219 protein-coding genes, 4 tRNA genes and 1 pseudogene (1 of these 224 cut by a window edge) are annotated in these 228,070 nt (G+C 57.9%); 112 read left to right on the forward strand and 112 right to left on the reverse strand.

The features are described 5' to 3' along the window. The first annotated feature begins 237 nt into the window (after positions 1-237). From KHQ26_RS20015 to KHQ26_RS20050, 8 genes are all read left to right on the forward strand, one after another. Positions 238-918, forward strand: coding sequence for a carbonic anhydrase (locus KHQ26_RS20015; protein WP_004152196.1), 681 nt, complete (start codon positions 238-240; stop codon positions 916-918). After that, the gene (locus KHQ26_RS20020) at positions 915-2,384 is read left to right on the forward strand and encodes a SulP family inorganic anion transporter (protein ID WP_004152195.1); all 1,470 of its coding nucleotides are present in this window, start codon (positions 915-917) and stop codon (positions 2,382-2,384) included. The genes KHQ26_RS20015 and KHQ26_RS20020 overlap by 4 nt, the downstream gene beginning before the upstream one ends. Before the next feature lie 111 nt (positions 2,385-2,495). Continuing rightward, entirely contained in the window at positions 2,496-3,515 is a 1,020-nt protein-coding gene (gene ahr / locus KHQ26_RS20025; protein ID WP_004177639.1) for an NADPH-dependent aldehyde reductase Ahr, read from the forward strand. Positions 3,516-3,645: 130 nt separating this feature from the next. Further along, the gene (locus KHQ26_RS20030) at positions 3,646-4,530 is read left to right on the forward strand and encodes a carbohydrate ABC transporter permease (protein ID WP_004152194.1); all 885 of its coding nucleotides are present in this window, start codon (positions 3,646-3,648) and stop codon (positions 4,528-4,530) included. Then, positions 4,520-5,407 carry a carbohydrate ABC transporter permease gene (locus tag KHQ26_RS20035; RefSeq protein ID WP_002886980.1) on the forward strand — a complete coding sequence of 296 codons (888 nt, stop codon included), beginning with the start codon at positions 4,520-4,522 and terminating at the stop codon, positions 5,405-5,407. Before KHQ26_RS20030 ends, KHQ26_RS20035 begins: the two co-directional genes overlap by 11 nt. Positions 5,408-5,417: 10 nt before the next feature. Further along, entirely contained in the window at positions 5,418-6,242 is an 825-nt protein-coding gene (locus tag KHQ26_RS20040; RefSeq protein WP_002886979.1) for a phosphodiesterase, read from the forward strand. 5 nt (positions 6,243-6,247) lie between these two features. Next, on the forward strand, positions 6,248-7,321 hold the full coding sequence (locus tag KHQ26_RS20045; RefSeq protein ID WP_002886975.1) for an ABC transporter ATP-binding protein: 1,074 nt from the start codon (positions 6,248-6,250) through the stop codon (positions 7,319-7,321). Then, a complete protein-coding gene (locus KHQ26_RS20050) occupies positions 7,314-8,624 on the forward strand; it encodes an ABC transporter substrate-binding protein (protein ID WP_002886974.1) in 1,311 nt (436 codons plus the stop codon). The genes KHQ26_RS20045 and KHQ26_RS20050 overlap by 8 nt, the downstream gene beginning before the upstream one ends. A gap of 143 nt (positions 8,625-8,767) precedes the next feature. Here the strand turns inward: KHQ26_RS20050 and iolE are convergent, their stop codons facing one another. The 4 genes from iolE to iolD are packed head-to-tail and all read right to left on the reverse strand — an operon-like array spanning position 8,768 to position 13,617. Beyond that, entirely contained in the window at positions 8,768-9,667 is a 900-nt protein-coding gene (iolE, locus tag KHQ26_RS20055; protein WP_002886970.1) for a myo-inosose-2 dehydratase, read from the reverse strand. A 23-nt stretch (positions 9,668-9,690) separates the two neighbouring features. Next, positions 9,691-10,575: a sugar phosphate isomerase/epimerase family protein gene (locus KHQ26_RS20060; RefSeq protein WP_004152193.1), complete on the reverse strand. Its 885-nt coding sequence runs from the start codon at positions 10,573-10,575 to the stop codon at positions 9,691-9,693. Between the two features lie 41 nt (positions 10,576-10,616). After that, complete coding sequence (locus KHQ26_RS20065) at positions 10,617-11,630, reverse strand: Gfo/Idh/MocA family protein (RefSeq protein WP_004152192.1); 1,014 nt, start codon at positions 11,628-11,630, stop codon at positions 10,617-10,619. Positions 11,631-11,676: 46 nt separating this feature from the next. Next, the gene (iolD, locus tag KHQ26_RS20070; RefSeq protein WP_004152191.1) at positions 11,677-13,617 is read right to left on the reverse strand and encodes a 3D-(3,5/4)-trihydroxycyclohexane-1,2-dione acylhydrolase (decyclizing); all 1,941 of its coding nucleotides are present in this window, start codon (positions 13,615-13,617) and stop codon (positions 11,677-11,679) included. 505 nt (positions 13,618-14,122) lie between these two features. Between iolD and KHQ26_RS20075 the strand changes: the two genes are divergently transcribed. Together KHQ26_RS20075 and KHQ26_RS20080 are read left to right on the forward strand one after the other, a co-directional pair. Further along, positions 14,123-16,036, forward strand: coding sequence for a bifunctional 5-dehydro-2-deoxygluconokinase/5-dehydro-2-deoxyphosphogluconate aldolase (locus KHQ26_RS20075; protein WP_004146797.1), 1,914 nt, complete (start codon positions 14,123-14,125; stop codon positions 16,034-16,036). A gap of 151 nt (positions 16,037-16,187) precedes the next feature. Beyond that, on the forward strand, positions 16,188-17,045 hold the full coding sequence (locus tag KHQ26_RS20080) for a MurR/RpiR family transcriptional regulator (protein WP_004152190.1): 858 nt from the start codon (positions 16,188-16,190) through the stop codon (positions 17,043-17,045). Positions 17,046-18,029: 984 nt separating this feature from the next. Here the strand turns inward: KHQ26_RS20080 and iolB are convergent. Together iolB and KHQ26_RS20090 are read right to left on the reverse strand one after the other, a co-directional pair. Further along, the gene (gene iolB, locus KHQ26_RS20085) at positions 18,030-18,839 is read right to left on the reverse strand and encodes a 5-deoxy-glucuronate isomerase (RefSeq protein WP_002886959.1); all 810 of its coding nucleotides are present in this window, start codon (positions 18,837-18,839) and stop codon (positions 18,030-18,032) included. A gap of 18 nt (positions 18,840-18,857) precedes the next feature. Then, positions 18,858-20,363, reverse strand: a complete 1,506-nt coding sequence (locus KHQ26_RS20090) for a CoA-acylating methylmalonate-semialdehyde dehydrogenase (RefSeq protein ID WP_004146794.1) — start codon at positions 20,361-20,363, stop codon at positions 18,858-18,860. Positions 20,364-20,714: 351 nt separating this feature from the next. On the opposite strand from KHQ26_RS20090, the gene KHQ26_RS20095 reads away from it, so the two are divergent. Both KHQ26_RS20095 and KHQ26_RS20100 read left to right on the forward strand, forming a co-directional pair. Then, a complete protein-coding gene (locus tag KHQ26_RS20095) occupies positions 20,715-21,536 on the forward strand; it encodes a TIM barrel protein (protein ID WP_020803912.1) in 822 nt (273 codons plus the stop codon). A 98-nt stretch (positions 21,537-21,634) separates the two neighbouring features. Then, complete coding sequence (locus KHQ26_RS20100) at positions 21,635-23,137, forward strand: helicase HerA-like C-terminal domain-containing protein (protein WP_020803909.1); 1,503 nt, start codon at positions 21,635-21,637, stop codon at positions 23,135-23,137. 48 nt (positions 23,138-23,185) lie between these two features. On the opposite strand, the gene lptG is transcribed toward KHQ26_RS20100, so the two are convergent. Together lptG and lptF are read right to left on the reverse strand one after the other, a co-directional pair. Beyond that, positions 23,186-24,268: an LPS export ABC transporter permease LptG gene (gene lptG, locus KHQ26_RS20105; protein WP_002886956.1), complete on the reverse strand. Its 1,083-nt coding sequence runs from the start codon at positions 24,266-24,268 to the stop codon at positions 23,186-23,188. After that, positions 24,268-25,365 (reverse strand): LPS export ABC transporter permease LptF, encoded by a 1,098-nt coding sequence (gene lptF, locus KHQ26_RS20110; RefSeq protein WP_002886955.1) that lies wholly within the window; start codon positions 25,363-25,365, stop codon positions 24,268-24,270. The genes lptG and lptF overlap by 1 nt, the downstream gene beginning before the upstream one ends. A 389-nt stretch (positions 25,366-25,754) precedes the next feature. Here lptF and pepA point away from each other — a divergent pair, with 389 nt between their 5' ends. From pepA to KHQ26_RS20130, 4 genes are all read left to right on the forward strand, one after another. Further along, positions 25,755-27,266 (forward strand): leucyl aminopeptidase, encoded by a 1,512-nt coding sequence (gene pepA / locus KHQ26_RS20115; RefSeq protein WP_020803922.1) that lies wholly within the window; start codon positions 25,755-25,757, stop codon positions 27,264-27,266. Between the two features lie 119 nt (positions 27,267-27,385). Continuing rightward, complete coding sequence (gene holC, locus KHQ26_RS20120; RefSeq protein ID WP_002886953.1) at positions 27,386-27,829, forward strand: DNA polymerase III subunit chi; 444 nt, start codon at positions 27,386-27,388, stop codon at positions 27,827-27,829. Beyond that, positions 27,829-30,684, forward strand: coding sequence for a valine--tRNA ligase (locus KHQ26_RS20125; RefSeq protein WP_020803924.1), 2,856 nt, complete (start codon positions 27,829-27,831; stop codon positions 30,682-30,684). The genes holC and KHQ26_RS20125 overlap by 1 nt, the downstream gene beginning before the upstream one ends. 120 nt (positions 30,685-30,804) lie before the next feature. Further along, positions 30,805-31,308 carry a GNAT family N-acetyltransferase gene (locus KHQ26_RS20130; RefSeq protein WP_004152275.1) on the forward strand — a complete coding sequence of 168 codons (504 nt, stop codon included), beginning with the start codon at positions 30,805-30,807 and terminating at the stop codon, positions 31,306-31,308. Positions 31,309-31,570: 262 nt separating this feature from the next. Here KHQ26_RS20130 and miaE read toward each other — a convergent pair whose 3' ends face one another. Together miaE and rraB are read right to left on the reverse strand one after the other, a co-directional pair. Then, on the reverse strand, positions 31,571-32,335 hold the full coding sequence (miaE, locus tag KHQ26_RS20135) for a tRNA isopentenyl-2-thiomethyl-A-37 hydroxylase MiaE (protein ID WP_004186726.1): 765 nt from the start codon (positions 32,333-32,335) through the stop codon (positions 31,571-31,573). A gap of 58 nt (positions 32,336-32,393) precedes the next feature. Continuing rightward, positions 32,394-32,816 (reverse strand): ribonuclease E inhibitor RraB, encoded by a 423-nt coding sequence (gene rraB / locus KHQ26_RS20140; protein ID WP_002886947.1) that lies wholly within the window; start codon positions 32,814-32,816, stop codon positions 32,394-32,396. Between the two features lie 98 nt (positions 32,817-32,914). On the opposite strand from rraB, the gene argL reads away from it, so the two are divergent. Then, complete coding sequence (argL, locus tag KHQ26_RS26320) at positions 32,915-33,010, forward strand: putative translational regulatory protein ArgL (RefSeq protein WP_370736902.1); 96 nt, start codon at positions 32,915-32,917, stop codon at positions 33,008-33,010. Beyond that, the gene (argF, locus tag KHQ26_RS20145; protein ID WP_004178387.1) at positions 32,980-33,984 is read left to right on the forward strand and encodes an ornithine carbamoyltransferase; all 1,005 of its coding nucleotides are present in this window, start codon (positions 32,980-32,982) and stop codon (positions 33,982-33,984) included. The genes argL and argF overlap by 31 nt, the downstream gene beginning before the upstream one ends. Positions 33,985-34,045: 61 nt before the next feature. Here argF and KHQ26_RS20150 read toward each other — a convergent pair whose 3' ends face one another. After that, the gene (locus KHQ26_RS20150) at positions 34,046-34,498 is read right to left on the reverse strand and encodes a YhcH/YjgK/YiaL family protein (protein WP_009309302.1); all 453 of its coding nucleotides are present in this window, start codon (positions 34,496-34,498) and stop codon (positions 34,046-34,048) included. Positions 34,499-34,692: 194 nt separating this feature from the next. Between KHQ26_RS20150 and KHQ26_RS20155 the strand changes: the two genes are divergently transcribed. The 5 genes from KHQ26_RS20155 to ridA all read left to right on the forward strand — a co-directional run bounded on the left by KHQ26_RS20155 (position 34,693) and on the right by ridA (position 36,783). Continuing rightward, the gene (locus KHQ26_RS20155) at positions 34,693-34,797 is read left to right on the forward strand and encodes a pyrBI operon leader peptide (protein WP_002886930.1); all 105 of its coding nucleotides are present in this window, start codon (positions 34,693-34,695) and stop codon (positions 34,795-34,797) included. Beyond that, the gene (locus KHQ26_RS26195) at positions 34,772-34,831 is read left to right on the forward strand and encodes a pyrBI operon leader peptide (protein WP_227650304.1); all 60 of its coding nucleotides are present in this window, start codon (positions 34,772-34,774) and stop codon (positions 34,829-34,831) included. Before KHQ26_RS20155 ends, KHQ26_RS26195 begins: the two co-directional genes overlap by 26 nt. A 2-nt stretch (positions 34,832-34,833) precedes the next feature. After that, positions 34,834-35,769 carry an aspartate carbamoyltransferase gene (gene pyrB / locus KHQ26_RS20160; RefSeq protein WP_002886928.1) on the forward strand — a complete coding sequence of 312 codons (936 nt, stop codon included), beginning with the start codon at positions 34,834-34,836 and terminating at the stop codon, positions 35,767-35,769. Positions 35,770-35,782: 13 nt separating this feature from the next. Next, positions 35,783-36,244, forward strand: a complete 462-nt coding sequence (gene pyrI / locus KHQ26_RS20165; protein WP_002886927.1) for an aspartate carbamoyltransferase regulatory subunit — start codon at positions 35,783-35,785, stop codon at positions 36,242-36,244. A gap of 152 nt (positions 36,245-36,396) precedes the next feature. After that, a complete protein-coding gene (ridA, locus tag KHQ26_RS20170) occupies positions 36,397-36,783 on the forward strand; it encodes a 2-iminobutanoate/2-iminopropanoate deaminase (protein WP_002886926.1) in 387 nt (128 codons plus the stop codon). Between the two features lie 73 nt (positions 36,784-36,856). Here the strand turns inward: ridA and mgtA are convergent, their stop codons facing one another. Then, positions 36,857-39,565, reverse strand: coding sequence for a magnesium-translocating P-type ATPase (gene mgtA / locus KHQ26_RS20175; RefSeq protein ID WP_009309303.1), 2,709 nt, complete (start codon positions 39,563-39,565; stop codon positions 36,857-36,859). A 145-nt stretch (positions 39,566-39,710) separates the two neighbouring features. Next, entirely contained in the window at positions 39,711-39,926 is a 216-nt protein-coding gene (mgtL, locus tag KHQ26_RS26325; RefSeq protein WP_219620685.1) for a mgtA regulatory leader peptide MgtL, read from the reverse strand. A gap of 18 nt (positions 39,927-39,944) precedes the next feature. Here mgtL and treR point away from each other — a divergent pair, with 18 nt between their 5' ends. The 3 genes from treR to treC all read left to right on the forward strand — a co-directional run bounded on the left by treR (position 39,945) and on the right by treC (position 44,149). Next, on the forward strand, positions 39,945-40,892 hold the full coding sequence (gene treR, locus KHQ26_RS20180) for a trehalose operon repressor TreR (RefSeq protein ID WP_004177658.1): 948 nt from the start codon (positions 39,945-39,947) through the stop codon (positions 40,890-40,892). A gap of 131 nt (positions 40,893-41,023) precedes the next feature. Beyond that, the gene (gene treB / locus KHQ26_RS20185; RefSeq protein WP_004186710.1) at positions 41,024-42,442 is read left to right on the forward strand and encodes a PTS trehalose transporter subunit IIBC; all 1,419 of its coding nucleotides are present in this window, start codon (positions 41,024-41,026) and stop codon (positions 42,440-42,442) included. 51 nt (positions 42,443-42,493) lie between these two features. Beyond that, complete coding sequence (gene treC / locus KHQ26_RS20190) at positions 42,494-44,149, forward strand: alpha,alpha-phosphotrehalase (protein WP_211777937.1); 1,656 nt, start codon at positions 42,494-42,496, stop codon at positions 44,147-44,149. A gap of 55 nt (positions 44,150-44,204) precedes the next feature. Here treC and celB read toward each other — a convergent pair whose 3' ends face one another. The 3 genes from celB to KHQ26_RS20205 form a co-directional block, all read right to left on the reverse strand. Further along, positions 44,205-45,557, reverse strand: a complete 1,353-nt coding sequence (celB, locus tag KHQ26_RS20195; protein WP_004177661.1) for a PTS cellobiose transporter subunit IIC — start codon at positions 45,555-45,557, stop codon at positions 44,205-44,207. Between the two features lie 26 nt (positions 45,558-45,583). Next, entirely contained in the window at positions 45,584-46,891 is a 1,308-nt protein-coding gene (locus KHQ26_RS20200; RefSeq protein WP_020803911.1) for a 6-phospho-beta-glucosidase, read from the reverse strand. Positions 46,892-46,981: 90 nt separating this feature from the next. Beyond that, positions 46,982-47,290, reverse strand: a complete 309-nt coding sequence (locus KHQ26_RS20205; protein ID WP_002886907.1) for a PTS sugar transporter subunit IIB — start codon at positions 47,288-47,290, stop codon at positions 46,982-46,984. A gap of 84 nt (positions 47,291-47,374) precedes the next feature. On the opposite strand from KHQ26_RS20205, the gene KHQ26_RS20210 reads away from it, so the two are divergent. The 4 genes from KHQ26_RS20210 (at position 47,375) to nrdG (ending at position 51,582) form a co-directional block, all read left to right on the forward strand. Then, a complete protein-coding gene (locus KHQ26_RS20210) occupies positions 47,375-47,548 on the forward strand; it encodes a hypothetical protein (RefSeq protein ID WP_004222159.1) in 174 nt (57 codons plus the stop codon). Between the two features lie 2 nt (positions 47,549-47,550). After that, a complete protein-coding gene (locus tag KHQ26_RS20215; RefSeq protein WP_002886905.1) occupies positions 47,551-48,294 on the forward strand; it encodes a MurR/RpiR family transcriptional regulator in 744 nt (247 codons plus the stop codon). A 356-nt stretch (positions 48,295-48,650) separates the two neighbouring features. Next, complete coding sequence (gene nrdD / locus KHQ26_RS20220) at positions 48,651-50,789, forward strand: anaerobic ribonucleoside-triphosphate reductase (protein ID WP_004186701.1); 2,139 nt, start codon at positions 48,651-48,653, stop codon at positions 50,787-50,789. Between the two features lie 328 nt (positions 50,790-51,117). Next, positions 51,118-51,582 carry an anaerobic ribonucleoside-triphosphate reductase-activating protein gene (nrdG, locus tag KHQ26_RS20225; RefSeq protein WP_002886903.1) on the forward strand — a complete coding sequence of 155 codons (465 nt, stop codon included), beginning with the start codon at positions 51,118-51,120 and terminating at the stop codon, positions 51,580-51,582. A gap of 3 nt (positions 51,583-51,585) precedes the next feature. Here nrdG and KHQ26_RS20230 read toward each other — a convergent pair whose 3' ends face one another. The 14 genes from KHQ26_RS20230 to pmbA form a co-directional block, all read right to left on the reverse strand. Next, positions 51,586-51,870 (reverse strand): type II toxin-antitoxin system RelE family toxin, encoded by a 285-nt coding sequence (locus KHQ26_RS20230; RefSeq protein ID WP_009486548.1) that lies wholly within the window; start codon positions 51,868-51,870, stop codon positions 51,586-51,588. Continuing rightward, a complete protein-coding gene (locus KHQ26_RS20235) occupies positions 51,860-52,102 on the reverse strand; it encodes a type II toxin-antitoxin system RelB/DinJ family antitoxin (protein ID WP_002886901.1) in 243 nt (80 codons plus the stop codon). Before KHQ26_RS20235 ends, KHQ26_RS20230 begins: the two co-directional genes overlap by 11 nt. Before the next feature lie 77 nt (positions 52,103-52,179). Next, positions 52,180-54,090, reverse strand: a complete 1,911-nt coding sequence (locus tag KHQ26_RS20240) for a BglG family transcription antiterminator (protein WP_004152270.1) — start codon at positions 54,088-54,090, stop codon at positions 52,180-52,182. 22 nt (positions 54,091-54,112) lie between these two features. Then, positions 54,113-55,267 (reverse strand): lactonase family protein, encoded by a 1,155-nt coding sequence (locus KHQ26_RS20245; protein WP_004178372.1) that lies wholly within the window; start codon positions 55,265-55,267, stop codon positions 54,113-54,115. A 66-nt stretch (positions 55,268-55,333) separates the two neighbouring features. Then, on the reverse strand, positions 55,334-56,074 hold the full coding sequence (gene dagF, locus KHQ26_RS20250) for a 2-dehydro-3-deoxy-phosphogluconate aldolase (RefSeq protein WP_002886899.1): 741 nt from the start codon (positions 56,072-56,074) through the stop codon (positions 55,334-55,336). After that, the gene (locus tag KHQ26_RS20255; protein WP_020803916.1) at positions 56,071-57,189 is read right to left on the reverse strand and encodes a DgaE family pyridoxal phosphate-dependent ammonia lyase; all 1,119 of its coding nucleotides are present in this window, start codon (positions 57,187-57,189) and stop codon (positions 56,071-56,073) included. Before KHQ26_RS20255 ends, dagF begins: the two co-directional genes overlap by 4 nt. Next, positions 57,173-58,306 carry an amidohydrolase/deacetylase family metallohydrolase gene (locus tag KHQ26_RS20260; protein ID WP_004152268.1) on the reverse strand — a complete coding sequence of 378 codons (1,134 nt, stop codon included), beginning with the start codon at positions 58,304-58,306 and terminating at the stop codon, positions 57,173-57,175. The genes KHQ26_RS20255 and KHQ26_RS20260 overlap by 17 nt, the downstream gene beginning before the upstream one ends. Positions 58,307-58,411: 105 nt before the next feature. Beyond that, positions 58,412-59,056, reverse strand: a complete 645-nt coding sequence (locus KHQ26_RS20265) for a DUF4310 family protein (protein ID WP_004152267.1) — start codon at positions 59,054-59,056, stop codon at positions 58,412-58,414. A 13-nt stretch (positions 59,057-59,069) separates the two neighbouring features. After that, entirely contained in the window at positions 59,070-59,846 is a 777-nt protein-coding gene (locus tag KHQ26_RS20270; RefSeq protein ID WP_002886897.1) for a DUF4311 domain-containing protein, read from the reverse strand. Between the two features lie 21 nt (positions 59,847-59,867). After that, positions 59,868-60,167 (reverse strand): DUF4312 family protein, encoded by a 300-nt coding sequence (locus KHQ26_RS20275; RefSeq protein ID WP_002886896.1) that lies wholly within the window; start codon positions 60,165-60,167, stop codon positions 59,868-59,870. Between the two features lie 2 nt (positions 60,168-60,169). After that, the gene (locus tag KHQ26_RS20280) at positions 60,170-60,532 is read right to left on the reverse strand and encodes an SFCGS family glycine-rich protein (RefSeq protein ID WP_032410707.1); all 363 of its coding nucleotides are present in this window, start codon (positions 60,530-60,532) and stop codon (positions 60,170-60,172) included. 10 nt (positions 60,533-60,542) lie between these two features. Beyond that, on the reverse strand, positions 60,543-60,881 hold the full coding sequence (locus tag KHQ26_RS20285) for a PRD domain-containing protein (RefSeq protein WP_002886894.1): 339 nt from the start codon (positions 60,879-60,881) through the stop codon (positions 60,543-60,545). A gap of 289 nt (positions 60,882-61,170) precedes the next feature. After that, complete coding sequence (gene cybC / locus KHQ26_RS20290; RefSeq protein ID WP_002886893.1) at positions 61,171-61,557, reverse strand: cytochrome b562; 387 nt, start codon at positions 61,555-61,557, stop codon at positions 61,171-61,173. Positions 61,558-61,593: 36 nt separating this feature from the next. Then, positions 61,594-62,946 carry a metalloprotease PmbA gene (pmbA, locus tag KHQ26_RS20295; protein ID WP_004152265.1) on the reverse strand — a complete coding sequence of 451 codons (1,353 nt, stop codon included), beginning with the start codon at positions 62,944-62,946 and terminating at the stop codon, positions 61,594-61,596. Between the two features lie 95 nt (positions 62,947-63,041). Here pmbA and yjgA point away from each other — a divergent pair, with 95 nt between their 5' ends. Beyond that, entirely contained in the window at positions 63,042-63,593 is a 552-nt protein-coding gene (yjgA, locus tag KHQ26_RS20300; protein ID WP_004177664.1) for a ribosome biogenesis factor YjgA, read from the forward strand. Positions 63,594-63,922: 329 nt separating this feature from the next. Here the strand turns inward: yjgA and KHQ26_RS20305 are convergent, their stop codons facing one another. After that, entirely contained in the window at positions 63,923-64,039 is a 117-nt protein-coding gene (locus KHQ26_RS20305) for a hypothetical protein (protein WP_032410706.1), read from the reverse strand. A gap of 184 nt (positions 64,040-64,223) precedes the next feature. Between KHQ26_RS20305 and KHQ26_RS20310 the strand changes: the two genes are divergently transcribed. Further along, the gene (locus tag KHQ26_RS20310) at positions 64,224-65,432 is read left to right on the forward strand and encodes an aldose 1-epimerase family protein (RefSeq protein WP_009484752.1); all 1,209 of its coding nucleotides are present in this window, start codon (positions 64,224-64,226) and stop codon (positions 65,430-65,432) included. Positions 65,433-65,475: 43 nt separating this feature from the next. Here KHQ26_RS20310 and KHQ26_RS20315 read toward each other — a convergent pair whose 3' ends face one another. Then, complete coding sequence (locus KHQ26_RS20315) at positions 65,476-66,003, reverse strand: GNAT family N-acetyltransferase (RefSeq protein ID WP_020803913.1); 528 nt, start codon at positions 66,001-66,003, stop codon at positions 65,476-65,478. A gap of 68 nt (positions 66,004-66,071) precedes the next feature. Next, positions 66,072-67,445: a UDP-N-acetylmuramate:L-alanyl-gamma-D-glutamyl-meso-diaminopimelate ligase gene (mpl, locus tag KHQ26_RS20320; protein ID WP_002886886.1), complete on the reverse strand. Its 1,374-nt coding sequence runs from the start codon at positions 67,443-67,445 to the stop codon at positions 66,072-66,074. 175 nt (positions 67,446-67,620) lie between these two features. Here mpl and fbp point away from each other — a divergent pair, with 175 nt between their 5' ends. Next, positions 67,621-68,619, forward strand: a complete 999-nt coding sequence (fbp, locus tag KHQ26_RS20325; protein ID WP_002886827.1) for a class 1 fructose-bisphosphatase — start codon at positions 67,621-67,623, stop codon at positions 68,617-68,619. 42 nt (positions 68,620-68,661) lie between these two features. On the opposite strand, the gene yjfF is transcribed toward fbp, so the two are convergent. The 4 genes from yjfF to ytfQ form a co-directional block, all read right to left on the reverse strand. Then, positions 68,662-69,660, reverse strand: a complete 999-nt coding sequence (gene yjfF, locus KHQ26_RS20330) for a galactofuranose ABC transporter, permease protein YjfF (protein ID WP_002886825.1) — start codon at positions 69,658-69,660, stop codon at positions 68,662-68,664. Continuing rightward, on the reverse strand, positions 69,647-70,672 hold the full coding sequence (gene ytfT / locus KHQ26_RS20335) for a galactofuranose ABC transporter, ATP-binding protein YtfT (protein WP_004152011.1): 1,026 nt from the start codon (positions 70,670-70,672) through the stop codon (positions 69,647-69,649). The genes yjfF and ytfT overlap by 14 nt, the downstream gene beginning before the upstream one ends. 10 nt (positions 70,673-70,682) lie before the next feature. After that, positions 70,683-72,185: a galactofuranose ABC transporter, ATP-binding protein YtfR gene (gene ytfR / locus KHQ26_RS20340; RefSeq protein WP_004177669.1), complete on the reverse strand. Its 1,503-nt coding sequence runs from the start codon at positions 72,183-72,185 to the stop codon at positions 70,683-70,685. A gap of 123 nt (positions 72,186-72,308) precedes the next feature. Then, entirely contained in the window at positions 72,309-73,265 is a 957-nt protein-coding gene (gene ytfQ / locus KHQ26_RS20345) for a galactofuranose ABC transporter, galactofuranose-binding protein YtfQ (RefSeq protein ID WP_023288156.1), read from the reverse strand. 403 nt (positions 73,266-73,668) lie between these two features. Here ytfQ and ppa point away from each other — a divergent pair, with 403 nt between their 5' ends. From ppa to KHQ26_RS20360, 3 genes are all read left to right on the forward strand, one after another. Then, positions 73,669-74,199 (forward strand): inorganic diphosphatase, encoded by a 531-nt coding sequence (gene ppa / locus KHQ26_RS20350; RefSeq protein WP_002886766.1) that lies wholly within the window; start codon positions 73,669-73,671, stop codon positions 74,197-74,199. 74 nt (positions 74,200-74,273) lie between these two features. Then, entirely contained in the window at positions 74,274-75,461 is a 1,188-nt protein-coding gene (locus KHQ26_RS20355; protein WP_004186677.1) for a hypothetical protein, read from the forward strand. 155 nt (positions 75,462-75,616) lie between these two features. Further along, positions 75,617-76,783, forward strand: coding sequence for a hypothetical protein (locus tag KHQ26_RS20360; protein WP_004192422.1), 1,167 nt, complete (start codon positions 75,617-75,619; stop codon positions 76,781-76,783). A 37-nt stretch (positions 76,784-76,820) separates the two neighbouring features. Here the strand turns inward: KHQ26_RS20360 and KHQ26_RS20365 are convergent, their stop codons facing one another. Genes KHQ26_RS20365 through tamA form a run of 3 tightly spaced genes read right to left on the reverse strand, consistent with a single transcriptional unit; the run spans position 76,821 to position 82,674 of the window. After that, positions 76,821-77,165: a gamma-glutamylcyclotransferase family protein gene (locus KHQ26_RS20365; protein WP_002886724.1), complete on the reverse strand. Its 345-nt coding sequence runs from the start codon at positions 77,163-77,165 to the stop codon at positions 76,821-76,823. 2 nt (positions 77,166-77,167) lie between these two features. Next, positions 77,168-80,944 carry an autotransporter assembly complex protein TamB gene (gene tamB, locus KHQ26_RS20370; RefSeq protein WP_020805443.1) on the reverse strand — a complete coding sequence of 1,259 codons (3,777 nt, stop codon included), beginning with the start codon at positions 80,942-80,944 and terminating at the stop codon, positions 77,168-77,170. Then, on the reverse strand, positions 80,941-82,674 hold the full coding sequence (tamA, locus tag KHQ26_RS20375; protein ID WP_004178361.1) for an autotransporter assembly complex protein TamA: 1,734 nt from the start codon (positions 82,672-82,674) through the stop codon (positions 80,941-80,943). Before tamA ends, tamB begins: the two co-directional genes overlap by 4 nt. 208 nt (positions 82,675-82,882) lie before the next feature. On the opposite strand from tamA, the gene msrA reads away from it, so the two are divergent. From msrA to KHQ26_RS20390, 3 genes and pseudogenes are all read left to right on the forward strand, one after another. Then, entirely contained in the window at positions 82,883-83,521 is a 639-nt protein-coding gene (gene msrA, locus KHQ26_RS20380; protein WP_002886721.1) for a peptide-methionine (S)-S-oxide reductase MsrA, read from the forward strand. A gap of 180 nt (positions 83,522-83,701) precedes the next feature. Next, positions 83,702-85,039 carry a hemolysin family protein gene (locus KHQ26_RS20385; RefSeq protein WP_002886718.1) on the forward strand — a complete coding sequence of 446 codons (1,338 nt, stop codon included), beginning with the start codon at positions 83,702-83,704 and terminating at the stop codon, positions 85,037-85,039. A 69-nt stretch (positions 85,040-85,108) separates the two neighbouring features. After that, positions 85,109-85,240, forward strand: a pseudogene (locus KHQ26_RS20390) (helix-turn-helix domain-containing protein); the annotation flags it as partial. 61 nt (positions 85,241-85,301) lie between these two features. On the opposite strand, the gene KHQ26_RS20395 reads toward KHQ26_RS20390, so the two are convergent. Continuing rightward, positions 85,302-85,508: a DUF1107 domain-containing protein gene (locus KHQ26_RS20395; RefSeq protein WP_002886707.1), complete on the reverse strand. Its 207-nt coding sequence runs from the start codon at positions 85,506-85,508 to the stop codon at positions 85,302-85,304. Between the two features lie 323 nt (positions 85,509-85,831). Between KHQ26_RS20395 and KHQ26_RS20400 the strand changes: the two genes are divergently transcribed. Beyond that, on the forward strand, positions 85,832-86,389 hold the full coding sequence (locus KHQ26_RS20400; protein ID WP_002886706.1) for a YtfJ family protein: 558 nt from the start codon (positions 85,832-85,834) through the stop codon (positions 86,387-86,389). Here the strand turns inward: KHQ26_RS20400 and cysQ are convergent. Then, positions 86,379-87,122: a 3'(2'),5'-bisphosphate nucleotidase CysQ gene (cysQ, locus tag KHQ26_RS20405; protein WP_004192435.1), complete on the reverse strand. Its 744-nt coding sequence runs from the start codon at positions 87,120-87,122 to the stop codon at positions 86,379-86,381. The two genes, KHQ26_RS20400 and cysQ, sit on opposite strands and share 11 nt — an antisense overlap. 191 nt (positions 87,123-87,313) lie before the next feature. Between cysQ and cpdB the strand changes: the two genes are divergently transcribed. Then, on the forward strand, positions 87,314-89,257 hold the full coding sequence (cpdB, locus tag KHQ26_RS20410; RefSeq protein ID WP_029497139.1) for a 2',3'-cyclic-nucleotide 2'-phosphodiesterase: 1,944 nt from the start codon (positions 87,314-87,316) through the stop codon (positions 89,255-89,257). Positions 89,258-89,311: 54 nt separating this feature from the next. Here the strand turns inward: cpdB and KHQ26_RS20415 are convergent, their stop codons facing one another. After that, positions 89,312-89,683 (reverse strand): winged helix-turn-helix transcriptional regulator, encoded by a 372-nt coding sequence (locus KHQ26_RS20415; protein WP_004152015.1) that lies wholly within the window; start codon positions 89,681-89,683, stop codon positions 89,312-89,314. An 89-nt stretch (positions 89,684-89,772) separates the two neighbouring features. Between KHQ26_RS20415 and KHQ26_RS20420 the strand changes: the two genes are divergently transcribed. From KHQ26_RS20420 to ytfE, 4 genes are all read left to right on the forward strand, one after another. Next, a complete protein-coding gene (locus KHQ26_RS20420) occupies positions 89,773-90,621 on the forward strand; it encodes an SDR family oxidoreductase (protein WP_002886702.1) in 849 nt (282 codons plus the stop codon). Positions 90,622-90,698: 77 nt separating this feature from the next. Beyond that, positions 90,699-91,523 (forward strand): AraC family transcriptional regulator, encoded by an 825-nt coding sequence (locus KHQ26_RS20425; RefSeq protein WP_020803921.1) that lies wholly within the window; start codon positions 90,699-90,701, stop codon positions 91,521-91,523. A gap of 75 nt (positions 91,524-91,598) precedes the next feature. After that, complete coding sequence (locus KHQ26_RS20430) at positions 91,599-92,570, forward strand: DMT family transporter (protein ID WP_002886691.1); 972 nt, start codon at positions 91,599-91,601, stop codon at positions 92,568-92,570. 82 nt (positions 92,571-92,652) lie between these two features. After that, positions 92,653-93,315 (forward strand): iron-sulfur cluster repair protein YtfE, encoded by a 663-nt coding sequence (gene ytfE / locus KHQ26_RS20435; protein WP_004152016.1) that lies wholly within the window; start codon positions 92,653-92,655, stop codon positions 93,313-93,315. Between the two features lie 104 nt (positions 93,316-93,419). Here the strand turns inward: ytfE and cycA are convergent, their stop codons facing one another. Together cycA and fklB are read right to left on the reverse strand one after the other, a co-directional pair. Next, entirely contained in the window at positions 93,420-94,823 is a 1,404-nt protein-coding gene (gene cycA, locus KHQ26_RS20440; RefSeq protein WP_002886688.1) for a D-serine/D-alanine/glycine transporter, read from the reverse strand. 304 nt (positions 94,824-95,127) lie between these two features. Then, the gene (gene fklB, locus KHQ26_RS20445) at positions 95,128-95,748 is read right to left on the reverse strand and encodes an FKBP-type peptidyl-prolyl cis-trans isomerase (protein WP_020803908.1); all 621 of its coding nucleotides are present in this window, start codon (positions 95,746-95,748) and stop codon (positions 95,128-95,130) included. A gap of 218 nt (positions 95,749-95,966) precedes the next feature. Here fklB and KHQ26_RS20450 point away from each other — a divergent pair, with 218 nt between their 5' ends. Continuing rightward, on the forward strand, positions 95,967-96,641 hold the full coding sequence (locus KHQ26_RS20450) for a LysM-like peptidoglycan-binding domain-containing protein (protein WP_004177687.1): 675 nt from the start codon (positions 95,967-95,969) through the stop codon (positions 96,639-96,641). Between the two features lie 108 nt (positions 96,642-96,749). Here the strand turns inward: KHQ26_RS20450 and rplI are convergent, their stop codons facing one another. The 4 genes from rplI to rpsF are packed head-to-tail and all read right to left on the reverse strand — an operon-like array spanning position 96,750 to position 98,188. Further along, a complete protein-coding gene (rplI, locus tag KHQ26_RS20455; RefSeq protein ID WP_002886682.1) occupies positions 96,750-97,199 on the reverse strand; it encodes a 50S ribosomal protein L9 in 450 nt (149 codons plus the stop codon). A gap of 41 nt (positions 97,200-97,240) precedes the next feature. Next, positions 97,241-97,468 (reverse strand): 30S ribosomal protein S18, encoded by a 228-nt coding sequence (rpsR, locus tag KHQ26_RS20460; RefSeq protein WP_000135199.1) that lies wholly within the window; start codon positions 97,466-97,468, stop codon positions 97,241-97,243. 4 nt (positions 97,469-97,472) lie between these two features. Further along, positions 97,473-97,787 (reverse strand): primosomal replication protein N, encoded by a 315-nt coding sequence (gene priB / locus KHQ26_RS20465; protein WP_002885722.1) that lies wholly within the window; start codon positions 97,785-97,787, stop codon positions 97,473-97,475. Positions 97,788-97,792: 5 nt separating this feature from the next. Further along, complete coding sequence (rpsF, locus tag KHQ26_RS20470; protein WP_002885691.1) at positions 97,793-98,188, reverse strand: 30S ribosomal protein S6; 396 nt, start codon at positions 98,186-98,188, stop codon at positions 97,793-97,795. Positions 98,189-98,528: 340 nt separating this feature from the next. Here rpsF and KHQ26_RS20475 point away from each other — a divergent pair, with 340 nt between their 5' ends. Then, a complete protein-coding gene (locus KHQ26_RS20475) occupies positions 98,529-98,804 on the forward strand; it encodes a DUF1471 domain-containing protein (protein WP_002885689.1) in 276 nt (91 codons plus the stop codon). A 149-nt stretch (positions 98,805-98,953) separates the two neighbouring features. Then, positions 98,954-100,147, forward strand: a complete 1,194-nt coding sequence (locus KHQ26_RS20480; RefSeq protein ID WP_004177693.1) for an MFS transporter — start codon at positions 98,954-98,956, stop codon at positions 100,145-100,147. A 63-nt stretch (positions 100,148-100,210) separates the two neighbouring features. On the opposite strand, the gene KHQ26_RS20485 is transcribed toward KHQ26_RS20480, so the two are convergent. The 6 genes from KHQ26_RS20485 to ulaA are packed head-to-tail and all read right to left on the reverse strand — an operon-like array spanning position 100,211 to position 104,620. Then, the gene (locus KHQ26_RS20485; RefSeq protein WP_015959293.1) at positions 100,211-100,897 is read right to left on the reverse strand and encodes an L-ribulose-5-phosphate 4-epimerase; all 687 of its coding nucleotides are present in this window, start codon (positions 100,895-100,897) and stop codon (positions 100,211-100,213) included. Further along, entirely contained in the window at positions 100,897-101,751 is an 855-nt protein-coding gene (locus KHQ26_RS20490; protein ID WP_004210671.1) for an L-ribulose-5-phosphate 3-epimerase, read from the reverse strand. The genes KHQ26_RS20485 and KHQ26_RS20490 overlap by 1 nt, the downstream gene beginning before the upstream one ends. 9 nt (positions 101,752-101,760) lie before the next feature. After that, complete coding sequence (gene ulaD, locus KHQ26_RS20495) at positions 101,761-102,411, reverse strand: 3-keto-L-gulonate-6-phosphate decarboxylase UlaD (protein ID WP_002885684.1); 651 nt, start codon at positions 102,409-102,411, stop codon at positions 101,761-101,763. Between the two features lie 13 nt (positions 102,412-102,424). Next, positions 102,425-102,892, reverse strand: a complete 468-nt coding sequence (gene ulaC, locus KHQ26_RS20500) for a PTS ascorbate transporter subunit IIA (RefSeq protein ID WP_002885683.1) — start codon at positions 102,890-102,892, stop codon at positions 102,425-102,427. A gap of 9 nt (positions 102,893-102,901) precedes the next feature. Then, on the reverse strand, positions 102,902-103,207 hold the full coding sequence (ulaB, locus tag KHQ26_RS20505; protein WP_029497141.1) for a PTS ascorbate transporter subunit IIB: 306 nt from the start codon (positions 103,205-103,207) through the stop codon (positions 102,902-102,904). Positions 103,208-103,219: 12 nt separating this feature from the next. Continuing rightward, positions 103,220-104,620 carry a PTS ascorbate transporter subunit IIC gene (ulaA, locus tag KHQ26_RS20510; RefSeq protein WP_002885681.1) on the reverse strand — a complete coding sequence of 467 codons (1,401 nt, stop codon included), beginning with the start codon at positions 104,618-104,620 and terminating at the stop codon, positions 103,220-103,222. 362 nt (positions 104,621-104,982) lie between these two features. Here ulaA and ulaG point away from each other — a divergent pair, with 362 nt between their 5' ends. After that, entirely contained in the window at positions 104,983-106,047 is a 1,065-nt protein-coding gene (gene ulaG, locus KHQ26_RS20515) for an L-ascorbate 6-phosphate lactonase (protein WP_004194176.1), read from the forward strand. A gap of 107 nt (positions 106,048-106,154) precedes the next feature. Continuing rightward, positions 106,155-106,910, forward strand: a complete 756-nt coding sequence (ulaR, locus tag KHQ26_RS20520) for an HTH-type transcriptional regulator UlaR (RefSeq protein ID WP_004177697.1) — start codon at positions 106,155-106,157, stop codon at positions 106,908-106,910. On the opposite strand, the gene yjfP is transcribed toward ulaR, so the two are convergent. After that, complete coding sequence (gene yjfP, locus KHQ26_RS20525; protein ID WP_004192466.1) at positions 106,907-107,623, reverse strand: esterase; 717 nt, start codon at positions 107,621-107,623, stop codon at positions 106,907-106,909. The genes ulaR and yjfP overlap by 4 nt on opposite strands. A 209-nt stretch (positions 107,624-107,832) precedes the next feature. Here yjfP and bsmA point away from each other — a divergent pair, with 209 nt between their 5' ends. Both bsmA and yjfN read left to right on the forward strand, forming a co-directional pair. Next, on the forward strand, positions 107,833-108,141 hold the full coding sequence (gene bsmA / locus KHQ26_RS20530; protein WP_002885674.1) for a biofilm peroxide resistance protein BsmA: 309 nt from the start codon (positions 107,833-107,835) through the stop codon (positions 108,139-108,141). A gap of 137 nt (positions 108,142-108,278) precedes the next feature. Beyond that, positions 108,279-108,554 (forward strand): DUF1471 family protease activator YjfN, encoded by a 276-nt coding sequence (yjfN, locus tag KHQ26_RS20535; protein ID WP_002885673.1) that lies wholly within the window; start codon positions 108,279-108,281, stop codon positions 108,552-108,554. On the opposite strand, the gene KHQ26_RS20540 is transcribed toward yjfN, so the two are convergent. From KHQ26_RS20540 to KHQ26_RS20565, 6 genes are all read right to left on the reverse strand, one after another. Next, the gene (locus KHQ26_RS20540; RefSeq protein WP_004178342.1) at positions 108,545-110,182 is read right to left on the reverse strand and encodes an isovaleryl-CoA dehydrogenase; all 1,638 of its coding nucleotides are present in this window, start codon (positions 110,180-110,182) and stop codon (positions 108,545-108,547) included. The genes yjfN and KHQ26_RS20540 overlap by 10 nt on opposite strands. 125 nt (positions 110,183-110,307) lie before the next feature. Continuing rightward, complete coding sequence (gene rlmB / locus KHQ26_RS20545; protein ID WP_002885669.1) at positions 110,308-111,039, reverse strand: 23S rRNA (guanosine(2251)-2'-O)-methyltransferase RlmB; 732 nt, start codon at positions 111,037-111,039, stop codon at positions 110,308-110,310. A gap of 81 nt (positions 111,040-111,120) precedes the next feature. Further along, positions 111,121-113,553 (reverse strand): ribonuclease R, encoded by a 2,433-nt coding sequence (gene rnr, locus KHQ26_RS20550; RefSeq protein ID WP_002885668.1) that lies wholly within the window; start codon positions 113,551-113,553, stop codon positions 111,121-111,123. 36 nt (positions 113,554-113,589) lie between these two features. Next, positions 113,590-114,015, reverse strand: coding sequence for a nitric oxide-sensing transcriptional repressor NsrR (gene nsrR / locus KHQ26_RS20555; protein ID WP_002885667.1), 426 nt, complete (start codon positions 114,013-114,015; stop codon positions 113,590-113,592). A gap of 150 nt (positions 114,016-114,165) precedes the next feature. Beyond that, entirely contained in the window at positions 114,166-115,464 is a 1,299-nt protein-coding gene (locus tag KHQ26_RS20560; protein ID WP_002885665.1) for an adenylosuccinate synthase, read from the reverse strand. A 102-nt stretch (positions 115,465-115,566) separates the two neighbouring features. Next, a complete protein-coding gene (locus KHQ26_RS20565; RefSeq protein ID WP_002885664.1) occupies positions 115,567-115,764 on the reverse strand; it encodes a DUF2065 domain-containing protein in 198 nt (65 codons plus the stop codon). A gap of 222 nt (positions 115,765-115,986) precedes the next feature. Here KHQ26_RS20565 and KHQ26_RS20570 point away from each other — a divergent pair, with 222 nt between their 5' ends. Then, positions 115,987-116,277 carry a hypothetical protein gene (locus KHQ26_RS20570; RefSeq protein WP_002885663.1) on the forward strand — a complete coding sequence of 97 codons (291 nt, stop codon included), beginning with the start codon at positions 115,987-115,989 and terminating at the stop codon, positions 116,275-116,277. Between the two features lie 82 nt (positions 116,278-116,359). Here KHQ26_RS20570 and hflC read toward each other — a convergent pair whose 3' ends face one another. The 9 genes from hflC to nnr all read right to left on the reverse strand — a co-directional run bounded on the left by hflC (position 116,360) and on the right by nnr (position 126,602). Beyond that, positions 116,360-117,364 carry a protease modulator HflC gene (hflC, locus tag KHQ26_RS20575; protein WP_002885662.1) on the reverse strand — a complete coding sequence of 335 codons (1,005 nt, stop codon included), beginning with the start codon at positions 117,362-117,364 and terminating at the stop codon, positions 116,360-116,362. A 2-nt stretch (positions 117,365-117,366) separates the two neighbouring features. Continuing rightward, positions 117,367-118,629, reverse strand: a complete 1,263-nt coding sequence (hflK, locus tag KHQ26_RS20580) for an FtsH protease activity modulator HflK (protein WP_004146726.1) — start codon at positions 118,627-118,629, stop codon at positions 117,367-117,369. 65 nt (positions 118,630-118,694) lie between these two features. Continuing rightward, positions 118,695-119,975, reverse strand: a complete 1,281-nt coding sequence (hflX, locus tag KHQ26_RS20585; RefSeq protein ID WP_004146725.1) for a ribosome rescue GTPase HflX — start codon at positions 119,973-119,975, stop codon at positions 118,695-118,697. Positions 119,976-120,050: 75 nt separating this feature from the next. Further along, positions 120,051-120,359, reverse strand: coding sequence for an RNA chaperone Hfq (gene hfq, locus KHQ26_RS20590; RefSeq protein WP_002885659.1), 309 nt, complete (start codon positions 120,357-120,359; stop codon positions 120,051-120,053). 92 nt (positions 120,360-120,451) lie between these two features. Beyond that, the gene (gene miaA / locus KHQ26_RS20595; RefSeq protein WP_002885652.1) at positions 120,452-121,402 is read right to left on the reverse strand and encodes a tRNA (adenosine(37)-N6)-dimethylallyltransferase MiaA; all 951 of its coding nucleotides are present in this window, start codon (positions 121,400-121,402) and stop codon (positions 120,452-120,454) included. Beyond that, a complete protein-coding gene (gene mutL / locus KHQ26_RS20600; RefSeq protein ID WP_049126133.1) occupies positions 121,395-123,254 on the reverse strand; it encodes a DNA mismatch repair endonuclease MutL in 1,860 nt (619 codons plus the stop codon). The genes miaA and mutL overlap by 8 nt, the downstream gene beginning before the upstream one ends. Before the next feature lie 10 nt (positions 123,255-123,264). Then, complete coding sequence (amiB, locus tag KHQ26_RS20605) at positions 123,265-124,620, reverse strand: N-acetylmuramoyl-L-alanine amidase AmiB (RefSeq protein ID WP_004152021.1); 1,356 nt, start codon at positions 124,618-124,620, stop codon at positions 123,265-123,267. Positions 124,621-124,636: 16 nt separating this feature from the next. Further along, positions 124,637-125,098 carry a tRNA (adenosine(37)-N6)-threonylcarbamoyltransferase complex ATPase subunit type 1 TsaE gene (gene tsaE, locus KHQ26_RS20610; RefSeq protein ID WP_002885589.1) on the reverse strand — a complete coding sequence of 154 codons (462 nt, stop codon included), beginning with the start codon at positions 125,096-125,098 and terminating at the stop codon, positions 124,637-124,639. Next, positions 125,091-126,602 carry a bifunctional ADP-dependent NAD(P)H-hydrate dehydratase/NAD(P)H-hydrate epimerase gene (gene nnr, locus KHQ26_RS20615; protein ID WP_020803917.1) on the reverse strand — a complete coding sequence of 504 codons (1,512 nt, stop codon included), beginning with the start codon at positions 126,600-126,602 and terminating at the stop codon, positions 125,091-125,093. The genes tsaE and nnr overlap by 8 nt, the downstream gene beginning before the upstream one ends. Before the next feature lie 13 nt (positions 126,603-126,615). On the opposite strand from nnr, the gene queG reads away from it, so the two are divergent. After that, positions 126,616-127,755 (forward strand): tRNA epoxyqueuosine(34) reductase QueG, encoded by a 1,140-nt coding sequence (queG, locus tag KHQ26_RS20620; RefSeq protein ID WP_004178333.1) that lies wholly within the window; start codon positions 126,616-126,618, stop codon positions 127,753-127,755. A 270-nt stretch (positions 127,756-128,025) separates the two neighbouring features. Here queG and KHQ26_RS20625 read toward each other — a convergent pair. From KHQ26_RS20625 to KHQ26_RS20635, 3 genes are all read right to left on the reverse strand, one after another. Further along, a tRNA-Gly gene (locus KHQ26_RS20625) sits at positions 128,026-128,101 on the reverse strand. Positions 128,102-128,173: 72 nt separating this feature from the next. Continuing rightward, positions 128,174-128,249 (reverse strand) — tRNA-Gly (locus KHQ26_RS20630). A gap of 68 nt (positions 128,250-128,317) precedes the next feature. Then, positions 128,318-128,393, reverse strand: a tRNA-Gly gene (locus KHQ26_RS20635). A gap of 294 nt (positions 128,394-128,687) precedes the next feature. Between KHQ26_RS20635 and KHQ26_RS20640 the strand changes: the two genes are divergently transcribed. Next, entirely contained in the window at positions 128,688-129,419 is a 732-nt protein-coding gene (locus KHQ26_RS20640) for a transporter substrate-binding domain-containing protein (protein WP_004177719.1), read from the forward strand. Between the two features lie 43 nt (positions 129,420-129,462). On the opposite strand, the gene orn is transcribed toward KHQ26_RS20640, so the two are convergent. Continuing rightward, positions 129,463-130,008: an oligoribonuclease gene (gene orn / locus KHQ26_RS20645; protein ID WP_015959290.1), complete on the reverse strand. Its 546-nt coding sequence runs from the start codon at positions 130,006-130,008 to the stop codon at positions 129,463-129,465. 94 nt (positions 130,009-130,102) lie between these two features. Here orn and rsgA point away from each other — a divergent pair, with 94 nt between their 5' ends. The 3 genes from rsgA (at position 130,103) to mscM (ending at position 135,640) form a co-directional block, all read left to right on the forward strand. After that, entirely contained in the window at positions 130,103-131,164 is a 1,062-nt protein-coding gene (rsgA, locus tag KHQ26_RS20650) for a small ribosomal subunit biogenesis GTPase RsgA (RefSeq protein ID WP_002885537.1), read from the forward strand. A 160-nt stretch (positions 131,165-131,324) separates the two neighbouring features. Continuing rightward, positions 131,325-132,287 (forward strand): archaetidylserine decarboxylase, encoded by a 963-nt coding sequence (gene asd / locus KHQ26_RS20655; protein WP_020804226.1) that lies wholly within the window; start codon positions 131,325-131,327, stop codon positions 132,285-132,287. A gap of 23 nt (positions 132,288-132,310) precedes the next feature. Next, a complete protein-coding gene (gene mscM, locus KHQ26_RS20660) occupies positions 132,311-135,640 on the forward strand; it encodes a miniconductance mechanosensitive channel MscM (protein WP_004146716.1) in 3,330 nt (1,109 codons plus the stop codon). Positions 135,641-135,677: 37 nt separating this feature from the next. Here mscM and yjeM read toward each other — a convergent pair whose 3' ends face one another. Together yjeM and epmA are read right to left on the reverse strand one after the other, a co-directional pair. After that, positions 135,678-137,180: a glutamate/gamma-aminobutyrate family transporter YjeM gene (yjeM, locus tag KHQ26_RS20665; RefSeq protein WP_004178330.1), complete on the reverse strand. Its 1,503-nt coding sequence runs from the start codon at positions 137,178-137,180 to the stop codon at positions 135,678-135,680. A gap of 182 nt (positions 137,181-137,362) precedes the next feature. Then, positions 137,363-138,340, reverse strand: a complete 978-nt coding sequence (epmA, locus tag KHQ26_RS20670) for an elongation factor P--(R)-beta-lysine ligase (RefSeq protein ID WP_004146714.1) — start codon at positions 138,338-138,340, stop codon at positions 137,363-137,365. A 275-nt stretch (positions 138,341-138,615) separates the two neighbouring features. Here epmA and frdA point away from each other — a divergent pair, with 275 nt between their 5' ends. The 5 genes from frdA to KHQ26_RS20695 all read left to right on the forward strand — a co-directional run bounded on the left by frdA (position 138,616) and on the right by KHQ26_RS20695 (position 142,556). Next, the gene (gene frdA / locus KHQ26_RS20675) at positions 138,616-140,406 is read left to right on the forward strand and encodes a fumarate reductase (quinol) flavoprotein subunit (RefSeq protein WP_020804224.1); all 1,791 of its coding nucleotides are present in this window, start codon (positions 138,616-138,618) and stop codon (positions 140,404-140,406) included. Next, positions 140,399-141,133 carry a fumarate reductase iron-sulfur protein gene (frdB, locus tag KHQ26_RS20680; protein ID WP_004177729.1) on the forward strand — a complete coding sequence of 245 codons (735 nt, stop codon included), beginning with the start codon at positions 140,399-140,401 and terminating at the stop codon, positions 141,131-141,133. Before frdA ends, frdB begins: the two co-directional genes overlap by 8 nt. A gap of 10 nt (positions 141,134-141,143) precedes the next feature. After that, positions 141,144-141,539 carry a fumarate reductase subunit FrdC gene (frdC, locus tag KHQ26_RS20685; protein WP_020804225.1) on the forward strand — a complete coding sequence of 132 codons (396 nt, stop codon included), beginning with the start codon at positions 141,144-141,146 and terminating at the stop codon, positions 141,537-141,539. 10 nt (positions 141,540-141,549) lie between these two features. Further along, positions 141,550-141,909, forward strand: coding sequence for a fumarate reductase subunit FrdD (frdD, locus tag KHQ26_RS20690; protein ID WP_020804231.1), 360 nt, complete (start codon positions 141,550-141,552; stop codon positions 141,907-141,909). A gap of 113 nt (positions 141,910-142,022) precedes the next feature. Beyond that, on the forward strand, positions 142,023-142,556 hold the full coding sequence (locus KHQ26_RS20695) for a lipocalin family protein (RefSeq protein ID WP_002885523.1): 534 nt from the start codon (positions 142,023-142,025) through the stop codon (positions 142,554-142,556). Here the strand turns inward: KHQ26_RS20695 and sugE are convergent. The 4 genes from sugE to efp form a co-directional block, all read right to left on the reverse strand. Further along, positions 142,553-142,870 (reverse strand): quaternary ammonium compound efflux SMR transporter SugE, encoded by a 318-nt coding sequence (sugE, locus tag KHQ26_RS20700; protein ID WP_002885521.1) that lies wholly within the window; start codon positions 142,868-142,870, stop codon positions 142,553-142,555. The two genes, KHQ26_RS20695 and sugE, sit on opposite strands and share 4 nt — an antisense overlap. Before the next feature lie 143 nt (positions 142,871-143,013). Further along, positions 143,014-143,160, reverse strand: coding sequence for a lipoprotein toxin entericidin B (gene ecnB, locus KHQ26_RS20705; RefSeq protein WP_002885518.1), 147 nt, complete (start codon positions 143,158-143,160; stop codon positions 143,014-143,016). A 159-nt stretch (positions 143,161-143,319) separates the two neighbouring features. After that, on the reverse strand, positions 143,320-143,451 hold the full coding sequence (locus KHQ26_RS20710) for an entericidin A/B family lipoprotein (protein WP_002885511.1): 132 nt from the start codon (positions 143,449-143,451) through the stop codon (positions 143,320-143,322). Positions 143,452-143,524: 73 nt separating this feature from the next. Continuing rightward, on the reverse strand, positions 143,525-144,091 hold the full coding sequence (gene efp / locus KHQ26_RS20715) for an elongation factor P (RefSeq protein WP_002885506.1): 567 nt from the start codon (positions 144,089-144,091) through the stop codon (positions 143,525-143,527). A gap of 41 nt (positions 144,092-144,132) precedes the next feature. Between efp and epmB the strand changes: the two genes are divergently transcribed. After that, positions 144,133-145,161 carry an EF-P beta-lysylation protein EpmB gene (epmB, locus tag KHQ26_RS20720; RefSeq protein ID WP_002885500.1) on the forward strand — a complete coding sequence of 343 codons (1,029 nt, stop codon included), beginning with the start codon at positions 144,133-144,135 and terminating at the stop codon, positions 145,159-145,161. 121 nt (positions 145,162-145,282) lie between these two features. Here epmB and KHQ26_RS20725 read toward each other — a convergent pair whose 3' ends face one another. Further along, positions 145,283-145,927, reverse strand: coding sequence for a winged helix-turn-helix domain-containing protein (locus KHQ26_RS20725; protein WP_016831379.1), 645 nt, complete (start codon positions 145,925-145,927; stop codon positions 145,283-145,285). Between the two features lie 480 nt (positions 145,928-146,407). Here KHQ26_RS20725 and KHQ26_RS20730 point away from each other — a divergent pair, with 480 nt between their 5' ends. From KHQ26_RS20730 to yjeJ, 8 genes are all read left to right on the forward strand, one after another. After that, complete coding sequence (locus KHQ26_RS20730) at positions 146,408-146,971, forward strand: fimbrial protein (protein WP_004177738.1); 564 nt, start codon at positions 146,408-146,410, stop codon at positions 146,969-146,971. Positions 146,972-147,029: 58 nt separating this feature from the next. Further along, on the forward strand, positions 147,030-147,716 hold the full coding sequence (locus KHQ26_RS20735; RefSeq protein ID WP_004177740.1) for a molecular chaperone: 687 nt from the start codon (positions 147,030-147,032) through the stop codon (positions 147,714-147,716). A 35-nt stretch (positions 147,717-147,751) separates the two neighbouring features. Beyond that, positions 147,752-150,295 (forward strand): fimbria/pilus outer membrane usher protein, encoded by a 2,544-nt coding sequence (locus KHQ26_RS20740; protein WP_211777938.1) that lies wholly within the window; start codon positions 147,752-147,754, stop codon positions 150,293-150,295. Between the two features lie 23 nt (positions 150,296-150,318). Beyond that, on the forward strand, positions 150,319-151,335 hold the full coding sequence (locus KHQ26_RS20745) for a fimbrial protein (RefSeq protein WP_032410687.1): 1,017 nt from the start codon (positions 150,319-150,321) through the stop codon (positions 151,333-151,335). Between the two features lie 334 nt (positions 151,336-151,669). Then, positions 151,670-152,020, forward strand: a complete 351-nt coding sequence (locus KHQ26_RS20750; protein WP_004177746.1) for a hypothetical protein — start codon at positions 151,670-151,672, stop codon at positions 152,018-152,020. 103 nt (positions 152,021-152,123) lie between these two features. Continuing rightward, positions 152,124-153,410 carry an HlyD family secretion protein gene (locus tag KHQ26_RS20755; RefSeq protein ID WP_020804223.1) on the forward strand — a complete coding sequence of 429 codons (1,287 nt, stop codon included), beginning with the start codon at positions 152,124-152,126 and terminating at the stop codon, positions 153,408-153,410. Then, on the forward strand, positions 153,403-155,526 hold the full coding sequence (locus KHQ26_RS20760; protein ID WP_016831378.1) for a peptidase domain-containing ABC transporter: 2,124 nt from the start codon (positions 153,403-153,405) through the stop codon (positions 155,524-155,526). The genes KHQ26_RS20755 and KHQ26_RS20760 overlap by 8 nt, the downstream gene beginning before the upstream one ends. Before the next feature lie 14 nt (positions 155,527-155,540). Beyond that, positions 155,541-156,404: a YjeJ family protein gene (gene yjeJ / locus KHQ26_RS20765; protein ID WP_020804230.1), complete on the forward strand. Its 864-nt coding sequence runs from the start codon at positions 155,541-155,543 to the stop codon at positions 156,402-156,404. Positions 156,405-156,458: 54 nt separating this feature from the next. On the opposite strand, the gene KHQ26_RS20770 is transcribed toward yjeJ, so the two are convergent. The 3 genes from KHQ26_RS20770 to KHQ26_RS20780 all read right to left on the reverse strand — a co-directional run bounded on the left by KHQ26_RS20770 (position 156,459) and on the right by KHQ26_RS20780 (position 159,050). Further along, complete coding sequence (locus KHQ26_RS20770) at positions 156,459-156,812, reverse strand: DUF4156 domain-containing protein (RefSeq protein ID WP_004152419.1); 354 nt, start codon at positions 156,810-156,812, stop codon at positions 156,459-156,461. A 260-nt stretch (positions 156,813-157,072) separates the two neighbouring features. Next, positions 157,073-158,719 carry a chaperonin GroEL gene (groL, locus tag KHQ26_RS20775; protein ID WP_002885441.1) on the reverse strand — a complete coding sequence of 549 codons (1,647 nt, stop codon included), beginning with the start codon at positions 158,717-158,719 and terminating at the stop codon, positions 157,073-157,075. Between the two features lie 37 nt (positions 158,720-158,756). Beyond that, a complete protein-coding gene (locus KHQ26_RS20780; protein ID WP_004152420.1) occupies positions 158,757-159,050 on the reverse strand; it encodes a co-chaperone GroES in 294 nt (97 codons plus the stop codon). 232 nt (positions 159,051-159,282) lie between these two features. Here KHQ26_RS20780 and yjeH point away from each other — a divergent pair, with 232 nt between their 5' ends. After that, a complete protein-coding gene (yjeH, locus tag KHQ26_RS20785; protein ID WP_009485424.1) occupies positions 159,283-160,533 on the forward strand; it encodes an L-methionine/branched-chain amino acid transporter in 1,251 nt (416 codons plus the stop codon). Positions 160,534-160,584: 51 nt separating this feature from the next. Here the strand turns inward: yjeH and KHQ26_RS20790 are convergent, their stop codons facing one another. Beyond that, positions 160,585-161,061, reverse strand: a complete 477-nt coding sequence (locus tag KHQ26_RS20790) for an FxsA family protein (protein ID WP_002885425.1) — start codon at positions 161,059-161,061, stop codon at positions 160,585-160,587. Positions 161,062-161,398: 337 nt separating this feature from the next. Here KHQ26_RS20790 and aspA point away from each other — a divergent pair, with 337 nt between their 5' ends. The 7 genes from aspA to KHQ26_RS20825 all read left to right on the forward strand — a co-directional run bounded on the left by aspA (position 161,399) and on the right by KHQ26_RS20825 (position 169,429). Further along, positions 161,399-162,835, forward strand: coding sequence for an aspartate ammonia-lyase (aspA, locus tag KHQ26_RS20795; RefSeq protein ID WP_002885424.1), 1,437 nt, complete (start codon positions 161,399-161,401; stop codon positions 162,833-162,835). A gap of 115 nt (positions 162,836-162,950) precedes the next feature. Beyond that, positions 162,951-164,252: an anaerobic C4-dicarboxylate transporter gene (locus tag KHQ26_RS20800; protein ID WP_020804229.1), complete on the forward strand. Its 1,302-nt coding sequence runs from the start codon at positions 162,951-162,953 to the stop codon at positions 164,250-164,252. A 124-nt stretch (positions 164,253-164,376) separates the two neighbouring features. After that, a complete protein-coding gene (gene cutA / locus KHQ26_RS20805) occupies positions 164,377-164,700 on the forward strand; it encodes a divalent cation tolerance protein CutA (RefSeq protein WP_002885422.1) in 324 nt (107 codons plus the stop codon). Further along, complete coding sequence (locus KHQ26_RS20810) at positions 164,676-166,472, forward strand: protein-disulfide reductase DsbD (RefSeq protein WP_211777939.1); 1,797 nt, start codon at positions 164,676-164,678, stop codon at positions 166,470-166,472. The genes cutA and KHQ26_RS20810 overlap by 25 nt, the downstream gene beginning before the upstream one ends. A gap of 35 nt (positions 166,473-166,507) precedes the next feature. Beyond that, entirely contained in the window at positions 166,508-167,083 is a 576-nt protein-coding gene (locus KHQ26_RS20815) for a transcriptional regulator (protein WP_004218175.1), read from the forward strand. Between the two features lie 67 nt (positions 167,084-167,150). Next, positions 167,151-169,238: a DUF1176 domain-containing protein gene (locus KHQ26_RS20820; RefSeq protein ID WP_004177767.1), complete on the forward strand. Its 2,088-nt coding sequence runs from the start codon at positions 167,151-167,153 to the stop codon at positions 169,236-169,238. Between the two features lie 115 nt (positions 169,239-169,353). Further along, a tRNA-Phe gene (locus tag KHQ26_RS20825) sits at positions 169,354-169,429 on the forward strand. Between the two features lie 712 nt (positions 169,430-170,141). Here the strand turns inward: KHQ26_RS20825 and KHQ26_RS20830 are convergent. Continuing rightward, a complete protein-coding gene (locus KHQ26_RS20830) occupies positions 170,142-170,498 on the reverse strand; it encodes a PerC family transcriptional regulator (protein WP_306307224.1) in 357 nt (118 codons plus the stop codon). A 128-nt stretch (positions 170,499-170,626) separates the two neighbouring features. On the opposite strand from KHQ26_RS20830, the gene KHQ26_RS20835 reads away from it, so the two are divergent. Next, the gene (locus KHQ26_RS20835) at positions 170,627-170,749 is read left to right on the forward strand and encodes a hypothetical protein (protein ID WP_004146686.1); all 123 of its coding nucleotides are present in this window, start codon (positions 170,627-170,629) and stop codon (positions 170,747-170,749) included. On the opposite strand, the gene KHQ26_RS20840 is transcribed toward KHQ26_RS20835, so the two are convergent. Next, positions 170,744-171,310, reverse strand: a complete 567-nt coding sequence (locus KHQ26_RS20840; protein WP_019704333.1) for a helix-turn-helix transcriptional regulator — start codon at positions 171,308-171,310, stop codon at positions 170,744-170,746. The genes KHQ26_RS20835 and KHQ26_RS20840 overlap by 6 nt on opposite strands. A 633-nt stretch (positions 171,311-171,943) precedes the next feature. On the opposite strand from KHQ26_RS20840, the gene pgaA reads away from it, so the two are divergent. The 4 genes from pgaA to pgaD are packed head-to-tail and all read left to right on the forward strand — an operon-like array spanning position 171,944 to position 178,185. Then, positions 171,944-174,391 carry a poly-beta-1,6 N-acetyl-D-glucosamine export porin PgaA gene (pgaA, locus tag KHQ26_RS20845; RefSeq protein ID WP_074183025.1) on the forward strand — a complete coding sequence of 816 codons (2,448 nt, stop codon included), beginning with the start codon at positions 171,944-171,946 and terminating at the stop codon, positions 174,389-174,391. An 8-nt stretch (positions 174,392-174,399) separates the two neighbouring features. After that, positions 174,400-176,415 (forward strand): poly-beta-1,6-N-acetyl-D-glucosamine N-deacetylase PgaB, encoded by a 2,016-nt coding sequence (pgaB, locus tag KHQ26_RS20850; protein WP_004192549.1) that lies wholly within the window; start codon positions 174,400-174,402, stop codon positions 176,413-176,415. Beyond that, the gene (gene pgaC / locus KHQ26_RS20855) at positions 176,408-177,736 is read left to right on the forward strand and encodes a poly-beta-1,6-N-acetyl-D-glucosamine synthase (RefSeq protein ID WP_002885393.1); all 1,329 of its coding nucleotides are present in this window, start codon (positions 176,408-176,410) and stop codon (positions 177,734-177,736) included. Before pgaB ends, pgaC begins: the two co-directional genes overlap by 8 nt. Next, complete coding sequence (gene pgaD, locus KHQ26_RS20860; RefSeq protein ID WP_004177775.1) at positions 177,736-178,185, forward strand: poly-beta-1,6-N-acetyl-D-glucosamine biosynthesis protein PgaD; 450 nt, start codon at positions 177,736-177,738, stop codon at positions 178,183-178,185. The genes pgaC and pgaD overlap by 1 nt, the downstream gene beginning before the upstream one ends. Before the next feature lie 45 nt (positions 178,186-178,230). Here pgaD and KHQ26_RS20865 read toward each other — a convergent pair whose 3' ends face one another. Beyond that, positions 178,231-179,016 (reverse strand): DsbA family protein, encoded by a 786-nt coding sequence (locus KHQ26_RS20865; protein WP_002885391.1) that lies wholly within the window; start codon positions 179,014-179,016, stop codon positions 178,231-178,233. A 225-nt stretch (positions 179,017-179,241) separates the two neighbouring features. Here KHQ26_RS20865 and KHQ26_RS20870 point away from each other — a divergent pair, with 225 nt between their 5' ends. Beyond that, complete coding sequence (locus tag KHQ26_RS20870) at positions 179,242-179,925, forward strand: TerC family protein (RefSeq protein ID WP_020802083.1); 684 nt, start codon at positions 179,242-179,244, stop codon at positions 179,923-179,925. On the opposite strand, the gene KHQ26_RS20875 is transcribed toward KHQ26_RS20870, so the two are convergent. Further along, a complete protein-coding gene (locus KHQ26_RS20875) occupies positions 179,882-179,995 on the reverse strand; it encodes a hypothetical protein (RefSeq protein ID WP_020802082.1) in 114 nt (37 codons plus the stop codon). The two genes, KHQ26_RS20870 and KHQ26_RS20875, sit on opposite strands and share 44 nt — an antisense overlap. A gap of 75 nt (positions 179,996-180,070) precedes the next feature. Here KHQ26_RS20875 and cbpA point away from each other — a divergent pair, with 75 nt between their 5' ends. Together cbpA and cbpM are read left to right on the forward strand one after the other, a co-directional pair. Further along, positions 180,071-180,988 (forward strand): curved DNA-binding protein, encoded by a 918-nt coding sequence (gene cbpA, locus KHQ26_RS20880; protein ID WP_002885338.1) that lies wholly within the window; start codon positions 180,071-180,073, stop codon positions 180,986-180,988. Continuing rightward, positions 180,988-181,293: a chaperone modulator CbpM gene (cbpM, locus tag KHQ26_RS20885; RefSeq protein WP_002885324.1), complete on the forward strand. Its 306-nt coding sequence runs from the start codon at positions 180,988-180,990 to the stop codon at positions 181,291-181,293. The genes cbpA and cbpM overlap by 1 nt, the downstream gene beginning before the upstream one ends. Positions 181,294-181,666: 373 nt before the next feature. Here the strand turns inward: cbpM and KHQ26_RS20890 are convergent, their stop codons facing one another. The 5 genes from KHQ26_RS20890 to KHQ26_RS20910 form a co-directional block, all read right to left on the reverse strand. Beyond that, the gene (locus KHQ26_RS20890) at positions 181,667-182,038 is read right to left on the reverse strand and encodes a plasmid partitioning/stability family protein (RefSeq protein ID WP_004186571.1); all 372 of its coding nucleotides are present in this window, start codon (positions 182,036-182,038) and stop codon (positions 181,667-181,669) included. 9 nt (positions 182,039-182,047) lie between these two features. Next, complete coding sequence (gene parM, locus KHQ26_RS20895) at positions 182,048-183,004, reverse strand: plasmid segregation protein ParM domain-containing protein (protein WP_004177778.1); 957 nt, start codon at positions 183,002-183,004, stop codon at positions 182,048-182,050. A 147-nt stretch (positions 183,005-183,151) separates the two neighbouring features. Continuing rightward, entirely contained in the window at positions 183,152-183,274 is a 123-nt protein-coding gene (locus KHQ26_RS20900) for a hypothetical protein (RefSeq protein WP_004146677.1), read from the reverse strand. Between the two features lie 5 nt (positions 183,275-183,279). Then, positions 183,280-184,695, reverse strand: coding sequence for a melibiose:sodium transporter MelB (melB, locus tag KHQ26_RS20905; RefSeq protein ID WP_004218080.1), 1,416 nt, complete (start codon positions 184,693-184,695; stop codon positions 183,280-183,282). A 93-nt stretch (positions 184,696-184,788) separates the two neighbouring features. Continuing rightward, entirely contained in the window at positions 184,789-186,141 is a 1,353-nt protein-coding gene (locus KHQ26_RS20910) for an alpha-glucosidase/alpha-galactosidase (RefSeq protein ID WP_004186565.1), read from the reverse strand. A 239-nt stretch (positions 186,142-186,380) separates the two neighbouring features. On the opposite strand from KHQ26_RS20910, the gene melR reads away from it, so the two are divergent. Then, complete coding sequence (gene melR, locus KHQ26_RS20915) at positions 186,381-187,319, forward strand: transcriptional regulator MelR (RefSeq protein WP_020803542.1); 939 nt, start codon at positions 186,381-186,383, stop codon at positions 187,317-187,319. Positions 187,320-187,368: 49 nt separating this feature from the next. Here the strand turns inward: melR and proP are convergent, their stop codons facing one another. After that, the gene (gene proP / locus KHQ26_RS20920) at positions 187,369-188,871 is read right to left on the reverse strand and encodes a glycine betaine/L-proline transporter ProP (RefSeq protein ID WP_004177782.1); all 1,503 of its coding nucleotides are present in this window, start codon (positions 188,869-188,871) and stop codon (positions 187,369-187,371) included. Between the two features lie 187 nt (positions 188,872-189,058). Here proP and KHQ26_RS26240 point away from each other — a divergent pair, with 187 nt between their 5' ends. The 13 genes from KHQ26_RS26240 (at position 189,059) to phnP (ending at position 198,248) form a co-directional block, all read left to right on the forward strand. Then, positions 189,059-189,328 (forward strand): hypothetical protein, encoded by a 270-nt coding sequence (locus KHQ26_RS26240; protein ID WP_016831374.1) that lies wholly within the window; start codon positions 189,059-189,061, stop codon positions 189,326-189,328. An 87-nt stretch (positions 189,329-189,415) separates the two neighbouring features. Beyond that, positions 189,416-189,751: a zinc ribbon domain-containing protein YjdM gene (locus KHQ26_RS20925; RefSeq protein WP_004177783.1), complete on the forward strand. Its 336-nt coding sequence runs from the start codon at positions 189,416-189,418 to the stop codon at positions 189,749-189,751. Between the two features lie 228 nt (positions 189,752-189,979). Further along, the gene (gene yjdN, locus KHQ26_RS20930; RefSeq protein WP_004177784.1) at positions 189,980-190,414 is read left to right on the forward strand and encodes a VOC family metalloprotein YjdN; all 435 of its coding nucleotides are present in this window, start codon (positions 189,980-189,982) and stop codon (positions 190,412-190,414) included. A gap of 155 nt (positions 190,415-190,569) precedes the next feature. Then, complete coding sequence (phnF, locus tag KHQ26_RS20935; protein WP_004177785.1) at positions 190,570-191,295, forward strand: phosphonate metabolism transcriptional regulator PhnF; 726 nt, start codon at positions 190,570-190,572, stop codon at positions 191,293-191,295. Continuing rightward, positions 191,296-191,748, forward strand: a complete 453-nt coding sequence (phnG, locus tag KHQ26_RS20940) for a phosphonate C-P lyase system protein PhnG (protein ID WP_002885214.1) — start codon at positions 191,296-191,298, stop codon at positions 191,746-191,748. Then, on the forward strand, positions 191,745-192,329 hold the full coding sequence (phnH, locus tag KHQ26_RS20945; RefSeq protein ID WP_004210034.1) for a phosphonate C-P lyase system protein PhnH: 585 nt from the start codon (positions 191,745-191,747) through the stop codon (positions 192,327-192,329). The genes phnG and phnH overlap by 4 nt, the downstream gene beginning before the upstream one ends. Further along, positions 192,330-193,394: a carbon-phosphorus lyase complex subunit PhnI gene (locus tag KHQ26_RS20950; RefSeq protein WP_020803538.1), complete on the forward strand. Its 1,065-nt coding sequence runs from the start codon at positions 192,330-192,332 to the stop codon at positions 193,392-193,394. Then, complete coding sequence (locus tag KHQ26_RS20955) at positions 193,387-194,235, forward strand: alpha-D-ribose 1-methylphosphonate 5-phosphate C-P-lyase PhnJ (protein WP_020803539.1); 849 nt, start codon at positions 193,387-193,389, stop codon at positions 194,233-194,235. The genes KHQ26_RS20950 and KHQ26_RS20955 overlap by 8 nt, the downstream gene beginning before the upstream one ends. Further along, positions 194,232-194,990 (forward strand): phosphonate C-P lyase system protein PhnK, encoded by a 759-nt coding sequence (gene phnK / locus KHQ26_RS20960; RefSeq protein WP_020803540.1) that lies wholly within the window; start codon positions 194,232-194,234, stop codon positions 194,988-194,990. Before KHQ26_RS20955 ends, phnK begins: the two co-directional genes overlap by 4 nt. Before the next feature lie 107 nt (positions 194,991-195,097). After that, complete coding sequence (phnL, locus tag KHQ26_RS20965) at positions 195,098-195,778, forward strand: phosphonate C-P lyase system protein PhnL (protein ID WP_002885196.1); 681 nt, start codon at positions 195,098-195,100, stop codon at positions 195,776-195,778. Continuing rightward, complete coding sequence (gene phnM, locus KHQ26_RS20970; protein ID WP_009484481.1) at positions 195,775-196,911, forward strand: alpha-D-ribose 1-methylphosphonate 5-triphosphate diphosphatase; 1,137 nt, start codon at positions 195,775-195,777, stop codon at positions 196,909-196,911. The genes phnL and phnM overlap by 4 nt, the downstream gene beginning before the upstream one ends. Next, positions 196,911-197,474, forward strand: coding sequence for a ribose 1,5-bisphosphokinase (gene phnN / locus KHQ26_RS20975; protein WP_004151727.1), 564 nt, complete (start codon positions 196,911-196,913; stop codon positions 197,472-197,474). The genes phnM and phnN overlap by 1 nt, the downstream gene beginning before the upstream one ends. 15 nt (positions 197,475-197,489) lie before the next feature. Then, a complete protein-coding gene (gene phnP / locus KHQ26_RS20980) occupies positions 197,490-198,248 on the forward strand; it encodes a phosphonate metabolism protein PhnP (RefSeq protein ID WP_004151728.1) in 759 nt (252 codons plus the stop codon). Positions 198,249-198,269: 21 nt separating this feature from the next. On the opposite strand, the gene yjdP is transcribed toward phnP, so the two are convergent. Further along, the gene (gene yjdP, locus KHQ26_RS20985) at positions 198,270-198,623 is read right to left on the reverse strand and encodes a DDRRRQL repeat protein YjdP (RefSeq protein ID WP_004151729.1); all 354 of its coding nucleotides are present in this window, start codon (positions 198,621-198,623) and stop codon (positions 198,270-198,272) included. Positions 198,624-198,693: 70 nt separating this feature from the next. After that, positions 198,694-200,979, reverse strand: a complete 2,286-nt coding sequence (locus tag KHQ26_RS20990) for an ATP-binding protein (protein WP_020803543.1) — start codon at positions 200,977-200,979, stop codon at positions 198,694-198,696. A 179-nt stretch (positions 200,980-201,158) separates the two neighbouring features. Here KHQ26_RS20990 and KHQ26_RS20995 point away from each other — a divergent pair, with 179 nt between their 5' ends. The 4 genes from KHQ26_RS20995 (at position 201,159) to KHQ26_RS21010 (ending at position 205,728) form a co-directional block, all read left to right on the forward strand. Further along, positions 201,159-202,679, forward strand: coding sequence for a sugar ABC transporter ATP-binding protein (locus KHQ26_RS20995; RefSeq protein ID WP_004210021.1), 1,521 nt, complete (start codon positions 201,159-201,161; stop codon positions 202,677-202,679). After that, positions 202,676-203,674, forward strand: coding sequence for an ABC transporter permease subunit (locus tag KHQ26_RS21000; RefSeq protein ID WP_002885172.1), 999 nt, complete (start codon positions 202,676-202,678; stop codon positions 203,672-203,674). The genes KHQ26_RS20995 and KHQ26_RS21000 overlap by 4 nt, the downstream gene beginning before the upstream one ends. Positions 203,675-203,704: 30 nt before the next feature. Then, the gene (locus tag KHQ26_RS21005) at positions 203,705-204,646 is read left to right on the forward strand and encodes an ABC transporter substrate-binding protein (RefSeq protein WP_002885156.1); all 942 of its coding nucleotides are present in this window, start codon (positions 203,705-203,707) and stop codon (positions 204,644-204,646) included. Positions 204,647-204,720: 74 nt separating this feature from the next. Then, a complete protein-coding gene (locus KHQ26_RS21010; protein WP_004177805.1) occupies positions 204,721-205,728 on the forward strand; it encodes a carbohydrate kinase family protein in 1,008 nt (335 codons plus the stop codon). A 124-nt stretch (positions 205,729-205,852) separates the two neighbouring features. Here KHQ26_RS21010 and KHQ26_RS21015 read toward each other — a convergent pair whose 3' ends face one another. The 3 genes from KHQ26_RS21015 to KHQ26_RS21025 form a co-directional block, all read right to left on the reverse strand. Continuing rightward, on the reverse strand, positions 205,853-206,770 hold the full coding sequence (locus KHQ26_RS21015; protein WP_004146663.1) for a nucleotidyl transferase AbiEii/AbiGii toxin family protein: 918 nt from the start codon (positions 206,768-206,770) through the stop codon (positions 205,853-205,855). Between the two features lie 5 nt (positions 206,771-206,775). Continuing rightward, positions 206,776-207,534, reverse strand: coding sequence for a type IV toxin-antitoxin system AbiEi family antitoxin (locus KHQ26_RS21020; protein WP_004177809.1), 759 nt, complete (start codon positions 207,532-207,534; stop codon positions 206,776-206,778). 85 nt (positions 207,535-207,619) lie between these two features. Then, the gene (locus KHQ26_RS21025) at positions 207,620-208,348 is read right to left on the reverse strand and encodes a response regulator transcription factor (RefSeq protein WP_004177810.1); all 729 of its coding nucleotides are present in this window, start codon (positions 208,346-208,348) and stop codon (positions 207,620-207,622) included. 272 nt (positions 208,349-208,620) lie between these two features. Between KHQ26_RS21025 and fdhF the strand changes: the two genes are divergently transcribed. Both fdhF and KHQ26_RS21035 read left to right on the forward strand, forming a co-directional pair. Beyond that, positions 208,621-210,768 (forward strand): formate dehydrogenase subunit alpha, encoded by a 2,148-nt coding sequence (fdhF, locus tag KHQ26_RS21030; RefSeq protein WP_077599005.1) that lies wholly within the window; start codon positions 208,621-208,623, stop codon positions 210,766-210,768. Between the two features lie 345 nt (positions 210,769-211,113). Continuing rightward, positions 211,114-211,800 (forward strand): tetratricopeptide repeat protein, encoded by a 687-nt coding sequence (locus KHQ26_RS21035; RefSeq protein WP_004151733.1) that lies wholly within the window; start codon positions 211,114-211,116, stop codon positions 211,798-211,800. Between the two features lie 36 nt (positions 211,801-211,836). Here the strand turns inward: KHQ26_RS21035 and gltP are convergent, their stop codons facing one another. Further along, complete coding sequence (gene gltP / locus KHQ26_RS21040) at positions 211,837-213,150, reverse strand: glutamate/aspartate:proton symporter GltP (RefSeq protein WP_004146659.1); 1,314 nt, start codon at positions 213,148-213,150, stop codon at positions 211,837-211,839. Positions 213,151-213,261: 111 nt separating this feature from the next. Next, positions 213,262-213,462, reverse strand: a complete 201-nt coding sequence (locus tag KHQ26_RS21045) for a hypothetical protein (protein ID WP_064147533.1) — start codon at positions 213,460-213,462, stop codon at positions 213,262-213,264. Positions 213,463-213,562: 100 nt separating this feature from the next. On the opposite strand from KHQ26_RS21045, the gene acs reads away from it, so the two are divergent. The 3 genes from acs to actP all read left to right on the forward strand — a co-directional run bounded on the left by acs (position 213,563) and on the right by actP (position 217,668). Next, positions 213,563-215,521, forward strand: coding sequence for an acetate--CoA ligase (gene acs, locus KHQ26_RS21050; RefSeq protein WP_020803537.1), 1,959 nt, complete (start codon positions 213,563-213,565; stop codon positions 215,519-215,521). Between the two features lie 183 nt (positions 215,522-215,704). After that, on the forward strand, positions 215,705-216,016 hold the full coding sequence (locus KHQ26_RS21055) for a DUF485 domain-containing protein (RefSeq protein ID WP_004177812.1): 312 nt from the start codon (positions 215,705-215,707) through the stop codon (positions 216,014-216,016). Then, entirely contained in the window at positions 216,016-217,668 is a 1,653-nt protein-coding gene (actP, locus tag KHQ26_RS21060; RefSeq protein ID WP_024623073.1) for a cation/acetate symporter ActP, read from the forward strand. Before KHQ26_RS21055 ends, actP begins: the two co-directional genes overlap by 1 nt. A gap of 46 nt (positions 217,669-217,714) precedes the next feature. Here the strand turns inward: actP and KHQ26_RS21065 are convergent, their stop codons facing one another. The 7 genes from KHQ26_RS21065 to KHQ26_RS21095 form a co-directional block, all read right to left on the reverse strand. Further along, positions 217,715-218,812, reverse strand: a complete 1,098-nt coding sequence (locus KHQ26_RS21065) for a type 1 fimbrial protein (protein WP_211777940.1) — start codon at positions 218,810-218,812, stop codon at positions 217,715-217,717. 19 nt (positions 218,813-218,831) lie between these two features. Beyond that, entirely contained in the window at positions 218,832-219,380 is a 549-nt protein-coding gene (locus KHQ26_RS21070) for a fimbrial protein (RefSeq protein WP_004151734.1), read from the reverse strand. A gap of 35 nt (positions 219,381-219,415) precedes the next feature. Next, positions 219,416-221,995, reverse strand: a complete 2,580-nt coding sequence (locus KHQ26_RS21075) for a fimbria/pilus outer membrane usher protein (protein WP_020805742.1) — start codon at positions 221,993-221,995, stop codon at positions 219,416-219,418. Then, a complete protein-coding gene (locus KHQ26_RS21080) occupies positions 221,949-222,638 on the reverse strand; it encodes a fimbrial assembly chaperone (protein WP_004151735.1) in 690 nt (229 codons plus the stop codon). The genes KHQ26_RS21075 and KHQ26_RS21080 overlap by 47 nt, the downstream gene beginning before the upstream one ends. Positions 222,639-222,698: 60 nt before the next feature. Then, positions 222,699-223,256 (reverse strand): fimbrial protein, encoded by a 558-nt coding sequence (locus KHQ26_RS21085; RefSeq protein ID WP_004192602.1) that lies wholly within the window; start codon positions 223,254-223,256, stop codon positions 222,699-222,701. A 510-nt stretch (positions 223,257-223,766) separates the two neighbouring features. Continuing rightward, entirely contained in the window at positions 223,767-224,456 is a 690-nt protein-coding gene (locus KHQ26_RS21090; protein WP_002885088.1) for an LrgB family protein, read from the reverse strand. Beyond that, positions 224,453-224,860 carry a CidA/LrgA family protein gene (locus KHQ26_RS21095; RefSeq protein ID WP_002885086.1) on the reverse strand — a complete coding sequence of 136 codons (408 nt, stop codon included), beginning with the start codon at positions 224,858-224,860 and terminating at the stop codon, positions 224,453-224,455. Before KHQ26_RS21095 ends, KHQ26_RS21090 begins: the two co-directional genes overlap by 4 nt. Positions 224,861-224,965: 105 nt before the next feature. Here KHQ26_RS21095 and KHQ26_RS21100 point away from each other — a divergent pair, with 105 nt between their 5' ends. Beyond that, positions 224,966-225,847 carry a LysR family transcriptional regulator gene (locus KHQ26_RS21100; RefSeq protein ID WP_049123979.1) on the forward strand — a complete coding sequence of 294 codons (882 nt, stop codon included), beginning with the start codon at positions 224,966-224,968 and terminating at the stop codon, positions 225,845-225,847. 162 nt (positions 225,848-226,009) lie between these two features. On the opposite strand, the gene KHQ26_RS21105 is transcribed toward KHQ26_RS21100, so the two are convergent. Both KHQ26_RS21105 and KHQ26_RS21110 read right to left on the reverse strand, forming a co-directional pair. Continuing rightward, the gene (locus tag KHQ26_RS21105) at positions 226,010-227,656 is read right to left on the reverse strand and encodes a Na+/H+ antiporter (protein ID WP_002885082.1); all 1,647 of its coding nucleotides are present in this window, start codon (positions 227,654-227,656) and stop codon (positions 226,010-226,012) included. Positions 227,657-227,803: 147 nt separating this feature from the next. Then, a protein-coding gene (locus KHQ26_RS21110; RefSeq protein ID WP_002885079.1) for an NCS2 family permease crosses the window boundary here: on the reverse strand, positions 227,804-228,070 show its 3' portion. It continues 1,083 nt past the right edge of the window; 267 of the gene's 1,350 nt are visible here — the last part of the coding sequence; the start codon falls outside the window, past its right edge — the gene reads right to left on this strand; it ends in the stop codon at positions 227,804-227,806.

Below are 228,070 nucleotides of genomic sequence, written 5' to 3' on the forward strand. Positions count from 1 at the left end.
TTCCCATATATTCCAGAAAGTTTTAATCAATGCCTTTTTATTACTCACCCACTCCGCAGTCAAATATTAATTTCATCAATATTTTTATAACTTTACATTAATGAAAAGTTTTCTTTTTGCCGTTTAATCCAGGATTTTCCTCAGGCGTGAAGGGTTCCGGTAAACACTATTTTTACTAGTCGCTGTACGAGTCTTGATGGACATATTCACTCGATGAATTAACTCAGGAGAATACTTGTGACGACGTTAAAACCTTTGCTGGCCCGCAACCGCAGCTGGGCGCTGCAGAAGTGTCAGCATGATCCGGACTATTTCGAAAAATGGGTCGACGGGCAGCGGCCCCACTCGCTGTGGATCGGCTGCTCCGACAGCCGCGTGCCCGCCGAGGTGCTCACCGGCAGCCAGCCCGGCGAGCTCTTTGTCCACCGCAATATCGCCAACATGCTCGATCCCGCCGACGACAACGTCATGAGCGTCCTGCAGTATGCCCTCGACTACCTTGAGGTGGAGCGGGTGGTGCTCTGCGGCCACTACGGCTGCGGCGGGGTGCAGGCGGCGCTCTCCCTGCCCACTCTGCCGCTGGCGCAGGAATCCTCGGCGCTGGCTCGCCGCATCGGCCAGCTGCGCCACACCCTGCATCACGAAATTGCGCAGATCGCCGATGACTGTTGTGTTGCGGCCTCCCCCGGCGCCAGCACCAGCGCCAGCGCCAACGCGGAGCGCTCTCGCCATGCGCTGGACGCCCTGGTGGAAGCCAACGTTCGCGCCCAGTTCGCCCCTCTGCTGGAGAGTGAACCGGTGCAGACGGTGCTCGCCAGCGGGCGACCGCTCAGCCTGCACGGCTGCGTCTACGATCTGGCTTCCGGCCATTTAACCACCCTCGTCGAACACCTCTCACCGCAGGAGCACGCCCCATGAACACGCTTCGTCAGGACTCTCTCGCCGGCATCGTCGTCTTCCTTGTCGCCCTGCCGCTGTGCCTCGGCATCGCCCAGGCCAGCGGCTTACCGCCCTTCGTCGGCCTGCTGACCGGCATCATCGGCGGCCTGGTCGTCACCGCCCTCAGCCCCTCCCGCTTCGCCGTCAGCGGCCCCGCCGCCGGACTGGTCACCATCGTCGTCGCCGCTATTGAATCCCTGGGTTCCTTCTCCCTCTTCCTGATGGCGCTGGCGCTGGCCGGCGTGCTGCAGCTGCTGTTCGGCATCCTGCGGGCCGGGCGCTTTATCTCGCTGGTTCCCGCCAGCGTCATCAAAGGCATGCTGGCGGCGATCGGCATCCTGCTGATTATTCAGCAGATCCCCGTCGCGCTCGGCAGCGCAGAAGAGACCGGGCTCGTTGATATCGTGAAGGGTAACGCCACCTTCTCCCTCAGTGCTATCGCCGTCGCCGCGGGCGGTCTGCTGGTGCTCTGGCTGTGGGGCTCGCCGCTTATTCGCCGGGTGAAGAGCCTGCGCTGGATCCCCGGGCCGCTGATCGCCGTCCTGCTCGGCTGCGTGACCACCCTGCTGCTGACCCATTTTGCGCCGCAGCAGCTGGCCGCCCTACCGCGTATTACCCTGCCGGCGTTCGGCAGCCTCGGCGACCTGCTGGGCGAGCTGGAGTCTCCCGCATGGAGCGCGTGGCGCAATCCGTCGGTGTGGGTGGTGGCGGTGACCCTGGCGCTGGTCGCCAGCCTCGAAACCCTGCTCAGCCAGGAGGCGCTGAAAAAGCTGCGCCCGCAAAATCCGCCGCCTTCGCCGAACCGTGAAATGGTCGCCCAGGGCGTGGGCAATCTGCTCTCCGGCGTGCTGGGGGCGATGCCGATCACCGCGGTGATCGTCCGCAGCTCGGTGAACGTCAGCAATGGCGCGCAGAGCAAACTGTCGATCTTTATCCACGGCGTGCTGCTGCTGATCTGCGGCCTGTGGTTCAGCGGCCTGCTAACCTTAATCCCGCTCGCCAGCCTCGCCGCCGTGCTGCTCTATACCGGCTATAAGCTGGCGACCCCGCGGCTGTTCATCGAGCAGTTCCGCCAGGGGGCGGCGCAGTACGTCCCGTTCCTCGCCACCATCGGCGGGATTATCGCCTGCGGCATGCTGGCGGGGATCGGGATTGGTCTTGCCACCCAGATGGCATTCAGTCTCTGGCGCAGCCATCGCCACTCGCTGCAGCTGGCGCGCTACGATGACCACTACGTGCTGCGCATCCAGCAGAATCTGACCTTTATGCACAATCCGCATCTGCTGGCCCTGCTGGCGAAGATTCCGGAAAAGAGCGTGGTGATCGTCGAGCACGACAGCGTCGGCTATCTCGACCCGGACGTGCGGGCGGTGCTGGATGATTTTGCCGAGAACGCCCCGCAGCGCGGCATCCGCCTTAATCAGTGGCCGCTGGCCAGCCGCTGACCTTAACGGGCGGCTGGTCCGCCCGCTTCGCGACCCCTCCGATTGCCAAGCGCCTGGGAATACCATGCTCTACACTTTCTGGGTTATCACGCCAACCCCAAGGAAATGAACATGACCATCATTAAAAGCTACGCCGCCAAAGAAGCGGGCGCCGATCTGTCGCTGTGGGAATACGATGCCGGCGAGCTACAGCCGGAAGATGTCGAAGTTGAAGTGGAATACTGCGGGATCTGCCATTCAGACCTGTCGATGATCGACAACGAATGGGGGATGTCGAGCTACCCGCTGGTGGCCGGTCACGAGGTGATTGGCCGGGTGGCGGCGCTGGGCAGCGCGGCGCAAGATAAAGGGCTGAAGATTGGCCAGAAGGTCGGCATCGGCTGGACGGCGCGCAGCTGCGGCCATTGCGACGCCTGCATCAGCGGCAACCAGATCAACTGTCTGGAAGGCTCGGTGCCGACCATTCTCAACCGCGGCGGCTTCGCCAATAAGCTGCGCGCCGACTGGCAGTGGGTGATCCCCCTGCCGGAGAGCATCGATCTGGCGTCCGCCGGCCCGATGCTGTGCGGCGGCATCACCGTCTTTAAACCGCTGCTGACCCACCACGTCACCGCCACCAGCCGCGTCGGGGTGATCGGCATCGGCGGCCTCGGCCATATCGCCATTAAGCTGCTGCGGGCGATGGGCGCGGAAGTGACCGCCTTCAGCTCCAACCCGGCCAAAGAGCAGGAAGTGCTGGCGATGGGCGCCGATCGCGTGGTCAACAGCCGCGATCCGGAAGCCTTAAAAGCGCTGGCCGGTCAGTTCGACCTGATCATCAACACCGTGGCGGTGGACCTCGACTGGCAGCCGTACTTCGAAGCCCTGGCTTACGGCGGCAACTTCCATACCGTCGGCGCGGTGATGAAGCCGTTCCCGGTGCCGGCCTTTACCCTGATCGGCGGCGACCGCAGCATCTCCGGCTCGGCGACCGGTAATCCGTCCGAACTGCGCACGCTGATGAAGTTTGCCGGGCGCAGCAAAGTGGCTCCGACCACCGAGCTGTTCCCGATGTCGCAAATTAACGAAGCGCTGAAGCACGTTCGCGAAGGCAAAGCCCGCTACCGCGCGGTGCTGAAAGCCGACTTCTGATGATTCTCTCCCGCCGGGCGGCCCGCTCGCCCGGCGTTTTCCCCGTTGCTTCATCAAACCGTCATCTCCCCGCCATGCCTCTGTAGTCATTGCTTCCCACAATCCGGGCTTCGATAAATGGCTGAACGAGATGCGCGTCACCATGAGAAAGACCTGGCTTCCCTGGCTGATCCTGTCGCCTTCCCTGCTGTTTTTACTGCTGTTTACCTGGTTCCCGCTGGGGCGTTCGGTGTATGACAGCCTGTTTGATACCCGCATGGCCAGCGACGGCGCGCAGTACGTCGGGCTGGATAACTTCTCCCGCCTGTTTGCCGACGGCGTTTTCTGGCAGTCGCTGGTCAATAATCTGCTCTATATCCTGCTGACGGTAGTGCCCGGGGTGACCCTCGCCCTGCTGCTGGCGGTGGCGCTGAGCGAGAACCATCGCGTCAACCGCTGGCTGCGCACCGCCTTTTTCTTCCCGATGATTATCCCGATGGTCAGCGCCGCCGCGCTGTGGCTGTTTATCTTTATGCCCGGCCTCGGCCTGCTCGACCACTATCTGGCGAAGCTGTTCGGGCCGATGAACAACAACTGGCTGGGACGCAGCAACAGCGCGCTGCTGGCCCTGGCGCTGATCGGCGTGTGGAAGTTCGCCGGCTACTACATGCTGTTTTTCCTCGCCGGGCTGCAGAGCATTCCGGCCTCGACGCGGGAAGCGGCGCTGATGGAGGGGGCTACCCGCACGCAGGTCTTTTTTAAGGTCACGCTACCGCTGCTGCGCCCGACCCTGAGCTTTGTGATCACCACCGCGCTGATCTACTCCATCACCCAGATAGACCACGTGGCGGTGATGACCCGCGGCGGGCCGGACAACGCCACCACCGTGCTGCTCTATTACATCCAGAATCTCGCCTGGGATACCCACGACCTCGGTAAAGCCTCCGCCGCCACCTTCCTCACCCTGGCCGGGCTGTTCGCCTTCTCGCTGATTAACCTGAAACTGCTGGAGAAAGGAGCCCACTATGAGCGCTGAAATCTCGCCGCTGCTGGTCCGCACGCCCGCCGCCGCCCGTCCGCTGTGGCTGCGCCTGCGCCGCTCGTCGCCCTTTACGCTCACAGTATTAATGTGCTGCCTGGCGCTGCTGTGGGTCAGCCCGTTTATCTGGATGCTGGCGACCTCGTTCAGCGCCACCACCTTCGGCGACGATATGGCGTCGCTGCTGCCCCGCCTGCCGCTGACTCTCGATAACTTCCGCGACGCCTGGAACAGCGCCGACTGGCTGAGCCTGTACGCCAACACCCTTATCTTCACCTTCGGCACCTTCTTCGTGCAGCTGTTGACCATCACCACCGCCGGCTACGTCTTCGCCTGCCACGAGTTTCGCGGCAAGCAGACGCTGTTTCTCCTGTTCCTGGTGCAGCTGATGATCATGCCGGTGGTGATGATGGTGCCGAACATGCTGACCCTGAAAACCTTCGGCCTGCTCAACACCCTCACCGGGGTGATGATGCCCTACTTCACCTCGGCGTTCGGCGTGTTCCTGATGCGTCAGGCGTTCCTCGCCATTCCGAAAGAGCTGGAGGAGGCGGCGCTGATGGAGGGCTGCCGCTGGTGGCAGGTGCTGTTCCGCGTACTGCTGCCGATGTCCTGGCCGTCGGTGCTGGCCTTCGCCACCGTCAGCATTACCTACCACTGGAACGAGTACCTGTGGCCGCTGATGATGCTCAACGATCCCGATAAGCAGGTGCTGACCGTCGGGCTGGTCTCTTTCGCCATGGGCGCCGAATCCGGCGGCCAGTGGGGCACCATCGGCGCCGGGACGCTGATGGTCTGCCTGCCGCTGATGCTGGCGTTCATCCTTTTTCAGAAACAGTTCCTGCGGAGCTTCGGCTTCTCCGGGATCAAATAAGGAGTGATTCATGCTGTTAGCGCACATTTCCGATACCCATTTCCGCAGCCGCGGCGAGAAGCTGTACGGCTTTATCGACGTCAATGCCGCCAACGCCGACGTGGTCTCCCAGCTTAACGCGCTGCGCGAGCGCCCGGACGCGGTGGTGGTGAGCGGGGATATCGTCAACTGCGGCCGCCCGGAGGAGTATCAGGTGGCCCGCCAGATCCTCGGCAGCCTGAACTATCCGCTGTATCTGATCCCCGGCAACCACGACGACAAAGCCCATTTTCTCGAGCATCTTCATCCGCTGTGCCCGCAGCTGGGCAACGATCCGCAAAATATGCGCTATGCGGTGGATGACTTCGCCACCCGCCTGCTGTTTATCGACTCCAGTCATGCCGGCACGTCAAAAGGCTGGCTGACCGACGAGACCATCAGCTGGCTGGAGGCGCAACTGTTCGAGGGCGGCGACAAACCGGCAACGATCTTTATGCACCACCCGCCGCTGCCGCTGGGCAATGCGCAGATGGACCCGATCGCCTGCGAAAACGGCCACCGTCTGCTGGCGCTGGTGGAGCGTTTTCCGTCGCTGACGCGCATCTTCTGCGGCCACAACCACAGCCTGACCATGACCCAGTATCGCCAGGCGCTGATCTCCACCATTCCCGGCACCGTCCATCAGGTGCCGTACTGCCACGAAGACACCCGGCCCTATTACGACCTCTCCCCGGCCTCGTGCCTGATGCACCGTCAGGTCGGTGAGCAGTGGGTGAGCTACCAGCACTCGCTGGCCCACTACGCCGGGCCGTGGCTGTACGACGAAAACATCAGTTGCCCAACGGAAGAGCGCTAACCGCCATGCTCAGTCTGCAAAACATCAGTAAACGTTTCGACGGCAAACCGGCGCTCAGCGCCCTGTCGCTGGATATTCACGAAGGCGAATTCGTGGTGCTGGTCGGCCCGTCGGGCTGCGGGAAAAGCACCCTGCTGCGCCTGCTCGCCGGGCTGGAGCCGGTCAGCGAAGGACAAATCTGGCTGCATGATGAGAACATCACCGCCACCACGCCGCGCGAGCGCAACTTCGCGATGATCTTCCAGAACTATGCCCTGTTCCCCCATCTGTCGGTGCGCGACAACATCACCTTCGGCATGAAGGTGCGCAAGGAAGAGAAAAGCAGCTGGCAGCCGCGGGTGGACAAAGTGGCGCAGATGCTGCAGCTGGAGGCGCTGCTCGACCGCAAACCGGCGAAGCTCTCCGGCGGCCAGCGCCAGCGGGTGGCGATGGCCCGGGCGATTGTGCGCAATCCGCGGCTGTTCCTGATGGACGAGCCGCTCTCCAACCTCGACGCCCGCCTGCGCAGCGAAGTGCGCGACAGCATTATGGCGCTCCACCAGCAGCTGAAAACCAGCACCATCTATGTGACCCACGATCAGACCGAGGCGATGTCGATGGCCGACCGCATCGTGGTGATGAACGGCGGCCACGTGCAGCAGGTAGGACGGCCAGAATATCTGTATGCCAACCCGGCCAATCTGTTCGTGGCCGGATTTATCGGTTCACCGGCAATGAATCTGCTATCGCTCCCCTGCGTTGACGGCAACGTTCAGCTTGGCGAACAACGCCATCCGCTGCCGCCGCGCCACCGGGATCAGACCCGCGTCTGGCTGGGCGTTCGCCCGGAACATATTACCGACCGCGTGGAGGAGGGCCATCTGCGCCTGCCGGCCACCGTTCTGCAACGAGAACTGATGGGGGCCGATTACCTGCTCCACGTCAGCACCCCGATCGGCACCCTGCGCTTTAGCCGCCGCCACCGCGGCACGGTGCCGGAGAAAGGCGAGTCGCTACAGATCGGCTTCTCGCCTGCCGATGTGCATCTTTTTCATGCTGAGACCCAGCATAATTTATTGATGGAGTGTAATCATGTTTAAACCTTTTACGCTAGTCGCGGTTGGCCTCAGCCTTGCCCTGAGCGGCGCGGCGCTGGCAAAAGAGAAAATAGACTTCATGTTCCCGGCGCCGGTGGACGGCAAGCTGACCATGGAGATGACCCGCGTCATTAAGCAATTCAACGACTCGCAGCAGGATGTCGAAGTGCGCGGGATCTTCACCGGCAACTACGACACCACCAAGATCAAAGCCGAATCGGCGCAGAAGGCCGGCCAGCCGCCGGCGCTGGTGATCATGTCCGCCAACTTCACCACCGATCTGGCGCTGAAAGATGAGATCCTGCCGATGGACGAGCTGTTTAAATATGGCGATCAAAAGGCCGGCGATTTTCTGCAAAAGGAATTCTGGCCCGCGATGCATAAGAACGCCCAGGTGATGGGCACCACCTATGCGATCCCGTTCCATAACTCGACGCCGATCCTCTACTACAACAAGACGATGTTCGATCAAGCCGGGATCAAACAGCCGCCCCAGACCTGGGCCGAGCTGCTGGCTGATGCCAAAAAGCTGACCGACGAGAGCAAAGGCCAGTGGGGGATCATGCTGCCGTCGACCAACGACGACTACGGCGGCTGGATCTTCTCGGCACTGGTGCGCGCCAACGGCGGGAAATACTTTAACGAAGACTATCCGGGCGAGGTCTATTACAACTCGCCGACCGCCATCGGCGCCCTGCGCTTCTGGCAGGATCTGATCTACAAGGACAAGGTGATGCCGTCCGGGGTCTTGAACTCGAAGCAGATCAGCGCCGCGTTCTTCTCCGGCAAGCTCGGGATGGCGATGCTCAGCACCGGCGCGCTGGGCTTTATGCGCGAGAACAGCAAAGACTTTGAGCTTGGGGTAGCGATGCTGCCGGCCAAAGAGCAGCGTGCGGTGCCGATCGGCGGCGCCAGCCTGGTGAGCTTTAAAGGCATCAACGAGGCGCAGAAGAAAGCGGCGTATCAGTTCCTGACCTATCTGGTGAGCCCCGAGGTGAACGGCGCGTGGAGCCGCTTCACCGGCTACTTCTCGCCGCGCAAGGCGTCATACGATACGCCGGAGATGAAGGCCTATCTGCAGCAGGATCCGCGGGCGGCGATCGCCCTTGAGCAGCTGAAGTACGCCCATCCATGGTACTCCACCTGGGAGACCGTGGCGGTGCGTAAGGCGATGGAGAACCAGCTGGCGGCGGTGGTCAATGATGCCAAAGTGACGCCGGAAGCGGCGGTGCAGGCGGCGCAGAAGGAAGCCGACGCGCTGATGAAACCGTATGTGGACAAGACCGCGCTGGCGGAAGTGAAGTGACGCTTTACCCGTCATCGTCATCCTCACCCCGGCCCTCTCCCTGAGGGAGAGGGAACTGTCCGGCGCTGTGGTTAAGCCCTGGGTCCGGTTGAGAAAGGAAAAAAGCAGGCCATACCCGGTATGGCCTGAAAATGTCACAACGATTAGATCCCTGCCGTTTCGCGAATATATTTGCGCGCTTTGACGGCGTATTCGAAAGGATTGGCCAGAGCAGGATCCTGCTCGGCTTCCACTACCATCCAGCCTTTATAGCCAAAGTCGTCCAGCAGCTTGAACACCGGACGGAAATCGATCACCCCGTCGCCCGGGACGGTGAAGGTGCCTTTTTTCACGCCGTCGAGGAACGACAGGCCGTCGCGGCGCACCTGGTCGATCACCGGCGGGCGGACGTCTTTCAGGTGGACGTGGTTGATGCGCGGCAGATACTTTTTGAGGATCGCCAGCATCGGCGCTTCGCCGCCTTCGGAATACCAGGCGTGGCCGGTGTCGAACAGCAGGAAGACGCGCTCGTCCACCAGCGACATAAATTTGTCGATTTCCGCGGTGGTCTGAATGCCGGTGCCCATGTGGTGATGCAGACAGACCTGCATTCCCTTCTCCGCCGCCAGGCGGCCGAGGGTGTTGTAGCCTTCCGCCACCCGCTGCCACTCTTCGTCGCTGAAGCACGGCTTCGCATCGCCGAGGATCGGTTTATCCAGCCCCTGGATGCTGCCGCTCTGCTCGGAGCAGCCAATCACTTTCGCGCCCATCGCATGAAGGAAGTTCATGTGATTGACGAATTCATCAATGGTTTTTTCCCGCTGGCCGTTGGCGAAAAAGGTGCTGAACCAGGCGTTGCAGATCTGAATGCCGCGGATATCCAGCATCGGCTTGAGAACCGCCGGGTCGCGCGGATATTTGCTGCCGACTTCGCTGCCGGTAAAGCCGGCCAGCGCCATTTCGCTGACGATCTGCTGGAAGGTGTTTTCGCTGCCGAGCTCCGGCATATCATCGTTAGTCCAGCCGATTGGGGCGATAGCCAGTTTGACGTTATCTTTGTTCATAGTAGGGCTCCTGCCGCTGCGCCTTAGCGGCGCAGCAATTCACGTTCAATAAGTTCACGGGTTTCCACTGCCTGGTATTTCATTTTTTCCGGGTAGCCAAACAGCGAGGTGGCGACAATCGGCTCCCCGCCGACCTTGAAGGTCTGCTCGGCGAATTTCATTTCGCGCAGGGTGCGGAACAGCGCGTCGAAATCCACATCCCCTTCCCCGACGCCTACGTGCTGGTGCACCACGGCATCCACGCCCGGCGGGTTAACGATATAGCGGCAATGTTTCGTATGGTTGCGGGTATCCGCAATCAGGACATGGGAGAGATCGCTCCCGGCATAGCGCAGCATGCTCGCCACGTCGCCGACGCCTTTGTCGTAGAAAAAGGTGTGCGGCACGCTGTAGACGTACTTCACGTTATCGCTGCGGAACGACTTCACGATATCGACGGTTTCATTGTTCTCTTCGCAGAAATCCCAGGGATGCGCCTGGATCTCCACGCGGATGCCTTCCCGCTCAAAAATCGGCAACAGCTCTTCCATTGAGCGATAGAACATTTCATCGCAGATCTCAGGCTGATTCGGATCGCCGGAGAACTCGGTGTTGATCACCTGAACGCCCATCTCTACCGCAATTTCCACCAGCCGTTTCCAGTTTTTCACCGCCGCCTGACGGCGCAGTTCGTCCGGACCGGACCAGCGGTAGACGCAGATAAACGACGACAGCTCAAGGCCGGTATCGCGCAGCGCCTGCTTGTACTCCGCCATGATCTCCCGGCTGGCGCGCGGGTGCTTGTAGAACGGGTTAATCTGCGGGTGCGGCGACTGTTCAATGTACTTGTAGCCCCACTCCGCTACCTGATGGACCATGCGGGTGATCCCGAGGTCCTTAATGACATCCACATCAAAGGCAATTTTCATCGTCGTTACCTGTGCAAAGAAGTTCCGTCAGCAAAACGCGCTTAACGTTTGTAGAATGCCGGGCACTCAGGCAGCGTCACCTCAACCGGCTCGCTGGTTCCCTGCGCTTTAATGCAGGCGTCCGCCGCCACCGACGCCGCGTAGCCGTCCCAGGCCGACGGGCCGTGCAGCTGGCCGGCTTTGACGTCGTTGATAAAGGCCTGCAGCTCGACGTCGTAGGCTTTGATAAAGCGGTCTTTCCAGTCGGTGAGAATGGCGGTCGACAGGCTGGCGGACTTGCGCATCTGGACGGCAGACGGCTCCGGCAGACGGGCAATCCCGGTTTCGCCGACCACTTCGCACTGGATGTCATACCCGTACTGGCAGTTCACGAACACTTCGACGTCGATCAGAGTGCCTTTTTTGGTTTCAAAGGAGACGATCTGCGGATCTTTCAGGCGCGCATGGGTGTGCGAGGTGGAGCGCGGGAAGCGCACCTGCACGGAACGGTAGTCATCGTTCAGCAGCCAGCGCAGCACGTCCAGCTCGTGGATCAGGGTGTTGGTGATCGCCATATCGGTGGTGTAGTTCTCGCCGACCGACTGGTTGCGGTGGGCGCAGCGCAGCATCAGCGGTGCGCCGATATCGCCATCGTCGATCACTTTTTTCAGCGCCAGATAGCCTTCGTCGTACGGGCGCATAAAGCCAACCTGCACCAGACGACGGCCGGCCTTCATTTCGGCATCGACGATGCGGCGGCAGCCTTCCGCAGACATCGCCAGCGGTTTTTCGCAGAATACCGGCTTACCGGCGGCGATGGCGGCCAGGGTGTACTCTTCGTGGGTCGGGTCCCAGGAGGTGACCAGGATGGCATCGACATCGCTGGCGTTAATCACGTCGTGACCGTCGGCGTAGACTTCCGCCTGCACGCCCGGCAGCGCGACCGCCGCGCGGGCGTTGTCGGCATTGATATCAGACACCGCCACAACGGTGGCGCCCTGCAGAACCTGGGTGCAGCGACGGATGTGTTCTTTACCGATAGCGCCAGCGCCGATGACACCTAATTTGAGCGACATAATGGTTTTCTCCGTAAGTCTGTAGGATTCAGAGTGGATGTTCGTTTTAGTAATCACGCGCCTGGGCGCGCTTTTCATTAATCATTTGCGCCACCTTGCGGATCCGTTCAGAGAGCGCCGTCTGGGCGACCCCAACGTTCCACCAGCTGCCGTATTTGTGCACCATGGTCTTCGGCAGCACTTTAATATCAATCAGAGTGCTGACCGTTTCGCGACGGGCGGCGTCCAGCGCGTGGCGCAGTTCGTCCAGGGTTGTGACGCGCCAGGTTTTGCAGCCGTAGCCGGCGGCGATGGTGGCGAAGTCCACCGGCACCAGGCCGCCCTGCAGCTGGCCGGTTTCCGGCTGACGGTAGCGGAACTCGGTGCCGAAGCTGTCCATCCCGTGCTCCATCTGCAGGTTGTTGATGCAGCCGTTGGCCATGTTGTCGAACAGCACGACGTTGATCTTCGCCCGCTCCTGCAGGGAGGTGACCAGCTCAGAGTGCAGCATCATGAACGAGCCATCGCCGACCAGGGAGTAGACTTCGCTCTGCGGCTGCGCCAGCTTCACGCCCAGCGCGGCGTTGACTTCATATCCCATGCAGGAGTAGCCGTACTCCACGTGGTAGGTGTTTTCCGCGCGGTTGCGCCAGACGCGCTGCAGATCGCCTGGCAGGCTGCCCGCCGCCGCGACGATCACCGCCTCGGCCGGCAGCGTTTCATTCAGTACCCCAAGGACGCTGCTCTGGGTCAGGGTGGAGTCGGTGATCTGGCGGAACTCGCGATACACCGATTCACGATCGAGATGATCGTCGATCTCCGGCACAAAGGATTTCTCCTGCCACACCGCCTGGTAGACGCGCTGGGTCTCTTTTAACTGACGGCTCTGCACGCTCTCGATCTGCGCGCCCCAGCCGGCCTGCCAGCCGCTGTCCGCCAGCGCCGCGTCGAGAGCGGTCATCGCTTCCCGGGCGTCCGCCAGCATGGCAATGCCGTCCAGCTTCCAGGCGTCGAAGTTGCTGACGTTAATATTCAGGAAACGCACCTCCGGGTGCTGGAAAATCCATTTCGAGGCGGTGGTAAAATCGCTGAAGCGGGTGCCGACGCCGATCACCAGGTCGGCCTCTTTCGCCAGCAGGTTCGCCGCCAGGCAGCCCGTCTCGCCGACGCCGCCGACGTTCAGGGGGTGAGACGAGACCACCGTCCCCTTCCCGGCCTGGGTTTCGGCGAAGGGCACCCCGTAGCGCTCGGCGAAACGGGACAGCGCTTCGCCCGCGCCGGAGTATTTCACCCCGCCGCCGCAGACGATCAGCGGTTTACGGCTGGCTTTGATGGCCGCCACGGCGTCCGCCAGCTGCGCGGCGCTGGCCGGGCGCCGGTCGAGACGGTGCACGCGGCGCGCAAAGAAGGATTCCGGGTAATCCCAGGCTTCGCCCTGCACATCCTGCGGCAGGCACAGCGTCACCGCGCCGGTTTCCGCCGGGTCGGTCAGGACGCGCATGGCGTTGATGCAGGCGCTCATCAGCTGTTCCGGGCGGGTAATGCGGTCCCAGTATTTGCTGACTGCGCGGAAGGCGTCATTGGTGCTGATGCTGAGATCGTAGCTCTGTTCAATCTGCTGGAGCACCGGATCCGGCTGGCGGGTGGCGAAGACATCGCCCGGCAGCAGCAGCAGCGGAATGCGGTTGGCGCTGGCGGTGCCGGCGGCGGTGATCATGTTGGCCGCCCCTGGACCGATGGAGGAGGTGCAGGCGATAATCTGCCGGCGCAGGGCCTGGCGGGCAAAACCGGTGGCCGCGTGGGCCATCCCCTGCTCGTTGCGCCCCTGATAGACGCGCATATCGCCGCTGTCCTGCTCCAGCGCCTGCCCCAGCCCCAGGACGTTGCCATGGCCGAAAATCGCGAAAATGCCTTTCACGAACTTCAGCTCTACGCCATCCACTTCCAGGTACTGGTTATCGAGGAACTTCACCAGCGCCTGCGCCGTTGTCAGTCTCAGTTTGCCCATGATGCACAATCCTTATTGTTCAGTATTTGTGTGTGGCGTCGCGCCGATGCCGCCGGGGCCGTCGTTCACGTCACTGGAATACCTGTGGATTATAGGCAAACATTTTTTTCATTAAATACAAATACAGAAGAAATATTTCATTTTGCGAGAAGGATCAAACTCTCTACCCATTTCATACGTTTCACTTACATTCCAGACACGTTTTCGGGCCCTTTTTTGCCGCACCAGACGGCAATATCCCCTTAAAAATCATAGGTAAATGGATGCCATTTGGCGTTTCATTTTCCCCCGGGTCGACAGAGGGGGCGATCCGCGCTCGCGCGAGGCTCAGTGCGGCAGAGTGGTAGATCCCTCACACTTTTGGTTTTTTAATTTCGAACGAGTTTGCAAATGAAATATTTATTTCTCAAACTAAGGGTAACCAATAACCCTCAGGCTGTTCACGGAGTCGACGTCGGGATCCCGACCCTTCCAGGCAGCAGACACCAAAAAGGAAATCCTAGCTATGAATGCAGCAGTAAAGCGGCTCGACGTCATCTGTATAGGTCGGGTGGCCGTCGACCTCTATGCCCAGCAGATTGGTTCGCGGCTAGAAGACGTTGCCAGTTTCGCGAAATATCTGGGCGGCTCCTCCGGCAACGTGGCCTTTGGCACCGCGATTCAGGGGCTGAAATCGGCCATGCTGGCGCGCGTTGGCGATGAACACAACGGCCGTTTCCTGCGCGAAACGCTCAACCGCGCCGGGGTGGATACCGAGTATCTGATTACCGACAAATCTCGCCTGACCGCGCTGGTGATGCTGGGGATTAAGGATCAGGAGACCTTCCCCCTGATTTTCTACCGCGATAACTGCGCCGATATGGCCTTAACGCCTGACGACATTAGCGAGGAGTATATTGCCTCCTCCCGGGCGCTGGCGGTGACTGGCACCCACCTGTCGCACGCCAACACCCGCGCCGCGGTGCTGAAGGCGCTGGAGTACGCCCGCCGTCACGGCCTGCGTACCGCTCTGGATATCGATTACCGTCCGGTGCTGTGGGGGCTCACCTCGCTCGGCGATGGCGAAACCCGTTTCATTGAGTCCGGACCGGTCACCAGCCAGCTGCAGGAAGTGCTGCATCTGTTCGATTTGGTGGTGGGAACCGAAGAAGAGTTTCATATTGCCGGGGGCAGCACCGATACCCTGACCGCGCTGAAAAATGTGCGCAATGCCACCAAAGCCACTCTCGTCTGCAAGCGCGGGCCGATGGGCTGCGTGGTGCTGGAAGGCGACATCCCGGACAGCTGGGACCAGGTGCCGCTACAGCAGGGCGTGCGCGTGGAGGTTCTCAACGTGCTGGGCGCCGGGGATGCCTTTATGTCGGGTCTGCTGCGCGGCTGGCTCAACGACGAAGGCTGGGAGCAGGCTTGCCGTTACGCCAACGCCTGCGGGGCGCTGGTGGTCTCCCGCCACGGCTGCGCGCCGGCGATGCCGACCAAAGTCGAACTTGATGACTACCTGCAGCGCGCCGAATCGGTGCCGCGCCCGGACGTCGACGAGCGCCTCAACCACCTGCACCGGGTCACCAGCCGCCGTCAACAGTGGCCGGAGCTGTGCATTTTCGCCTTCGACCATCGCAAACAGCTGGCCGACCTGGCGCGGGAGACCGGGCGCGACGAAGCCTGCATTCCGCAGCTCAAACTGCTGTTGTTGGCCGCGGCCGAAGCGGCGGCGCAGGAGGCAGGTCTCGATCAGCGCAGCGGCATTCTGGCCGACGGCACCTACGGCCAGCGTGCGCTCAACGCCATTACCGGCAAGGGCTGGTGGATCGGGCGCCCTATCGAACTGCCCAGCTCGCGACCGCTGCGTCTGGAGCATGGCAACATCGGCTCGCAGCTGATCGACTGGCCGCTGGAGCATGTCGTCAAATGCCTGGTCTTCTATCACCCGGACGACCCGGCGGCGCTGCGTGCAGAGCAGGACGCCCTGCTGCTCGAGGTCTGGCAGGCCTGTAACAAGTCAGGCCATGAACTGCTGCTGGAGGTGATCCTGCCGGAAAATGGCCCGGACAAAGACGAGCGCCATTACCACACTATGCTGGAACACTTTTATCAGCTGGGGATCAAACCGGACTGGTGGAAGCTGCCGCCGCTCTCCAGCGCCAGCTGGCAGCAGATCACCGCCCTCATCGAGCGCGAAGATCCGTGGAGCCGCGGGATCCTGATCCTCGGGCTTGACGCGCCTTCCGACAAACTGCGCGCCGGTTTCGCCGAGGCGGCCGCACACCCGATGATCAAAGGTTTCGCCGTCGGGCGCACCATCTTTGGCCAGCCGTCGCGGCGCTGGATGCAGGGTGAGCTCAGCGATGAGGCCCTGATAGAGGAAGTGAAACGCAACTACCTGACGCTCATTGGCTACTGGCGCGAAGCCCGCCGCTGATCCCCCGACGCCCGTCTCCGTCACCTTGCGGAGCGGGCGTTTTTCTGTTTCTTCGTGAAATGAATCGCGTATTTCGTCGCAATAAATGAAAAATTCGCTTCATTTGGTACACTGGAAGCCATATTCCTTCCATTTTCTCAGAGCGCACTCTATGGCCAATAACCCAACACAGCTGACCATCCTGCAGGATGAAATCAGGCGTCGCTACGATACGTTAAGCAAACGCCTGAAACAGGTCGCCCGCTATATCCTTGATAACAGCAATAGCGTGGCTTTCGATACCGTGGCCTCCATTGCGCAACAGGCGGATGTTCCCCCTTCCACGTTGATTCGTTTTGCCAACGCCTTCGGCTTCAGCGGCTTTAACGAAATGAAACAGATGTTCAAGCAACATTTGATGGAAGAGACCGCCAACTATACCGAGCGCGCCCGTCTGTTCCGCCAGACCACCAGCGATGAGTCCAGCCCGCCGGAAACGCCGACGGAAATCCTCAATATGTTCACGATGGTGAACAACCAGGCGTTGCAGCAGCTGGCGATGCAGACCTCCAGCGATGATCTGGAGCGCGCGGTGGCCCTGCTGGGCGAGGCGGAAAATATTTACGTCATTGGTCTGCGCCGGTCGTTTAGCGTCGCCTCCTATCTGACCTATGCGCTGCGTCACCTCGATCGCAAAGCCTTTCTGATCGACGGCCTCGGCGGCATGTTCACCGAGCAGCTGAGCCTGGTCGGTCCGAAAGACGTGGTAGTGGCGGTGAGCTTCTCGCCGTACGCGCGGGAAGTGGTCGAGCTGGTGGAGCTGGGCGCGCAGCGCAAAGCGCGGCAGATCGCCATTACCGACAGCCAGGTCAGCCCGCTGGCGGCCTTCAGCGATGTCTGCTTTGTGGTGCGTGAAGCGCAGGTGGATGGCTTCCGTTCGCAGGTTGCTTCCCTGTGTCTGGCCCAGACGCTGGCGGTCTCGCTGGCGCTGAACAGCAGCCAGGAGTCCGAGGCCAAGCAGAAGGCGTGAGATAGGCTGCCTGGCGTTTGTTACTCGGCGGCGCAGTATAGGCTTACGGAAGGATGCCGTAGGCCGGATAAGGCGAAGCCGCCATCCGGCACAAAGGCAGGTATGGCGCCGGAGGTGTCCTGCCCGGCGGCGCTGCGCTTGCCGGGCCTGGGGTATATGGGCCTGCGGGGTGCCGGATATAATGTTATTGGTATGCAACTCTATTAATCCGGGTAAAGCGTTTGTCGCATGTGATTTCAGCGCACATTGCGCTCCCGGTTAATCGTCTGCGTTATGCCTGGCATGGCGCAGGGAGCGCACAGGGGGCGGCCAGTCGCCGCCGCCCCCTGTCCCCCCGGGCTCCGGCCAGCAAAATCGCCGCTACGCGGTCCCTTCGACTTATCCCTGCAGGCTTCGGGTCGGGCCGAGGCAGCGTCCGTGCAAAACACGGCCCTCAGCCCGCATCCATGCGGGCTGCCCCGGCCTTCCGGGAACGTCTCAGCGATTTTGAGGCCGTCAGCACCGGCAGTTTCAGCAACAATGGTGAATAAATTAACGGCAGGTCGCATGAACCGTATGCCGGGCAAGGCATGAGCCGCCGCCCGGCATAAAAGCAGCACCGTGCCTGCGGTCATCGCCCGGCGGCGCTGCGCTTGCCGGGCCTACGGTATAGGAGCTTACGGGAGGATGCCGTAGGCCGGATAAGCGTAGCGCCATCCGGCACAAAAACGGGTACGGTGTCTGCGGTGTCCTGCCCGGCGGCGCTGCGCTTGCCGGGCCTGGGGTATAGGAGCTTATGGGAGGCTCCCGTAGGCCGGATAAGCGTAGCGCCATCCGGCACAAAGGCGGGTATGGCGCCGGAGGTTCCTTCCCGGCGGCGCTGCGCTTGCCGGGTCGGGAGTGGGATTCCGCGGAGCGTTTCGCGAAAAAACATCTGCCGCCCTCAAACAGGAAGGCCGGTTAGCATCGCTAACCGGCCTTCTTTATCCGCTTCTGCACCGCACGTCAGTCGTGGCGCGGGTACTCCGGCGTGTTGATCCAGGCGTGGTCATCTTCCCAGGTGAACAGCCATTTCCGGTCCGGCCCGGCCATCACGTTCAGATAGTAGCTATCGTAACCGGCAATCGCTGCCACCGGATGGTAACCGCGCGGCACCATCACCACATCGTGGTTGTAGGGCGCCATACAGGCGTCCAGGCTGCGGTCGTCGGTGTAGACCCGCTGGAAGGCAAAGCCCTGCGGCGGATCGAAGCGGTGATAGTAGGTTTCTTCCAGCTGCGTCTCTTTGCCCGGCTGGGCGGTATCATGTTTATGCGACGGCCACGAACTGGTGGCCCCCTCGTCGGTGTAGACTTCCACCACCAGCAGGCAGTCCGCCTCGGCGCTGTCCGGCAGAATATTATGCACCCGACGCTGGTTGCGCCCTTTCCCACGGTGCTCTACCCCGACGTCTTCCGGCCGAATGAGGCGTGCCGGGAAGCTGCCTTTGCCCGGCGCGCTGCATACCGCCAGCTCCAGATCGGAATCGGCAGTCACCTCGACTTTATCCTGCGGCGGGATGTAGACCGACCACGGCGGGGTGCGTTCAAACGGCGACATCCGTTTACCGAGATTCGGGAAATCGGCATGTTGCGTTTTCACCGACGCCAGCCCGGCGACCAGCACCAGGCACAGCTCGCGATCGCCGCTCTCCAGCGTCACGGTCTGCCCTTTTTTCAACATCCAGACATCAAAGCCGATATAGCGCCAACCGGCGCTTTGCGGCGTAATATGCTGGATCTGTCCCTCTTTTCGCGATTTAGCCAGTAACGACATGGCGCTCTCCTTCGCCGATTAACCTAACGTCGGCATGCTGAATTCAGATACGGTCTGCTGCCCTGCCGGCCAGCGTACGGTGGCGGTCTTCATACGCGTGTAGAAGCGCACGCCGTCCGGCCCATGGACGTTCAACGCGCCAAACACCGAGCGCTTCCAGCCGCCGAAGCTGTGGAACGCCATCGGCACCGGGACCGGCACGTTCACCCCGACCATCCCCGCCTGCACGTCGTGGACGAATTCACGCGCGGTGTGGCCGTTGCTGGTGAAAACGGCGCTGCCGTTGCCAAACTCGTGGCTGTTGACCAGCTCAAGGGCGCTGTCATAGTCCGCCGCGCGCACAATCCCCAGCACCGGGCCAAAGATCTCTTCGCGCCAGATGGTCATCTCCGGGGTGACGTGATCGAAAAGGGTGCCGCCGACATAGTAGCCCGCGTCGTAACCCGGCACGCGCAGTTTGCGGCCATCGACCACCAGTTTTGCCCCTTCGCTTTCGCCTTTATCAATATAGCCGAGCACTTTTTTCTGGTGGGTATCAGACACCACCGGTCCCATCTCGTTCTCTTCCTGACCACGCATGCAGCCCGGGCCTACTTTCAGCGCTTCCACCAGCGGCTTCAGGCGGGCGATCAGTTTGTCGGCGGTTTCATCTCCCACCGCCACCACCACCGGCAGCGCCATGCAGCGCTCGCCTGCGGAGCCAAAAGCGCCGCCCATAATGGCGTTAACGGTGGCGTCGAGATCGGCATCCGGCATCACAATCGCGTGGTTCTTGGCGGCGCCGAAGGCCTGCACTCGCTTGCCGTGGGCGCTGGCGGTCTTATAGATATACTCCGCCACGCCGGAGGAGCCGACGAAGCTCACCGCCGCAATACGCGGGTCAGTGTACAGCTGCTCAGCATCTTCATTGCTGCAGTGCACGACGTTAAACACGCCGTCCGGCAGACCGGCCTCTTTCAGCAGCTCTGCCAGACGCACGGCGGCCGTCGGCGCCAGCGCGGGCGGCTTGAGGACGAAACTGTTGCCGCAGGCCAGCGCCAGCGGGAACATCCACATCGGCACCATCGCCGGGAAGTTAAACGGGGTGATCCCTGCCACCACGCCCAGGGGCTGCATCAGCGAGTAGCTGTCGACGCCGGTGCCGACGTCAGAGGAGTATTCGCCTTTAATCAGGTGCGGGATCCCGCAGGCGAATTCGACCACTTCCATACCGCGGGTCAGCTCGCCCAGCGCATCCGACCACACCTTACCGTGCTCGCTGACGATGATCCCCGCCAGCTCTTCCACGTGCTGCTCCAGCAACATTTTGAAGTTGAACAGCACGCGGGCGCGGCGCAGCGGCGTGGTACGGGACCAGCTGTCAAACGCATCGCGAGCAACCTGAATCGCCTCGGAGACTTCCTGCGCGGTTGACACCGTGACTTCGCGCACCGCTTTGCCCGTCGCCGGGTCGTACACCGGCATCGTTTCGTTGCTGCTGCTAATAACGGTTTTCCCGCCAATAAAGTTTCCTGTGATCGTCATGTTCTCGCCTCATAGTGAAGGGGGCCAGCGCACACCGGCCCGTCGCTGATTCTGCTGTGCTATAACCGTAGTAAAATGAAACTTATATTTCAACATTGTTGTGAAATGAAATTTCATTTTGGTGATAACAGTCGCATTTTGCGCTAACCGGTCGCCTGTGCGCTTCCCGCATCGCGCCTAGTTGCCCTCGACGCCAGGCTTCCCGCCGCTGTCGCGCCGGTAGTCGGTGCCGGTGATATTTTGCGAGACAGCTCAAACATTCATCATTTCCATTCTTGCTAATTTTGGAATAAACGTTTTGACTGTTAGCCAATTGAACGAACCTACCCCCTCTTCCGTCAGGAGTGTCCTATGGCCATCGCAATGCAACGTTTTTGTATTAACCGCAAAATCGCGCCAGCGCTCAGCATTGAAGCGTTTTTCCGTCTGGTGAACCGTCTGGGCCTGAATAAGGTCGAGCTGCGCAACGATTTACCCAGTGGAAAAGTGACCGACGATCTGAGCCATCAGCAGGTGCGCGAGCTGGCGGCGCGCTACCACATCGAGATCCTGACGATTAACGCGGTCTACCCCTTTAACCGTCGTAGCGAAGAGGTGCGGCAGTTGACCGAATCGCTGCTGAAAGAGGCCCAGGCCATCGGCGCCAAATCGCTGGTGCTCTGTCCGCTCAACGACGGCAGCGAGGTGCCGGCCAGCGAAACCCTGGGCGCCCTGCGCGACCTGGCGCCGCTGTTTGCCTTCTATGGCATCCACGGCCTGGTGGAGCCGCTGGGCTTCCCGCAAAGCTCGCTGCGTTCTGCACATCAGGCGCAGACGCTGATCCACGACGCCCGCGTGCCGTTTAAGCTGCTGATCGACACCTTCCATCACCATCTTTACCCACAGGCGGCGGACGAGTTCAGCCAGGTGGAGGTGGCGGATATCGGGCTGGTGCACCTTTCAGGAGTTGACGATAGCCGTCCGCGCGAGCAGCTCACCGATGCCGAGCGCATCATGCTAACCCCGAAGGATCGTCTCGGCACCTGCGAGCAGGTTAAAGCGCTGGAAGCCCGCGGCTATCAGGGGGTGTACGCTTTTGAGCCCTTCGCCCCCGAGCTGGCGCAATGGAGCGAAGCGGATATCGAGAGCGAGATTGAGCAGAGCATCGCGCTCATCCAGCGCCACTGCGCCTGAGACCCTCACGGTACAGCGTGCGCGGCGCGTGACGATTTTCCCAACGCCGGACGATGAGGTTGCCTATAATCGTCGCAGGATAAATGGAGGAATCGACCATGAGCTCACCCCTGTTGATTGCGCGCACGCTGGATAACGCGCTCTATTTACTGCCCGCGATGGCCAACCGCCATGGGCTTATCACCGGTGCGACCGGCACCGGTAAAACCGTCACCCTGCAGAAGCTGGCTGAGTCGTTCTCGGAGATTGGCGTGCCGGTATTTATGGCCGACGTCAAGGGCGACCTGACCGGCATTGCCGCCGCGGGGCAGAGCTCAGAGAAACTGCAGGCGCGGCTGGAGAAGATCGGCGTTAGCGACTGGGAGCCGCACGCCAACCCGGTGGTGCTCTGGGATATCTTTGGCGAGAAGGGCCACCCGGTGCGGGCGACGGTCTCCGATCTCGGCCCCCTGCTGCTGGCGCGCCTGCTCAATCTCAACGAAGTGCAGAGCGGCGTACTGAACATTATTTTCCGCATCGCGGACGACCGCGGCCTGCTGCTGCTCGACTTCAAAGACCTCCGCGCCATCACCCAGTTTATCGGCGATAACGCCAAGTCTTTCCAGAACCAGTACGGCAATATTAACAGCGCCTCGATCGGCGCCATCCAGCGCGGGCTGTTGACCCTGGAGCAACAGGGCGCCGAGCACTTCTTCGGCGAGCCGATGCTGGATATTGCCGACTGGATGCGCGTCGATGCCAGCGGTAAAGGGGTGATCAATATCCTTAGCGCCGAAAAGCTCTACCAGATGCCGAAGCTGTACGCCGCCAGCCTGCTGTGGATGCTCTCCGAGCTCTACGAGCGCCTGCCGGAAGCCGGCGACCTCGATAAACCGAAGCTGGTGTTCTTCTTCGATGAGGCGCATCTGCTGTTCAACGACGCGCCGCAGGTGCTGCTGGATAAAATTGAACAGGTGATCCGCCTTATCCGCTCCAAGGGCGTCGGCGTCTACTTTGTCTCGCAGAACCCGGCGGATATTCCCGACGCCGTGCTCGGCCAGCTGGGCAACCGCGTGCAGCATGCCCTGCGCGCCTTTACGCCGAAGGACCAGAAGGCGGTGAAAACCGCCGCCCAGACCATGCGCGCCAACCCGGCCTTCAGTACCGAGCAGGCGATCCAGGAGCTGGGCACCGGCGAGGCGCTGATCTCCTTCCTCGATGAGAAAGGCAGCCCGTCGGTGGTCGAGCGGGCGTTGGTTATCGCCCCCTGCTCGCGAATGGGGCCGGTCAGCGATGACGAGCGCAATGGTCTGCTGAACCACTCGCCGCTGTACGGTAAGTATGAGGAGGAGGTGGACCGCGAGTCGGCTTTCGAAATGCTGCAGCAAGGGGTGCAGGTCGCCACCGGGCAGCAGTCGGCTCCGCCGGCGAAGGGCCAGCAGAACGGCGATGACGACGGGCTGCTTGGCGGCCTGAAAGATATCCTGTTCGGCAGCACCGGCCCGCGAGGCGGTAAACGCGACGGTATCGTGCAGACCGCAGCGAAAAGCGCGGTTCGCCAGGTCACCAATCAGATCGTCCGCGGCATGCTGGGCAGCCTGCTGGGCGGACGCAAGCGCTAAAAAAAAGCCCCCTCATCGCTGAGGGGGCTTACGTTTCAGGCTTACCCGCTAGGCCTTGCGCATCATCAGCCAGAGGCTTATCAGGAAGAAGCTGGCGCTCGGCAACAGCGCGCCGATGATCGGCGGTATGCCGTAGACCAGGGTCAGCGGGCCGAAAATCTGGTCGAGGACATAGAAGATAAAGCCGAAGCTAATCCCCGTCACCACCCGGACGCCCATCGGCACGCTACGCAGCGGGCCAAAGATAAACGACAGCGCCATCAGCATCATCACCGCCACCGACAACGGCTGGAAGATTTTGCTCCACATATTGAGCTGGTAGCGTCCCGGATCCTGACCGCTGGACTTGAGGTATTTCACATAGTTGTGCAGCCCGCTGATCGACAGCGCATCCGGATCCAGGGCAACCACGCCCAGTTTGTCCGGCGTCAGGTTGGTTTTCCAGGTGCCGCTCACCATCTGCGACCCGGTCACCTGCTTTGGATCGGTCAGGTCGGATTCATCCACCTGCGACAGACGCCACACTTTATTTTCGCTATCGAATTTTGCCGAAGCGGCATAGCGCACCGACTGTAAACGACGCTCCGGGTTGAAGGCATAGATGCTGACGCCCCCCAGCTCATCGTTGCCTTTTACGCGTTCGATATAGACAAAGTTGTGGCCATCTTTCGCCCACAGCCCCTGCTGGGTTGAGAGCAGCGAGCCGCCGTACATCTGCTGGGCACGGTAGTTGCGCGCCATCTGTTCGCCCTGCGGCGCCACCCACTCGCCGATGGCCATGGTCAGCAGCACCAGCGGGATCGCGGTTTTCATTACCGCCAGCGCTACCTGCAGCCGGGTGAAACCGGATGCCTGCATCACCACCAGTTCGCTGCGCTGGGCCAGCATCCCCAGCCCCAGCAGCGCGCCAAGCAGCGCCGCCATTGGGAAGAAGATCTGGATGTCCTTCGGCACGCTGAGGATGGTGTAGAGACCAGCGCCCAGCGCATCGTAGCTGCCCTGCCCGGACTTTTTCAGCTGATCGACAAACTTGATAATGCCGGAGAGCGACACCAGCATGAACAGGGTCATCATGATGGTGTTGAAAATCGTCTTACCGATATAACGGTCAAGTACGCCAAACGCCTGCATCAGGCCGCTCCTTTATTAAAACGGGCGCGGAAGCGGCGCATCGGCACCGTGTCCCACAGGTTTAACAGCACCGCCAGCGCAAAATAGAGCAGGTTAATCGCCCACATCCAGATAGCCGGGTCCATTTTGCCTTTGCCGCCGTTCGACTTAATCGACGTTTGCAGCAGGAAGAACACCAGGTAAAGCAGCATCGCCGGCAGCATCGACAGCACGCGGCCCTGACGCGGGTTCACCACGCTGAGCGGCACCACCATCAGCGCCATAATGAAGACGGTCGCCACCAGCGTGAAGCGCCAGTGCAGTTCGGCGCGCGCGCGGTCGGTGTGGGTTTTCCACAAGGTGCGCATATCCATCTGTTCGGTGTCGTCCGGATCGGCGCTCACCGCCTGGTGGCCGATAATAGCCTGATAGTTATTGAAGTCGGTAATGCGGAAGTCGCGCAGCATCGCGGTGCCTTCAAAGCGGGTGCCCTTGTTGAGGGTCACCACCTGCGAGCCGTCTTTCTGCTGCGACAGCTCGCCGGAATCCGCCACCACCACCGAGGGGCGCGCATTGCCTTTCGGACGCAGCTGGGCAAGGAAGACGTCATGGAAGCGGTTGCCGTTGACGCTTTCGATAAACATCACCGCGTTACCATCGCTGGCCTGCTGGAACTGGCCCTGGGCCAGCGCCGCCATACCGGGGTTAGCTTTAGCTTCGGCCAGCACTTCGTCCTGATGGCGCGACGACCACGGCCCCGCCCACATAACGTTGACCGCCGCCACCGCGCCGGTGAACAGCGCGAGGATCATCGCCGCCTTGATTAGCACGGCTTTGCTCAGGCCGCAGGCGTGCATCACCGTAATTTCACTTTCGGTGTACAGCTTGCCGAGGGTCATCAGCAGGCCAAGGAACAGACTTAACGGCAGGATAAGTTGCGCCATCTCCGGGATGCCGAGCCCCAACAGCGAGAGCACCAGATTGGTTGGGATATCGCCATCTACCGCGGCGCCGAGGATCCTGACTAATTTCTGACAAAAGAAAATCAGTAACAGGATGAATAGGATCGCCAACTGGCTTTTCAGCGTCTCACGAACCAGATATCTTATGATTATCACTATAAATACGCCCGTAAAAACCCGTTTTAGTGCAGGAAAATTGCTTGTTTCATGGCTTAAACGTCATTTATTCTCTTTGGTCGTCGAAAACGTCGCTAAGATTAAATGACTCATCGGTTCTGCATGTCAGGATCTTTTCTGACGAACCCAGGCCTTAATAACGTTAAGATTAACACGAAGTCACCGCAACAGCGGATATGAGTTACGAAAGCTTGCAATTATATACTCAATGGATTTCGAGTTGTAAGAAGGCAGCAGGGCTGTGGCCCCTGGCGCGCACAATGTGCCACGTCAGGGTAAGCAGGCGCAGCCGGCGCATCTGCAACTTGAAAGGCGACGAGTATAGCCGTAGCCACCACTGTTGTCTTTAAGATTCAGGAGCATAGTGCATGGAGTTCAGTGTAAAAAGCGGTAGCCCGGAGAAGCAGCGGAGCGCCTGTATCGTGGTCGGCGTCTTTGAACCACGTCGCCTCTCCCCCATCGCCGAACAACTCGATAAAATCAGCGACGGCTACATCAGCGCCCTGCTGCGTCGCGGCGAGCTGGAAGGCAAACCTGGCCAGACGTTATTGCTGCACCATGTGCCAAACATTCTGTCTGAGCGCATTCTGCTGATTGGCTGCGGCAAAGAGCGCGAGCTGGATGAGCGTCAGTATAAGCAGGTCATCCAGAAAACCATCAATACCCTGAATGATACCGGCTCAATGGAAGCCGTCTGCTTCCTGACCGAGCTGCACGTCAAAGGCCGTAACAACTACTGGAAAGTTCGCCAGGCGGTTGAAACCGCCAAAGAGACGCTGTACAGCTTCGACCAGCTGAAGACCAACAAAAGCGAGCCGCGTCGCCCGCTGCGTAAAATGGTCTTTAACGTGCCGACCCGTCGCGAGCTAACCAGCGGCGAACGCGCCATTCAGCATGGCCTGGCGATTGCCGCCGGCATCAAAGCGGCGAAAGATCTTGGCAATATGCCGCCGAACATCTGTAACGCCGCCTATCTGGCTTCCCAGGCGCGTCAGCTGGCCGATACCTACAGCAAAAACGTCATCACCCGGGTGATCGGCGAACAGCAGATGCGCGAGCTGGGGATGAACGCCTACCTCGCCGTCGGCAATGGGTCGCAGAACGAGTCGCTGATGTCGATCATCGAATATAAAGGTAACCCGGCTGAGGACGCGCGCCCTATCGTGCTGGTCGGTAAAGGCCTGACCTTCGACTCCGGCGGTATCTCCATCAAGCCTGCCGAAGGCATGGACGAGATGAAGTACGACATGTGCGGCGCGGCGGCGGTGTACGGCGTGATGCGGATGGTTGCCGAACTGCAGCTGCCGCTGAACGTCATCGGCGTGCTGGCGGGCTGTGAAAACATGCCTGGCGGCCGCGCCTATCGTCCGGGTGACGTCCTGACCACTATGTCCGGCCAGACGGTGGAAGTGCTGAACACCGATGCCGAAGGCCGCCTGGTGCTGTGCGACGTTCTGACCTACGTTGAGCGCTTCGAGCCGGAAGCGGTTATCGACGTGGCGACGCTGACCGGGGCCTGCGTGATTGCCCTCGGCCATCACATCACCGGCCTGATGTCGAACCATAACCCGCTGGCCCATGAGCTGATCGGCGCCTCCGAACTGGCGGGCGACCGCGCATGGCGTTTGCCGCTGGCCGACGAGTTCCAGGATCAGCTGGAGTCCAATTTTGCCGATATGGCGAACATTGGCGGCCGTCCTGGCGGCGCGATCACCGCCGGCTGTTTCCTGTCGCGCTTCACCCGCAAGTACAACTGGGCGCACCTCGACATCGCCGGTACTGCCTGGCGTTCCGGTAAGGCCAAAGGCGCGACCGGTCGTCCGGTGGCGCTGCTGTCGCAGTTCCTGCTCAATCGTGCGGGTTTTAACGGCGAAGAGTGATGTGACATGCCGGGTGGCGGCGATGCCTTACCCGGCTTACAAACGGCAGCACACTGTAGGCCGGGTAAGCGTAGCGCCGCCCGGCTTTGCATTTAAATCCACAACAAGAAGCCCCATATATGAAAAACGCAACGTTCTATCTTCTGGACAATGACGCCACCGTCGACGGCCTGAGCGCCGTCGAGCAGCTGGTGTGTGACATTGCCGCAGAACGTTGGCGCAACGGCAAGCGCGTCCTGATCGCCTGCGAAGATGAACAGCAGGCGATTCGCCTCGACGAGGCGCTGTGGTCGCGGCCGCCGGAAAGCTTTGTGCCGCATAATCTGGCGGGCGAAGGCCCGAGAGGCGGCGCGCCGGTAGAGATTGCCTGGCCACAAAAGCGCAACAGCAGCCCGCGGGATATTCTTATCAGCCTGCGGCTAAACTTTGCAGATTTTGCCACCGCTTTCACAGAAGTGATAGACTTTGTCCCTTACGAAGACAATCTGAAACAACTGGCTCGCGAACGCTATAAGGCGTACCGCATGGCTGGTTTCAACCTGAACACGGCAACCTGGAAATAATGGAAAAGACATACAACCCACAAGATATCGAACAGCCGCTTTACGAGCACTGGGAAAAGCAGGGCTATTTCAAACCGAATGGTGATGAAAGCCAGGAGAGCTTCTGCATCATGATCCCGCCGCCGAACGTCACCGGCAGTTTGCATATGGGTCATGCCTTCCAGCAAACCATCATGGATACCATGATTCGCTACCAGCGCATGCAGGGCAAAAACACCCTGTGGCAGGCCGGTACCGACCACGCAGGTATCGCTACCCAGATGGTGGTTGAGCGTAAGATTGCCGCTGAAGAAGGGAAAACCCGCCACGACTACGGCCGCGACGCCTTTATCGACAAAATCTGGCAGTGGAAAGCGGAATCCGGCGGCACCATTACCCGTCAGATGCGCCGTCTCGGCAACTCCGTGGACTGGGAGCGCGAGCGCTTCACCATGGACGAGGGGCTTTCCAATGCCGTGAAAGAAGTCTTTGTTCGCCTCTACAAAGAAGACCTGATCTACCGCGGCAAACGCCTGGTTAACTGGGACCCGAAACTGCGCACCGCCATTTCCGACCTCGAAGTGGAAAACCGCGAATCGAAAGGTTCCATGTGGCACATCCGCTACCCGCTGGCCGATGGCGCGAAAACCGCTGACGGTAAAGATTACCTGGTGGTCGCCACCACCCGTCCGGAAACCCTGCTGGGCGATACCGGCGTGGCCGTTAACCCGGAAGATCCGCGTTACAAAGATCTGATTGGCAAATTCGTGGTGCTGCCGCTGGTTAACCGCCGCATCCCGATCGTGGGCGACGAGCACGCCGACATGGAAAAAGGCACCGGCTGCGTGAAGATCACCCCGGCGCACGACTTTAACGACTACGAAGTGGGTCGTCGTCACCAGCTGCCGATGATCAACATCCTCACCTTTGACGGCGACATCCGCGAAAGCGCGGAAGTCTACGACACCAAAGGCAATGAATCCGACGTCTACTCCAGCGAGATCCCGGCAGAGTTCCAGAAACTGGAACGCTTCGCGGCGCGTAAAGCCGTTGTTGCGGCAGTTGACGCCCTCGGCCTGCTGGAAGAGATCAAACCGCACGACCTGACCGTCCCTTACGGCGATCGCGGCGGCGTGGTGATCGAGCCGATGCTGACCGACCAGTGGTACGTGCGCGCGGACGTGTTGGCCAAGCCAGCAGTCGAAGCCGTTGAAAACGGCGACATTCAGTTCGTGCCGAAGCAGTACGAAAACATGTACTTCTCCTGGATGCGCGATATTCAGGACTGGTGTATCTCCCGTCAGCTGTGGTGGGGTCACCGCATCCCGGCATGGTATGACAACGACGGCAACGTCTACGTAGGCCGTAGCGAAGACGAAGTGCGTCAGGAAAACAACCTGAGCGCCGACGTTGCCCTGCGTCAGGACGAAGACGTTCTCGATACCTGGTTCTCTTCCGCACTGTGGACCTTCTCCACCCTCGGCTGGCCGGAAAACACCGACGCCCTGCGTCAGTTCCACCCGACCAGCGTGATGGTGTCCGGCTTCGACATCATCTTCTTCTGGATCGCCCGCATGATCATGATGACCATGCACTTCATCAAAGATGAAAACGGCAAGCCGCAGGTACCGTTTAAGACCGTCTACATGACCGGTCTGATCCGCGACGACGAAGGCCAGAAGATGTCCAAGTCCAAGGGTAACGTCATTGACCCGCTGGATATGGTTGACGGCATCACCCTGCCGGAGCTGCTGGAAAAACGTACCGGCAACATGATGCAGCCGCAGCTGGCGGATAAAATCCGCAAGCGCACCGAGAAACAGTTCCCGAACGGCATCGAGCCGCACGGCACCGACGCCCTGCGCTTCACCCTGGCGGCGCTGGCCTCTACCGGCCGCGACATCAACTGGGATATGAAGCGTCTGGAAGGTTACCGTAACTTCTGTAATAAGCTGTGGAACGCCAGCCGCTTCGTGCTGATGAACACCGAAGATCAGGATTGCGGCTTCAACGGCGGCGAAATGGTGCTCTCCCTGGCCGACCGCTGGATTATCGCGGAATTCAACCACACCGTGAAAGCATATCGCGAAGCGCTGGATAACTTCCGCTTCGATATCGCCGCCGGCATCCTGTACGAGTTCACCTGGAACCAGTTCTGCGACTGGTACCTGGAGCTGACCAAGCCGGTCATGAACGGTGGCAGCGAAGCGGAGCTGCGCGGGACTCGCCATACGCTGGTGACCGTGCTGGAAGGTCTGCTGCGCCTGGCGCATCCGATCATTCCGTTCATTACCGAGACCATCTGGCAGCGCGTGAAAGCGATCTACGGGATCACCGCCGACACCATCATGCTGCAGCCGTTCCCGCAGTACGATGCTTCTCAGGTGGATGACGCGGCGCTGGCCGACACCGAATGGCTGAAGCAGGCGATCGTCGCCGTGCGTAACATCCGTGCGGAAATGAACATCGCTCCGGGCAAACCGCTGGAACTGCTGCTGCGCGGCTGCAGCAAAGAGGCCGAGCGTCGCGTGAACGACAACCGCAGCTTCCTGCTGAATCTGGCGCGTCTGGAAAGCATTACCGTGCTGCCTGCCGATGATAAAGGTCCGGTCTCGGTGACCAAGATTGTCGACGGCGCCGAGCTGCTGATCCCGATGGCGGGCCTCATCAATAAAGAAGATGAGCTGGCGCGTCTGGCGAAAGAAGTGGCCAAAATCGAAGGTGAAATTGGCCGTATCGAGAGCAAGCTGGCCAACGAAGGCTTTGTCGCCCGCGCGCCGGAAGCAGTGATCGCTAAAGAGCGCGAGAAGCTGGAAGGCTACGCGGAAGCGAAAGCGAAGCTGATTGAACAGCAGGCGGTGATCGCCGCGCTGTGATCCTCCCGCCCCTTGCCACCCGGCAAGGGGCGTTTTTTATGAAACATCCTCGCTTGCGCTTTCCCCTGTCGCGATGTTATTAACATCATCATTCGTCTTTTTTGGGTAATGAGTCATTGTATGAATACGAGCGTCCCCGCGGCGACGTTGCTGCGTCGCATTACGGCGGCAGACAATGCCGCCATCGCCAGGGTCATCCGCCAGGTCTCGGCTGAATATGGCCTGACCGCCGATAAAGGCTATACGGTCGCCGACCCGAATCTCGATGAACTGTATGAGCTGTACAGCCAGCCGGGCTCCGCCTACTGGGTGGTGGAGCAAGAGGGGGAAGTGGTTGGCGGCGGCGGCGTCGCGCCGCTCGCCTGCAGCGAGCCGGATATCTGCGAGCTGCAGAAAATGTATTTTATGACCAGCGCCCGCGGCCAGGGGCTGGCGAAGAAGCTGGCGCTGCTGGCGCTGGACTACGCCCGCGAACAAGGGTTTAAGCGCTGCTATCTGGAAACCACCGCCTTCCTGACGGAGGCGATCGGCTTATATGAACATCTCGGCTTCGAGCACATTGACGGACCGCTGGGCTGCACCGGCCACGTGGACTGCGAAGTACGGATGCTGAAAACGCTGTAGCGCCTCGATATCGCAGGCGTCCCCGGTAGCGCTACGCTTACCGGGGCTACAGTTCGGTAGCCCGGTTAAGCGTAGCGCGAGCCGGGTATGTCCCGAATGGCACCTTACCCGTGCTCGCGGTGCCGTTTTTTTGTCGGGTGGCGGCTAACCTTACCCGACCTACGGCCCGTACCATTGCGAGCTGAAGCTCTCAACGCTATCTCTCTCCCCATGGCTACTGAAACTGCCGGTGTTAGTGACTACCGGGCCCGAATATCGTGGGTTACGCCGCTACCGGCACACCGCTGTGAAAGCGGAACTCGGCCTCCGGACGGAGGATCAGCGCCGCTTCCGCCTCGCCGAGCTGGCGCACCCGCTCGCTGATATCTTCTCCGGCAATCTTCTGCGCCAGATCCAGATAGTCCTGATAGTGACGCGCCTCGGAGCGCAGCAGCGACAGGTAGAACTTTTGCAGATCGTCGTCCAGCCACGGCGCCAGGGCGGCAAAGCGTTCGCAGGAGCGGGCCTCGATATAGGCGCCGCAGATCAGCTTATCGATCAGCATCACCGGCTCATGCGAGCGCACTTCGCGCCGCAGGCCGCGGGCATAGTTGCTGGCGGTGATTTTGACATAGGGGATATCGCGCGCCAGCATCATCTCCCGCACCTGCCAGAAGTGATGCAGTTCCTCTTTAATCAATAAAATCATGCTGTCCAGCAGCTGGCGGCCCCACGGGTCGTCGGTCTGCGGCATGGCGCTTTTGTTGATCCGTTTATGCAGAGCGACAAAATCCGGCTCCGGCCCCCGGCGGTAGGTGAAGTCTTCGTACGGCTTCAGGCAGGCCAACAGTTCGTCGGCGTCAGCTTTATCCGCGACGTAGCGACGCACCAGCAGCATGGCGTTCTGCGCCGCTTTCAGCTCGCACACCATATGGTCGGTCAGCAGCAGCGGCAGGTTTTCCGGCTTGCGGGCTTCGTCAATCCACGCCTGCGGCGTCGGGCAGTGCAGGAAGTTGATAATCGGGGAAAGAATCTGCGGGTAATCCATGAAAGTTCCTTGCTATACGGCGGCAGGCGCCGCCGTATCCATCTACAACATCTGCGACTTAGTGGCGAACACCATCGTCGTCTTCATCGACATACTCTTCGTCATCGTCGTCGCCGTCTTCACCGTTCGGGTCCTCATAATAGGTGCCCCAACCGTCATACTCGACGTCATATTTTTCTGCCAGCGTCATCAGCTGTTCCACCTGGGCATCGATCAGGTCTGCGTTCAGCGCGCATTCGCTCAGAATATCGCAGCAGATGACCATGTCACCCTCTTCCACTTCCAGCTCTTCGGGCTCGGTCACTTCGTAGCCCAGCTTGAACGCTTCAACCGCCACTTTCTCCAGGGTTTCGAAATCGTCTGCAGAGAGGTGATGCTCAATCGTGTACAGTGCGTCCGGATCGCTGCCATCTTCCAGCAGCTCTTCGATAATCAGACGCGTCTCTTCACGCTGTTCTTCCAGGTGTTCCGGGTTTGCCATGGCTCGTTCCTCATAATGTGCGGCAGTTATCCCTATTGTCACATACCGCCGTCATTGCCTCCACTTCTCAGTGAAAGATTTCGATCACAGACTTGCAAATGAATATTCATACATATAAATTGAATTTTAATTCAATTAGTGGCCTATGCCAGGTGAGGGAACCATGTCTGCGTTTTACCAGAAGCATTTTTTAAAGTTACTCGATTTTACGCCTGCAGAAATCACCGCCCTGCTCGAGCTGGCGGCAAAGCTGAAAGCCGATAAGAAAAACGGTATCGAAGTCCAGAAACTGGCAGGAAAAAACATCGCGCTCATCTTCGAAAAAGACTCAACCCGTACACGATGCTCTTTCGAAGTTGCCGCATACGATCAAGGCGCCCGCGTGACCTATCTGGGGCCCAGCGGCAGCCAGATTGGCCATAAAGAGTCGATCAAGGACACCGCCCGCGTGCTCGGACGGATGTACGACGGCATTCAGTACCGCGGCCACGGCCAGGAAGTGGTAGAGACCCTGGCGCAATACGCCGGCGTGCCGGTGTGGAACGGCCTCACCAACGAGTTCCACCCCACCCAGCTGCTGGCGGACCTGCTGACCATGAAAGAGCATCTGCCGGGCAAAGCCTTTAACCAGATGACGCTGGTCTACGCCGGCGACGCGCGCAACAACATGGGCAATTCGATGCTGGAAGCCGCCGCGTTGACCGGTCTGGATCTGCGCCTGGTGGCGCCATCGGCCTGCTGGCCGGAGGCCGCGCTGGTGGAGACCTGCACCGCGCTGGCCAAACAGCAGGGCGGCAACATCACCCTGACGGAAGATATCGCCGCAGGGGTGAAAGGCGCCGATTTTATCTATACCGACGTCTGGGTCTCAATGGGCGAGGCGAAGGAAAAATGGGCCGAACGTATCGCCCTGCTGCGCGACTATCAGGTTAACAGCGCGATGCTGGCGCTGACCGGCAACCCGCAGGTCAAGTTCCTCCACTGCCTGCCGGCGTTCCACGACGACCAGACCACGCTGGGCAAACAGATGGCTGCCGATTACGGCCTGCACGGCGGCATGGAGGTGACTGACGAGGTGTTTGAGTCGGCGGCGAGCGTGGTCTTCGACCAGGCGGAAAACCGGATGCACACCATCAAAGCGGTGATGGTGGCGACGCTGAGCAAATAGCCCCTCGCTCGCGGCTGTGTCCCGGATGGCACGGCGTTCATCCGGGATTCGGTTCGCCATTTTACGCCATCAGCATCTTCACCACCGCTTTGCGCACCTTCGCCGGGGCGCCAACGGCGCACAGCGGTTTATGCACTTCGCCGGGATAAAACACCACAAAGTCCCCTTCGTTAAGGATCACCGTTTTCTCCTGCTGGCCTTCGGCAAGAAAAGCGATGTCTTTCTCCGCCAGCCAGTCGGTCTGCGGCTCTCCTGGCGGCAAGGTGCTGAAGGTCATCCCCTCGCTGCCGCGGAGCACAATCTGGATATCGAGATAGCGAGCATGGTATTCCGCGCGGCGCGCGGCCTGCGGCTCGGTGGTGTCTTCAGAAATCAGATAAAACAGGTTGTCGCCGTCGATAGCGTGTTTACCCAGCGGCGTCGCCTCGCTGACCTGAGCGATAACCTGTTCGATAGCCTCGCGCAGCGCGGCAGGCAGCCATGGCTGCAGATGGTGGATGTTGCCAATAATCATTGCTTACCTCAAATATAAAACAGCATTTCATTTTATCGTGTTATACCCCCATCGCGGCTGCCATACCAGTACAGTTTCACGGTTCTTTGCGCTGGCGCACTTTTCGACAGGCAAACGATTACCTGTTTGTGAATGAATCGCTTGATCGTCATAACGGTCTGCGTATAATGCCAGTCGTTTTGCCGGGAGGAAGCATGGCCAATTGCGTACGACATTCTGTCTTAGCGCGTCTCAATGCAGACGCTGGCCTGCCGTTTTTCTTTCCGTTGCTCATTGGATTCCCGAAGCCCCTTATTTAAGGGGCTTTTTTTTTGCCCAGGCGTCAGGAGATAAGCATGGCTAACCCGCTATATCAAAAACATATCATTTCCATAAACGATCTCAGCCGCGAAGACCTCGAACTGGTGCTGGCGACGGCGGCAAAGCTGAAAGCCAATCCACAACCCGAGCTGCTGAAGCATAAGGTTATCGCCAGCTGTTTCTTTGAAGCCTCGACCCGCACCCGCCTCTCTTTTGAAACCTCGATGCACCGCCTGGGCGCCAGCGTGGTCGGCTTTTCCGACAGCGCCAACACCTCACTGGGCAAAAAAGGGGAAACGCTGGCGGATACCATCTCCGTCATCAGCACCTACGTCGACGCCATCGTGATGCGTCATCCGCAGGAGGGCGCCGCGCGCCTGGCGACCGAATTCTCCGGCGGCGTGCCGGTACTGAACGCCGGCGACGGCGCTAACCAGCACCCGACCCAAACCCTGCTCGACCTGTTCACCATTCAGGAGACCCAGGGCCGCCTCGAAAACCTCAACGTGGCGATGGTCGGCGATCTGAAGTATGGCCGTACCGTCCATTCCCTGACCCAGGCGCTGGCCAAATTCAACGGCAACCGCTTCTACTTCATCGCCCCGGATGCGCTGGCCATGCCGCAGTACATCCTCGATATGCTTGATGAAAAAGGCATCGCCTGGAGCCTGCATAGCGCCATCGACGACGTGATGGCGGAAGTGGATATTCTGTACATGACCCGCGTGCAGAAAGAACGTCTGGATCCGTCGGAATACGCCAACGTCAAAGCGCAATTCGTCCTGCGCGCCGCCGACCTCGAAGGGGCGCGCGCCAATATGAAGGTGCTACACCCGCTGCCGCGCATTGACGAAATCACCACCGATGTCGATAAAACACCGCACGCCTGGTACTTCCAGCAGGCCGGTAACGGCATCTTCGCCCGCCAGGCGTTACTGGCACTGGTACTGAATAGCGAGCTGGCACTGTAAGGGGGAATGAGAGATGACACACGACAATAAACTGCAGGTAGAAGCGATCAAACGCGGCACCGTGATTGACCATATCCCGGCGCAGGTCGGCTTTAAGCTGCTCACCCTGTTCAAACTGACCGAAACCGACCAGCGCATCACCATCGGCCTGAACCTGCCCTCCGGCGAGATGGGCCGCAAGGATTTGATTAAAATTGAGAACACCTTCCTGACCGACGAGCAGGTTAACCAGCTGTCGCTGTACGCCCCGCAGGCGACGGTAAACCGCATTGATGATTACGAAGTGGTGGGCAAATCCCGCCCGAGCCTGCCGGATCGTATCGACAGCGTGCTGGTCTGCCCGAACAGCAACTGTATCAGCCACGCCGAACCGGTTTCTTCCAGTTTTGCAGTGAAAAAACGCGCTGATGACATCGCACTCAAATGTAAATACTGCGAAAAAGAGTTTTCTCATTATGTGGTGCTGGCCAACTAAATGCGGTTGGTATTGGTGGTAGGCCTCCCTATAATGGCTACCACCCTACGCTTCGTCCTTCAGGCGGCGTCTGCGCCGGCGATACAGCGCTTACCGCCTGGCGGCAACCTGAATGATTTTGCGTAACATTACTCAGTTCATCTGGAGATAACATGAGCAAAACTATTGCGACGGAAAATGCACCAGCGGCGATTGGCCCCTACGTTCAGGGCGTTGACCTCGGCAGCATGATCATCACCTCTGGCCAGATCCCGGTCGACCCGAAAACCGGCAGCGTCCCGGAAGACGTGTCCGCGCAGGCGCGCCAGTCGCTGAACAACGTGAAAGCGATCGTTGAAGCCGCTGGCCTCACCGTCGGCGATATCGTCAAGACCACCGTATTCGTCAAAGATCTCAACGATTTCGCTACCGTTAACGCCACCTACGAAGCGTTCTTCACCGAGCATAACGCCACCTTCCCGGCGCGCTCCTGCGTTGAAGTCGCACGTCTGCCGAAAGACGTGAAGATCGAGATCGAAGCCATCGCCGTGCGTCGCTGATCGCTCTCGTCGGCATGAAAAAAGGCAGCCCGCAGGCTGCCTTTTTTACGTGGTTCATCCGAAAACGCGTCCCTCACTGCCAGCCGTAGCGGCGGCTGTAGAAGCCCTTCACGGCCTGGGTCAGCACCATATAGCCCGCCAGGATCGCCACCAGCCACGGGAAGTAGCTCAGCGGCAGGGCCTGCAGCTGCAGGTAGCTAGCCAGCGGCGAGAACGGCAGCGCGATACCCACCGCCATCACCACCAGGGTCATGGCGAACAGCGGCCAGGCGGCCCGGCTCTGAACGAACGGAATGCGCCGGGTGCGGATCATGTGCACAATCAGCGTTTGCGACAGCAGCCCTTCGATAAACCAGCCGGACTGGAACAGGGTCTGCATCTCCACGGTATTGGCGTGGAACACCCACCACATCAGGCCGAAGGTGAGGATATCGAAAATCGAGCTGATCGGCCCGAAGAAGACCATAAAGCGCCCGAGATCGGCCGGGTTCCAGCGCTGCGGCTTGCGGATCTGCTCATCATCGACGTTATCAAACGGGATCGCCACCTGGGAGACATCGTACAGCAGGTTCTGAATCAACAGGTGCAGCGGCAGCATCGGCAGAAACGGCAGGAAGGCGCTGGCCACCAGCACGCTGAAAACGTTGCCGAAGTTGGAGCTGGCGGTCATTTTGATGTACTTGAGCATGTTGGCGAAGGTGCGGCGGCCTTCGATTACCCCCTCCTCCAGCACCATCAGGCTCTTCTCCAGCAGAATGATATCCGCCGCCTCGCGGGCGATATCCACCGCGCCGTCGACCGAGATGCCGATATCCGCCGCGCGCAGCGCCGGGGCGTCGTTGATGCCGTCGCCCATAAAGCCCACCACGTGACCTTCACGCTTGAGCAGCGTCACGATACGCTCTTTATGCAGCGGCGCCAGGCGGGCGAACAGCGTGGTGCGTTTGGCCAGCGCCGCCAGTTCGTCGTCGCTCATGGCTTCGATCTGGCTGCCAATCACCACTTCGCCAGCATCCAGTCCCACTTCATGGCACACCTTAGCCGCCACCAGCTCGCTGTCGCCGGTGAGGATCTTCACCGTGATGCCGCTGGCCTTCAGCGCCTTCAGCGCCGGGGCGGTGGTCTCTTTCGGCGGATCGAGGAAGGCGATGTAACCTTCAAGGATCAGGTCCGACTCATCGGCGCGCTGGTAGTCGCCTTCGCGGGCCGGCAGGTATTTGGTCGCCACCGCCACCACCCGCAGTCCCTGCCGGTTGAGGGTATCGGTCACCCGACGGATGCGGCGCAGCATGGTGTCGTCCAGCGGTACGATATCGCCGTTGTAGCGCACCTGGGTCGAGACGTTGAGGATCTCCTGCAGCGCCCCTTTGCAGATCAGCTGATGCGCGGCGTCATCCTCCTTCACCACCACCGACATGCGGCGGCGTTCGAAGTCGAAGGGGATCTCATCCACCTTCTGCCAGCGTTCCGCCAGCCCGCGGGCGGCATCCAGCTCAACCCCGTCCAGCACCGCGGTGTCGAGCAGGTTTTTCAGGCCGGTCTGGTAGTGGCTGTTGAGCCAGGCGGCATGCAGTACCCGCTCGCAGACCTTGCCGGAGACGTCGGTATGGTTCTCCAGCACAATCTTATCCTGGGTCAGGGTGCCGGTTTTATCAGTGCAGAGGATATCCATCGCGCCGAAATTCTGAATGGCGTCGAGGTGCTTCACGATGACCTTTTGCTTCGACAGCTTCACCGCCCCGCGCGCCAGCGTCGAAGTGACGATCATCGGCAGCATCTCCGGCGTCAAACCGACCGCCACCGACAGCGCGAATAGCGCCGCCTCCCACCAGTCGCCTTTGGTGTAGCCATTGATCAGCAGCACCACCGGGGCCATCACCAGCATAAAGCGGATCAGCAGCATGCTGACCCGGCTGATGCCCTTCTGAAAGGCGTTCGGCTCGCTCTCCTGTTCACTGACGCGGCCGGCCAGCTGCCCAAACCAGGTGCGGCCGCCGGTGGCGAAGACGATGGCCTGCGCCGAGCCGCTCACCACGTTGGTGCCCATAAAGCACAGGGTGTCGCACTCCAGCGGGTTTTGCTGCAGCGGATCGCGGCTGCGGGCCACTTTCTCCACCGGCAGCGATTCGCCGGTCAGCGAGGCCTGGGCGACGAACAGATCCCGCGCCTGCAGGATACGCAGGTCCGCCGGGATCATATCCCCCGCCGACAACCGGATAATGTCGCCCGGCACCAGCTGGTCGATAGGCAGCTCCAGCCAGCGGCTCTCCCCCTGCTCGTTCACCACCCGCAGCACGGTGGCGGTGTTGCTCACCATCGCCTTCAGCGCATCCGCCGCTTTGGTCGAGCGCGCCTCCTGGATGAAATTGAGCAATGTCGAGATCCCCACCATCAGGGCGATAACCCCGGCGGCGAACAGATCCTCGGTGGAATAGGAGACGATGCCGAGCACGGTCAGCAGCAGGTTGAACGGGTTGCGATAGCAGGTCCACAGATGCACCCACCACGGGGAGGGCTTCTGCGCCGGGATCTGGTTGTCACCATGTTTGAGAATTTTCGCCGCCACTTCGCCTTCATTGAGCCCTTCAGGGTGGCTGTCAAAGGCGCGCCAGATCTCCTGGTCGTCCATCGCCGCCACGTTCAGGCAATGCTGACCAAGCGATTCAGGAATGGGGCCACTCGCCAGATGGCGGGCGTCCGGCAGCGGATCGCGCTGGACTAAACGACGTGGCAGATGGCGGCTAAGCTGCGCGAACAGCTGCCGGGTATAATTTTTCAGCATAAACAGTCCCTCCGCGCTCGCCAAAGCGAACGCAGCGTTGCCGACGGGCGTAGCAAAACCTACCTGTCAGGCATGTTATTTTTATGGCAGGGACATCAAGGACGTCACTGCTTTACGCTTTCCGGTAAAGCAGTGTTAAACAGGCTTACCGGAAAGAAAGGTTGCTCCATCGAGGATGAGGAGTGGGATCGGGGTCCATAACTATCTCCGGTAAGTGAATATAAACGGCGCGAATTATAGCGCCCTCGCTGAGGATTGTGTGGCAATAATGGCGATGATAAACCCGCGCAACTAAACCGAACGTAAACCAGACTTTGCTCATTGCGGTTTGGTTGAGTAGCATTAGGCTCACTTCTACCATCCCTGACGAGAATTCCGCATGCAGAACCGGCTGACCATCAAAGATATCGCGCGCTTAAGCGGCGTAGGGAAATCGACGGTATCCCGCGTCCTTAACAACGAGAGCGGGGTCAGCGAACGGACCCGCGAGCGCGTCGAAGCGGTGATGCAGCAGCACGGTTTCTCGCCCTCCCGTTCCGCCCGCGCCATGCGCGGCCAGAGCGATAAAGTGGTGGCGATTATCGTCACCCGTCTCGATTCGCTGTCGGAAAACCTTGCCGTGCAGACCATGCTGCCCGCCTTTTATGAGCAGGGTTACGATCCGATTATGATGGAGAGCCAGTTCTCCCCGGCGTTGGTGGAGGAGCATCTCGGCATGCTCGCCCGGCGCAATATTGACGGCGTGGTGCTGTTCGGTTTTACCGGCATCGACGAAGCGATGCTCGCCCCCTGGCGCGACACCCTGGTGCTGATGGCCCGCGACGCTCCCGGCTTCGCCTCGGTGTGCTATGACGACGAGGGAGCCATCACGCTGCTGATGCAGCGGCTCTACGATCGCGGACACCGCCACATCAGTTTTCTTGGCGTACCGCACAGCGACGTCACCACCGGCGAACGCCGCCATCTGGCCTACCTCGCCTTCTGTGAAAAGCATCGTCTGACGCCCACCGCCGCCCTGCCGGGGCTGGGCATGAAGCAGGGATATGACACCGTCGCCAGCGTGCTGACGGCTGAAACCAGCGCCCTGGTCTGCGCGACGGATACCCTCGCTCTCGGCGCCAGCAAGTACCTCCAGCAGCAGGGTCGCGATGCGCTGCAGCTCGCCAGCGTCGGCAGCACGCCGCTGATGAAGTTTCTCCACCCGGAAATCTTGACCGTCGATCCGGGCTATGCCGAGTCCGGACGCCGGGCCGCCCGGCAGTTGATCGAGCAGATCGCCGGCAGCGTCGATCCCCGCCAGATCGTGATTCCCGCCGCCCTCAATTAATCTCGCTCGGGCGATTTATGTGATCGTCGCCGGGTTTCGGGAACGTTCCCATTTTGCAAATTAAGCGGAACGGTTAGGATGCCCTCAAGGTAAAAACGGCATCTCTCCCCCTCTGTTTTTGAGGCTTCATCATGAGCAAAGTAAACCAGCAGGACATCGATAAACTGATCGAACTGGTGGGCGGGCGCGGTAACATCGCCACCGTCAGCCACTGTATTACCCGTTTGCGCTTTGTGCTGAACGACCCGGCCATCGCCAGACCAAAAGAGATTGAGCAGCTGCGCATGGTGAAGGGATGCTTCACTAACGCCGGCCAGTTCCAGGTGGTCATCGGCACCGAGGTGGGCGATTACTACAAGGCCCTGCTGGCGACCACCGGCCAGACCTCCGCCGACAAAGAGCAGGTCAAGCAGGCCGCGCGGCAAAATATGAAGTGGCATGAACAGTTAATCTCGCACTTCGCCGAGATCTTCTTTCCCCTGCTGCCGGCCCTGATCAGCGGCGGTCTGATCCTCGGTTTCCGCAACGTTATCGGCGACCTGCCCATGAGCAATGGCCAGACGCTGGCCCAGATGCACCCGTCGCTGAAAACCATCTATGACTTCCTGTGGCTGATTGGCGAGGCGATCTTCTTCTATCTGCCGGTGGGGATCTGCTGGTCAGCGGTGAAGAAGATGGGCGGCACGCCGATCCTCGGGATCGTCCTTGGCGTCACCCTCGTCTCCCCGCAGCTGATGAACGCCTATCTCCTCGGCCAGCAGGTGCCGGAGGTGTGGAACTTCGGCCTGTTTACCATTGCCAAAGTCGGCTACCAGGCGCAGGTGATCCCGGCCCTGCTGGCTGGCCTGGCCTTAGGCTTTATCGAGACGCGCCTCAAGCGCATCGTGCCTGACTACCTCTACCTGGTGATTGTCCCGGTCTGCTCGCTGATCCTCGCGGTGTTCCTCGCGCACGCCATTATCGGTCCGTTCGGCCGCCTGATCGGCGACGGCGTGGCCTTCGCGGTACGCCATCTGTTAACCGGCAGCTTCGCGCCGATCGGCGCCGCGCTGTTCGGCTTCCTCTACGCGCCGCTGGTGATTACCGGTGTCCACCAGACCACCCTCGCTATCGATATGCAGATGATCCAGAGCATGGGCGGTACCCCGGTGTGGCCGCTGATTGCGCTGTCGAATATTGCCCAGGCGTCGGCGGTGGTCGGCATCATCATCGCCAGCCGCAAGCAGAATGAACGTGAAATCTCGGTACCGGCGGCGATCTCCGCCTATCTCGGGGTCACCGAGCCAGCGATGTACGGTATCAACCTGAAATACCGCTTCCCGATGCTGTGCGCAATGATTGGCTCTGGCCTCGCCGGCCTGCTGTGCGGCCTGAACGGCGTGCTGGCGAACGGCATCGGCGTCGGCGGCCTGCCGGGGATCCTCTCCATCCAGCCTACCTACTGGCAGGTGTACGCCATGGCGATGGCTATCGCGGTGGTGGTGCCGATTATCCTCACCAGCGTGGTGTATCAGCGCAAGTACCGTCAGGGCACCTTGCAGATTGTCTAACTTCTTCTTTCGGGGCGCCTTTGGCGCCCCTCGTTGCAGCAGGAAAGTACTATGAATCATCTCCCCCACTGGTGGCAAAACGGCGTTATTTATCAAATCTATCCGAAGAGTTTTCAGGATACCACCGGCAGCGGTACCGGCGACCTGCGCGGCGTCACCTCCCGCCTCGACTATCTGCAAAAGCTTGGGGTCGACGCCATCTGGCTGACGCCGTTCTACGTCTCACCGCAGGTAGATAACGGCTACGACGTGGCGAACTACACCGCCATCGATCCCTCCTACGGCACGATGGCCGACTTTGACGCCCTGGTGGCGGAGGCGAAGGCCCGCGGCATCCGTATCGTGCTGGATATGGTGCAGAACCACACGTCGACCGAACATGAATGGTTCCGTCAGTCGCTGAATAAGGAGAGTCCCTACCGCCAGTTCTATATCTGGCGCGATGGCGAACCGGACGCCCTGCCGAACAACTGGCGCTCTAAATTTGGCGGTAACGCCTGGCAGTGGCACGCCGACAGCGGGCAGTATTATCTGCACCTGTTCGCCATTGAGCAGGCGGATCTCAACTGGGAGAATCCGGCGGTGCGCGCCGAGCTGAAAAAGGTCTGCGAATTCTGGGCTGACCGCGGCGTCGACGGTCTGCGCCTCGACGTGGTCAACCTGATCTCAAAAGACCAGACCTTTCCCTGCGATCTGGACGGGGATGGCCGCCGCTTCTATACCGACGGCCCGCGGGTGCATGAGTTCCTGCAGGAGATGAGCCGCGATGTCTTCACCCCGCGTAACCTGATGACCGTCGGCGAGATGTCCTCCACCTCGCTGGAGCACTGCCAGCAGTACGCCGCGCTGGACGGCCGCGAGCTGTCGATGACCTTTAACTTCCACCATTTAAAAGTCGATTATCCCGGCGGAGAGAAATGGACCCTCGCCCGCCCGGACTATGTGGCGCTGAAGGCGCTGTTCCGCCACTGGCAGCAGGGAATGCACAATCGGGCGTGGAACGCGCTGTTCTGGTGTAACCACGATCAGCCGCGCATCGTGTCGCGCTTTGGCGACGAAGGCGAGTACCGGGTGACGGCGGCGAAGATGCTGGCGATGGTGCTGCACGGCATGCAGGGCACGCCCTATATCTACCAGGGCGAAGAGATCGGCATGACCAATCCGCACTTCAGCAGCATCAGCGATTACCGTGACGTCGAAAGCCACAATATGTTTATCGAACGTGCGGCGCAGGGGCAAAGCCCGGACGAACTGCTGGCGATCCTCGCCAGCAAGTCGCGCGACAACAGCCGCACGCCGATGCCGTGGCACGCCGGCGAGAACGGTGGCTTCAGCGACGGTGAGCCGTGGATCGGCCTTGGCGATAATTACCAGGAGATCAACGTCGAGGCGGCGCTGGCGGACCCCGATTCGGTGTTTTATGCCTATCAGCAGCTGATTACGCTGCGTAAAACCCTGCCGCTACTGACCTGGGGCGATTACGAGGATCTGCTGCCGGAGCATCCGTCGCTGTGGTGCTATCGTCGTCAGTGGCAGGGGCAAACGCTGGTAGTCGCCGCTAACCTGAGCCGCGAGCTGCAGGCCTGGCAGCCCGCTGAGGCCCCGGGCGAGTGGAAGATGATCATCAGCAACTATGCCGAGACCACCCCGCGCCCGACCGGGCTGACGCTGCGGCCGTTCGAAGCGATATGGTGGCTGCAGGGATAACGCTTTTCCCCGGTGGCGCAACGCTCACCGGGGCTACGATTCGTCAGGCTGGAAGTTATGCGCGGTCGGCATCAGCAATCGCAGCGCTCGCTTGTGGTTGCGCCGAGGCGTGCTCTTCTTTTGCCTTTAGCCGATCCCAGGCGCGGAAGAACGGATAGTAGACCACCAGCGAAATCGCTAAATTCACCACCTGCAGCACCGTGCCGGAGATATGCCCTCCGGTCGCCAGATAGCCGCTGATGAAGATCGGCGTGGTGAACGGCAGCGCGATTCCGGCGGGCGGCGCCACCAGCCCGGTCGCCATCGCGGTATAGGACACGATCACCAGCAGCACCGGCGTTAAAATAAACGGCAGGAAAAAGTACGGGTTCATCACCAGCGGGATGCCAAACACCATCGGCTCGCTGATGTTAAACAATGCCCCGGGCGCGGCAATTTTCCCCAGCTGCTTCATCTGCTGGCTACGGCTACGCAGCAACATAAAAATCACCAGCCCCAGCAGCGCGCCGGTACCTCCGGGGGCAATCCACAGATCGTAAAACTGCTGAGTAATGATATGCGGGATCGGCTGACCGTTCTGGAAGGCCGTCAGGTTCTCTGACATATTCGACAGCCATACCGGCTGGATAAACACCAGTACGATCGCGTCGCCGTGCAGGCCCAGGGTCCACAAAATACCAATCAAAATGACTGAAATAATCATGCCCGGCAGCGTACCGCCGACGTGGTGCATCGGAATACCGATCAAAGTGGCGATCATGCTGTTGATGTCGCCGAACGGCGAGGCCTCGACCGCCAGGCGCAGCGCCAGCACCACCGCCAGCACGCAGAAGCCGGGGATCAGGGCGAGGAATGATTTCGCCACTGCCGGCGGCACGCCGTCCGGCATGCGGATAACGAGATTGCGGCTGGCGACCAAACGATAAATCTCCGTCGACAGCAGCGAAATGACAATGGCGACAAACAGCCCCTGGCTGCCGACCATGCTCACCGGGATCACCCCTTTAATCACCTCCGCCGCGCCGTGTACCGGCGTAAACAGCGTGTTCTGCGGGATCGTCATCATGAAGGCCACCAGCGACATCGCTCCAGCGCTCAGCGGATCGAGAGTGCGATACTTCTCCGCCAGCCGGTAGGCGATGCCGAAGCTGGAAATCAGCGCCATGATGTCGTAGGTCGCTTTCACCGGGTACAACATTTTATCGCGCCAGACCTCGCCAAACAGGCCGCTCATCATGTCGGCATAGCCGGGGATCGGCAGGTAGGCGAAAATCAGGAAGAATGAGCCAATCAACATAAACGGCATATTGAGAATGATGCCGTCGCGCACCGACAGGACGTGCTTTTGCCCGGCGATTCTCAGCGCCGCCGGCATGACGTAACGTTCAATCCAGCTTGTATTCGACATGGTGTGCTCCCGAGGGGAAATAGCGGTCAGTTAAATTGCGTCAGCCATTGACGGTTGATGGTTAATACTTCATCCAGCAGCGCCTGGGCATCGGTGACGTTACCGACCAGCGGGTTGGTCACCAGCGCCAGCAGTGCGCTTTCGCGACAGCCGTGTACCGCGGCTTCAATCGTCAACCGCTCGAAGGCTTTCACCTGCTGGGTCAGGCCGTTCATCGCCGGCGGCAGCGGGCCGAACGCCAGCGGCCGCGCCCCTTGCGCATCAATAATGCTGTTGGTTTCCACCACCGCATCATCATCCAGGCCATGAATCGCGCCGTTGTTGCGGGTATTCACCACCATCTCCGCGCCCAGGTTGTTGTAGATCGCGTTGATAAGCTCGACGGCCACCTCCGAGTAGTAGGCGCCGCCGCGAAAGCTCAGTTGCTCCGGTTTTTCTTCCAGCTGCGGGTCGGCGTACAGCGCAAACAGCTCCTGCTCGACTTTCATCACCTGTTCGGCGCGGGTGCCCTTGGTTTTCGCCGCGGCGATCTCTTCCGCCAGCATCGCCGGCGTCAGCCAAAAATAGCGATGATAGGGGCACGGAATCGCCTTCAGCGCGCGCAGGAATTCCGCCGGCCACGGCAGCTCTTTAATGTTGTTCATCGACAGCGCCTTACCGTCGCACAGCATGTCGATCACCTTGCCGGTGACATCCTCGCGCCCCTGTAGCACCTTATGCACCCAAACCATATGGTTGAGCCCGGCAAAGCGCAGTTTTACTTCGGACTCCTGGGAGCCCAGCATCCCGACGATCATGTGCTGCATGTTGATCGGCACGTTGCACAGGCCGATGATCTTCGCCGTGCTGTAGCGGCTGACCGCCTCGGTGACGATCCCCGCCGGATTAGTAAAGTTGAGAATGAACGCTTCCGGCGCCAGCTGTTCCACTTTGCGCGCCACCTCAAGGATCACCGGGATCGTCCGCAGCGCCTTGGCAAAACCGCCGACGCCGGTGGTCTCCTGGCCCAGCAGGTGGTACTTGAGACCCAGCCGCTCATCGGCGGCGCGCGCCGCCAGCTGTCCGACCCGCAGCTGGGTCAGCACAAAGCTGGCGCCGCGGATGGCCTCATCGAGCGTAAAGTGGACGCTGACCGCCACCTGCTCCAGCCCTTTATGTTTCAGCATCCGCCGGGTCAGCGCGGCGATGATCTCCACCTTTTCCCGGCCGGATTCGACATCTACCAGCGCCAGCTCTGTGACCGGAAGCTGCTCGTAACGAACGATAATCCCTTCAATAAGCTCCGGCGTGTAGCTGCTGCCGCCGCCGATAACGGCAATTTTCAGTGCTTGCATAGTGTCCTCTTTTCGGATTTTCGGCATACAGAGCGCCGCGCGCGATCGCCAGGACCGCACGTGATGATGATGAAAAACGGGATGAGAAAATTAGTGTTCGAGCAGGGCTAGCGCTTTATCCAACACCGCGGCGCCGCGCATCATGCCGTAGTCAGCCATATCGATCACCGCCACCGCCTTGCCCTGCGGCGCGGCCAGCGCGGTTAGCCGTCCGGCTTCATATTTAACCTGCGGCCCGAGCAGAATGACGTCGGCGTGTGGCAATTCGCGTTCAAATTCCGCCACCGCCACCGCATAGATTTCCAGCGCCAGCGCACGCTGCTGGGCTTCTGCTTTCATTTTGTTCACCAGCATGCTGGTCGACATGCCTGCGGCACAACAGAGTACGATTCGTGGCATTGCGCTTCCCCTTTACGTGTTATCGCTTCAGCCCTCAGGGCCTGGACGACTATATTGTTAATATTGTGTGATAGTGAAGGCTATATGAAAATAATTTTCACCGATGTGATCGAGGCTCAATTTTTGCGCATTTTTATCGCCAGGGCGTCACCCTTTACTGCTCTGACCATAGGAAATATGCGGCGTGAGTGCTATAAAGAGAGACAGTCGATAATTGAAAAATATTTTCAAATGCGGGTTTTGCCAAAGGGAACATGAGGATGGATATCGTAGGTCAGCTGCAGGAAGGAATGCGCCGCTTTAGTGCCCAGGAGTCGCGCGTCGCCACCTTTATTCTACAAAATCTAAGCTTTACCGCCAGCGCCTCTATTGACGAGCTGGCAGCCAGCGCGGGGGTCAGCCCTGCCACCATTACCCGCTTCGCCCGCTCGGTGGGCTGCGATGATATTCGTGATCTGCGTAAACAGCTGGCGCAGGCCAGCGAACGGCGCGCCAGCTGGCTTACGCCGGACAGCGCCGCCCTGCCCGTCGCCTGGCGCGACAAACTTAGCAGCCTTGGCGTTACCCTAACTCGTCAGCTCGGCCATACCGCGGAAGCGGCGGTGGAAAAGTGTAAATCGCGCCTGCTGAGCGCCCGTGCGGTACACTGCTTCGCCCTTGGCGCCCAGGACGTGACGCTGGCCGCGCTGCTCCAGCATCAGCTACTGCCCTCCGGCATCGCGATTAATCTCTGTCAGGATGCAGCGCTGATGCGGCTGACCGCCAGCACCCTCAATGACGATCATCTGCTGCTGGTGCTGGCCACTGCCGAGGCCAACCCTGTGTTGCAAAGCGCCACCTTGCAGGCGCGTACGCAGGGAGTGACCATTATTGCTCTGACGCCGGAACAGCACGCCCTTGGCGATATGGCCAGCGCCATCCTGCCGCTGCCCGCTGACCCGCAGCAGGCTCGCTATGCCCTGCTACTGCTGGTCGATCTGCTTAACGATACGTTGATTGCCTGAATATTTGCCCGTTTCATGCCTGAATGGGCTCGATTTTTGCTTATATTTTAAGCGCCTAAATTTACATTTATCGCCAGCGCCCATCATCCGTACTCTCACCTTTTTACCTTGTTCTGGGTCAATAAAATCGCAAACATCTTTGATGCAAATCACTACATATAGAACTTAAAATGCGCCTCGGCCCAACATGTTGTATTAATCGTCTATTATGTCACCATATCTTGTCGATGTCTGGCGGTGATGAGATGTGGATAAAACGGGCCGGATCCGAAGGTAAACAGCACGAGCCGTAGCGTGCAGCGCCTTCGGGATAACCTCCGCCTCTGTGGATAACCTGTTCTATATATGGAGTGATCATGACACCGCATGTGATGAAACGTGATGGCTGTAAAGTGCCGTTCAACTCAGAGCGCATTCAGGAAGCAATTCTGCGTGCAGCTAAAGCAGCGGGAGTCGATGACGCAGACTATTGCGCCACCGTCGCAGAAGTCGTTAGCCAACAAATGCAGGGCCGCGCCCAGGTCGACATCAACGAGATCCAGACCGCGGTGGAAAACCAGCTGATGTCCGGCCCCTATAAGCAGCTGGCGCGCGCCTACATTGAGTATCGCCATGACCGCGATAGCCAGCGTGAGAAGCGCGGCCGCCTCAATCAGGAGATCCGCGGCCTCGTCGAGCAGACCAACTCCGCGCTGCTCAACGAAAACGCCAACAAGGACAGTAAAGTCATCCCGACCCAGCGCGACCTGCTGGCCGGGATCGTCGCCAAGCACTACGCCCGGCAGCACCTGCTGCCCCACGATGTGGTGATGGCCCACGAGCGCGGCATGATCCACTATCATGACCTCGATTACTCGCCCTTCTTCCCGATGTTCAACTGCATGCTGATCGACCTGAAAGGCATGCTGACCCAGGGCTTTAAGATGGGCAACGCGGAGATCGAGCCGCCGAAGTCTATCTCTACCGCCACCGCGGTGACAGCGCAGATCATCGCCCAGGTCGCCAGCCATATTTACGGCGGCACCACCATCAACCGCATCGATGAAGTGCTGGCGCCGTTCGTCAGCGAAAGCTTCAAAAAGCATCGCAAAATCGCCGAAGAGTGGCAGATCCCGGATGCCGAAGGCTATGCCCGCGCCCGTACCGAAAAAGAGTGCTACGACGCCTTCCAGTCGCTGGAGTATGAGGTTAACACACTGCATACCGCCAACGGCCAGACGCCGTTCGTCACCTTCGGGTTCGGCCTTGGCACCAGCTGGGAATCGCGGCTGATCCAGCAGTCGATTCTGCGCAACCGCATTGCCGGCCTCGGTAAAAATCGCAAAACCGCGGTGTTCCCGAAACTGGTGTTCGCGATCCGCGACGGCCTGAACCATAAGTTCGGCGACCCGAACTACGACATCAAACAGCTGGCGCTGGAGTGCGCCAGCAAGCGCATGTACCCGGATATCCTCAACTACGATCAGGTGGTGAAAGTCACCGGGTCGTTTAAAACGCCGATGGGCTGCCGCAGCTTCCTCGGGGTATGGGAAAACGAGAACGGCGAGCAGGTGCATGATGGACGCAATAACCTCGGCGTGATCAGTCTCAACCTGCCGCGCATCGCCCTGGAAGCGAAAGGCGATGAAGCCGCCTTCTGGGCGCTGCTGGACGAGCGCCTGCAGCTGGCGCGTAAAGCGCTGATGACCCGTATCGCCCGCCTGGAAGGAGTGAAGGCTCGCGTGGCGCCGATCCTGTATATGGAAGGCGCCTGCGGCGTGCGGCTGAAAGCCGACGACGACGTCTCCGAGATCTTCAAAAACGGCCGAGCGTCCATTTCTCTGGGCTATATCGGTATCCATGAAACCATCAATGCGCTGTACGGCAACCAGCATATGTACGACAGCGAGGCGCTGCGTGAGAAAGGCGTGGCCATCGTCCAGCGCCTGCGCGACGCCGTCGATTTGTGGAAGGAAGAAACCGGCTACGGCTTTAGCCTGTACAGCACGCCGAGCGAAAACCTGTGCGATCGCTTCTGCCGTCTCGACACCGCCGAGTTTGGCGTGGTGGAAGGGGTAACCGACAAAGGTTACTACACCAACAGCTTCCACCTCGACGTGGAGAAGAAGGTCAACCCGTACGATAAGATCGATTTCGAAGCGCCGTACCCGCCGCTGGCCAATGGGGGGTTCATTTGCTACGGCGAGTACCCGAATATCCAGCATAACCTCAAGGCGCTGGAAGACGTGTGGGATTACAGCTATCAGCACGTGCCGTACTACGGGACCAATACGCCGATCGATGAGTGCTACGAGTGCGGTTTTACCGGCGAGTTCGAGTGCACCAGCAAGGGCTTTACCTGCCCGAAATGCGGTAACCACGACGCCGCCCGCGTTTCCGTTACCCGCCGGGTGTGCGGTTATCTCGGCAGCCCGGACGCGCGGCCGTTCAACGCCGGCAAGCAGGAAGAAGTGAAGCGCCGCGTGAAGCACCTGGGCAATGGGCAGATTGGTTAATTCCAGCTGGTTTAGCCCCTCACCCTCTCCCCAACGGGGAGAAGGGACCGGCCCCGTAGCCGTTTGGCCACTAAGGAGCCGTTCCCGGATCGCGGCGCAAAGCGCCTTATCCGGGCTACAACCGCGTATGCGGCTTTTCGTAGCCCGGGCGAGCGCAGCGACGCCGGGAGCCGTTCCCTTTACAAATGCACAGCACCTCCGTTTTCGCAAAGCAATTAGCGTCAGAGCAAGGCGGCAAACGAGGGAATCCCCGGGAGCGTACATTCAGTACGTGACTGGGGTGAGCGAGCGCAGCCAACGCGGCTATGGCGTTAATTGAGAAGCGAAAATGAATTATCACCAGTACTACCCCGTCGACATCGTCAACGGCCCCGGCACCCGCTGCACCCTGTTTGTCTCCGGCTGCGTCCACGAGTGCCCCGGCTGCTACAACAAAAGCACCTGGCGGGTGAACTCCGGTATGCCGTTTACCGCTGAGATGGCCGACCGTATCATCGCCGACCTCAACGACACCCGCATCAAACGCCAGGGGCTTTCGCTCTCCGGCGGCGATCCGCTGCATCCGCAGAACGTCGCGGATATTTTAAAGCTGGTTCAGCGCGTACGCGCCGAATGCCCCGGCAAAGATATCTGGGTCTGGACGGGCTATAAGATTGACGAACTGAACGCCGAGCAGATGGAAGTCGTGAACCTGATTAACGTGCTGGTTGACGGTAAGTTTGTGCAGGATTTGAAAGATCCGGCGCTTATCTGGCGCGGCAGCAGCAACCAGGTCGTACATCATTTGCGATAGCGTTTAGAGCCGTTTATTCGCCTGATGATAAACGGCCGCTTTCTCTCTTTTGCCAATGGCAATAACGTAAACCACCACCACACTATCTCGTACTTGATACACCAACCGATAACCTGACGCCTTAAGCTTGATTTTGTAGCAATCCGGTAAATCGCTCAGCCTGGTCGACTCAATTCGCGGATTCTGCACAATCTGCTGGAGCTTATTTTTGAACTGTTTTTTGACCGTCTCGCCAGGCTTCTGCCATTCGCGCCTGGCTCGTGGATCAAACTCCAGTTCATAGGTCATCCAGACTCACCTTAACCCCTGGCCGTGGGTTTTCCAGCCGTTCGCGAACGGTGCGTAATAACGCCGCTTCGCCATCACTGATGGTCATACTTTTCACCGGCATGCGGCCATTTTCCGCAATGTATTGAAACAGCAGGCGTACCGCCTCCGTTGGTGTCATATCGAGTTTCTCCAGCACGGCATAAGCCTCTTTTTTGAGTTTATCGTCCAGTCGAACATTGAGCGTGGCCATTATGCCTCCGGAAAGGGGAATTTTGTAATGCAGTATAGCATTACATTTGAATTACACTCGAATCTGGAAAACGCCTCTCAAAACCGGCTGACGCACTCCATCGCCACCGTTTTAAACTCATCAAAGCTGCGGGTCGCGGCGAGGCGACTCATGGCGCGCTCGCGCAGGAAAGTCACGAAAATATCGTAGATCGCCATCGCCTCTTCATACTCGCGCTTGCTGATAGCGAGCAGGAAGATGAGATGGGCGGTTTCGTCGCCCCAGGCGATGCCCTGCGGGGCGATAACGGTATAAACCACCGTCTTTTTCGCCAGCAGCCCCAGGGAGTGCGGCAGCGCAATGCCATCCCCCAACATGGTGCTGACGATCGCTTCACGTTCCACTACCGAAGCATGAAACTCCGCATCGACAAAGCCTTCCTCCAGCAGCTGCTGGCACAGCTCGGCGAACAGCGTTTGCTGATCCATCGGCTTATCCACCACCCGGAAGTGGGCGGCATCGAAGTATTTATTCAGCATCCACGGACGGGTACGGTCCACCAGCACCAGCTTGCCGATTTGATCCAGCTGATAGTCGGTGGGGAACGGCGCGATGGTCACTACCGGCTTGTCTTTTTCGCCGATCCGCACCGTTGAGATAACGAAATCCGCCTCGATCGCGTCCCGCTGTTCGTACTCGCGCTGGGAGATGGTAGCGGCGATCTCCAGCTGCGGATATTTACGCTGCAGGATCGCCTCGATCATCCGTACCATCGCATTGCTGGTATCGCACACCAGCAGCACCTGCGGCTGACGCTGGTAGCCGATGTTGTAGTGACGCTCCAGCCCGACGCCGATATGCAGCACCAGAAAGCCGATTTCGTTTTCGCTGATGGTGTACGGAGTATATTTCCCCCAGCTGGAGACCGCGGCCAGGGTCATATCCCAGGCCATCGGGTAGTGCTGTTTGATGTTATCCAGCAGCGGATTGGGGATCATGATCTGGTAGCGCACCCGGGTGATCATGGTTTTAATGTGGGTCAGCAGATCGGCATGCAGCTGGGCGTCGTCCAGCAGGTTGTAATTATACTGGCTGTTAATGTAGCGCAGGATGTAATTGACCAGCGCTTCATCATCGTCGGCGCTGATAGTTTCCGGATCGACATCCTGCACCTGACGGGCCGCGATATGCACGCATAGCCACTCTTCTTCGGCGGGCGATAAAGGTTTCCCGGCCAGCCGCTGCAGCTCGCCCGTCAGCTCGCGCGCGGCGTCGCGGACGTTCTGCGCCACATCTTCAGCGCTGAAATCGGCCAGCGGGTAGCCTTCGCTGACGCGGCGCACCACCACCGCGCCATACAGGCAGACAAAGCGCTCGCCGGCGTCGGTGAGGCGAATATGATGCCGCGTGAGCGTCTCCTGCAGCACCGGCTCCAGCAGCGCTGGCACCTCCGCCGCAAAGGCCTCGGCGCCGATCGGCGGCGCGATATCGCCTTGCTGGGTCAGCTCCCACAGCAGGTCGGTCAGGCAGGCGCGAATTGACACCTCGCTGCCGAACAGCTTCATGCCGTGGCGCGGGCGGGTTTCAAGAGTCAGCTGATAGCGCTGGAAGCGCTCGCGCACCTCAACCATGTCATTTTGCAACGTGGCGCGGCTGACGAACCACTCATCCGCCAGATCTTCCAGCTTGATAGAGAACGCCGAGGTCAGGAAACGCACCAGCAGAAACGTGATGCGATCCTGGGCGGTACGCGGCACGTGCTGCGCCTTCGGCGCGGTCTCCTCCAGCGCCTGGAAACTCGTCGGATTATCTATCTTCAGCTGATAACCGCTGCCGCGGTTAAGGATAAACTGCGCGCCATACTGCGCCAGCAGCGTATTCAGGGCGGTAATATCGGCGCGCACGGTACGGGTGGAAACCGACAGGCGTTGCGCCAGCTCATCCTGCGGCAGCGTTTCATTTCGCAGCAGGGTGAAGAGTTGCGCTAAGCGTTGGTTGGGAAATCGCATGTCAGTTCCTTGTAATTACGGCTCAGGGTTGGGCGGATATCACCATCTGCGATGGGCTACCGACCGGCGTATAGTCGGAGGCAAAGGTTAATTTGCCATCCTTCGGCGCCACGCTGAAGCGGGTAATATTATCGCTACGCTGGTTCATGACGTACAGCCACTGCCCCTGATTATCCAGCGTCAGGGTGCGGGGATAATCGCCACGCGTCCAGATATCTTCCTGGTGACTCAGGCTGCCGTCGGCCAGCACCGTGAAGTGGGCAATGCTGTTATGCAGGCGGTTGGCGACATATAGCTGTTTGCCATCGTTGCTCAACACAAGTCCGGCGGCAAAGCTGGTGCCTTTATACCCTTCCGGCAGCGCGGAGACAGTTTTGCCTTCACGCAGCAGGCCGCTTTGCTTATCCAGATGATAGAAGGTCAGCGTCGACGCTTCCTCATTAATCAGCCACAGGCCGTCGCCCTGTGGCGTAAAGACGAAGTGGCGCGGGCCGGCTCCCGGCGACGAGGCGGCGATAAACGGCGGATCGTTCGGCGTTAGCTTGCCGCTGGCGCTATCCAGCCGATACTGATAGATCCGATCCAGCCCCAGATCGGTAGAGTAAACGTATTTCCCGCTGGGATCGGCGGCGATCATATGGGCATGCGGGCCGTTGTGATCGCTGATGGCGAAGCTGCCCTCGACGGCCGCCGCCGGGCGTTCGGCGCCTGCCGGGCCTTCATCCTGATGCCTGTCCACCGCCTCAGCCAGGCTACCATCTTCTTGCACCGGTAGCACGGCGATACTGCCGCTGACATAGTTAGCCACCAGCAGATGCTTACCGTCCGGCGTCAGGGAGAGATACACCGGCCCGGCGCCGCCGGAGGCGACCTGGTTGAGCGCGGTCAGCTCGCCGTTCTTTTCAATGCGCCACGCCTGCACCACGCCTTTTTCGACTTCACTGGCGGCATACAGCGTTTTGCCATCGCGCGACACGGTTAACTGCGCGACGTTCGGCAACGAGCTCACCAGCGTCTTATCGCGCAGGGCGCCGGTTTTGGCATCGACGGTAAAGCGATACAGACCTTCGCCATTGGGGTTATAGGTGCCTACCCAGGCATAGTGGGTTTGCGCGGCGCCCGCGGCGGCGGCAAACAGGGACAGTGAAGCGACAAGCAGATGACGAGCGACAGGCATAGCAACTCCTTGATGGTTCAGTGGGATAAGCTGCCCCTCACCCTTTGAGGGTGAGGGACAAGGGCACTACTTCACTAACTGTTTGGTCATCTCCAGCAGCTGGCGCACATCGGCCGGGCGGGTGTTACCGCTGGCTTTATCGATAATCGAGCTGTAAATATGCGGGATGATTTTGCTTACCCCGGCATCGAGGGCGATTTTCAGGATCTCGCTGTAGTTTTCCAGATCGATACCGCCGGTCGGCTCGAGCCAGAAATCGTGCGCGGCGCAGGCTTTGGCGACGGCTTCAAACTCGGCGCGGTGCTTCAGGCCGCCCATCGGGAAGTATTTGATGGAGCTGCCGCCCATGTCTTTCAGCAGCGCGATGGCGGTTTCCAGCGGCACAATGCCGTCCGCCGCGCCGCTGCTCAGCGGGCCGGTGGAGATCTTAACCATTCCCGGCGTACCGGTGGGAGAGACCAGGCCGTTGACCACCGTCTCGTTCTGCCCGAGCAGCGCGCGGCTGGTAGCCACGCCGGTGAAGACCTGGTTGACGTGCTGCGGCTGCACCTGGCGAGAAATCTCGCTCACCATCGCCGACTGGTTTGGATCGCCTGCCCCCAGCCCGACGGAGAGCGCGTTATCAATCAGCTTCGCGTAGTCGCGCATATCGGCCACCGCGCTGGCGACGTCCGGATAGTTTTTGGAGAGCACGCCGACCAGGACGTGACCTTCCGCCGCGTCGTAAATTTCACGGGCGTTGTCTTTGCTGCCCGCCAGGACGTTCAGGCACACGCGGTCACGGTAAAAGTTTGGGGTCAGTTTCATGCTTGTTTCTCCTTATTCAGAACTTCTGCGATGCGGCGAGCGACCACCTCCAGCTGCTGGGCGTTTACGCTGCGGACATCGGCTTCGATAATGCCTTCATTCGCTTTATAGCCGCGGAAGTAGATGGCGTATTCGCCCTGCTTCAGCGCGTTAACCAGATCGCCGGTCTTCACGCCGGTCGTGGCTTCATCAAATTTAATTTCGGCGCGGGCGATATCGCGGCCCGCGCTGTCCCACACCACCCGCGCGGTCACGCCGTTGAGAGTATTGAGCTGTTCGATAAACGGCGTCATCTTGTCCACCATCTGCTGACCGCTCTCTTTGCTCGCCGTCAGGTAGTGTTCAATGGCGCAGGTCAGGCCGAGAATGCCCTCTTTACCCACTTTCATCGCCCGGCCAATGCCCATCGACTGGCGCTTAACCCACTCGACGTACTGCGTTTTGCCGATCACCAGCCCGCTGGTCGGCCCTTCAATCGCTTTCGCGCCGCTGTAGATAACCAGGTCGGCGCCCATGCGGTAGTAGCACTGCAGATCTTCTTCCGCCGCCGCATCGACGATCAGCGGCAAGTTATGCTGGCGCGCCACTTCCGCGGCCTGCGCCACGTTGAGCATGCTTTTCTGCACGCAGTGGTGGGATTTGATATACAGAATTGCCGCGGTGCGCGGAGTGATCGCCGCCGCCAGCTGTTGAGCAGAACATTCGTTGGCGTAGCCCGCTTCCACCAGCTTACCGCCGCCCAACGCCACCATGGTGCCAACCGGCGCGCCGAAGTTGACGTTGTGGCCCTTCGGCAACACGATTTCGTTATTCTCAATCGGCGTAACGTGCAGGTTCTCCAGCAGCCAGTCGCTGTCTTTCACCAGCACCGCCGCTACCGACTGGGCAATCCCCGCCGACGCGCAGGAGACCACGGTCGCCCCTTCCACATCCAACAGTTTGGCGATGTACTCGCCGGTTTTATTCACCAGGTCTTTCATTTCAAAGTACTGGTTCATACCGGCCATCGCGGCTTCCACCACTTCCGGGCGCGGCGTGGAAACGCCCAGCGCCGTCATGCGGCCAGAAGTATTAATCACCTGTTTTAAATGGTATTTCTCAAAAATCGAAGGCATGTTCCGCGCTCCCTTGTTCGGTCAGATAGCCTTTGCCCGCGCGGATCGCGGCCAGCGGCACCAGAATGTTGTCAGCCTGCAGGCTCTCTTTTTCGGCATCCACCAGCAGCGTGGGCCGGTGCTCCAGGCGAAATAGCGTTAAATCGGCGTCGAAGCCCACTTCCAGCCGCCCTTTACGCGACAGGCGCAGCCCTTCGGCGGCGCTGACGGTCACGCAGTCAATCACCTGCGGCAGCGTCATGCCGATGGCGAGGAATTTCGACATCACCAGCGCCAGCGAGCGCACCGGGCCGTCGATCCGGTTGCGGCAGTAAATATCGGAGCTAATGGTGTGCGGCAGAATGCCCAGCGCAATCGCCCGCCGCGCCACCTCAAAGCTGAAGCTGGCGGTGCCATGGCCGACATCGAGACGCACGCCGCGCTGCAGAGCGCGAGTAATAGAGCTGCGCAGCTCGCCGGCAGGATTCAGAATGCGGTTCGGCTTGCCGTTATAGCAGTGGGTAATGATGTCGCCGCTGCTCAGCAGATCGGCGATTTCATCGAGGTTCGGCGGGTTATTGCCGATGTGCACCATCAGCGGCAGATCGTCGTTTTCCTGCTGAATGGCCTTGGCGCGCGCCAGCGGCGTAATGCCGTTTTCGCCCACCACGCTGCTGCTCATCCGCGCCTTCAGGCCGACGATAAAGTCGGGATGACGCTGCACCGCCTGCTTCACCGCGGCGGCGTCGATATTGGCCATATTGGCCAGCTCATTCTGCGCAATCAGCCCGACGCGGGAGATGTTGAGCAGCGCATAAACTTCCGTCGCCGCTTTACGGGTCAGTTGATAGAAGTCATCGACGTCGTCGGCGCCGGTGCTGCCGGCATCGATCACGGTGGTGACGCCGGTGGCGATGCCGACGCTATCCGGCTCATCGTGATAAATCGGTGAATTCGGGTAGCAGTGAACGTGAGAGTCAATCCAGCCAGCGCTGACGTAAACCTTGCCGTTCAGCTCAATGGTTTTACGGGAGGGCGCGCTAATCTCGCCCAGCGCCGCGATTTTCCCGTCCTGAATGGCGATATCAGTCAGGGTATCGTCGACGAGGCGCGCGCGGCGCAGGAGTAAATCAAACATAGCTATCTCCTGATGAAAAGAGTGAACGGATGGCGGCGTACCCCCTTATCCGGCCTACAAACCGCGCTGGCTTGTAGGCCCGATAAGCGCAGCGCCATCGGGCGCTTAGCTAATCGCCACCGGGAAGATGGAGCCGAGGATCATCGCCCCGAGGATGGCGCCGCCGGTGATCGGTTTCTGCCAGATGTAGAACAGCAGTGCGCCAACCAGCGAGCCAATCCCGATAGGAATCGAGGCGGTCATTGCGCTGAGGATGATCAAGGGACCGAGGAAGCGGCCGGAGGCGTTACCGGCCCCCATCATCACGTCGGCGCCGTAGGTGGAATCGCTCTGGTTGATGGTGAACTTACGCGCCAGAATGATGATGTAGCCCACCGCCAGGCCGAGGACCAGGCCGGTGACCAGCGACGCGGCGAAGTTCGCCACCGGGAAGACAAAGCCCGCGCCGAGCAGCAGCGCCGGCACGCCGAGGCCGATACCGGTCTGTATCGCGCCGCCGATATCGAGGATCCCTACCAGCGACCCTTCGATGATGCGGGCGAAAAGGAAGCTAGCGCCAAACGCCGCCACCGCGCCGTAAACGCCGGTATCAATCCCCGACTTCAGCATCGCCACGAAGGCCACTTCGTTAAAGGCGCCGATGCCGTACAGGTAGTACATGTGGGTCCCGGCGAAGACGCCGGAGGAGAGCAGGCCAACAAAGATCGGGAACGACCAGTCGGCATACCAAAAACCTTTATTCTGTTCCATTATCCGGCTCCCGTTACTTGCCGCTGAGTGAGTTGTGGATCATGTCCAGCCAGTTCGGCACGGTCAGATGGAAGGATTCGATCATCTTCATGTCGAAGCCGCGGAAGAAGCCGCTGAGGACAAACAGCGCGACGATGGCCACCATCATCACTTTAGTCACCCGGTTCCAGCCGCTCTCTTCGACGCCTTTACCGATCAGGATCCCCAGCACCAGACCCGGTACGGCGTTACCCATAATCAGCTGCGCGGCGCCGCCGAAAATCGTCGCCCAGAAGCCTGATTTTTTACCGGCATCGATCGCCGCCAGCCAGAAGATCACCGGCATCACGGTGTTTACCAGCAGGTTTGCCGCCGGCACCAGTACCTTAACGGCGGTCACCTGCAGCGCTTCCGGTACGGACGAGGCGGTCAGGTTGAGGAAGGCGACGACAATCATGCCGATGATGCCGCAGGAGATGGCCATTTTTTTCGGATCGTGCAGCGTTTCGCCGACGTTACGATTTTTCAGCATCAGCGCCGCCGCGCCCCAGTTGGGGATAATGCGGTGGTCAACATCCTGGGTGAAGGAGCCTGCTGCAACGGAAGAGGCCCAGGCGTTAAAGAAGAAGCCAAGGCCAAAGGAGAAGTGGGAGGCCGGATCGCCCTCACAGGAATTCAGCTCGCCCAGGGTTCGAAACGCCCCCATCCCCTGCGTGGTGGGGGCATGAAACATGCGTGCCGCTCCGGCGCCCACGCCGACGCCGACCAGGCCGCCGATGATAAGCGATTTTATTAAAATTATCAGGAACATAGTCAGACCTTTTGCTAACAATCAGGTTTGCGTAACGAAATCCACTTTATCGAGATCGATGGCGGTCACGTTGACGGTGACGTCCAGCTCCACGCTGTAGGTCCGTCGTTCACGGCGCAAAAAGAAGAACAGAAACGCCTCTTTTCGTACCGCTTCGCGCGCATGAACAACCGTCACGTCCTGTGGCTCAATACGCAGTAGGATGCGCGAGGATGATTTCATCACCGCAGCCTGCACATGGTTCAGGGCATCGGCGAAGGCCCGTGATTTGCTTTCGCCTTTGCCGGCAACCCTCACCGTGGTGGTGAATTGCTCTTTCATACTTATGCGCCGTATTTCTTTTTCCAGGCTTCTACCAGCCGCTCGCCCAGCTCTTCTTTATCCATAAAGCCGAAGCCCAGCACGTTGCAGCCTTCGTTGATAGCGGTGACGCCCTCATCAATAGAGCGCATGCCATATTTTGCTTTGTAGCCGTATTTGGTCTGGGCGGTGATGGCGCCAGCGCCGCCGCTGCCGCAGAAGGAGATGCCAAAGGTGGCGTTTTCCGCTTTCATTATGTCGCCAAGCTTCATGTCGGCCGCAACGCTAGGGACGACCACAGCACGTGCGCCCGCTTTTTCAGCGCCTGCGGCGACTTTTTGGCCTTTACCCAGACGGTCGCCAATGACTACGGTGATTTGTTCCATGTTTTGCTCCTTACAGGTTATCTTTCGCGACTTCAAAGTGGACGGAGAGCAGCCAGGCCTCTTCATCAGGCAGGTTGCCGAACTGTGCGACCACTTCGCGGGCCAGCATCATTGAATCTTCAGAAATTTCTTCGAACAGACTGGCATCCACTTCCGGTAGCGGTTCGCCGCTGATTGACCGGTGGGCCATGGCCCGCACGTGGGAAGTCAGCATTTGCTCCTGAACGTCGTTAGGGACGATGTCGTGACGGCTTAACAGGGCGAATACCTGCTGTAACATCTTGTCAGCCAGGCGTTCGGTCTGCGCCGCCTGCTCCCCTACGTCGTTTATTACCGCTCCGTTATTCACTTGTGTTACCCCGCTGATGTCTCTGGAAATCAAGGTAGCGCCGGGGGACAGGAGTTTGTAGCGAGTTGTTTTCCACTTCGAAGTGGAAAGGGAGAAGGCTTAGGTGATCGACTCCACATATTCGCCGGATAAATGTAAAAACAGGCGATATGACGTGATGCGCATCACAACAATGATCGAGGTTTAGCGGAAAACGACCGCAGAAAGACCGGAAAAAGAAAAGGGAAAAATGTGATATCGGTAGGCTTTCAGGTGGGAGGCATCGGCTGATGCCTCCCGAAAAGAACGGTTAGCGGTACTTCTTATGATAGGTGTTGCGGGTGGTTTTAAACTCCTCCGCGGCGGCCTGCGCCTCTTTCACCTTGCCTTCGTTCGCCAGCTTCAGCGCACCGTCGATCTGGCCGATCAGAATATCCAGACCGTGACGGTAATCTTTCATCTCAGCGCTGTCGGCCGCTTTGCCTTCCAGCTTCGGCGGGGTCTCTTTCTGAGCATCGACCGCGGCGGTACGCATCTTATTCAGCGCCGCTTTCAGCTCGCCGGCGTCGGAGGTCTTCTGTACCACTTGCAGGTTTTCTGCCAGAGTGTCCATGTCTTCGCCCAGGTCGGCGAAGGCCGACGCTGAACCGAGCGCAAAAGCAGAGACAGCCAGCATCGCTAACAGTTTTTTACGCATTGCTCACTTCCTTTTTATTATTTAAGCAAACAGGTGTTATTGCCCGGCGATTTTCATCTCCGGCAGCAGCACAGAACCGCACTGAATGTTGCTGCGCGTTTCAATATCATCGCCAATGGTCACGATATTACGCCACATTTCTTTCAGATTTCCTGCAATGGTGATCTCACTGACAGGATATTGAATTTCGCCGTTTTCTACCCAGAAGCCGGATGCGCCGCGTGAGTAGTCGCCGGTGACGCCACTGACACCCTGCCCCATCAGTTCGGTAACCACAAGACCGGTGCCCATCTCTTTAAGCATCTTTGCAAAACTCAGGCCGCGGCCGTTAATGCGCCAGTTGTGGATGCCCCCGGCGTGGCCGGTGCTTTTCATCCCCAGCTTGCGGGCGGAGTAGTTGGTCAGCAGCCACTGGGTCAGCACGCCGTCTTTGACGATATCGCGACGTTCGGTGCGCACGCCTTCGCTGTCGAACGGCGTGGAGGCCAGCCCTTTCAGCAGGTGCGGATGCTCTTCAATGGTCAGCCACTCCGGCAAAATTTGTTTGCCCAGCGAATCGAGCAGGAAGGTCGATTTACGGTAGACCGCGCCGCCGGCAATCGCTCCGACCAGGTGGCCAAACAACCCGGTCGCCACTTCGTTGGCGAAAATAACCGGCGCCTTCATGGTCGACAGCTTACGCGGCGCCAGGCGTGACAGGGTGCGGCGGGCGCACTCTTCCCCGACCCATTCCGGGGACTGCAGATCCTCGATCGCCCGGCCAATGGTGTAGGCGTAGTCGCGCTCCATATCGCCGTCATCTTCCGCAATGACGCAGCTGGAGAGGGAATGGCGAGTCGAGCAGTAACTTTGCAGCATGCCGTGACTGTTACCGAACACTTTGATGCCGTAGTGGCTGTTAAAGCTGCCGCCTTCGGTGTTGGTGATGCGTTTATCGGCCTTCAGGGCCGCTTGCTCCGCGCGGGCGGCCAGTTCGATGGCGTCGTCCGGGGAGACCTCCGCCGGGTGGAACAGGTCCAGATCCGGGGCGTCAAAGGCCAGCAGATCTTTATCGGCTACGCCGGCAAACGGGTCCGGGGAGGTATAGCGGGCGATATCCAGCGCCGCCTGCACGGTGCGGGCGATAGCGTCCGGGCTAAGATCGGTGGAGGAGGCACTGCCCTTGCGGTTCTGATGGTAAACCGTGATGCCTAATGCCCCATCGCTGTTGAATTCTACATTCTCCACTTCGCCATAGCGGGTGCTGACGCCGATGCCCGTGGTTTTGCTGACGGAAACTTCCGCACCGTCAGATTTACCTGCCGCCAGTTCCAGTGCCGTGGTAACGGCTTCTTCCAGCGTCTTACGCTGCTGTGCAACTTGAGAGATGACTTTCATTGCTAATGCCATAATGTAAGAAGGAGTTAACTGAAGTCTAACAGAGAACCGTTTTTCAGTGCGCGCCTTAACTGGTAACATTAGCCTCTTTTTTTAAGGAGCCTGAGATGACAAAGCAGCCCGAAGACTGGCTCGACGACGTGCCCGGTGATGACGTTGAAGATGAAGATGATGAAATCATCTGGGTCAGTAAGAGTGAAATTAAGCGCGACGCGGAAGAACTGAAGCGTCTTGGCGCGGAACTCGTTGACCTGGGGAAAAACGCGCTGGATAAAATTCCGCTGGATACCGACCTGCGCGACGCCATCGAACTCGCCCAGCGAATCAAAAAAGAGGGTCGCCGCCGCCAGCTGCAGCTTATCGGCAAGATGCTGCGCAACCGCGATGTCGATCCGATTCGTCAGGCGCTGGACAAGCTGAAAAACCGTCACAACCAGCAGGTTGCGCTGTTCCACAAGCTGGAGCAGATCCGCGATCGACTGATTGACGACGGGGATGACGCCGTCGCTGAAGTGCTGAACCTGTGGCCAGATGCTGACCGTCAGCAGCTGCGTTCGCTGATCCGCAATGCGAAGAAAGAGAAAGAAGGCAACAAGCCGCCGAAATCGGCGCGCCTGATCTTCCAGTATCTGCGTGAACTGGCGGAAAACGAAGGCTAAGTCCCGCTGTTTTTGCCCGCAATAGTCTCCCGGATGGCGGCGCGCTGCGCCTTATCCGGGCTACGGTTCCCTATATCAAACGGTTACTCAACACCGTAGGCCCGCGCAAGCGCAGCGCCGCCGGGCAAGCTGTACCAGACTCCGTTCCCGTCATTGTGCCGGATGGCGGCTACGCCTTATCCGGCCTACAGAGCCCTGTATATCAAACGGTTACTCACACCGTAGGCCCGCGCAAGCGCAGCGCCGCCGGGCAAGCTGTACCAGACTCCGTTCCCGTCATTGTGCCGGATGGCGGCTAACGCCTTATCCGGCCTACCTTCACCCCAGCTCTAAGGCTTGCGCCAGCAGGGGGATTCCCGTCGCATCGCCTGAATCCCCTCATCCACACGACGATACGTTGGTTTATAGCCTGACTTATCAAGCTGAATCGTTAAAGCTAAAAACAATATAGATCACATATTCTGGTGATAAATACGTATCACATAGCAAGATAATACGACTTCCATCCCATTTATCCTCAGCAAATCGGCCGTTTTCTCACCAGGTGAGGCGCTTCACATTTTAATCACCCCCATGCCGGTAGATTTCACACGTCAATGACACAATCGATTCAGCAAAAAGGGAATAAAAATGAAAAAGACATTGGTTCTGACGACGATCGCCCTGCTGGTTTCCGGCTCGGCCGCGGCAAAAACATGGGTGCTGACGAACGCTGAAGAGGGGATGGATAAAGGAAACTGGCAGATCAACAGCGATCAGCTGAAGGTGAAAGACCATGCGTTCAGCATTGAGCAAAAAGTCCTGCACGGCGGTAAGCAGGAAGGCAGCAAAATCCTCACCATTCACAGTAAAGACGGCCTGACCATCACCCTGAGCCCGACACGCGGCATGAACTTGCTGCGTATTGAGGGTTTCGGCAGCCGGATGGGCTGGGATTCGCCGGTTAAAGAGGTCGTCAACCCGGCGTTTATCAACCTGGAAAGCCGCAATGGCCTCGGCTGGCTGGAAGGATTCAACGAGATGATGGTCCGCTGCGGCTATGAATGGACCGGCCATCCGGTGACCGCGGACGGGCAAATTTATACCCTACACGGCAAGGCGGGCAACACGCCGGCCTCTCTGGTGGAGGTGGAGGTGGCCGACAGCGCGCCGTATGAAATCCGCATCCGCGGGCTGGTGAAAGAGAGCACCTTTAAAAAAGCCGATCTGCAGACCCTGACCGAACTGCGCTACGTGCCGGGCAGCAACAGCTTCAGCTTACATGACGTCTTAACCAACCATGCCGACTATCCGCATGATTATCAGATCATCTACCACAGCAACTTCGGCACCCCGATCCTCGAAGAAGGCGCGCGTTTCCTCGCCCCGATGTCCAGCATCAGCCCGTTCAATGATTACGCTAAGAGCGGGTTAAAAACCTGGCAAACCTATCAGGGACCGACCAAAGATTTTGACGAGATGGTATTTAATATTCAGCCCCTGGCCGATGAAAATCACCAGACCCTGGCCGCCGTGGTCAACAAAGCGGGCGATAAAGGGGCCTCTATTCAGTTTGATACCCGTCAGCTGCCGGTCCTGACGCTGTGGAAAAACACCGATACCGTCAAGCAGGGCTACGTCACCGGTATCGAACCGGGGACCAGCTACGCCTATCCGGTCACCATTGAACGCGAACAAAAACGCGTGAAGCAGCTGCAGCCGGGCGCCAGCGCGCAGTTTGATCTGACCTACACCCTGCTGCACGACAGCGCCCAGGTAGCCGCCGTTGAGCAGAAAATCGCTAAGATTCAGGGCGATAACAAAGTCGCGGAGAACGAGACGCCGATCGCCAAAGAGTAACAGCGCCGCCAGTCGAATGCCCGGAGCGGTACGCCGAGCCGGGCTACTCCCGCCCCATCACCTCGTGCCCGAGATCCCGGGCAAACTGCTGATACTGCCGCTCATCGATCGGCTGCGGGTAGCTCAGCACCAGCAGCTCATGATCCGCAATGCCCTGATGATAGCTCGGGTGATGATGCGCCCAGGGATTAGCATGGAACCCCATCGACTGATAAAAGCGCAGCCGTTTATGGGCGATGGCCGTGGTTAGCGGATCGATTTCCAGAATGGTCAGCGGGGCGCGCGTCAGGATCTGCGCCAGCAGCTGTTTACCATAGCCGCGGGAGCGCAGCGTGTCGTCGATCGCCAAATGTTCGATATAACCGTAGCCGGCAAACTGCCAGCAGCCGCTGAGGCCGACAAAGACGCCTTCATCGAACCATGCTTCCAGCGCGTAGCGCGGGTGGCTCAGCGCCTGACGTTTGGCCTCGCTTTCGCGCTGCTCGTGCCACGGAAAGGCGCGCGCGTAAAGCGCGTCCAGCATTGCGAAATGGGGCGAGTAGGTAGAACGTACGCTTTCGCAGGTCAGCATCACACAATTCCTGGTAGCTAAAACAAAACTGCCCTCACGCGGAGGGCAGTGACCGGAGGCGTACGCGCTTATTCAGCCGCGGCCGCTTTTTGCGCCAGCTTATCCAGCAGCTTCTGATGAATGCCGCCAAAGCCGCCGTTGCTCATCACCAGGATATGGTCGCCCGGGTGGGCGGTTTTGACCACCATCTCCGCCAGGGTATCGACGTCGGCGCTCCAGTGGGCCGGCTGGACGCAGGCTTCCGCCACTTCCGCCACCTGCCACGGAATATGCTGCGGCTGCAGGAGGAACACTTCATCGGCGCGGCCGAGAGACGGCGCCAGATCGTCCTTGCAGACGCCCATTTTCATGGTGTTAGAGCGCGGCTCCAGCACGGCGAGAATGCGCGCGGTACCGCCTACTTTACCGCGCAGCGCCTGCAGCGTGGCGAGGATTGCCGTTGGATGATGGGCGAAATCGTCATACACGGTGACGCCGTTGGCTTCGCCGCGCAGCTCCAGGCGACGGCGGGCGTTGATAAAGCTGCCCAGCGCGTTCGCGGCATCCGCCGGCAGCACGCCGACGTGACGCGCCGCGGCAATCGCCATCAGGCCGTTATGCATATTATGCTCGCCGACCAGCGCCCACTTCACTTCGCCGACCTTTTCGCCGTCGAGTAAGACTTCCCACTGCGAGGCGTCGGCGTTCAGTTTTTTCGCCTGCCAGTGGCCCTGCTCGCCCACCAGCTCCTGCTCGCTCCAGCAGCCCATCGCCATCACCTGCTTCAGGTTGATGTCGTTCTCCGGCAGGATAATTTTGCCTTTGCCCGGCACGATGCGCACCAGATGGTGGAATTGTTTCTGAATCGCCTTCAGGTCATCAAAGATGTCCGCGTGGTCGAACTCAAGGTTGTTGAGGATCAGCGTCCGCGGGCAGTAGTGAACAAACTTGGAGCGCTTGTCGAAGAAGGCGCAGTCATATTCGTCGGCTTCAATGACGAAGAACGGGCTGTCGCCCAGGCGCGCGGAGACGTCGAAATTGCCCGGAACGCCGCCAATCACGAACCCCGGTTTATAGCCGCAGGCTTCAAGGATCCAGGTCGCCATGCCGGCAGTGGTGGTTTTGCCGTGGGTCCCGGCGACGGCCAGCACCCAGCGATCGCGCAGCACGAAGTCGTGCAGCCACTGCGGGCCGGACATATAGGGAATATTATTTTCCAGCACCGCTTCAACGCACGGGTTGCCGCGAGTCATGGCGTTACCGATGATCACCAGGTCCGGCCGGGGCTCCAGCTGGCTGGGGTCATAGCCCTGAATTAAATCAATCCCCTGGTTTTCCAGCAGGGTGCTCATCGGCGGATAGACGTTAGCATCCGACCCCGTTACCTCATGACCGAGGGAGCGCGCCAGCATGGCCAGCCCCCCCATAAACGTGCCACAGATTCCTAAAATATGAATGCGCATTCGTCATTTCCTTTTCTTATCCGGGGCACATTTTACCCATATCCCGGGCCCTGGCGAAATGCATTTCAGGCGAATCTGTATTTTGCTGGCGCGATTCACCTGTGCGCACTTTTTTGATTCTTTGTTAAGATTGTTGCGTTCGTTTTACTCAACATAAAAATGCAGGGAACGAGTTATGAAAACGTTAGGTGAGTTTATTGTTGAAAAGCAGCACGAGTTCTCCCACGCCACCGGTGAGCTGACTGCTTTGTTGTCAGCAATAAAGTTGGGCGCCAAGATCATCCACCGCGATATCAACAAGGCCGGTCTGGTCGATATCCTGGGTGCCAGCGGTGCTGAAAACGTTCAGGGCGAGGTTCAGCAAAAACTCGATCTGTTCGCTAATGAAAAATTAAAAGCCGCACTGCGAGCACGCGATATTGTTGCCGGGATCGCCTCTGAAGAAGAAGATGAGATTGTCGTCTTCGAAGGGTGTGAACACGCCAAATACGTGGTGCTGATGGACCCTCTGGATGGCTCCTCTAACATCGACGTTAACGTCTCTGTCGGTACGATCTTCTCTATCTACCGCCGCGTGACGCCTGTCGGCACGCCGGTGACAGAAGAAGACTTCCTGCAGCCGGGCAACAAGCAGGTGGCCGCGGGCTATGTGGTCTACGGATCGTCGACGATGCTGGTGTATACCACCGGCTGCGGCGTTCATGCCTTCACCTACGACCCGTCCCTTGGCGTCTTCTGTCTATGCCAGGAGCGCATGCGCTTCCCGGAGAAGGGCAATACCTACTCCATCAACGAAGGCAACTACATCAAATTCCCGCAGGGCGTGAAGAAGTACATTAAGTACTGTCAGGAAGAGGACAAAGCGACTCAGCGTCCTTATACCTCACGCTATATCGGCTCGCTGGTGGCGGACTTCCACCGCAACCTGCTGAAAGGCGGCATCTATCTCTATCCGAGCACCGCCAGCCACCCGGAAGGCAAGCTGCGCCTACTGTATGAATGCAACCCGATGGCCTTCCTCGCCGAACAGGCGGGCGGTAAAGCCAGCGACGGTAAAGAGCGTATTCTGGATATTATCCCGGAAAGCCTGCATCAGCGTCGCTCCTTCTTCGTCGGCAACAACCACATGGTAGAAGACGTCGAGAACTTTATTAAAGCGTTCCCGGACGCCTAGGCGCCCTGCCCGCTCCTCCCGCGCCTGCGGGAGGAGCATTTCTTAGCGACTCCCCGCCCCGCTCACCCGCGTCACCGCCGCATTCTGCCGATTTTCCCACAGCACGGTCAGCCCACGCTGCAGCGCGATAAAGATAAACAGCAAAATGCCGATGGCGATTTTCGTCCACCATGAGCTGAGGGTGCCGTCGAAGTTGATGTAGGTCTGAATCAGCCCCTGGATCGCCACCCCGAACAGCGTTCCCAGCACGGTACCGACGCCACCGCTGAGCAGCGTACCGCCGATCACCACCGAGGCAATCGCATCCAGCTCGACGCCGACGCCCGCCAGCGCATAGCCCGCCTGGGTATAAATGGAAAAGACGATCCCGGCCAGCGTCGCCAGTCCGGTGGAGAGCATATAGATACGGATCGTGGCGCTGCGAGTCGAAATCCCCATCAGATTCGCCGACGTGGCGTTGCCGCCGATGGCATACACCTGGTTGCCAAAGCGGGTGCGATGGGCGACAAAAATACCGGCCACCACCACCAGCAGCATCAGCAGTCCCATGGCGCTGAGACGACCGCCGCCGGGAATGGTCCATGCCAGCCCGGACAGGGTGTCGTACACTGGGTGGTTAATCGGAATCGACTCCTCTGACACCAGATAGCTCACGCCGCGCAGGAAGAACATGCCGGCGAGGGTGATGATAAAGGCCGGGATCTTCAGGGCGTCAATCAGCAGCCCCATAAACGCGCCGAAGGCGCAGCCCATCACCAGCACCAGCGGAAAAGCCACCAGCGGCGAGATTCCCCAAAAGCCAATTGCTTTGGCGAGGAAGACGCCGGTAAAGGCGATCACCGACCCCACCGACAGATCGATCCCGCCGGAGAGGATCACAAAGGTCATGCCCACGGCGATGATCCCGAGGAAGGCATTATCCGTCAGGATATTGCAGATCACCCGCGTTGAGGCAAAACCGGGGAACTGGGTCAGGCAGTAGAGGTAGCCCAACACAAACACCGCAAGGGTGATCATCAATGGTAAATTACGTTTTATCATGGCCGCGTACCCCTTTCAGTAAACCGATAAAGCGCGGCGACTGGACAATCAGTACGCACAGCACCACCACCGCTTTCACCACCTGGTTGAGCTCCGGCGGGAAGCCGGAGAGCAAAATCCCGGTGTTCATTCCCTGGATAATCAGCGCCCCCACCACCGAGAGCAGCAGGTTAAAGCGCCCGCCCATCAGCGAGGCGCCGCCGATGACCACCGCCAGAATGGCGTCCAGCTCAAGCCATAGCCCGGCGTTATTGGCATCCGCGCCGCGAATGTCCGCCGCCACGATGATCCCGGCGATCGCCGCGCAGACGCCGCTCAGGACATAGGCCAGCATCACCACGATGCGGGTATTGACGCCGGCGTTTTTCGCCGCGCGGATGTTGATCCCTACCGCCTCAATAAACATGCCCAGCGCCGTTTTACGGGTAAACAGCCAGAACAGCAGCAGCGTAGCGGCGGCGACGATCACCGGCGTCGGAAACAGCAGAAACGATCCGCTGCCGAGCCACGCCAGGGCCGGGGAATCAAAGGTGACGATCTGCCCGGCGGTGATCAACTGCGCCACTCCGCGCCCGGCCACCATCAGGATCAGCGTCGCCACAAAGGGCTGGATCTTAAGGACCGCCACGAGGATGCCGTTCCACAATCCGGCCAGCGCGCCCGCGGCCAGCGCGGCCAACAGCACCACCGGCAGGCTGTGCCCGGCGACGGTCATCGAGGCGGCCGTCGCGCCGGCAATCGCCATCACCGCCCCTACCGACAGGTCGATGCCGCCGGTGGCGATCACCAGCGTCATGCCAATCGCCAGCAGCGCCACCGGCGCGGCGCGGTTGAGAATATCGATCGGGCTGCCAAACAGGCGGCCATCCTGGAGCACCACCTGATAAAAATGGGGCGCCACCAGGCTGTCTACCAGCAGAACCAGCAGCAGGGCAATAATCTGCGGGGTGCCCTTCGGCCAGGTGAAGCGTCGCTTCTCCGGGCCGGTTTGCGAAAGAGATCGAGGCATCATGGGTTACTCCTTATGCCGCAATAGCGTTCATGATCGCCGGAACAGAGAGCTCGGCGAGCGGGATCTCCGCCACTTGTCGGCGATCGCGCAGGATAATGACCCGATCGGCGTAACCCACCAGCTCCTCCAGTTCAGAAGAGATAACCAGCAGCGCCAGGCCATCGGCGCAGAGGGTTTCAATCAGGCGAATAATTTCCGCATGGGCGCCGACGTCGATGCCGCGGGTCGGCTCATCGAGGATCAGGAACTGCGGTTTGGTCAGCAGCCAGCGGGAGAGCAGCACCTTCTGCTGGTTGCCGCCGGAGAGAAACTCGATCGGCTGCTCGGCGCTCGGGGTACGGATCCCCAGCTGGCGAATAAAGCGCTCGGCGATCTCATTCTGCTCCCGGCGGGGGATCGGCCGCAGCCAGCCGCGCTGCGCCTGCAGGGCCAGAACGATATTTTCCCGCACCGAGGCAGCGGCGATAATGCCGTCGGTTTTGCGATCCTCCGGACAGAAGCCGATCCCGAGGCAGGACGCCTGATGCGGGGAGCGCAAGGTCTGCGGTTTGCCTTTGATCCACGCCTTCCCGCTGTCCGCCGTTTTAATGCCGAAGATCACTTCGGCGGTTTCCGTGCGTCCGGAACCCAGCAGGCCGGCGAGGCCTACAATTTCACCCGGGCGGACCTGCAGGTCGAACGGGGCGATGGTTCCTTTTTTACCGTAGCCTTCAAACGCCGCTACCGGTTTATCGCTCAGCAGGGTACGGCCCGCCCGCTGCAGGGCATTGTGGTCCAGTTCGCGACCCAGCATCATTTTCACCAGCTCAATCTGCGGCAGCTCGCGGGTCTCACGGCAGCCCACAAATGTGCCGTTACGCAGCACGGTGATGCGGTCGCTGACCGCATAGACCTGGTCGAGAAAATGGGTGACGAAGATCAGGCTGACGCCGTTATCCCTGAGCTGGCGCATCAGGGTGAACAGCATCTCCACCTCCTGGGTATCGAGGCTGGCGGTGGGCTCGTCGAGAATCAGCACCTTGGCCGACAGGTCGATGGCCCGACAGATAGCGACGATCTGCTGCATCGCCACCGAAAAGCGGTTCAGCGGCTCGCGCACGTCGAGGGAAAAGCCGTAGGAGGCCATCAGCGCCGTCGCCCTGGCCTCCATCTCTTTACGTCGCAGCAGACCAAACCGCCGCGGCTCACGGCCGATGAACAGGTTATCCGCCACCGACATATTAGGCAGCAGGTTCACTTCCTGGTAGACGGTGCCGATCCCCAGCTGCTGGGCATGGGCGGTATTTTTGGGCGAAATAGCCTGGCCTTCCAGCCAGATAGTGCCGCGATCGGCATGGTAAACGCCGGTGAGCGCTTTGATCAGCGTCGATTTTCCGGCGCCGTTTTCGCCCAACAGGGCCATGATTTCGCCGCGCCGCAGGCTAAAGTTGACGTTATCCAGCGCCTTAACGCCGGGGAAGAATTTACTAAGTCCTTCGGTGCGAAGGATCTCCTGGTGTGCCTCGGCGCTCATAATCGATGTCACCTTCAAATGATGTCAGGTTACCCCGGGTCGCGCTGGGCTTCCCGGGGTTTCTGGAACGCTGCTTTTTACCCTCTCCCACCGGGGGGAGGGATGGAATGAGGGGCTCCCCACTCAGTAGCCCATATTTTTCTTCTTCTCTAACTCTTCTTTCGCCGTATCCGGCAGGTACAGCGTCGATTTGGTAATGGTCAGCTTCTCCGGCAGGGTGCCGTCTTTTTTGTATTTCTCCAGCGCATCAAACGCCGGGCCGGCCATATTTGGCGTCAGCTCGACGCTGGCGTTGGCTTCTCCGGCGATCATCGCTTTATAGATATCCGGCACGCCGTCGATGGAGCCGGTCAGAATATCTTTGCCCGGCTTCAGGCCAGCTTCTTTAATGGCCTGGATGGCGCCGATGGCCATATCGTCGTTATGAGCGAACACCATGCAGATGTTTTTGCCGTTATTCTCAGCTTTGATAAAGCTCTCCATGACCTCTTTCCCTTTACTGCGGGTGAAGTCGCCGGACTGGGAGCGGATAATTTTGATATTCGCCGCTTTGGCAATCGCGTCGGCGAAGCCTTTCTTACGATCGATGGCCACGCTGGCCCCAACGGTGCCCTGCAGTTCAACGACGTTACACGGCTTACCGTCGACGGTTTTCACCAGCCAGTCGCCAATCAGCTGGCCTTCCAGCACGTTGTTGGCGGTCACGGTGGTCATGTAGAGATCTTTATCTTTAACATCAATGGAACGGTCGAGGAGGAAAACCGGGATCTTGGCCTCTTTCGCCTCTTTCAGCACCGGTTCCCAGCCGGTGGCCACCACCGGCGCAATGAAGATCGCGTCGACCCCTTGAGCGATAAAGGAACGTACTGCTTTGATCTGGTTTTCCTGTTTTTGCTGACCATCAGCGATCTTCAGGGTGATACCGCGCTTGGCGGCCTCCTCTTTCGCGACGCTGGTTTCCGCCGCACGCCAGCCGGATTCAGAACCGACCTGCGAAAAACCTACGGTTAGCGGGGCAGCTATCGCCATAGACGACATAGCTGCGGAAACTGCTGTGACAAGAAGTAAGCGCTTCCACATAAGGGTATCCTCGTAGGGTTATTGTTGGTTAAAGTCTCACCTGCGGACAAACTATAGACAATCGGTGATGTAACTGAATGCGTTACATCACACTTCAAAAAAGTAAATGAGATGTTAATGATGGCCCTACTGCCCAGCGGAGAGCCGATAAGGCTTCGCAGGGAGCGCGGCTGTTGCGGTTTATGACGTTTTTTTAAGCAGTATGATAAATCAATCACATGCAATGAAAACGGTTACATAAATTTATTCATGATGTGGCTATGTTTATGGATTTTCATGTCATTATTACGCGAAAAATTCGGAGCACTCTGCGGCGATATCGGGAAAAAGAAGCGAAGACTTTCGATGTGAGTTGGCTATAATACCGAGCACTTGTTTGCCATACATTTTAAAGGAAACAGACATGAGCTTACTCAACGTACCTGCGGGCAAAGATCTGCCGGAAGACATCTACGTCGTGATCGAAATCCCGGCGAACGCAGATCCTATCAAATACGAAGTCGACAAAGAGAGCGGTGCACTGTTCGTTGACCGTTTCATGTCCACGGCAATGTTCTATCCGTGCAACTACGGCTACATCAACCACACCCTGTCCCTGGACGGCGACCCGGTTGACGTGCTGGTCCCGACTCCGTACCCGCTGCAGCCGGGCTCCGTGATCCGCTGCCGTCCGGTTGGCGTTCTGAAGATGACCGACGAATCTGGTGAAGATGCGAAACTGGTTGCCGTACCGCACACCAAGCTGAGCAAAGAATACGATCACATCAACGATGTGAACGACCTGCCGGAACTGCTGAAAGCCCAGATCACTCATTTCTTTGAGCACTACAAAGATCTGGAAAAAGGCAAGTGGGTTAAAGTCGACGGTTGGGACAACGCGGAAGCGGCGAAAGCCGAAATCGTTGCCTCTTTCGAGCGCGCTAAGCAGAAGTAATTCTGTCTCAGGCAGGGTCATCCCCTGCCTGATTGCGGCACGGATAGCCGCGATAACACCATGGAGGGTGTCCCGTGAAAAGCGTTCGCTATTTCACCCTTAACTTTTCTGGCTTCACGACCGCCGCCTGTGAAAAACAGGGGTATCTGCGTCTTATCGCCGGCGACCATGTCTTTTATACCGATAAACGCTATTTTAACGACCCCTCGCTTTTTGACCGCCTGACGATCAATCAGCCTCTGCACCTTGGCGTCCGCCGCCTGGACAACGGCAGTTACTGGATCCACTGGCTCAGCGATGGCGAAACGCTCCTTGAGCCCAGTCAACGGGTAAAGCGCTGGGCCCGGCCGCTGCTGATTATCAGCCTGCTGACGCTCATCGTCGCTCTTATCCCGCTCATGATGAGCACCTCAGAATGGGGAAGGTTCGGCTTCGGCATTATCGCGATAATGGCCTTCATCGCACTGTTAACCGGGCTCTGCGAGCTACTGTTCCACCGGGCGCTAAAAATGCACCCCGCCATGCGCGATCTGTTGGCGAAGATGGCGCAGGCCCGCCGCCGCGACTTTTCCTTTTGCCAGCCGCTACCGACTACGGCGCAAACCCTCCGCCAGTCGGCGAAGCCTTTTACGCAAGCCCTGCCGGAACGCTATGCCGTCCGGACGGGAAAAATTAGCAATATCATTTTTAAGAAGTGGTTCGCGGGGAACCCAACGCGGGAATACCATGGCGTTGGGATACAATGCGACACGGCGCCGCTGGCCTTCTTCTGGCAGAACGGCTTCGCCAACTTCGGCCTGCATCCCTTTTTTTACCGCCGTCAACCGCCCTTTCTCGCTATCGGCGATCGGATAGTCGCCGTCTACCAACGGAAAGATAACGACGTCCAGGCGTTATACAACGTCAGCGACGGGGGCGCTTTTCTGAAAAATCATCCCTGTTATCCCGGTGACCGGCAAATGTCGCTAGTCTATAACCTGTTTTATGGCATGGTGCTGGTGATGTACCTCCTCATACTCGGCATGTCGCTAAATAACCCATACAAACCAGTCAGGGGATTTGGGTGGTTAATTCAGGATTCACTGGACATGCTGTCCCTATTATTACTCAGTTTCGGCGGGATCCTGGCGGTACTGGAGCTGATTGGCCCGACGGCCTGGTTATTGTCACACCGGGTGGCTGACTGGATGAAGATGCGCTCGGCGATGCGGCACTACCTGCAGGGAGCGGCCCGCCATACCGCGCTCGAGGAGATCATGTAATGTTCAGCACCCCAACACGACGATTATTATTCCTCGCGCTGACGACGTTGGCTTCCGCGATGTGGCTGGCGAAGGATCATCTCCCGCTCTGGTAAGGAGTGGGTCGGCAACGCGTGATACGTAAAACACCATCATTTCATCAAGGAAGGAACCTTGTGAAACAGACCCATTATTTCACCGTGAATTTTACCGGCTTCACCACTGCCGCCTCGGAAGAGCAAAGCTATTTACGCCTCATTGCAGGCGAGCATGCCTTTTATACCGATAAACGCCATTTTAAAGACCCCTCGCTTTTTGACCGTCTGAGGCTCGGCCAGCCGCTACATATCGGCACTTGCCGCCTAAAGGATGGCAGTTACTGGATCCACTGGTTAAGCGATGGCCACATTTTGCTCGAACCTTCCCGGCAGCCGCTGAGTATTAAAAAGCTTCTTCGACCTGTCGGCTTGGTCTTTTTTGTTTGCTTGATCATTCTCGCTTGTGCTCCATGGTTGGATATTTTTTTATTATTATGTTTTATCACAATGTTGGTGAATCCCTTCGGCATCTTCTCTTTTTGCTCTTGCAATTTCTCACTCAGGTTACGTGTTCTCAATGCGAAAATGCAGCGAACGAAGCAAGGCGATATTTCATTCTGTCAGCGTCTGGAAATTCTACCCGCTACTTCTGAAAGGCATCCACCATCGGCCAACAACGAGATAGCGCTGCCAAAAGAATTTGCGCTTGAAGAAGGCGTGATTCTGAATAGTTATTATCAAATATGGATCGCTACGAGGGTAAGGCCTTATTTTATCAAAGAAGGCGCCTGTTTTCAGCTGGCGACTCGTCACTCGTTTTTTTCAGCGCGCTTGACCTGGCTGAGCAATGCCCTGAATAATCGTTGTCGCCCGCCATTTCTTGCCGATGGGGACTGGGTTATCGCCGCACGCCGGCATGGATACGATGATCTTCAGGCGTTATACAATGTCAGTGATGGCAGTGTTTATTTAAAAAATAGCCCCTTTCATCCCGGCAATCAGCAGATGGCATCAATTTATAAAATCGCGTACGGCCTCGTACTCATAGTGATGTTTTTTACGCTCACCATCAAACTGCACGACCCCATGCTTAATCTGGGCAGTTGGCCATTTTATCGTGAAATGCTTACCAGGCTGACAGGCACCCTGCTCCCGATTAACCTGCTGTTAATAGTGATGGAGTTTGTCCGTATGATTGCCCATCCCCTGTCACGTCGGGTGGCCGGTAGAGTGAAGGTACATCAGGCCATATTACGTTATGCCAGACGTCAGGGCGCCAGAATGACGCCATGGGAACTGAAGTAATAAAAAACAACGCCACCCGAAGGTGGCGCTGTCGTGGTTAATACTGGTCGCGATCCAACCAGTTGCCGTTCGCTATCAACGTACAACCCTCAACGGAACGTTGATAGACATACATCCATGCGCTGCCGTAAGGCGTCTGAATCAGGTGGCGCGCATACTCGCCCCCCTTGGTGCGCAGCGCATCCAGTTCGGCCAGCGTCGATGCATCAATACGATAAACTTCACCATGTACTGTGCCTTCGCCGGGCACCGCGCCTGGATAGTGGCCCAGGCTGTACAGCTGATAATCGTCGACACTATGAGCGCCCAGCCACTGGGCGTTGGTCATCCAGTGGCTGTTGCCTTGTTTGCGTCGTAAACTGCCGTAAACAAATATTCGCATTGCTAAAACTCAAACTGATAGAGCAAATCGAGCGCCTGGTCGATGCCAGACACCGCTTCCACATATAGCTTAGGCATCAGGCGATAACGTAAAGTCAGCGTCGCCAGGGAATCGAAGATACCGACCCCGTATTTTACCTGCAGACCCGGCAGTACATAGCCGCTGACCACCACCTGGGAAGAATCGCCTACCCCTTCGGTGTCCAACGCCAAGTTGCTTACGCCAAACGTCTCGCCGATTTTACCCACAACCTGACCACTTTGTGCAACCCCCATACCAATAAGCATTGAGGTCATCGCGGCGCTATCGCTCTGACCACTACTCAAACCCTGGCCGCGCAGCAGATAAGACAGCGCTTCCTGCTGGGACATAACCGGATCAGAGAAGATCTCCGCTTTCGGCTGATCGGCGGAGCCGGTGACGCGAACGCCGGCGATCACATCGTCTTCGGTGGCATCCGGGTTACGAATCGCTTCGATATTCAGCAACGGCTGATCCGGCGGACCGGAGAACAGCAGCTCCCCTTTGCGGACAATCAAGTCCTGACCATAGGCGTGGAAACGGCCGTCCGGAATATTAATCTGCCCGTTGAGGCCCAGCCCCTGCTTGTCCTGCGCCACTTTCAAATCACCGGTCAGACGCGCTTTCAGGCCGAAGGCTTCCAGACGAACGTTGTTGCCGACGTGAATGGTCAGGTTGCTGTTGATCGGGATGCTGGCGCTCTGCTGCTTAATCGGCTTGAGATTTTTATCCAGCATCACTTCATCAGAGGAGACGCCGACCGCGCTCTCCGGCACCTCGTTGACCACGATCCGCGCCCAGGGCACATCCACTTTGCCGTCGAGATTGAACAGGCTTGGCGTGGCGGTAAACACCACATCCGGCGATACATCGAGACGCACCATCGGCGGCACCGTGATCCGCACCCGGCTGCCTTTCGCCGCAATTTGCGCCCGCCAGTTATCGATCTGCGTCCAGTCGGCGTTACCGCTGAGGGCGATTTGCCCCTGGCGGGTGTTCACCGTCCCCTGCAGGGTCGAGCGCGTGCCGTTGAAGTTCATCGCCAGCTGGCTCGGCTGCATATCAAACGGCATAAAGTTGCCGTCGATATCCACCCCGCTCAGCTGCATCTGGCCGAACAGCTGCGGACTTTTCACATTACCGCCCAGACGCAGACGGGCGTTGAGCCTTCCCTCTGCCTTTTCACCACGAGCGAAAATCGGGTTGATCATCGCCAGCGAGAAGTTGCTGATATTGACATTGCCGCCGAGATTACGCCGCCCCTGCGGGTCGGTAACCTGCACTTGCCCATCCAGTTGACCATTGTTAGTCAGGCGGATAAGCCAGCCCAGCTCGGCGCGATTGTTGTGCAGGTCGGCGCTGAGGTTCAGCGTATCGAACGCCACCGGCAACGGCGCGTCGTTGACGACCTGGGTCACCTTGACGTTGCGCCCGCTGAGGGTCACTTTGCCCTGCGGCAGTCCCTCTTTGGTGGTGTCCCAGCTCACATCGGCATTACCAGTAAACACGCCGCTGGCCTGGGTCGCCTCCGGCATAAACGGCTTGAGCATCGCCAGATCGAAGCGGTTGAGATTCACCCGCGCCCGTCCGCTGGCGCCCGCGTCAATGGTTTCAGGCACGCAGAGCTCGGCGTTCGGGTTGGTCCAGCAGTGTGGCCCGATGCTGATTTTCTGCTCCAGATTGCGATAGTCCAGCGCAATGCTGCGCGTCAGCGCTACCGGCCCCACCGGCGTCTGGAAGCGGGTATCGCTCAGCGAGCCCTTCCAGCGTTCGGCCTGACGATCGAAGCTGCCTGCCAGCGCCAGCTGGCCGGAAACCGGATCGCCCTGCACGCGCAGCCGCAGCTCATGCTGTTTCTCTGTACCGTTGGCATTGAGCTGCACCAGGCTGATATTGACCCCCGGCTGGCTGATGCGATCCACCCGCACGTCCAGGTTACCGCCAATCTGATCGGTGGATTTCACATCCCCTTTGACGTTGACCTGGGCGATGGTCAGCTCCTGCCAGCGCAGCGCCCGGGCGGTGATATCGGCCAGCAGCTGCGGCGCATCGACAGTGCCGCGCACTTTTACCAAGCCCTTCGCCGTCCCGCCGAGCCCCGGCAGCGCATTATCCAGGTGCGGCGCATCGATGGTGGCGTCGAGATTAAGATCCTTCACCCCCAGTTCGCCTTTGATATCAGCGCTGTTCGGGCCCAACGCCAGATGCAGTCCCGGGATTTTCCACTGCAGATAGCTGTTACCCTGCAGCGAGCCCGCCACATCCACTTTGTTCTGCTTCACGTTGCCGGTAATTTTCAGCTCCGGCACCGACATCTGCCAGCTGCCGCCGTACAGGCTGCCCTGGGTCTTGATCCGGCCGTTAAGCTTCGACGGCCAGTCCGGCACCTCTTTGGCGGTGTTGATGCCGTCGAGGGTCAGCTCGCCGCGCCAGCTGATCGCCTGCTGCCAGTCGAGCAGCGCCTTCAGCTCGGTTTTCCCTTCCAGGGCATTGACCGTCAGCTTGTCGAGATTGATCTGCCGTTCATTGCCTTTGGCGTTGAGGGCGATTTTCGCCGGCGGCAGCGATTGACCTTTCACCGCGGTGGAGAAGGCCAGCGCATAGTCGGTCATTTTGCCGCTGAACTTCAGCTGGACATCGTCGGCCTGAAACTGCTTCTCGCCGCTGAACGGCCAGGCGAGCTGCTTACTCTTCAGCTCCATATTGAGCGGCAGCCCTACCTCCGCCAGCTGCGCATCCGCGCGCAGCGTGGCCGCGACCGGCCCGCTTAAGTCCACTCCGACTTTGAGCGTTTTACGCACTTCGCCGCCCACCTTCAGCTGCACCTTCTCCCCTTTCATCGGGTCGACGTTCAGGGTTCCGGCGAGAGTAATGTCCACCGGCCAGTTATCCTGCAGCTGCGCGCTGCCCGAGGCGCTGACCTTGCCCTGATCGGAGTCGATATCAAGGGCGTCGAGCTTCATCTGGCCGTCGATACTGCTGACTTTCAGCAGCAGGTTATACACGGTGATATCGGTATCGCCGGTCAGGCGCAGCTGCTCGCCGCGGAACGCCTGAATATTGAGGTTCAGCGGCAGATGGACATCGGTCATCGCCGGCAGCACTGGCTGCGAGAAGAGGTCGGTCATCGTCTCGCCGAGCGGTTTTTCCTGCGGCTGCGGGTTGTCAATTTTCGGCTCAACCACCTGCTCCTGCGCCACTTTCGCCACCTTAGGCAGGGCGATCAGCAGCCCCTGCAGCGAGGTCGGCGTCAGGGTCAGATTTTTCTCCTGCCAGTTCAGGCCGGTGGAAAAGTCGCGTACGGAGACCGCGGTATCATCGATTTTGACGTTGACGTTATGCAGCGCGACGCGGCTGAGGGTGATCGGATAAGGAGTGGAGAGATTCAGCGGCCCGCTGTCCTCTTCCTCGACCGGCGCTGAGGGCGGCATCTTCTTGGTATCGACGGCGACATAAATATCGCGCAGCGCGATGTCGTTTACGCACAGGCTGCTGTCCCACAGGCAGCGCAACCTGACGCTGAGGTGAAACTGACCGGCGGTCACCGCCACGCCGGGCTGTTCGTAGCGAACATTATCGAGGGTTAAATCACGCCAGCCACCGGTCACTTTGCCGATTTCCAGCCCCGGTACCCAGCGATCCGCCGCCTTGAACACCAGATGCAAGCCGGTGGTGGTCCCCACCAGGAACCCGACGGTGCCCAGCAGGAGCACTAACACGATTAAGACGCCGAGGCTTATCTTCTTCCATAAACTCATAATTCAGGCCCCAGACCGATGTAAAACTGTAAACCATGCTCTTCTTTGTCGCCGATCGGCCGGGCGATATCCAGCTTGATCGGCCCCACCGGCGACTGCCAGCGCACGCCCACCCCTGCGCCGGTTTTGAAATCGCTCTCGCGAATATCGCTGACCGCTTCGCCGCTATCGATAAAGACGGCGCCCCACCATTTGCCACTGACGTTGTACTGATACTCCAGCGAGCCGGTGGCCAGCTTCGAGGCCCCGATCAGCTTGCCGTCATCGTCCTTCGGCGAGATAGATTTGTATTTATAGCCGCGAATACTGCGGTCGCCCCCGGCGAAAAAGCGCAGATCCGGCGGCACCTTGTCAAAGTTGTCCGCTTCGATCCAGCCAAGGTTGCCGCGCACCACAAAGCGGTGGCGGTCATAGAGGGTACGGATCCAGACGTCCTGGGCCTGCATCACGATGAAGTTGATGTCCGAGCCCCACATGGTGTTGGAGTAATCCACCGAGTAGCGCTGGGAATCGCCCCAGGTAGGCATCAGACCGCCGCGGGAGCGAGTGCGGTTCACCGAGACCCCAGGATAAATCAGCATGGTGGTGTTGGTGACGTTCGCCTGGGTAAAGTGATCCAGGCTCCAGCGCAGGTTAATCGCTCGCTGCCAGCCGCTCGACATCTCCCAGAAACGCGAGACCCCCAGGGTGGTAGAGTCGGCCTGGGTATCATTGAGGTCGGTACGCTTAAAACCGCCCTGCATCAGATAATACTGTTCGAGGGGGCTCTTCAGCAGTGGGACTTTATAGGTAAAGTCGAACTGCTGCTCCGGGGCGGAGAGGCTGACGCTGGAGGTCAGGCTGTGACCATACGAGTTGACCCATGGTTTTTTCCACGTGGCTTTCACCCGCGGACCGACGTCTGTGGAATAGCCGACCCCGGTTTCCACGGTGTTCTCTTTGCGAGGCGAGACAACGCCCTGCAGAGGCAGCACCTTGGTTTTCCGCGACTTAGCAAAATCAGGCGCCACCACCACCGAACTGAACCAGCCGGTCGCCGCCAGGCGGCGGTTTAGCTCGGCCAGGTCCTGCGAGGTGTAGTAGTCGCCCTCTTTAAACGGCACGAGGTTTTGCAGGTATTCATCGCGGATTTGCGAGCCAGAGAAAGTGACGTGGCCAAAGCGATAGCGTTCGCCGCTGTCGTAATCGATATCCCAGAACGCCTGATGACGGTCGAGGGAGACCCCGAGCTGGCTCTTAAGAAACTCGCTGTCAAAGTAGCCTTTGCGCAGGGCGACGCGGGTCAGCGAGCTCTTGAAGCCGTCGTAATCCCCGTGGTTGAGCACCGTCCCGATGGCCGGGCGCGTTTTCAGCAGCGCCAGGTAGTCGCTATCGGTGCGGGCGCCGCCGCGCAGAATCACCTCGGTTCCGCCAATGCGCACCGGTTCTCCCGGGGTCACTTTGGCGATCAGCACCTGACGTCCCCTTTTCGGCGGCGGACGCAAATCAAATTCAATCGTCGGCTCGTAATAACCCAGCGCTTTCAGACCTTCGCGAATGGCGTCATCGACGCGCGCGCGAAAGCGACGATCCGGCGTGACTTCATCGCTCTGGATGGTGGAAAGCTGGGCGCGAACGTTTTTCTCCAGCTCCCCGGATAATCCCTCAACCTGCAAACGCACATTCGCTGCGCTGGCGACCCCGCTGACCAGCAAAAGGCTGGTGACGCATAACTGGCGGATTTTTAGCACATTTTCTCCTGAATATCCCTGTTTCCTCTACAGGAAACACTGGCGCCGCTCCACGGCTTAACAAAACCCTAACAACATAGGGTTGAAAAAGTGGCAATAACCCAAATAATTCTTATGTATTAATCTAGACGTATTACGCGTATTTATTGTGTTAAAAGACACGCTTCGTTACAACCTTAACGACGATTTCTGTATTGAGAGGCCAACCGTGAGTCTATTTGATAAAACGCATCTTGTCGCCCAGGCGGATGCGCTGCCTGGACGCAATACCCCCATGCCAGTGGCGACGCTCCACGCAGTTAACGGCCACTCGATGACCAACGTCCCGGCGGGGATGGAAGTGGCGCTGTTCGCCATGGGCTGCTTCTGGGGAGTTGAGCGCCTGTTCTGGCAATTGCCGGGGGTTTACAGCACCGCCGCAGGTTACACTGGCGGCTATACGCCCAATCCGACCTATCGCGAAGTATGCAGCGGCCAGACCGGTCACGCGGAAGCGGTACGCGTGGTTTATGATCCGCAGGTGATTAGCTATGAGCAGTTATTGCAGGTGTTCTGGGAAAATCACGACCCGGCGCAGGGTATGCGGCAGGGTAACGACCACGGCACCCAGTACCGCTCGGCGATTTACCCGCTGACCCCGGAACAGACGGAGGCGGCAAAGGCCAGCCTCGCGCGCTTCCAGGCGGCGATGAACGACGCGCACGATACCCGTCACATCACCACCGAGATCGCCACCGCCAAACCGTTCTACTATGCCGAGGACGATCACCAGCAGTATCTGTATAAAAACCCGCACGGCTATTGCGGCATCGGCGGCATTGGCGTCTGCCTGCCGCCTCAGGCGTAATTCTGATTTCCGCCTCAACAGCGAGGCGGTCAATGAACGCTCTGGCGGCTTTACATTCCCTTACGCTATACTAGCCAGTGTGACAGCCGGTCCAGCGCCTTCGGACCGGTTTTTTATGTATTCCACATTTGAGTTATCAACTTCCCTTCCGAGGATCTGGCCTCAACGGTCAGAAAAGATATGTTAAACAGTATTTTAGTAATACTCTGTCTGATAGCCGTCAGTGCGTTTTTTTCGATATCGGAAATTTCACTGGCCGCCTCACGTAAAATCAAACTGAAACTGCTGGCCGATGAAGGCAACGTCAACGCACAGCGGGTGCTGAAGATGCAGGAGAACCCGGGCACCTTCTTTACCGTCGTGCAGATTGGCCTCAACGCCGTCGCCATTCTTGGCGGTATTGTGGGCGACGCGGCTTTCTCACCGGCGTTTCATAGCCTGCTCAGCGGGTATTTGTCACCGGAGCTCTCCGAGCAGCTGAGCTTCATCATCTCTTTTACCCTGGTCACCAGCTTGTTCATCCTGTTTGCTGACCTGACTCCGAAACGCATCGGTATGATTGCGCCCGAAACAGTGGCCCTGCGCATCATCAACCCGATGCGCTTCTGCCTGTTAGTCTTCCGCCCGCTGGTGTGGTTGTTTAACGGCATGGCCAACATGATCTTCCGCATCTTCAAACTGCCGATGGTGCGGAAAGACGATATCACTTCCGATGATATCTATGCCGTGGTCGAGGCCGGCGCGCTGGCCGGGGTGCTGCGCAAGCAGGAGCATGAGCTAATTGAGAACGTGTTCGAGCTGGAGTCCCGCACCGTTCCTTCCTCCATGACCCCGCGTGAAAGCGTCATTTGGTTTGATTTGCACGAAGACGAGCAGAGCCTGAAGAATAAAGTGGCCGAACATCCGCACTCGAAGTTCCTCGTCTGTAATGAAGATATCGACCACATTATCGGTTACGTCGATTCAAAAGATCTGCTGAACCGCGTGCTGGCGAACCAGAGCCTGGTGCTGACCGGCGGCGTACAGATCCGCAACACGTTGATCGTGCCGGACACCCTGACCCTGTCGGAAGCGCTGGAAAGCTTCAAAACCGCCGGGGAAGACTTCGCGGTGATCATGAATGAATACGCGCTGGTGGTCGGGATCATCACTCTCAACGACGTAATGACCACCCTGATGGGCGACCTCGTCGGCCAGGGGCTGGAAGAGCAGATTGTCGCCCGCGATGAAAACTCGTGGCTGATCGATGGCGGTACGCCGATTGATGACGTGATGCGCGTGCTGGATATCGACGAGTTCCCGCAGTCCGGGAATTACGAGACCATCGGCGGCTTTATGATGTTTATGCTGCGTAAAATCCCCAAACGCACCGACGCGGTGAAGTTCTCCGGCTATAAGTTTGAGGTCGTGGATATCGATAACTACCGTATCGACCAGCTGCTGGTGACCCGCATCGATAACAAGCCAACGGTGCTGGTGCCGAAGCAGGCGGAAACGGCGGAAAGCCAGAACGCCTGAGCGTAATCTTTTCTCTCTCCTAAGGGCGGATGACCATCCGCCCTTTTTTATGGCCCAAATGGTTATCCCACACTCCCACTTAACAAAATTGCTTTATCGGTGGGCTACAGCGATCCGGTCTATTTCACCCGCTTGTTTCGTAAACATAACGGCATCCCACCGGGCGAATATCGCAAACGCTATGCGGAAATGAAGGGCTAAAAACATCAACGGCTCCCATCGGGAGCCGTCTTTTACCTACTACGTACTGCTACGTGCCAGGTTATGCCATCTCAGTTTGCAGACGCAACACCTGACGATTGACTTCGGACATCACTGACAGATGCAGCTTGTCCTTGACCTTCGGGATAAGGATTTTGCCCTTATCAAATTCAAATGCGCCAACGTCCTTGATGTACAACCGTCCACGAAACAGGATCTTCACGTACTTCGCCACTTGCAGCGGATTGTAGCGTTGGAAAATTTTCATTCTTCTCTCCTGCCAGGGTTACGCTCTTGTGGTGCCACAGTTAGCCCACGTCTTGGGAGCGCAAATTTTAATGCCCTAAAACTATAGTCCAGAATCTCAGAGGGACCCAGTATGTATAAGTTTATTTACCCTTTGATGACAATAATTCAGAATTTTCGTTTCAGACATACGATGAAGTAAGTATAAGTCGCCGTTTTACGACTAATTTGTGCGTCAACACGCAAACTGGCATCCTCATTGCGGGTAATCACCGTCAATCGCACTTATGATTAAACGAGACCAAGTGGTCGGATCACCTGCATAAAAATGATTAAGGATTGCGCATGACCCTACGTAGCATACTGGCCGCCTCGTTACTGCTTCTCCCGCTGCTGGCCACAGCGCATAACTTCGTCGACGGCCAGCGCGTGGCGCCCGTTGGCGTCGCGGATCGGGGAGAGCTTATTCTGGATAAGGATAAGTTTAGCTATAAAAACTGGAATAGCGCCCAGCTGGCGGGAAAAGTGCGCGTGGTCCAGCACATCGCCGGACGCTCGTCAGCAAAAGAGAAGAATGCCAACCTGATCGAGGCGATTAAAGCGGCGGGCTTCCCGCACGATCGCTATCAGACCACCACCATTGTAAACACTGACGACGCCATCCCGGGCACCGGGATGTTTGTACGCAACAGCATTGAAAGTAATAAAAAGCTCTTCCCATGGTCGCAATTTATCGTCGACAGCAACGGCCTGGTGCGGAAGGCCTGGCAGCTGGACGAGAAGAGCTCAGCGATCGTGGTGCTGGATAAGAACGGGCGTGTGCAGTGGGCTAAGGACGGCGCCCTCACCCAACAAGAGGTGCAGCAGGTGATCGACCTGCTGCATAAATTGCTTAATAAATAGAGACCCGGAAGCCGGGGTTGAGGAAGGATTCACGCGGCGTGTAGTCGAGGGTTTTCCCCTGCCAGTCGTGAACATGCGCCCCGGCGGCCACCGCGACCGCATGGCCGGCGGCGGTGTCCCAGGTGCTGGTCGGCCCGAAGCGCGGATAGAGCTGGGCCTGACCTTCCGCCACCAGGCAGAATTTCAGCGACGAACCGATTGAGGTGGTCTGGTGTTCGCCCAGTTGCTCAAGGTACTCCTGCAGCTCCGGATCGTTGCTATGGGAGCGGCTAATCACCACCAGCGGCGGACGGGCATCGCGGACCTGGATCTGCTTGCGTACGCCGCACTCTTCTTTCCAGGCTTTACCATTTTGCGCGCTGTACATCACCTTCATCACCGGCGCATAGACAACGCCCAGCGTCGGCTTGCCGTTTTCAATCAGCGCGATATTGACGGTGAATTCGCCGTTACGCTTAATAAACTCTTTGGTGCCGTCCAGCGGGTCGACCAGCCAGTAGCGCTGCCAGTGCTGGCGCACTTCCCACGCCGGCGGGTCCTCCTCGGAGAGGACCGGGGTATCCGGATCCAGCGCCTGCAGGCCGCTGACAATGACTTTATGCGCTGCGATATCCGCCGCCGTGACCGGAGAATCATCTTTCTTGCTGGCGACGTTGATCGGCTGGTTTCCATCGTAGACTTCCATGATGGCATCGCCCGCATTCCGTGCAAGCTGACTTACTTGTTCTAACATTCTCCACCTCGTCTGGTTACAGTGGCGTTAACTCGTTGTTTTATTTATATCGCATCACCGCGAGTTCCGCTATCTGTGATAACGATGGCGGTTTCTCTGCCCGCTTTTCTGGCAAGATTCACATTTCTGTAAGCAACAGAATATAAATACATTTTCTTCTGTGCTATCGCTCATAAAAAAGGACGCCTCTGATGATTAAGTTTAGCGCAACGCTCCTGGCCACGCTGATCGCCGCCAGCGTCAACGCCGCGACGGTCGACCTGCGGATCATGGAAACCACCGATCTGCACAGCAATATGATGGACTTCGACTATTACAAAGATGCCGCCACGGAGAAATTCGGCCTGGTGCGTACCGCCACCCTGATCGAACAGGCGCGGGCAGAAGTTAAAAACAGCGTGCTGGTGGATAACGGGGATGTGATCCAGGGGAGCCCGTTAGGCGACTATATGGCGGCAAAAGGGCTCAAAGAGGGCGATGTACATCCGGTATATAAGGCGATGAACACCCTGAATTACGCCGTCGGCAACCTGGGCAACCATGAGTTCAATTACGGTCTCGACTTCCTGCACAAGGCGCTGGCCGGGGCGAAGTTCCCCTACGTGAACGCCAATATCATCGATGCCAAAACCGGAAAACCGATGTTTACGCCGTACCTGATCCAGGATACCCGGGTCGTGGACAGCGACGGTCAATCCCACACCCTGCGCATCGGCTATATCGGCTTTGTGCCGCCGCAGATCATGACCTGGGATAAAGCCAATCTTAACGGCAAGGTGACGGTCAATGACATTACCGAAACCGCGCGCAAATATATCCCGGAGATGCGGGCGAAAGGGGCTGATGTGGTGGTAGTGGTCGCTCACTCCGGCCTCTCCGCCGACCCGTATCAGGCGATGGCCGAGAATTCGGTTTACTACTTAAGCCAGGTGCCCGGCGTGGACGCCATTATGTTCGGCCATGCCCACGCGGTGTTCCCGGGTAAAGACTTCGCCAACATCAAAGGCGCGGATATCGCCAAAGGGACGCTGAACGGTGTACCGGCGGTGATGCCGGGAATGTGGGGCGATCATCTCGGGGTGGTCGATCTGGTGCTAAATAACGACAGCGGTAAATGGCAGGTAACTCAGAGTAAAGCGGAAGCGCGGCCAATCTATGACGCGGTGGCGAAGAAATCACTGGCGGCCGAAGATGCCAAGCTGGTGGCGGTGCTGAAAGCCGATCATGACGCCACTCGCGAATTCGTCAGCAAGCCGATCGGCAAGTCCGCCGACAACATGTACAGCTATCTGGCGCTGGTGCAGGACGACCCGACGGTGCAGGTGGTCAACATGGCGCAGAAAGCCTACGTAGAACACTATATTCAGGGCGACCCGGATCTGGCGAAGCTGCCGGTGCTCTCCGCCGCCGCGCCGTTTAAAGTCGGCGGGCGTAAAAACGATCCGGCGAGCTTTGTCGAAGTGGAGAAAGGCCAGCTCACCTTCCGCAATGCCGCCGACCTCTATCTCTACCCCAACACCCTGGTGGTGATGAAGGTCAGCGGGAAAGAGGTTAAGGAGTGGCTGGAATGCTCTGCCGGACAGTTTAACCAGATCGATCCCGCCAGCAGCAAGCCGCAGTCGCTGATCAACTGGGACGGCTTCCGCACCTACAACTTCGACGTCATTGACGGGGTGAACTACCAGATCGACGTCACTCAGCCGGCCCGCTACGACGGCGAATGTCAGATGATCCATCCGCAGGCAGAGCGTATTAAGCACCTGACCTTCAATGGAAAACCGGTTGATCCGCAGGCTACTTTCCTGGTCGCGACCAATAACTATCGCGCTTACGGCGGCAAATTCGCCGGCACCGGTGAGAGCCATATCGCCTTCGCCTCACCGGATGAAAACCGTTCGGTGCTGGCGGCATGGATTGGCGCGCAATCGAAGAAGGAAGGCGCGATCCATTCGGCGGCGGATAACAACTGGCGTCTGGCGCCGATCCACAGCAACACGCCGTTGGATATTCGTTTTGAGACCTCGCCTGGCGACAAAGCCGCGGCGTTTATCAAAGAGAAAGCACAGTATCCAATGCGCCAGGTGGCCACCGATGATATCGGCTTCGCCATTTATCAGCTGGATTTGAGCAAGTAATGCCTGTTCCCCGGCGGCGCTGCGCTTACCGGGGCTACAGGGAGTGATACATTTTCACTCCCCGTGGTTAGCCAGCACCGAGGGCAGATTAACCTCGATCCAGTCCGCCAGGGCGGCCACCTTCTCGCTCACCTGCAGGCCGAGCGGCGTCAGGCTATATTCAACGTGCGGGGGCACCACCGGATAAGAGACGCGATCGATAAAACCATCCTGCTCCAGCGCCTGCAGCGACTGCGCCAGCATCTTTTCGCTGACCCCGCCCATCTTACGGCGCAGATCGCTGAAACGGTGGGTTCCCTCGCGCAGCGCCACCAGAATCAACACGCCCCAGCGGCTGGTGACATGTTTAAGCACATCGCGCGACGGGCACTGTTCCGCAAACAAATTGCCGGTGCGCAGTTTCTCGCTCAGCGTCGGTTCGGCCATTTCACACTTACCTTTTTGTACGTACTTACTAAAAGTTAGTTAAGGTGGTAGCTTACCACAACTGCCAATAAACACGAAGGAGAAGACCCATGATCGCTCTTACCGGTGCCACCGGCCAGCTTGGCCACTACGTTCTGCAAGACCTGCTTAACACCGTCCCTGCCAGCCAGATTGTGGCGATTGTCCGCAACCCGGCCAAAGCCCAGGCGCTCAGCCAGCAGGGCGTGGTTGTCCGCCAGGCCGACTACAGCGACGAAGCGGCGCTGACCGCCGCGCTGCAGGGCGTGGATAAACTGCTGTTAATCTCCTCCAGCGAAGTCGGCCAGCGTGCTGTACAGCACCGCAACGTCATTAACGCCGCCAAAGCCGCCGGAGTGAAATTCATCGCGTATACCAGCCTGCTGCATGCCGACACTTCGCCGCTGGGTCTGGCCGCAGAGCATATCGAAACCGAGCAGATGCTGGCCGACTCTGGTATCGCTTACGCCCTGCTGCGTAACGGCTGGTATACCGAAAACTATCTGGCCAGCGCGCCGCCGGCGCTGGAGCATGGCGTGTTTATCGGCGCCGCCGGCGAGGGTAAAATCGCCTCCGCCACCCGCGCGGATTATGCCGCCGCTGCCGCCCGCGTTATCGCCAGTGAGGGTCATGAAGGCAAAATTTACGAACTGGCGGGTGATAACGCCTGGACGCTGAGCGACCTGGCTGCCGAGCTGAGCAAGCAAAGCGGGAAAAACGTGGTCTACCAGAACCTCAGCGAAGCCGATTTCGCCGCCGCGCTGAAAAGCGTCGGCCTGCCGGCCGGGCTTGCCGATATGCTGGCGGATTCCGATGTCGGCGCGTCGAAAGGCGGACTGTTTGACGACAGCCGCACCCTGAGTACGCTGATCGGCCGCCCGACCACCTCCCTTGCTGAAAGCGTGAAAGGCATTCTGTAACCGCCCCTCTCAGCTTTTGCGGTTGCGTCCCGGCGGTTCCTCTCCCATATTGAAGGGATAACCGTCGGGAGGCAGGCATGCAGGGCGTACCACTCCAATTTAGTGATGAAAAAGACCGCGCGCGCTTTCGCCATCTCGAACAGTTGCCCGGGGTGGAGCTTTACCACGCCCATATATCCCGCTACGCCTTTGAACCCCATACCCACGAAGCCTTCGGCATCGGCGTGATTGAGCAAGGCGCGGAGCGCTTTCGCTACCGCGGCAGTCAGCATATTGCCGCCGCAAACTCCATAGTCACCATGAATCCCGACGAGCTGCACACCGGCGAAGCGGAAACCGCCGACGGCTGGCGCTACCGGATGATTTATCTGGAGCCGGACCGTCTTGAAGCCATCACCGGGGTGCGAGACTGGTGGTTCAGCGAGGTGGTCCGCGAGGATCCCCTGCGTTCCCGACAAATTGGCCAGCTGATTTATGGCCTGTGGCATAGCGACGATCCGCTGCCCCAGCAGGGACTGCTGCTCGACCTCATCGACGCCTTCCGCCCTCTGGCCCACCATGCCTCTGCGCAAGGTGAGGCCGGGCATCGCTTTGACCGCGTGCGCGACTACCTGCACGATAACTATATGCGTCCCATCACCCTCGACGAGCTGGCGCAGGTGGCGGCGCTGAGCCCGTACCACTTTCAGCGCCAGTTTAAAGCCCACTATCACGTAACGCCCCATCAGATGCTGATGGCCATCCGTCTGTGGCGCGCCAAAGCGTTCCTCACCCACGGCATGCCCGCCGCCGAAGTGGCGATAGCCGTCGGCCTCACCGACCAGTCCCACCTGACCCGCGCCTTCACCCAGCGTTACGGCATTACGCCGGTGCGCTATCAGAAGCAGGTCGCCAGGCGCTAATTCGCAATCTCATACAATATTCCTGCCCGACCCCCTTCTACACTGCAGACAACGGTAATGACAACGGATGCAATGATGATTAGTGGTGTGTTATACGCCCTGCTGGCGGGGCTGATGTGGGGTTTAATTTTCGTCGGGCCTTTGCTGGTGCCAGAGTATCCGGCGATGCTGCAGTCGATGGGACGCTATCTGGCGCTGGGCCTGATCGCCCTGCCGCTGGCGTGGCTCGGGCGCGCGCGACTGCGCCAGTTGAGCCGGCACGACTGGTGGACCGCGCTGGGCCTGACAATGATGGGGAACCTTATCTATTACGTCTGCCTGGCCAGCGCCATTCAGCGCACCGGGGCGCCGGTTTCCACCATGATTATCGGCACGCTGCCGGTGGTACTGCCGGTGTTCGCCAATCTGCTCTACAGCCAGCGCGACGGGAAGCTGCCGTGGCGGCGCCTGTTTCCGGCGCTGATCTGCATCGCTGTGGGCCTGATCTGCGTTAACGTCGCGGAGCTGCGTCAGGGGCTGCCGAATTTTAGCCCGTGGCGCTACGGCTCCGGCATTGCGCTGGCGCTGGGATCGGTGGTCTGCTGGGCCTGGTATGCTCTGCGCAACGCCCGCTGGCTGCGGGAGAACCCGCATCAACCGCCAATGATGTGGGCTACCGCTCAGGCGCTGGTGACGCTTCCGGTTTCGCTGGCCGGCTATCTCGCCGCCTGCGCCTGGCTGCACGGTCAGCAGGCCGGGTTTCCCCTGCCCTTCGGCCCGCGTCCGGCGGTGTTTATTACGCTGATGCTGGCCATCGCGGTGCTCTGCTCATGGGTCGGCGCGCTATGCTGGAATATTGCCAGCCAGCGGCTGCCGACGGTGATCCTCGGCCCGCTTATCGTCTTCGAAACCCTGGCCGGACTGCTGTATACCTTCCTGCTGCGGCAAAGCTTACCGCCGCTGCTGACCCTGAGCGGCATCCTGCTGCTGGTGCTCGGCGTGGTCTCCGCCGTACGCGCCAGACCGGAAAAACCGATGCTGCAGCCGCTGGCGGACGAAAAAAAGTAGCCTCGCCTCCTTAAGGGGTATTCCCTCGCCAAAAAGATGCATTTAAAATACATCTTATATTCCTGATGACGAGGTAACTGCTATGGCTTTCCGTGACCAACCTTTAGGCGAGCTGGCGCTGACCATCCCGCGCGCCTCCGCCCTGTTCCGTCAATACGATATGGATTACTGCTGCGGCGGCAAACAGACCCTGGCGCGCGCCGCGTCGCGCAAAGCGCTGGATGTCGCGGTGATTGAAGCCGAGCTGGCGAAACTGGCCGAACAGCCTCTCTCCCGCGACTGGCGCGCGGCGCCCCTCGCGGAGATTATCGACCATATCATCGTTCGCTATCACGACCGGCACCGTGAACAGCTGCCGGAGCTGATCCTGCAGGCCACCAAGGTTGAACGCGTCCATGCCGATAAACCGAACGTACCGAAAGGACTGACTAAGTACCTGACCATGCTGCATCAGGAGCTTTCCAGCCACATGATGAAAGAGGAACAGATCCTGTTCCCGATGATCAAACAGGGAATGGGCGCCCAGGCCGGGGGGCCGATCAGCGTGATGGAAAGCGAGCATGATGAAGCGGGTGAACTGCTGGAAGTCATTAAGCACATCACCCACAACGTGACGCCGCCGCCGGAAGCCTGTACCACCTGGAAGGCGATGTATAACGGTATCAACGAGATGATCGACGATCTGATGGAACACATCAGCCTGGAAAATAATGTGCTGTTCCCGCGCGCCCTCGGCGGAAAGTAAAGAAAAAGGCGCCCGCGGGCGCCCTCGACATTGTCCGTCTTATTTGGCCACTCCGGGTGGCCTTTTTTATGACGGGCCGTTGCAAGCAACGTTAAAATTTTCGTTTATTTCGCCAGCCGTTTTTTGCCGGCAAACAGCCAGCCCGCGCCCAGCAGCACAAACCACAGCGGGGTGACCATCAGCGCTTCACGGGTATCGTCTTCCAGGGTCAACAGCACCAGCACAAAGACGAAGAAGGCCATGCACACCCAGCACATGACTTTACCCAGCGGCATCTTGTAGCTTGACTTCTCATGCAGCTGAGGGCGGTTTTTGCGATACGCCAGGTAAGAGCAAAGGATGATGGTCCAGACGAACATAAACAGGATCGCCGACACCGTGGTGATCATGGTGAAGGCGGCAATCACGCTCGGGTTGACCATCAGCATCACCACCCCGCCCAGCAGACACATGCAGGAGAAGGTTAAGCCCTTCGCCGGCACCGCACGCTTCGACAGCTTGGCGAACATCTTCGGCGCCTGACCATCCTGCGCCAGACCGAACAGCATACGGCTGGTAGAGAACACGCCGCTGTTGGCCGAGGAGGCCGCGGAGGTCAGCACCACGAAGTTGATCAGGCTCGCCGCCGCCGGCAGACCAACCAGCACGAACAGCTCAACGAACGGGCTCTTGCTCGGCACCACGGAGCTCCACGGCGTCACCGACATAATCACAATCAGCGCGAAGACGTAGAACATAATGATACGCAGCGGGATGGAGTTAATCGCTCGCGGCAGGGACTTTTCCGGGTCTTTGGTTTCGGCGGCGGTGGTACCCACCAGCTCAATCCCCACGAAGGCAAACACCGCAATCTGGAAGCCGGCGAAGAAGCCGCTCAGCCCTTTCGGGAACCAGCCGCCGTCATTCCACAGGTGGGCGAAAGAGGCTTCGACCCCGGTCGGCGATTTGAAATGCATCATCACCATTACCAGGCCGACCACGATCAGCGCCACGATGGCGACAATTTTGATCATCGCGAACCAGAACTCCATTTCGCCAAACATCTTGACGGTGGCCAGGTTCAGGCCCAGCAGCAGCAGGATCACCGCCAGCGAGGCGACCCAGTCGGAGAGTCCGGGAAACCAGAACTGCGCGTAGGCGGTGATGGCGACAACGTCCGCCATCCCGGTCACTACCCAGCAGAACCAGTAGGTCCAGCCGGTAAAGTAGCCCGCCCACGGCCCCAGCAGATCGGCCGCGAAGTCGCTAAAGGATTTATATTCGAGGTTCGACAGCAGTAATTCGCCCATGGCACGCATCACGAAAAACAGCATAAAACCGATAATCATATAAACAAAGATAATGGATGGTCCGGCAAGGCTGATGGTTTTGCCAGAACCCATAAATAACCCGGTGCCGATCGCTCCGCCAATCGCGATCAGCTGAATATGTCGGTTTGTGAGATTTCGCCGTAGCGATTGTTCAGTCGGCTCCTGCTCGACAGCAGCGACTTTAACCTGATCTACCATGTGATTTCTTCCTGTTGTACCTGTCTGTGTTGTTCAGGCTCTGATGGCCCGTCGTCTGTCATTAACCCCAGCAAGGGCTAGTCGATATTAGGTAAGAATCGGAGGGATGAATACTATGATTTAGATATAATGTTAATTTTATGTTTAAAGTGAGTGTTATATCACTCATCTAACGCGAAATAGCTCACAAAAATACACCCATACGTGATGAATGCAAAACATAATTCCAATTAATTTTTAACTTAAGGATTTTACGCTATTTTTATGGCTTCCCCTGCCGCGGGGAAGAGGAAGCCGCTGCTGTTTAGATAATGTCCAGCAGTTCAACTTCGAAGATCAGGGTGCTGAACGGAGGAATCGATGCGCCAGCGCCGCGCTCACCGTAGGCGAGGTTGTGCGGGATCGTCAGTTCCCATTTGGAACCTACCGGCATCAGAGTCAGCGCTTCAATCCAGCCGCCGATCACGCCGGTCACCGGGAATTCAGCCGGTTCACCGCGAGCGACGGAGCTGTCGAAGACGGTGCCGTCGATCAGTTTGCCAGTGTAGTGCACGCGAACGCGGTCAGTACGCGCCGGGATCGGGCCTTCGCCCTGGATCAGTACGCGGAACTGCAGACCAGACTCGGTGCTGTTCACACCTTCTTTCTCGCGGTTTTCATCAAGGTATTTTTGGCCGTCAGCGGCCATGGCCTGAAAACGCTCGCGACGCACAGCGTCAGCACGCTCGTGGATTTCACGCAGCGCGCGGTGAACGGCTTCCACCGGCACCTGCGGCTGGTTACCTTCCAGCGCATCGGCGATACCCGCCACCAGCGCTTCCGGCAGCAGCCCCTGCAGGCCGGATTCGCTCAGCTGTTGTCCAACCTGCAAGCCGATACCGTAACTTGCCTGCGCTTCGATAGTGTCAAAAGTTGGGGTTGCCATCGTTGTTCCTTTTTGGGTGATAAACATCAAGATAAAAGCGTGCGAAAGCATAACAGCCATAGCGAAATGGGTAAAACTTTGTCGGCGGATGATGACAAATCTCAGCGAAAAAGAAACAATAGGCGGCAGCAGGTTAACTTCACTTTGTTCCGGTCATCAGGACGTTAGCCATCTATACTCATGAGCAGGATATAAATATGCGGAGCAGGAGGAAAGCCATGCCCGGGCGCTTTGAACTGACATCTACCCTGGCGAAAATCTGGCACGCCCCGGATCATTTTCGCCTCCTGGACCCGCTGCCTCCGATGCACCGCCGGGGAATTATCGCTGGCTTCCTGTTGGTTATTATTGGTATTCTGCTTCCCTCCGATGATAGCCAAAGCCCGGCGTCGACCAGCCGTGAAGCGAACCTGAATCTACAGTCGCAGTCCCAGCCGCAAGCTGGCGGCAATCAGGCCGTTCCGCTGCCGCCGATCACTAATACGCCTACCGTGAGCGACGCCGATCAGATGGCGCCGGTCGCCCCGGAGCCGATTCAGGATGAGCAGCCGGATCAAGCGCAGACGCAGCAGCCCGCCGCCACCCAGCCTTATCAATCCTCATCACAGCAGTCCGCGCCGGGTATTGAGCAGCAATGGCGGACCTATCGCATCGAGTCAGGCAAAACCCTGGCGCAGCTGTTCCGCGATCATGGGCTGCCGGCCACTGACGTCTACGCCATGGCGCAGGTTGAAGGCGCTGGCAAGCCGCTAAGTACTTTGCAGAGCGGACAGACGGTGCAGATTCGGCAGAACGCCAACGGCGTGGTCACCGGGCTCACTATCGATACCGGCAACGGCCAGCAGGTGCTGTTTACCCGCCAGTCGAACGGCAGCTTTGTGCGTGCGCGATAGCAGAGAAGACGACAGCAAGCGTTACGCCGCCGCAAAATGAAAGGCGCTAAAAAGCAAAACGCCGGCACAAGGCCGGCGGTTTGTTGTTACCAGAACGTCAGAGGCCGATTACTCAGCAACCACGTTGATGATAACTTTAGCGAATACTTCGCTGTGAACCTGGAAGTTCACTTCGTGCTCGCCAACGTTACGCAGAACGCCGTTCGGCAGGCGAACTTCGCTCTTAGCAACTTTAACGCCTGCTGCAGTAACAGCGTCAGCGATGTCGCGAGTACCGATGGAACCGAACAGTTTACCTTCGTCGCCAGCTTTAGACGCGATGGTTACGGATTCCAGGGCGTTGATCTGCTCAGCACGAGCTTCAGCTGCTGCCAGAACGTCAGCCAGTTTGGCTTCCAGTTCAGCACGACGTGCTTCGAAGAATTCAACGTTTTTCTTGGTAGCAGGAACAGCTTTACCCTGCGGGACCAGGAAGTTACGAGCATAGCCCGCTTTAACGTTAACCTGATCACCCAGGCTACCCAGGTTTGCTACTTTATCAAGCAGAATAACTTGCATTACCTTATCCTCTCAAAGTCGTATTAATGGACCGTGACCGATTACTGATGACGATCAGTGTACGGCAGCAGGGACAGGTAGCGAGCGCGTTTGATAGCGCGAGCCAGCTGACGCTGGTATTTTGCACGGGTACCGGTGATACGGCTCGGGACAATCTTACCGCTTTCGGTGATGTAGTTTTTCAGCGTAGCGATATCTTTATAGTCGATCTCTTGAACGCCTTCCGCGGTGAAACGGCAGAACTTGCGACGACGGAAATAACGTGCCATATGGCTAGTCTCCAGAATCTATCAATTCAATCTGCTCGGCATGCAGAACCATTTTGCTCAAGCCGTTCTTTGCCTTATGGCAAGAGATGAACCCTCGAACGGTTACTGCGCTACCGACCGTTATACTGTGAGTAATGGCCTGGTTCTCATGACCGCTAATAATAACGGGCATCTGACACCATGCCTGCCGGTGAAAACCGGCTTCCTCCTGCACTGAACGATGCTCAAGCACGAACTGGCAGTGAGGAATTCCTGACGGGCTGACCTTACGAAGTGGAGTCCTGCAAATAATGCCGGACAGCTCCAGACGGTTGGTCATCAGGATTACTCTTCAGAATCCCCAGCTTCAGAATCATCTGCGGTTTCGTTGGCGAAATCTTCGCGACGCTCACGGCGCTCGTCTTTCGCTTTAACCATCGGAGATGCTTCGGTAACAGCGTGCTTAGTACGCATTACCATGCTGCGGATAACGGCGTCGTTGAAGCGGAAGTTAGTTTCCAGCTCATCGATCGCTTCCTGCGGCGCTTCAACGTTCATCAGAACGTAGTGAGCTTTGTGCAGTTTGTTGATCGGATAAGCCAGCTGACGGCGGCCCCAGTCTTCCAGACGGTGGATCGTACCTGCTGCTGCAGTAATTGCACCAGTGTAACGTTCGATCATGCCCGGAACCTGTTCGCTCTGGTCAGGATGGACCATAAAAACGATTTCGTAATGACGCATCGAATTGCTCCTTACGGATTATTCAGCCTCCTGTCTGGGTCAGCCGCGGCCCATGGAGGCAAGGAACGTGTTAAAGGGCGGCTGAAAAATTGACGCGTCATTCTAATGGCGGCCCCTCAGGAACACAAGCGCATTTGCACAAATAATTCGCACTAAGCGCCAAGCTGGGCTAAGTGGGTGATTTAAAATTAACCAATAAAGGAAGCGGCATTTTTTTGAACAACTGCATCAGAAAAGGTCGCCATGCGATGAACGCGCAGCGATTACACTTCTATCAAAGCCCAACGATCACAGGAGAGCCCCGAGTCAGCGTCAGGACTGTCAGTTAGGAGCGTAGTATATGAAACTGAAAATCATCGCCATGATGGCTGCGCTTTTCTTCAGCGCCAACGCGCTGGCAGCTATCCAAATCACCGAACGTCAGGCCCGCAACATGGACGACGTGCAGAGCCTCGGCGTTATCTATATCAATCACAATATGGCCACTGAGCACGAGGCCGAACAGGCCCTTAGCCAGATGAGCGATGCGCAGGGGGCGAAATACTTTCAGCCTATCCTGATGCACGAACCAGAAACCAACGGCCCGCTTCGCGCCAGCGCGGTGATATACCGCTAACGCCTGCCCGATTCTTCGCCTCTCCTCGCGAGGGGCGAAGCGAGGTCTGCGCCCAAACGCAATTGAGAATTATTTTACAAACCGACTTACCAGCGTCATCGCAACCTGATTTAATCAGCCACTCGCCATTTGATAATCAGGAGTGATTGATGGTTCCGCGTTTCGCCACCTTAGGCCGTATCCCCAAAGGCGTTTGGGTACTCGGCGGCGTCAGCCTGCTGATGGATGTCTCCTCCGAGATGATCCACAGCCTCTTACCGCTGTTTATGGCCACTACCCTCGGCGCCAGCGTGATAATTATCGGTCTTATCGAGGGACTGGCGGAAGCCACCGCCCTGATCCTGAAGGTCTTCTCCGGCGCGATCAGCGACTATGTCGGCAAGCGTAAAGGACTGGCGCTGCTGGGCTACGGCCTGGGCGCGCTCAGTAAGCCGCTGTTTGCCATCGCCCCTACCGCCGGGGTGGTGTTTAGCGCCCGCATGATTGACCGCGTAGGCAAAGGTATTCGCGGCGCGCCGCGCGATGCGCTGGTCGCCGACGTCACCCCGCCGGAGATCCGCGGCGCCGCCTACGGACTACGCCAGGCGCTGGATACCGTCGGCGCCTTTCTCGGCCCGCTGCTGGCGGTGCTGCTGATGTTTATCTGGGCCAACGATTTTCACGCTATTTTCTGGGTGGCGGTCATTCCCGCCGTGCTCTCCATTCTCCTGCTCGGATTCGGCCTACAGGAGCCAAAATCCGCCATCGCGCACAAACGCAGCAATCCGCTGAAGCGCGAAAACCTGAAAAAGCTCTCCGCCGCCTACTGGTGGGTGGTCGCGATCGGCAGCATTTTCACCCTCGCCCGCTTCAGCGAAGCCTTTCTGGTGCTGCGCGCCCAGCAGATGGAGATCCCGCTCTATACCATCCCGCTGGTGATGGTGGCGATGAACCTGGTCTACAGCCTCACGGCTTACCCGTTCGGTAAACTCTCAGACAGCATGAGCCACAGCAAACTGCTGCAGTGGGGGCTGCTGGTGCTGATCCTCGCCGATATCGTGCTGGCGCTCAGCGGCCACTGGAGCACGCTGCTGATCGGCGTCGCGCTGTGGGGGATTCATATGGGAATGACCCAGGGCCTGCTGGCGGCGATGGTCGCCCATACGGCGCCACCGGAGCTACGCGGCACGGCGTTCGGTATGTTTAATCTGATGAGTGGCCTGGCTCTGCTGCTGGCCAGCACCGGCGCGGGGGTACTGTGGGAAACCTTCGGCGCCGCCTCGACGTTTTACGCCGGGGCGATAATTTGCGTGGTCACGCTCATCGGCATGCGCGTGATGCCGTCGGCCTATCGTCAGGATTAAAAACGGCCCCGGGGCCAGACCAGTTGCTTCACCGTGAGGGGTGAAAGCCCCGGAGCGCGCTATCTACTTTTGCCCATAGTAGGCGTTTGGCCCATGCTTACGCTGAAAATGCTTATTCATCAGCCAGCTATCGATGGGCTGCAACTGCGGATTAATGCCGCGGGCAATCCACGCCATGCGCGCCACCTCTTCCATCACCACCGCGTTGTGTACCGCCTCGTGGGCGTCTTTGCCCCAGGCAAATGGCCCGTGCTGATAGACGACGATCCCCGGCGTATGCAGCGGATTGGCCTCACCCAGCGCTTCGATAATCACCTGCCCGGTGTTCAGCTCGTAGGCCTCGTCCACCTCCTGTGCGCTAAGCGCCCGGGTGCAGGGAATATCGCCGAAGAAGTAGTCCGCATGGGTGGTGCCGAGCGCCGGGATCGCCAGCCCCGCCTGCGCCCAGGCGGTGGCGTGCGTCGAATGGGTATGCACCACCCCACCAAGGTCGGGATAACGGCGATAGAGCGCCAGATGGGTGGCGGTATCAGAGGAGGGACGCCAGCGCCCTTCCACCACGTGCCCCTGCAGATCAACCACCGACATGTCATCGACGGTCATTGACTCGTAGGCGATGCCGCTGGGCTTAATCACCACCAGCCCACGCTGCCGATCAATGGCGCTAACGTTACCCCAGGTAAAGGTCACCAGGCCGTAGCGCGGCAGATCCATATTGGCCTCGAACACCTGCTGTTTCAGCTGTTGCATTATGCCGCCTCCATCAGGCCCGCGCGGGCCATCCGCGCCTTCACCCAGTCACGCGCCTTCGCCACCTCCGCCAGCGGGTCAGCGCTGGTTTCGCTCCACATCTCAATCAGGTACGGTCCGCAGTAGCCGGTCTGCTTGAGCGTTTCGAAGCAGCGTTCAAAATCGACCACCCCTTCGCCGAACGGCACGTTTTTAAAGACGCCGGGCTTCGTGTCTTTGACGTGTACCGCCACGATATGCCCGCTCCCCGCCTTCAGCTCCATCTGGACGTCGTTATCCCACGCCGACAGATTGCCGATATCCGGGTAAAGCTGGAACCACGGATTATTCAGGTAATGGGCATAGCCCAGCGCTTTACTGATCGAGTTCATCAGCGGGTAGTCCATGATCTCCATCGCCAGGGTTACCTGGGCTCGGCTGGCCATCTCGACGCTCTGTTTCAGGCCGTCGCGAAAGCGGCGGCGCGTCTCATCGTTCGCCTGCTGGTAATAGACGTCGTAGCCTGCCAGCTGGATCACCCGAATCCCCACATCCTGCGCCAGCTGAATAGCTTTACGCATAATTTCCAGCCCCTGATGCCGCACCGCGTCGTCTTCACTACCCAGCGGAAAACGGCGATGGGCGCTAAGGCACATCGACGGCACCCGGACGCCGGTTTCAGCCACCGCCTTGACCAGCGCCAGACGCTGCTCCGGGCTCCAGTCCAGCCGCGCAAGGCGGGCGTCCGTTTCATCGAGAGACATCTCAACGAAATCAAAGCCCAGCGCTTTTGCAAGCTTTAGCCGCTCCAGCCAGCACTCCCCGGCGGGGAGCGCTTTTTCATAGATGCCGAGCGGAATGGATTTCGCCAACATAGTCGCTCCTTAACCCCACAGCTGGGCGATAGAGCGTTTAAACTGGCGCGCCGCTTCCACCGGCGAGGCAGCATCGCGGATGCTGCGTCCGGCAATAAAGACGTGAACAGGGATCCCGGCAAACAGCGGCAGGTCTTCCAGCGCCAGCCCGCCGGTGACGGTCACTTTGAAGCCCATATCAGACAGACGCTTAATCGCGCTGATATCCGCCTCACTCCACGCCACGCCTGCCGCCTGCGCGTCGCGGCTGCGGTGATAGACCACCTGCTGAATACCCGCCTCGCGCCACGCCTGCGCCTGCTCCCAGGTCCAGAAGCCGGTCAGCTCTATTTGCACATCGCCGTTGAACTCTTTGGCGACATCCAGCGCCCCTTTGGCGGTGTTGATATCGGCGCAGCAGATCACCGTGACCCAGTCGGCGTTGGCTTCGAAGCACATCCGCGACAGGATCTTGCCGGCATCGGCAATTTTGGCGTCCGCCAGCACGATTTTATGCGGATACAGCGCTTTCAGATCGCGCACCGCGCGTACACCTTCACCAACGCAGAGGATAGTGCCGACTTCAATGATATCTACCTCTTCGGCGATCAGACGGGTTGTTTCATAAGCGCTGGCCAGCGTTTGGTTGTCCAGGGCGACCTGTAACATAGGTAATGACATGATAGTGTTCCTTTTAAACAGCCGCCGCGGTGGCGTTTTTGATTAAATCCAGCACTTCCTGCTCGCTGCGGCAGGCGCGTAAACGGTCGAAATTGGCTTCGTCATCAAACAGGTTAACGATCTGCATGATGCCCACTTCCTGGTGGGTGGTGGCGTCAACCGCCGCCATGGTGATCAGGATGTCGACCGGGTCGTTATCTTCGTGGTTGAAAATCAGCGGTTTCTTTAGCGTGACCAGCGCAAAGCCGGTTTTTTTGACGCCCTCTTCCGGCCGCCCGTGCGGCATGGCTAATCCCGGAGCGATCACAAAATAGGGGCCGTGCTGCGCGACGCCGTCGAGGATTGCCTGGTAGTAGCGCGGTTCCACCACGTCGGCGGCCACCAGCAGATCGACGCCGATTTTCACCGCCTCCTGCCAGGTTTCCGCTTCCGCCTGCAGGCGAATGGAGTGATTCTGCGCCAGTGATTCATGGAGTTTCATAGCCGCTCCTTATTTCACGTCCTGCGGGAAATGAGCTTTAATCACCTCCAGCAGCTTTGGCCCGAAATCCGCGGGGGAAAGCATATTACGCACCCCCACCACGTGTTTATTGCCGGAGACGGTAATCTCCCCCGCGATATGGGTTGAAGCGATGATGATATCCGCGCCGTTTAGTTCGCTTTTGTATTCACCCACCGCGCAGCTGTTCACCGTGTGGTCGATATTGGATTGCGTCAGGAACTCATCCACTTTCATTTTCATGATCATGGAACTGCCTTGCCCGTTACCACACACAGCCAGAATACGTACGGTCATAATCAGAACTCCTTATTGGGCAGAGGCCTCTGCCAGTTGTTTTTCCGCGTCTTCTTCGGCGCGCAGCGCGCGGCCAGCGAAGAACATATAAGCGAGAGCAATCAGGATGATGACGGCCATAAACGCCAGCCCGATGGAGGCGAAGCCCTGCATCATCGGCGGCGCCAGAATCGACCAGTCCGCCATTCCCATCCAGGCGCTCATACCGGTGAGCTTCACCGCCCACACGCAACCGAAAATTTCAACCATGCCCATCACCAGGCAGATCTTGAGCGCCGCGCGCCAGCCGCCGAAGTGGTTGGCAAAGACGCCAATCGTCGCGTTGGAGAAGAACATCGGGATAAAGCCCGGAATAATCAGAATTGAAGAGCCAATGCCAACCAGAATGCCGACGGCAATCAGCTGGCCGATGGTGCCCCACATAAAGCCCCACACCACCGCATTCGGCGCAAAGCTATAGATCGCGGCGCAGTCAATCGCCAGCACCGCGCCGGGGATCAGGCGTTGCGAGATACCGTTGAAGGCTTCGGACAGTTCGGCGACGAACATCCGCACGCCCTGGGTAATGATGAAAATGGCCACCGCGAAGGAGAAACCGGTCTGCAGGATATAGACCGTCCAGTGGGTTTTCCCCGCCATCGCCTGCACGACGTCAATACCAAAGGAAAGCAGGATCGCGCCAAAGAAAATGGTCATGACAATCGCGGTGGAAACGATGTTGTCGTGGAAGATATTGAGCCAGCCTGGCAGCTTGAGGTCTTCCACACTCTCCTCTTTTTTCCCCAGATACGGCGCCACTTTGTAGGCAATCCACGAGGCAAACTGCTGCTGGTGACCGATGGAGAAGCCGCAGCCGTCGGTGACCAGCTGAGTCGGCTTGAACATCATGTTGGAGGTGATACCCCAGTACAGGGAGACCAGCACGGCGGTACAGATGATGGTCGTCCACATTCCGTAACCAAAGATAAAGAACGAGACGGCGATCAGCCCCGCCTGCTGAAACATGATATGGCCAGTCAGCATGATGGTGCGGATGCCGGTTATCCGGCGCAGCAGGACGTAACAGATGTTGAGCGCCAGCGCCAGCAGCACCGCATAGCCCACCCAGCTATAGGCCTCGCCCATCCGGTCGATGGTCGCCATCATCGAGGCATAGGTGTCAGAGATCGCGCCGTTGATGCCGTACACCTCTGACATTTTCGCCACCACCGGTTTAAAAGTGCTGGTGAGGATGCCGGAGCCGGCCTGTAACAGCATGAAGCCGATAATGGTTTTGATCGTGCCTTTAATAATCACGCTGACGCTTTTGCGCAGCAGGATATAGCCCAGACAGGTGACGATACCCAGCAGCAGCGGGGCATTGGTCATCACCTGATTAAAGAAAACGGTAAAGATGTTGTAGAGGATTGCCATAACACACTCCCGATGGTGAAGGCGCTGAACGCGCCTTACGCTCAGCATTTCTCGCTGCCCACTCTAATAATCAAAAATAATCACAACAAGATTGAATTTGATTAAATGTGACGCGCGCCGCAATAATCCTCTATTTCATTGTGACTATTGCCGATCAGTAGCGCCGAAACATAATTAAACATTTTCAAATCATATAGATAAAACAAAGCACAACCTTTATGGATGCTGGACCCCCTGAGAGATGATGCGCATCTCTTCGTAAAATTGATGGAAAACAAGATTGCAATCTTGAAAATCCAGTGACAACATAAATCAAAACCAATCAAAATTTGATTACTATTGAAAATACGAGGAAGAGCACGATGAGTAAAGTACAGACCATCACCCGTGAATCATGGATCCTGAACACCTTTCCGGAATGGGGCAGCTGGCTGAATGAAGAGATTGAGCAGGAGCAGGTTGCGCCCGGCACCTTCGCCATGTGGTGGCTCGGCTGTACCGGTATCTGGTTAAAATCCGAAGGCGGGGCTAACGTCTGCGTCGATTTCTGGTGCGGCACTGGCAAACAGAGCCACGGCAATCCGCTGATGAAAACCGGCCACCAGATGCAGCGGATGGCAGGTGTGAAAAAATTACAGCCGAACCTGCGCACCACGCCGTTCGTGCTGGATCCGTTCGCCATTCGCCAGATTGACGCGGTCCTCGCGACCCACGATCACAACGATCATATTGACGTCAACGTCGCCGCCGCCGTCATGCAGAACTGCCCGGCCGATGTGCCGTTTATCGGCCCGAAAACCTGCGTCGACCTGTGGATCGGTTGGGGCGTGCCGAAAGCGCGCTGTATCGTCATGAAACCTGGCGATGTCGTGAAGATCAAAGACATTGAGATCCATGCGCTCGATGCGTTCGATCGCACCGCGCTGATCACCCTCCCGGCGGACCAAAAAGCCGCTGGCGTACTGCCGGACGGCATGGACCAGCGCGCGGTCAACTACCTGTTTAAAACACCGGGCGGCAACCTGTACCACAGCGGCGATTCCCACTACTCCAACTACTACGCGAAGCATGGCAACGAGCATCGGATTGACGTCGCCCTCGGCTCGTATGGCGAGAACCCGCGCGGGATCACCGACAAAATGACCAGCGCCGATATCCTGCGCATGGCAGAGTCGCTCAACGCCAAAGTTGTGATCCCGTTCCACCATGATATCTGGTCAAACTTTCAGGCCGATCCGCAGGAGATCCGCGTTCTGTGGGAGATGAAAAAGGATCGTCTGAAGTACGGCTTCAAGCCGTTTATCTGGCAGGTCGGCGGCAAATTTACCTGGCCGCTGGATAAAGACAATTTCGAATATCACTACCCGCGCGGTTTCGACGACTGCTTTACCATTGAGCCGGATCTGCCTTTCAAATCCTTCCTGTAAGTCGCCGCCGGCAGGCCCTGCCTGCCGGAAATACCCCGCCGCAGGGTTAGTATTTTCACATGATTTCAAATATCATCTTTGCCGTTCACTTTTAATCGGATTCGCTCATGACGGAAGCGCAAAGGCACCAAATTCTGCTGGATCTGCTCGCCCAAACGGGGTTTGTTACCGTGGAGCAGGTGATGTCGCGGCTCGGGATCTCACCCGCTACCGCCCGACGTGATATCAACAAGCTGGATGAAAGCGGCAAACTGAAAAAGGTTCGTAATGGCGCGGAAGCCATTAGCGAACAGCGCCCCCGCTGGACGCCGATGAACATCCACCAGGCGCAAAATCTGGATGAAAAAGTGCGTATTGCACGCGCCGCTTCGCAACTGATCGCGCCGGGTGAGAGCATCGTCATTAACTGCGGCTCCACCGCCTTTCTGTTGGGTCGGGAACTGTGCGGCAAACCGGTGCAGATCATCACCAACTATCTGCCGCTGGCTAACTACCTGATCGACCAGGAGCATGACAGCGTGATTATCATGGGCGGCCAGTACAACCGCAGCCACGCCATCACCCTCAGCCCCCACGGTAGCGAGAACAGCCTCTATGCCGGACACTGGATGTTTACCAGCGGCAAAGGGCTCACCGCCGAAGGCCTCTACAAAACGGATATGTTGACCGCCATGGCCGAGCAAAAAATGCTTAACGTGGTCGGCAAACTGGCGGTGCTGGTCGACAGCAGCAAGATCGGCGAGCGCGCCGGGATGCTATTCAGCCAGGCCGGACAAATAGACGTGGTGATCACCGGCAAACAGGCCGATGCCGCGATCCTCAAACAGCTTGAGGATCAGGGCGTCAGCGTAATCCGCGTTTAAAGGTGCTGCTGAAAAAAGGCGACCGTGGTAGCCAGCGCCTCTGGCGTAATGCGATGGCGGACGCCTTTCTGCCAGACACAGGTCAGCCTGGCGGCAAGATCGCCTTGCCGCAGCGCCTGCTCAAGACGGAAGGTCTCTTCCGGCGGCACCACGTCATCGGCATCGCCATGCCAGAGCAGCAGCGGTCGCCGGGCAAGGGACGCCAGCTGATGGCTGACATCCCATTCGTTGAGGCTATCGACATCAAAATCAGGCGAGGGGAACAGGGTTTGCGACAGGGAACGAAAATAGCCCGACCCCATCAGACAGGCGACGCTGTTCAGCTCGGGGTGATGCGTCATGATGCCCAACGCCGTCATTCCCCCCATCGAAGCGCCCGCCACCGCCAGCCGCTCCCCTTCCAGCCATCCTTCAGCGATTATCGCCTCGCGCAGCGCAGGAAACTCCCTGAAATTCTGCTGCAGAATCGGCCAGAAGCGCTGCATCCGCCCGGCCTCATCGCCCTGATAGCGCGCCCCATGCTCCGGCGCGTCCGGCATGATCACCCGGAATCCGGCCTCGGCCAGCGCCACCGCAAAGTAGCTGTAGACCAGCTTCGACGAGGTAAAGCCATGATAAAAGACGATACAGGGCAAGGGCTTATCCAGACTCTCCTGCGGACAGGCATGTAAAATTTCACCACCGCCGAGGTTGCGCATTTCTAGTGCAATCATTTATCGTCTTCCTTCTCTATCGTGGTTAGGCGTCATGGGAAAATTCATTCACCAGGCAACCCAGTTTGCTACGATTCATAATGTTGAGAACCCGGTTACGCTTTCACAACATTTTCATTCGAAAATCGCGTCAGAGATAACAGTTCGGGAACATTCCCCGGCAATCCTGTTAAGGCTACCACTACACTATCACTATCAGGAAACGAGATATGGTTATGCGCAGGTTTTCACCGTGGTTACTGGCTATCGTCCTCAGCGGGTGTAGCGCCCTGCAGGGAACGCCGGAAGCCCCGCCGCCCGCCACCGACCATCCGCAGGAGATCCAGCGCTACCAGACGGCTGGCCTGCAGAAAATGGCCACGGTAAGCGTACTGATGTACGGTTCGCCGATGGATGTCGAAGCGGCGCTGAAGGCTAAAGCAGAAGCGGCCAAAGCCGATTACTACGTCATCATCATGATCGATGACACCATGGTACCCGGCCAGTGGTATTCGCAGGCGATCCTCTATCGTCGATAACGAGGCGGCGTCTTTAAATCTGCTTTACACAGCTTTGCGTCCATTCACGTTCTCCTGTGCATAATAACGTTCGGCCAGCCACCTGGCAGGACGTTAGCAACGGACTGCCCTTGGGACTACGTGAAATGGAGCTGACGATGAAACGATCTTTTACCCTATCCAGCCTGCTGTTAACCGCTGCGACGGCCAATACGTCCGCGCAGTCAGCCGAATTCGCCAGCGCGGATTGCGTCACTGGCCTGAATGAAATCGGTCTGATCTCCGTCACTAATCTTTCCGGTAGCCAACAGGATGTAGAGCACGCCATTGCCCGCAAAGCAGACGAGCAAGGCGCCTCCTGGTATCGCATTATTCAGATGTACGAGGAACAACAGCCGGACAGCTGGCGCGTGCAGGCCATTCTCTACGCCTGAGGCGCCTGGCGCCCGCGCCCCATAGCCCGCAGCAGCAGGTCGTCGAGGGTCGGCGCGTCAAGACGTATGCCGCCGCGGGTGTCGAGCATCATCCGGCACCAGGCTTCGGCCAGCGGCGGCGAAGCATGGCGCAGCATCTGCGCCCCCGCGCCAAGACGATAGACCAGCCGGGCAATCTCTCTCCCCTGCTCTTCGGCGGGTCGTTTCAGCAGTTGCTGCAGCTGACGCCATGCGCGGTCGAGATGGCGGTTCTGTCCTTTCACCTCCGCACACTCCGCGGCCAGCAGCTCCATCGCCGCCGGCTGCTTGCTCAGCACCCGCATCACATCGAGGCACATAATATTGCCGGAGCCTTCCCAGATGCTGTTGACCGGCATCTCACGGTAGAGGCGCGGGAGTTCGCTCTCCTCGCAATAGCCGATGCCGCCCAGCACTTCCATCGCCTCGGCGACAAACGGGATACCGGCCTTACAGATGGCAAACTTGGCCGCAGGCGTAAACAGGCGCGCCCAGGCGCTTTCCCGGGCATCATCCCGACGGTCCCAGGCCCGCGCCAGGCGAAACAGAAACGCGGTCTGCCCCTCCAGACGGAGCGCCATTTGCCCCAGCAGCTGGCGCATCATCGGCTGTTCGACCAGGTTTTTGCCAAACGCCTGACGCTGTAGCGCGTGATACAGCGCCACCGAGAAGGCGCGACGCATCAGGGCATGGCTGCCCAGCGCGCAGTCAAAGCGGGTCAGGCCGCCCATCCTGAGGATCTGCCGCACGCCGTCGCCTTCGTCGCCCACCAGCCAGCCGCAGGCCTCATAAAACTCCACTTCGCTACTGGCGTTGGAGCGGTTGCCGAGCTTCTCTTTTAAGCGTTCAAGACGCACGCCGTTACGCTGCCCGTCGGGCAGCAGACGCGGCACAAAGAAGCATGAGAGCCCCGCCGGAGCCTGAGCCAGCACCAGGTGAGCATCGCTCTGCGGCACCGAGAAGAACCACTTGTGTCCCACCAGTCGGTAAAACCCTTCCGCCGTTTTCTCCGCGCGAGTGGTATTGCTCAGCACATCAGACCCCCCTTGCTTCTCGGTCATCCCCATGCCGATCAGCAGGCCGCGCTTCTGGCCGCCAGGCGCAAGGTGCGGATCGTAACGGTCGCTCAGCAGCGGCGACAGCCAGTCGCGAAAGGGCGCGGGCAGGGCGTGCTGCAGCAGGGGCGTCGCGGCGAAGGTCATGGTAATCGGGCACAACGTCCCGGCCTCCACCTGGGCATGGAGCAGAAAGCGGGCGGCGCGGGCGACAAACGCGCCTTCGCGGGCATCCTCCTGCCAGGCGAGGTTATGTACCCGATTCGCGCACAGCCCCTGCATCAGCAGGTGCCAGGCGGGATGGAAGCGCACGTCGTCCAGCCGGGCGCCGGTGGCGTCATAGCGCAGCAGCTCCGGCGGATTGCTGTTGGCCAGGCGTCCCAGCTCCAGCGATTCGGCTGTCCCCAGCTGCTGGCCAATGCTGGCGAGCAGATCGCCATCCCAGCCGGCGCCTTCGCGGACCACTGCTTCACGCAGAGCGGTATCGGACAGAAACAGATTGCTGTTATTCAGCGGGGTGGGTTGATTAAAAACGGTGTGCGTTTGCCAGTGCATCGTGTCTCCCTCCATCAATGGCGATAGCCATAAGTATGGTTATCCGGAGGGATACTCGCCCGCGAGAGCGGTCACAAAAAAGCCATCCCGGAGGATGGCTTTTTTTGATTCGTCGATGGTTCAGCTTAGCTGCGCTGACGTACTGCTTCAAACAGACAGATGCCGGTAGCCACCGAGACGTTCAGCGAGGAGACGCTGCCCGCCATCGGGATGCTGATCAGCTCATCGCAGTGTTCGCGGGTCAGACGACGCATGCCTTCGCCTTCCGCGCCCATCACCAGCGCCATCGGGCCGGTCATTTTGCTCTGGAACAGCGTATGGTCGGCTTCCCCTGCGGTTCCGACGATCCAGACGTTCTCTTCCTGCAGCAGACGCATGGTGCGCGCCAGGTTGGTGACGCGGATCAGCGGGACGTTCTCCGCCGCGCCGCAGGCCACTTTCTTCGCCGTCGCATTCAACTGAGCGGAACGATCTTTTGGCACGATCACCGCATGCACGCCGGCGGCGTCAGCGCTACGCAGGCAGGCGCCGAGGTTGTGCGGATCGGTTACGCCGTCGAGGATCAGCAGGAACGGTTGATCGAGCTGCGCCAGCAGATCCGGCAGATCGTTCTCCTGATACTGACGCCCCGGCTTCACGCGGGCAATGATCCCCTGGTGCACAGCGCCTTCGCTCTTCTCATCAAGAAACTGACGGTTGGCCAGCTGAATCACCACGCCCTGCGCTTCCAGGGCATGGATCAGCGGCAGCAAGCGCTTATCCTCACGGCCTTTCAGAATATAAACTTCCTGAAAACGCTCAGGTGCGCGCTCCAGCAGTGCCTGCACCGCATGGATGCCGTAAATCATTTCACTCATTGATGTACTCGTTTTAGGTTCTGTTATCTGCCCCCTTCACCCCATCCTGCGTCAGCAGACTTCAGGGTGAAGGGAGGTCAATCACTCGGCGATCTTCTTCTTTGCCGCGCGCTTGGCTTTCGTCGCGGCGGCGATTTTCTGTGTTTTCGCCGACGGTTTTTTCGCTTTTTTCTCTTTCTTCGGTCGGGCGGTCTCTTTCTCTTTACGGAAAGCGCTGTCCGGCTCGAAGTTTACCTGCTTACCCACCTGGCGGCGACGGCCGCCCGGCTTGCCAGAGGTACTCTTTTTCGCTTTCTCACGGGCGGTCTTGCCGACATTACGCGGCGCACGCTCGCTGGAGATCAGGGTAAAGTCGATTTTCCGCTCGTCCATGTTGACCGCTTCCACACGGACTTCCACGCGGTCGCCCAGGCGATAGGTCTGGCCGCCGGACTCACCAATGAGACGCTGCCCCACCTGGTCGAAACGATAATAGTCGTTATCCAGGCTGGAAACATGCACCAGACCGTCGATAAACAGATCGTTCAGGCGGACGAAGAAGCCAAAGCCGGTCACGCTGGCGATCACGCCGGAGAAGATGTTGCCCACCTGATCCTGCATGAAGTCGCACTTCAGCCAGTCAGACACTTCGCGCGTCGCTTCGTCGGCGCGGCGCTCGGTCATCGAACAGTGCTGACCCAGCTGGAGCATCTCTTCCATACTGTAGTGCCAGCCGCCGGTCTCGGTGCTGTTGCCTTTATGTCCCTGCTCTTTGGCCAGCAGATACTTGATAGCGCGGTGCAGCGACAGGTCCGGGTAACGACGAATCGGCGAGGTGAAGTGGGCGTATGACTGCAGCGCCAGGCCAAAGTGACCGCGGTTTTCCGGATCGTAGACCGCCTGCTTCATGGAGCGCAGGAGCATCGTCTGCAGCATTTCCGCATCCGGGCGATCGGCGATGGAGGTTAGCAGCTCTGCGTAATCACGCGGCTCCGGCTTGTTGCCGCCAGGCAGCTCCAGTCCCAGCTCAGCCAGCACGGTACGGAAGGAGGTAATCGCTTCGGTGGTTGGCTTATCATGGATACGGAACAGCGCCGGCTCCTGCGCCTTCTCAACGAAGCGCGCGGCGGAGATGTTCGCCAGGATCATGCACTCTTCAATCAGCTTATGCGCATCGTTACGCTGAGTCTGTTCGATACGCTCAATACGGCGTTCGGCATTGAAGATGAATTTAGCTTCTTCACTTTCAAATGAGATACCACCGCGCTCTTCGCGGGCGCTCTCCAGCACTTTGTAGAGGTTATGCAGCTCTTCAATGTGCTTCACCAGCGGCGCGTAGTGTTCGCGCAGTTCCTGGTCACCCTGCAGCATATGCCACACTTTGGTGTAGGTCAGGCGAGCATGTGAACTCATCACCGCTTCATAGAATTTATAACCGGTCAGACGGCCTTTTGACGAAATCGTCATCTCGCACACCATACACAGGCGATCAACCTGCGGGTTCAGCGAGCATAGACCGTTAGACAGCACTTCCGGCAGCATCGGCACTACCTGCGACGGGAAGTAGACCGAGGTGCCACGACTGCGCGCTTCCGCATCCAGCGGCGTCCCCGGGCGCACGTAGTAGCTGACGTCGGCAATGGCGACCCACAGGCGCCAGCCGCCGCCGCGTTTCTTCTCGCAGTACACCGCGTCATCGAAGTCGCGGGCATCTTCGCCGTCAATGGTAACCAGCGGCAGCGAGCGTAAATCGACGCGTCCGGCCTTCGCCTCTTCCGGCACCTGTTCTTTGAGACCGGAAACCTGTTTTTCCACCGCCGGCGGCCAGACATACGGAATTTCATGGGTACGCAGCGCCATATCGACGGCCATGCCGGTGCCCATGTTGTCGCCCAGCACTTCGACGATCTTACCCACCGCTTTGGTGCGGCGGGTTGGTCGCTGGGTCAGCTCGACCACGACCACGTAGCCCATCCGCGCGCCCATTATCTCTTCCGGCGGGATCAGGATATCGAAGCTCAGGCGGCTGTCGTCCGGGACGACAAAGCCGACGCCAGCGTCGGTGAAGTAACGGCCAACTATCTGGCTGGTTTTCGGCACGAGGACGCGGACGATGCGCGCTTCGCGGCGGCCCTTACGGTCCGCGCCCAGCGGCTGAGCCAGCACCTGGTCGCCGTGAATACAGGTTTTCATCTGCTCTGACGACAGGTACAGATCGTCTTTGCGCCCTTCAACGCGCAGGAAACCATAGCCATCGCGGTGGCCAATAACGGTTCCTTTGAGGAGATCGAGGCGTTCCGGCAGGGCATAGCACTGGCGGCGGGTGAAGACCAGCTGACCGTCGCGCTCCATCGCGCGCAGGCGGCGGCGCAGCGCTTCGGTTTGCTCTTCGCCCTCGATATTTAACTCGATGGCCAACTCATCGCGGCTGGCAGGCTTTTCCCGTTTAGTTAAATGTTCGAGGATAAATTCCCGGCTCGGGATAGGGTTCGCGTACTTCTCAGCTTCGCGTTCCTGGAATGGATCTTGTGACATATCGGTTCCTCCGTTGTCATCTCCGGCAGAGTGGCGTCACTCCACCAGCAATAATTTATAAAGCGGTTGATTCTTCTCAACCAAATCAGCCAGCGTATAGTTATCCAGTTCCTTGAGAAAACTCTGCGCGGCTTCAGCTAGTGCCTGTTTCAGACGACAGGCTGGTGTAATGTGGCAAAACTCGCTGCTGCAGTTGACCAGCGATAAGGGTTCAAGGTCACGCACCACGTCACCGACGCGGATCTGTCCTGCTGGTTTGCCGAGGCGAATGCCCCCGTTCTTCCCCCGCACGGCAGTCACGTAGCCCATGCGACTTAACTGATTGATTATTTTAACCATATGATTACGGGAGACGCCATAGACCTCGGTCACTTCCGAGATACTGGTCATTCGTCCTTCCGGCAGCGACGCCATATAAATCAGCGCGCGTAGTCCGTAATCGGTGAAACTCGTTAACTGCACATAAACCTCAGGGAAAAGAAAACAGGGTATGTCGAGCGACATCATTATTATTGATGATAAACCAGCCAGCGCTCAGGCCGCTAATTTATTTGAAATGGGGCGGGCGAACAGCAAAAACAAGGGCGCCCGAACGGCGCCCCTTGAGAGTGATTACGCGTCGAACGGATCGCGCAGAATCATAGTCTCGGTACGGTCTGGACCGGTAGAGATGATATCCACCGGCACGCCGGTCAGCTCTTCAATACGCTGGATGTAGTTCAGGGCTGCCTGCGGCAGGCCGCTGCGCTCTTTCACGCCGAAGGTGGTTTCGGACCAGCCCGGCATGGTTTCGTAGATAGGCTCGATACCTTCCCAGTTATCGGCAGCCAGCGGAGTGGTGGTCACTTCGCGGCCATCCGGCATACGGTAGCCAACGCAGATTTTCACTTCTTTCAGGCCGTCGAGGACGTCCAGTTTAGTCAGGCAGAAGCCGGACAGGGAGTTAATCTGCACCGCGCGACGGACTGCGACCGCATCCAGCCAGCCGGTACGACGACGACGGCCGGTGGTGGCGCCGAATTCGTTACCCTGCTTGCAGAGGAACTCGCCAGTTTCATCAAACAGCTCGGTCGGGAACGGACCTGCACCGACGCGAGTTGAGTACGCTTTAATGATACCGAGAACGTAATCCACATAACGCGGGCCCAGGCCGGAGCCGGTCGCCACGCCACCTGCGGTGGTGTTAGAGGACGTAACGTACGGGTAGGTACCGTGGTCGATATCCAGCAGCGTACCCTGCGCGCCTTCGAACATCACGAAGTCGCCGCGCTGACGCGCCTGATCCAGCAGGTCGGATACGTCCACCACCATGCTGGTCAGGATGTCGGCAATCGCCATCACATCGTCCAGCACTTTCTGGTAGTCAACCGCTTCTGCTTTGTAGAAGTTCACCAGCTGGAAGTTGTGATATTCCATCACTTCTTTCAGTTTATCGGCGAAGGTTGCTTTATCGAACAGATCGCCAACGCGCAGACCGCGACGAGCGACTTTATCTTCGTAAGCCGGGCCAATGCCGCGACCGGTAGTGCCGATCGCTTTCGCGCCACGCGCTTTTTCACGCGCCACGTCCAGCGCCACGTGATAGTCAAGGATAAGCGGGCAGGCTTCAGAGAGCAGCAGACGCTCGCGAACCGGGATACCACGGTCTTCCAGGCCCTTCATCTCTTTCATCAGCGCGGCCGGAGACAGCACGACGCCGTTACCGATGATGCTGGTGACGTTTTCACGCAGAATGCCTGATGGAATAAGATGGAGAACGGTTTTTTCACCGTTGATTACGAGAGTATGGCCGGCGTTGTGACCACCCTGGTAGCGCACAACATATTTAGCCCGTTCAGTCAGGAGATCGACGATCTTCCCTTTACCTTCGTCACCCCATTGGGTGCCCAGTACGACGACGTTGTTACCCATTTTTCAAAATCACCGTTTGCTTAAAAATGGATTCTACCATCGCTTTTTCAGAGTTACAGCACTTTTTGCATCCAAAATAAGGCAAATCCGACCACTTTTTGATCAGCCAATCGATTTCCTCAACATGTAGTAGATCACAATCCCGGCAACCACAAGTCCGCCGCCAAAACGACGCAATAAATTATCCGGTAGCTGGCTCAGGCTAGCGACCATCTTGCGCCAGGCGCGCGGATAAAGCAGCGGGCCAAGCCCTTCAAGTACTAAAACCAGCGCCAGCGCCAGCCAAATGGTGGAGTTCATCGTCAACCCTAATTGAAAAGTATCATTGCCGCCCTCGCGGGCGTCTCGGCCAGCATGGTGAATTCATTCCCTCATTTCACATTGTCCCGTATTTCAGCTTCATTATGAACCGGAAAGGTGAAACAAAATTCACAACTAATTGTATTGCTGGATATTTTTTAAATTGTAACTATGCCATCGCGTACTACAACCCGGTACGTCTACTTAATCAGGAAGATTATGATGAGAGAATTAACCGCATTTGAAATCGAAAATGTGAGCGGCGCAGGCTGGCTACAGGATGGTCTGGCGGCCTTAGGCAGCAAGGTCGGCGCAGCCGCATGGACGATGGGCACTGATGCCCTGAGCATTAACCTGCCACTGCTTGGCACCCTCAATCTGGCCGACCTGGCGCCGGACCTGGGCAAAACCCTGGGCGAAAGCGTTGGGTCGACTATCGGCGGCACCATCGAAAGTGCGCTGGCAGGCCTGCCGGTGATCGGCGGCCTGCTGAACAAGCTACTCGGCAATTAATTCCCGCCCTCGCAGCATGAAAAAAGGCGCCTGTTTCAGGCGCCTTTTCGCATTATTACTTCAGGTTTACACCTTCTCCGGCTTATTTACGCGCCGAATCCGGTGAACGCATATAGCGGAAGAAATCGCTGTCCGGACTCAGGACCATCACATCCTGATTGCTCTGGAAGCTCTTCTCATAGGCACGCAGGCTACGGATAAAGGAGTAGAAGCCTGGATCCTGGCTGAACGCGTCGGCAAACAGTTTCGCTGATTCCGCATCACCTTCACCACGCAGGATACGGCCCTGGCGCTCGGCTTCCGCCAGCGTCTTGGTGACTTCATAGTCCGCAGTCGCGCGCAGTTTTTCCGCCTCTTCCTGACCCTGTGAACGATGGCGACGAGCAACCGCTTCACGCTCCGCGCGCATACGGTTATAAATCGCTTCCGACACTTCTGCCGGCAGGTTGATCTGTTTGATACGTACGTCGACAACTTCGATACCCAGCGCCGCCATACTGTTCGGGTTGATCACCTGCACTTTACCGTTGGTTTCGGCTTCCACACGCTCTGCCGCTTTAGCAATCGCGTCGTCAGCCGCCGGGGTGCTAACCTCATCTTCCGTACCGGCCGAACCCGAGTTCAGCGCATCGCGCACTTCCAGGGTCAGGCGACCACGGGAGTCGGTGACGATATCTTTCACATCCAGACGACCAATTTCAGAACGCAGACGGTCAGAGAATTTACGCTTCAGCAGTACCTCGGCCTGGGAGACGTCGCCGCCGCCGGTTGCCAGGTAGTAACGGCTGAAGTCGCTGATGCGCCACTTGATATAGGAGTCGACGATCAGGTCTTTCTTCTCTTTAGTAACGAAACGGTCAGCCTGGTTGTCCATGGTCTGAATACGCGCATCCAGCATCTTCACCGATTCGATAAACGGGATCTTGAAGTGCAGGCCTGGCGCATACACCAGCGGCTTGTTTTCGTCGTCGCGCAGAACTTTACCGAAACGCAGCGTGATACCGCGCTCGCCTTCCTTTACGACAAAGACAGACATGTAGAGCACTACCAGCACGATGACAATGATCGCGATAACAGATTTACGCATCGTTATTCCCCCTGACGCTGGTAGTCGTTACGCTGCGCGTTAGCGCGGCGTTGGTCCATAATGCTACCCCCGGTTGAGCTCGAGGTTGATGAGGTGCTGGCGCTGCTTGAGCTGGATGCTGGCGGCAGGCGCAGCAGATCGCTGGCGTCACTACTATCGCTCTTTGCTGCCGGCGCAGCGGCGCCTTTCAGCATCTGATCCAGCGGCAGAACCATCAGATTGCCGTTTTTGCTGTCATTGACCAGCACTTTACGGGTGTGGCTCAGCACTTTTTCCATGGTTTCGATATACAGACGCTCGCGGGTAATTTCCGGCGCGGCTTTGTATTCCGGCAGGATCTTCGCAAAGCGAGCCACTTCACCCTGGGCTTCCAGAACGGTCTGGGTCTTATAGGCGCGTGCCTCTTCGAGGATACGCTGCGCCTGACCATTCGCCCGCGGCTGGACTTCGTTGGTATACGCTTCCGCTTCACGAATGTACTGCTGCTCGTTCTCACGCGCGGCAATGGCATCGTCAAACGCGGCCTTCACCTCTTCCGGCGGACGCGCCGTCTGGAAGTTGACGTCCAGCAGAGTGATACCCATGTTGTACGGGCGAATCGTCTCTTCCAGCTCACGCTGGGTATCGCTACGGATCACGGTACGACCTTCGGTCAGAATGCGATCCATGGTGTATTTGCCGATCACGCCGCGCAGCGCGCTGTCGGTGGCCTGACGCAGACTGTCGTCCGCGCTGGTCACGCTAAACAGATAGCGCTCCGGATCGGTGACGCGGTACTGCACGTTCATCTCAACGCGCACCACGTTTTCGTCAGAGGTCAGCATGACGCCGGAAGCCGCAAGTTCGCGCACCGACTCCACGTTCACCGCCTGAACGTTATCGATAAAGGTCGGTTTCCAGTTCAGGCCAGGCTCAACCAGATGGCTGAACTTACCAAAACGGGTGACCACGCCGCGCTCGGCCTCTTTAATGGTATAGAAACCGCTGGCCGCCCAGATAATCACTGCCGCCGCGGCAACGATGCCGACAATACGCCCGCCCATCGGTCCGCGAGGCCCCTGCGCGCTATTGCCGCCGCCCAGTCCGCCCTTGCCGCCGCCGAGCCCGCCAAGTTTTTTACTTAACTTGCGGAAGATATCATCCAGATCCGGTGGCCCCTGCTCGCGACCGCCTTTATTGCCATTTCCCTCAGAGTTGCCGCCAGGTTTGCTGCTCCCCCACGGGTCGCGGTCCTGTCCGTTATTACCGGGCTGATTCCACGCCATGTATATGCTCCATATTTGTTTTTGATATCCCCACAGGGGTCAATATCTTCAGGCAAGCTGCAAGGTTAAACCACATAGTCAACAAGCGTTGGCTCTTGCTTACAGAGGCGCCGCCAGTCAACGATCGGCATGCGCACCTGCAGACTCACGCTGCCGTCATCCTCCATCCACTCTTTTTCTATCGCCTGAAGCTGATAGAAACGGCTTCTCAGTCGCCCTTCTTTCGGCGGTAAGCGCAGCGTATGCTGGGCCACTTCACCGGAAAGACGCTCCGTTAATGCCTGAAAAAGCAGTGGTACGCCAACCCCGGTCTGGGCTGAAAGCCAGACCCGAATCGGTTTATTTTCATCGTCGCGATCGATGCGCGGTTCAAAATCGTCAAGCATGTCGATTTTGTTCATCACCAGCAGCGCCGGGATCTCATCGGCCTCAATTTCAGCGAGAACCGTATTTACCGCATCAATGTTTTCCTGCACGCGGACATCCGCCGCATCAATCACATGCAGCAGCAGCGTCGCCTGACGCGTCTCCTGCAACGTCGCTTTAAACGCGGCTACCAGATCGTGCGGCAGGTGGCGAATAAAGCCGACGGTATCGGCCAGCACCGTTTCGCCGACGTCAGGGACGTCAATGCGGCGCAGCGTCGGGTCCAGGGTGGCGAACAGCTGGTTCGCGGCATAGACCTCGGCGGCAGTGATCTGGTTAAAGAGCGTTGATTTTCCGGCGTTGGTATAGCCCACCAGCGACACGGTAGGAATATCGGCTTTCGCACGCGACCGCCGCCCCTGCTCGCGCTGTTTCTCGACTTTTTCCAGCCGCGACAGGATCTGCATGATACGGTTACGCAATAAACGGCGGTCGGTTTCGAGCTGGGTTTCACCCGGGCCACGCAAACCAATCCCGCCCTTCTGTCTTTCAAGGTGGGTCCAACCGCGGACAAGGCGAGTCGCCATATGGCGCAGCTGCGCCAGCTCGACCTGCAATTTCCCTTCATGGGTGCGCGCGCGCTGGGCGAAAATATCTAAAATAAGACCGGTGCGATCGATAACCCGGCATTCGCACAGGCGTTCCAGGTTACGTTCTTGCGCCGGACTCAGGGCATGATCGAAGAGCACGACCGAAGCGCCGGTCGCTTTAACGGCTTCCGCAATTTCGACTGCCTTACCTTCACCAACAAAATACTTCGGGTGCGGTGCTTTACGGCTACCGGTAATCACCTGCATTGCTTCGACACCGGCGGAAGAGGCCAGAGTTTCAAACTCCTGGAGATCTTCCATATCTTTGTCTTGCGAAAAATAGATGTGTACCAGTACCGCCTGCTCACCGGCGTCATAACGGTCAAACAAGCGTAAACCCCTTATAAAATACCAGCGGGGAACGCAGAAAACCTGGCTCCCCGGCGTGGAAAAACAGCACTGGCCTTATTCGGCGTCGTCGCTGTCTTGTTGCGGCGCAGAAGAACCCTGCGCGCTACCACCGTGGTGATAGTTACTGGAACCGCCGCCAGCATTGTTGCTGTGGTGAGACACCGGGCGAGACGGGACAACAGTAGAAATTGCGTGCTTATAGACCATCTGGCTGACCGTGTTCTTCAACAGGATCACGAACTGATCGAAAGACTCAATTTGCCCTTGCAGCTTGATACCATTCACCAAATAAATAGAAACCGGAACGCGTTCCCGACGCAAAGCGTTCAGGAACGGATCTTGTAAAGATTGCCCCTTAGCCATTCTCTCTTTTCCTTATATGTATGCTTGTTTTGTACTCAGAACCTTACGATTCTCAAAAAAAATTACGCACGATACCGTTTAATTGTACACGTTCAGTTCTGGCTCGCACCAACAACCTGTAATACTTTGTTGAGCGCTTGTTCAGGTTGTTCACTGTCTAACCAGTGCACACCTTCCCAACCGCGCAGCCAGGTGACCTGACGTTTGGCTAACTGTCTCGTGGCGCAAACACCTCGATAAACCATCTCATCATACGGGATCTCGCCATTGAGATATGACCACATCTGGCGGTATCCGACACAACGGATGGAAGGCATGTCCGTATGCAAATCTCCGCGGGCAAAAAGCGCCCGTACTTCTGCTTCAAAACCTGAAGCTAACATCTGATGAAAACGCTGTTCTATGCGTTGATGGAGCAGTTCACGGCTCGCCGGGGCGATGGCGAACTGATGCACCTGATATGGCAGAGCGTCTCCTGACGTTTGCGTCAGTTCCGTTAAAGTTTTACCCGAAATGAAAAAAACTTCCAGTGCCCGGGAAAGCCTTTGCGGATCATTTGGATGAATACGCGCAGCAGCCACGGGATCGATCTCCTGTAATTGCTGATGTAACGCATTCCACCCCTGCTCTGCGGCCTGCTGCTCAATCCGCGCTCTGACCTCTGGGTCAGCCGACGGTAAGGGCGACAATCCTTCCAGCAACGCTTTGAAATACAACATCGTTCCGCCGACTAACAGCGGAATTCGCCCGGCGGCGACAATATCCGCCATCGCCGCCAGCGCATCGCGGCGAAAATCCGCCGCGGAATAGGCCTCCGCAGGATCCAAAATATCCAGCAGCCGATGCGGCGCAGCGCTAAGCTCCGCAGCATCCGGTTTGGCGGTGCCAATATCCATTCCCCGATAAATGAGGGCGGAATCAACGCTAATCAACTCTACTGGCAAAACTTTACGTAAGGCTATCGCCAGCGCGGTTTTGCCGGAGGCCGTCGGGCCCATTAAAAAAATTGCCTTGGGCAGGCTCGCCTCGGTTACATCATTCATCTTTCAGGGCATTCATCGCCGAATGGAGATCTACAGGTTGTAACAGGCCACCCGGCGGCGTTCTCACCAGCTGCGGGCAAAGACGCTCAACGTCCGCCAGCAGCGCAATCGCCTGCGCCATATTCCATGACGTCTGTTCTCTCGTCAGATTACGCGCCATCCATTGGGCGATATTGCCGACGTCGAATGCGTTTTGCTGCGCCAGGTAGCCTATCAGTTCAGGAATCAAGATTTGTAAATTTTGTTGTCTTAAGGGTAAAGGGACCGCGCGCACCGTCACGTGCAGGGCATCGGTATGCACATCGATCCCTAGCTGCGCCAGCGCCGGCTGAGCGGCGGCCAGCGCCTGCTTTTCCCCTTCCGTAACTTTTAACCGCAGCGGGATCAGCAGCGGCTGAGCACATACCGCCTCCGCTCCCGGGGTCAACTGCGCCTGGCGCAGCCAGCGCTCGGCAACGGTCAACGACAGCAGCGCCAGACCGCCCTCGCGCTCCAGCAGCGCGCAGTCGCCGCCAACAATCGTCAGCACTCTGCCAAAGCTCTGACTGTGACCGGCCAACTCTGCCGCCGCCGGAGGCTGCAACGCTGGCTTTGGCGCCGTTGGCGTGTCGAGCAGTTGACGATAAAGCGCTCCCTGCTGCTTCTGGTAACCCGGCTGCGCATGCGGCCAGCTCGCGCCGCCCGGTTTGCCGCTGGAGGCCGCAGGCTCACGCGATGGCGTGATGCTGAAGCGGGTCGCAGGTTCCCGCGCTTCCGCTGGCCGCGCAAACTGGTTGCCTCCCGCGGCGATGCGGTTCTCCGGCATCGGGCGCGGCGCCGGCGGGTCGTCTTTTTCCGCCAGCGGCGCGTCAAGCTGCTGCTGCAGTACGCTCAGTACGCCCTGGTAGATAAAGTCGTGCACCAGGCGCGACTGATGGAAACGCACCTCATGCTTGGCCGGGTGGACGTTTACATCCACCTGATGGGGATCGATCTCCAGATACAGCACAAACGCCGGTTGCTGATCGGCCCCTAGCTTGTCTTCACAGGCCTGGCGGATAGCATGGTTGATCAGCCGATCGCGCATCATCCGCCCGTTAACGTAGCAATACTGAATTTCCGCCAGCGCCGGGGTGGTATGCAGCGGATCGGCGACCCAGCCGCGCAGGGTCAGATCGCCATGCTGCCACTCGATCGCCAGCGCATGTTCGAGAAAAGCGGCGCCGCAAATTGTCCCCAGCCGGCGCTCGCGCTGGCCATCCTGAGCGACGGCCCGATACTGGCGCATCACCTTGCCGTTATGGCTGAGGTTGATAGTGACGTCGAAGCGCGCCAGCGCAATGCGGCGCACCACCTCGTCAATGTGGCCGAACTCGGTCTTTTCGGTGCGCATAAATTTGCGCCGCGCCGGGGTGTTATAGAACAGATCGAGGACTTCCAGAGTGGTACCGACCGGGTGCGCCGCCGGCTTCACCGTCACCGCCTGATCGCGGCCTTCAGCATACGCCTGCCAGGCTTCCTGCTGCTCCGCCGTGCGCGAAGTCAGCGTTAAGCGCGCTACCGAACTGATACTGGCCAGCGCTTCGCCGCGAAAGCCGAGGCTAATAATGGCCTCCAGATCGTCAAGCGAGGCGATCTTGCTGGTCGCATGACGAGCCAGGGCCAGCGCCAGCTCGTCTTTTTTGATGCCGCTGCCGTTATCGCGGATGCGAATGAGCTTCGCGCCGCCGCGTTCGATATCAATGTCAATCCGCGTAGCGCCCGCATCAAGACTGTTCTCAACCAGCTCTTTCACCACCGACGCGGGCCGCTCCACCACCTCGCCGGCGGCAATCTGGTTGGCGAGCTGCGGCGGCAGAACCTGAATCGGCATCCCCTGCTCCTTAGTTAATCAACATCCCGCCCGGCGCCGCGGCGCTGGCGGTCTGCGCCGCCTCGCCGCGAGGCGCCGACTGCAGCGGATGCTGCATAAAGTAGTTGCGTAAGCCGTTATAAATCGCCTCCGCAATCTGCTCCTGGTAATCATCGCTACCCAGCAGCCGCTCTTCGCCGTTGTTACTGATAAAGCCCGTTTCCACGAGGATCGACGGGATGTCCGGCGAGCGCAGCACGCCAAGGCTGGCATGCTCCGGGCGGCGTTTGTGCAGGTTGCCAATACGCTGCAGCTGGCTCAGCACGTTGGTCGCCACATCGTAGCCGACGCGCTGGGAATGACCAAACTGCAGATCCAGCACCGCCTGGCTCAGGTAGGGGTCGGCCTGGCTGTTTGCCAGCACATCGCCCGCACCGCCGAGCAGTTCAGACTGTTTCTCATGCTGCTCGAGCCAACCGGCCATTTCGCTGTTGGCGCGACGGTTCGAGAGCACCCACACCGAGGCGCCAGTGGCATCGCGGTTTGGCGCGGCGTCAGCATGGATAGAGACGAGGAAATTGGCGTTTTGCTTACGCGCCACGTCAGAGCGGCCCATCACCGAAATAAAGTAATCCCCGTCGCGGGTCAGCACCGGCTTAAACTGCGGATCGGCGTTCAGTAACGCCCGCAGCTTGCGCGCGATAGCGATAGTCACGTTTTTCTCTTTGGTGCCGTTCGGGCCAATCGCGCCAGGATCCTGGCCGCCGTGCCCGGCATCAATGGCGATAATGACTTTATCATCCGCCGACACCGTGCGGGCCGCCGGGCGAGTCACGGTCTGATTGTTGGTCATCGCCGGCTGAGAGGAGGTCATCACCGTCTGCCGTTCATGACCCGACGAGCTGAACGGGTTACGCCCTGACGTCGTCGTCCGGGAAGGCATCACCGGCGGCGGGTCGGCCCGTTTCACCACCACGGGCGGCGGAGGCGGCGGCGGCGGCGCGTCGGCGTTGATGGTAAAGACCACCGTGTAATTCGCCCCGTTCTGTTGCTTCACCGCCCGGGTTTTGCCATCTTCCGTCAGATCCACCAGCAGACGCAGCGTCTGCGTATCCTGCGGCGTGCCGGCGCGAATACTCTTTACCAGGTTGCTGCCGCTAAACTGCAGCGGTAGTCCCTGCAATACGCCGGTCTGCTTGATATCCAGCGCCACCAGACGTTTACCCTGTGGGGTAAAGGAGTACTCCGGCTCACCGACAAAGCTTAGGGTAATACGGGCCTGCTGGTCTCCGTTAGAGACCTGGATATCGGATAAACTCGCCGCAGTGGCGTGAAGACTCGACAGCATCAGCGCAGCGGCAAGCCAGGTGGTTATGCGATACTTCATCCCGTTATCCTTCAGGCTAAAAGGCTAAACGCGCCAGTAAAGATTCACCCCGTGAGGAGATCGCGGTAATACGCGCCTCACGCCCTTGTGCCTGGTAATCAAGGTGAATTTCAACATCCGGGTCAGGCAGGACACCTGCGCCTTGCTGCGGCCATTCCACTAGGCAGATGGCATCGTCGGCAAAATAATCACGGATCCCCATAAATTCGAGTTCCTCAGGATCCGCCAGACGGTAGAGATCGAAGTGATACACCATCAGGTTCTCGAGGGTATAGGGCTCCACCAGGGTATAAGTTGGGCTTTTGACATTGCCGCGGTGACCGAGCGCCTGCAAAAAGCCGCGGCTGAAGGTCGTTTTCCCCGCGCCTAAATCACCATACAGATAAATCACGGTGGCGCCGGTACAGGCCTGCGCGATGCGGTCGCCAAGGGCCAGCGTGGCCTGCTCATCGGGTAAAGGAATCACTCGGTTAATCATGGTCTACGTCAATCACATCCGGGTTAACAACACGCCTGAGCGTGGAAAAGAGATCGGTCGCCAGCATGCCGCGGGTGCCCTCGCGGGCGGCCAGTCGGTCGGCGGCATCGCCATGAGCGACGCACCCGGCACAGGCAGCATCATACGGCGTCAGGTGCTGTCCTAACAACGCGGCGATGATGCCGGTGAGCACATCGCCCATCCCGCCGCTGGCCATCCCGGCATTGCCGGCATCGATAATGCCCATCGCCCCGCTTTCACTGGCCACCACCGTGCCCGCGCCTTTCAGCACAACCACGCCGCCATACCGTTTTACCAGACGCTGCGCAGAAAGTAAGCGATCGCTTTCAATTTCTGCCACGCTGACGTTCAGCAGACGGGCCGCTTCGCCGGGGTGCGGCGTTAGCACGCGATTGTGACGTTTATCGGGATTGAATGCCAGCAGGTTCAGCGCGTCGGCGTCCCAGACCATCGGTTTGTTAAAACTTTCCCCCGTGCGCAGGGCGCTGCGTCCCCATTCGCGCTGCCCCAGGCCAGGGCCAATCGCCACCACGTCCGCCCACTCCAGCGCGGATTTCAGAGTCTGCGGCGTCAGCTCATCTACCATTAATTCCGGCCGCACGGTGACAATGGGCGCCACGTTCTCCGGGTGAGTAAGCACTCGCACCAGTCCCGCGCCGCTGCGTAGGGCCGCTTCACCGCACATACGGATAGCGCCTGCCGTGCCGCGATCGCCGCCGACAATCACCAGCTTGCCGTGATCGCCTTTATGGGAGGTGGCCCGCCGCGGCGGCAGCCAGTCGGCGAGGTGGGCGGCGCAAAACCGCGTCAGAGGAGTGCTTTGTCCGGCGAGCCAGCGTTCGAGCCCCAGCGCATGATGGTGGAGTTGCCCGACGACATCCCGCGCCTTGCCGGTCAGCAGCCCCGGCTTGAGGGCGATAAAGGTCAGCGTATGGTCGGCCTGTACCACTGCACCTGGCGTCGCGCCCGTCTGCGCATTCAGGCCGGAAGGGATATCCAGCGCCACCACCGGCGCCGGGTGGTGGTTCGCCTGGTGGATGAGCGCCGCGACGGGATCGCGCGGCGCACTGCGCAGACCGGTGCCGAGCAGGCCATCAATAATCAGTGAGATATCGTCGGGCCATGGGATGGTCGCCGCATGGATCACGCCGCCGGCGTTAAGCCACGCCTCCCGCGCCGCCTGCGCCTCTTCCGGCAGCGGGCTGTCACTCTCCACCGCCAGCAGCGTCACCCGCCGCCCCGCGGCCTGTGCCAGACGCGCAACGACATATCCGTCGCCGCCGTTGTTGCCATGTCCGCAGAGGATCAGCCAGTGCGCGCTGGCAGGATAAGCACAGCTGGCCAGCTGGAACGCCGCCTCGCCCGCGCGCTGCATGAGTTCGAACAGCGTCAGCCCCAGGCTGTCCGCCGCCTCTCGTTCGGCCAGGCGCAGCGCCTCCGCAGGCCAAATGTTGTATGGTATACTGTCAGGGTTTTTCGTCATTGTATGGTCCATCATGTCACAGCCCCTCGATCTCGTTCAGTTAGCGCAACAAATCAAACAATGGGGCACAGAGCTTGGGTTCCAGCAGGTGGGGATCGCCGATACCGACCTCAGCGCCAGTGAACCCAAACTGCAGGCATGGCTGGATAAACAATACCACGGCGAAATGGAATGGATGGCCCGTCACGGTATGATGCGCGCCCGTCCCCACGAACTGCTACCCGGTACGTTACGCGTCATCAGCGTGCGGATGAACTATCTGCCCGCTAACGCCGCCTTTGCCCGCACCCTGAAAGATCCCACGCTGGGTTACGTCAGCCGTTATGCCCTCGGGCGTGATTATCATAAGCTGCTACGTAATCGCCTGAAAAAGCTGGGGGAGAAGATTCAGGAACAGTGTGCTTCGCTCAATTTTAGACCTTTTGTCGATTCCGCGCCTATCCTGGAACGGCCAATCGCAGAAAAAGCGGGCCTAGGCTGGACAGGTAAGCACTCACTTATCTTAAGCCGCGACGCCGGATCGTTCTTTTTCCTCGGCGAACTGCTGATTGATCTGCCCCTGCCGGTCGACAGCCCGGTCGCGGAGGAGTGTGGGCGCTGCGTCGCCTGCATGACCATCTGTCCCACCGGGGCCATCGTTGAGCCCTATACCGTCGACGCCCGGCGCTGCATCTCCTATCTCACCATTGAACTGGAAGGTGCAATCCCCGAGGAGTTCCGTCCACTAATCGGCAACCGTATTTACGGTTGTGATGATTGTCAGCTTATCTGCCCGTGGAACCGTTTCTCACAGCTCACCGATGAAGAGGATTTCAGCCCACGCAAAGCGCTGCATGCCCCGCCGCTGGTGGAGCTGTTCGCCTGGAGCGAAGCGTGGTTTCTGAAGGTGACCGAAGGGTCGGCGATTCGTCGCATTGGCCACCTGCGCTGGCTGCGCAATATCGCCGTCGCGTTGGGCAATGCGCCCTGGGATGAAGCCCATCTTCGCGCCCTGGAGAGCCGCCGGGGCGAGCACCCGCTTCTCGACGAACACATTGAGTGGGCGATTGCCCAGCAACTGAAAAAGCGGAACGCCGACGCCGTTGAAGTACAGTTGCCGAAAAAATTACGTCTGGTCAGAGTGGTAGAGAAAGGCTTGCCGCGCGACGCCTGATTCATTCACAGGCTGTGAATAAAATCTAAAACACATTGCGTTTCAAGGCGCAGACCAAGGTCAAGTGATCGGATTAACATTTTAAAATGAAATTTATTTGTTAAATTCCAATCACATACAAAGATACTGTTTATAAAGCGAAGCATTTTCGCCGCCAGTGACGGAATGACAACCTGTGGATAACTCTGTTCACAGTATTTCTGCGGACCAAACGAAAATCATCCCCGGCGCTGGATTGCACTGTGGATAAATAAGAGATGGAAGAAAATTTGGAGCGGGAAACGAGACTCGAACTCGCGACCCCGACCTTGGCAAGGTCGTGCTCTACCAACTGAGCTATTCCCGCTTAATCATCGTCATTCAAGCTACCGTCTAGCAACCTGAAAACTGCGACTGGTGTGGTGTGTCTTTCAAATTTTGGAGCGGGAAACGAGACTCGAACTCGCGACCCCGACCTTGGCAAGGTCGTGCTCTACCAACTGAGCTATTCCCGCTTAATCTTCGGCTTTCGCCCCGCATCTGCGAGATGAAATCCTTTGATCAGGATGGTGCTTTCAAATTTTGGAGCGGGAAACGAGACTCGAACTCGCGACCCCGACCTTGGCAAGGTCGTGCTCTACCAACTGAGCTATTCCCGCGTTACTGCATTTTTTGCCATATTTCGATGGCGTCGTAATCTGCATTTCTGCGTCGTTACGGGAGGCGCATTATACGAGAATTCGATGCCCCTGCAACCCCCTGACGATCACTTTTTTGCGTTTTTTGTTTAAATGGACATTTTCTCGCCATCTACGCCGCTGAATTGTATAAATAAGCGTCATAACGGGCAAAATCGCTTTTTCCGCCCGGCTGAATGACGCAAAATCGCTCGCATCATACAGCGGTGGCGCGACGTATAACGAGGCCACCCCGACGCCAAACAGGGAATTAGCATGAGAAAAGTCCTCACCGTCCTGCTGCTGAGCACGCTGGCCATCGGAACCGCGTCAGCCGAGACGCTCCATTTTGGCACCACCACGGCCAATCCACCGTTTGTCACCGCCAACGGCAAAAATCAGCCCGTTGGCTTCGATATCGATCTCGCGCACGCCCTGTGCCAGCAGATGCAGGCGCAGTGCCAGTTCACGGCGCAGCGTTTCGATACCCTGATCCCGGCTTTACGCTTTAAGAAATTTGACGCGGTGATTGCCGGCATGGAAGTGATCCCGATGCGTGAGAAGCAGGTCGCCTTCAGCCGACCCTATCGCCAGGCGCTCTCCGGGGTAGTGATCGTCAACAAAGATGTCGCCCATACCTTTGCCGATCTGAAGGCTAAAAAAGTCGGCGTGGTGAAAGGCACGCTGCATCAGCGCTACCTGCGTGATAAACAGAAAGCCGTACAGGCTGTCCCTTACGACGATGTCGCCAGCGCCCTGGCCGCGCTGAAAGCCGGGCAAATAACCGGCGTCATGGGCGACTTCGCCACCCTCGACGCCTGGCAGCAGGAGAACCCTGACTACGCCATCATGGATGAACGGGCCACCGACCCGGCTTATTACGGTAAGCAGTATGCGATTGCGGTGCGCAAAGACGATCCGGAGCTGCTGAACGCCATCAACGATGCCCTGGCCGCGGTCATGGCGACACCTGACTTCCAGCAGATGCAGCAGAAGTGGTTTAAATAACGCAGAAAAGTGTACCGGGCCGCGCACAGGGCCCGGTCGCGGTTTACAGTTTAATGAAGTGTTCGCGGTAGTAAGCCAGCTCGGCGACCGACTCGCGGATATCGTCCATCGCCTGATGAGTGCCCTGCTTTTTAAAGCCGTCGAGAATTTCCGGCTTCCAGCGGCGCGCCAGCTCTTTCAGCGTGCTAACGTCCAGATAGCGATAGTGGAAATAGGCTTCCAGTTGCGGCATGTACTTAAACAGGAAGCGACGATCCTGGCCGATACTGTTGCCGCAGATCGGCGACTTGCCCGCCGGCACCCACTGCTTAAGAAAGTCAATGGTCGCCAGTTCGGCATCGTGCTCGCTGACGGTGCTGGCCTTTACGCGATCCACCAGACCGCTGCCGGTATGCGTCCGCACATTCCACTCGTCCATTAATGCCAGCTGAGCGTCCGACTGATGCACCGCGATGGTCGGGCCCTCAGCCAGAATGTTCAGGTTGGCATCGGTCACCAGGGTGGCGATTTCGATAATGCGATCGCGCTCCGGATCCAGCCCTGTCATCTCAAGATCGATCCAAATGAGGTTGTTTTCATTTGCACTCATGCTATTTTCCACCCTTCTCGCGTGACTATATTCATCTAAAATAGCGTGTATCATAGAGGTTTTGCCCCATCAGGGCGACCAGGAGCCAGTTCGATTGAGTAAAAATAAACTCTCCAAAGGCCAGCAGCGCCGCGTCAAAGCCAACCACCAGCGCCGTCTGAAAACCACTGCGGAGAAGGCCGACTACGATGACAACCTGTTTGGCGAAACGTCGGAAGGCATTGTCATCAGTCGCTTTGGTATGCATGCCGACGTCGAATCCGCTGACGGCAGCGTGCATCGCTGCAATATCCGCCGGACGATCCGCTCGCTGGTCACCGGCGACCGCGTGGTCTGGCGGCCGGGTAAAGACGCCGCCGACGGCGTAAGCGTCAAAGGGATCGTCGAGGCGGTGCACGATCGCGCCTCCGTCCTGACGCGTCCGGATTTTTACGACGGCGTGAAGCCTATCGCCGCCAATATCGACCAGATCGTGGTGGTTTCCGCGATCCTGCCTGAGCTGTCGCTGAATATTATCGATCGCTATCTGGTGGCCTGCGAAGCGCAGGATATCGAGCCGCTCATTGTGCTGAATAAAATCGATCTGCTGGATGATGATGGTCTGCGCTTCGTCAATGAGCAAATGGATATCTACCGCAACATCGGTTACCGCGTGCTGCTGGTTTCCAGTCGGACTCAGGACGGCCTTAAGCCGCTGGAAGCGGCCCTGACCGACCGCATCAGTATCTTCGCCGGGCAGTCCGGGGTCGGTAAATCGAGCCTGCTGAACGCCCTGCTCGGGTTGAGCGAGGATCAGATCCTCACCAATGATGTCTCGGACGTTTCCGGCTTAGGTCAACACACCACCACCGCGGCACGCCTCTACCACTTCCCGCACGGCGGCGATGTGATTGATTCACCGGGGGTACGTGAGTTCGGCCTGTGGCATCTGGAAGCGGAACAAATCACCAACGGCTTTGTCGAATTCCATGATTATTTAGGCCGTTGCAAATATCGCGACTGTAAACACGATACCGATCCTGGCTGTGCGCTTCGCGAAGCGGTAGAGAACGGCAAGATCGCCGAAAGCCGTTTTGAGAACTACCACCGCATCCTGGAAAGCATGGCGCAGGTACAGGTAAAAACGCGTAAAAACTTTTCCTCGTCCGATGACTGATCATTAAGCTGAGCATCACGTCAGGCGCTGCCGGGCAGCGATGATGACGCAGCTTACGCGGATGCCATTTGGCGAGTTTTACGTATAGAATCGTCCCCTTTTTTCAGGTCCCCGCCCGCAGGCGGGGTCAGGAACGACATATCATGGCCTGGAGGCTACTTTGTTAAACGATCTTAAACTTTCACTGCAATACATTCTGCCTAAACTGTGGCTCACCCGCCTCGCAGGCTGGGGTGCGAGCAAACGCGCAGGTTGGCTGACGAAGCTGGTCATCGATCTGTTCGTGAAATACTACAAGGTCGATATGAAAGAGGCGCAGAAGCCGGATACCGCAGCTTATCGCACCTTCAACGATTTCTTCGTGCGCCCGCTGCGCGACGACGTTCGCCCGCTGAATACCGATCCAAACGTGCTGGTGATGCCGGCCGATGGCGTGATCAGCCAGCTTGGCGCCATTGAGAACGATAAAATCCTGCAGGCTAAAGGTCATGACTACAGTCTGGAAGCCTTGCTGGCCGGCAACTATCAGATGGCCGACCTGTTCCGTAACGGCAGCTTCGCCACCACCTACCTGTCGCCGCGCGACTATCACCGCGTACACATGCCGTGCAACGGCATCCTGCGCGAAATGATCTACGTTCCTGGCGACCTGTTCTCTGTTAACCACTTGACGGCGCAGAACGTCCCGAACCTGTTCGCCCGTAACGAGCGCGTCATCTGCCTGTTTGATACTGAGTTTGGCCCGATGGCGCAAATTCTGGTGGGCGCAACTATCGTCGGCAGCATCGAGACCGTGTGGTCCGGCACCGTGACCCCGCCGCGCGAAGGCATTATTAAACGCTGGACCTGGCCCGCTGGCGACAACGAAGGCTCCATCGCCTTGCTGAAAGGCCAGGAGATGGGCCGCTTCAAACTGGGTTCCACCGTGATCAACCTGTTTGCCCCGGGCCAGGTGAAGCTGGTCGACACGCTGCAAAGCCTGTCCGTGACCAAGATCGGCCAACCGCTGGCGACATCAGTGGAAGCGACCGCCGCCGCTGAACCCGCGCCGTTACCGGAAGAAGAGATCCGCGCCGAACACCGCGCCAGCCCGCTGGTTGACGATAAACAAGACCAAGGTTAATTCTTCAGCAAAAGGGTTATGCCGTGCGCCTGATATACACTTTCCTGTTGGCCTTGAGCCTCAGTTTCGGGGCGTACGCTGCGACAGCCCCGGATGCTAAACAGATAACCCAGGAACTGGAACAGGCGAAGGCGGCAAAGCCCGCCCAGCCTGAAACCGTTGAAGTTCTGCAGTCCGCGCTGAACGCGCTTGAGGAGCGAAAATCATCCCTCGAGCGCGCCCGTCAGTATCAGGACGTTATCGACAATTTCCCCAAACTGTTTCAAAGCCTGCGTGCCCAGCTCAATAATCTGAGCGAAGAGCCGCGCCAGGTGCCAACCGGCCTGACCGCCGATGCGCTGAACCAGGAGATCCTGCAGGTCAGCAGCCAGCTGCTGGAATCGAGCCGCCAGGCGCAGCAGGAGCAGGATCGCGCGCGTGAAATCGCCGACTCCCTGAACCAGCTGCCGCAGCAGCAAACCGATGCCCGTCGTCAGCTCAATGAGGTCGAGCGCCGCATCGGCACGCAAACCGGCAACAATGCTCTCGCCCAGGCGCAAAATCTTGCTCTGCAGGCGGAATCAGCGCGTCTGAAGGCGCTGGTGGATGAACTCGACCTCGCCCAGCTCTCCGCCAACAACCGCCAGGAGCTGTCGCGCGCCCGTTCCGAGCTGGCGCAAAAGCAGAGCGAGCAGCTGGATGCCTATCTGCAGGCGCTGCGCAATCTGCAAAACAGCCAGCGCCAGCGGGAGGCGGAAAAGGCGCTGGAGAGTACCGAACTGCTGGCGGAGAACAGTGAAAACCTGCCGCCGGACATCACCGCCCAGTTTAAGGTCAACCGTGAACTCTCCCAGGCGCTGAACCAGCAGGCGCAGCGCATGGATCTGGTGGCGTCCCAGCAGCGGCAGGCGACGAATCAAACGCTGCAGGTGCGCCAGGCGTTAAACACTCTGCGCGAGCAGTCGCAGTGGCTGGGCTCCTCCAATCTGCTGGGCGAAGCCCTGCGCGCCCAGGTGGCGCGGCTGCCGGAGCGCCCTCGCCCGCAGCAGCTGGATACGGAAATGGCGCAGCTGCGCGTGCAGCGTCTGCGCTTTGAAGATTTGCTGAGTAAGCAGCCGCAGCTGCGGCAGATCCGCCAGGCCGACGGCGAACCGCTGACCAGCGAGCAGAACAAGATCCTGCAGGCGCAGCTGCGCACGCAGAACGAGCTGCTGAACTCGCTGCTGCGCGGCGGCGACACCCTGATGCTGGAGCTCACCAAGCTGAAGGTCGCCAACGGCCAGCTGGAAGACGCGCTGAAAGAGATCAACGAAGCCACCCACCGCTATCTGTTCTGGACTTCGGACGTCAGCCCCATCGGCTTCTCATGGCCGCTGGAGATCGTCCAGGATCTGCGGCGCCTGATCTCCCTGGATACCATCAGCGAACTGGGCAAAGCCAGCGCGATGATGCTTACCAGCAAAGAGACCCTGCTGCCGCTGTTTGCCGCCCTGCTGCTGGTTGGCTTTAGCATCAGCTCGCGGCGCCATTTCACCCGCTTTCTCGAGCGCTCCAGCGCCCGGGTGGGGAAAGTCACCCAGGATCACTTCTGGCTGACGCTGCGCACGGTCTTCTGGTCGATACTGGTGGCCTCGCCGCTGCCGGTGCTGTGGATGACGCTCGGCTATGGTCTGCAGTCCGCCTGGCCGTTCCCGCTGGCGGTGGCGATTGGCGATGGAGTCACCGCGACGGTGCCTCTGCTGTGGGTGGTGATGATCTGCGCCACCTTCGCCCGGCCAAACGGGCTGTTTATCGCCCACTTCGGCTGGCCGCGTAGCCGCGTGGCGAAGGCGATGCGCTACTACCTGATGAGCATCGGGCTGATTGTGCCGCTGATTATGGCGCTGATCATGTTCGATAATCTTAACGACCGCGAATTCTCCGCTTCGCTGGGCCGACTGTGCTTCCTGCTGATCTGCGGCGCGCTGGCGGTGGTCACCCTGAGCCTTAAGCACGCCGGTATTCCACTCTATCTGGATAAAGAGGGGAATGGCGACAATATGGTGAACCGCCTGCTGTGGAACCTGATGCTTGGCGCCCCGCTGGTGGCCATGCTGGCGGCCGCCGTCGGCTACCTCGCCACCGCCCAGGCGCTGCTTGCGCGTCTGGAAACCTCGGTCGCCATCTGGTTCCTGCTGCTGGTGGTCTATCACATCATCCGCCGCTGGATGCTGATCCAGCGCCGCCGGCTGGCCTTCGACCGGGCCCGCCATCGTCGCGCGGAAATTCTCGCTCAGCGCGCCCGCGGCGAAGATGAGCCCGTTCACGTCAGCAGCCCGGAAGGGTCGGTGGAGACGGAGGTCAGCGAGGTCGACCTCGATGCCATCAGTACCCAGTCGCTGCGGCTTGTGCGCTCCCTGCTGATGCTGATCGCGCTGCTATCGGTCATCGTGCTGTGGTCGGAAATTCACTCGGCGTTTGGCTTCCTTGAGAATATCTCGCTGTGGGACGTGACCTCGACGGTACAAGGGGTGGAAAGCCTTGAGCCTATTACGCTTGGCGCGGTGTTGATTGCCATTCTGGTGCTGATCATCACCACTCAGCTGGTACGCAACCTGCCCGCGCTGCTGGAACTGGCGATCCTCCAGCATCTCGATTTAACCCCCGGCACCGGCTACGCCATCACCACCATCACTAAGTATCTGCTGATGCTGGTCGGCGGGCTGGTGGGCTTCTCAATGATCGGTATTGAGTGGTCGAAGCTGCAGTGGCTGGTCGCCGCGCTGGGTGTGGGTCTCGGGTTTGGCCTGCAGGAGATCTTCGCCAACTTTATCTCCGGCCTGATTATCCTGTTTGAGAAGCCGATCCGCATCGGCGATACGGTCACCATTCGCGACCTGACGGGTAGCGTCACCCGCATTAATACCCGTGCGACCACCATCAGCGACTGGGACCGGAAAGAGATTATCGTGCCGAACAAGGCGTTCATTACCGAACAGTTTATCAACTGGTCGCTGTCGGACTCGGTTACCCGCGTGGTGCTGACGGTGCCGGCGCCTGTGGACGCCGATACCGAAGAGGTGACGAAAATTCTCATCGCCGCGGCGCATCGCTGCTCGCTGGTCATCGATACCCCGGCGCCGGAGGCGTTTCTCGTCGACCTGCAGCAGGGGATCCAGATTTTCGAGCTACGTATTTTTGCCGCGGAGATGGGGCACCGCATGCCGCTGCGCCATGAGATGCATCAGCTGATCCTGGCGGGCTTCCGCGAGCATGGCATTGATATGCCGTTCCCTCCGTTCCAGATGCGTCTGGAAAGTATTGACGGCAGGCAAAGCAGTAAAACCATGACCTCGGCCGGAAAAACCAGCCGCCGTACGGCTGGTAGCCTGTAAACCATCCCCTGCCCGGCGGCACCGCCGGGCAGGCTCTTTAACTCTCCATCACCAGCGCGCCGGACGCCATGCGCCGACGGTAGCTTTCGTAGATCCCCAGCGCCAGCAGTGAGAAGAAGATCGGCCCACCGACCATCCACAGGGTGCTGTTCCAGTCCCCGCTGTCGATGACGGGTTGGATAATGGTGAAGATATTGGCGAAGGTCACCACCAGCAGCACCACGCCGGTCGCCAGCAGCGTCGACGGACGGTTTTTGAAGATCACGAACGGCCGGTCAAGATGGGTTTTCGCCTTGAAGAACGGGAAGGCGATGGTCAGGAACAGATAAGGCAAGGTCATAGAGACATTGGCCATCAGCGTCAGCTTGTTATAAAACGCGGAAGCGCTATCCCCACCGAACGATACCAGTACGATAAACACCCCGACCAGCAGACACTGCAGCCACATCGCCGCGGCGGGCATTCCGTTGACGTTGAGACGGGTCATCACCGACGGCCAGAGCGCTTTTGGCGTGCCCTGGATAATCGCTTTCAGGGGAGAATAGCTGAGGGTGAAGAACGCGCCGGTGTAAGCGAGAAACATCGACAGGCCGGTAATACGGGCGAACCAGACCCCGGTCAGGGCTGACGCCGCAGGGGTCAGGTGCAGGGCCTGGCCCAGCGTCGCCCCGAGGCTGGTCATCAGCACATAGGTGATGTTGCCGAGGTTGGTCGAACGCGCGCCAAGCACCTGCTGCCAGTTGGCGCTCACGCCCCACAGCACAATCGCCAGCGAGTAACCGATCGAGATAACGATCGCCGCGATGATAATACCTTTGGCAAAGTTCTTTTCCGGCTTATCGGTCTTATCCACTAAGCCGCCAACCGCCTCAATTCCGCCATAGGCAAAGATGGCAAATACCACAAACGACAGCATCGCCATGCCCGACTGATACCCGGGATTAGGCGAAAGGGTGAAGTTTAACGGCTGGGCGAAATGACCGCCGTTAAGCAGAAGGATCGCCCCGCTCACCAGCAGCAGCACCAGGTTAAGCCCCATCACCGCGATACCGCCGACGGCGGTAATTTTAGCGATTTTATTGATCCCTTTGACGGCAATAAAGGTCACCACGACCATCCAGCAGGCCGCCAGAATACCGACCGTCTGCGTCGGCGTCAGGCTACCCAGCGCCCAGGTCTGGGTTTTGTCCGCGCCAAACAAAAAAGTAGAGAGCGGGACCCAGATCTTAGCGGCGGTACTCACCATCCACACTACGTACGAGGCAAACCACATAAAGGTACCAATGAAGGCAAAGCGCGGCCCGACGCTGTGGTTCATCCAGGAATAGATCCCGCCCTCTTCGCGACGATAAGCTGAGCCCATCTCCGCCATCATCAGCGCGAACGGGATAAAGAAAAAGAGGGCGGAAAAAAGGTAAAACGGCATCGCGCTATAGCCCATCAGATAAAACGCCGATGGGCTGTTGGCAAAGCCAAACACCGAGGTGAAGATCATCAGAATCAGCCCGATCAGGCTCATCTTCTTGAGTTGTTGATGCATAAATCTATCCAAACGTGGGCATCGCCCGACGAGCGACGCCTGGCCTCATAAAAAGAGCGCGGATAGTAGCAAAATCACGGAGGGAAATTGTGGGTATTCGGGCTAAAGCCGGGGCGAGGGTGTCAGGTTCAGAGTCGTCTTTCACCTCCCCCACCCGGCGGCGGAGGGAGGTGAAAAAGCGATCAGGCGCGGTCTACCGTAAAGGCGATCACTTCGCCGATGCTTTCAGCGCCCAGCGCCAGCATGACCACGCGGTCAACGCCCAGCGCCACGCCGGAGCAGTCCGGCAGACCCGCCTCCAGCGCCGCCAGCAGGTTGTTATCGATGGGCTGCTGCGGAAGGCCGCGTGCGGCGCGTTTGCGGTTATCCTGCTCAAACCGCAGGCGCTGTTCATGGGCGTCGGTCAGCTCGTGGAAACCGTTCGCCAGCTCAATACCTTTGTAATAGACCTCGAAGCGCTCAGCGACCCGATGATCTTCCGGGCTGATCTGCGCTAACGAGGCCTGAGTCGCCGGGAAATGATAAATGAACGTTGGTCGATCTTTGCCGATGTGCGGCTCCACGCCCATGGTGAACAGCAGCTGCAGCAGGGTATCGCGATCTTCTTCAGTATCGGCGATATTGCTCAGATCCAGCTTCGCTGCGACTTCACGCAGCTGAGCTTTATCGGCAGAGAGGGGGTCAATTTCCAGATGGCGCTGAAACGCCTGCTGATAGGAGAGACTTTCCGCCGGTTGGCACTCCAGCACCTGCTGCAGCAGATCGTCCACCTCATTGATCAGGCGATACATGTCATAGCATGGACGATACCACTCCAGCATGGTGAATTCCGGATTGTGATGACGCCCCATCTCTTCATTACGGAAGCTGCGGCACAGCTGGAAGACCGGGCCGCAACCGGCCGCCAGCAGGCGCTTCATGTGGTATTCCGGACTGGTCATCAGGTACAGGTTAAGCCCCTGAGAATGGCCCGGGCCGACGAAACGGGTTTCGAACGGGAACAAATGAATATCCGTTACCGTCGCCTGACTCATGCAAGGCGTCTCCACCTCCAGCACGCCGCGATCGGTAAAGAAACGGCGGATTTCCGCCATCACCGCCGCGCGCTTCAACAGATTGGGAATGGGTGCGCTCGGCTGCCAGGTTGCCGTCTCGCTCATGGTACTTTCTCCGATTGCAAATTAAGGGCACGAAGTCTACTCGCAACCGGCGAGTGAAACAAATTTTGTGCAATCTCCGGCAGACTACATGCCATTAATCTATCGTTAACCCTGACGCATAAATACCACTGATAAATAACCGCACATATCGATAAAAAAATCGAACACGTCAATTTTCCATACTGACCCTAAGGCTATACTCCTGTACCTATAAAGGAGCAGTGATACTTTTTCGCCAGCCCGGCGGCGAAATACACTAAAACTGGAGGAATGTCGTGCAAACTTTTCAAGCCGATCTCGCCGTAATTGGCGCCGGCGGGGCAGGCCTTCGTGCCGCTATCGCCGCCGCTCAGGCCAACCCCAACGCTAAAATCGCCCTGATTTCTAAAGTCTATCCGATGCGCAGCCATACGGTCGCTGCAGAAGGGGGATCCGCAGCCGTTGCCCAGGATCACGATAGCTTTGAGTACCATTTTCACGACACCGTCGCGGGAGGCGACTGGCTGTGCGAGCAGGATGTCGTCGACTATTTTGTTCATCACTGCCCGACGGAAATGACCCAGCTGGAGCAGTGGGGATGCCCATGGAGCCGCCGCCCCGACGGCAGCGTCAACGTCCGGCGCTTCGGTGGCATGAAAATCGAACGCACCTGGTTTGCCGCCGACAAAACCGGCTTCCACATGCTGCATACCCTCTTCCAGACCTCCCTTCAGTTTCCCCAAATTCAGCGCTTTGACGAACATTTCGTCCTTGACCTGCTGGTCGATGACGGGCAGGCCCGCGGCCTGGTGGCGATGAATATGATGGAAGGCACCCTGGTGCAGATCCGCGCTAACGCCGTGGTGCTGGCTACCGGCGGCGCCGGGCGCGTCTACCGCTACAACACCAACGGCGGCATCGTCACCGGTGACGGGATGGGGATGGCCCTGGGCCATGGCGTGCCGCTGCGCGACATGGAATTCGTTCAGTATCACCCGACCGGCCTGCCGGGCTCCGGGATCCTGATGACCGAAGGCTGCCGCGGCGAAGGCGGGATTCTGGTCAACAAAAACGGCTACCGCTATCTGCAGGATTACGGCATGGGCCCGGAAACCCCGCTCGGCGAACCGAAAAATAAATATATGGAGCTGGGCCCACGCGACAAAGTGTCCCAGGCCTTCTGGCACGAGTGGCGGAAAGGGAACACCATCCCGACGCCGCGCGGCGACGTGGTCTACCTCGATCTCCGCCACCTCGGCGAGAAAAAACTGCTGGAGCGTCTGCCGTTTATCTGTGAACTGGCGAAAGCCTACGTCGGCGTCGATCCGGTGAAAGAGCCGATCCCGGTGCGCCCGACCGCGCACTACACCATGGGCGGTATTGAAACCGATCAGCAGTGCGAAACCCGAATCAAAGGGCTGTTTGCCGTGGGCGAATGCTCGTCCGTTGGCTTACATGGCGCCAACCGTCTGGGCTCCAACTCGCTGGCCGAGCTGGTGGTCTTCGGCCGCCTGGCCGGGGAGCAGGCCATGCAGCGCGCCGCTCAGGCGGGCGAGGCAAACGGCGCCGCCCTCGATGCGCAGGCTGCCGATGTGAAGCAGCGCCTGAAAGATCTCGTCAACCAGGAAGGTAACGAAAACTGGGCGAAAATTCGCGATGAAATGGGGCTGTCGATGGAGGAAGGCTGCGGCATCTACCGCACGCCGGAGCTGATGCAGAAAACGATCGACAAGCTGGCTGAACTGCAGGAACGCTTTAAGCGCGTGCGCATTACTGATAACTCCAGCGTGTTCAATACCGATCTGCTTTACACCATTGAGCTGGGGCACGGTTTAAACGTTGCCGAATGTATGGCGCACTCGGCCATCGCCCGTAAAGAATCGCGCGGGGCGCACCAGCGTTTGGATGAAGGCTGTACCGAACGCGACGACGTCAACTTCCTCAAGCACACTCTCGCCTTCCGCGAGGCCGATGGCACTACCCGTCTGGAATATGGCGATGTGAAGATCACCACGCTGCCGCCGGCAAAACGTGTCTATGGCGCAGAAGCGGACGCGGCTGAGAAGAAGGAGACCACCCATGGCTGAGATGAAAAACCTGAAAGTCGAAGTGGTGCGCTACAATCCGGAGGTCGACACCGCACCGCACAGCGCATTCTATGACGTGCCTTACGATGAACAGACCTCGCTGCTGGACGCGCTGGGCTACATCAAAGACAACCTGGCGCCAGACCTGAGCTACCGCTGGTCCTGCCGAATGGCAATCTGCGGTTCCTGCGGCATGATGGTCAACAAGGTGCCGAAGCTGGCCTGCAAAACCTTCCTGCGCGATTACACCAAAGGCATCAAGGTGGAGGCATTGGCCAACTTCCCGATCGAGCGCGATCTGGTGGTGGACATGACCCACTTTATCGAAAGCCTGGAAGCCATTAAGCCGTATATCATCGGCAATAACCGCACGCCTGACCAGGGGCCAAACAAGCAGACCCCGGCCCAGATGGCGAAATACCATCAGTTTTCCGGCTGCATCAACTGCGGGCTGTGCTATGCCGCCTGTCCACAGTTCGGCCTGAACCCGGAATTTATCGGCCCGGCGGCGATCACCCTCGCCCACCGCTATAACGAAGACAGCCGCGACCACGGTAAAAAGGAACGCATGGCGCAGCTTAACGGCCAGAATGGCGTCTGGACCTGCACTTTCGTGGGCTACTGCTCGGAAGTGTGTCCGAAGCACGTCGACCCGGCGGCCGCGATCCAGCAGGGCAAGGTGGAAAGCTCGAAAGACTTTCTTATCGCCACCCTGAAACCACGCTAAGGAGTGCATTATGACGACGAAACGCAAACCCTACGTGCGGCCAATGACCTCCACCTGGTGGAAAAAGCTGCCGTTTTATCGCTTCTACATGGTACGGGAAGGCACGGCGGTACCGACGGTATGGTTTAGCATTGTGCTGATTTATGGGCTATTTGCCCTCAAGCACGGCGCCGAGAGCTGGGCGGGATATATCGGATTCCTGCAAAACCCGGTGGTGGTGATCCTCAACCTGATTACCCTGGCGGCGGCGCTGCTGCACACCAAAACCTGGTTTGAGCTGGCGCCGAAAGCAGCCAACGTCATCATCAAAGGCGAAAAAATGGGGCCAGAGCCGGTCATTAAAGGGCTCTGGGTGGTGACGGCAGTGGTCACCGTGGTGATCCTGTTTGTCGCCCTGTTCTTGTAAGGAGGCTGAGATGATTAATCCCAATCCGAAACGTTCCGATGAACCCGTATTTTGGGGGCTGTTTGGCGCAGGCGGCATGTGGGGCGCGATCGTCGCGCCGGTGATGGTGCTGCTGGTCGGCATCCTGCTGCCGCTTGGGCTCGCCCCGGCCGACGCCTTCAACTATGAGCGTGTGCTGGCCTTTGCCCAAAGCTTTATCGGCCGCGCGTTCATCTTTCTGATGATTGTCCTGCCGCTGTGGTGTGGGTTGCATCGTATTCACCACGCCATGCACGATCTGAAAATCCATGTGCCAAACGGTAAATGGGTCTTCTACGGCCTGGCGGCAATCCTCAGCGTCATCACCCTCGTTGGCGTACTGTTTATCTGATCCTGCAAGAGCCCGGTCGCATTTCTGCTACCGGGCTCGCTTCATAGAAAAATCTTGCCGCCTTTTCCCTGCTGGACTCTACACTTAGCTTAAAAGCCAGCAAGGAGCATGCCATGCGTATCCTGCCGATAATCACCGCGATTGCCGTCTCGTTCCTGTCTGTCGCCTGCAGCACGCCCGCCCCGCCGCCGGGCGTCACCGTGGTCAGTCCCTTCGACGTTCAGCGCTATCTGGGTACCTGGTATGAAATCGCCCGCTTTGACCACCCTTTTGAAAGCGGTCTGGAAAAGGTCACGATCGCCTGGCACCCACGTGATGACGGCGGTCTGGATGTGGTGAATAAAGGTTATAACCCCGACCGCGGCATGTGGCAGAAAACGGACGGGGTAGCGTACTTTACCGGGGAGCCCAGCCGCGCCGCGCTGAAGATTTCCTTCTTCGGCCCTTTCTACGGCAGCTATAACGTCATTGCTCTGGATAAGGAGTATCGTTACGCGCTGGTCTGCGGCCCCGATCGCGACTATCTCTGGCTGCTGGCCCGGGCGCCGACCATCGCCCCGGAGGTCAGGCAGCAGATGCTGGACATTGCCACCCGACAGGGCTTTGATGTCGGCAAACTGGTCTGGGTCAATCAGCGCTATGATTAGTGCGCGCTGATCTTCAGGCCAATGATGCCGATCACGATACAAACAAGGCTGGCGATACGCATGGCGCTGGCGGATTCCCCTAACAGCACAATACCGGTCACGGCGGCGCCCACGGCGCCGATCCCGGTCCAGACGGCGTAGGCGGTACCTACCGGTAGGGTTTTCATCGCCCATGAGAGCAGCGCCATGCTGGCCACCATCGCCACGATGGTGATAACGCTGGGAACCAGGCGGCTAAAGCCATGGGTATATTTCAGGCCGACGGCCCACACCACTTCCAGCAGGCCAGCGATAAACAATACTATCCAGGACATAAGGCTCCTTTGCTGGGGCCGTCCCCGGATGAGAAACGCTTACGGGTCGTCCCGTAAGGTGGATGAAAAGTCGTGGTGAGTATATCCAACGGAATGAGAGAAGTGAAGAACGGTACGGCGCTAAACCGTACCGTTGACGGCGTTTATTGCTGAGCTTTGGTTGCCGCGCCAGAGATTGCGTTACCGCCGTCTGAAATATCCTCACCGACACCGCGCGTGGTGTTACAAGCGGTCAGTGCTGAAGAGAGGACCAAAACCGTAAAGAACGCTGCAATCGTTTTTTTCACCATAATGTCATCCTTAGTGTCAGTTTTGTTTTCATGCCCTATAAGCATAGACAAACCGTCCAAAGATGAAGGGATCTTTGCGATTTTTAAGAGAAAAGGAGTATGCGTGGAGGAGGCTGACATACCGGGAGGCAAGCGCCATCAACGAAACGGCAGGGAAATTCAGCTCACAGCGTGAGAGATAGCGTGGCCCAGGCCCTGAATATCTTCACCCACACCGCGGGCGGTATTGCAGCCAGCCAACAGCGCGCTGCTCAGAAAGAGTAACACCAGGAGTTTAACGCTGCGCTTCATGTATCGTGCTCGTTGTGACTGTACGAAAAGAGCGGCGCAGCACGGAGGCTACGCCGGTCATCATGACGCGAAATTACTTCACGCGGGATACATATTCGCCAGAGCGAGTATCCACTTTGATCACTTCGCCAATCTGAACGAACAGCGGAACTTTAACCACCGCGCCAGTAGACAGGGTCGCCGGTTTACCGCCGGTACCCGCGGTGTCGCCTTTCAGGCCTGGATCGGTTTCAATGATTTCCAGCTCAACGAAGTTCGGCGGGGTGACCGCGATCGGCTGGCCGTTCCACAGGGTCACGATGCACTCAGCCTGATCCAGCAGCCATTTAGCGTTGTCACCGATCGCTTTCGCGTCAGCAGACAGCTGCTCGAAGGTTTCGTTGTTCATGAAGTGCCAGAACTCACCGTCGTTGTACAGGTAAGTCAGGTTCATATCGACAACGTCCGCGCCTTCTGCGGAATCGGTAGATTTGAAGGTTTTCTCAACGCGGGTACCGGTCAGCAGACGGCGCAGCTTAACGCGCGCAAACGCCTGGCCTTTACCTGGTTTAACGAATTCGCTGGCTTCTACCGCATAAGGTTCGCCATCTAACATGATTTTAAGACCAGCACGAAAATCGTTGCTATAGTAAGTCGCCATAAGGCCCTCTGAAATTGTTTAACTGGTAGCTAAGCCACAAAATGGCGCATATTGTAACCCTAAATACCCCATCCAGAGAAGATTGGATAACGCAACTTGCCAATGTTGTGACCAGTCCTGATGAACTGCTGCGTCTTTTAAATGTAGACGCTGATGAAAAACTGCTGGCCGGACGCGAGGCCAGACGCCTGTTCCCGCTGCGCGTCCCGCGCGCGTTTATCGCCCGCATGGAGAAAGGCAACCCTAACGATCCGCTGCTTCGTCAGGTACTTACCGCCGAGGAAGAGTTTATCGTCGCCCCCGGCTACTCCACCGATCCGCTGGAAGAACAGCACAGCGTGGTGCCCGGTCTGTTGCACAAGTATCGCAACCGGGCCCTGCTGCTGGTGAAAGGCGGTTGTGCGGTAAATTGTCGTTACTGCTTCCGCCGCCACTTCCCATACGCCGAAAATCAGGGCACCAGGCGCAACTGGCAGACGGCGATGGACTACATCGCGGCGCATCCGCAGCTTGATGAAATCATCTTCTCCGGCGGCGACCCCCTGATGGCGAAGGATCATGAGCTTGACTGGCTAATGACCCAGCTGGAAGCTATTCCGCACGTTAAGCGCCTGCGTATTCACAGCCGCCTGCCGATTGTGATCCCGGCGCGCATCACCGAGACGCTGGCCAGTCGCTTCCAGCGTTCGTCGCTGCAGGTAATCCTGGTTAACCACGTCAATCACGCGAATGAAATTGACGGTGAGTTTCGCGCGGCGATGGCCATGCTGCGTCAGGCGGGCGTCACGTTGCTCAACCAGAGCGTGCTGCTGCGCGGGGTGAACGACAACGCGCAAACCCTGGCCGACCTCAGTAATGCGCTGTTCGACGCCGGGGTAATGCCCTACTACCTGCACGTGCTGGATCGGGTGCAGGGAGCGGCGCACTTCATGGTCAGCGATGATGAAGCCCGTGAAATCATGCGCGAACTATTGACCCTCATCTCCGGCTATATGGTGCCGAAGCTGGCGCGCGAGATTGGCGGGGAACCCAGCAAGACGCCGCTGGATTTAGGGCTGAAGCAGCGTTAATAAACTGAAGGTCTGCCAGGACGTTCTGGCAGACCTTCGGATAGGAAGATTTCGACAGACGGGTGTTAAGGTGACCAGCAAATGACTATCGCACCGCGCTATAACCCCTGGCTGTGACGAGCTACCGGTTTAGCACGACCAACACAATAATATTAATTACAATCATCACGACAATTAGCGCGATTAACCATACGGGTATTTTAAAAGTAACATGCAACCGCTCAGATGCTTTTTCACCTTCTTCCGGTTTATTTGCCATCAAATCACTGCCATGCTTTGATGAGTTTTCTATTAGTGGAAGATTTAAATGAGTGTCAGGCTTTTCCTTTTCTTCAGAAATAAAGTCGACAACTTTATTATTCTGATAATGCGTTAATGTCACCCGATTCATATTCTTGCACTCTTCATCAGAGAGAGGAATGACCAATGTATTCGGAGCGACGCTAAAGCCTTTTTGCCGGACGGTGATAATGATATCCTCAGATAGCCCAGCTTTTACCAGCGATTTTCGCAGCAAAGAGATATTTTGATAGAACGTATTTTGCGAAACGACCACCCCCCGTGTTTCCCATACAGCCGCCAGGAACTCATCCCGTGAAATGACTTTGCCGCAATTCTGCAAAAGCAGCAGCAAGCATCTGGCGGTTGGCGCATTGAGGCTGATGCACTCCCCGTCCCCGGCAAGCGGCCGCAGCTCATTCATATTGGCATTAAATATAATCTCCTGATTAATTATACACCCATTAAATAATACTGCGTCATCCATATCCTTGCCCCACGTAACCCTATTATCCATAATAAAATCAAATGATTTCAACCAAACGATTATGTGAACATTCTTGTTTCAGATGAAAACAGGTACATTTCACATTGAAGTTCAGCCCACAGGATACCGCAGATAAAAAAACAAGCGATAGCTAACTTGCTTAATGGTCAGATTTTCAGATTAAATTAATCTCAACTGGAATCCACATCTCATCAGAGAGGGGGGCAGCATTAAATTCACAGGTGCTTCATCAACAATTCACAAGCATTTTTTGCACCAGACTTTTAAATTACTCCCGCTTCTCCATGGTTCGCTATGGCAAGCGATATGGTAGCGTTGTTCAACAGGATGATTTGTCTCAGCACTATATAAAGGAATGCTGGCGCTTATTTTCAATATCAATGCGAATGCATACTCCATTCCCTTGATAACTGTTATCAACTCTACACAGGACTAAGTATCTATATATGGATTAATTAAATGAAAAAGACAATCGTAGCTGTAATGGTCGCTGCATCTGCAGTGCTGAGTGCTCAGGCAATGGCAACCAACACCGCTCAGGTAACTGTACTGGGTGAAGTCTCTGATGCAGCTAACTCTTGCGTCGTGACTCCGACTGGTACCCTGAACAACGGTATCGTTCAGCTGATCACTGTGACCACTGCGGAAGCAAATGCTGAAGCTGCAGGTACTCTGTTCAAAACTCAGGACTTCGGTTTTAAAGTTACTGACTGCGCACAGGGCAGCGCTAACCCGGTTACCGGCCTGACTGTAAACGTTGCCGGTGTCACCTCCAGCGATAAAACCATCCTGGACAACACCGCAGCTGGCGGCGCTACCGGTATCGGTATCGGTATCCAGCGTCTCAGCGATTCACATCGCGTAGCCTTCGACGGTTCTGACACCATGACCGAAAGCTACTCTGCTACTACCGGTACTCAGCTGAAGTACACCACTGGTTATGTAAAAGTGAACTCTGCTACTCCGGTCACCGAAGGCCCGGTTAAAGGTGTTGCGACCTTTACTATCGATTACACCATCTAATTTTTCCCCAAAGGGCCCCGCTTCACGGCGGGCCCTTTTTTGCATTCAGAGAAAAAACATGTTCAGGACTTTATTAACTTTCACCGCTTCCTGTGCATTACTCCTCAGCAGTATTGCCCATGCCGGTATTGTAGTGGGATCCACCCGCTATCTGTATAAAGAAGGCGCACGTGAAATCACCGCGCAAATAGAAAATAAAGATGATATTCCCTATCTGATTAAATCCTGGGTTGAAGCGCCGGCAGGAAAAGCGCCCTCTTTTATGGCCACGCCGCCGCTGTTCCGCCTTGAAGGGAAACAACAGAATACGGTTCGTCTGTTTTCTAACGGAAACGTTAATGCGCCGACCGACCGGGAATCCATGTACTATTTTAACGTGATGGCGATTCCTCCGGCAGATGATGCCAAAGCGAATAACAACACCATTCAACTAGCAGTCCGTCACCGTATGCGTCTGGTCTATCGTCCTAAAGCACTTTTCGACCTCTCCCCTAATACGGAAGCGAAAAAGCTCGAATGGCGAAAGTCTGGCACTAAGCTGACGATCAAAAATCCAACGCCCTTTTTCTTCTATTTCCATAGCATCCAGATTGGCAGCAAAGAAGTGAAGCCGGAAGTCAACTCGGTCGCCCCGATGACGACTAAAGAAGTGACGTTAAAAGAAAATATTAATGCCTCCAGCATTACCTGGAAAGTTGTCAATGATTATGGCGGAGCTGGGTCGCTCTACTCCTCATCGCTGTAATAAGAAATTTATTTTATCATTATAGGGATGTGTCTATGCCAAATAAGAATAATGGATTATTCAAACCATCCACCATCTTCTTTGCAATGCTTCCGGCATTGCTTTCTGGTTTGAATAATAAAGCGCAAGCACGTGACTTTTTCGATCCCTCATTCATTAGCTCATTGAATGGTAGCGATCCATCAACCACTCCTGACTTATCCGTATTTCAGACCCAGAACGCGCAGGCGCCGGGGGATTATCGGGTCGATATCATGTTTAATGGCCGCTACCTGGATACCAGGACGATAAAGTTTGTCGCCAACAATCGCGCCAGCAGCGATAACCGCGAACCCGCTCTGGTTCCCTGCCTGAGTCTAAAAGCTCTCGCGGAATATGGCGTAAGGATAAAATCCTTTCCAGAGTTAGCCGAGGATCAAAACGGCTGTGCAAACTTTTCTGTCATTCCGGACACCAAAGCGGATTTTGACTTTACCGCCCAGCGCTTAAATATTTCTATTCCGCAGGCGGCCTTATCCACCACCGCGCAGGGATATATCCCACCGGATCAGTTTGATGATGGCATCAACGCCCTGCTGGTGAACTACCAGTTCAGCGGCTCGAACGACATGCAGGCCAATGATGAATACTACAGCTTGAACCTGCAGTCTGGCCTCAACGTTGGCCCATGGCGTATCCGCAACCTCAGCACATGGAATAAAAACAATAGCGATGCCGGGGACTGGGACTCCGCCTATCTCTATATGCAGCGAAGTATTCGCTCGATCAACAGTAACCTGGTGATGGGCGAAAGTTCATCGCTCTCAACCATCTTCGACAGCGTGCCGTTTACCGGTATTCAGCTGGCCACCGATACCACGATGTTGCCGGAAAGTATGCGCGGCTATGCGCCGATTATTCGCGGTATCGCCAAAACCAACGCCCGCGTCGTCATTAAACAGAACGGCTACCAGGTTTACCAGACCTACGTGGCACCCGGGGCATTTGAAATCACCGATATGTACCCGAGCGGCGGTAGCGGCGACCTTTACGTCAGCGTGGAAGAGTCCGACGGATCCAAGCAAGAATTTGTTGTGCCGTTCGCCACCCTACCGGTCATGGTGCGTGAAAATCAACTGGAGTATGAGATTACTTCCGGTAAATATCGTCCTTACGATGGTGGAGTCGATGAAACGCCATTTACTCAGGCCACCGCGACCTATGGCGTCTCCAGCAGCCTGACGCTTTATGGCGGTATGCAGGCGGCCTCGCGCTACCAGGCGCTGTCGACGGGCCTCGGCTATAACCTGGGCGAGCTTGGCGCCGCCTCGGCAGACGTCACCCAGGCATGGTCGAAAAAGAAAGACGATGAAAAGACCTCAGGACAGTCCTGGCGGGTCCGTTATGGTAAAAACATTGTCGAAACTGGCACCAATGTCACCATCGCGGGCTACCGCTATTCCACCCGCGGCTTTAATACCCTCTCGGAGGTGCTGGATAGCTACTCTAATGACGGTAATTATACCTCTCGCTCACTGCGCAATCGCACCAACCTGACGGTTAACCAAAGCCTGGGTAAAGGCCTCGGTAGCCTGTCGATAAGCGGGTTGATTGAAGATTACTGGGACGATAAGCGAACCAACAAGTCAATTAGCGTAGGTTACAACGGCGGTTTCCGTAATGTGAACTACTATCTGGGCTACAGCTATAACCGCTACACCTGGAGCGGAAATAACTCAGGTAAGGATGCCCAGGACGATCAGCGCATCACCCTGACGGTGACGCTACCGCTGAGCAACTGGCTGCCGGGTACCTATACCAGCTATCAATTAACCAACAGCAATCCGGGATCTACCGATCAGTCGGTCTCCATTGGTGGCGTCGGGCTAGATAACGACAGCCTGGAATGGAGCCTGCAGCAAGGGTACAGCAACCGGGAATATTACAGCGGCGATATGCGTGGGACCTATAACGGTGCCCGCGGCAGCCTTAATGCCGGCTATAGCTATGACAATAACAGCCAACGTATTGACTACGGCGCCAACGGCAGCATCGTCGCTCATGCCGATGGCATTACACTTGGCCAGGACATCACTGACGCCGCCGTGCTGGTTAAAGCGCCGGGCCTGGATAACGTCAAGTTGACCAACGATAACACCATCTCCACCGACTATCGCGGTTACGCTATCGTCCCGTACGTTACACCTTACCGTCGTACCGACATCACCCTTGACAGCACTTCACTGGGTGAAGATATGGAGCTTCCAGAAACTACGCAAAGCGTCGTGCCGACCCGTGGTGCCATCGTGCGTGCTAATTATGACGGCAATATCGGCCAGCGGGCCTTTGTGCATCTGAAAACCGCCAGCGGCCAGGACGTGCCTTATGGCGCAATGGTTCTGCTCGCCGGCGACAGCAAATCGCAGCCAAGTATCGTCAGCGACGCCGGGATGGTCTATATGTCCGGCCTGCAAGAGACCGGGATCCTTAACGTCCAGTGGGGCAAAAGCGCAGCGCAGCAATGTAACGCTTCATTTACTTTACCAGCCAGGGAAGGCAAAGCGTCTGGCATCAGTCAAATCGAAACGGTTTGTCGCTAATATTGACCAAGGAACAATAAAGAATGAGAAAAATACTTCTTTTTTTATCCCTACTATGCTGTTGTAGCGAGGTAATTGCCAAATGCGATTATTCTGGTTCCGCTGGACAAGCAATGTTTAACATAAGTCCTAAAATCGCAACAGACCCAACAATTCCGGTGGGTACAGTCCTCTATACTAAAAAAGTCGGTACCGGACATTATAAAACATTTGAGTGCAGCAAAATAATGGGAGACCAGTATATTGTTGAATCAACAGCACCGGAAGTTACCGGCGTCACGGGTATAAGGGGCAAACCAGTCTATGAAACCGGCATAGATGGAATTGGCTTTCAGTTTTCAGATCTTCTGAGCAGCAAAAATGGTTCTATTAATCCTGCTGTTGCTCAATCTACAATCGTACCTATTTTAGAATCGAATGAAGATTATAAATTTATGACGGTATGGTTAATTAAAACAAAGCAGGTCATCGATACATCCGGCACCAGTACAAACCCGGTATTTAAATTCTCAGCAGGTAACTTAAGCACCAACCCAAGGGCAGCTGACCGCCTTTTGTTAACAGCAACCCTGAAGTTCAAGACTATTTCATATAAAGATACCTCTTGCGATATTTCAGTATCAGGGCCTAGCCAAATCACCCTGAATAAAATTGAAAAAAACACATTAATGTCCATTTCTCGAGGAGGTACAACTCCATCACAAAAAACTATCAAAATGGATGTGACTTGCCCACAAGGTTCAGTTGGCAACAAGCTTTACTACTGGTTTAACCCTGTTAATGGCACCAGTTCTGCCGGGGATGGGATCATCGATAACATGATAACTGGAACCGAAGCCGCAAATAACGTTGGCGTTATCTTCAAAATTGACAACAAGCCTATAATATTTTACGACGCCGAAAGTTATAGCTTCGCCAAGGCACAGGCATCACAAAACTTTACCTTCACCGCCGACTATTATCGCATGAGTGACAATAGCGCTGAAGTCTCTTCCGGTCATGTAAAAGCTATGCTTGAAGTTGTCATACAGGAAGAGTAAAAGTATAACCTCCATACCCCTACAAAAGGTGGATAATGACATCCACCTTTTTTATTTTTATGTCAACAACCAAAAAAATGTCATATATGAATGCAAGAATAAATCAATATATCTGCAGCACATCGATAATAGCTGCGTGCCACCACCTGCTGAATTAGTTACTGTTTTATGAACCTATAAATAGTTTAGATTTGATTCACTATTAACCTCTAATTTCATCAACAATTCATATTTAGTTGAGTTGATTCATACTACAGCAACGACTATCTTTTCTGCGGACCAAATTCTGGTCTGGAATGAATATATAATTTTAATTTTAGTTAAAGGACTAATCATGCACCAATTAACTGTATTTGAAATGGAAGAAATTTCTGGCGGTGCGCTGACCGATACTCTTACCGATATCGTCACCTGGGCCGCAAAAGAAGTTGGCGCTATCGCACTGGGCGCCTCTCTGGGCGCTATTTTTGGTACAGCGTACGCCGGACGTTGGGGTGGCGTAAGTGGCGGTATCTTCGGTATCGGCTCAATCGGCCAGGGTGTAGGGATGATCGCCGGGGTTATTCTCGGTGGCGTTTGCTTTGGTATTGCAGCGGGTATCGTTGGCTGGGATATGACTCTGGATTATGCTCAGGGCGTAATGGATGCTATTTATGACGGCACCCTGAACTTCTGGAGCAACTAAGTTTACGCGCCAATGATTAGCTCAACAGTTTGTTGACAAGCATTCATTAGTAATTAAGGCCTGACGTATCGGGCCTTTTCATTTTATAATTTAAGCGATAACTATGTTAAAAAAAATCTATCGCAAGGAAGCGATTGAGTATAAAAAGCATCACTGGAAAGGAAAGGCACTGCTGCTCGCAGGGCTTCCAGCATGGCTTGTTGCATTACTCTCTTTTGCTTTTCTTGCGATCCTGATAGCCACCACAGTATTTTGCTCCTTTACCCAGAGAATCGACGTTCAGGGAGAGGTCATTACTCTACCTCACTCTGTCAACGTTTATGCCCCGCAGCAAGGCTTTGTTATCTCCCAATATGTAAAAGTCGGCGATATTGTGACCAAAGGCCAGCCGTTATATGAGATCGACATTTCCCGGAACACCACAACGGGTAATGTTAGTGCGGTACAAATAGAGGTCATTAATGAAAAGATCGCAAATGCTGAAGATATCATTTCAAAACTGAATCATAATAAAGAAGAAACAACCATTTCTTTAGAGAAGCAGTTAAAAACAATCAATGATTCGTTAAAAGAAACTAATCGCATGTTGGCTAACGCCCAGGCTGGATTAAAGAAAATGCATGAAAATCTATCCAGCTATGATAAGTATTTAAGTGACGGACTGATTACCAAAGACCAATATAACTATCAACACTCTTTGTATTTTCAACAACAAAGCACTTACCAGTCTCTGGTGAGTCAGAAAATGCAACTGGAATCGCAGGTCACTCAGCTCAATAGTGATAAAATTACAAAAATAGCTGATTTTGACAATCAAATCTCGTCACAAGAAAACCAGATTAATGATTATAAAAATCAACTGGTTGAATCAAACGCAAACGGTAACATTATTATTAAAGCAACGACTGAAGGCCGTATTGAATCATTGACCGTCACTAAAGGCCAAATGGTTGATAAAGGCAGCAGTCTAGCACAGATAAAACCTACCGGTGATATAGAGTATTATCTTATTTTATGGTTACCTAACAATAGTATACCTTATGTAAAACCTGGGGATGAAATTAACATTCGTTATGCTGCATTCCCATCAGATAAATTTGGTCAATTCCCGGGAAAAATACTTTCAATATCTTCTGTTCCCACATCTCGACAAGAAATGTCTGAGTATACCAATGTTACGAACGGCACAAACCAGCAGGAACTGGCGCTCTATAAGACCATTGTGAAAATTGAAAACAAAACCTTTGAATATAATGGTAAAACGCTTTCGCTTTCAAATGGCCTCAAGGCTCAAGCTGTTGTATTCCTGGAAGAGCGTCCGCTCTATATGTGGATGTTTACCCCTGTGTATAAGATAACTCAAAGCATTACTGGGCCGATCCATGACTAACGAACTTTTCAAAACTGTTGTTGCAAAGTTAAATTTTTCTCTTGTTAACAAAACGCCCGTTATTCTTCAGTCAGAATCATCAGAATGTGGAATTGCCTGTCTGGCAATGGTCTGTGGTTTTTATGGGTTGAATATCGATCTGTTTAATTTCCGTCAGCGGTTTGGTAGCCCCTCCCAGGGCTCCTCACTAATGTCTCTAAGCAAAACTGCAAAGCATGCCGGCTTAAAAAGCCGGGCGTTAGCTCTTGACCTTGATGAAATAAAGCAGCTTAAACTCCCCTGCATCATCCACTGGGGGATGAACCACTACGTTGTTCTTACAAAGGTAAGGAAAAACGGATTTGTTATTCACGATCCGGCGTTGGGTAAAAGAATCATTGGCATCAATGAGATGTCAAACAATTTTACCGGTGTAGCGCTTGAACTTTGGCCCGATCATAACTTCCAGCAAGAAGAAGCAAAATCCCGATTACGATTGCTGGATTTAATGCATAAAATTGTTGGTTTAAAATCAGCACTGATTAAGATCTTTGCTTACTCTGTAGTGGTAGAAGCTATCGGACTCCTGTTACCGATTGGTACACAGCTAGTCACTGACCATGTGATTATGGCTCACGACCAAAGCTTACTGTCTGTTATCTGTATCGGGTTGATATTTTTTACCCTATTCCGCACGTTTATTAGCATGCTACGTGCATGGACGTCGTTAACGTTAAATACCCTGACAAATATTCAGTGGAAAACGACGTTATTCGATCATCTGACAAGTTTGCCATTATCCTTTTTTGAGAAAAGGCATTTAGGTGATATTCAGTCTCGCTTCTCGTCTTTGGATACGATTCGCTCAATATTTACCAATAGTATCGTTACCGGCATCATCGACTCGATAATGACAATCGGTTTATTGGTGATGCTGACCTTATATGGTGGTTGGTTAGTCTGGGTCGTCATCGGCTTTACCATTTGCTATGCGATTATGCGCTTTGCTACCTATAGCTTTTATCGTCGCGTAACGGAAGAACAGGTCGTCAAAGGCGCACGTGCTAACTCCCACTTTATGGAGTCACTTTATGGCATTTCTACGATCAAAGCACTGAATTTAAAAGAACGTCGCTCACAGCATTGGCTGAATCTTAACGTTGACGCCAGCAATGCAGGTATAAAGCAAACTCGATTCGATATGATGTTTGGTGGCATTAATACCTTTATCACCTCAATCGATCAGGTAGTGGTACTGTGGTTGGGTGCCATTATGGTAATTGATAATGAGATGACGCTCGGTATGTTTATGGCATTTAACGCCTATCGGGGTCAGTTTTCTCAACGTGCATCGAATCTCATTGATTTGGTGATGCAACTTCGTATGCTCTCACTGCACAACGAACGTCTATCAGAAATAGCATTTAGTGAACCAGAAAAAGAACTTCCATCGCGGCGTGTTTTTACGGAAAACACTGGCGTAAAACTTGAAGTGAGAAATCTTAGTTATCAATACGATCCTTTTTCACAACCCATCTTTACAAATTTGAACATAACCGTTGCTCCTGGAGAATCAGTTGCGTTAATTGGCCCATCTGGCGTAGGGAAAACCACACTATTAAAAGTTATGTGCGGACTGCTCTCGCCGGATTCCGGCGAAATACTGGCGGATAATCTGGAGATTAAAAAGATTGGTTTGAATAACTATCGTCTTGGTATCGCCTGCGTACTCCAGGAAGACCGTCTCTTTTCCGGCTCCCTTATTGATAATATAAGTGGCTTCGATGATAGCGCCGATCTTGATTTTGTGATGGAGTGTGCCAGACGGTGCAACATTCATGATGAAATTATGAAGATGGCTATGGGATACGAAACCATTGTCGGCGAACTTGGGCTGGGTATTTCAGGTGGGCAAAAGCAGCGTATCCTGATCGCCCGCGCACTGTATCGCAAACCGAGTATTTTATTCATGGATGAGGCTACCAGCCATCTTGACCTCAGAAATGAGTCGGTTATCAATCAGTCTATTTCAGCGCTAAGTATCACCCGCATTATCGTCGCGCATCGACCATCGACCATTGCATCCGCCGATCGTGTTATCGATCTCTCACAATCGAAGTCGGTGACTACTGCTTAATAAAGGAGAAGAATATGCAAGGAACGTTTATAGGTTTTAATACCGCAGGAATTACCTTTGAAGAGCGATTTTTAGCGTTGCTGCTGAAAGTTAAGAAGGAAAATGGCTTTTGCGAGATTTACTATCTTCAGGCACCGGTGCTAGCTGATCTGCTCCTGATACTGCAGAGCAGAATGGCTGTGATTTTCCAGCGGCTTGAAAACCAGGGAGAGGCCTATAAAGATGAGCTTATCACGTATAATGAGGCACTTGTTGCCAATATTCCTCAGGTTGAGACGGCTGAAATACAGCAACCATCCCCTGAGCGGCGAATCATGTCCATTACGCTCAAACCTGGCGAAACACAGTCAACGTTAATTCTTGTATTTCAGGATGAACAAATTAGTACTTTATGTATTGACGATCTGCAAATCGAAGCATTAATTATCGGTATTCAACAAGCATTAAAAACAGTCGGCGACCAGGAACTGGTTCAGTATTTAAGTTCAAATATGGATTTTTTAATGTGCTATACCGTCGACTTAACCACTCAGCCCAATATCGATTACCAGCAATACTCACACGAAGACTGGAAGCTAAACCTGTTTTCCCATTATCTGGGCGTGCTGTACTGCTGCGAGACAGACGAAGGCAAGAAAATTGTCTCCGGAGCGGTGGTCAAAACCAGCGCGCCGCATTTATCAGAACTGGAAAATAACGTTGTGACGCGGATTATCGAGAAAAGCCCCAAGCTCAAGGCGATGCACGCGGAGCTGGCGCCATGCCAGATCTTCAGTACTGTCATCCCTTCCCAGCCGGGAAGAATGCTCAGTCTGGAAGAGTGCCTGCGTCCTCTGCACGCCTTCTATCTGGAGAAGAAAGCGGAGCTTAACGCCTGATCCTCATCTAACGACCACGCCTCTCTCTGCGCTCGCAGAGAGAGGCGTCACGCATCAGTTCGGGCACTTATAAACCTGGCCGTTCATTTCGCTGTCGGTAGGTACAAAGCTCGACAACAGGTTTTGTGTCGGGCTGCTGACGCCGTAAATCACGTTGCCACCCATTGCTGCTGCCTGGTTACGCAAGGCGTTCGCCGCACCGCGCATGGAACCGCCCTCATCGCCATTCTGGCCGGAGAGCCAGTTGCTCTGTTTACCCGTCGCGGTCCCTAACAGCTGACATTCTGCGCCCGGCTTCTCCTGCACGAAACGCACATTCTGGCCGGCAGAGGTTAATTCATTGCTGGAACTGCAACCTGCCAACAGTAAGGCTGCGCCGACAATCCCTGCTAAATATTTTACCTGCATGTTATTCCCCATGATCGATGAGCTGGACGCACTGGCCCGGATGTAAATCTGTCATCCTTCAAACTGCGTCGGCATGAGCCGCGTTCATTCCCTCCCCGGCTGCGCTTACCAGGTCGCTACCGAAACGGAGGTGCTTGCCGCTCTGATGCAGCTTAAATGATTTTTATGTATAAGCCTTATACTAAAAAGCGCGCCAAAAGAAAAACCCCCAGCCATTGCTGGCCAGGGGTTTCTGCTTTTTTATGCCGTAGAGCGCACGATTACATCATGCCGCCCATACCGCCCATGCCGCCCATGCCGCCAGCAGCACCTAAGTCAGGCGCGTCGCCTTTCGGCAGGTCGGTCACCATGCACTCGGTGGTAATCATCAGGCCAGCCACGGAAGCCGCGTACTGCAGTGCAGAACGGGTGACTTTGGTTGGGTCCAGGATACCGAAGTCGATCATGTTGCCGTATTCTTCAGTTGCTGCGTTGTAACCGTAGTTACCGTCGCCTGCTTTCACGTTGTTTGCCACAACAGACGGCTCTTCACCGGCGTTGGAAACGATCTGACGCAGCGGCGCTTCCATTGCGCGCAGCGCAACTTTGATACCGACGTTCTGATCTTCGTTCTGACCGGTCAGGCCAGCGAGTTTCGCCGCAACGCGAACCAGCGCTACGCCGCCGCCAGCCACCACGCCTTCTTCAACCGCAGCACGGGTTGCGTGCAGGGCGTCGTCGACGCGTGCTTTTTTCTCTTTCATTTCAACTTCGGTAGCCGCACCGACTTTGATTACTGCCACGCCGCCAGCCAGTTTAGCGACACGTTCCTGCAGTTTTTCACGATCGTAGTCGGAGGTCGCTTCTTCGATCTGCTTACGGATCTGAGCTACGCGGCCCTGGATTGCGGATTCTTCGCCAACGCCATCGATGATGGTGGTGGTGTCTTTGTTGATAACCACGCGTTTCGCCTGGCCCAGGTCTTCCAGAGTCGCTTTTTCCAGCTCCATACCGATCTCTTCAGAGATAACGGTACCGCCAGTCAGAGTAGCGATGTCCTGCAGCATAGCTTTACGACGGTCGCCGAAGCCCGGTGCTTTCACCGCAGCCACTTTAACGATGCCGCGCATGGTGTTAACCACCAGGGTCGCCAGCGCTTCGCCTTCAACGTCTTCAGCGATGATGACCAGCGGTTTGCCAGCTTTCGCTACGGCTTCCAGAACCGGCAGCATTTCGCGGATGTTGGAGATTTTTTTGTCAGCCAGCAGGATGAACGGGCTTTCCAGCTCAACGGCACCGGTGTCCGGCTTGTTGATGAAGTACGGAGACAGGTAGCCGCGGTCGAACTGCATACCTTCAACTACGTCCAGTTCGTCTTCCAGACCGGTACCGTCTTCAACGGTGATCACGCCTTCTTTACCAACTTTATCCATCGCTTCCGCGATCAGTTTACCGACGGTTTCGTCGGAGTTAGCGGAGATGGTACCTACCTGAGCGATAGCTTTGGAGTCAGAGCACGGAACGGACAGCGCTTTCAGCTCTTCTACTGCAGCCAGTACCGCTTTGTCGATACCGCGTTTCAGATCCATCGGGTTCATGCCTGCTGCAACAGCTTTCAGGCCTTCGTTCACGATAGCCTGAGCGAGTACGGTTGCGGTGGTGGTACCGTCGCCTGCCGCGTCGTTCGCTTTAGAGGCAACTTCTTTCACCATCTGCGCGCCCATGTTTTCGAACTTGTCTTCCAGTTCGATTTCACGTGCAACGGAAACACCATCTTTGGTGATGGTCGGCGCGCCGAAGGATTTGTCCAGAACCACGTTACGGCCTTTCGGGCCTAGGGTCACTTTAACTGCATCTGCCAGTACGTTTACGCCGCGCAGCATTTTTACACGAGCGTCGTTACCGAATTTTACGTCTTTTGCTGCCATTTCTTTTATTCCTCAAATTCGTTCAGGGTCGTGCGAATTAAGCTTCAACAATTGCCAGGATGTCGCTTTCGGACATGATCAGTACTTCTTCGTTGTCGATCTTTTCAGTCTTCACGCCGTAGCCATCGTTGAAAATCACGATGTCACCAACTTTAACGTCCAGCGGCTGCACGGTCCCGTTTTCCAGGATGCGACCTTTACCGACAGCGATGATTTCGCCACGAGTTGACTTAGCTGCTGCAGAACCGGTCAGAACGATGCCGCCCGCAGATTTGGTTTCAACTTCTTTACGTTTGACGATCACACGATCATGTAACGGACGAATACTCATTGATAGCTCTCCTTCGAGAAAGTCATTATCAGTTATGGGTGACGCCGGGCCGAACGCGGTTTACCGGCTAGTGCAGAGAGAGATGGGGATGGCCATTTACGGCTTCAAGGGCAAAATTAAAAAAAATTTTTACCTTTGCGCTGGCGCACAAAAAGCGGCCATGTCAGGCAATCGGTCATAAGGAAAAGCGATTGTGATACTCTCTTTTTTTTCACTGGCGCAGGATTGAATCATGAGTGGTTTAAAACAGGAGTTAGGGCTGGGACAGGGAGTTGGGTTGCTTTCCACCTCATTGCTGGGTACCGGCGTCTTCGCCGTCCCGGCGCTGGCGGCGCTGGTCGCTGGCGATAACAGCCTGTGGGCATGGCCGCTGCTCATTCTCCTTGTTTTCCCGATTGCCATCGTCTTCGCCCTGCTCGGCCGCCATTTTCCCAGCGCGGGCGGCGTGGCCCACTTTGTCGATATGGCCTTTGGGCCACGTCTGGCCAGCGTCACCGGCTGGCTGTTTTTATCGGTTATCCCGGTCGGACTCCCCGCCGCCCTGCACATCGCCACCGGTTTTGGCCAGGCGCTGTTCGGCTGGCATGATGCGCAGCTGCTGCTGGCGGAGCTGGGCACCCTGGCCATCGTCTGGTGGGTCGGTTCGCGTGGCGCCAGCTCCAGCGCCAACCTGCAGACGTTGGTTGCCGTACTGATTGTGGCGCTGATCGTCGTAGTCTGGTGGCGCGGCGGGATAAGCCCGGCGCAGATCCCCTTCCCGGCCCCGGCGGAGATTGACCGCGGGCAGCTCTTTTCGGCGCTGTCGGTGATGTTCTGGTGCTTTGTCGGTCTGGAAGCCTTCGCGCATCTCGCCTCGGAGTTTAAACATCCCGAGCGTGATTTCCCCAGGGCGCTGATGATAGGCCTGCTGCTTGCCGGCTCGGTCTACTGGGCCTGCACCGTACTGGTGCTGCACTTCCACGCCTTTGGCGAGGAGATGGCGGCGGCGGCGTCATTACCGAATATCGTGGTCCGTCTGTTCGGCGTCGAAGCGCTGTGGGTAGCCTGCGTCATCGGCTATCTCGCCTGTTTCGCCAGCCTCAACATCTATATTCAAAGCTTTGCCCGCCTGGTCTGGTCGCAAGCGCAGCATAAGCCACACAGCTACCTCGCAAGGCTGTCGCCACGGCAGATCCCGCGCAACGCCCTCAACGCCGTGCTGGGATCCTGCGTAGTTAGCACCCTTGGCATCTATCTGCTCGATATCAATCTGGACGCGCTGATCGTTTACGCCAATGGCATTTTCATCATGATCTATCTGCTGTGCATGCTGGCGGGTTGTCGTTTGCTTCGCGGTCGCTATCGGCTATTGGCGGTGGTGGGCAGCATTCTCTGTCTGCTGCTGCTGGCGATGGTCGGCTGGAAAAGCCTGTACGCGCTGGTGATGCTGGCGGGGCTGTGGCTGTTTTTACCCAGGCGCAAGCTGGCGACGGGAAGCGTGTAGGCCTGCAAAGAAAGCGGCCCGGTCGCATCTGCTGACCGGGCCGGGGGAATGTTAATCGCGGCGATCGTCCTTATGGTCCAGACGGTCGCGCTGCTCATCTTTGCGCTGGAATTCCCCTTCGAAGGTCTCTCCGCCGCCAGTTCCGGCGCTAAAGCCGCCGCCCGGCATCCGGCTGAAGCGCAGGTGCGGCATCAGCTTCATCGTCAAATGCTTTTGCACCGGCGGCAGCAATAGCAGCAGGCCGAGGAAGTCGGTAAAGAACCCCGGGAGCAACAGCAGCAAACCAGCGATAATCAGCGATACGCTCTTGATCATCTCCGCCGCCGGGCTCTCGCCTGCGGCCATCTTCTGCTGCATCAGCAGGAAGTTTTTGAAGCCCTGGTTACGCACCAGCGACATCCCTACCACCGAGCTAAAGATCACCAGGATCAGGGTCATAAAGACGCCCAGCACGTGCGCAACCTGGATAAAGATCGATATCTCAATGTAAACGTAAAGAAAAAAGGCAATAAACGGAATCCAACGCACCGGCGTCTCCTTCATCAACGGGCGCTGCGTTCAGCGCCCGTAATCATCAATTTGCTGATCGCATCCCACTAACATGGGGATGCTGAGCGGCTTTTCAATCAGCGGAAAGGCTTATTTTTCTCAGGAATAAGAAAGCGGTGACCCATTTCACAGATTAATAAATCTTCTCATACCCGCAATGTAATAAGTGATCAAGCTTACTGATATTCGCTATCATCAGCATATGATCTTGGGCACCGGGCCGGTTAAGGAAATAATCGTCGGCCAGAAAATATACTGAATACTGGATATTCTGTGTGTTTGGTGAATTCATTGGCAGCTTGAAAAGAAGGTTCACATGTTAAACAACATTCGTATCGAAGAAGATCTGTTGGGCACCAGGGAAGTTCCCGCGGACGCTTACTACGGCGTTCATACTCTGCGAGCGATTGAAAACTTCTACATTAGCAACAGCAAAATCAGCGACATACCAGAATTCGTGCGCGGCATGGTCATGGTTAAGAAAGCCGCCGCGCTGGCGAACAAGGAGCTGCAGACCATTCCCAAAAGCGCGGCAAATGCGATTATCGCCGCCTGTGACGAAGTCCTGAATAACGGCAAATGCATGGACCAGTTCCCGGTCGATGTCTTCCAGGGCGGGGCCGGTACCTCCGTAAACATGAACACCAACGAAGTCCTGGCGAACATTGGCCTTGAGCTGATGGGCCACCAGAAAGGCGAATACCAGTACCTGAACCCAAACGATCACGTCAACAAATGCCAGTCCACCAACGATGCTTACCCCACCGGGTTCCGCATTGCGGTGTATGCCTCCATCCTTAAGTTAATCGATGCGATTAAACAGCTGGGCGAAGGCTTCCAGGCGAAAGCCGTGGAGTTCCAGGACATCCTCAAAATGGGCCGCACCCAGCTGCAGGACGCGGTGCCGATGACCCTCGGCCAGGAGTTCCATGCCTTCAATGTGCTGCTTAATGAAGAGACCAAAAGCATTCTGCGCACTGCGGAGCTGCTGCTGGAGGTGAACCTCGGCGCCACCGCCATTGGTACTCGCCTCAACACCCCGGACGGCTATCAACAGCTGGCAGTGCAGAAGCTGGCTGAAGTAAGCAACTTACCTGTCGTCCCGGCGGAAGATCTGATTGAAGCCACCTCGGACTGCGGGGCGTACGTTATGGTTCACAGCTCGCTGAAACGCCTGGCGGTGAAACTGTCCAAGATCTGTAACGACCTGCGCCTGCTCTCTTCCGGTCCGCGCGCAGGCCTCAACGAAATCAACCTGCCTGAGCTGCAGGCTGGCTCTTCAATCATGCCGGCGAAGGTTAACCCGGTGGTGCCGGAGGTGGTCAACCAGGTCTGCTTCAAAGTTATCGGCAACGATACCACTGTGACCATGGCCTCCGAAGCCGGTCAGCTGCAGCTGAACGTGATGGAGCCGGTGATCGGCCAGGCGATGTTCGAGTCGATTCATATTCTGACCAACGCCTGCTACAACCTGCTGGAGAAATGCGTTAACGGCATCACCGCCAATAAAGCGGTATGTGAAGGCTACGTCTACAACTCCATCGGCATCGTTACCTACCTCAACCCGTTTATCGGCCACCACAATGGCGATATCGTCGGCAAGATCTGTGCCGAAACCGGCAAGAGCGTACGGGAAGTGGTGCTGGAGCGCGGACTGCTGACGGCGGCGGAGTTGGATGATATTTTCTCTGCGCAAAACCTGATGCATCCCGCTTATAAAGCAAAGCGTTATACCGATGAAAGCGAACAGTAATCTTTCAGGTTAGTCATTCAAAGGCATGTCAGCGATGACATGCCTTTTTTGCTTTTTGGTTTTACTAAAATACAACAATTCAATATCAACTTGTTAAAAAACAAGGAAGGCATATATGTTTGGTGCAGAACTGGTTATTGTCCTGCTGGCGATTTATCTCGGCGCCCGGCTCGGCGGCATCGGTATCGGCTTTGCCGGTGGCCTTGGCGTCCTTGTCCTGACGCTTATTTTTCAAATTAAACCGGGTGCGATCCCCTTCGACGTTATTGAAATCATTATGGCGGTGATTGCCGCTATCGCCGCCATGCAGGTCGCCGGCGGGATGGATTACCTGGTCAGCCTCGCCGAACGGATGCTGCGCCGCCACCCGAAGTACATCACCTTCCTTGCCCCGCTGGTGACCTGGTTTATGACCGTGCTCGCTGGCACCGGCCATACCGCCTTCTCCACGCTGCCGGTGATCACCGAAGTTGCCAAAGAGCAAGGCATTCGTCCGTCTCGTCCACTGTCGATTGCGGTGGTGGCCTCCCAGATAGCGATCACCGCCTCGCCCATTTCCGCCGCAGTGGTCTTTTTCGCAGGTATCCTTGAACCGCTGGGCGTTAGCTATTTGACGCTGCTGGCCATCTGTATTCCAGTCACGCTGCTGGGAGTGATGCTCACCGCTATCGTCTGCAACTTCCTCGGCTGCGAACTGAAAGACGATCCGGTTTACCAGGAGCGGCTGGCCAAGGGGGAAGTCAGACTGCGCGGCAGCCAGGTATTTGAGCTGCAGCCGCACGCCAAACGCTCTGTCCTGCTGTTTTTGATCGGCATCGTGGCGGTGATGTTCTACGCCACGGCCATCAGCGATACCGTCGGCCTGATTAAGAACCCGGTGCTGCCGCGTAACGAGGCGATCGTGGTATTTATGCTGACCATCGCCACCCTGATTAGCATCACCTGTAAAATCGACACCGGCGAAGTGCTCAACGCCAGCACCTTTAAGTCCGGGATGAGCGCCTGCGTCTGCGTCCTCGGCGTCGCCTGGCTGGGAGATACCTTCGTTAAAGCGCATATCAGCGACATCCAGGCCGTGGCCGGCGATCTGCTGCATAATTACCCATGGCTGCTGGCGGTGGTACTGTTTTTCGCCGCCACGCTGCTCTACTCGCAGGCAGCCACTACCAAGGCGTTGATGCCTGCCGCGCTGCTGCTGGGCGTCAGCCCGCTGACGGCTATCGCCTCGTTTGCCGCGGTCTCGGCGCTGTTCGTTCTACCGACCTACCCAACCCTGCTGGCGGCGGTAGAGATGGACGACACCGGCTCAACCCGCATTGGTAAATATGTCTTTAACCACGCCTTCCTGATCCCCGGCGTTATCGCTATCACGCTGTGCGTGATCCTCGGCTTTATCTTTGGCGGGATTATGCTGTAAATACCGCTGGCGGCGGGCCCACTACGGGCCCGCCTTCCGTTGCCCTCACTTTCCCCGCTCGTTACGCTAATATCCCCGCATCTTGCGTGTTATAGTGCCTCTTTTCGCTGATACGAGGTTCATGATGACTACGCCTGATGCTGTTGTTGTGCTCTGTACCGCGCCGGACGAAGCGACCGCCCAGGATCTGGCGGCAAAAGCGCTGGCGGAAAAGGTGGCAGCCTGCGCTACGCTGCTGCCGGGAGCCACCTCTCTGTATTACTGGGAAGGGAAACTCGAGCAGGAGTATGAAGTGCAGATGCTACTCAAAACTGACCTTGCTCATCAGCAGGCGCTGCTGGACTGCCTGAAGTCACACCATCCGTATCAAACCCCAGAACTGCTGGTTCTACCCGTCACGCATGGAGACAACGATTACCTCTCATGGCTTACCGCATCATTACGCTGATCCTGCTGCTGTGCAGCACATCAGCCACCGCCGGGTTATTCGACGCGCCGGGGCGCTCGAACTTCGTGCCTGCTGATCAAGCTTTCGCCTTTGACTTTCAGCAGCAACAGCATGACGTCAACCTGAGCTGGCAAATCAAGGATGGTTATTATCTTTATCGTCAACAGTTTACCTTCAGCGCCGCCGGGGCGACGATCGACGAACCGGCGCTGCCGGCGGGAGAGTGGCATGAAGATGAGTTTTACGGCAAAAGCGAGATCTTTCGCCAACGCCTGACCGTGCCGGTGACGGCGAAGGAGGCGGACAAAGAGGCTACTCTCACCGTCACCTGGCAGGGCTGCGCCGATGCCGGATTCTGTTATCCGCCGGAGACTAAAGTGATCCCGCTGAGCGCCGTGCAGGCGGCCTCAAACGACGCTCAGCCAACCGCCGCCGCGCCCGTGTCGTCGCTGAACCATCGCCCGGCCTTCAATCCGCCGCTGCCAGTTGAACCGCGCCCGATGGAGGAGAACGCCGTGCCGCAGGCGCCTGCCATGGCGCCGCCAGCAGACGTCCCCGCTAGTCTGCCCTTCACCGCCCTGTGGGCGCTGCTGATTGGCATTGGTATCGCCTTCACCCCCTGCGTGCTGCCGATGTACCCGCTGATTTCGGGCATCGTGCTGGGCGGAAAACAGCGGCTTTCCACCGCGCGCGCCCTGCTGCTGGCCTTTATTTACGTCCAGGGGATGGCCCTGACCTATACCGCGCTGGGGTTGGTGGTAGCCGCCGCCGGGCTGCAGTTCCAGGCGGCCCTGCAGCACCCATATGTCCTGGTCGGCCTGTCGGCGGTGTTTATACTGCTGGCGCTCTCCATGTTCGGCCTGTTCACGCTGCAGCTGCCGTCGTCGCTGCAGACCCGGCTGACGCTGCTCAGCAATAAGCGCCAGGGCGGCTCGCCCGGCGGGGTCTTTGCGATGGGCGCTATTGCCGGGCTGATCTGCTCCCCCTGCACTACCGCGCCGCTAAGCGCCATTCTGTTGTATATCGCCCAGAGCGGTAATCTGTGGCTGGGCGGCGGCACGCTATACCTTTACGCGCTGGGCATGGGTCTGCCGTTGATCCTTGTGACCGTGTTTGGCAATCGCCTGCTGCCGAAAAGCGGCCCGTGGATGAGCCATGTGAAAACCGCCTTCGGGTTTGTGATCCTTGCCCTGCCCGTCTTCCTGCTGGAACGCATACTCGGCGACCAGTGGGGGTTACGGCTGTGGTCAATGCTCGGTGTCGCCTTCTTCAGCTGGGCGTTTATCACCTCGCTGGGCGCTACCCGGCCGTGGATGCGGCTGGTACAGATCATTCTGCTTGCCGCCGCGCTGGTCAGCGCGCGGCCTCTGCAGGACTGGGCGTTTGGCGCCCCGGCGGTCGAGCAGCAGGCGCACCTGGCTTTCACCCGCGTCAGCTCGGTGGCCGAGCTTGACCAGGCGCTGGCGCAGGCGAAAGGTCAACCGGTGATGCTCGATCTTTACGCCGACTGGTGCGTGGCCTGCAAAGAGTTTGAAAAATACACCTTTAGTTCACCTGACGTGCAGCAGGCGCTGAAAGGCACCGTGTTATTACAGGTTGATGTGACGAAGAACAGCCCGCAAGACGTCGCGCTGCTGAAACACCTGCAGGTGCTGGGTCTGCCGACGATCCTGTTCTTCAACGCTGAGGGTCAGGAACAGCCTGAGCGGCGAGTCACCGGCTTTATGGATGCCGCGGCATTCAGCGCCCATTTGCGCGATTGGCAAGCGTGAGCGACACTTTAGGAGGAAAGATGGAGGAGAACACCGTGCTACGTGAAGACGTCCTGGCAGAAGCCATTAAGATTCTTGAAATTGAAGGTATCGCCAACACGTCGCTGGAGATGGTCGCTGAGCGCGTGTCCTGTCCGACAAGCGACCTGAAACGCTTCTGGCCTGACCGCGAAGCGCTGCTGTACGACGCGCTTCGCTATCTGAGCCAGCAGGTGGATGCCTGGCGTCGTCAGCTCCTGCTGGACGAGACCTTAAGCGCAGAGCAAAAGCTGCTGGCACGCTATGCCGCACTCACCACCTGCGTAAGCAACCAGCGGTACCCGGGCTGCCTGTTTATCGCCGCCTGCACCTTCTACCCGGATCCTCAGCACCCCATTCACCAGCTGGCGGAACAGCAGAAGCAGGCTTCGCTGGCCTACACTCACGAGCTGCTGACTCAGCTGGAGGTGGATGACCCGGAAATGGTCGCCAAGCAGATGGAGCTGATTGTCGAGGGCTGTCTGAGCCGTCTGCTGGTCAAACGTAGCCAGACGGATGTGGATACCGCCCGGCGGCTGGCTGAAGATATTCTACGCTTCGCCCAGTGCCGTATGGGCGGCGCCTTGACCTGATTCTGATATCCTAACCGCCACGTCGCGCCTATAATTTCCCCCTCACTGATTGCTGACAGGGATTGATATGCGCGCGTTCTTCTGGGCTGCCTGGCTGGGCCTCTGCTCTACGCCCCTGCTGGCGGCTCCCCTGCAAGGTTTTTCCTTTGCACAAAAAGACTGGGAGCTCGCCTGCGATAATACCGGCGCCTGCCGGGCGGCGGGTTACGGCGTCCGCATGGGTGAGGTCAGCGTGCTGTTGACCCGCAACGCGGGCAGCGAACAGCACCTCACCGCCACGGTAACCTTTGCGCAAATCGAGCACGATATCCCCGCCGACTCCACCGCCAGCCTGCTGATCGACGACCGGGATTTTGGCGCGCTGGACGCTCTCGACGACAGCCACTTTCGCCTCGACAGCGATCAGACCACCGCCCTGCTACAGGCGTTAACGAATCAGCGCAAAATCGAATTCACCCTTAACGGCCAGCACCTGCCGCTTTCCAGCGCCGGCAGCCGCGAGGTGCTGGGTAAAATGGATGCGTTTCAGCGACGCACCGGCACCGCCGATGCGCTGCTGGATAAAGGCGATGCCGGCGACGATGCCATTTTGCCAGCCACTCCCGCCCCGGAAATTATCGCCGCCCCGGTTCTCCATAACGCGCAGCCAGTGCCGTTGAGTATGCTTCAGCGCCAGAAACTGCTGCCCATCCTGACGCCGCTGCTGAACCAGCGCTGCGACGACTGGCAGAATCAGGCCATTCCGGCGGCAGATCGCCAGATCACGCTGACCGCGCTGGATAAAACCCATTCTCTGGCGCAGGCGCTCTGCTGGCGAGCGCCCTATAACGACGGTTACGCTCTGTGGCTGGTCGATAACGCCCAGTTGAGCAAACCGCGGCTGCTCACTACCGAGGCCTCCAGCTACGCCGACGGCGCTATCGTCTTTTTGCACAAAGAACGGGGCATGGCCGACTGCGTCACCGGCGAGACGCGCGTTTGGGATGGTAAAACCTTTACCCCCAGCCTGAAGTACAGCACCGGTATGTGTCGGGAAATCACCCCGGGTGGCACCTGGATGCTGCCGACCTTTGTCAGCCAGGTGATCCCCAGGCAGCAGAAAGAGGCGGATAACCTGGCTCTGCGCACGTTGTATAACACAGTGTTGAAAGCGCAAAAAAGCGATCCAGAATTGTCGCTGAATAAGATCGCCGAGCAGTTTCCGTTAACCGGCCATATTACCGACTTCACGCTCACTTACGCCGACGATACGCTGATCACGACCAGTAAACCGTCCCCGGATATCAGCGATGATGAGTGGCAGGCGTTTCTGCGCTCCTCGATTAGCGCGGATTCAGAAAACGGCAAAGTCAGCTTTACCCTTATCGACCTCGACGGCGACGGCAAACGCGACCTGATCATCGACAGCTACGTGGGCGGCACCGGGCTCTTCAGCTACACCGGGGTGCTCAAGCGAGGTGATGATGATTTTGCCGCCGTCAACGGCAGCGACAGTGATAATGGTGATGATTTCGATGCCGGGGTGCCCGGCGCCCTCTTTTCCATTAATGGCCGCGGGGCTAACCAGTGGAACCACTGGGTCAAAATCAACGGCCAGGTGTATGCCCTGTGGTACAACGGCCAGTTTGGCGAAGATAACCTCTACCTGCTACGCCCGTTCAGCACCACCAGCCAGACGCCCGCGGTGACGGTTCGCTATCGCTATACGCTGAACAGCATCCGCTCCCCGGAGAAAGACCAGCCGCTGACCCCCAGCCTGAGCGACGGCGATAAAGCGGACCTGCTGCGCTCGCTGGAGGTAATGCAGGGCAGCCTGCTGAAAGACAGACCCGCCAGCGACAACGACGCGCCGATCTGCCCCATCCCGCCGGGCACCTCCGCTGACGAGGCGGATAACTACTACAGCGGCGTCGCCGTTAACTATATCTATGAGACGGTGGCCTATATTCCGGTCTGGCTGAACGGGAAGTGTTATATCGGCACCATTTTCAGCCATCATGGCGCCTATCGCCACGGCGTGGATGCGGAAATTACCCTGAGCTCGCCGCGTGAGGACGAGGAGGTCATTGGCGATTATCTCATCTCCGGACTACGCCACGTTATCGCCATTACCAGCGGCTGGAAAACCCGCGAGGGCGATAACGGCATGCAGTGAAGTTAAGCCAAAACGCGCCTTTGAACGCAGAATTGCCGCAAAGATAAGCAATCGATAAGTAATTTAAGAAATTTGGTTGACGGGGTGGGCGGATTACGGTTTAATGCGCCCCGTTGCCCGGATAGCTCAGTCGGTAGAGCAGGGGATTGAAAATCCCCGTGTCCTTGGTTCGATTCCGAGTCCGGGCACCACTATTTAAAGAACCCGCCCAAAAGGCGGGTTTTTGCTTTTCTGCATCCGGACTCTTCATCGAACTCCGTTCGATTATTCGCCGCACAGCGGCTCACCCCTTCGGGGCCAGCGCGGCAAGCGCGCTGTTCAACGCCTGCGGCGTTAGTCCGAGTCCGGGCACCACTATTTAAAGAACCCGCCCAAAAGGCGGGTTTTTGCTTTTCTGCATCCGGACTCTTCATCGAACTCCGTTCTATCACCCGCTGCCCGGCGGCGCTGCGCTTGCGCGGGCCTACGCTGTTTGAATCAGCAGAGGACTCGTAGGCCGGATAAGGCATTTATGCCGCCATCCGGCACAACCGCGGGTACGGTGTCTGATGTGTATCGCCCGGCGGCGCTGCGCTTGCACGGGCCTGCGCTGTTTGAATCAGCAGAGGACTCGTAGGCCGGATAAGGCATTTATGCCGCCATCCGGCACAACCGCGGGTACGGTATCTGATGTGTATCGCCCGGCGGCGCTGCGCTTGCGCGGGCCTACGCTGTTTGAACCTCTGGAGGACCCGTAGGCCGGATAAGGCATTTATGCCGCCATCCGCCACAACCGCGGGTACGGTGTCTGATGTGTATCGCCCGGCGGCGCTGCGCTTGCGCGGGCCGGCGCTGTTTGAACCTGTGGAGGACCCGTAGGCCGGATAAGGCGAAGCCGTCAGGCAAACGTCGTGAAGAAAGGCATTACTCGGCGGCCGTTTTCCCTTTGCCGGGCAGCCTGAATGCTTCGCCATAGGGCTTCGCAATGCCCATACGATATTGAGTCTCTTTCGCCGCCTGGTGGAGGTCGGCAAACTCCTCTTTCGGCGCCGGCGGACGTTGCGCCTTTTTCAGACACTGATTGCGATGATGACGGATCCACTCTCGGTCCTCATCGCCCAGGCAACGCTGCATCACCTCAATCCATCTGGATGCCGCCCGACGGTAGAGCCCGCATGCCTCTAACCGCTCAGCAATACTGTCCCTTATTCTCATCCACCTCGCTCCTCTGATGCTTTCACGATATCTCATGGTATTCCGACACGTGAGTCGGAATACCATGGTAGTGTTAATTTATGACAAAACTATTCCTGTGCGGCGCAAGGAATATATTCATTATAATAATCGCTGTGCATAGCAAACCGCATTGGCGGTAAATACTTCCAAAGAGCTCCGGAATTATATGCCGAATGCCATCATCGATACCGCCGGGTATCGACGGTTGTACCTATCAATATCTATTTAATTTATTAGATTTTCGTCAACAAATACCTTGCGATAACATCCATTCTCTGTACAGCGAAGCTTCATAACGAACGTTCGGTCTGCTCCAGCAGCTTATTTCGAAAGATAAATAAGCAAGCTTCATTAAAATTATCTAACCCCAACCGCTCATAAAGCGCAGTACGCTTGCGGTAAAGGCTTTTTAGCGACGTATTGAGATTGACGGCCACCTCCTCCATGGTCATCCCCGCCGTGAGTAAACGTAACATTAACTGTTCAGACAAACTTAAGCGCAGATCGTCAAACCACTCTTTGGTCAGACGCTTGCTATTCATCTCCAGAAAAAGGCCAAATAATGTCGCCATATCCGCGGGTGATAATGACATGTTTAAAAACGATTTCAGGCTCAGTAAATGCTCTTCCCGATGGCGCATATCGAGGACGATACAACATATTCGCTTTCTGGATTTCGCCGCTGCCAGCACGAGATAATCGTAATGGCAAAGCGGCGAGCGGCTATCAACCAGCAGAGAGACTTCATCAACCTCATTATCTAAAATCGCTTTTCCGCTAGAATCTAACTGAATGATATCAGGAAAAAAATTCTTAACACCTTGAAAAAGATAGTAATCCTGGGTAACCAATATCATTAAAGTTGCCACAAATCGTCCCTTTAACATTTAATCAACAAATTCTCGTCAACCAGACGTTTTCCCTCCCCCTATGGAACGCTTCGCATGGCGGTGAAAATAACGAGACCTGTGATTTATCATTAGCGCGGCATCTGAATCTGGCTGTGAAAACCCTCCTTGCGTTCTGACAGGAAATAAACAGATTGATTATAAATAAAAAAAATCCACAGAAAAGATGCTTTTTTTGCTATTGAGAATTTTTGTCAGAAATCATCTTAAATATTGCCTAAAAAACTCTAACCCCAACCAAATATAAGTCACACCGTCATTTTTAAACAAAATTCCACCTGACTTTCTTTTTTATTTATATCAGTAGGTTAAAGAAATCAACTTGAACACTTCCGTTCGAATGAAGTCGATTTTACAGAATTATCTTAAAACGCAGACCATAATTTATCCATATTTATCGGTTGCCGTATCGGGTATAAATTACCCATTCATTTATCAACAGGAGATATGTTTATTAGTTTGCAATAGGTCATTCACCTGCAGTGCCAGTCAGCTAAATGGGACCATCCTCATCCTTTAACTCACCGTCAAAGGACGGTCGTGTTGTGCAATGGATTCTTGATGAACATATGGCAAATAGAAATGGAAAGATCACCTTATTCAAATACGTTATTGTTTAATCGCAACACGAAACTCTCGCTATCAATCGGCTTGCTTTTGCTCTTCCCGGCGCTGGTTCAGGGAGCGGATTCGCTCTATGACCAGCAAATCTTGCAAGCGCGCCAAGGCCAGTACGCCCCCTTTCTCAGTTACCTTCAGCAGTACCAGCTGCGGCATGCCTTAACCCCTTCTCAGGTGGCGGACTGGCTGCAGGTGGCCCTCTGGGCCGGTCAGGACGATGAAGTGGTGAAAGTCTGGCGACGCTACCAGGTCTATATGCCGATTCCCGCACGGGGCACCGCCGCCGCGGCGCAGGCCCTGCGCAACCAGAAGCAGTGGCAAACCTCGCTCACCCTCTGGCAGCAGGCGCTCAGCCAGGCCCCTGGCAGCGACGACTATCGTATCGGCTATATCAAAACGCTCGCCGATGCCCGCAAGGACGGCGAGGCGCTCAGCGAAGCGCGTCGCCTGGTGGCGGAGCAGGCGAGCGTTGCGCACCTGCAGACGCTCTCCTATGTCTACCTGCGGCTGGGCAAAAGCTGGGACCAGCTGTTGGTGGACACGCAGATCCTCGATCGTGAACCGCAAAACAAAACCGCGCTGGCCAGCCTGATGGCGACCCTGACCCGCAACCGGATTGATTCCCCTGCTCTCGGCCTGGCGAATAGCGTCGAACTGACGCCTGCGGAAAAGCGTAACTTGCAGCTGAACGCCGCCGCCGAACTGGTGCGCCTTGCCGATACCCCTTCCCGCGAAGAAAAGGCGCGTTACGCGCTGGCCCGCACGGCGCTCACGCAGTATGACGCGATGATCGCCGCCTGGCACCCCGACCCACAGGCTGCGCCCGACATCATCCGGGCGCGTATTGATCGTCTGGGCGCGCTGTACGCCAGCGCCGAGTACGCGCAGGTCATCCGCGAATACCAAAGCCTGATCGCGCAGCAGCAGACCGTTCCCGACTGGGCCATCGGCTGGGTCATCTCCTCTTTTATCGCTCTTAAGCAAATTGAGCCTGCGCTGACGCTTATCCACCAGCATCCTTCGTGGCTGACAAGCCAACAGAATGAGGAACACGAGCTTTTCTACGCTCTGCTGGACACCGGTCAGTACCCGGCGGCGCAACGGTATGTCGCCCGCCTCACCAGGAATGCGCCCTACATCCGTCGTCTCTACGGCTCGCCAACGCCGCAGCCGAACGACGACTGGCTCACCGCACAGTCGCTTAACGTGCACTATTTAGCGGCTACCAACGACCTGCCGCAGGCCGAAGCCCGAATGCAGCGCCTGGCGGCGACGGCCCCTGGAAACCAGGGCGTGCAGATAGACTATGCCGCCCTTCTGCAGGAGAGAGGATTGCCACGGGCAGCCGAACGCCAGCTAAAAGCGGCGGAATCTCTGGAACCCGCCAGCCTGCAGCTGGAGCGCCAGCAGGCCTGGGTCGCCCTCGATCTGCAGGAGTGGCGGCAAATGGATCTGCTGGCTGACGACGTCGTCGCCCGCTCGCCACGGGATCTGAACACCCAGCGCCTGGCCAGAGCGCGCGAGATCCATCATCTCTCCGAGCTGCGCCTGAGCGTTGGCAAAGGGCTGCATTCCGACAACCCGGTGAGCGGCACGCACGACCTCAGTTTTGAGACGGCGATCTACAGCCCGCCGCTAGCCGACAGCTGGCGGTTGTTCGGCGGGCACCGCTTCGCTGAAGGCAATTTTGAAGAGGGGAAAGGCAGCCGTCGCCAGCTGTTCGCTGGCGTTGAATGGCGTCCGCGCGACTACTGGGGCGAGCTTGAGCTCTCCAGCGTCAATTTTCACGGCGAGAACAAGCCCGGCGTCCGCCTTTCCGCCGCCCATGACGTTAGCGATCGCTGGCAGCTGGGCGGCGAACTGGAGCGGATTTCGCAGCAGACGCCGCTGCGCGCGTTACGCAACGGCGTCAGCGCCAACCGCGGCGAAGGCTGGCTGCGCTGGTCTCCAAACGAACGCCGGGAGTACCGCTTCAGCGCGGCCGCCAGCCGGTTTACCGATCGCAACCGCCGCCAGGAGTACACCCTCTCCGGTAAAGAACGCCTCTGGCAAACCCCATGGTTAACGCTGGATTTGCAGCCCGGTCTGTCGGCCAGCGCCAATAGCCGCACCGACACCGCCTACTACAGTCCGGCACGGGACCTCGCCGCCACCGCGGCGCTGGCCGTCGATCACACGCTTTACCAGCGCTATGACACCGTCTGGAGCCAGCAGTTACTCGCCGGCGGCGGCAGCTACTGGCAAAAAAATCACGCCGCCGGGGCGATCACGGTGCTGGGTTACGGGCAGCGCCTGCGCTGGAACAACGTCGTCGACACCGGGGTGATGCTGAACTGGGATAAGCGCCCCTACGACGGCAAACGTGAAAACAACCTCGCCATCACTCTTGATGCAAATATACGGTTTTAAGGATGACCATGCTGAACACGACCCTGCGCAACGGCCTGATGCTTCTCATCTGGCTGTGCCTTATCTTCAGCGTGCGTGCTGAGGAAGTCCCCTTCCTCGCCCCGCAGCAGCGCCCCCAACTGGAGGCCAATCAACCCTGGCCGGCGGATCGCTTTCTGGTGCTGGCCTACCATGACGTCGAAGACGATGCCGCCGACCAGCGTTATCTTTCGGTGCGCACCAGCGCACTCAATGAGCAGATCGCCTGGCTGCTGCATAACGGCTACCATGCGATTAGCGTTCAGGACATTCTCGATGCGCATTATGGCTTAAAGTCGCTGCCGCCCAAGGCTTTTCTCCTCAGTTTTGACGATGGTTACAGCAGCTTTTACACCCGCGTATGGCCGCTGCTTAAAGCCTGGAACGTCCCGGCGCTATGGGCGCCGGTGGGCAGCTGGGTGGACACTCCCGCTGGTCAGCCCGTTAATTTTGGCGGCCTGATGACGCCGCGCGAGCGCTTCGCTACCTGGGAGATGGTGCGCGAGCTCAGCCGCTCGCCGCTGGTGGAGATCGGCGCGCACACCTGGGCCTCGCACTACGGTCTGCCGGCCAATCCGCAGGGCAGCCGCGAGCCTGCCGCCGCCAACCGCGGCTGGGATAAAACCACCGGCCGCTATGAAAGCGACGCGCAGTTTACCCGGCGAATGACCGATGACGTGCAGAAAGTGACGGCGAAAATCCATGAGGTTGCCGGGAAAACGCCGCGCGCCTGGGTGTGGCCCTACGGCGCCGCCAGCGGCAGCACCCTGGCCATCGCCAAACAGCAAGGGTATCAGCTGGCGTTTACGCTGAACGACGGCCTGGGCAACGTGAAGGATCTGGACAATATTCCACGCCTGCTGATCGCCGGTAACCCGTCGCTCAAGGCCTTTGCCAGCGCCGTGACCCAGATTCAGGAAGCCGATCCTGTTCGGGTGATGCATGTGGATCTGGACTATGTCTATGACCCCAATCCCGTCCAGCAGGCAAAGAATATCGATAAGCTGGTGCAGCGCGTCTATGACATGAAAATCAGCCACGTCTTTCTGCAGGCCTTCTCCGACCCGCAGGGCGACGGCACGGTCAAGTCGCTCTATTTCCCCAACCGCTGGCTGCCGATGCGCGCCGACCTGTTTAACTTCGTCTCCTGGCAGTTGCAGACCCGCGGCAATGTGAAGGTTTATGCCTGGATGCCGGTGCTGGCCTTCGATCTTGCCTCAGATCTGCCGCGCGTTCAGCGCTGGGATCCGCAAACCGGGAAGGCGTTACTTGCCCGCCAGCCGTACGTCCGTCTGTCGCCCTGGGATCCCCGGGTTCGCCAGCAGATCACCGACATCTACGAAGATCTGGCCCGACACGCCAGCTTCAGCGGGATCCTGTTTCACGACGACGCCGTGCTGACCGATTTTGAAGACGTGAGCCCGGAGGCGGTCGCCGCCTGGCGGCAGACGGGTATGGCGCACGATGCCGCCCCGGTGCCCCAACGTCCGCAAGAGCGCCAGGCATGGATGCGTTTCAAAAGCCAAACCCTGACCCGCTTCACTCTGGATCTACGCCAGGCAGTGCAGGCCATCCGCGGCCCGCAGGTGAAAACGGCGCGTAATCTCTTCGCCCTGCCGATCCTGGAGCCGCAAAGCGAAGCTTGGTTTGCGCAGAATCTGGATGATTTCCTTGCCGCCTATGACTGGACGGTCCCCATGGCGATGCCGCTGATGGAGTCCGTGCCGATCGACGCCAGCCAGGCCTGGCTGACGCGGCTGGTGCAGGCCGTCGCCCGCCACCCGGGCGCGCTGAAGAAAACCATCTTTGAACTGCAGGCCAGAGACTGGAATCGACGCCAGCAAAACGCCATTCCCGACCAGCAGCTGGCGGACTGGATGCGTTTGCTGCGGCTGAACGGCGTCAAAAACTACGGCTACTACCCTGACGATTTTATTAACAACCAGCCTGATATCTCTCGTATCAGGCCGCAATTTTCTTCCTGGTGGTACCCTGACCATGACTGATCGCATTATCGCATTGTGCATTTTATGCCTCGTATTCGGGCTGCCGTTAGGTGTCGCAGCGGTATTTACCGGCGAGCTTATCCTCGACTTTGTCTTTTTCTGGCCGCTGTTTATGTCAGTGTTGTGGATCACCGGGGGTCTCTACTTCTGGTTTCAGCTGGAACGTCACTGGCCGTGGGGGGAGGATACCCCGCCGCCGACGCTGCCGGGCAATCCACTGATCTCGATCCTGATCCCCTGCTTTAACGAGGAGAAAAACGCCCGGGAAACCATCAGCGCAGCGCTGGCCCAGCGTTACGCCAATCTTGAAGTGATCGCGATTAACGACGGCTCTTCGGACAACACCGCCCAGGTGCTCCAGCAGCTGGCGCAGGAGGAGCCGAGGCTGCGGGTGATCCATCTGGCCGCCAATCAGGGAAAAGCGGTGGCGCTCAAAGCGGGCGCCGCCGCCGCCCGCGGCGATCTGCTGGTCTGCATCGATGGCGACGCCCTGCTGGACCGGGATACCGCGGCCTGGCTGGTCGCGCCGTTGATCCATTATCCGCACGTCGGGGCGGTCACCGGCAATCCGCGGATCCGCACCCGATCCACGCTGATCGGCCGCATTCAGGTTGGGGAGTTCTCGTCGATCATTGGGCTTATCAAACGGACGCAGCGGATCTATGGCCGGGTCTTTACCGTCTCCGGCGTAATCGCCGCCTTCCGGCGCCAGGCGCTGGCGGACGTCGGCTACTGGAGCCCGGATATGATCACTGAAGATATTGATATCAGCTGGAAGCTTCAGCTCCGCCACTGGGACATCTTTTTCGAGCCGCGAGCGCTGTGCTGGATCCTGATGCCGGAGACCCTCAAAGGGTTATGGAAGCAGCGTCTGCGCTGGGCCCAGGGCGGCGCCGAAGTCTTTCTGGTCAATCTGCGCCGCCTGTTTCACTGGCAGCATCACCGGATGTGGCCGCTGTTTCTGGAGTATGCCTGCTCCACGCTGTGGGCCTTTGCCTACGCGATCACCATTCTGCTGTTTATCCTCAGCCGCCTGATGCCGCTGCCTGACAATCTGGCGGTGCATAGCCTGTTTCCACCGGAATTCACCGGCATGCTGCTCGGCCTGATGTGCCTGCTGCAGTTCGTCGCCAGCCTGTATATCGAGCGGCGCTATGAGAAAAAGGTCGCCAAATCGCTGTTCTGGGTGATCTGGTTCCCGATGGTCTACTGGATGATCGGCCTGCTGACCACGCTGGTCGCTTTTCCGAAAGTGATGGTGAAACGTCAACGTTCCCGCGCGCGCTGGGTGAGCCCGGACCGGGGAAAAGGAAGCCTGTGATGAATGAAAATACGCTCATCTTAACCGAACATCGGGTGCTGCCCCGGCTGGTCGACGCCGGCTTAACGCTGCTGGCCTGGCTCGGTTTTCTGTTCTTTCTGTACGCCAATTTGCTGATGCAGTTCATCGCGCCGCCCTCTCCGCGCTGGGAATCGCTGATGGACTCCCTGAATACGGCGCTGGTGTATCTGCTGATTGCCGCGCTGAACGGCTGGCTGTTGATCCTCTGGTATCACTACAACCGGCGCCGCGCCCGTACCCGGCGTCATACCGCGGTGCTCGCTCTGCGCGACGATGAGCTGGCGAGCAGCTTTAACGTCGCGCCGCAGATTATCTCGGAGATGAGCCGCTATAATTTGCTCACCGTTTACCACGATCAAATCGGGCAGATTATTGATTTAAAAAGCCACGCGTTACCGCCGCCGCAGGAAGAGAGCGATGACGCATGAGAGCAAGGCCGCCGTCGGCGGCCTGGACAGGTAATACGCCGGGGATTAGCCGCCGGCTTTTTTGATGGCGGCTTCCAGCGAGGCTTTGTCTGCCAGCCCCGGGAAGACGGTGATGCTGGCTTCCGTGGCGCCGGTGGTCGGCATCACGATCACGCCCGGCGTGCCGCTCAGACCAATCTCCTGCGCCAGATCGTTTATGCTCTGCAGCACCGGTTCGACGTCGGCGGCCTTCTTCGCATCGAAGCCGGCTTTCTTCGCCTGCTGCTGGATATCCGCCGTCGTCAGCTTGCCTTCGTTATGGCCGGTAGCGTAAATCCCGTTATGGTAGGCCAGATAGGCATCCGCCCCTTTCTGTTGATAGATCTGCAGGCCGGTTTTTGCCGCCTCCAGCGAGCTTTCCCAGCGGCCGCCGAAAATCGGCCACTCTTTGAAGGCGAAGCGGGTCTGCGGGTGCGCTTTAATCACCTGCTCCATCACCGGCGCCAGACGGCTGCAGTAGACGCACTGGTAGTCGAAGAATTCGATCACTGTGACTTTGCCGTTGGCCGGGCCGTAGGTCGGGGTATTTTTATCCTGGGTCAACACGGCGGCGTTCTTCAGCACCGCCTGAGTGGCCGCGCTGGCCTGCTGCTCAGCCTGAATTTGCTGCAGTTTCTGGCTCGCCTGCAGCAGGACTTCCGGGTGGGCAACCAGATAGTCGGCGGCGATTTTGCCGATTTTCGCCTCCTGTTCCGGGGTGAAAGTCGCCGGCGCGTCAGCGGCAGAGGCCATCGCCGGCAGTAAGACAGCGCTCAGCAGGGCGACAGAGAGGTATTTCTTGTGGCCAGACATAGTGGGGATCCTTGCGATAAGTGAACGGCAGGTGAGTCTGGGTGACAAAATATCACCCTTTTTCGCCGAAGCCTTGCCCAACGGCGCCTTGATTCGTAACTTTATTTTTCAGGCTCTCTCTTTCCCGCGCGATAGCGCAGGTCTGCGCCAGTGGTCAACGCGGCCCAGGCGGAGTACCCTGCGCAGCGGTTTTTCTTGCTCTTTTTTCAGGTGGTTTCTCTCGATATGTATGCATTTCTTCAACAATGGGACATGGCAGTGATTATGCTGCAGATTGTCGCCATCGACTTACTGCTGGGTGGCGACAATGCCGTGGTGATCGCCATGGCCTGCCGCAAACTGCCGCCGCAGAAACGCACCAAAGCGATCATCATCGGTACCGTGGGCGCCATCCTGGCGCGCGTTCTGCTGCTGGCGATCGCTTTGTATCTCCTGTCGCTGCCGTGGCTGAAAATAGTCGGCGCGCTGCTCCTGCTGTGGATTGGCATCAAGCTGGTCAGGAATGAGGAAGAAGAGAGCGAGGTTAGCAGCTCTGGCAGCCTGTGGCGCACCGCGATCACCATCACCGTTGCCGATGTGATTATGTCGCTGGATAACGTACTGGCGGTAGCTGCTGCGGGGAAAGGGCACATTGCGCTGGTCGCCCTCGGCGTGGCGATCAGCATTCCGGTTATTGTCGCCGGCAGCAAGCTGGTGCTGGTCCTGCTCACCCGCTTTCCCGCGGTGGTGCTGCTGGGCGGGATGCTCATCGGCTGGATTGCCGGGTCAATGCTGGTCAGCGACCCTACCATTCGCCGGCTGTTTCCCAGCGCCGGCGAGGGCACCGCGCGCCTGGCTGGCACCGTCGGCGCGCTGCTGGTGCTATTCACCGGATGGCGCCGCCGCCCACGGCCGCAGGCGAAAGACTAACCTTATCCACGGCGCCGTCGACCCCGACGGCGTCAAGTTTCCGCCACTTTTCTTCCCCGTCAGGGCGCATTTGCCCTACGCTTTATACTGACGCCTGTTCCAGGGAATATGTAACCACCGCACTGAGCATAGATGAGAAAAAATCATGGAATTGAAGGATTATTATGCCATTCTCGGGGTGCAACCAACCGACGATCTGAAAACCATCAAGACCGCCTACCGCCGCCTGGCGCGCAAATATCACCCCGACGTCAGTAAAGAAAACGATGCCGAAGCCAAATTTAAGGATCTCGCCGAAGCCTGGGAAGTCCTGAAAGATGAGCAACGGCGCGCCGAATACGATCAGCTCTGGCAGCATCGCAACGATCCCGGCTTCGGTCGCCAGCGACAGACCCACGAGCAGAGCTACAGTCAGCAAGATTTCGACGACATCTTCTCCTCCATGTTTGGCCAGCAGGCGCATCAGCGTCGTCGTCAACACGCGGCGCGCGGCCACGATCTGGAGATCGAAGTGGCGGTGTTCCTTGAAGAGACGCTGGCCGAGCAGACGCGCACCATCAGCTATAACCTGCCGGTGTACAACGTGTTTGGCATGATCGAAAGCGAAACGCCGAAAACGCTGAATGTGAAGATCCCCGCCGGGGTAGTCGATGGTCAGCGTATCCGCCTAAAAGGCCAGGGGACGCCGGGGGAGAATGGCGGCCCGAACGGCGATCTGTGGCTGGTTATCCACATCGCCCCGCATCCGCTATTCGATATTGTCGGTCATAACCTGGAGATCGTCCTGCCGCTGGCGCCATGGGAGGCCGCGCTGGGCGCGAAAGTGACGGTGCCCACCCTGAAAGAGAGCATTCTGCTGACGGTGCCGCCGGGCAGTCAGGCAGGGCAGCGACTGCGTATCAAAGGGAAAGGACTCGTGAGCAAAACCCACACCGGCGATTTGTTCGCCGTTATTAAAATAGTGATGCCGCCAAAACCAGATGAAAAAGCGCGTGAGCTCTGGCAACAATTGGCCGCCGCCGAAGCCAGCTTCGATCCGCGTAAGACATGGGGGAAAGCCTGATGGCTACAGTAACAGTGACGTTTACCATTACCGAATTGTGCCTGCGTACCGGGGTGTCGGAAGAGGAGCTGACGGAGATCGTCGGCTTAGGGATGATTGAGCCACACCAGCCGCAGGCGGACACCTGGCTGTTCGACGACAGCGCGGTGACGATCGTGCATCGCGCGGTACGCCTGCGTAACGAGCTGGAGCTGGACTGGCCGGGAATTGCGGTGGCGCTGACCCTGCTGGATGAGAACGCGCGGCTGACCCGCGAAAATCGCCTGCTGCAGCAGCGCCTGGCGCGCTTCCTCGCCCACGGATAGGGGCGACATCCCGGGTCGTGGCGTTCCGTCTTCGCGCCGGGTGGCGGCTACGCCTTACCCGGCCTACAAACGGCACTGGGCCCACCATTGCACTGGATCCGTAGGCCCGCGCGAGCGTAGCGCCGCCGGGCATGGCCCCAGCCAGGGAGCCGCCTGTATGCCGGGTGGCGGCTACGCCTTACCCGGCCTACAAATGGTACTGGACCCACCATTACACTGGATCCGTAGGCCCGCGCAAGCGTAGCGCCGCCGGGCATGACCCCAGCCAGGGAGCCGCCTGTTTGCCGAATGGCGGCTACGCCATACCCGGCCTACAAACTAAGCGCAGCGCAAGCCGGGGAGTTTCCCGGGTCGCGCAAACCGGGAATAGCGCTTAATCCGGTAACGAACCGGCGAGATTACGCGCGGAGACGCTCTCGCTCACCGGCGCGGGCGGCTCCGGCGCCTTAGCCGGGGCGGCTGCTGGCGCGGCTGCCGGGGCGGGAGAGGCCGGCTGGATCTCAAGGAACGAGGCCAGCATCTTACGCAGCGTTTCCGGTTTAGTATCTTCCGCCAGCAGCGCCGCCAGCATCGACGGTAAGCGGCTATCGACTTCCCCTAACGCTAGCCCCGCCAGCAGCGCGGTACGCGACATATCGCCGCGGTCGCCACGGTGATGGGCCTCAATTTTTGCGTCCGCGAAGCGCTCGCTGGCGCTGATATCCGGGCGCAGGTAAATCAGCACTTTTCTGCGATCCAGAGTCATAGACGCTCCTTAACCAATAATTTTCAGACCACGCACCAGGGCAAACTGCGGCTCTTCAGCCACCACGAAACGATCCTCGCGCAGACCCATCCGTTCACGAATGGCGTCGGCAACCAGCGGCGCGCCGCCGCCAATGACGATCGCGTGCGAATAGCCTTTAAAGCTATCGATGGCCGTCAGGACACGCGTGGTCAGACGTTCGATACTGTTATTGATCACCTTCTTCACCTCAGAAACCGCATCCGGATCGTTGATGTTGTCGGTCAGGTATTCTTCGTCGTGGCGGTTGATGATTATCTGGTCGACGTTATAGCTAGAGGTGTCGGTATTCGCCCGGGCCAGCGCCAGCTTAACGGCGTCGGTCACCAGCGATACGCCCAGCTTCGGGTCGCCGTAAATGCGCGAAACCGAGGTCATCTGCCCGGCGACCATTGAAATATCCAGCGTGGTGCCGCCAAGGTCGATAATCAGCACCGAATGCGACGGTTTCAGCTCATCACACAGGCTAATGCCCGCCGGAATCGATTCCGGGCGCACGGTAACTTTAGTGATATTGAACACCACGCCTTTATTCAGTTTAACTTCGCGCAGCAGGCTCTTTTTCTTGCGCTCAATATTGTCGAGGCGATATTGCGCATCTTCATCATAAAATTCGGTCAGCGGCAGGGTGACCACAATTTCAACATCCTGTGGCTCAAGACCGCTGGTCAGCAGCGCATGATGGACAGCGATGGAGTTCAACGGGCTATATTGCCAGTCAATGTTATTGGTTGGGAGCGCATCGGGAGTGATCAGGTCGAATGAGTACTTTTCATCATCCACCGTGTAGTTAAAAGGCTTCCCCGAACCGAAGGTGGCAGACCAGCCGCGTTTAAAACTGTTGGGGCTGATATGGGTGAAAGTTTCGCCATCTTGCTCCCACAGCATTTTGATATTGGTTGAACCATCATCGATAAAAATGCGCATTGCATTGCTCCATCACTGAGACAAATAAGAGAAAAATGTAAGACCCAAAAAGAGTAGCAAGAGTTAAAAAGCAGCGCAAGAGCACGAAAAAGAGACAATTCTGAGTTTTATTTGAGAACAATCGGAGAAACAAACAGTCCAGAACGCTCAAAAAGAGAAATAATTGAGATAAAATAGAGAACTACAGTTTTCTCTTTCTGTCTTTTTAAGACACTGTTTTTTGCTCAAAAAGAGAGCATCCCTCCCCTCTTTCGTCAGCGGTTTTCGCACGCTTTTTACACCTGATTGGGTACCACAATCGGCCGTTCCGGCTCGACGTCATTTTCCGGTACCCGGCGATATTTATCCAGCAGGTGAATCTGAATCCGTCGCAGCATATCGCCATTCAGTTTGTAATAACGGAAATAGAGAAACAGCGTCAGAGCAAAAAAGAGCGTCGGCAGCGCAATCATAATCGCCTGCATCCCCAGCAGCGTGTGGGGCGACTGCACAACATTCGGCACGTAACCGATGATACCGAGCACGATAGCGATAAACCAGGCCGCAAACGCCGAACCGGCTTTGACTACCAGCGTTTGAACGGAATAGGCGATGCTTTCGCAGCGGATATTCATCGTATATTCGCCATAGTCGACGGTATCGGCCACCATAATAACCTGCAGCACCCAGAACAGCGCGGTGCCGATATTCAACAGCACCCCGGCCAGCGAAATCAGCGCGATGTTGTAAACGCCGCCCAGCGCCATCAGCAACAGCACGCCGCAGCCCAGCACCGGCATGATCGAAGCACCCGCCCACAGAATGCGCCGCGACAGCCCTTTCACCAGTCGTGGGAACAGGATCAGCGTCAGCAAATTCGCCGCCCCGGCGTAGGACATGTAATACGGGAACATCTCCGCGCTGCCAATCACGTAGGTAAAGTAGTAAATCGCAAAGCCAGCGATAATGTTCGCCGCCGTGTTATAGGCCAGCGCCATGCCTAACAGGCAGGCCAGCTGATCGTTTTTATAGATCAGCGCCACCATCTGGCGCAGTGAGAGGTGGCTGGAGTCTTCGCTCACACCACTGTCGGAGGAGTAAACCTCATGCACGTTGCGCAGGGTGACGAGGGTGGAAACGACGAAGAAGGCGATCAGCACCAGAGTGAACATCTGAAAACCGAAACCGCGATCGGCGCCGCCGACGGCGTTGACGAACGGCAGCGTGACGCCGGCCGTGACAAATCCCGCCAGACTGGCGAAAAAGCGCGGGTAAGGCACCAGCTGCTCGCGTTCGCGTTTATCGAGGGTAATGGTCGGCACCAACGACCAGAACGGCACATCCATGATGGTGTAAGTGAAGCCCCACAGCAGGTAGGTTAGCCACACCCACGCCAGCAGCGCCCCGCCGCTGAAATGGTGGGCGCTGAACAGCATATACAGCACCACCGAGTTGGTTATCGTGCCGATCAGGATCCACGGTTTGAACTTTCCCCATCGCGACCGCGTACAGTTAACGATCCATCCCATAATCGGATCGGCTATCGCATCGAGGATCCTTGCCACCAGGAACAAGGTGCCAACCACCCCGACCGATAAGCCAACAATATCGGTGTAGTAATACATCAGGTACATGTAGACGATACCGATAGCGAAATCTTTACCAAAGGCACCAAATCCGTAGCTGAGCTTTGTTGTCATTGAAATACTCATAGGGTCCAGGTCGCTGTCGCCAGCGCCTCCTTTAGCGTTTGATAGAGCGTGACAGGCACCGCCGGGTTCGTTGCCCCCGGCGGCATAAGAGGATTAACGGTGCAGCCAGGCCGGCAGCCAGTCGCCGTGGCTGGCGATCAGATCGTCCACCAGCGCGTAGATCTCTTCGATCCCCAACACCGCGGCGGTGTGCGGATCCATCATCGTGGCGTAATAGACGTAATCGCGATTTTCAGTGAGGATCGCCTCCGTCAGCAGCGTCTGCACGTTGATATTGGTCTGCATCAGCGCCGCCAGATGCGCCGGCAGCGCGCCCACTTTGGTCGGCTGGATGCCGTTGGCGTCCACCAGGCAGGCCACTTCCACACAGCAGCCCTGTGGCAGGTTGTCGATGAGATTATCGTTGCGCACGTTGCCGTACACCACGCTTGGCTCGCCGGTCCAGATGGCGTTCATGATGGTGCTGGCATATTCGCGGGAGGGTTTCACCTCAATGCGCTCCCCGCGCTTATAGCTCTCCAGCTCCTGATGCCAGTTGGCCAGTTGCTCGACGCAGCGTTTAGGGTATTCATCCAGCGGCACTTTATAGCGAGCGAGAAGGTCATCGCGGCCCGGCTTGATAAACCATGGCGTGTATTCCGCGAAATGCTCCGAGGACTCGGTGACGAAGTAGCCCAGCTTTTTGAGCATTTCATAGCGGACGATGTTTTCGCAGCGCGGGTTGCCGTGCAGGTTCGGTTTCGGCGCCCGCCCGTCGGCGTAGGCCTGTAGCAGGTCGGGGTAGATACTGACGTAGCTGCCGTCCGCGAGCTTTTTCTCCAGCGACAGATAGAACGCCATATGGTTAATCCCCGCGCAGCGGTAGCGTAAATCCGCCGGATCGAGATCGAGGTCGCGCGCCAGCTCTTCCGCTGTGCCTTGCACCGAGTGGCACAGGCCAACCTGCTTGATATGCGGGTAGCGGGCGTACATCGCCCAGGTGTTCATCGCCATCGGGTTGACGTAGTTAAGCATGGTGGCGTCCGGGCAGACCTCGCTCATATCGTCGCAGATAGCCCACAGGTGCGGGATGGTGCGCAGCGCGCGCATAATGCCTCCCGGCCCCAGCGTATCGGCAATGGTCTGCTCCAGGCCGTGGCGCTTGCAGACTGCAAAATCGGTGACGGTACAGGGCTCATAGCCGCCAATCTGGAAGGCAACGACGACAAAATCGGCGCCCTGCAGGGCGGTTTTCCGGTCGCGGTGGCAGCTGATTTCGCCGTTCGCGCCCACGGAATCCATCAGCTTGCGCACCACGATATGCGACTCTTCCAGCCGGGTTTCATCGATATCCATCAGCGCGATATGCGCCGATTTCAGCGCCGGGCGCTGGAAAACATCACCGAGAATATTTTTGACGAACACCGTCGAACCGGCGCCGATAAAAGTAATTTTTGGGGCAGACATCACGCACTCTCCATCAGGTCATTGAACACTTGCAGAGTGGCACGCCGCTCCCCGCTGCGCTGCCCTGTTCCCGCCGGAGCATTCCCGAAAGCTCAGATCGGCCATTAAGCGCCACAAAATCTGAGATTTCGGGAACAGATTGAGCAAAAAGGAGAGAAAATGGGCCGATTCTTCCGCTAAGCTGTCGTCAGCTCTGGCGAAAAATGCAGCCACTCTGACAATTCAGGAATACGCTAACGATGGAACACCGCTTCACCTCTCTGCCCCCCGATCCCTTTATGTGCAGCAGCGACGAAAAGCAGAGCCGCAGCCCGCTGGCGCTCTACTCCGAGTATCAGCGTATGGATATCGAACTGCGCCCGCCGCACGCCATGCCCACCAGCCACTGGCACGGCCAGGTAGAGGTTAACGTGCCGTTCGATGGCGACGTGGAGTATTTGATTAATAACGAAGTGGTGCGCATTGAGAAAGGCTATATCACTCTGTTCTGGGCCTGTACGCCGCATCAGCTGACCCGCCCCGGCGATTGCCAGCAGATGGCGATATTCAACCTACCGATGCATCTGTTTCTCTCATGGCCGCTGGACCGGGAGCTTATCAACCACGTCACCCATGGGATGGTGATTAAATCCCTCGCTGCGCAGCAGTTGAGCGCCTTCGAAGTGCGCCGCTGGCAGCAGGAACTGAGCCACGAGAATGAACAGATACGCCAGCTGGCGATCGATGAAATCGCCTTGATGCTGAAGCGGCTGAGCCTCGCCGGCTGGCTGCCGATTCTGGTCAATAAAACCTCACGCACCCACAAGAACAGCGTCTCGCGCCACGCGCAGTTTTATGTCAGCCAGATGCTGGAGTTTATCGCTGCCCACTACGACCAGGCGCTGACCGTCAATGCCGTTGCCGAGCACGTGAAGCTCAACCCGAACTATGCGATGGGGGTCTTTCAGCGGGTGATGCAGCAGACCATGAAGCAGTACATTACCGCCATGCGTATCAATCATGTGCGGGCGCTGCTGAGCGATACCGACAAGACCATCCTGGATATTGCCCTTACCGCCGGTTTTCGCTCCAGCAGTCGCTTCTACAGCACTTTTACCCGCTACGTGGGCATGCCGCCGCAGCAGTACCGTAAACTCAGCCAGCAGCGGCGTCACGGCCTGGCCTTGCCGAAGGCATAAAAAATGCCGCCGGGGTTTCCCCAGGCGGCATGATTAACAGTGAAAACGGTTAGTCGTTGATACGCGGATGCTGCTGCACCAGGCGCGACCGTTTTGCCTGCAGATCGGCGATCTCCTGATCGATATCTTCGATTTTTTGCTCGATGTTATCGTAGTGCTCGCCAAGGATTTCTTTCGCTTCCTGGATATCCGACGCCGCCGGGGTCGCCCCTTTCAGCGGACGGTTAGCCGTCTCTTTCATCGACAGGCCCGTCGCCATACCCACCACCGCGATAACCATCAGGTAGTACGCCGGCATCATCAGGTTTTGGGTGGTCTCCACCAGCCACGCCGCCAGGGTTGGCGTCAGACCGGCAATCAGCACCGAGATGTTAAAGGCGCTGGCCAGGGCGCTGAAGCGGATGTGCGTCGGGAACATCGCCGGCAGCGAGGAGGCCATCACCCCGATAAAGCAGTTCAGCACCACCGCCAGCAGCAGCAGGCCGGCGAAGATCAGGCCAGTCACGTTGCTGTTGATCATAATGAAGGCCGGGATCGACAGGGCAAACAGCGCCACGCTACCAATCAGGATAAACGGGCGACGGCCGAAACGGTCGCTGAGCATACCGATAACCGGCTGTACAAACAGCATCCCGACCATGATAGCGATGATGATCAGCACCCCATGATCTTCCGAGTAGTGCAGGTTATGCGACAGATAGCTCGGCATGTAGGTCAGCAGCATGTAGTAAGTCACGTTGGTGGAAATCACCAGACCGATACAGGTCAGCAGGCTACGCCAGTGCTTGGTGGCAATCTCTTTAAAAGAGACCTTCGGCCCGTCCTGCAGTCCTTCACGGTCGCCCTGCTCCATGGTGTCAACATGCTGCTGGAACGCTGGCGTCTCTTCCAGCGCATGGCGCAGGTAGAGACCAATGATACCTAACGGTAGCGCCAGGAAGAACGGGATACGCCAACCCCAGTCGAGAAAGTTCTGTTCGCCCACCACGCTGGAGATGAGAACCACCACGCCGGCCCCCATCACAAACCCGGCGATGGAGCCAAAGTCCAGCCAGCTGCCCATAAAGCCGCGCTTGCGGTCAGGAGAGTATTCCGCGACGAAGATCGACGCCCCGGTATATTCACCGCCAACCGAGAAGCCTTGCGCCATTTTACACAGCAGCAGCAGGATCGGTGCCCAGATACCTATCGTGGCATACGACGGAATAAGGCCGATACAGAAAGTACTTATCGACATGATCACGATAGTTATCGCGAGAATTTTTTGCCGACCATATTTATCGCCCAGCATCCCGAAGAACAGGCCTCCTAACGGACGAATTAAAAATGGTACGGAGAAGGTACCCAGCGCGGCAATCATCTGCACGCTTGGGTTGGCATCGGGGAAGAAGACTTTACCTAAGGCGTAGGCCACAAAGCCGTAGACGCCGAAATCGAACCACTCCATCGCGTTGCCCAGGGAGGCCGCGGTGATCGCCTTTTTCAGTTTACCATCATCGATGATGGTCACATCCTTAAGGGTGATGGGCTTTATTTTTTTCCTTTTAAGCATATTTTTCCTCTGCTACTCCGCCTTGAGTGCACGCCTCTTCGCCGAATGGCAAGGCCATTCGCATCGTGCGTCAGGAGCGGTGAATTGCTGTGCTCCTCATTTCAAGCGTAGCAGGTTTGCCTGCACTGTCTGCTGACAGAATGTACAACCGAACCTGTTGACGCCTGCTCTGGCTACTGGTGAATAAATGGAGCGGCTCATCGTGATGCTTGATGAAATTGACCTGCTCCCCTTTTTTACCCTAACAGTGTTTATATCTGCGATCAACTTCACAGAAATTTACCGCCTCATTACAGAGTGTCGGAAAATAAATAAGTTCATTTCCTGCCGATCGCGCGGAAATTATTTCGTCGATTTTGCTCCACTTCGGGCGGTTAATTTCAGCGTTTATTCGCTTCTTTCCGGAATAACACCACGGCTATTTTTTAGCAAAAAAACACCCGACAAAAGTGGGTGATTGCGCTATAATCATACCCACTTTCGGCTCTCAGCCGCTGTTTAAAGGACCAACGTCCTGTTTTTCGACGATATCATGAGGAGCGTCATGCAACTGCCACACTGCCCAAAATGCGATTCGACTTACACTTATGAAGATAGCGGCATGTACATCTGCCCGGAATGTGCCCATGAGTGGAACCCTGCCGAGGCGACGGAAGAGAGCGACATTCTGATCGTTAAAGATGCCAATGGCAATTTACTGGCCGATGGCGACAGCGTTACCGTCGTGAAAGATTTGAAGGTTAAAGGCAGCTCTTCGATGCTGAAAATCGGCACCAAAGTGAAAAATATCCGTCTGGTCGAAGGCGATCACAATATTGACTGCAAAATTGACGGTTTTGGTCCGATGAAGCTCAAATCGGAATTTGTGAAAAAGAACTGATTTAATTTCGGGTAGGCGGCACGATTATTTTTTCACATAACCGTCGCCGCACCCGATATCCTGGTGGCCGTTTGTCCACCGGCGCATCCTGTTATTTCCCTCGCCGGCAACCGCTATTTACACTGTCGCCTGCCGTCATATTTCAGCGCCCCTTTTCGCCCTGCCGTCTGGCTCAATCGCCTGCCGGGCGACTACGCTTTACGGGTTACGGTCACTGAGGTATTCACCATGTCCTTAAGTCCCTACCTTGCCTTTGCGGGCAACTGCGCCGAGGCGATCGCCTTCTACCAGCAGACGCTGGGCGCGGAGCTGATGTTTAAAATGACCTTTGGCGAAATGCCGCCCGCGGCGCAGGAAGCGTCAGACGGCTGCCCGTCTGGCCAGAAGATGGCGGATGATGCTATCGCCCACGCCAGCCTGCGCATCAATAATGGCGAGCTGATGCTGAGCGACAGCGCCTTCGGGCCCGATGTGCATTACGCCGGCTTCACCCTCGTCCTCGATCCCAGCGATGTCGCTGAAGGCCAGCGCTGGTTCGACGCGCTGGCTGTCGGCGGGCGCATTGAGATGGCCTGGCAGGAAACCTTCTGGGCCCACGGCTTCGGCAAAGTCGTCGACCGCTTTGGCGTCCCCTGGATGATCAACGTGGTCAAACAAGGCTGACGCCCCCAGGGCGGCCCGGCCGCCCTGTCATCCGCCTGGCATCAACTCTTCATCCTTTAGTCATCGTCACTTAACCGAAATGCAACATAAACCGGTCAGGATCGGCCCACAACGCGAGGAAGCTCCTCGCCTATGCTGTGTGAGGCTTGATGACTATGCACCTGTCCAGACATCCGACCAGTTACCCCACGCGCTATCAGGAAATCGCCGCCCGACTTGAGCAGGAGCTGCGCCATCACTATCGCTGCGGCGACTATCTGCCCGCCGAGCAGCAGCTGGCGACGCGCTTCGACGTTAACCGCCACACCCTGCGCCGGGCTATCGACCAGCTGGTTGAGCGCGGCTGGGTTCAGCGCCGTCAGGGCGTGGGTGTGCTGGTGCTGATGCGCCCCATCGACTACCCGCTTAACGCCCAGGCGCGCTTCAGCCAAAACCTGCTGGAACAAGGCAGCGATCCCACCAGCGAAAAGCTGCTGTCGGTGCTGCGCCCTGCCAGCGCCCATGTCGCCGAAGCCTTTGGCATCAATGAGGGCGAGAACGTGATCCACCTGCGTACCCTGCGCCGGGTCAATGGCGTCGCCCTGTGCCTGATTGACCACTACTTCGCCGACCTGCGCTTCTGGCCGGTGCTACAGACCTTCAGCCACGGCTCGCTGCACGATCTGCTACGCGATCGGCTCGACGTCGAACTGACCCGCGTACGCACCAAAATTAGCGCCCGCCGCGCGCAGGCAAAAGAGAGCAAGCTGCTGGAAATCCCCAATATGGCGCCGCTGCTCTGCGTCCGCACGCTCAATAGCCGCGAGGGCGAGTCGCTCACGGCGGAGTACTCCGTCAGCCTGACCCGCGCCGACATGATTGAATTTACCATGGAGCACTGAATGCACTTCGATACCGCCACCCGCCAGCGCTGGATGTCCGTGCTGGCCCACAGTGAACCGCAGGACCTTCTGGCGCGCATGCAGTCCCTGCAGCTGGCGCCGGAATATGAATTGATTCGCACCCCGGAAACCGGGCTGGTACAGCTCCAGGCCCGCATGGGCGGTATCGGCGACCGCTTCTTTGCCGGCGACGCCACCCTTACCCGCGCAGCGGTACGCCTGGCTGACGGTACCCTCGGTTACAGCTGGATCTTAGGCCGCGACCGCCCGCACGCTGAACGCTGCGCGGCGATCGACGCCCTGCTGCAGTCGCCCCGCCATTTTCACACCTTAATGGAAACTCTGATAACCCCGCTGGAAGCGCTACGCAGCGCGCGCATTGAAGCCCGACGCGCCGAAGTCAACGCCAGCCGGGTCGACTTCTTTACCCTGGTTCGCGGAGATAACGTATGACCTTACAACCCGCTTTTACCCTGGCTGTGCAGGATGCCCAACACAGTTTTCGTCGCCTGCTGAAAGCGATGAGCGAGCCGGGGGTGATTGTCTCCCTGCAGCAGCTTCAGCACGGCTGGCAGCCATTGAACGTGGCGTCCACCAGCCTGCTGTTGACCCTTGCCGATCGCGAAACCCCGGTCTGGCTCGCCAGCGCCCTGCGTAACGATCTGGTGGGACAGAATCTGCGCTTTCATACCGGCGCGCCGCTGGTGGACCAGCCGCAGCAGGCGGTCTTTGCCGTCGCCAATGACGGTATCAGCGCCGAGCAGCTCAACGTCCTTTCCGCTGGCACCGTCACCGCGCCGGAAACCGGCGTCACACTGATCGTTCAGCTTGCCAGCCTCAGCGGCGGACGCATGCTGCGCCTGACCGGGGCAGGCATTGCCGAAGAGCGAATGATCGCGCCGCAGCTGCCGGACTGCATCATCGACGAATTAACCGAACGCCCGCACCCGTTCCCGCTGGGCATCGACCTGATCCTCACCTGCGGCGAGCGCCTGCTGGCGATCCCGCGCACCACCCACGTGGAGGTGTGCTAAATGTACGTTGCCGTCAAGGGCGGCGAGAAGGCGATCCGCGCCGCTCACGCCTTACAGGAACAGAAACGACGGGGCGATGGACGGCTTCCCGAACTGAGCGTCGATCAGATAGGCGACCAGCTCAGCCTGGCGGTGGACCGGGTGATGACCGAGGGCGGCATCGCCGACCGCGAACTGGCGGCGCTGGCGCTGAAGCAGGCCAGCGGCGATAACGTCGAAGCGATCTTCCTGCTGCGCGCCTACCGCACCACCCTGCCGCGGCTGGCGGTCAGCGAACCGATTAATACCGCGGAGATGCGCCTCGAACGCCGCATCTCCGCAGTGTATAAAGATATCCCCGGCGGCCAGCTGCTGGGCCCCACTTACGACTACACCCACCGCCTGCTCGATTTTACCCTGCTGGCCAACGGCGAAGCGCCGTCTGTGCAGCAAGCCGATGGCGAAGCAGAGCCGACGCCGCACGTCTTTAGCCTGCTCACGCAGCAGGGGCTGGCGAAGACCGAGGAAGATCGCGGCACGCCGCCCGACGATATCACCCGCACCCCGCCGGTCTACCCCTGCTCGCGTTCCTCGCGCCTGCAGCAGCTGATGCGCGGCGATGAAGGCTACCTGCTGGCGCTGGCCTATTCGACCCAGCGCGGCTATGGCCGCAACCATCCGTTTGCCGGCGAGATCCGCAGCGGCTACGTGCAGGTGGAAATCGTCCCGGAAGAGCTGGGCTTTAGCGTCAATATTGGCGAGCTGCTGCTGACCGAGTGCGAGATGGTTAATGGCTTCGTCGCCCCGCAGGAGGAGCCGCCGCACTTCACCCGCGGCTACGGCCTGACCTTCGGCATGAGCGAGCGCAAAGCGATGGCCATGGCGCTGGTCGACCGTGCGCTGCAGGCGCCGGACTATGACGAAGAGATTGCCGGCCCGGCGCAGGATGAAGAGTTTGTGCTGGCCCACGCCGATAACGTCGAAGCGGCCGGCTTCGTCTCGCATCTGAAGCTACCGCACTATGTCGATTTCCAGGCCGAACTGGCGCTGCTGAAACGCCTGCAACGGGAGAACGAACGTGGCTAACCCACTGACTGGCTATAACTTTGCTTACCTCGACGAGCAAACCAAGCGCATGATCCGCCGGGCTATTCTCAAAGCGGTAGCGATTCCCGGCTACCAGGTGCCGTTCGGCGGGCGCGAAATGCCAATGCCCTACGGCTGGGGCACCGGCGGCATCCAGCTGACCGCCAGCGTCATCGGTGAGAACGACGTGCTGAAGGTGATTGACCAGGGCGCGGATGACACCACCAACGCGGTGTCGATTCGTCAGTTCTTTAAGCGCGTCACCGGCGTCGCCACCACCGAGCGTACCGAAGACGCCACCCTGATCCAGACCCGCCACCGGATCCCGGAGACGCCGCTGGTGGAGGATCAGATCCTGATCTACCAGGTGCCGATCCCGGAGCCATTGCGCTTTATCGAGCCGCGTGAAACCGAAACCCGCACCATGCACGCCCTGGAAGAGTACGGCGTCATGCAGGTGAAACTATATGAAGATATCGCCCGCTTCGGCCATATCGCCACCACCTACGCCTATCCGGTGAAGGTCAATGGCCGCTACGTGATGGACCCTTCGCCGATCCCGAAATTCGATAACCCGAAAATGCACATGATGCCGGCGCTGCAGCTGTTCGGCGCCGGGCGCGAAAAGCGGATCTACGCCGTGCCGCCCTATACCCCGGTGGAGAGTCTCGATTTCGACGACCATCCCTTTACCGTGCAGGAGTGGGATGAGCCCTGCGCCATCTGCGGCTCGCGCCACAGCTACCTCGACGAAGTGGTGCTGGATGACAGCGGCCAGCGGATGTTTGTCTGCTCCGATACCGACTATTGCCGCCAGCAGAGCGGGGGGCAGAAAAAATGAACCAGCCATTACTTGCTGTGAATAACCTGACCCATCTCTACGCCCCGGATAAAGGTTTTCGCGATGTCTCCTTCGAGCTGTGGCCGGGAGAAGTGCTCGGCATCGTCGGCGAGTCCGGCTCCGGTAAAACCACCCTGCTGAAGGCAATCTCCGCCCGCCTGACGCCGCAGCAGGGCGAGGTGCTGTACCAGCAGCGCTCGCTGTACGCCATGAGCGAAGCCGAACGCCGACGCCTGTTGCGCACCGAATGGGACGTAGTGCATCAGCACCCGATGGACGGTCTGCGTCGCCAGGTCTCTGCCGGGGGCAACATCGGCGAACGGCTCATGGCCACCGGCGCCCGCCACTACGGCAACATTCGCGCCACCGCCGAAAAGTGGCTGCAGGAGGTGGAGATCCCGCCCTCGCGCATCGACGACCTGCCCACCACCTTCTCCGGCGGCATGCAGCAGCGTCTGCAGATCGCCCGCAATCTGGTCACCCAGCCGAAGCTGGTGTTTATGGATGAACCCACCGGCGGGCTGGATGTGTCCGTGCAGGCGCGGCTGCTAGACCTGCTGCGCGGCCTGGCGGTGGAGCTGAATCTGGCGGTGGTGATTGTTACCCACGATCTCGGCGTCGCTCGCCTGCTGGCGAACCGTCTGCTGGTGATGAAGCAGGGCCAGGTGGTGGAGAGTGGCTTAACCGACCGGGTACTCGACGATCCGCACCATCCTTACACCCAGCTGCTGGTGTCGTCGGTGTTGCAGAATTGATGCTGTTTTGCCGGGTGGCGGCTGCGCCTTACCCGGCCCACAGGTGCGTTATTCGTAGGCCGGGTAAGCGAAGCGCCACCCGGCAACTCAACCTCGTGAGAGCTAACATGATCCGCGTTGAAAACGTCCATAAAACCTTTGTTTTGCACCAGCAGCACGGCGTGCGTCTGCCGGTGCTGGCCGACGCCTCGCTGACCGTTAACGCCGGGGAGTGCGTGGTGCTCCACGGTCACTCCGGCAGCGGCAAATCGACCCTGCTGCGTTCGCTGTACGCCAATTATCTGCCGGACAGCGGCCATATCCATATCCGCCACGGCGACGAATGGGTGGACCTGGTCACCGCCACCCCACGCAAGGTGCTGGAAGTGCGCAAAACCACCATCGGCTGGGTCAGCCAGTTTCTACGGGTGATCCCGCGCATTTCGGCGCTGGAGGTGGTGATGCAGCCGCTGCTCGATCTTGGGACGCCGCGCGAAGCGAGCGCCGCCAAAGCCGCCCAGCTCCTGACCCGCCTCAACGTTCCGGAACGCCTGTGGCACCTTGCGCCGTCCACCTTTTCCGGCGGCGAGCAGCAGCGGGTCAACATCGCCCGCGGTTTTGCGGTCGACTATCCGATCCTGCTCCTTGATGAACCCACCGCCTCACTGGATGGCAAAAACAGTGCTGCCGTGGTCAACCTGATCCACGATGCCAAAGCGCGCGGCGCGGCCATCGTGGGGATTTTCCATGACGAAGGGGTACGCCGTCAGGTCGCCGACCGACTGCACTCTATGGGAATGACAGCATGATTATCAATAACGTAAAACTGGTTCTCGACGACGAGGTGGTCCACGGTTCGCTGGAAGTCCAGGACGGTCGCATCCTCGCCTTCGCCGAAAGCCAGAGCCGGCTGCCGCAGGCGCTGGATGGGGAAGGCGGCTGGCTGCTGCCGGGCCTTATCGAGCTGCATACCGATAACCTCGACAAGTTCTTTACCCCGCGGCCGAAGGTAGACTGGCCTGCCCACTCGGCGATGAGCAGCCATGACGCCATGATGGTCGCCAGCGGCATCACCACCGTGCTGGACGCCGTGGCGATTGGCGACGTGCGCGATGGCGGCGATCGTCTTGAGAATCTGGAGAAGATGGTCAATGCCGTGGAGGAGACGCAAAAGCGCGGTCTCAACCGCGCCGAACACCGCCTGCACCTGCGCTGCGAGCTGCCGCATCACACCACGCTGCCGCTGTTTGAAAAGCTGATCGATCGCGAGTCGGTGAGCATGGTCTCTCTGATGGACCACTCGCCGGGCCAGCGTCAGTACGCCGATCGCAGCAAGTACCGCGATTATTATCAGGGCAAATATCATCTGACGCATGACGAAATGGACCGTTTTGAAGCCGAGCAGATGGCTCTGGCCGCCACCTGGTCGCAGCCCAATCGCCAGACCATCGCCGCCATGTGCCGCGCCCGCCGTATCGCCCTTGCCAGCCACGACGACGCCACCGAGGCGCATGTGGCCGAATCCCACCAGCTAGGGAGCGTGATCGCCGAGTTTCCCACCACGCTGGCCGCGGCGCAGGCTTCACGTCAGCACGGGATGCACGTCCTGATGGGGGCGCCGAATATCGTGCGCGGCGGTTCCCACTCCGGCAACGTCGCCGCCCACCAGCTGGCGAGCCACGGTTTGCTGGACATCCTCTCATCTGACTATTACCCCGCCAGCCTGCTGGATGCCGCTTTCCGTATCGCCGACGCCGAGGACAATGCCTTCACCCTGCCACAGGCGATCCGTCTGGTCAGTCAGCATCCGGCGCAGGCGCTGGGCCTTGACGATCGCGGCGTCATCGCCGAGGGAAAACGCGCCGACCTGGTGCTGGCGCACCGTCGCGGCGAACATATCCAGATCGACCATGTCTGGCGCCAGGGAAAGAGGGTCTTTTAATGCCAGGAAAACTGATTTGGCTGGTTGGCCCCTCCGGCTCCGGTAAAGATAGCCTGCTGGCGGCGCTGCGCCAGCGCGAGCACCCGCAGCTGCTGGTGGCCCATCGTTACATAACCCGCCCGTTTAACGCGGGCAGCGAGAATCATATCGCCCTCAGCGAACATGAGTTTTTTACCCGCGCCGAGCAGCATCTTTTTGCTCTCAGCTGGCACGCCAACAATACTTACTATGGCATTGGCGTGGAGATCGACCTCTGGCTGCACGCCGGCTTTGACGTGGTGGCCAACGGCTCCCGCGCCCACCTGGCGCTGGCCCGGGAACGTTACGGCGAGGTTCTGGTGCCGATCTGTCTCGCCGTCTCGCCGCCGGTGCTGCGCCAGCGGCTGGAGCAGCGCGGCCGGGAAAACGCGCTGGAAATCGCCCAGCGTCTGGAACGCGCCGCGCGCTATAAGCCGGACAACTGCCTGACATTGAATAACGACGGCAGTCTCCGACAATCGGTCGATGAATTTTTCCGCCTGCTGCGCAGCCACGCGGCGCGCGAAGCGGATCAACTGGTATAAACAAAAGGTGACACGATGAGCCTGACCCTCCGCTTAACCGGCACCGGCGGCGCTCAGCTGGTGCCGGTCTTCGGCTGCGACTGCGCGGCCTGCCGCCGCGCCCGCCGCGAGGAGAGCCACCGACGCCGCCCCTGTAGCGGAGTGGTCACGTTCAACAGCGCCGTGACGCTGCTCGATGCCGGACGACCGGATCTGATGGAGCATCATCCCGCCGGCAGCTTTCAACAGGTGCTGCTGACCCACTACCATCTGGATCATGTGCAGGGGCTGTTTCCGCTGCGCTGGGGAGTCGGCGCGTCGATTCCGGTCTATGGCCCGCCGGATGACGCCGGCTGCGACGATCTGCTCAAACACCCCGGTCTGCTTGACTTTAGCCATACCGTCACGCCGTTTGTGATGTTTAACCTGCAGGGGCTGCGGGTGACGCCCCTACCCCTTAATCACTCGAAGCTGACCTTTGGTTATCTGCTGGAGTCGGCCCACAGCCGGCTGGCCTGGCTCTCGGATACCGCCGGGCTGCCGGACAAGACGCTGAAGTTTTTGCTCAATAACCGCCCGCAGGCGATGATCATCGACTGCAGTCATGAGCCGCGCGCGCAGACCCCGCGTAACCATAACGATCTAAACACCGTCCGCAGCCTTAACCAGGTCATTGGCTGTCCGCGGGTGATCCTCACCCATATCAGCCACCAGTTTGACGTCTGGATGATGGATAACCCGCTGCCGACAGGTTTCGAAGCGGGCTATGACGGGATGGAAATAGCGCTGGATTAAGCGCTGGCCTGCGGGGGGCGATCAGTAGCTATCATCCAGCCGACGCTGGTCGCTTTCTAACTGACGACGATCGCGGTCGAGCTGACGCTGGCGTTCATCCAGCTGGCGGCGGCGCTCGTCCAGCTGGCGTTGCCGCTCGTCATACTGGCGCTGACTGTCACGGCTCTGCTGACGGCTCCCCTGATAGCGCCCGTCATCATACCGGCCATCGTCATCGTATCTGTCGTCGTCATCGGAGCGACTGCTGCCCGGGTTATAGGCGTCGTTAATGGCTTGCTGAATATTGCCGATCGCGTCATCGATAATATCGGCGCGAGCGGCCAGGCTGGTCAGCGACAGAGTGCAAAAGAGCAGTGCGGTTGCGTAACGTTTCATCGGGGCCAATCTCATCAGAGTCCTGCCGCTACCTTAATCAAGCGTACACCCCCCGAGTAGCGGAGGAATCTCAAATCCTCGCGTACGCCGCGCTCAGCGCCTGCGCCAGCTGGGCGCGGGTAAACGGCTTACGCAGCCACTCCACTTCCGGCAGGGCCGGGTTCTGCGCCGGACGCAAATCCTGGCCGCTGATCAGTAGCACCGGCAGCGCCGGAAAGCGGCGTCGGGCGGTATGGATCACATCGGCGCCGCTCAGGGCCCCGGGCAGCATCAGATCGCTAATCAGCAGGGCAATATCCGGCGAGGCCTCCAGCAGCTGCAGCGCCTCTTCACCGCTGGCGGTTTCCAGCGTCAGCCAGCCCAGCTGATGCAGCTGTTCACATAGCGTCTGGCGGACATCCTCTTCATCTTCCAGCACCAGCGCCAGCCGCTCGCCCGCCGGGGGCGGCTCGTCCACCGCTGGCGCCACCTCCTTCTCAACCTCGGTCAACGCTCGCGGCAGCTGCAGCCGCACCGTCGTCCCCTGCCCCGGCGCGCTCTCCAGCGCCACCCGGCCGCCAGACTGGCGCACAAAGCCATACACCATCGACAGCCCCAGGCCGCTGCCGCTGCCGGTGGCTTTGGTGGTGAAGAAAGGTTCAAACACCCGGGCTTTCACCGCCTGCGACATCCCGCTGCCATGATCGATCACCTCCAGGGCCACCATATCCTGCCGCTGGCCGCTGCTGCGGGTGACCCGCTGATTCCAGGTGCGTATTTTGATGACCCCGCCGCGCCCCGCCATGGCGTCGCGGGCGTTCATCACCAGATTGATCAAGGCGTTTTCCAGCTGGCCAACGTCTATCCATGCCGGCCACGCCGGCGACTGCGCCTCAATCTCCAGGCTTAAGGTCGCCGGCAGGGAGTGACGCATCAGCTCGCTGAGGTTCTCCAGTAGCGGCGCCATCGCCGCCGCCTGGGGATGCAGCGCCTGCTTGCGTGAAAAGGCCAGCAGCCGCTGGGTCAGAAGCGCCCCACGCTCCGCCGCCTTCAGCGCCCTGGAGAGGCGCGGCGCATCGCGCGCATCCGGCTCCACCAGCTCAAGGCTGCCGATAATCACCGCCAGCAGGTTGTTAAAGTCATGCGCCAGACCTCCGGTCAGCTGGCCGACGGCCTTCATCTTCTGACTATGCAGCAGCGCCTCCTCCAGCTCCTGGCGCTTAATCCGATCGATCTCCATCTGGTTGGTCTTCTCTTTCAGCAGCCGGGTGGTGTGCTCCAGCGACGCCATATTGCGGGCGAAAACGTTAAAGGCCCGCGCCAGCTCCCCCAGCTCGTCGCGCCGCTGCAGGGCCGGCACCGAGACGTTCGGCTCTCCCTGAGCCAGCCGCGACATCGCCCGCGAGATGGCGGTCAGGTTCGAGCCGAGATTACGGTAGATGTACCACCCGGCGCAGCCGGTGATCGCCAGCGCCAGCAGCGCGGAAAGCAGAATAAACATACTGATGGAGCGCAGCTCCCGATGGCTCTGCGCCGCCCGCTGCTCTGAGGCTTCCGCCACCCGGGTCACGTACTGATTGATATCTTCGTTAAGCAACGCGACCAGCGCTTTGATGTGATACATGTACCAGCTGATCGTCAGGTCGCTCTCCTCCAGCTGGGCCGACAGCGGGGCCAGCGTCGCCAGCTCGCGGGTCACATCAGGGAGGACAAACGCCAGCGCGGGATCGGCGCTGCGTGTCGGCAGGGCGCCGCGCAGCTGGTCGAGTTGCAGGACGATCGACCGCGGCGTGACGGTATGGATCGCAGCCACGATCAGCCGGTCCATCTCGGCCAGCCGGCGCGGATCGATCGCCTTATCCCCGCCGCGATCGTTAAGATCGGCGAGATGGCGCAGGTTACTCTGATTCTGGTAAAGCGAACTCAGCAGCGCATTGCGCTGCAAATGGCGGCGCTGGCCGCGCTCCAGCATCTCCGCCACGCTCTGCTGCAGCGCGTTGCTGCGGCGAATAATATTGGCCACCCGCGCCTGCTCCTGCTGCGCCAGCGGGGCCGCCGCCAGCTGGGCCAGCGAGTGCTTCAGCGCCTGCTGCGTCGCCAGCAGCCGTTCCGCTTCGCTTTTGTACTCCAGCGCCCCCACCACCTGCGACAGGCGCACCGCCGCCGTGGCGACATTCGCCGTGTCCCGCGCCAGATCCATACTGCCGCGCATGTCGTTGAGAGTCTGGCGCTGCACCTGCTCCTGCAGCTGGCTGGCGTGGTGAAAGCCGAACACCGCCACGCCGCTGACCAACAGGGTGACCACGCCCATCAGCAGATTAAAGGAGAGCAGGCGGCCACGGGCGCTGGTGAAAAACGGGTGTCGGCGAGCGGTCATAACAACTCCGGTGAAGGATCGGTCGGCAGATAAGCGTGACGGTGCAGAAAATGACGCCGCGTAACTGTGATCGCGGTTAACTATTTATCACTATGACAAATATGAATGGATTCTGACATTCTGCATTTATTTTCCGGTGGTGGACTGCAGCTATTGTTCTTACAGACAGGAGCGCCGCGATGACCGCCACCCCGGTACTGGAAATGCGCCATATCGCCAAAGCTTTTGGCAAATTCTACGCGCTGAAGGGCGTCGACCTGACGGTCTGGCCCGGCGAGATCCATGCCCTGATGGGGGAGAACGGCGCCGGAAAAAGCACGCTGATGAAGATCCTCGCCGGCGCCTATACCGCCACCAGCGGCGAGATCCTGATCGACGGAAAACCGCAAACGATCCGCGGCCCCAAGGACGCGCTGGCCGCCGGGATCACGTTGATCTACCAGGAGATGCAGCTGGCGCCGAACCTGACCGTCGCGGAAAACATTTTCCTCGGCAGCGAGCTGGCGCGCGGTGGTCTGGTGCAGCGCAAAGCCATGCTCAGCCAGGCGCAGGCGGTGATCGACCGTCTCGGCGCCCAGTTCAAAGCCAGCGACCGGGTGATGACCCTGACCATCGCCGAACAACAGCAGGTGGAGATCGCCCGCGCCCTGCACCGTCAAAGCCGCATTCTGGTGATGGATGAACCCACCGCCGCCCTCTCCTCGCGGGAAACCCAGCGCCTGTTCGAGCTCATCCTGCGCCTGCGCGATGAGGGGATGGCGATCATCTATATCAGCCACCGCATGGCGGAAGTGTATGAGCTCTCCGACCGGGTCAGCGTCCTGCGCGATGGGCAGTATGTCGGCAGCCTGGTGCGCGACAAGCTCAACGCGCCGGAGCTGGTGCGCATGATGGTCGGCCGCCCGCTCAGCGATCTGTTCAATAAAGAACGGGACATTCCCCGCGGCCAGCCGCGCCTGCGGGTCGAGGATCTGACCGATGGCGGCAAGGTTAAGCCCAGCAGCCTGGTGGTGCATGCCGGCGAAATCGTCGGCCTCGCCGGGCTGGTCGGCGCCGGGCGTTCCGAACTGGCGCAGCTGATCTTCGGGGTGCGCAAAGCCACCGCCGGGGTGATTGAGATCGACGGCGAGCCGGTGGTGATCCACTCGCCGCGGGAAGCCATCGACCTCGGGATCGGCTTTCTGACCGAAAACCGCAAAGAACAGGGGTTGTTTCTCGAACTGGCAGCCCAGGAAAACATCACCATGGCGACGCTGGAGCGCGACGCGACCTGGGGGATGCTCAACCGCCGGAAGGCGCAAACCATCTCCGATGACGCCATCCAGTTGCTTAACATCCGCGTGCCGCACGCCCAGGTGCGCGCCGGCGGACTGTCCGGCGGCAACCAGCAGAAGCTGTTAATTTCGCGCTGGGTGGCGATTGGCCCGCGCATTCTAATCCTCGATGAACCCACCCGCGGCGTCGACGTCGGCGCGAAAAGCGAAATTTACCGCATCATGAACGACATGGCGCGCCAGGGCGTCGCCATTCTGATGATCTCCAGCGAGCTGCCCGAAGTGGTGGGCATGAGCGACCGGGTCTATGTGATGCGCGAGGGCGTTATCGCCGGCGAGCTACAGGCCGGTGATATTAGCCAGGAAAGTATCATGACGCTGGCCACCGGCGTGACCGATTCTCACCTTAAGGCAGGGCAACTATGAGCATACCGAAAGAGACCTCCGCGCCGGTCGCGAAATCCGCTTCGGCGAAAAAAATGTTGATGGGCGACCTGATGCAGACCGTCGGCATTCTGCCGATCCTCATCCTGATCGTCGCCGTTTTCGGCTTTATCGCCCCCAACTTTTTCACGGAAAGCAATCTGCTGAATATCACCCGCCAAGCCTCGATCAACATTGTGCTGGCGGCGGGAATGACCTTCATCATCCTCACCGGCGGCATTGACCTTTCCGTCGGCTCCATCCTTGGCACCACCGCAGTGGCCGCGATGGTGGTGTCGCTGATCCCGGCGTTTGCGTTGCTGTCGATTCCGGCGGCGCTGATGCTCGGCCTGCTGCTCGGCCTGTTCAACGGCGCGCTGGTCGCCTTCGCCGGGCTACCGCCGTTTATCGTCACCCTCGGCACCTACACGGCGCTGCGCGGCGCCGCCTATCTGCTGGCCGACGGCACCACGGTGATCAACTCCGATATCAGCTTCGAGTGGATCGGCAATGACTACCTCGGCCCAGTGCCCTGGCTGGTAGTCATCGCCCTGGCGGTGATCGCGGTGTGCTGGTTTATCCTGCGCCGCACCACCCTTGGGGTGCATATCTACGCGGTGGGCGGCAACATGCAGGCGGCGCGGCTGACCGGCATCAAAGTCTGGCTGGTGCTGCTGTTTGTCTATGGCATGAGCGGCCTGCTCTCCGGCCTTGGCGGGGTGATGAGCGCTTCGCGGCTGTACAGCGCCAACGGCAACCTCGGCGTCGGCTACGAGCTGGACGCCATCGCCGCGGTCATTCTCGGCGGCACCAGCTTCGTCGGCGGTATCGGCACCATCACCGGTACGCTGGTGGGGGCGCTAATTATCGCCACCCTCAATAACGGCATGACCCTGATGGGGGTCTCCTACTTCTGGCAACTGGTGATCAAAGGGGCGGTGATCATCATTGCGGTGCTGATCGACAAATACCGTACCCGGCATCATCAAAGTGCATAACAACAACATCTTACCTGCGAGGAAAAGCGAATGCGTTTAAAACCGATAGTCACCGCGCTGTGTGCTGGCGCGCTGCTGGCCGCCTCCCCTTTTGCGTCGGCCAAAGAGCTGAAAGCGATTGGCGTGACGGTGGGCGACCTTGCCAACCCGTTCTTTGTGCAGATCACCAAAGGGGCGGAGCTGGAGGCCCGCAAGCTGGCGGGGGATAACGTCAAAGTGACGCTGGTCTCCAGCGGCTACGATCTGGGCCAGCAGGTGGCGCAGATCGATAACTTTATCGCCGCCAAAGTCGATATGATCATCCTCAACGCCGCCGATTCGAAAGGCATTGGCCCGGCGGTGAAGCGGGCCAAAGAGGCCGGGATCGTGGTGGTGGCGGTTGACGTCGCCGCCGAAGGGGCCGACGCCACCATCACCTCCGATAACACCCAGGCGGGCGAGCTGGCCTGTAAATACATTAGCGACCGCCTGAACAACAAAGGCAACGTGGTGATCATCAACGGGCCGCCGGTCTCCGCCGTACAAAACCGCGTCGAAGGCTGCGAAACGGAGTTCAAAAAACACCCGGACATTAAAATCCTCTCCGCCAACCAGAACGCCAAAGGCAGCCGGGAAGGCGGCCTGGAGGTGATGACCTCCCTGCTGGCGGCCAATCCGAAGATTGACGGCGTGTTCGCGATCAACGATCCGACGGCGATTGGTGCCGATCTGGCAGCGAAACAGGCGCAGCGCAGCGAGTTCTTCATCGTCGGCGTCGACGGCAGCCCGGACGGCGAAGAGGCGCTGAAGCGTAAGAACTCGCTGTTCGTCGCCACCCCAGCGCAGGACCCACAGGTGATGGCAGCGAAGGCGGTGGAGATTGGCTACGACATCCTGCAGGGCAAACCTGCGCCGACCGCGCCGGTACTGATCCCGGTGACGATGATCGACAAAAATAACGTCAGCTCTTACAAAGGCTGGACCGTGAAATAAGCGCAACCAGGCGCACAATCGTTCCGCCGATTGTGCGCTACGCTTAACGAATATGACGGCGCGGAGTAGCGATCATGGAACGGAAAGGCATTATTGCCGCAGGCAACATGCTGGTCGATCATGTCCACCAGATCGGGCAGTGGCCGGAGCGCGGCTGGCTGGTGGAAATTGTCCATAGCGAACGCGCCACCGGCGGCGCGCCGCTGAATGTCCTGCTGACCCTGGCCAAAATGCACGCCGGGCTGCCGCTGCAGGCGGTCGGCCTGATTGGCGAGGATAACGATGGCGACTACATCACCGCCATGCTCGATCAGTACCATATCAATCGCCAGCTCGTACAGCGCACCAGCTCCGCCCCCACCTCGATGACCCAGGTGATGACCGACGCCGAAGGCCAGCGCACTTTCTTTCACTCTCCCGGCGCCAACCGCCTGCTTGATCTCCCGGCTTTTGAGCCGCTGGATGCGCCGCTGAAAATTTTCCATCTCGGCTATCTGCTGCTGCTCGAAAGCCTCGATCGCCCCGATGAAGTGTACGGCACCCGCAGCGCGCGACTGCTGGCGCAGATGCGCGAGCGAGGCTATGAGGTGTCCCTCGATCTGGTGTCACGCAAGGGCGACCCGCGCTACCGGCCGCTGGTCCTGCCGGCGCTGAAGCATCTTGACTACCTGACCATCAATGAACTGGAAGCCAGCGAGTTTAGCGGGCTGGAGATTCGTCTACCCAACGGCGAGCCGCACGTCGCCAATATCGCCCGCGCCGCCAGCGCATTGCTTGACGCCGGCGTACGCCAGCGGGTAGTGATCCATTGTCCGGAGGGGGCATGGGGCGTTTCCCGTACCGAAGCCGGGCGCTGGGTACCGTCATGGCGGCTACCGCCGGAGGAGATTATCGGCAGCGTCGGCGCGGGGGACGCCTTCTGCGCCGGCCTGCTGTACGGCAGCCACGAACGCTGGCCGTTAACCGCCAGTCTGCAGCTGGCCCACGCCTGCGCCCGCGCCAGCCTGCAGGCCGCCAACGCGATCGACGGCGCCAAAACGCTCCCTGAGCTGCAGGCGTTTATTCAGTTGCAGAATGGTTAGATCGAGTAGATCCCGCTATCAGGGCGATGCCACAGGAGAACGGCGTGTCATGGCGAGAAAAGGGATACGGTTTATTCAAATCACGCCTGTTTTACGCTGAGTTCAACAAGGGCGGGCCAGGTAACTAACTGCGCCACTCGGCCAGCACCTTTTCCAGTTTATCTAATGACTCAGCGCGTTTTATCGCTGGCATCTGATGAATATTGCGCAATTTCCACTGCACGGCAGGCAAATCCTGAATACGCATTTCCGGCGCTAAACGCCAGTCTGGTTCGCCTCGTTTAAATGACAGTAAAAAATCGACATCCTGTTGTGTGAAACAGGATTTTAACGCAGCAATCATCCTGTTGGGGACTGCTGTCAGTTCCTCCAGGGCTATCGTCTCAAATGTCATCCCGCTGAATTCACGGTAAAAAGGTTCAGCAATATCTTTCCAGCGAGGATTCAGCACTTCAGCCAGAGGCCGATTATGGCTCAGTAAATACGCGATAAACCCATTGAAAATGGGACGGTCAAGCTCCTGCGCATCAAGAAGTAATTTCACGTCATAAAAATCTCTGGGATGCTGGCGATCCAGCGCCGCGCATAATTTTCCACCGTAGAGGTCAGGCAACGAAACCACTGGAAGGCTGGCATAGCCAAAAACGTCCTCTACCGCCCCCACCACTTCTCGCTCCTGTGGTGGATATAATGTTCCCCGGGCGACCGGTGAAACCTCTATCTTTATTTGCGCGCTATCGGTAGTAACAATGACACGCATCTCATCTGAACGATTAGCTTGTAATACAGCGCTCATACCTGCCTGTTGTTGCAGATTGGCGGCAATACGTGCAAGCGCATCCCGTATATGAGGTAAAGCGATGGCTCTGCTTTCCAGGGGCACCCAGGCGAGGTCGATATCCACCGATAATCGAGGGAAATCGCGGATAAAGAGATTGATTGCAGTGCCACCTTTCAGCGCAAATTCCCGTTCGACAGCAACATAGGGTAAAACCTGCATTAGCAGAGCAACCTGCCGATAATAAGGCGCCTGTATATCCATATTTTTTATTCCTTTTGAAAGCGTTCAGGCACTGTGATTTGGTATTGAGCATTGAACTTTCCATTTTCCACGATTTGCCGCTTGCCCGCTCCCAGATCGATTTTTTGGCTATCGATTCGTTTGAGCCAGCCATGCTCGTAAAAACTGGCGAAGAAGAGATACAAACGCTTGGCCTGCACGGACTGGCTGACGGAAAGAAGATACTCTACTTTACGAGGATTAAGATTAACCAGCCCCTGGAAAAGCTCTGCAGCGTGGTTAAATGAGAGGGTCCCCGGCACCGCGCTCAGCAACTCGTAAGCAGCCAGTTCTGGCGCACTGCCGATGAGTTTTTTCCCTTTTATATCAAGCGTTACACGGTATCTATCATCCAGCACCGGCAGTTTTTTCCCCGATATGACTATCCACTCCACACCCGGGAATTCCCTGAACCATTTCGGCAGCAGCGCTTTATTTTCCACACTAAGCCAGCACTGGTTTTGTTTTAGCTGTAGATAGTGTGAACGGCCCTGCCAGACTAAGCTACTGAGCCCCGCAACATACACCGGAGCGGCAAGCTGATTTTGCAAACATGCTAATGCATCGTTCCACTCCGGCTCACGTCCCGCACGCGCATATACGCCGTTGCCTCTTTTTTTTAACCAGCCACTTTGCGCGTATTTAAAGGCCAGAGAGGGAGAGATGGCATGCTGGCTTAACCAGGACTGAAGGATCACATCTCCGGGAGCGCTGTTTTGCAGCAGCCAGTTTAATTTTGTTGCCATAGATTAACCCAGAGTGTCACTTTAATAAAAAAAGTAAACTCCCTGCGCCAAATAAAGTCAACAGCGGGTTGGCAGCAAACCCGCCCTACGCCGCCTTCTCGCTGTGGGTCACGTCGGCGGAAAAGACATAGCCCAGACCGCGCAGGGTTTTAATCAACGTCGGCTGATGCGGGTTGAGCTCAATTTTGCGCCGCAGGCGCATGATCAGCACATCGATGGTCCGGTCGAATACCTCGGTGCTTTCGTTATGGGTCAGCGCCAGCAGCTGTTCGCGATTCAATACCCGGCGCGCGTTCTGCGCCAGCGCCAGCAGCAGGCCATATTCTCCCTGGGTCAGCGGGATCGCCTGCTGCTGCGGGTTATACAGTTCACAGCGCGTGGTATCCAGCCGCCAGCCGTTAAACGTCAGGCCAGCACCGGCGCCCGACGCCTCGCCGGCCAGCGCCCCGCTGCGTCGCAGTACCGCTTTCACCCGGGCGACCACCACCCGCGAGCTGAACGGTTTGGCGATGTAATCATCGGCGCCCATCTCCAGGCCCACCACCACATCAGACTCACTGCCCAGACCGGAGAGCATCACCACCGGCAGCTCAGGCCGCGTGCGCTGCAGCTGCTGGAGCACCTGCAGGCCATAGGTATCCGGCAGGATCATGTCCAGTAAGACCAGCGCAATATCCGCCCGCTGCGCCACCGTCGCCAGCGCGTCGTTGCCGGTCTGGCTGACAAGCACTTCAAACGCGTGCGCGCCGAGCACATCGCTGAGCAGCTCGCCCATTGCCCTGTCATCATCCACCACTAAAATGACTGGTTTCATTTTTGCCTCTGCCCGCCGGGAATTAGTGTCAGTCTGATCGATTCTGCAAGCCTGCGCCGACAAATTCCTCTCCCGGTGACATTTTTTCAAGCGCCGTCACATCTCCAGGGTATCGACACGTCAAATCTGTCGACAGGCTGTTTTTCGTCAGCATTCCGCCCAAAAAACCCGCGTATCATCAAGGAATACCCACAATGAAAATATGGCATAGAAGATGCATAGTGACGGCGCGATAGCGCAAACGCGCCCATTGAATAACTGGAGCAAGACCGATGAAAAAAGTCGTCACGGTTTGCCCGTATTGCGCATCAGGTTGCAAAATCAACCTGGTGGTCGATAACGGCAAAATCGTTCGGGCTGAAGCGGCGCAGGGGAAAACCAACCAGGGAACCCTGTGCCTGAAGGGCTATTATGGCTGGGACTTCATTAACGATACCCAGATCCTAACGCCGCGCCTGAAAACCCCCATGATCCGCCGTCAACGCGGCGGCAAGCTGGAAGCCGTCTCCTGGGACGAGGCGCTGGATTACGTCGCCACCCGCCTCAGCGCCATTAAAGCCAAATATGGCCAGGATGCGATCCAAACCACCGGCTCCTCCCGCGGCACCGGTAATGAAACCAACTATGTGATGCAAAAATTCGCGCGCGCCGTTATTGGTACCAATAACGTCGACTGCTGCGCTCGCGTCTGACACGGCCCTTCGGTTGCAGGTCTGCACCAGTCGGTCGGTAACGGCGCCATGAGTAATGCCATCACGGAGATTGATAACACCGATCTGGTGTTTATCTTCGGTTACAACCCGGCGGATTCCCACCCTATCGTGGCGAATCACGTCATTAACGCTAAACGCAACGGGGCGAAAATTATCGTCTGCGACCCGCGCAAAATTGAAACCGCGCGCATCGCCGATATGCACATTGCGCTGAAGAACGGCTCGAACATCGCGCTGCTCAACGCCATTGGCCACGTGATTATTGAAGAGGATCTGTACGATAAATCCTTCGTCGCCAGCCGTTCCGAAGGCTTCGAGGAGTATCGCAAAATCGTTGAAGGCTATACGCCGGAGTCGGTGGAGGAGATCACCGGGGTCAGCGCCCAGGAGATCCGCGCCTGCGCCCGGATGTATGCCAGCGCCAAATCCGCCGCCATCCTGTGGGGCATGGGCGTCACCCAGTTCTACCAGGGCGTGGAGACGGTGCGGTCGCTGACCAGCCTCGCGATCCTCACCGGCAACCTCGGCAAGCCGAGCGTCGGCGTCAACCCGGTACGCGGCCAGAACAACGTTCAGGGCGCCTGCGATATGGGTGCGCTACCGGATACCTATCCGGGCTATCAGTACGTCAAGTTCCCGGAGAACCGCGAAAAATTCGCCAAAGCCTGGGGCGTGGAAAGCCTGCCTGCGCATACCGGCTATCGCATCAGCGAATTGCCGCACCGCGCGGCGCACGGTGAAGTGCGGGCGGCGTACATTATGGGTGAGGATCCGCTGCAGACCGACGCCGAACTCTCGGCGGTCCGCAAAGCGTTCGACGATCTGGAACTGGTTATCGTCCAGGACATTTTCATGACCAAAACCGCCTCCGCGGCTGACGTCATCCTGCCGTCCACCTCGTGGGGCGAGCACGAAGGCGTGTATACCGCAGCGGACCGCGGCTTCCAGCGCTTCTTTAAAGCGGTGGAGCCGAAGTGGGACCTGAAAACCGACTGGCAGATCATCAGCGAAATCGCCACCCGGATGGGCTATCCGATGCATTACAACAACACCCAGGAGATCTGGGACGAGTTGCGGCATCTGTGCCCGGACTTCTACGGCGCCACCTACGAGAAAATGGGTGAGCTCGGCTATGTCATGTGGCCGTGCCGCGATGAGTCCGACGCCGATCAGGGAACGTCGTATCTGTTTAAAGAGAAGTTCGATACCCCGAACGGACTGGCGCAGTTCTTCACCTGCGACTGGGTCGCGCCGATCGATAAGCTTACCGACGAGTACCCGATGGTATTGTCGACGGTGCGCGAGGTCGGCCACTACTCGTGCCGTTCAATGACCGGTAACTGCGCGGCGCTGGCGGCGCTGGCGGATGAACCAGGCTATGCGCAAATCAACACCGCCGACGCCGAACGGCTAGGCATCGAAGATGAAGAGCTGGTATGGGTCAATTCGCGTAAGGGGCGCATCATCACCCGCGCGCAGGTCAGCGATCGGCCGAATAAAGGCGCGGTGTACATGACCTACCAGTGGTGGATCGGCGCCTGTAACGAGCTGGTCTCAGAGAACCTGAGTCCAATAACCAAAACGCCGGAGTACAAGTACTGCGCGGTCAACGTTGAGCGGATTGCCGATCAGCGCGCCGCGGAACAGTACGTGATCGACGAGTACAACAAGCTGAAATCCCGCCTGCGCGAAAGCGCGATGGGTTAAGGTTCGGCGGTCTGACCCGGCTCGCGCGATGCGTAGGCCGGGTCAGGCGCAGCCGCCACCCGGCACATAAACGGCTCCGTGTCCACAGTCTGTCGCCCGGCGGCGCTGCGCTTGCGCGGGCCTACGGTTGGCAGGAGCATCTCCATCCGTAGGCCGGGTCAGGCGCAGCCGCCACCCGGCACACAAGCGGCTCCGTGTCCGCAGTCTGTCGCCCGGCGGCGCTGCGCTGGCGCGGGCCTACGGTCAGGTAGCGCAAATCGGCTCTAGCTACCGATACCCGCCATTTTCTTCTTTTTCGCCTCCCTTTATACTGCGCGCTATGTTCCTTACTGATAATAAATACAAATGAAATACCTCTTTTTATTTCTACTGGTTTTCACCAGCGGCGCAGCGGTGGCCACCGAACCTGGCAGTCAGTATCAACAGCAGGCCGAAGCCGGCGATCGACGCGCGCAATATTACCTTGCCGATACCTGGGTCAGCTCCGGCGATTATCAAAAAGCCGAATACTGGGCGCAAAAGGCGGCCGCCCAGGGCGATGGCGATGCGCTGGCGCTGCTGGCGCAGCTCAAAATCCGTAACCCCCAACAGGCGGACTATCCGCAGGCCCGCCAACTGGCGGAAAAAGCCGTCGAGGCCGGCAGTAAATCCGGAGAGATCGTCCTCGCGCGGGTGCTGGTCAACCGTCAGGCTGGCGCCACCGACGTAGCGCACGCCATCACGCTGCTGCAGGATGCTGCCCGGGATAGCGAAAGCGATGCGGCGGTAGATGCCCAGATGCTGCTGGGGCTGATCTACGCCAGCGGCGTACACGGCCCGGAGGATGATGTGAAAGCAAGCGAATACTTCAAAGGCAGTTCATCACTTTCCCGCACCGGCTATGCCGAATACTGGGCCGGGATGATGTTCCAGCAGGGAGAAAAAGGCTTTATCGAACCGAATAAGCAGAAGGCGCTGCACTGGCTCAACGTCAGTTGCCTGGAGGGGTTTGATACCGGCTGCGAAGAGTTTGACCGGATTAGTAAAGGATAAGAAAAAGCCCGGCGCTATCGCGCCGGGCTTTGTGTTTTATTGGGCGGTTTTATCAAACTTACCCAGCACTTCGCGTTCATAGGCCAGCGCTTTTTTGCGATCGAACTTATGCTCCCACTTGGCGATAACCAGCACCGCCAGCGCATTACCCACCACGTTCAGCGCGGTACGCGCCATATCGAGGATACGGTCGACGCCGGCAATAAAGGCAAGCCCTTCCAGCGGGATCCCAACGCTACCCAGGGTGGCCAGCAGCACCACGAAGGAGACGCCCGGCACGCCGGCGATCCCTTTCGAGGTCACCATCAGGGTCAGCACCAGGGTAATCTCCTGCCAGATAGAGAGGTCAATACCGTACAGCTGGGCGATAAAGATCGCCGCGATGCTCTGATACAGCGTTGAACCATCGAGGTTGAAGGAGTAACCGGTCGGCACCACAAAGCTGGTGATCGACGCCGGCGCGCCGTAGGCTTCCATCTTCTCAATAATGCGCGGCAGTACGCTCTCCGAGCTGGCGGTAGAATAAGCCAGAATCAGCTCATCTTTCAGGATGCGGATCAGGATCCAGATGCTCAGACCACACAGGCGCGCGACAATCCCCAGCACCACCAGCGCGAAGAACAGGATCGCAAAGTAAACCAGCAACACTAGCTTGGCCAGCGGCCACAGCGAGGCGAAACCGAAGGTGGCGACGGTTACCGAAATCAGGGCGAATACCCCGACCGGCGCATAGCGCATCACCATATGGGTGACTTTAAACATGGTCTCGGAGATAGAGCGGAAGACCGTCACCAGCGGCTCACGGTGGGTCGCCGGCAGCGAGGAGAGCCCCAGGCCAAACAGCACCGAGAAGAAGATAATCGGCAGCATATCGCCTTTCGCCATCGATGCCACGATATTGGTCGGCACCAGCGACAGGATGGTGCCCATCAGGCCGTGCGCATGGCTCTGCACTTCGGCGGTGGTGTTCTGATATTTCGAAATATCAACTGCCGCCAGCTGCGACATATCAATGCCCGTCCCCGGCTGGAAGACGTTGGCCAGGGTGATACCCAGCACAATCGCCACCGTGGTGATCACTTCGAAATAGATAATGGTTTTGGCACCGATCCGCCCTAACTGTTTGGCGTCACCCACGCCGGCAATCCCGACCACCAGGGTCGAAATGACAATCGGGACCACGATCATTTTAATCAGATGGATAAAGATATCGCCCGCCGGCGTCAGCAAATTGCTAATTAACCAATCGCGACTTTCAGCGTGGTAATGCAGATAACTGCCCAGAAGGATACCCAGCACCAGGGCTAGCAAAATTTGCCAGGCCAGACTGACTTTTTTTGTTTTCTTCACTACTGACTTCCTCAATGAAAGGCACCATTCCTTTTCGTCATGGTACCCACTGCAGGGGGTATGAATTGTGTTGCGTTGCTTTGTGGGGTTATTTAACGCGCAATATCAGTATCATTTGCACGGCATGCTGCGCAAGCCTTTAAGAACAGGGCTTTCCTCTGCTTTTATGCATAAAGCAGCGAATTCCCCCCAGTTATATTGCATAAGTATTTGTAATAAAAAAATTTTCACAGCTTCCGTTTCTATAAATTCATTTGCGTAATTATTTCGCTTCAAAGTTTCATTTGATGAAATTTCACCCAGTTTAATCATTGCGTGATCTGCCCCCCAATTAACAAACAAAGCTGTCAAAACCCCTACTCTTAACGTTTGTTTGACATATATTTAACAAGTTCAAAGGAGAAAAAAAGCCATGAGCCAAATTCACAAACACCCTATTCCCGCTAATATTGCGGAACGTTGCCTGATTAACCCGGATCAGTACAAGGCGCAGTACCAACAATCCATAACCGACCCTGATACATTTTGGGGCGAGCAGGGCAAGATCCTTGACTGGATGCGGCCCTATACCCGTGTAAAGAACACCTCCTTCGCACCGGGTAATATTTCCATCAAATGGTATGAAGATGGCACCCTGAACCTCGCCGCTAACTGTCTCGACCGCCACCTCGCCGAACGCGGCGATCAAACCGCCATCATCTGGGAAGGCGACGACGCCAGCCAAAGCAAGCACATCACCTACCGTGAACTGCATGCCGACGTGTGCCGTTTCGCCAATGTGCTGCTCGACCTCGGGATTAAAAAAGGCGACGTGGTTGCTATCTATATGCCGATGGTGCCGGAAGCCGCGGTGGCGATGCTGGCCTGCGCCCGCATCGGGGCAATCCACTCGGTCATTTTCGGCGGCTTCTCGCCGGAGGCGGTGGCCGGACGCATTATCGACTCCAGCTCACGCCTGGTGATCACCGCTGACGAAGGGCTGCGTGCCGGTCGCGCCATCCCGCTGAAGAAAAACGTCGATGACGCGCTGAAAAACCCGAACGTGAAAAGCATTGAGCACGTGGTGGTCCTGAAACGCACCGGCGGCAATATCGACTGGCAGGAAGGCCGCGATCTGTGGTGGAGCTACCTGATTGCGAACGCCAGCGCCGAACACCGGCCCGTCGAAATGAACGCCGAAGATCCGCTGTTCATCCTCTATACCTCCGGCTCCACCGGTAAACCGAAAGGGGTGCTGCACACCACCGGCGGCTATCTGGTCTATGCGGCCACCACCTTTAAATACGTTTTCGACTACCATCCGGGCGATATTTATTGGTGCACCGCCGACGTGGGCTGGGTCACCGGCCATAGCTATCTGCTGTACGGCCCACTGGCCTGCGGCGCCACCACCCTGATGTTCGAAGGGGTGCCGAACTGGCCTACGCCGGCGCGCATGTGCCAGGTCGTCGATAAGCATAAGGTCAGCATTCTCTATACCGCCCCGACGGCTATTCGCGCCCTGATGGCGGAAGGCGACAAAGCTATCGAAGGCACAGACCGCTCCTCGCTGCGCATTCTTGGCTCGGTCGGCGAACCGATTAACCCGGAAGCCTGGGAGTGGTACTGGAAGAAGATCGGTAACGAGAAGTGCCCGGTGATGGACACCTGGTGGCAGACCGAAACCGGCGGCTTTATGATCACTCCGCTGCCGGGCGCGATTGAGCTGAAGGCCGGCTCCGCGACGCGTCCGTTCTTCGGCGTCCAGCCGGTGCTGGTGGATAACGAAGGCCTGCCGCTGGATGGCGCCACCGAGGGCAACCTCGCCATCGCCGACTCCTGGCCCGGCCAGGCGCGTACCCTGTTCGGCGACCATGAGCGCTTTGAGCAAACCTACTTCTCCACTTTCAAAAATATGTACTTTAGCGGCGACGGCGCGCGTCGTGATGAAGATGGCTATTACTGGATCACCGGCCGGGTGGATGACGTCCTGAACGTCTCCGGACACCGTCTGGGGACCGCCGAGATCGAATCGGCGCTGGTCTCACACCCAAAAATCGCCGAAGCGGCGGTGGTGGGGATCCCGCATAACATCAAAGGCCAGGCCATCTATGCCTACGTGACGCTCAATCACGGCGAAGAACCGACGCCGGAGTTGTATGCCGAAGTGCGTAACTGGGTACGCAAAGAGATCGGCCCGCTGGCGACACCGGATGTGCTGCACTGGACCGATTCGCTGCCGAAAACCCGCTCGGGCAAAATCATGCGCCGCATTCTGCGTAAGATTGCCGCAGGCGACACCAGCAACCTCGGCGATACCTCGACCCTCGCCGATCCTGGCGTCGTGGAAAAACTGCTCGAAGAGAAGCAGGCCATTACCATGCCATCGTAAGTAAGGACCGATTCCCTACACCCTCTCCCCTTCCGGGGAGAGGATAAAAATAAGTCCCTCCCCCAGGATTTCACTCGCAGGAACGCCGTCAGCAACACCTGTCCCGGCTCCGTCGCCGGAGGGGTTGCTGTCGCCAGCGTCCGCCGAGTGGATGACGAAAGGGAGACCTCTGGAGACGCTAAGATGAATGAACAACTTTGTCAGCGGATAGAAAATAGTGCGCATTTCAGGGAGTTAGTTGCATCACGGCAACGGTTTGCCGCCATTCTGTCAGTGATTATGTTAGTGATCTACGTGGGCTTTATTTTGCTTATCGCCTTTGCACCCGGCTGGCTCGGCACCCCGCTGCACGCCGGAACCAGCGTCACCCGCGGGATCCCGCTCGGCATTGGCGTGATCGTCATTTCGTTTATCCTGACCGGTATTTATGTCTGGCGAGCTAACGGTGAATTCGACCGTTTGACCAAAAGCGTTCTCAACGAGGTAAAAGCATGATCAAGAGAGTCCTGACGGCGCTCGCCGCCACGCTGCTGCCCCTCGGCGCTCACGCCGCAGACGCTATTACCGGCGCGGTACAGCGCCAGCCGACCAACTGGCAGGCGATTGTCATGTTCCTGATTTTCGTCGCCCTGACGCTGTACATCACCTACTGGGCCTCAAAACGGGTGCGTTCGCGCAGCGATTACTACACCGCCGGCGGCAATATTACCGGCTTCCAGAACGGGCTGGCGATTGCCGGCGACTTTATGTCAGCGGCGTCGTTCCTCGGTATCTCCGCGCTGGTGTATACCTCCGGCTACGATGGGCTGATCTACTCGCTGGGCTTTCTCGTCGGCTGGCCGATTATCCTGTTTCTAATTGCTGAACGTCTGCGCAATCTTGGCCGCTATACTTTTGCCGATGTCGCCTCTTACCGCCTGAAGCAGGGGCCGATCCGCACCCTCTCCGCCTGCGGTTCGCTGGTGGTGGTGGCCCTGTATCTGATTGCCCAGATGGTGGGCGCCGGCAAGCTAATCCAGCTGCTGTTCGGCCTTAATTACCATGTCGCCGTAGTGCTGGTTGGCGTGCTGATGGTGCTCTATGTCCTGTTCGGCGGCATGCTGGCGACTACCTGGGTGCAGATTATTAAAGCGGTTCTGCTGCTGTGCGGCGCCAGCTTTATGGCCTTTATGGTCATGAAGCACGTCGGCTTCAGCTTCAATAACCTGTTTACCGAGGCGATGGCGGTCCACCCGAAAGGGGCGGCGATTATGAGTCCCGGCGGACTGGTAAAAGATCCGATATCTGCGCTCTCTCTGGGTCTGGGTCTGATGTTCGGTACTGCTGGCCTGCCGCATATTCTGATGCGCTTCTTTACCGTGAGCGACGCCAAAGAAGCGCGTAAAAGCGTCTTCTACGCCACCGGTTTTATGGGCTATTTCTATATCCTGACCTTTATCATCGGCTTCGGCGCCATCATGCTGGTCGGCGCGAACCCGGCGTTTAAAGACGCGGCCGGACAGCTTATCGGCGGCAATAACATGGCGGCGGTGCACCTGGCGGATGCGGTTGGCGGCAACCTGTTCCTCGGCTTTATCTCTGCGGTAGCCTTCGCCACTATCCTGGCGGTGGTGGCGGGCCTGACCCTCGCCGGCGCGTCAGCGGTGTCGCACGACCTGTACGCCAACGTCTTCCGCAAGGGCGCGACCGAGCGTCAGGAGCTGAAGGTCTCCAAGATCACCGTGCTGATCCTTGGGGTGGTGGCCATTCTGCTGGGTATTCTGTTTGAAAATCAGAATATTGCTTTCATGGTCGGCCTGGCCTTCTCCATCGCCGCCAGCTGTAACTTCCCGATAATTCTGCTGTCGATGTACTGGTCGAAGCTGACCACCCGCGGCGCGATGGTCGGCGGCTGGCTGGGCCTGCTGACTGCGGTCATTCTGATGATCCTCGGCCCCACCATTTGGGTGCAGATCCTCGGCCATGAGAAAGCGCTGTTCCCGTATGAATATCCGGCGCTGTTCTCCATTGCCATCGCGTTCATTGGCATCTGGGTCTTCTCCGCCACCGATAACTCACCGGAAGGGATGCGCGAGCGCGAGCAGTTCCGCGCCCAGTTTATCCGTTCACAAACCGGGATCGGTATCGAACGCGGCCAGGCGCATTAATCGTCCTCTCCCTTCCCCGGCATCGTTCGGGGAAGGGATTCTCCCCTCAGTTATAAGTAAAGGTGATCACCCCGGTGGCGTTGGCTGTCCCCGCGGTCACCGCGCTCCCCGTCCTGTAATAGTTAGTGGATAAGGCGAGCGTCTGCATGGCCGCTGCGCCTCCGGGGCTGTCGGGGTTGGTGAAATAGCTGTAGCTGGCATCCGCGCCGCTGTTGGTCACCGTCGCGCGGCTCGAAGTATAGAGGCTGATATCGGTATTTAACGGCAGTGCTTTGCCATTCAAATTTAACTGCACTCCCACGCCAGTGGCGGCATTCTGTTCCGCCGTGAGGGCCATCACCGTATTGTCAGGGTTATCCCCGCTTGCAGAAGCAGCCGCCACACGCATCGAAACGTTAGTTCCCGGCTCGCAGGAGAGGCTCAGAGACTGCCGCGCGCTACCCACCTTCGTCGCGGTATTAAACTCACTGGCATTGATGCTGCCCATGGAAAAACTGAGATTATTGCTACCGACAATACACCCCATCGGGATTAGCTGGATGCTGGTGGTGCCGCTGATGTGCAGTTGTGAAATAGCGATGGTCCCCTTTTTATCCTTGGCCGATACCGTGGCCACCGGGTCGCTGAACGATAATTGACTCTTGCTGGCGATGGCGCCGCCGGTGGCCACCAGCTGCAGCTGATACGCCGGGGTATAATGAGTCGACGCGGAAGAGTCGAAAAGACCTGTCGGCTTTCCGAGGTAATAATTCACATCACCAATATAATGCACCTGCGAGTCGGGGCTGAAATCATCGGTGTCATCGCCATATTCACCGCTGATATTGAGCCACACCTTGACGCGGATACCGATCCCCTGCACCGAGGTGGCATAGATATTATCCCCTATCAGTGCCCCGGCATTGTTCGAGGACCAGGCAAAAACCGCGTAGGTGCTCCCCTCACAGTTAAGCAATTCCGTTTGCGAGCGCGTAATCTTCCCCGAGTCATACAGTACCGTCCCTGCGGTATAGCTCCCGGCATTGACCAGGATCTTTTCCGGCAGGTTGGTCATCGAGACATCGCCATAGTTGGTTCCCGTGCAGGCCGCCCAGCTATAGACGGGACACAGTGCCAATATGAGCAATAAGATCAGTTTTTTCATACCCATCCCTGTCGAAACGTTATTTGTAGGCCACATCGAACGTGGCGGTAAACCCGACCATCCCGGACCTTACCTGGCCATAAGGCGAAAACATACGTGCCACCATATTAAAGGTATGGATATCCGCATCGTCCCCAAAGGTATAGAGATACTGGTCGCCGGGGCCAAGGGGCTGCTGGTCGGCCATGCTCTGCAGCTGCAAACCGACGCCGCTGGCACCGTTGCTGCCAGTCTGGAAGTTTTTATAGATTGAAGCGTGGGTGCTATCGAAGCTGGTGCCGCTAAACGCGATGGTCACCGCCGACGCATCGGCGGAACAGCTGGAAAAGACCAGCTTAACCGGCACGCTGGCGCCGCTCGCCCCGGCATGTCCGGAGAACGTCTGCGAGGAGACGGTGCCTAAATCGATACTGTTCGACGGCTCCACGGCCACCTCACAGGAAGGCGCTTCGATGGTGCCCGTGACGTTAAAATTGACCGTGCTGCTGCCCTCATAAGCCAGCGCCGGAAGGGAGAGCAGCAAAATGGCCACCAGGAGGCCCCTTGTGCTGCCGTCTCGCATATTCATATCAGCCCCTCTTCCATGTTGAAAACCTGCATCCATTACCGACATTCGGCCTGATAGAACAGAATATCGTCGCCAAGGGCCATGCTGGAGAAGTCATAATGAACGGTGCACTGCTCACTGCTTTTCTCCCCCCAGCGCGCTAACAGCTGGCCTTTTTTCTGCAGCCCCGTTAGATACACCTGCCCCTCATCGCCAACGATATTGCTGCGCGACGCGCTACCGTGATCATTATCGAGGGTCACCAGCGCGCCGAAAGGCACCACGCCATTGCGGGTACGCAGGGTGAGCATCGCCTTATAGCCAATTCGCGTGTCGTACTTCACTTTGACGATCGCATTGCGCGTCGGAACCACCGTTCTGGCGACGTTATCCACTTCAGCGCCAGGTATTTCCTGTTCATCCAGCGCCAGGCTGTTACGATGGTACGGACGGACGTAAGGCACCACCGCATATCCGGCGGCATCCGTCGTCACGTTTGTCTGACCGCGCACTGTCACATCGCTGACGCCAGGCGTTTCGACCAGCGCAGAACTCTCGCCCAGAAAGCGTGATAGCGTGAGTCCGCCCGCATGGGCGACCATGCCCCCGCGCAGCGAATAGTTGTAGTGATTGCTGTAGCGGTCGTAGCCATAGCCGCCAGCTACATCCCCTTTCGAGCCCTGGTAGTTGACGCTGAGGTTGCCGGAGGTGCTTTTATCCTGCGTGTTGTACCCTTCCAGTACGCTCCAGTTCAGGGAACGATCCTCAAACGCCGAGCCGTTGAGCCCCACGCTGTGCGTGGTATCGTTATGTCGACCATGGTTCATGGTGTAATTTGCCGAGAGCGTCTCGCCAAGCGGAATACTTAACGTCAGGGAGATGACGGTATCGCTGGCCGGCCGGTTATTGTCGCTGTCATCGGTGCTTTGCACATTGCGGTTATAGGAATAGTTAATAAAGTAGGAGGCCTTGCCAATCGACCCGCTATAGCCCACGCCCACCGATTCCATACGCGAACTGTCCCAGTAGGTCTCATTGACCAACGAAAGCGAGAGCGAACCATAGCCAAACAGCGTCTGCGACAACGATGCGTCAAACCGGCCTTTCGTTCTGCCGCTCTGCGTACAGCAGTCGCGCTGTGTGGAAGAGTTATCGACAAAGTCCTGAAACGAATAATATCCCGAGGTGGAGTAGCGATAACCGGCCACGGAAAAGCTGGTGCCCGTCTGCAGAAAGCTTTTACTGAAGCGGACGCGATACGATTGCCCTTGCTCTTTACTGGTTGACGAGGCCGTATCGCTGGTTTTCACGTCGGCCCACGACTGAGAGCCATCAAACGACAGCGCACCGATAGTACCGAGGTTAAAGCCAGCGCCTAACAACAGGTTGGTGTATTTATCTTCCGCCTGCTGGAAACCAGTATAAAAAGTGATGTTGCTGGTGGCGCCATAGGCCAGGGAAGACTGAATAAAGTTATATTCTTTATCGTCGGAGCTACCCGATCGCGTCCTGCCGCTGCTCAGCGCATAGTCCAGCTGGCCCTCACGTTGCAGGATCGCCAGCGACGCGAAAGGCACCACAAAGTTTTGCTCGCTGCCGTCAGACTCTTTAATGTTGACGTACAGGTCGCCGGCGCTGCCGGTGGCGTACAGATCGTTAATTTCAAAGGCGCCGGGAGCGACGGTGGTTTTATAAATGCTGTAACCATTCTGATAAACCGAGACCTCCGCGGTGGTGCGCGCGATCCCTCGAATCGTCGGCGCAAAGCCATGCAGGCTATCCGGCAGCATCTCTTTGTCCGAACTGAGCTGCAGACCGGTAAAACTCAAACTGTCGAAAATGCCGGAAGAGGTATACGTATTACCGACCACCAGCTGGCTGCGTAGGGTGTGAATATCGCGGGCAAGATAGGAGTAAACCGACTCCCAGCGGCTGTTGTTATCGCTGTGGCTATAGGTGCTGTAGTTACGCAGGCGCCATGGTCCCAGATTCAGCCCAGGCTGCAGGCTGACGAACTGACTGTCGATAGTGGCGCCGTTATGCCGCGGCGCATTACGCTGCCCGGTGACGCTATAGTTGAGAAGACCGGCATTGATCCCCTGTTGCCACTGGCTCTCGGGAATATAGTCTCTGGGGCGATTCAGCATGGCGGCCTGCGGCACGGTAAAATCAATGCGCTGCTGGGCAAGAGATACCGAGAACGTCATCCCGGGGATCGCCGACAGCCGGGCGCAGGTTTCCCCTGCCTCGAACAACTGCGGATAGGCGGTGGTATTAATCAACCATGAATTCAGATACTCCGCGGACAGGCAGGGAGAAGCAGTCGCGCCTGCGTCATGGCTAATTTCCTGAAAAGTCAGCGAGTCTGAACTGACGTACTTATCGTTGATGTAAACATCCAGGTGATAGGTGCCCGGCGGTATGCCATCTTGCGAAAAATAGGATAGATCAACCGAAGCCGCAGGACTCTCGGCGACTTCGAGTAAATTTGGGTTGAAATATTCGCCGGCCTCCGCGCGAGAGGGTAGAGTACTTAGGCACAGAATAATAGCGACGCAGATACTTTTAGTTGAAAATAGCAGCTCAACGCTACTGAATGATAGCGGTATATTTCTTCCCTGACATACCATAATCATTAATCACGCTCCATGTGATCTCTTTTTTTCCTGTCGCCGACAGGCTACTCTGCACGGGTATTTTTAAGGTGGAAAACGGGGCAGCAAACCATGCGCCAGAAATATTTTTACCGTTAAGGCTAACCTGTGAGAAATTCATATACAGCGGTGAGTTATTTTTTACCGTCACCGACGTCCTCTCTTTCCCCCACTGTAATTTTTCAGCGTACGATTCCGGTGTATTACCTTTTAACGCAGCGGGTCGATAAATCAATTTTATTTTCGAATTAATCGCAAACTGTACGACATTTTTATCAGGTACATACTCTGTTGCCGGGATCCCTTTAATATTGAGCCAAAACATCGACTCGCGATCGTCGGGTAATTTCTTTCCTGATCGAACTACGCGGACAAATCCTTTCTCCCCGGCTTTGAGACGAAACAGCGGCGGCGTAATAATAAATGCGTCTTTGGCGGGTGAGGCTGCATCAACCACCGAGAGCCAGGACTGAACGATATTGCTGTTCTGATCTTTATTCTCAACCGTTATTACAGCGTTATTTTTCGTACCATCAAAAACCAGACGCGTACCGCCAACGACCACGCTGGCCTGCGCGAAGGAAGAAGACAGCAATAAACCGATCGCAAAAAAAGGATATCTCATATGTTTAATTTAAGGGGAATAGCAGGCGATTCCCCTTTCTCCATTCAACAAGAAGCCGAATTAATGATAGGTCACGTTATAAGTCACGGTTGTCTGAACGGTACCTTTCGTCGGATCGGCATCACCCGATTTCACCATTTTTACGGTGAACGGAATGGTTGCTGCACCCGAAGAGATATCAACATCAGAACCCTCTTCGTTATTCTTCATCACATTGCCCGCTTCGTCGAAAAGGGCCACAGCGACGCCGGTTGCCGGCTCATCAGTTGCCTGGTTTTTAAAATAATCGCTGTTCGCGGTATCGGAAACACCGCCAAAAGTGACGCGGGCGATACTGTTGCCACCTTCTTCCGCGGTCGGGCAATCAGCTAAGCTAAAGGAGAAGTTCTTGGCAGCGCCGAAGGTATACGCTTTCAGATCCGCCACTGAGGTGGTGCCCATATCAATAGCCGTTACACCGCCATCAATGGTCGCCGTACAGGTGGTATCGGAAACAATACCATTAAAGGTAATGGTGTTATCAGCCTGCGCAACGGTAGACAGCGCGCTGCAGGCAGAGAAAATCAGGGCACCCGCCAGAAATTTTTTACTCATCTTCATATTTATTCCCATATCCATTATAAACGACAATCAGTCCGTCAATTGCTTTATGCAGCGATATTAGAGAATGAAATTCAAGCAGCGCGGCGTCATGCATGTATTTACATGACATATGGTTTATGACAATTAATATTATTCATAAATAAACGACCAGCATTTGAATCCATTCAATAATACAAGCTCGCGTAAAAATAATAACTAGCATGAGGTAAGAACTCAATTATTAATGTAAAAATTGATTTTTTGCGATATAACATCGCAACGCATGCGTGGCCATATTCAAAACCATAAAAATCAAAGAGTTATAAAGTTATAAAATTCGCAAAGATAATTGGATATTTATATAATATTTGCCCCATAATTAAATACGGGCATGCAGAGAAACATTTAGTTACAAAGTCAGTGCTGATATAAGAATTGGCTTAATCTTTTATGATGAACCGTTAAATGCATCAATAACAAAAACAGGGAATAGCCGATAGCTATTCCTCTCCTCAATATTTATTAACATTCACTCTGGCGATAATGTTAAAACAGCAGCCAGCGGACGACCGGCGCAGCCAGCACCACCACTACGCCTGACAGCATCATCACCAGGCTGGCCACCACGCCCTCCTGCTGGCCCAGCTCATACGAGCGCGCCGTTCCCGCACCATGGGAAGCCGCGCCGAACCCGGCTCCTTTCGCCATCCCTTCCCGGATAGCAAGACGTAAAAACAGCATATCTCCCACCGCCATGCCAAACACGCCGGTGATCACCACAAACAGCGCCACCAGATCGGGTTGACCGCCGAGCGGTTTCGCCGCCGCCAGCGCAAAGGGCGTGGTCACCGAGCGCACCGCCAGGCTACGCTGAATTTCATCAGACAACATAAACCCGCGCGCCAGCCATACGGAACTGGTGACAGCCACCACTACCGCCGTCACCACCCCGGCGCTGAGCGACATCCAGTGGCGTTTAATCACCGCGACATTTTCATACACCGGAACGGCAAAGGCGATGGTCGCCGGGCCCAGCAGCCACAGCAGCCAGTGGGTCTCTCCCATATAGCTCTGATAAGAGATATGGCCTACCACCAGAATCAGCACCAGCAGGATCGGCGTGAACACCAGCGGCATCAGAGGGAGTTTATGAAAACGTCGATACAGTTTTTTGTTGGCGTAATAGAGGACCAGCGTCGCCACCAGGCACAGGATACTCAGCACGGCATCGCTCATTTTTTTAACCTGCCCACTTCGTAACGATAGACCTTGTCAACGACCCAGGCGGTGGCGCCGAGCACCATCAGCGTGCTTAAGGCAATCACCAGAAATATCCGCCAACCATCGACCATCAACAGCTGGGCGTAGTTCACCACCGCGACCACCGCCGGGACGAAAAACAGCAGCATCTCCGCCAGCAGCCAGCGGGCGCCGGCGCGCACCCAGCTTACCGGTATCACCCGGCAGACGATCAGCAGCAGGAGCATCACCATGCCGACCAGGTTAGCCGGCAGCGGTACCTGCCACCTGTTCACCAGATATTGTGCGAAGATGAATAACCCGACGTAGAGAAGTACCTGTACCGGGATCTGAAGTCGTTGCGCCACGGCGGGGGCAACGCGAGCTGGCGCGAAGGCCATGTGCGATAGTCCTGAAAAAAAGAAGTCAGGCGAGCAGTATAGAGAGCCGCCGAAGCGGACAGAAATGAATTAAAATCATCGCAGGTATAGTCTCAGGGAATAATTATGGATATCCGAACGCTGCGCTATTTCGTTGAAGTGGTTCGTCAGCAGAGTTTTACTCGCGCGGCGGAAAAGCTGTTTGTCACACAGCCCACCATCAGCAAGATGCTCAAGAATCTCGAAGATGAGCTAAACTGCACGCTGTTGATCCGCGACGGCCGCAAACTACTGCTCACCGATACCGGGCGCGTCGTCTTTGAACGCGGCCAGGCGATCTTGGGCGAGTTCGGCCAGCTGGAGTCAGAGCTGAGCGATATCAACCACCTGCATAAAGGGGTGCTGCGGCTTGGCATTCCGCCGATGGTCGGGATGCTGATGGCCGAGCCGATCAGTCGCTTCCGCCAGCGCTATCCGGGCGTCGAGCTGAAGATCGCCGAGTTTGGCGGCCTGACGGTCCAGCAGGCGGTCAGCAATGGCGAACTTGATATGGCGATGACCGCCCTGCCTGTCGAGGAGGATAGCAGCCTCACCATTCTGCCGTTGTTCAATCACCCGCTGTGCGTCCTGACGCCAAGGACCGCGGAGTGGGAAGGTAAAACCTCGCTCTCGCCGGCCGAGCTGGCGTCGCATCCGCTGGTTATCTACAACGAGGAATTTGCCCTTAGCCAGCAGCTGATGCGGCTGTTTGCCGAACATGACGTGAAGCCACGTATCGCAGTGCGCAGCGGCCAGTGGGATTTTCTCGCCGCCATGGTGCAGGCGGGCATTGGCGTAGCGATCCTGCCGGAGCCGATTTGCCAGCGTCTCGACCGGCAGAATTTTTGCTGGATCCCGTTGCAAAGCGAGCTGCGCTGGGAGCTGGGGATGATTTGGCGGGAAGGCGTATATATGTCGCGCAGCGCTGAAGCCTGGCTGACGTGCAGCAAAGCGTTCTGGCTGGAATAATTCTCTGGTGACAACGCGTTCCGCAAGGGAAGGGGTAGCCCGGGTCAGGCGCTTGCGCCGCTGCCCGGGTTTCCCCCGGTCGCGCTAACGCTTACCGGGGCTACACATTTACTGCAGTCTCGCCAGTAGTCCGAATAAGCGTCGCGCTATCCGGATTACAGGTTATTGATCTTCGATTAACAGCGCTTCCAGCAGGTCGAGATCGTGGAGCAGCTTCTGCAGCGTCTCGTTACTGATCTGCCGGGTGGCGCGCAGATGATACAGCTCGCCGCGCTCAGAGCGCAGCGCCGCCAGGCGGAAGCGGCGTTCCAGACTCTCTTCGAGCATAGAGGTTTCCACGTCGTTACGCCCATCGGCGCGCCGGCGCAGGTTACCGATCACCCGCGAACTGACTTCGGTCAGCAGCTGGGTATCGATATTCTCTTTGGTATCCGCCGCCAGACGCTCTTCCATCTTCTGGATCGCCACAATCGCCACGTCAGCCGTTGCCGCGCGCGCCAGACGCTCCTCTTTCCGCTGCTGCACATTATCGCTCGATTCAATGTGACGTAGCAGGATCGGCAGCGCAATCACCCCGACGAACAGCGAGAACAGGATCACCCCGGCGGCGAGGAAAATCAGTTCATAGCGCGCCGGAAAGACATTCCCGTCCGGCAGCAGCAGAGGAATGGAGAGCACACCGGCGAGGGTAATCGCCCCGCGCACCCCGGCAACGGAGGAGATCAGCAGCTCGCGCGTAGTCCAGGAGCCAAACTCCATCGGCTTCTTCTTCAGGAAGCGCTGACTGAGCTTACGCATCGACCACAGCCAGCCAAAACGCACCAGCATCAGCGCGGCATAGATCAGGATAATGTCGGTAAACAGCATCCAGGTCTCAACGTTGGGGTCGGCCTCCGCCGCTACCAGCGAACTGGAGAGGATATCCGGCAGTTGCAGGCCCAACAACAGGAAGACCATGCCGTTGAAGACAAACTCCAACATTGCCCAGGTGCTGTTGGCGCGCAGGCGCATGGCCAAGGGCGCGGTGCGCATCACGCCGGAACGGGTGATGGTCATCCCCGCCGCTACCGCCGCCAGGATGCCGGAGACACCGATATGTTCGGCAATCAGATAGGAGGCAAACGGCAGCAGGAACAGCAGGACAATCTGCGTGGCGGGTTCATCCCCGCCCCAGCGGCTGAGGAAGCGCATCGAGCGGCCATACGACCAACTCACCACAAACCCGGCCAGCACGCCGCCAATCGCCACCTTCAGAAATTCTACGGTGGCGCCGCCAACGGTAAAGACCATGGTGCCCATCGCCACCGCGACGGCAAACTTGAGCGAGACCAGGCCGGAGGCGTCGTTCATTAGCGCCTCCCCCTGCAGAATGCCCATGATTTTCTTCGGTATCCGCCCTTCCCCAACGATGCCCGAAAGCGCCACGGCGTCGGTCGGCGACAGCACGGCCGCCAGCGCGAACGCCGGGATCAGCGGAATGCCCGGCACAATCCAGTAGATCAGAAAGCCGATGCCGACCACCGTCACGACCACCAGCGCTAGCGCCAGGCCGAGGATCTCGCGCCCGTGTTCAATAAATTCGCGGGTTGGCGTTTTCCAGCCGTCGGCGAATAGCAGCGGCGGGATAAACAGTACCAGAAACAGCTCTGGATCAAATTCAACGTGCAAACCAAAGGTCGGCCACGCCAGAAGCGCGCCAATGGCGATTTGCATCAGTGGAAGTGGAACCTGAAAGGGCAGTACGCGCGTCACTACCCCGGAGAGTGAGACCACAAGGGTCATGATGAGGATGGTAAAGAATATTTCCATGTGTTCCCTGTTTGCTGCGTTTTCTTTTATACCTGTAAGGCGTCGTGCCTGTGAATCATACGCTACCCAGATTAACGCAAATGGAAACAGGATGTGGCTTAAAAATAAAACGGGCGGCCTGAGCCGCCCGTGAGGAGCACGAAGGGTTTAAATCGCCCAGCCGCCGGCGTAGAACACCACCAGCGCCACAGCGATAATCACCGTGCCGAGGTTCAGTTTGCGCCACTCGCCGGAGACCAGACGGCCAATAACCAGGGTCGCGAAACCGATCATGATGCCCGTCACGATGTTACAGGTCAGCACGATAAACACCGCGGTGATCAGGCCAGCCATCGCGTCAACAAAGTCATTGAAATCGATTTTCGCCACGTTGCTCAGCATCAGCAGGCCAACGTACATCAGCGCCGGCGCGGT

It is taken from the genome of Klebsiella sp. 10 (assembly GCF_018223925.1).
Taxonomy (GTDB): domain Bacteria; phylum Pseudomonadota; class Gammaproteobacteria; order Enterobacterales; family Enterobacteriaceae; genus Klebsiella; species Klebsiella pneumoniae.

Bases quoted from the DNA above. Each gene is read 5' to 3' on its own strand.
- KHQ26_RS20020 (WP_004152195.1), top strand. From the start codon at position 915: ATGAACACGCTTCGTCAGGACTCTCTCGCCGGCATCGTCGTCTTCCTT.
- ahr (WP_004177639.1), top strand. From the start codon at position 2,496: ATGACCATCATTAAAAGCTACGCCGCCAAAGAAGCGGGCGCCGATCTG.
- KHQ26_RS20030 (WP_004152194.1), top strand. From the start codon at position 3,646: ATGCGCGTCACCATGAGAAAGACCTGGCTTCCCTGGCTGATCCTGTCG.
- KHQ26_RS20035 (WP_002886980.1), top strand. From the start codon at position 4,520: ATGAGCGCTGAAATCTCGCCGCTGCTGGTCCGCACGCCCGCCGCCGCC.
- KHQ26_RS20040 (WP_002886979.1), top strand. From the start codon at position 5,418: ATGCTGTTAGCGCACATTTCCGATACCCATTTCCGCAGCCGCGGCGAG.
- KHQ26_RS20045 (WP_002886975.1), top strand. From the start codon at position 6,248: ATGCTCAGTCTGCAAAACATCAGTAAACGTTTCGACGGCAAACCGGCG.
- KHQ26_RS20050 (WP_002886974.1), top strand. From the start codon at position 7,314: ATGTTTAAACCTTTTACGCTAGTCGCGGTTGGCCTCAGCCTTGCCCTG.
- iolE (WP_002886970.1), bottom strand. From the start codon at position 9,667: ATGAACAAAGATAACGTCAAACTGGCTATCGCCCCAATCGGCTGGACT.
- KHQ26_RS20060 (WP_004152193.1), bottom strand. From the start codon at position 10,575: ATGAAAATTGCCTTTGATGTGGATGTCATTAAGGACCTCGGGATCACC.
- KHQ26_RS20065 (WP_004152192.1), bottom strand. From the start codon at position 11,630: ATGTCGCTCAAATTAGGTGTCATCGGCGCTGGCGCTATCGGTAAAGAA.
- iolD (WP_004152191.1), bottom strand. From the start codon at position 13,617: ATGGGCAAACTGAGACTGACAACGGCGCAGGCGCTGGTGAAGTTCCTC.
- KHQ26_RS20075 (WP_004146797.1), top strand. From the start codon at position 14,123: ATGAATGCAGCAGTAAAGCGGCTCGACGTCATCTGTATAGGTCGGGTG.
- KHQ26_RS20080 (WP_004152190.1), top strand. From the start codon at position 16,188: ATGGCCAATAACCCAACACAGCTGACCATCCTGCAGGATGAAATCAGG.
- iolB (WP_002886959.1), bottom strand. From the start codon at position 18,839: ATGTCGTTACTGGCTAAATCGCGAAAAGAGGGACAGATCCAGCATATT.
- KHQ26_RS20090 (WP_004146794.1), bottom strand. From the start codon at position 20,363: ATGACGATCACAGGAAACTTTATTGGCGGGAAAACCGTTATTAGCAGC.
- KHQ26_RS20095 (WP_020803912.1), top strand. From the start codon at position 20,715: ATGGCCATCGCAATGCAACGTTTTTGTATTAACCGCAAAATCGCGCCA.
- KHQ26_RS20100 (WP_020803909.1), top strand. From the start codon at position 21,635: ATGAGCTCACCCCTGTTGATTGCGCGCACGCTGGATAACGCGCTCTAT.
- lptG (WP_002886956.1), bottom strand. From the start codon at position 24,268: ATGCAGGCGTTTGGCGTACTTGACCGTTATATCGGTAAGACGATTTTC.
- pepA (WP_020803922.1), top strand. From the start codon at position 25,755: ATGGAGTTCAGTGTAAAAAGCGGTAGCCCGGAGAAGCAGCGGAGCGCC.
- holC (WP_002886953.1), top strand. From the start codon at position 27,386: ATGAAAAACGCAACGTTCTATCTTCTGGACAATGACGCCACCGTCGAC.
- KHQ26_RS20125 (WP_020803924.1), top strand. From the start codon at position 27,829: ATGGAAAAGACATACAACCCACAAGATATCGAACAGCCGCTTTACGAG.
- KHQ26_RS20130 (WP_004152275.1), top strand. From the start codon at position 30,805: ATGAATACGAGCGTCCCCGCGGCGACGTTGCTGCGTCGCATTACGGCG.
- miaE (WP_004186726.1), bottom strand. From the start codon at position 32,335: ATGGATTACCCGCAGATTCTTTCCCCGATTATCAACTTCCTGCACTGC.
- rraB (WP_002886947.1), bottom strand. From the start codon at position 32,816: ATGGCAAACCCGGAACACCTGGAAGAACAGCGTGAAGAGACGCGTCTG.
- argL (WP_370736902.1), top strand. From the start codon at position 32,915: ATGAATATTCATACATATAAATTGAATTTTAATTCAATTAGTGGCCTA.
- argF (WP_004178387.1), top strand. From the start codon at position 32,980: ATGTCTGCGTTTTACCAGAAGCATTTTTTAAAGTTACTCGATTTTACG.
- KHQ26_RS20150 (WP_009309302.1), bottom strand. From the start codon at position 34,498: ATGATTATTGGCAACATCCACCATCTGCAGCCATGGCTGCCTGCCGCG.
- KHQ26_RS20155 (WP_002886930.1), top strand. From the start codon at position 34,693: ATGGCCAATTGCGTACGACATTCTGTCTTAGCGCGTCTCAATGCAGAC.
- pyrB (WP_002886928.1), top strand. From the start codon at position 34,834: ATGGCTAACCCGCTATATCAAAAACATATCATTTCCATAAACGATCTC.
- pyrI (WP_002886927.1), top strand. From the start codon at position 35,783: ATGACACACGACAATAAACTGCAGGTAGAAGCGATCAAACGCGGCACC.
- ridA (WP_002886926.1), top strand. From the start codon at position 36,397: ATGAGCAAAACTATTGCGACGGAAAATGCACCAGCGGCGATTGGCCCC.
- mgtA (WP_009309303.1), bottom strand. From the start codon at position 39,565: ATGCTGAAAAATTATACCCGGCAGCTGTTCGCGCAGCTTAGCCGCCAT.
- mgtL (WP_219620685.1), bottom strand. From the start codon at position 39,926: ATGGTAGAAGTGAGCCTAATGCTACTCAACCAAACCGCAATGAGCAAA.
- treR (WP_004177658.1), top strand. From the start codon at position 39,945: ATGCAGAACCGGCTGACCATCAAAGATATCGCGCGCTTAAGCGGCGTA.
- treB (WP_004186710.1), top strand. From the start codon at position 41,024: ATGAGCAAAGTAAACCAGCAGGACATCGATAAACTGATCGAACTGGTG.
- treC (WP_211777937.1), top strand. From the start codon at position 42,494: ATGAATCATCTCCCCCACTGGTGGCAAAACGGCGTTATTTATCAAATC.
- celB (WP_004177661.1), bottom strand. From the start codon at position 45,557: ATGTCGAATACAAGCTGGATTGAACGTTACGTCATGCCGGCGGCGCTG.
- KHQ26_RS20200 (WP_020803911.1), bottom strand. From the start codon at position 46,891: ATGCAAGCACTGAAAATTGCCGTTATCGGCGGCGGCAGCAGCTACACG.
- KHQ26_RS20205 (WP_002886907.1), bottom strand. From the start codon at position 47,290: ATGCCACGAATCGTACTCTGTTGTGCCGCAGGCATGTCGACCAGCATG.
- KHQ26_RS20210 (WP_004222159.1), top strand. From the start codon at position 47,375: ATGAAAATAATTTTCACCGATGTGATCGAGGCTCAATTTTTGCGCATT.
- KHQ26_RS20215 (WP_002886905.1), top strand. From the start codon at position 47,551: ATGGATATCGTAGGTCAGCTGCAGGAAGGAATGCGCCGCTTTAGTGCC.
- nrdD (WP_004186701.1), top strand. From the start codon at position 48,651: ATGACACCGCATGTGATGAAACGTGATGGCTGTAAAGTGCCGTTCAAC.
- nrdG (WP_002886903.1), top strand. From the start codon at position 51,118: ATGAATTATCACCAGTACTACCCCGTCGACATCGTCAACGGCCCCGGC.
- KHQ26_RS20230 (WP_009486548.1), bottom strand. From the start codon at position 51,870: ATGACCTATGAACTGGAGTTTGATCCACGAGCCAGGCGCGAATGGCAG.
- KHQ26_RS20235 (WP_002886901.1), bottom strand. From the start codon at position 52,102: ATGGCCACGCTCAATGTTCGACTGGACGATAAACTCAAAAAAGAGGCT.
- KHQ26_RS20240 (WP_004152270.1), bottom strand. From the start codon at position 54,090: ATGCGATTTCCCAACCAACGCTTAGCGCAACTCTTCACCCTGCTGCGA.
- KHQ26_RS20245 (WP_004178372.1), bottom strand. From the start codon at position 55,267: ATGCCTGTCGCTCGTCATCTGCTTGTCGCTTCACTGTCCCTGTTTGCC.
- dagF (WP_002886899.1), bottom strand. From the start codon at position 56,074: ATGAAACTGACCCCAAACTTTTACCGTGACCGCGTGTGCCTGAACGTC.
- KHQ26_RS20255 (WP_020803916.1), bottom strand. From the start codon at position 57,189: ATGCCTTCGATTTTTGAGAAATACCATTTAAAACAGGTGATTAATACT.
- KHQ26_RS20260 (WP_004152268.1), bottom strand. From the start codon at position 58,306: ATGTTTGATTTACTCCTGCGCCGCGCGCGCCTCGTCGACGATACCCTG.
- KHQ26_RS20265 (WP_004152267.1), bottom strand. From the start codon at position 59,056: ATGGAACAGAATAAAGGTTTTTGGTATGCCGACTGGTCGTTCCCGATC.
- KHQ26_RS20270 (WP_002886897.1), bottom strand. From the start codon at position 59,846: ATGTTCCTGATAATTTTAATAAAATCGCTTATCATCGGCGGCCTGGTC.
- KHQ26_RS20275 (WP_002886896.1), bottom strand. From the start codon at position 60,167: ATGAAAGAGCAATTCACCACCACGGTGAGGGTTGCCGGCAAAGGCGAA.
- KHQ26_RS20280 (WP_032410707.1), bottom strand. From the start codon at position 60,532: ATGGAACAAATCACCGTAGTCATTGGCGACCGTCTGGGTAAAGGCCAA.
- cybC (WP_002886893.1), bottom strand. From the start codon at position 61,557: ATGCGTAAAAAACTGTTAGCGATGCTGGCTGTCTCTGCTTTTGCGCTC.
- pmbA (WP_004152265.1), bottom strand. From the start codon at position 62,946: ATGGCATTAGCAATGAAAGTCATCTCTCAAGTTGCACAGCAGCGTAAG.
- yjgA (WP_004177664.1), top strand. From the start codon at position 63,042: ATGACAAAGCAGCCCGAAGACTGGCTCGACGACGTGCCCGGTGATGAC.
- KHQ26_RS20310 (WP_009484752.1), top strand. From the start codon at position 64,224: ATGAAAAAGACATTGGTTCTGACGACGATCGCCCTGCTGGTTTCCGGC.
- KHQ26_RS20315 (WP_020803913.1), bottom strand. From the start codon at position 66,003: ATGCTGACCTGCGAAAGCGTACGTTCTACCTACTCGCCCCATTTCGCA.
- mpl (WP_002886886.1), bottom strand. From the start codon at position 67,445: ATGCGCATTCATATTTTAGGAATCTGTGGCACGTTTATGGGGGGGCTG.
- fbp (WP_002886827.1), top strand. From the start codon at position 67,621: ATGAAAACGTTAGGTGAGTTTATTGTTGAAAAGCAGCACGAGTTCTCC.
- yjfF (WP_002886825.1), bottom strand. From the start codon at position 69,660: ATGATAAAACGTAATTTACCATTGATGATCACCCTTGCGGTGTTTGTG.
- ytfT (WP_004152011.1), bottom strand. From the start codon at position 70,672: ATGATGCCTCGATCTCTTTCGCAAACCGGCCCGGAGAAGCGACGCTTC.
- ytfR (WP_004177669.1), bottom strand. From the start codon at position 72,185: ATGAGCGCCGAGGCACACCAGGAGATCCTTCGCACCGAAGGACTTAGT.
- ytfQ (WP_023288156.1), bottom strand. From the start codon at position 73,265: ATGTGGAAGCGCTTACTTCTTGTCACAGCAGTTTCCGCAGCTATGTCG.
- ppa (WP_002886766.1), top strand. From the start codon at position 73,669: ATGAGCTTACTCAACGTACCTGCGGGCAAAGATCTGCCGGAAGACATC.
- KHQ26_RS20365 (WP_002886724.1), bottom strand. From the start codon at position 77,165: ATGCGAATATTTGTTTACGGCAGTTTACGACGCAAACAAGGCAACAGC.
- tamB (WP_020805443.1), bottom strand. From the start codon at position 80,944: ATGAGTTTATGGAAGAAGATAAGCCTCGGCGTCTTAATCGTGTTAGTG.
- KHQ26_RS20385 (WP_002886718.1), top strand. From the start codon at position 83,702: ATGTTAAACAGTATTTTAGTAATACTCTGTCTGATAGCCGTCAGTGCG.
- KHQ26_RS20395 (WP_002886707.1), bottom strand. From the start codon at position 85,508: ATGAAAATTTTCCAACGCTACAATCCGCTGCAAGTGGCGAAGTACGTG.
- KHQ26_RS20400 (WP_002886706.1), top strand. From the start codon at position 85,832: ATGACCCTACGTAGCATACTGGCCGCCTCGTTACTGCTTCTCCCGCTG.
- cysQ (WP_004192435.1), bottom strand. From the start codon at position 87,122: ATGTTAGAACAAGTAAGTCAGCTTGCACGGAATGCGGGCGATGCCATC.
- cpdB (WP_029497139.1), top strand. From the start codon at position 87,314: ATGATTAAGTTTAGCGCAACGCTCCTGGCCACGCTGATCGCCGCCAGC.
- KHQ26_RS20415 (WP_004152015.1), bottom strand. From the start codon at position 89,683: ATGGCCGAACCGACGCTGAGCGAGAAACTGCGCACCGGCAATTTGTTT.
- KHQ26_RS20420 (WP_002886702.1), top strand. From the start codon at position 89,773: ATGATCGCTCTTACCGGTGCCACCGGCCAGCTTGGCCACTACGTTCTG.
- KHQ26_RS20425 (WP_020803921.1), top strand. From the start codon at position 90,699: ATGCAGGGCGTACCACTCCAATTTAGTGATGAAAAAGACCGCGCGCGC.
- KHQ26_RS20430 (WP_002886691.1), top strand. From the start codon at position 91,599: ATGATTAGTGGTGTGTTATACGCCCTGCTGGCGGGGCTGATGTGGGGT.
- ytfE (WP_004152016.1), top strand. From the start codon at position 92,653: ATGGCTTTCCGTGACCAACCTTTAGGCGAGCTGGCGCTGACCATCCCG.
- cycA (WP_002886688.1), bottom strand. From the start codon at position 94,823: ATGGTAGATCAGGTTAAAGTCGCTGCTGTCGAGCAGGAGCCGACTGAA.
- fklB (WP_020803908.1), bottom strand. From the start codon at position 95,748: ATGGCAACCCCAACTTTTGACACTATCGAAGCGCAGGCAAGTTACGGT.
- KHQ26_RS20450 (WP_004177687.1), top strand. From the start codon at position 95,967: ATGCCCGGGCGCTTTGAACTGACATCTACCCTGGCGAAAATCTGGCAC.
- rplI (WP_002886682.1), bottom strand. From the start codon at position 97,199: ATGCAAGTTATTCTGCTTGATAAAGTAGCAAACCTGGGTAGCCTGGGT.
- rpsR (WP_000135199.1), bottom strand. From the start codon at position 97,468: ATGGCACGTTATTTCCGTCGTCGCAAGTTCTGCCGTTTCACCGCGGAA.
- priB (WP_002885722.1), bottom strand. From the start codon at position 97,787: ATGACCAACCGTCTGGAGCTGTCCGGCATTATTTGCAGGACTCCACTT.
- rpsF (WP_002885691.1), bottom strand. From the start codon at position 98,188: ATGCGTCATTACGAAATCGTTTTTATGGTCCATCCTGACCAGAGCGAA.
- KHQ26_RS20475 (WP_002885689.1), top strand. From the start codon at position 98,529: ATGAAACTGAAAATCATCGCCATGATGGCTGCGCTTTTCTTCAGCGCC.
- KHQ26_RS20480 (WP_004177693.1), top strand. From the start codon at position 98,954: ATGGTTCCGCGTTTCGCCACCTTAGGCCGTATCCCCAAAGGCGTTTGG.
- KHQ26_RS20485 (WP_015959293.1), bottom strand. From the start codon at position 100,897: ATGCAACAGCTGAAACAGCAGGTGTTCGAGGCCAATATGGATCTGCCG.
- KHQ26_RS20490 (WP_004210671.1), bottom strand. From the start codon at position 101,751: ATGTTGGCGAAATCCATTCCGCTCGGCATCTATGAAAAAGCGCTCCCC.
- ulaD (WP_002885684.1), bottom strand. From the start codon at position 102,411: ATGTCATTACCTATGTTACAGGTCGCCCTGGACAACCAAACGCTGGCC.
- ulaC (WP_002885683.1), bottom strand. From the start codon at position 102,892: ATGAAACTCCATGAATCACTGGCGCAGAATCACTCCATTCGCCTGCAG.
- ulaB (WP_029497141.1), bottom strand. From the start codon at position 103,207: ATGACCGTACGTATTCTGGCTGTGTGTGGTAACGGGCAAGGCAGTTCC.
- ulaA (WP_002885681.1), bottom strand. From the start codon at position 104,620: ATGGCAATCCTCTACAACATCTTTACCGTTTTCTTTAATCAGGTGATG.
- ulaG (WP_004194176.1), top strand. From the start codon at position 104,983: ATGAGTAAAGTACAGACCATCACCCGTGAATCATGGATCCTGAACACC.
- ulaR (WP_004177697.1), top strand. From the start codon at position 106,155: ATGACGGAAGCGCAAAGGCACCAAATTCTGCTGGATCTGCTCGCCCAA.
- yjfP (WP_004192466.1), bottom strand. From the start codon at position 107,623: ATGATTGCACTAGAAATGCGCAACCTCGGCGGTGGTGAAATTTTACAT.
- bsmA (WP_002885674.1), top strand. From the start codon at position 107,833: ATGGTTATGCGCAGGTTTTCACCGTGGTTACTGGCTATCGTCCTCAGC.
- yjfN (WP_002885673.1), top strand. From the start codon at position 108,279: ATGAAACGATCTTTTACCCTATCCAGCCTGCTGTTAACCGCTGCGACG.
- KHQ26_RS20540 (WP_004178342.1), bottom strand. From the start codon at position 110,182: ATGCACTGGCAAACGCACACCGTTTTTAATCAACCCACCCCGCTGAAT.
- rlmB (WP_002885669.1), bottom strand. From the start codon at position 111,039: ATGAGTGAAATGATTTACGGCATCCATGCGGTGCAGGCACTGCTGGAG.
- rnr (WP_002885668.1), bottom strand. From the start codon at position 113,553: ATGTCACAAGATCCATTCCAGGAACGCGAAGCTGAGAAGTACGCGAAC.
- KHQ26_RS20560 (WP_002885665.1), bottom strand. From the start codon at position 115,464: ATGGGTAACAACGTCGTCGTACTGGGCACCCAATGGGGTGACGAAGGT.
- KHQ26_RS20565 (WP_002885664.1), bottom strand. From the start codon at position 115,764: ATGAACTCCACCATTTGGCTGGCGCTGGCGCTGGTTTTAGTACTTGAA.
- KHQ26_RS20570 (WP_002885663.1), top strand. From the start codon at position 115,987: ATGAGAGAATTAACCGCATTTGAAATCGAAAATGTGAGCGGCGCAGGC.
- hflC (WP_002885662.1), bottom strand. From the start codon at position 117,364: ATGCGTAAATCTGTTATCGCGATCATTGTCATCGTGCTGGTAGTGCTC.
- hflK (WP_004146726.1), bottom strand. From the start codon at position 118,629: ATGGCGTGGAATCAGCCCGGTAATAACGGACAGGACCGCGACCCGTGG.
- hfq (WP_002885659.1), bottom strand. From the start codon at position 120,359: ATGGCTAAGGGGCAATCTTTACAAGATCCGTTCCTGAACGCTTTGCGT.
- miaA (WP_002885652.1), bottom strand. From the start codon at position 121,402: ATGAATGATGTAACCGAGGCGAGCCTGCCCAAGGCAATTTTTTTAATG.
- mutL (WP_049126133.1), bottom strand. From the start codon at position 123,254: ATGCCGATTCAGGTTCTGCCGCCGCAGCTCGCCAACCAGATTGCCGCC.
- amiB (WP_004152021.1), bottom strand. From the start codon at position 124,620: ATGAAGTATCGCATAACCACCTGGCTTGCCGCTGCGCTGATGCTGTCG.
- tsaE (WP_002885589.1), bottom strand. From the start codon at position 125,098: ATGATTAACCGAGTGATTCCTTTACCCGATGAGCAGGCCACGCTGGCC.
- nnr (WP_020803917.1), bottom strand. From the start codon at position 126,602: ATGACGAAAAACCCTGACAGTATACCATACAACATTTGGCCTGCGGAG.
- queG (WP_004178333.1), top strand. From the start codon at position 126,616: ATGTCACAGCCCCTCGATCTCGTTCAGTTAGCGCAACAAATCAAACAA.
- KHQ26_RS20640 (WP_004177719.1), top strand. From the start codon at position 128,688: ATGAGAAAAGTCCTCACCGTCCTGCTGCTGAGCACGCTGGCCATCGGA.
- orn (WP_015959290.1), bottom strand. From the start codon at position 130,008: ATGAGTGCAAATGAAAACAACCTCATTTGGATCGATCTTGAGATGACA.
- yjeM (WP_004178330.1), bottom strand. From the start codon at position 137,180: ATGCATCAACAACTCAAGAAGATGAGCCTGATCGGGCTGATTCTGATG.
- epmA (WP_004146714.1), bottom strand. From the start codon at position 138,340: ATGAGCGAGACGGCAACCTGGCAGCCGAGCGCACCCATTCCCAATCTG.
- frdB (WP_004177729.1), top strand. From the start codon at position 140,399: ATGGCTGAGATGAAAAACCTGAAAGTCGAAGTGGTGCGCTACAATCCG.
- frdC (WP_020804225.1), top strand. From the start codon at position 141,144: ATGACGACGAAACGCAAACCCTACGTGCGGCCAATGACCTCCACCTGG.
- frdD (WP_020804231.1), top strand. From the start codon at position 141,550: ATGATTAATCCCAATCCGAAACGTTCCGATGAACCCGTATTTTGGGGG.
- KHQ26_RS20695 (WP_002885523.1), top strand. From the start codon at position 142,023: ATGCGTATCCTGCCGATAATCACCGCGATTGCCGTCTCGTTCCTGTCT.
- sugE (WP_002885521.1), bottom strand. From the start codon at position 142,870: ATGTCCTGGATAGTATTGTTTATCGCTGGCCTGCTGGAAGTGGTGTGG.
- ecnB (WP_002885518.1), bottom strand. From the start codon at position 143,160: ATGGTGAAAAAAACGATTGCAGCGTTCTTTACGGTTTTGGTCCTCTCT.
- KHQ26_RS20710 (WP_002885511.1), bottom strand. From the start codon at position 143,451: ATGAAGCGCAGCGTTAAACTCCTGGTGTTACTCTTTCTGAGCAGCGCG.
- efp (WP_002885506.1), bottom strand. From the start codon at position 144,091: ATGGCGACTTACTATAGCAACGATTTTCGTGCTGGTCTTAAAATCATG.
- epmB (WP_002885500.1), top strand. From the start codon at position 144,133: ATGGCGCATATTGTAACCCTAAATACCCCATCCAGAGAAGATTGGATA.
- KHQ26_RS20725 (WP_016831379.1), bottom strand. From the start codon at position 145,927: ATGGATGACGCAGTATTATTTAATGGGTGTATAATTAATCAGGAGATT.
- KHQ26_RS20730 (WP_004177738.1), top strand. From the start codon at position 146,408: ATGAAAAAGACAATCGTAGCTGTAATGGTCGCTGCATCTGCAGTGCTG.
- KHQ26_RS20735 (WP_004177740.1), top strand. From the start codon at position 147,030: ATGTTCAGGACTTTATTAACTTTCACCGCTTCCTGTGCATTACTCCTC.
- KHQ26_RS20740 (WP_211777938.1), top strand. From the start codon at position 147,752: ATGCCAAATAAGAATAATGGATTATTCAAACCATCCACCATCTTCTTT.
- KHQ26_RS20745 (WP_032410687.1), top strand. From the start codon at position 150,319: ATGAGAAAAATACTTCTTTTTTTATCCCTACTATGCTGTTGTAGCGAG.
- KHQ26_RS20750 (WP_004177746.1), top strand. From the start codon at position 151,670: ATGCACCAATTAACTGTATTTGAAATGGAAGAAATTTCTGGCGGTGCG.
- KHQ26_RS20755 (WP_020804223.1), top strand. From the start codon at position 152,124: ATGTTAAAAAAAATCTATCGCAAGGAAGCGATTGAGTATAAAAAGCAT.
- KHQ26_RS20760 (WP_016831378.1), top strand. From the start codon at position 153,403: ATGACTAACGAACTTTTCAAAACTGTTGTTGCAAAGTTAAATTTTTCT.
- yjeJ (WP_020804230.1), top strand. From the start codon at position 155,541: ATGCAAGGAACGTTTATAGGTTTTAATACCGCAGGAATTACCTTTGAA.
- KHQ26_RS20770 (WP_004152419.1), bottom strand. From the start codon at position 156,812: ATGCAGGTAAAATATTTAGCAGGGATTGTCGGCGCAGCCTTACTGTTG.
- groL (WP_002885441.1), bottom strand. From the start codon at position 158,719: ATGGCAGCAAAAGACGTAAAATTCGGTAACGACGCTCGTGTAAAAATG.
- KHQ26_RS20780 (WP_004152420.1), bottom strand. From the start codon at position 159,050: ATGAGTATTCGTCCGTTACATGATCGTGTGATCGTCAAACGTAAAGAA.
- yjeH (WP_009485424.1), top strand. From the start codon at position 159,283: ATGAGTGGTTTAAAACAGGAGTTAGGGCTGGGACAGGGAGTTGGGTTG.
- aspA (WP_002885424.1), top strand. From the start codon at position 161,399: ATGTTAAACAACATTCGTATCGAAGAAGATCTGTTGGGCACCAGGGAA.
- KHQ26_RS20800 (WP_020804229.1), top strand. From the start codon at position 162,951: ATGTTTGGTGCAGAACTGGTTATTGTCCTGCTGGCGATTTATCTCGGC.
- cutA (WP_002885422.1), top strand. From the start codon at position 164,377: ATGACTACGCCTGATGCTGTTGTTGTGCTCTGTACCGCGCCGGACGAA.
- KHQ26_RS20810 (WP_211777939.1), top strand. From the start codon at position 164,676: ATGGCTTACCGCATCATTACGCTGATCCTGCTGCTGTGCAGCACATCA.
- KHQ26_RS20820 (WP_004177767.1), top strand. From the start codon at position 167,151: ATGCGCGCGTTCTTCTGGGCTGCCTGGCTGGGCCTCTGCTCTACGCCC.
- KHQ26_RS20830 (WP_306307224.1), bottom strand. From the start codon at position 170,498: ATGGTATTCCGACTCACGTGTCGGAATACCATGAGATATCGTGAAAGC.
- KHQ26_RS20835 (WP_004146686.1), top strand. From the start codon at position 170,627: ATGCCATCATCGATACCGCCGGGTATCGACGGTTGTACCTATCAATAT.
- KHQ26_RS20840 (WP_019704333.1), bottom strand. From the start codon at position 171,310: ATGATATTGGTTACCCAGGATTACTATCTTTTTCAAGGTGTTAAGAAT.
- pgaA (WP_074183025.1), top strand. From the start codon at position 171,944: ATGGAAAGATCACCTTATTCAAATACGTTATTGTTTAATCGCAACACG.
- pgaB (WP_004192549.1), top strand. From the start codon at position 174,400: ATGCTGAACACGACCCTGCGCAACGGCCTGATGCTTCTCATCTGGCTG.
- pgaC (WP_002885393.1), top strand. From the start codon at position 176,408: ATGACTGATCGCATTATCGCATTGTGCATTTTATGCCTCGTATTCGGG.
- pgaD (WP_004177775.1), top strand. From the start codon at position 177,736: ATGAATGAAAATACGCTCATCTTAACCGAACATCGGGTGCTGCCCCGG.
- KHQ26_RS20865 (WP_002885391.1), bottom strand. From the start codon at position 179,016: ATGTCTGGCCACAAGAAATACCTCTCTGTCGCCCTGCTGAGCGCTGTC.
- KHQ26_RS20870 (WP_020802083.1), top strand. From the start codon at position 179,242: ATGTATGCATTTCTTCAACAATGGGACATGGCAGTGATTATGCTGCAG.
- KHQ26_RS20875 (WP_020802082.1), bottom strand. From the start codon at position 179,995: ATGCGCCCTGACGGGGAAGAAAAGTGGCGGAAACTTGACGCCGTCGGG.
- cbpA (WP_002885338.1), top strand. From the start codon at position 180,071: ATGGAATTGAAGGATTATTATGCCATTCTCGGGGTGCAACCAACCGAC.
- cbpM (WP_002885324.1), top strand. From the start codon at position 180,988: ATGGCTACAGTAACAGTGACGTTTACCATTACCGAATTGTGCCTGCGT.
- KHQ26_RS20890 (WP_004186571.1), bottom strand. From the start codon at position 182,038: ATGACTCTGGATCGCAGAAAAGTGCTGATTTACCTGCGCCCGGATATC.
- parM (WP_004177778.1), bottom strand. From the start codon at position 183,004: ATGCGCATTTTTATCGATGATGGTTCAACCAATATCAAAATGCTGTGG.
- melB (WP_004218080.1), bottom strand. From the start codon at position 184,695: ATGAGTATTTCAATGACAACAAAGCTCAGCTACGGATTTGGTGCCTTT.
- KHQ26_RS20910 (WP_004186565.1), bottom strand. From the start codon at position 186,141: ATGTCTGCCCCAAAAATTACTTTTATCGGCGCCGGTTCGACGGTGTTC.
- melR (WP_020803542.1), top strand. From the start codon at position 186,381: ATGGAACACCGCTTCACCTCTCTGCCCCCCGATCCCTTTATGTGCAGC.
- proP (WP_004177782.1), bottom strand. From the start codon at position 188,871: ATGCTTAAAAGGAAAAAAATAAAGCCCATCACCCTTAAGGATGTGACC.
- KHQ26_RS26240 (WP_016831374.1), top strand. From the start codon at position 189,059: ATGGAGCGGCTCATCGTGATGCTTGATGAAATTGACCTGCTCCCCTTT.
- KHQ26_RS20925 (WP_004177783.1), top strand. From the start codon at position 189,416: ATGCAACTGCCACACTGCCCAAAATGCGATTCGACTTACACTTATGAA.
- yjdN (WP_004177784.1), top strand. From the start codon at position 189,980: ATGTCCTTAAGTCCCTACCTTGCCTTTGCGGGCAACTGCGCCGAGGCG.
- phnF (WP_004177785.1), top strand. From the start codon at position 190,570: ATGCACCTGTCCAGACATCCGACCAGTTACCCCACGCGCTATCAGGAA.
- phnG (WP_002885214.1), top strand. From the start codon at position 191,296: ATGCACTTCGATACCGCCACCCGCCAGCGCTGGATGTCCGTGCTGGCC.
- phnH (WP_004210034.1), top strand. From the start codon at position 191,745: ATGACCTTACAACCCGCTTTTACCCTGGCTGTGCAGGATGCCCAACAC.
- KHQ26_RS20950 (WP_020803538.1), top strand. From the start codon at position 192,330: ATGTACGTTGCCGTCAAGGGCGGCGAGAAGGCGATCCGCGCCGCTCAC.
- phnK (WP_020803540.1), top strand. From the start codon at position 194,232: ATGAACCAGCCATTACTTGCTGTGAATAACCTGACCCATCTCTACGCC.
- phnL (WP_002885196.1), top strand. From the start codon at position 195,098: ATGATCCGCGTTGAAAACGTCCATAAAACCTTTGTTTTGCACCAGCAG.
- phnM (WP_009484481.1), top strand. From the start codon at position 195,775: ATGATTATCAATAACGTAAAACTGGTTCTCGACGACGAGGTGGTCCAC.
- phnN (WP_004151727.1), top strand. From the start codon at position 196,911: ATGCCAGGAAAACTGATTTGGCTGGTTGGCCCCTCCGGCTCCGGTAAA.
- phnP (WP_004151728.1), top strand. From the start codon at position 197,490: ATGAGCCTGACCCTCCGCTTAACCGGCACCGGCGGCGCTCAGCTGGTG.
- yjdP (WP_004151729.1), bottom strand. From the start codon at position 198,623: ATGAAACGTTACGCAACCGCACTGCTCTTTTGCACTCTGTCGCTGACC.
- KHQ26_RS20990 (WP_020803543.1), bottom strand. From the start codon at position 200,979: ATGACCGCTCGCCGACACCCGTTTTTCACCAGCGCCCGTGGCCGCCTG.
- KHQ26_RS20995 (WP_004210021.1), top strand. From the start codon at position 201,159: ATGACCGCCACCCCGGTACTGGAAATGCGCCATATCGCCAAAGCTTTT.
- KHQ26_RS21000 (WP_002885172.1), top strand. From the start codon at position 202,676: ATGAGCATACCGAAAGAGACCTCCGCGCCGGTCGCGAAATCCGCTTCG.
- KHQ26_RS21005 (WP_002885156.1), top strand. From the start codon at position 203,705: ATGCGTTTAAAACCGATAGTCACCGCGCTGTGTGCTGGCGCGCTGCTG.
- KHQ26_RS21010 (WP_004177805.1), top strand. From the start codon at position 204,721: ATGGAACGGAAAGGCATTATTGCCGCAGGCAACATGCTGGTCGATCAT.
- KHQ26_RS21015 (WP_004146663.1), bottom strand. From the start codon at position 206,770: ATGGATATACAGGCGCCTTATTATCGGCAGGTTGCTCTGCTAATGCAG.
- KHQ26_RS21020 (WP_004177809.1), bottom strand. From the start codon at position 207,534: ATGGCAACAAAATTAAACTGGCTGCTGCAAAACAGCGCTCCCGGAGAT.
- KHQ26_RS21025 (WP_004177810.1), bottom strand. From the start codon at position 208,348: ATGAAACCAGTCATTTTAGTGGTGGATGATGACAGGGCAATGGGCGAG.
- KHQ26_RS21035 (WP_004151733.1), top strand. From the start codon at position 211,114: ATGAAATACCTCTTTTTATTTCTACTGGTTTTCACCAGCGGCGCAGCG.
- KHQ26_RS21045 (WP_064147533.1), bottom strand. From the start codon at position 213,462: ATGATTAAACTGGGTGAAATTTCATCAAATGAAACTTTGAAGCGAAAT.
- acs (WP_020803537.1), top strand. From the start codon at position 213,563: ATGAGCCAAATTCACAAACACCCTATTCCCGCTAATATTGCGGAACGT.
- KHQ26_RS21055 (WP_004177812.1), top strand. From the start codon at position 215,705: ATGAATGAACAACTTTGTCAGCGGATAGAAAATAGTGCGCATTTCAGG.
- KHQ26_RS21065 (WP_211777940.1), bottom strand. From the start codon at position 218,812: ATGAAAAAACTGATCTTATTGCTCATATTGGCACTGTGTCCCGTCTAT.
- KHQ26_RS21070 (WP_004151734.1), bottom strand. From the start codon at position 219,380: ATGAATATGCGAGACGGCAGCACAAGGGGCCTCCTGGTGGCCATTTTG.
- KHQ26_RS21075 (WP_020805742.1), bottom strand. From the start codon at position 221,995: ATGATTATGGTATGTCAGGGAAGAAATATACCGCTATCATTCAGTAGC.
- KHQ26_RS21080 (WP_004151735.1), bottom strand. From the start codon at position 222,638: ATGAGATATCCTTTTTTTGCGATCGGTTTATTGCTGTCTTCTTCCTTC.
- KHQ26_RS21085 (WP_004192602.1), bottom strand. From the start codon at position 223,256: ATGGATATGGGAATAAATATGAAGATGAGTAAAAAATTTCTGGCGGGT.
- KHQ26_RS21090 (WP_002885088.1), bottom strand. From the start codon at position 224,456: ATGAGCGATGCCGTGCTGAGTATCCTGTGCCTGGTGGCGACGCTGGTC.
- KHQ26_RS21095 (WP_002885086.1), bottom strand. From the start codon at position 224,860: ATGGCCTTCGCGCCAGCTCGCGTTGCCCCCGCCGTGGCGCAACGACTT.
- KHQ26_RS21100 (WP_049123979.1), top strand. From the start codon at position 224,966: ATGGATATCCGAACGCTGCGCTATTTCGTTGAAGTGGTTCGTCAGCAG.
- KHQ26_RS21105 (WP_002885082.1), bottom strand. From the start codon at position 227,656: ATGGAAATATTCTTTACCATCCTCATCATGACCCTTGTGGTCTCACTC.